The organism is Prevotella fusca JCM 17724, assembly GCF_001262015.1.
Lineage (GTDB): Bacteria > Bacteroidota > Bacteroidia > Bacteroidales > Bacteroidaceae > Prevotella > Prevotella fusca.
Genome location: NZ_CP012075.1, coordinates 1,153,428 through 1,342,500 on the forward strand (window position 1 = coordinate 1,153,428; position 189,073 = coordinate 1,342,500).

The 189,073-nt window shown below is 43.8% G+C and carries 150 protein-coding genes, 4 tRNA genes, 3 rRNA genes and 11 pseudogenes (2 of these 168 only partly in view); 75 read left to right on the forward strand and 93 right to left on the reverse strand.

Features of this window, described 5'->3' with window-relative positions; translation table 11 throughout:
• The 4 genes from ADJ77_RS11960 to ADJ77_RS13925 all read left to right on the forward strand — a co-directional run.
• Positions 1–1,004 carry the 3' portion of a M6 family metalloprotease domain-containing protein gene (locus tag ADJ77_RS11960; protein ID WP_050696465.1) on the forward strand. 796 nt of this gene lie to the left of the window's left edge, so 1,004 of the gene's 1,800 nt are visible here — the last part of the coding sequence; the start codon falls outside the window, past its left edge; the stop codon is at positions 1,002–1,004.
• A gap of 1,212 nt (positions 1,005–2,216) precedes the next feature.
• Positions 2,217–2,702: a D-Ala-D-Ala carboxypeptidase family metallohydrolase gene (locus ADJ77_RS11965; protein ID WP_025078587.1), complete on the forward strand. Its 486-nt coding sequence runs from the start codon at positions 2,217–2,219 to the stop codon at positions 2,700–2,702.
• A gap of 638 nt (positions 2,703–3,340) precedes the next feature.
• Entirely contained in the window at positions 3,341–3,889 is a 549-nt protein-coding gene (locus ADJ77_RS11970) for an HU family DNA-binding protein (RefSeq protein ID WP_025078588.1), read from the forward strand.
• A 462-nt stretch (positions 3,890–4,351) separates the two neighbouring features.
• Positions 4,352–4,447, forward strand: a complete 96-nt coding sequence (locus ADJ77_RS13925; RefSeq protein WP_154663406.1) for a smalltalk protein — start codon at positions 4,352–4,354, stop codon at positions 4,445–4,447.
• 943 nt (positions 4,448–5,390) lie between these two features.
• Here ADJ77_RS13925 and rbr read toward each other — a convergent pair.
• On the reverse strand, positions 5,391–6,044 hold the full coding sequence (rbr, locus tag ADJ77_RS11980) for a rubrerythrin (protein WP_025078590.1): 654 nt from the start codon (positions 6,042–6,044) through the stop codon (positions 5,391–5,393).
• 650 nt (positions 6,045–6,694) lie between these two features.
• Here rbr and ADJ77_RS11985 point away from each other — a divergent pair.
• Complete coding sequence (locus ADJ77_RS11985) at positions 6,695–7,111, forward strand: hypothetical protein (RefSeq protein ID WP_025078591.1); 417 nt, start codon at positions 6,695–6,697, stop codon at positions 7,109–7,111.
• Between the two features lie 498 nt (positions 7,112–7,609).
• Here ADJ77_RS11985 and ADJ77_RS11990 read toward each other — a convergent pair whose 3' ends face one another.
• On the reverse strand, positions 7,610–7,945 hold the full coding sequence (locus ADJ77_RS11990; protein ID WP_025078592.1) for a hypothetical protein: 336 nt from the start codon (positions 7,943–7,945) through the stop codon (positions 7,610–7,612).
• Positions 7,946–8,840: 895 nt separating this feature from the next.
• Between ADJ77_RS11990 and ADJ77_RS11995 the strand changes: the two genes are divergently transcribed.
• The 5 genes from ADJ77_RS11995 (at position 8,841) to ADJ77_RS12015 (ending at position 22,448) form a co-directional block, all read left to right on the forward strand.
• A complete protein-coding gene (locus ADJ77_RS11995) occupies positions 8,841–9,368 on the forward strand; it encodes a hypothetical protein (protein ID WP_025078593.1) in 528 nt (175 codons plus the stop codon).
• A 1,387-nt stretch (positions 9,369–10,755) separates the two neighbouring features.
• Entirely contained in the window at positions 10,756–14,082 is a 3,327-nt protein-coding gene (locus tag ADJ77_RS12000) for a SusC/RagA family TonB-linked outer membrane protein (protein ID WP_050696532.1), read from the forward strand.
• A 25-nt stretch (positions 14,083–14,107) separates the two neighbouring features.
• Entirely contained in the window at positions 14,108–15,922 is a 1,815-nt protein-coding gene (locus ADJ77_RS12005) for a SusD/RagB family nutrient-binding outer membrane lipoprotein (RefSeq protein WP_025078594.1), read from the forward strand.
• A gap of 105 nt (positions 15,923–16,027) precedes the next feature.
• Positions 16,028–19,108, forward strand: coding sequence for an endo-beta-N-acetylglucosaminidase (locus ADJ77_RS12010; protein WP_025078595.1), 3,081 nt, complete (start codon positions 16,028–16,030; stop codon positions 19,106–19,108).
• A gap of 172 nt (positions 19,109–19,280) precedes the next feature.
• Positions 19,281–22,448 carry a GEVED domain-containing protein gene (locus ADJ77_RS12015; protein ID WP_050696466.1) on the forward strand — a complete coding sequence of 1,056 codons (3,168 nt, stop codon included), beginning with the start codon at positions 19,281–19,283 and terminating at the stop codon, positions 22,446–22,448.
• Between the two features lie 961 nt (positions 22,449–23,409).
• On the opposite strand, the gene ADJ77_RS12020 is transcribed toward ADJ77_RS12015, so the two are convergent.
• A complete protein-coding gene (locus ADJ77_RS12020; RefSeq protein ID WP_050696467.1) occupies positions 23,410–24,282 on the reverse strand; it encodes an endonuclease/exonuclease/phosphatase family protein in 873 nt (290 codons plus the stop codon).
• A 563-nt stretch (positions 24,283–24,845) separates the two neighbouring features.
• Here ADJ77_RS12020 and ADJ77_RS12025 point away from each other — a divergent pair.
• The 3 genes from ADJ77_RS12025 to ADJ77_RS12035 all read left to right on the forward strand — a co-directional run bounded on the left by ADJ77_RS12025 (position 24,846) and on the right by ADJ77_RS12035 (position 28,290).
• The gene (locus ADJ77_RS12025; RefSeq protein WP_025078596.1) at positions 24,846–25,121 is read left to right on the forward strand and encodes a hypothetical protein; all 276 of its coding nucleotides are present in this window, start codon (positions 24,846–24,848) and stop codon (positions 25,119–25,121) included.
• Positions 25,122–25,382: 261 nt separating this feature from the next.
• Positions 25,383–26,837, forward strand: coding sequence for an OmpA family protein (locus ADJ77_RS12030; RefSeq protein WP_244148561.1), 1,455 nt, complete (start codon positions 25,383–25,385; stop codon positions 26,835–26,837).
• A gap of 241 nt (positions 26,838–27,078) precedes the next feature.
• Complete coding sequence (locus tag ADJ77_RS12035) at positions 27,079–28,290, forward strand: coiled-coil domain-containing protein (RefSeq protein ID WP_025078597.1); 1,212 nt, start codon at positions 27,079–27,081, stop codon at positions 28,288–28,290.
• 1,095 nt (positions 28,291–29,385) lie between these two features.
• On the opposite strand, the gene ADJ77_RS12040 is transcribed toward ADJ77_RS12035, so the two are convergent.
• From ADJ77_RS12040 to ADJ77_RS12050, 3 genes are all read right to left on the reverse strand, one after another.
• Positions 29,386–29,826, reverse strand: a complete 441-nt coding sequence (locus ADJ77_RS12040; RefSeq protein WP_025078598.1) for an SMI1/KNR4 family protein — start codon at positions 29,824–29,826, stop codon at positions 29,386–29,388.
• A gap of 135 nt (positions 29,827–29,961) precedes the next feature.
• Positions 29,962–30,558: an SMI1/KNR4 family protein gene (locus tag ADJ77_RS12045; protein ID WP_025078599.1), complete on the reverse strand. Its 597-nt coding sequence runs from the start codon at positions 30,556–30,558 to the stop codon at positions 29,962–29,964.
• Positions 30,559–30,566: 8 nt separating this feature from the next.
• On the reverse strand, positions 30,567–31,040 hold the full coding sequence (locus ADJ77_RS12050) for a hypothetical protein (protein WP_025078600.1): 474 nt from the start codon (positions 31,038–31,040) through the stop codon (positions 30,567–30,569).
• A gap of 19 nt (positions 31,041–31,059) precedes the next feature.
• On the opposite strand from ADJ77_RS12050, the gene ADJ77_RS12055 reads away from it, so the two are divergent.
• Entirely contained in the window at positions 31,060–31,302 is a 243-nt protein-coding gene (locus ADJ77_RS12055) for a hypothetical protein (protein WP_025078601.1), read from the forward strand.
• Here the strand turns inward: ADJ77_RS12055 and ADJ77_RS12060 are convergent.
• The 8 genes and pseudogenes from ADJ77_RS12060 to ADJ77_RS12095 all read right to left on the reverse strand — a co-directional run.
• Entirely contained in the window at positions 31,280–32,149 is an 870-nt protein-coding gene (locus ADJ77_RS12060; protein ID WP_025078602.1) for a tetratricopeptide repeat protein, read from the reverse strand. The two genes, ADJ77_RS12055 and ADJ77_RS12060, sit on opposite strands and share 23 nt — an antisense overlap.
• Positions 32,150–32,194: 45 nt before the next feature.
• Positions 32,195–32,521, reverse strand: a complete 327-nt coding sequence (locus ADJ77_RS12065; RefSeq protein WP_042741005.1) for a hypothetical protein — start codon at positions 32,519–32,521, stop codon at positions 32,195–32,197.
• Positions 32,522–32,525: 4 nt separating this feature from the next.
• Positions 32,526–33,206 carry a HEAT repeat domain-containing protein gene (locus tag ADJ77_RS12070; RefSeq protein ID WP_042741011.1) on the reverse strand — a complete coding sequence of 227 codons (681 nt, stop codon included), beginning with the start codon at positions 33,204–33,206 and terminating at the stop codon, positions 32,526–32,528.
• Between the two features lie 36 nt (positions 33,207–33,242).
• Positions 33,243–33,560: an immunity protein Tsi6 family protein gene (locus ADJ77_RS12075; RefSeq protein ID WP_025078604.1), complete on the reverse strand. Its 318-nt coding sequence runs from the start codon at positions 33,558–33,560 to the stop codon at positions 33,243–33,245.
• 1 nt (position 33,561) lies between these two features.
• Positions 33,562–34,023 (reverse strand): hypothetical protein, encoded by a 462-nt coding sequence (locus tag ADJ77_RS12080; protein WP_042741006.1) that lies wholly within the window; start codon positions 34,021–34,023, stop codon positions 33,562–33,564.
• A gap of 801 nt (positions 34,024–34,824) precedes the next feature.
• Positions 34,825–35,709 (reverse strand): hypothetical protein, encoded by an 885-nt coding sequence (locus ADJ77_RS12085; protein WP_025078605.1) that lies wholly within the window; start codon positions 35,707–35,709, stop codon positions 34,825–34,827.
• 158 nt (positions 35,710–35,867) lie between these two features.
• Positions 35,868–36,341 (reverse strand): hypothetical protein, encoded by a 474-nt coding sequence (locus tag ADJ77_RS12090; RefSeq protein ID WP_025078606.1) that lies wholly within the window; start codon positions 36,339–36,341, stop codon positions 35,868–35,870.
• A 135-nt stretch (positions 36,342–36,476) separates the two neighbouring features.
• Positions 36,477–36,808: pseudogene (locus ADJ77_RS12095) on the reverse strand (IS982 family transposase); the annotation flags it as partial.
• 62 nt (positions 36,809–36,870) lie between these two features.
• Between ADJ77_RS12095 and ADJ77_RS12100 the strand changes: the two are divergent.
• Genes ADJ77_RS12100 through ADJ77_RS12110 form a run of 3 tightly spaced genes read left to right on the forward strand, consistent with a single transcriptional unit; the run spans position 36,871 to position 38,954 of the window.
• On the forward strand, positions 36,871–37,488 hold the full coding sequence (locus tag ADJ77_RS12100) for a hypothetical protein (protein ID WP_025078608.1): 618 nt from the start codon (positions 36,871–36,873) through the stop codon (positions 37,486–37,488).
• Positions 37,475–38,353, forward strand: a complete 879-nt coding sequence (gene dinD / locus ADJ77_RS12105; RefSeq protein WP_050696469.1) for a DNA damage-inducible protein D — start codon at positions 37,475–37,477, stop codon at positions 38,351–38,353. The genes ADJ77_RS12100 and dinD overlap by 14 nt, the downstream gene beginning before the upstream one ends.
• Entirely contained in the window at positions 38,340–38,954 is a 615-nt protein-coding gene (locus ADJ77_RS12110; RefSeq protein WP_025078609.1) for a DNA alkylation repair protein, read from the forward strand. Before dinD ends, ADJ77_RS12110 begins: the two co-directional genes overlap by 14 nt.
• 86 nt (positions 38,955–39,040) lie before the next feature.
• On the opposite strand, the gene ADJ77_RS12115 is transcribed toward ADJ77_RS12110, so the two are convergent.
• Both ADJ77_RS12115 and ADJ77_RS12120 read right to left on the reverse strand, forming a co-directional pair.
• On the reverse strand, positions 39,041–39,406 hold the full coding sequence (locus ADJ77_RS12115) for a hypothetical protein (RefSeq protein WP_025078610.1): 366 nt from the start codon (positions 39,404–39,406) through the stop codon (positions 39,041–39,043).
• Between the two features lie 129 nt (positions 39,407–39,535).
• On the reverse strand, positions 39,536–39,967 hold the full coding sequence (locus ADJ77_RS12120; RefSeq protein WP_025078611.1) for a hypothetical protein: 432 nt from the start codon (positions 39,965–39,967) through the stop codon (positions 39,536–39,538).
• A 694-nt stretch (positions 39,968–40,661) separates the two neighbouring features.
• Here ADJ77_RS12120 and ADJ77_RS12125 point away from each other — a divergent pair.
• The 10 genes from ADJ77_RS12125 (at position 40,662) to tssR (ending at position 52,798) form a co-directional block, all read left to right on the forward strand.
• Positions 40,662–41,084: a GPW/gp25 family protein gene (locus tag ADJ77_RS12125; protein ID WP_025078612.1), complete on the forward strand. Its 423-nt coding sequence runs from the start codon at positions 40,662–40,664 to the stop codon at positions 41,082–41,084.
• A gap of 231 nt (positions 41,085–41,315) precedes the next feature.
• On the forward strand, positions 41,316–43,088 hold the full coding sequence (locus ADJ77_RS12130; RefSeq protein ID WP_025078613.1) for a type VI secretion system baseplate subunit TssF: 1,773 nt from the start codon (positions 41,316–41,318) through the stop codon (positions 43,086–43,088).
• Entirely contained in the window at positions 43,085–45,526 is a 2,442-nt protein-coding gene (locus tag ADJ77_RS12135; protein WP_050696470.1) for an AAA family ATPase, read from the forward strand. The genes ADJ77_RS12130 and ADJ77_RS12135 overlap by 4 nt, the downstream gene beginning before the upstream one ends.
• On the forward strand, positions 45,511–46,446 hold the full coding sequence (locus tag ADJ77_RS12140) for a hypothetical protein (protein WP_025078614.1): 936 nt from the start codon (positions 45,511–45,513) through the stop codon (positions 46,444–46,446). Before ADJ77_RS12135 ends, ADJ77_RS12140 begins: the two co-directional genes overlap by 16 nt.
• A 9-nt stretch (positions 46,447–46,455) precedes the next feature.
• Positions 46,456–47,340, forward strand: a complete 885-nt coding sequence (locus ADJ77_RS12145) for a TssN family type VI secretion system protein (RefSeq protein ID WP_025078615.1) — start codon at positions 46,456–46,458, stop codon at positions 47,338–47,340.
• Positions 47,327–48,478: a hypothetical protein gene (locus ADJ77_RS12150; protein ID WP_025078616.1), complete on the forward strand. Its 1,152-nt coding sequence runs from the start codon at positions 47,327–47,329 to the stop codon at positions 48,476–48,478. Before ADJ77_RS12145 ends, ADJ77_RS12150 begins: the two co-directional genes overlap by 14 nt.
• 15 nt (positions 48,479–48,493) lie before the next feature.
• Positions 48,494–48,967, forward strand: a complete 474-nt coding sequence (gene tssO, locus ADJ77_RS12155; RefSeq protein WP_025078617.1) for a type VI secretion system TssO — start codon at positions 48,494–48,496, stop codon at positions 48,965–48,967.
• Positions 48,968–48,987: 20 nt separating this feature from the next.
• Positions 48,988–49,437: a type VI secretion system TssO gene (gene tssO, locus ADJ77_RS12160; RefSeq protein WP_025078618.1), complete on the forward strand. Its 450-nt coding sequence runs from the start codon at positions 48,988–48,990 to the stop codon at positions 49,435–49,437.
• Between the two features lie 107 nt (positions 49,438–49,544).
• Positions 49,545–50,519: a PKD domain-containing protein gene (locus ADJ77_RS12165; protein WP_025078619.1), complete on the forward strand. Its 975-nt coding sequence runs from the start codon at positions 49,545–49,547 to the stop codon at positions 50,517–50,519.
• The gene (gene tssR / locus ADJ77_RS12170; RefSeq protein WP_234398135.1) at positions 50,516–52,798 is read left to right on the forward strand and encodes a type VI secretion system protein TssR domain-containing protein; all 2,283 of its coding nucleotides are present in this window, start codon (positions 50,516–50,518) and stop codon (positions 52,796–52,798) included. The genes ADJ77_RS12165 and tssR overlap by 4 nt, the downstream gene beginning before the upstream one ends.
• A gap of 399 nt (positions 52,799–53,197) precedes the next feature.
• Here tssR and ADJ77_RS14305 read toward each other — a convergent pair whose 3' ends face one another.
• A complete protein-coding gene (locus ADJ77_RS14305) occupies positions 53,198–53,320 on the reverse strand; it encodes an RHS domain-containing protein (RefSeq protein WP_244148562.1) in 123 nt (40 codons plus the stop codon).
• Positions 53,321–53,895: 575 nt separating this feature from the next.
• Positions 53,896–54,315, reverse strand: a pseudogene (locus ADJ77_RS12175) (IS1380 family transposase); the annotation flags it as partial.
• Between the two features lie 399 nt (positions 54,316–54,714).
• On the opposite strand from ADJ77_RS12175, the gene ADJ77_RS12180 reads away from it, so the two are divergent.
• Both ADJ77_RS12180 and ADJ77_RS12185 read left to right on the forward strand, forming a co-directional pair.
• Positions 54,715–56,586 carry a disease resistance family protein gene (locus ADJ77_RS12180; protein WP_025079266.1) on the forward strand — a complete coding sequence of 624 codons (1,872 nt, stop codon included), beginning with the start codon at positions 54,715–54,717 and terminating at the stop codon, positions 56,584–56,586.
• 189 nt (positions 56,587–56,775) lie between these two features.
• Positions 56,776–58,077, forward strand: coding sequence for an IS1380 family transposase (locus tag ADJ77_RS12185; protein WP_050696471.1), 1,302 nt, complete (start codon positions 56,776–56,778; stop codon positions 58,075–58,077).
• Between the two features lie 194 nt (positions 58,078–58,271).
• Here the strand turns inward: ADJ77_RS12185 and ADJ77_RS12190 are convergent, their stop codons facing one another.
• From ADJ77_RS12190 to ADJ77_RS12225, 8 genes are all read right to left on the reverse strand, one after another.
• A complete protein-coding gene (locus tag ADJ77_RS12190; protein ID WP_234398190.1) occupies positions 58,272–59,450 on the reverse strand; it encodes a hypothetical protein in 1,179 nt (392 codons plus the stop codon).
• A 60-nt stretch (positions 59,451–59,510) separates the two neighbouring features.
• Complete coding sequence (locus tag ADJ77_RS12195) at positions 59,511–62,618, reverse strand: peptidoglycan DD-metalloendopeptidase family protein (protein WP_050696472.1); 3,108 nt, start codon at positions 62,616–62,618, stop codon at positions 59,511–59,513.
• A 6-nt stretch (positions 62,619–62,624) separates the two neighbouring features.
• Positions 62,625–63,416, reverse strand: a complete 792-nt coding sequence (locus ADJ77_RS12200; RefSeq protein ID WP_025079203.1) for a hypothetical protein — start codon at positions 63,414–63,416, stop codon at positions 62,625–62,627.
• A 3-nt stretch (positions 63,417–63,419) separates the two neighbouring features.
• Positions 63,420–65,270 (reverse strand): type VI secretion system Vgr family protein, encoded by a 1,851-nt coding sequence (locus ADJ77_RS12205; RefSeq protein ID WP_050696473.1) that lies wholly within the window; start codon positions 65,268–65,270, stop codon positions 63,420–63,422.
• A gap of 130 nt (positions 65,271–65,400) precedes the next feature.
• Positions 65,401–65,799 (reverse strand): type VI secretion system tube protein TssD, encoded by a 399-nt coding sequence (tssD, locus tag ADJ77_RS12210; protein ID WP_025079278.1) that lies wholly within the window; start codon positions 65,797–65,799, stop codon positions 65,401–65,403.
• 1,278 nt (positions 65,800–67,077) lie between these two features.
• Positions 67,078–67,455 (reverse strand): hypothetical protein, encoded by a 378-nt coding sequence (locus ADJ77_RS12215; protein WP_025079090.1) that lies wholly within the window; start codon positions 67,453–67,455, stop codon positions 67,078–67,080.
• A 129-nt stretch (positions 67,456–67,584) separates the two neighbouring features.
• Positions 67,585–68,667: a tRNA 2-thiouridine(34) synthase MnmA gene (gene mnmA / locus ADJ77_RS12220; RefSeq protein ID WP_050696474.1), complete on the reverse strand. Its 1,083-nt coding sequence runs from the start codon at positions 68,665–68,667 to the stop codon at positions 67,585–67,587.
• Between the two features lie 23 nt (positions 68,668–68,690).
• Positions 68,691–69,608 carry a YitT family protein gene (locus tag ADJ77_RS12225; protein ID WP_050696475.1) on the reverse strand — a complete coding sequence of 306 codons (918 nt, stop codon included), beginning with the start codon at positions 69,606–69,608 and terminating at the stop codon, positions 68,691–68,693.
• A 217-nt stretch (positions 69,609–69,825) separates the two neighbouring features.
• On the opposite strand from ADJ77_RS12225, the gene ADJ77_RS13935 reads away from it, so the two are divergent.
• Positions 69,826–70,110 carry a hypothetical protein gene (locus tag ADJ77_RS13935; protein ID WP_154663408.1) on the forward strand — a complete coding sequence of 95 codons (285 nt, stop codon included), beginning with the start codon at positions 69,826–69,828 and terminating at the stop codon, positions 70,108–70,110.
• Between the two features lie 89 nt (positions 70,111–70,199).
• On the opposite strand, the gene ADJ77_RS12230 is transcribed toward ADJ77_RS13935, so the two are convergent.
• A complete protein-coding gene (locus tag ADJ77_RS12230) occupies positions 70,200–71,576 on the reverse strand; it encodes a zinc ribbon domain-containing protein (RefSeq protein WP_025079089.1) in 1,377 nt (458 codons plus the stop codon).
• Positions 71,577–71,639: 63 nt separating this feature from the next.
• The gene (locus ADJ77_RS12235) at positions 71,640–72,347 is read right to left on the reverse strand and encodes a glycoside hydrolase family 25 protein (protein WP_050696476.1); all 708 of its coding nucleotides are present in this window, start codon (positions 72,345–72,347) and stop codon (positions 71,640–71,642) included.
• A 1,346-nt stretch (positions 72,348–73,693) separates the two neighbouring features.
• Here ADJ77_RS12235 and ADJ77_RS12245 point away from each other — a divergent pair.
• From ADJ77_RS12245 to ADJ77_RS12255, 3 genes are all read left to right on the forward strand, one after another.
• Positions 73,694–74,281, forward strand: a complete 588-nt coding sequence (locus tag ADJ77_RS12245) for an SMI1/KNR4 family protein (RefSeq protein ID WP_025079088.1) — start codon at positions 73,694–73,696, stop codon at positions 74,279–74,281.
• 138 nt (positions 74,282–74,419) lie between these two features.
• On the forward strand, positions 74,420–74,899 hold the full coding sequence (locus tag ADJ77_RS12250) for a hypothetical protein (RefSeq protein WP_148301624.1): 480 nt from the start codon (positions 74,420–74,422) through the stop codon (positions 74,897–74,899).
• Entirely contained in the window at positions 74,896–75,168 is a 273-nt protein-coding gene (locus tag ADJ77_RS12255; protein ID WP_025079086.1) for a hypothetical protein, read from the forward strand. Before ADJ77_RS12250 ends, ADJ77_RS12255 begins: the two co-directional genes overlap by 4 nt.
• Positions 75,169–75,240: 72 nt before the next feature.
• On the opposite strand, the gene ADJ77_RS12260 is transcribed toward ADJ77_RS12255, so the two are convergent.
• Positions 75,241–77,376: a TonB-dependent receptor gene (locus ADJ77_RS12260; RefSeq protein ID WP_025079085.1), complete on the reverse strand. Its 2,136-nt coding sequence runs from the start codon at positions 77,374–77,376 to the stop codon at positions 75,241–75,243.
• A gap of 363 nt (positions 77,377–77,739) precedes the next feature.
• Between ADJ77_RS12260 and ADJ77_RS12265 the strand changes: the two genes are divergently transcribed.
• Both ADJ77_RS12265 and ADJ77_RS12270 read left to right on the forward strand, forming a co-directional pair.
• Complete coding sequence (locus ADJ77_RS12265; RefSeq protein ID WP_025079084.1) at positions 77,740–78,132, forward strand: hypothetical protein; 393 nt, start codon at positions 77,740–77,742, stop codon at positions 78,130–78,132.
• A 357-nt stretch (positions 78,133–78,489) separates the two neighbouring features.
• Positions 78,490–79,170 (forward strand): hypothetical protein, encoded by a 681-nt coding sequence (locus ADJ77_RS12270; RefSeq protein WP_050696478.1) that lies wholly within the window; start codon positions 78,490–78,492, stop codon positions 79,168–79,170.
• Between the two features lie 507 nt (positions 79,171–79,677).
• Here ADJ77_RS12270 and ADJ77_RS14310 read toward each other — a convergent pair.
• From ADJ77_RS14310 to ribF, 12 genes and pseudogenes are all read right to left on the reverse strand, one after another.
• A pseudogene (locus ADJ77_RS14310) lies at positions 79,678–79,924 on the reverse strand (hypothetical protein); the annotation flags it as partial.
• A gap of 163 nt (positions 79,925–80,087) precedes the next feature.
• Positions 80,088–80,450 carry a hypothetical protein gene (locus ADJ77_RS12275; protein WP_025079083.1) on the reverse strand — a complete coding sequence of 121 codons (363 nt, stop codon included), beginning with the start codon at positions 80,448–80,450 and terminating at the stop codon, positions 80,088–80,090.
• Positions 80,451–80,623: 173 nt separating this feature from the next.
• Positions 80,624–81,724 (reverse strand): hypothetical protein, encoded by a 1,101-nt coding sequence (locus ADJ77_RS12280; RefSeq protein ID WP_050696479.1) that lies wholly within the window; start codon positions 81,722–81,724, stop codon positions 80,624–80,626.
• Between the two features lie 468 nt (positions 81,725–82,192).
• On the reverse strand, positions 82,193–83,251 hold the full coding sequence (locus ADJ77_RS13630; protein WP_025079081.1) for a PAAR domain-containing protein: 1,059 nt from the start codon (positions 83,249–83,251) through the stop codon (positions 82,193–82,195).
• A 3-nt stretch (positions 83,252–83,254) separates the two neighbouring features.
• Positions 83,255–84,157: a phage baseplate assembly protein V gene (locus ADJ77_RS14085; protein WP_208595990.1), complete on the reverse strand. Its 903-nt coding sequence runs from the start codon at positions 84,155–84,157 to the stop codon at positions 83,255–83,257.
• Between the two features lie 21 nt (positions 84,158–84,178).
• Positions 84,179–84,523 carry a DUF4280 domain-containing protein gene (locus tag ADJ77_RS12300; RefSeq protein ID WP_025079080.1) on the reverse strand — a complete coding sequence of 115 codons (345 nt, stop codon included), beginning with the start codon at positions 84,521–84,523 and terminating at the stop codon, positions 84,179–84,181.
• Between the two features lies 1 nt (position 84,524).
• On the reverse strand, positions 84,525–85,148 hold the full coding sequence (locus ADJ77_RS12305; RefSeq protein ID WP_025079079.1) for a hypothetical protein: 624 nt from the start codon (positions 85,146–85,148) through the stop codon (positions 84,525–84,527).
• A gap of 12 nt (positions 85,149–85,160) precedes the next feature.
• Complete coding sequence (locus ADJ77_RS12310) at positions 85,161–88,301, reverse strand: phage baseplate assembly protein V (protein WP_050696482.1); 3,141 nt, start codon at positions 88,299–88,301, stop codon at positions 85,161–85,163.
• Positions 88,302–88,431: 130 nt separating this feature from the next.
• Positions 88,432–88,830, reverse strand: coding sequence for a type VI secretion system tube protein TssD (tssD, locus tag ADJ77_RS12315; RefSeq protein WP_050696135.1), 399 nt, complete (start codon positions 88,828–88,830; stop codon positions 88,432–88,434).
• A gap of 1,538 nt (positions 88,831–90,368) precedes the next feature.
• The gene (locus tag ADJ77_RS12320; RefSeq protein ID WP_025078934.1) at positions 90,369–91,013 is read right to left on the reverse strand and encodes a tetratricopeptide repeat protein; all 645 of its coding nucleotides are present in this window, start codon (positions 91,011–91,013) and stop codon (positions 90,369–90,371) included.
• A 296-nt stretch (positions 91,014–91,309) separates the two neighbouring features.
• Entirely contained in the window at positions 91,310–92,143 is an 834-nt protein-coding gene (locus ADJ77_RS12325) for a CPBP family intramembrane glutamic endopeptidase (protein ID WP_025078933.1), read from the reverse strand.
• Between the two features lie 11 nt (positions 92,144–92,154).
• On the reverse strand, positions 92,155–93,126 hold the full coding sequence (ribF, locus tag ADJ77_RS12330) for a riboflavin biosynthesis protein RibF (protein WP_025078932.1): 972 nt from the start codon (positions 93,124–93,126) through the stop codon (positions 92,155–92,157).
• 165 nt (positions 93,127–93,291) lie between these two features.
• Here ribF and ADJ77_RS12335 point away from each other — a divergent pair.
• The 5 genes from ADJ77_RS12335 to ADJ77_RS12355 all read left to right on the forward strand — a co-directional run bounded on the left by ADJ77_RS12335 (position 93,292) and on the right by ADJ77_RS12355 (position 98,133).
• A tRNA-Ile gene (locus tag ADJ77_RS12335) sits at positions 93,292–93,365 on the forward strand.
• Between the two features lie 464 nt (positions 93,366–93,829).
• Entirely contained in the window at positions 93,830–94,465 is a 636-nt protein-coding gene (locus ADJ77_RS12340; protein ID WP_025078931.1) for a hypothetical protein, read from the forward strand.
• A complete protein-coding gene (locus tag ADJ77_RS12345; RefSeq protein WP_025078930.1) occupies positions 94,462–95,538 on the forward strand; it encodes a helix-turn-helix domain-containing protein in 1,077 nt (358 codons plus the stop codon). The genes ADJ77_RS12340 and ADJ77_RS12345 overlap by 4 nt, the downstream gene beginning before the upstream one ends.
• A gap of 585 nt (positions 95,539–96,123) precedes the next feature.
• Positions 96,124–96,432 carry a helix-turn-helix domain-containing protein gene (locus tag ADJ77_RS12350; RefSeq protein WP_025078929.1) on the forward strand — a complete coding sequence of 103 codons (309 nt, stop codon included), beginning with the start codon at positions 96,124–96,126 and terminating at the stop codon, positions 96,430–96,432.
• Positions 96,433–96,435: 3 nt separating this feature from the next.
• Positions 96,436–98,133 (forward strand): Eco57I restriction-modification methylase domain-containing protein, encoded by a 1,698-nt coding sequence (locus tag ADJ77_RS12355; RefSeq protein ID WP_050696484.1) that lies wholly within the window; start codon positions 96,436–96,438, stop codon positions 98,131–98,133.
• On the opposite strand, the gene ADJ77_RS12360 is transcribed toward ADJ77_RS12355, so the two are convergent.
• The 12 genes from ADJ77_RS12360 to ADJ77_RS12410 form a co-directional block, all read right to left on the reverse strand.
• The gene (locus ADJ77_RS12360; RefSeq protein ID WP_050696485.1) at positions 98,111–99,232 is read right to left on the reverse strand and encodes a hypothetical protein; all 1,122 of its coding nucleotides are present in this window, start codon (positions 99,230–99,232) and stop codon (positions 98,111–98,113) included. The two genes, ADJ77_RS12355 and ADJ77_RS12360, sit on opposite strands and share 23 nt — an antisense overlap.
• 401 nt (positions 99,233–99,633) lie before the next feature.
• Complete coding sequence (locus tag ADJ77_RS12365) at positions 99,634–99,822, reverse strand: hypothetical protein (protein ID WP_025078926.1); 189 nt, start codon at positions 99,820–99,822, stop codon at positions 99,634–99,636.
• Between the two features lie 22 nt (positions 99,823–99,844).
• Positions 99,845–100,345, reverse strand: coding sequence for a hypothetical protein (locus ADJ77_RS12370; RefSeq protein WP_234398159.1), 501 nt, complete (start codon positions 100,343–100,345; stop codon positions 99,845–99,847).
• Positions 100,346–100,429: 84 nt separating this feature from the next.
• Positions 100,430–101,662: a relaxase/mobilization nuclease domain-containing protein gene (locus ADJ77_RS12375; protein WP_025078924.1), complete on the reverse strand. Its 1,233-nt coding sequence runs from the start codon at positions 101,660–101,662 to the stop codon at positions 100,430–100,432.
• A 14-nt stretch (positions 101,663–101,676) separates the two neighbouring features.
• Positions 101,677–102,048, reverse strand: a complete 372-nt coding sequence (locus tag ADJ77_RS12380; protein ID WP_050696534.1) for a plasmid mobilization protein — start codon at positions 102,046–102,048, stop codon at positions 101,677–101,679.
• Between the two features lie 405 nt (positions 102,049–102,453).
• The gene (locus tag ADJ77_RS14315) at positions 102,454–102,909 is read right to left on the reverse strand and encodes a hypothetical protein (protein ID WP_234398158.1); all 456 of its coding nucleotides are present in this window, start codon (positions 102,907–102,909) and stop codon (positions 102,454–102,456) included.
• Between the two features lie 48 nt (positions 102,910–102,957).
• Positions 102,958–103,140, reverse strand: coding sequence for a hypothetical protein (locus ADJ77_RS14320; protein WP_234398157.1), 183 nt, complete (start codon positions 103,138–103,140; stop codon positions 102,958–102,960).
• An 86-nt stretch (positions 103,141–103,226) separates the two neighbouring features.
• Complete coding sequence (locus tag ADJ77_RS12390; protein ID WP_025078922.1) at positions 103,227–104,420, reverse strand: primase-helicase family protein; 1,194 nt, start codon at positions 104,418–104,420, stop codon at positions 103,227–103,229.
• A 16-nt stretch (positions 104,421–104,436) separates the two neighbouring features.
• A complete protein-coding gene (locus ADJ77_RS12395; protein WP_025078921.1) occupies positions 104,437–104,742 on the reverse strand; it encodes a MerR family transcriptional regulator in 306 nt (101 codons plus the stop codon).
• A 141-nt stretch (positions 104,743–104,883) separates the two neighbouring features.
• Entirely contained in the window at positions 104,884–106,248 is a 1,365-nt protein-coding gene (locus tag ADJ77_RS12400; protein ID WP_025078920.1) for a DUF6043 family protein, read from the reverse strand.
• Positions 106,249–106,270: 22 nt separating this feature from the next.
• Positions 106,271–107,563, reverse strand: a complete 1,293-nt coding sequence (locus tag ADJ77_RS12405; RefSeq protein WP_050696486.1) for an ATP-binding protein — start codon at positions 107,561–107,563, stop codon at positions 106,271–106,273.
• Positions 107,564–107,744: 181 nt separating this feature from the next.
• A complete protein-coding gene (locus ADJ77_RS12410) occupies positions 107,745–109,244 on the reverse strand; it encodes a tyrosine-type recombinase/integrase (RefSeq protein ID WP_025078919.1) in 1,500 nt (499 codons plus the stop codon).
• Between the two features lie 525 nt (positions 109,245–109,769).
• On the opposite strand from ADJ77_RS12410, the gene ADJ77_RS12420 reads away from it, so the two are divergent.
• The 3 genes from ADJ77_RS12420 to ADJ77_RS12430 all read left to right on the forward strand — a co-directional run bounded on the left by ADJ77_RS12420 (position 109,770) and on the right by ADJ77_RS12430 (position 112,052).
• Entirely contained in the window at positions 109,770–110,993 is a 1,224-nt protein-coding gene (locus tag ADJ77_RS12420) for a site-specific integrase (protein WP_025078917.1), read from the forward strand.
• 35 nt (positions 110,994–111,028) lie between these two features.
• Positions 111,029–111,493: a DUF1896 domain-containing protein gene (locus ADJ77_RS12425; protein ID WP_025078916.1), complete on the forward strand. Its 465-nt coding sequence runs from the start codon at positions 111,029–111,031 to the stop codon at positions 111,491–111,493.
• 139 nt (positions 111,494–111,632) lie between these two features.
• On the forward strand, positions 111,633–112,052 hold the full coding sequence (locus tag ADJ77_RS12430) for a hypothetical protein (protein WP_234398156.1): 420 nt from the start codon (positions 111,633–111,635) through the stop codon (positions 112,050–112,052).
• Between the two features lie 65 nt (positions 112,053–112,117).
• Here ADJ77_RS12430 and ADJ77_RS12435 read toward each other — a convergent pair whose 3' ends face one another.
• Positions 112,118–114,181, reverse strand: a complete 2,064-nt coding sequence (locus tag ADJ77_RS12435; protein ID WP_025078914.1) for a hypothetical protein — start codon at positions 114,179–114,181, stop codon at positions 112,118–112,120.
• 517 nt (positions 114,182–114,698) lie between these two features.
• Between ADJ77_RS12435 and ADJ77_RS12440 the strand changes: the two genes are divergently transcribed.
• From ADJ77_RS12440 to ADJ77_RS12460, 5 genes are read left to right on the forward strand one after another with little or no spacing between them, the layout of a single operon-like run.
• Positions 114,699–115,160 (forward strand): hypothetical protein, encoded by a 462-nt coding sequence (locus ADJ77_RS12440; protein WP_050696535.1) that lies wholly within the window; start codon positions 114,699–114,701, stop codon positions 115,158–115,160.
• Between the two features lie 22 nt (positions 115,161–115,182).
• Positions 115,183–115,560: a PcfK-like family protein gene (locus tag ADJ77_RS12445; RefSeq protein ID WP_050696487.1), complete on the forward strand. Its 378-nt coding sequence runs from the start codon at positions 115,183–115,185 to the stop codon at positions 115,558–115,560.
• 46 nt (positions 115,561–115,606) lie between these two features.
• Positions 115,607–116,881 carry a PcfJ domain-containing protein gene (locus ADJ77_RS12450; RefSeq protein WP_050696488.1) on the forward strand — a complete coding sequence of 425 codons (1,275 nt, stop codon included), beginning with the start codon at positions 115,607–115,609 and terminating at the stop codon, positions 116,879–116,881.
• A gap of 27 nt (positions 116,882–116,908) precedes the next feature.
• On the forward strand, positions 116,909–117,163 hold the full coding sequence (locus tag ADJ77_RS12455) for a hypothetical protein (protein WP_025078913.1): 255 nt from the start codon (positions 116,909–116,911) through the stop codon (positions 117,161–117,163).
• 4 nt (positions 117,164–117,167) lie between these two features.
• Positions 117,168–117,362 carry a hypothetical protein gene (locus tag ADJ77_RS12460; RefSeq protein WP_042741060.1) on the forward strand — a complete coding sequence of 65 codons (195 nt, stop codon included), beginning with the start codon at positions 117,168–117,170 and terminating at the stop codon, positions 117,360–117,362.
• Between the two features lie 128 nt (positions 117,363–117,490).
• Here ADJ77_RS12460 and ADJ77_RS12465 read toward each other — a convergent pair whose 3' ends face one another.
• Positions 117,491–118,777 carry a hypothetical protein gene (locus ADJ77_RS12465; protein ID WP_050696489.1) on the reverse strand — a complete coding sequence of 429 codons (1,287 nt, stop codon included), beginning with the start codon at positions 118,775–118,777 and terminating at the stop codon, positions 117,491–117,493.
• Between the two features lie 160 nt (positions 118,778–118,937).
• Here ADJ77_RS12465 and ADJ77_RS12470 point away from each other — a divergent pair.
• Positions 118,938–119,372, forward strand: a pseudogene (locus tag ADJ77_RS12470) (IS1380 family transposase); the annotation flags it as partial.
• Between the two features lie 736 nt (positions 119,373–120,108).
• Positions 120,109–120,377: pseudogene (locus ADJ77_RS14510) on the forward strand (IS1380 family transposase); the annotation flags it as partial.
• A gap of 623 nt (positions 120,378–121,000) precedes the next feature.
• On the opposite strand, the gene rrf reads toward ADJ77_RS14510, so the two are convergent.
• From rrf to ADJ77_RS12560, 17 genes are all read right to left on the reverse strand, one after another.
• Positions 121,001–121,109 (reverse strand): 5S ribosomal RNA (rrf, locus tag ADJ77_RS12480).
• 8 nt (positions 121,110–121,117) lie between these two features.
• On the reverse strand, positions 121,118–121,468 hold the full coding sequence (locus ADJ77_RS12485; protein ID WP_050696490.1) for a hypothetical protein: 351 nt from the start codon (positions 121,466–121,468) through the stop codon (positions 121,118–121,120).
• A 119-nt stretch (positions 121,469–121,587) separates the two neighbouring features.
• Positions 121,588–122,094 carry a glycoside hydrolase family protein gene (locus tag ADJ77_RS12490; protein ID WP_025078778.1) on the reverse strand — a complete coding sequence of 169 codons (507 nt, stop codon included), beginning with the start codon at positions 122,092–122,094 and terminating at the stop codon, positions 121,588–121,590.
• An 11-nt stretch (positions 122,095–122,105) separates the two neighbouring features.
• Positions 122,106–122,564: a DUF3872 domain-containing protein gene (locus ADJ77_RS12495; protein WP_025078779.1), complete on the reverse strand. Its 459-nt coding sequence runs from the start codon at positions 122,562–122,564 to the stop codon at positions 122,106–122,108.
• A 12-nt stretch (positions 122,565–122,576) separates the two neighbouring features.
• Positions 122,577–123,167, reverse strand: a complete 591-nt coding sequence (locus ADJ77_RS12500) for a conjugal transfer protein TraO (protein WP_050696491.1) — start codon at positions 123,165–123,167, stop codon at positions 122,577–122,579.
• Complete coding sequence (traN, locus tag ADJ77_RS12505) at positions 123,161–124,111, reverse strand: conjugative transposon protein TraN (RefSeq protein WP_025078780.1); 951 nt, start codon at positions 124,109–124,111, stop codon at positions 123,161–123,163. Before traN ends, ADJ77_RS12500 begins: the two co-directional genes overlap by 7 nt.
• 49 nt (positions 124,112–124,160) lie before the next feature.
• Entirely contained in the window at positions 124,161–125,429 is a 1,269-nt protein-coding gene (gene traM, locus ADJ77_RS12510; protein WP_025078781.1) for a conjugative transposon protein TraM, read from the reverse strand.
• The gene (locus ADJ77_RS12515; protein ID WP_025078782.1) at positions 125,422–125,724 is read right to left on the reverse strand and encodes a hypothetical protein; all 303 of its coding nucleotides are present in this window, start codon (positions 125,722–125,724) and stop codon (positions 125,422–125,424) included. The genes traM and ADJ77_RS12515 overlap by 8 nt, the downstream gene beginning before the upstream one ends.
• Before the next feature lie 4 nt (positions 125,725–125,728).
• A complete protein-coding gene (gene traK, locus ADJ77_RS12520) occupies positions 125,729–126,352 on the reverse strand; it encodes a conjugative transposon protein TraK (protein ID WP_025078783.1) in 624 nt (207 codons plus the stop codon).
• A 45-nt stretch (positions 126,353–126,397) separates the two neighbouring features.
• Entirely contained in the window at positions 126,398–127,435 is a 1,038-nt protein-coding gene (traJ, locus tag ADJ77_RS12525) for a conjugative transposon protein TraJ (RefSeq protein ID WP_025078784.1), read from the reverse strand.
• Between the two features lie 32 nt (positions 127,436–127,467).
• Positions 127,468–128,097, reverse strand: a complete 630-nt coding sequence (locus ADJ77_RS12530; RefSeq protein ID WP_025078785.1) for a DUF4141 domain-containing protein — start codon at positions 128,095–128,097, stop codon at positions 127,468–127,470.
• A gap of 27 nt (positions 128,098–128,124) precedes the next feature.
• Positions 128,125–130,638 (reverse strand): TraG family conjugative transposon ATPase, encoded by a 2,514-nt coding sequence (locus tag ADJ77_RS12535; protein WP_025078786.1) that lies wholly within the window; start codon positions 130,636–130,638, stop codon positions 128,125–128,127.
• Complete coding sequence (locus ADJ77_RS12540; protein ID WP_025078787.1) at positions 130,635–130,970, reverse strand: DUF4133 domain-containing protein; 336 nt, start codon at positions 130,968–130,970, stop codon at positions 130,635–130,637. The genes ADJ77_RS12535 and ADJ77_RS12540 overlap by 4 nt, the downstream gene beginning before the upstream one ends.
• 4 nt (positions 130,971–130,974) lie before the next feature.
• Positions 130,975–131,274: a DUF4134 domain-containing protein gene (locus ADJ77_RS12545; protein ID WP_004342556.1), complete on the reverse strand. Its 300-nt coding sequence runs from the start codon at positions 131,272–131,274 to the stop codon at positions 130,975–130,977.
• A 133-nt stretch (positions 131,275–131,407) separates the two neighbouring features.
• Positions 131,408–132,178 (reverse strand): hypothetical protein, encoded by a 771-nt coding sequence (locus ADJ77_RS12550; protein WP_025078788.1) that lies wholly within the window; start codon positions 132,176–132,178, stop codon positions 131,408–131,410.
• Positions 132,175–132,702, reverse strand: coding sequence for a DUF3408 domain-containing protein (locus ADJ77_RS12555; RefSeq protein WP_025068449.1), 528 nt, complete (start codon positions 132,700–132,702; stop codon positions 132,175–132,177). The genes ADJ77_RS12550 and ADJ77_RS12555 overlap by 4 nt, the downstream gene beginning before the upstream one ends.
• Entirely contained in the window at positions 132,689–133,492 is an 804-nt protein-coding gene (locus ADJ77_RS12560; RefSeq protein ID WP_025078789.1) for a division plane positioning ATPase MipZ, read from the reverse strand. Before ADJ77_RS12560 ends, ADJ77_RS12555 begins: the two co-directional genes overlap by 14 nt.
• Before the next feature lie 591 nt (positions 133,493–134,083).
• On the opposite strand from ADJ77_RS12560, the gene ADJ77_RS12565 reads away from it, so the two are divergent.
• The 3 genes and pseudogenes from ADJ77_RS12565 (at position 134,084) to mobC (ending at position 137,830) form a co-directional block, all read left to right on the forward strand.
• Positions 134,084–134,464, forward strand: coding sequence for a plasmid mobilization protein (locus tag ADJ77_RS12565; RefSeq protein WP_025078790.1), 381 nt, complete (start codon positions 134,084–134,086; stop codon positions 134,462–134,464).
• Positions 134,461–135,740, forward strand: a pseudogene (gene mobB / locus ADJ77_RS12570) (conjugal transfer protein MobB). Before ADJ77_RS12565 ends, mobB begins: the two are co-directional and overlap by 4 nt.
• Before the next feature lie 83 nt (positions 135,741–135,823).
• Complete coding sequence (gene mobC / locus ADJ77_RS12575) at positions 135,824–137,830, forward strand: conjugal transfer protein MobC (RefSeq protein ID WP_050696492.1); 2,007 nt, start codon at positions 135,824–135,826, stop codon at positions 137,828–137,830.
• Positions 137,831–138,281: 451 nt separating this feature from the next.
• Here the strand turns inward: mobC and ADJ77_RS12580 are convergent, their stop codons facing one another.
• From ADJ77_RS12580 to ADJ77_RS13955, 8 genes are all read right to left on the reverse strand, one after another.
• Positions 138,282–139,322, reverse strand: a complete 1,041-nt coding sequence (locus ADJ77_RS12580; RefSeq protein WP_234398149.1) for a M12 family metallopeptidase — start codon at positions 139,320–139,322, stop codon at positions 138,282–138,284.
• Positions 139,323–139,373: 51 nt separating this feature from the next.
• Positions 139,374–139,685: a hypothetical protein gene (locus tag ADJ77_RS12585; RefSeq protein ID WP_025078792.1), complete on the reverse strand. Its 312-nt coding sequence runs from the start codon at positions 139,683–139,685 to the stop codon at positions 139,374–139,376.
• Complete coding sequence (locus ADJ77_RS12590) at positions 139,682–140,317, reverse strand: hypothetical protein (protein WP_025078793.1); 636 nt, start codon at positions 140,315–140,317, stop codon at positions 139,682–139,684. Before ADJ77_RS12590 ends, ADJ77_RS12585 begins: the two co-directional genes overlap by 4 nt.
• A 117-nt stretch (positions 140,318–140,434) precedes the next feature.
• Positions 140,435–142,717 carry an outer membrane beta-barrel protein gene (locus tag ADJ77_RS12595; protein ID WP_199897364.1) on the reverse strand — a complete coding sequence of 761 codons (2,283 nt, stop codon included), beginning with the start codon at positions 142,715–142,717 and terminating at the stop codon, positions 140,435–140,437.
• A 226-nt stretch (positions 142,718–142,943) separates the two neighbouring features.
• On the reverse strand, positions 142,944–143,147 hold the full coding sequence (locus tag ADJ77_RS14515) for a cysteine peptidase family C39 domain-containing protein (RefSeq protein ID WP_369384485.1): 204 nt from the start codon (positions 143,145–143,147) through the stop codon (positions 142,944–142,946).
• Positions 143,122–145,473 carry a TonB-dependent receptor domain-containing protein gene (locus ADJ77_RS12600; protein WP_050696493.1) on the reverse strand — a complete coding sequence of 784 codons (2,352 nt, stop codon included), beginning with the start codon at positions 145,471–145,473 and terminating at the stop codon, positions 143,122–143,124. Before ADJ77_RS12600 ends, ADJ77_RS14515 begins: the two co-directional genes overlap by 26 nt.
• 91 nt (positions 145,474–145,564) lie before the next feature.
• Complete coding sequence (locus tag ADJ77_RS14330; protein WP_050696494.1) at positions 145,565–146,470, reverse strand: radical SAM protein; 906 nt, start codon at positions 146,468–146,470, stop codon at positions 145,565–145,567.
• A gap of 199 nt (positions 146,471–146,669) precedes the next feature.
• Positions 146,670–146,837, reverse strand: coding sequence for a hypothetical protein (locus ADJ77_RS13955; RefSeq protein ID WP_154663409.1), 168 nt, complete (start codon positions 146,835–146,837; stop codon positions 146,670–146,672).
• Positions 146,838–147,117: 280 nt separating this feature from the next.
• Here ADJ77_RS13955 and ADJ77_RS12610 point away from each other — a divergent pair, with 280 nt between their 5' ends.
• From ADJ77_RS12610 to ADJ77_RS12630, 5 genes and pseudogenes are all read left to right on the forward strand, one after another.
• Complete coding sequence (locus tag ADJ77_RS12610) at positions 147,118–148,350, forward strand: aminotransferase class I/II-fold pyridoxal phosphate-dependent enzyme (RefSeq protein WP_025078798.1); 1,233 nt, start codon at positions 147,118–147,120, stop codon at positions 148,348–148,350.
• Positions 148,351–149,049, forward strand: a complete 699-nt coding sequence (locus tag ADJ77_RS12615) for a TetR/AcrR family transcriptional regulator (RefSeq protein ID WP_025078799.1) — start codon at positions 148,351–148,353, stop codon at positions 149,047–149,049.
• A 248-nt stretch (positions 149,050–149,297) separates the two neighbouring features.
• Positions 149,298–150,701, forward strand: coding sequence for a DUF4099 domain-containing protein (locus tag ADJ77_RS12620; RefSeq protein ID WP_025078800.1), 1,404 nt, complete (start codon positions 149,298–149,300; stop codon positions 150,699–150,701).
• 21 nt (positions 150,702–150,722) lie between these two features.
• Positions 150,723–152,804 carry a type IA DNA topoisomerase gene (gene topB, locus ADJ77_RS12625; RefSeq protein WP_025078801.1) on the forward strand — a complete coding sequence of 694 codons (2,082 nt, stop codon included), beginning with the start codon at positions 150,723–150,725 and terminating at the stop codon, positions 152,802–152,804.
• Between the two features lie 91 nt (positions 152,805–152,895).
• Positions 152,896–158,658 (forward strand): annotated as a pseudogene (locus tag ADJ77_RS12630) (helicase-related protein); the annotation flags it as partial.
• 12 nt (positions 158,659–158,670) lie between these two features.
• Here ADJ77_RS12630 and ADJ77_RS12635 read toward each other — a convergent pair.
• A complete protein-coding gene (locus ADJ77_RS12635; protein WP_025079277.1) occupies positions 158,671–159,849 on the reverse strand; it encodes an IS4 family transposase in 1,179 nt (392 codons plus the stop codon).
• Positions 159,850–159,975: 126 nt separating this feature from the next.
• Here ADJ77_RS12635 and ADJ77_RS14465 point away from each other — a divergent pair.
• Positions 159,976–160,584, forward strand: a pseudogene (locus ADJ77_RS14465) (hypothetical protein); the annotation flags it as partial.
• Between the two features lie 41 nt (positions 160,585–160,625).
• Here the strand turns inward: ADJ77_RS14465 and ADJ77_RS12645 are convergent.
• The 5 genes and pseudogenes from ADJ77_RS12645 to ADJ77_RS12665 all read right to left on the reverse strand — a co-directional run bounded on the left by ADJ77_RS12645 (position 160,626) and on the right by ADJ77_RS12665 (position 164,990).
• On the reverse strand, positions 160,626–161,558 hold the full coding sequence (locus ADJ77_RS12645) for an Abi family protein (protein WP_025079006.1): 933 nt from the start codon (positions 161,556–161,558) through the stop codon (positions 160,626–160,628).
• Between the two features lie 376 nt (positions 161,559–161,934).
• A complete protein-coding gene (locus tag ADJ77_RS12650) occupies positions 161,935–162,243 on the reverse strand; it encodes a helix-turn-helix domain-containing protein (protein WP_025079005.1) in 309 nt (102 codons plus the stop codon).
• Entirely contained in the window at positions 162,231–164,291 is a 2,061-nt protein-coding gene (locus ADJ77_RS12655; RefSeq protein WP_025079004.1) for a bifunctional DNA primase/helicase, read from the reverse strand. The genes ADJ77_RS12650 and ADJ77_RS12655 overlap by 13 nt, the downstream gene beginning before the upstream one ends.
• Positions 164,288–164,668, reverse strand: a complete 381-nt coding sequence (locus ADJ77_RS12660) for a MerR family transcriptional regulator (RefSeq protein WP_025079003.1) — start codon at positions 164,666–164,668, stop codon at positions 164,288–164,290. Before ADJ77_RS12660 ends, ADJ77_RS12655 begins: the two co-directional genes overlap by 4 nt.
• A gap of 56 nt (positions 164,669–164,724) precedes the next feature.
• A pseudogene (locus ADJ77_RS12665) lies at positions 164,725–164,990 on the reverse strand (helix-turn-helix domain-containing protein).
• 583 nt (positions 164,991–165,573) lie between these two features.
• Here ADJ77_RS12665 and ADJ77_RS12670 point away from each other — a divergent pair.
• A pseudogene (locus ADJ77_RS12670) lies at positions 165,574–165,744 on the forward strand (IS1380 family transposase); the annotation flags it as partial.
• 576 nt (positions 165,745–166,320) lie between these two features.
• On the opposite strand, the gene ADJ77_RS13960 reads toward ADJ77_RS12670, so the two are convergent.
• On the reverse strand, positions 166,321–166,722 hold the full coding sequence (locus tag ADJ77_RS13960; protein ID WP_148301618.1) for a hypothetical protein: 402 nt from the start codon (positions 166,720–166,722) through the stop codon (positions 166,321–166,323).
• A gap of 91 nt (positions 166,723–166,813) precedes the next feature.
• Between ADJ77_RS13960 and ADJ77_RS12680 the strand changes: the two genes are divergently transcribed.
• A complete protein-coding gene (locus tag ADJ77_RS12680) occupies positions 166,814–167,287 on the forward strand; it encodes an SMI1/KNR4 family protein (protein WP_025079000.1) in 474 nt (157 codons plus the stop codon).
• 92 nt (positions 167,288–167,379) lie between these two features.
• Complete coding sequence (locus tag ADJ77_RS12685) at positions 167,380–167,808, forward strand: hypothetical protein (protein ID WP_025078999.1); 429 nt, start codon at positions 167,380–167,382, stop codon at positions 167,806–167,808.
• Between the two features lie 371 nt (positions 167,809–168,179).
• Here the strand turns inward: ADJ77_RS12685 and ADJ77_RS13965 are convergent, their stop codons facing one another.
• Positions 168,180–168,332, reverse strand: a complete 153-nt coding sequence (locus ADJ77_RS13965; RefSeq protein ID WP_154663410.1) for a hypothetical protein — start codon at positions 168,330–168,332, stop codon at positions 168,180–168,182.
• A gap of 250 nt (positions 168,333–168,582) precedes the next feature.
• Between ADJ77_RS13965 and ADJ77_RS12690 the strand changes: the two genes are divergently transcribed.
• From ADJ77_RS12690 to ADJ77_RS12710, 5 genes are all read left to right on the forward strand, one after another.
• Complete coding sequence (locus ADJ77_RS12690; RefSeq protein WP_025078998.1) at positions 168,583–170,202, forward strand: BACON domain-containing protein; 1,620 nt, start codon at positions 168,583–168,585, stop codon at positions 170,200–170,202.
• Positions 170,203–170,446: 244 nt separating this feature from the next.
• Complete coding sequence (locus tag ADJ77_RS12695; protein ID WP_025078997.1) at positions 170,447–172,051, forward strand: BACON domain-containing protein; 1,605 nt, start codon at positions 170,447–170,449, stop codon at positions 172,049–172,051.
• 17 nt (positions 172,052–172,068) lie between these two features.
• Positions 172,069–174,831, forward strand: coding sequence for a S8 family serine peptidase (locus ADJ77_RS12700; protein ID WP_050696495.1), 2,763 nt, complete (start codon positions 172,069–172,071; stop codon positions 174,829–174,831).
• Between the two features lie 11 nt (positions 174,832–174,842).
• A complete protein-coding gene (locus tag ADJ77_RS12705; RefSeq protein ID WP_025078996.1) occupies positions 174,843–175,796 on the forward strand; it encodes a PorV/PorQ family protein in 954 nt (317 codons plus the stop codon).
• A gap of 42 nt (positions 175,797–175,838) precedes the next feature.
• Entirely contained in the window at positions 175,839–177,401 is a 1,563-nt protein-coding gene (locus ADJ77_RS12710; protein WP_025078995.1) for a hypothetical protein, read from the forward strand.
• Between the two features lie 518 nt (positions 177,402–177,919).
• Here the strand turns inward: ADJ77_RS12710 and ADJ77_RS12720 are convergent.
• The 4 genes from ADJ77_RS12720 to ADJ77_RS12735 form a co-directional block, all read right to left on the reverse strand.
• Complete coding sequence (locus ADJ77_RS12720) at positions 177,920–178,672, reverse strand: PepSY-associated TM helix domain-containing protein (protein WP_244148566.1); 753 nt, start codon at positions 178,670–178,672, stop codon at positions 177,920–177,922.
• A gap of 608 nt (positions 178,673–179,280) precedes the next feature.
• Positions 179,281–180,006, reverse strand: a complete 726-nt coding sequence (locus ADJ77_RS12725; RefSeq protein ID WP_050696497.1) for an SDR family NAD(P)-dependent oxidoreductase — start codon at positions 180,004–180,006, stop codon at positions 179,281–179,283.
• Positions 180,003–180,251: a hypothetical protein gene (locus ADJ77_RS12730; protein ID WP_199897365.1), complete on the reverse strand. Its 249-nt coding sequence runs from the start codon at positions 180,249–180,251 to the stop codon at positions 180,003–180,005. Before ADJ77_RS12730 ends, ADJ77_RS12725 begins: the two co-directional genes overlap by 4 nt.
• A gap of 1,043 nt (positions 180,252–181,294) precedes the next feature.
• Positions 181,295–181,382: transfer RNA gene (locus ADJ77_RS12735), tRNA-Ser, on the reverse strand.
• A 267-nt stretch (positions 181,383–181,649) separates the two neighbouring features.
• Between ADJ77_RS12735 and ADJ77_RS14610 the strand changes: the two are divergent.
• From ADJ77_RS14610 to ADJ77_RS12755, 4 genes and pseudogenes are all read left to right on the forward strand, one after another.
• Positions 181,650–181,839 (forward strand): annotated as a pseudogene (locus ADJ77_RS14610) (hypothetical protein); the annotation flags it as partial.
• A 389-nt stretch (positions 181,840–182,228) separates the two neighbouring features.
• The gene (locus ADJ77_RS12745) at positions 182,229–182,687 is read left to right on the forward strand and encodes a hypothetical protein (protein WP_025078992.1); all 459 of its coding nucleotides are present in this window, start codon (positions 182,229–182,231) and stop codon (positions 182,685–182,687) included.
• A 20-nt stretch (positions 182,688–182,707) separates the two neighbouring features.
• On the forward strand, positions 182,708–184,096 hold the full coding sequence (locus ADJ77_RS12750; RefSeq protein WP_050696499.1) for a DUF5458 family protein: 1,389 nt from the start codon (positions 182,708–182,710) through the stop codon (positions 184,094–184,096).
• Between the two features lie 260 nt (positions 184,097–184,356).
• A complete protein-coding gene (locus ADJ77_RS12755; protein ID WP_025078991.1) occupies positions 184,357–184,791 on the forward strand; it encodes a hypothetical protein in 435 nt (144 codons plus the stop codon).
• A 256-nt stretch (positions 184,792–185,047) separates the two neighbouring features.
• Here ADJ77_RS12755 and ADJ77_RS12760 read toward each other — a convergent pair whose 3' ends face one another.
• Entirely contained in the window at positions 185,048–185,629 is a 582-nt protein-coding gene (locus ADJ77_RS12760) for an ankyrin repeat domain-containing protein (protein ID WP_025078990.1), read from the reverse strand.
• A 1,031-nt stretch (positions 185,630–186,660) separates the two neighbouring features.
• Between ADJ77_RS12760 and ADJ77_RS12765 the strand changes: the two genes are divergently transcribed.
• From ADJ77_RS12765 to ADJ77_RS12780, 4 genes are all read left to right on the forward strand, one after another.
• A 16S ribosomal RNA gene (locus ADJ77_RS12765) occupies positions 186,661–188,191 on the forward strand.
• Between the two features lie 158 nt (positions 188,192–188,349).
• Positions 188,350–188,423: transfer RNA gene (locus ADJ77_RS12770), tRNA-Ile, on the forward strand.
• A 62-nt stretch (positions 188,424–188,485) separates the two neighbouring features.
• Positions 188,486–188,562: transfer RNA gene (locus ADJ77_RS12775), tRNA-Ala, on the forward strand.
• 192 nt (positions 188,563–188,754) lie between these two features.
• Positions 188,755–189,073: ribosomal RNA gene (locus ADJ77_RS12780) — 23S ribosomal RNA — on the forward strand; it runs 2,583 nt beyond the window's last position.

Consider the following 189,073-nt stretch of genomic DNA (forward strand, 5'->3'; position numbering starts at 1 on the left):
AGGCGTCAGGCGGTGATGCCAACACGATATGGCCGCACAAGTATTCGCTCACGGATGCAGGACTGCATGCGCTCACGTTCAACGGCAAGACCGTCAACACATACGCCTGCAGCAACGAAATCGTGCGTGCTGAGCTGAACGGCAAGGAGCGAGTTTTCTATTCAGGTATCGGTACCATCTGCCATGAGTTCTCGCACTGTCTCGGTCTTCCCGACTTCTACGATACCCGTGGCGGAAACAACATCGGTTCAGGCAGGTATGACCTCATGTGCTCGGGCAGCTACAACGGTGGTCCGGAGAGCATCACGAACGCCTATAACGGTACGGGAATCGGAACGGTTCCGGCAGGATATGATGCCTATGAGAAGGCTTACATGGGCTGGCTGAAGCCGGTCACGCTGGGCGATAAGGCTGTGGAGGTGAAGAGCATGAAGGGACTTTCGGAAGGGGGTGATGCCTACTTCCTCTATAACCCTGACAACAAGGATGAGTATTACATCCTGGAGAACCGCACGCCCCACCGCTGGGACAGCGAGCTGCCGGGGCATGGGCTGATGGTGTTCCATGTTGATTTTGATGTGCGCTCATGGCAGATGAACAATCTTAATGCTGCCTCTGCACAGCGTCATCCACGCTTCACGATAGTGCCTGCGGATGCGCAGCTTGATAATGAAACGCAGAACAGTGACCCGTTCCCGACAGGGCTGAACAGCAGTCTGACGAGCACTTCTGACCCTCGTCTGAGCTTCTACACGAATTATAAGGTGAGCGGACAGGCTGGCATCAGACAGATTACACGCAATGGCGATAACACCATTTCCTTCAGCTTTACGCCGCTGAACGGCACGACTGGCATTGATGCCGCTCCTGCTGCAGATAAGGCGGCTGTGCGCAGCTACACGCTCTCGGGTATGGTGACAACGGCTGAGACGGTGCCGGGCGGTACGAAGCAGGTAGTGATTGTCAAGGATGGCAGTGGGAAGGTGAGGAAGGAGGTCAGGTAAGATCTCACCCCTGATCCCCTCTCCGGGGGGAGATGGGGAAGTGAATAGCGGGATACCCTGACGTAGGGGTGTCCCGCTTTTTTGTGGAAAGCCTCCAAGCCCCTTTGAATGAAGCCTTCCCAAGCCCCTTGGAGGGTGGGAGTGTGGTGGCTGGTGGTGGGAAATAAGTAGTGACAGAGATCCACTCCAAGTCCCTCCGAAGAGGGAATGCGATGGGAAATAAGGTTCATCCGTTAAATGCGTGGATGCTTTTCGTATAGCTTTAACGGAAGAACCGAAGTTATGCATTTAACAAAAAGACAGCCAAGAAGGTCTTGACTGTCTACTTTATTATCATCCTCCGACGCAGAAAACCTTTTCATGTCAATACTGTGAAAACACAGACAACGGATTGAAAAATCATGACATAATTTCGGGTAAAATACCTACAGATAAAGGCAAAAACACGTATAAAAAGCAAGTCTGCAACCAACAGTAAATCAATTGGTTATAAAGCAGTGCAAGAAAAGGTGCTTAATTGGACTTCAAAAGGGCGTCAGTAAGGTCTCAAAAGGGCATCTATTGCAAGTCAATTGGGCGTCTTTTAGAAGCCAATAGACCATGTATTGGTTTTGAGTTGCATGAAAATAGTTTACAAACGTTGGTTGATATGGGAATAAGTTGTTTGTTGAAGATGGAAAGACATGGTATTTGTTTTCTGCATTTTTATCTTGTACTTTATCCTCCTTTGTGAGACCATCTGTTTTGGGATAGTCATACCATACAGGTGTATAAGCCTTTATTCTGTTTCCAATCTACGCATTTAACGGAAGAACCGGGGACAAGTGATGATGGAGAACCTCCCCAATCCCCTCTGAGGGTGGGGATGTGGAGGATGGTGATGGGGAACAAGTGGTGATAGAGAGCCCCTCTCTCTATGGGATGTCGTATGTGATGCTGGGGAGCGGTTATAAGCGGTGGTAGGTGTAGAAGGTTTCAGCAAGGCTGGCTTCCGTAGGCACTCCCCTCCTTCGGAGGGGTTGGGGGAGGTCATTCCCCTTGCCAACTGTCTACAGATACTACTACATATATATTGCTTGGAAACGGATTTTTTCTGTTGTACCTTTGCATCGTCATCAGGGAACAAACTGAAGACAGTGCATATCAATCAGACTGAACAATCTGACAAGCGTGTGTTTTAATCAGACTAAACTATCTATAATATTAATGTATATGACGAACGAAACGAAATCTACAGACCTCGATTACGAAGAGCGACTCTCTCCTCACTTCACCGTGGGGGAGATGCTCCGCTCGGGAGTGGCGGTGATGCTGCGTATAAAGAATGTGCCGGCAACGGAGCCTGAGGAGGGCAAGCCGTCACGGGATGAAGTGATGGCGAACCTGAGGGCTCTCTGTACGTGCGTCCTTGAGCCGCTCAGGCGTCGGGTAGGGCGGGTGATTGTGTCCAGTGGCTACCGCTGTGAGGCGGTGAACAGGGCTGTTCATGGTGCCGTACATTCGCAACATCTGCGTGGTGAAGCTGCCGATATTCATGTCACAGGACTTGAAATGTGCCGTAAATATGCGGCTGTTCTCCGCCGTACCGACTTCGACCAGATGATTCTCGAACCGCAGAATTCCGTCCTAAAACGGTGGATTCACATCAGCTACAGACGTGATGAGAAGAACCGTCATCAGATTCTTGGCGAAGTTTAGCGTCACTTTTCGGACGGGAAGATGGGAATTCGGGAGGAAGTCAGAGGGATTATTTCACCTTTTCCATTCACTGAAGAGAATAAAAACAGCGGTTAGAAGAGCTGTTGTGCGGCTGTTTTATCCCTTTATCGCTCTTGATCAGTCGTTGTTTTTCTTCTGACTTCTCTCCAATCTTTCATGTAACTGGCTATGAATTAATATTTTAATTAAATACATGAATATTTTTTAATCTGTTTATATCTTTATATTTATGCTGAATTATGTTTGTACGTTTTTGTGTTTTCCCGTTTTTACCTTTATATTTTTATACGTTTTTGCGTTATTGTGTTTTTAGCTTTTTCATTATTTATCTTTTTATTTTTTCACCCTTTTATCTTTTTGTCTTTTTATCTTTTTACGTTTTAATCTTTCTGTTTATTTATTTTTTCACTTTTTTGTCGCATTACGTTTTTAAGTAGTTGTCCATTGTCGGTGTCTCTCCCCCTCGTGAGCGAGACAGCTTCCCCGGGGTGGGGGTGTCCCGACCGTACATCCGTAGATGAGCCGTCAGATGTCCCCCCCCGACATGGCAACAGGCGAGTATTTTCAACTTTTCATATCTTAATATTTTATTGTTTCACTTTTAATTTTTTCAAATTATGTCAATCAAGTATCGTATGTATCAAGACAATCGTAAGAACAGCAAGCGCAAGGGTTACTGGTATGCCCGTGCCGTGTCGCCGGACGTAGTTGGCGTGAAGGAACTTTCCCAGCGCATCAGCGAGCGTTGTACCGTAACAGAGCCGGACATCCTGGCAGTGATCAGTGCGTTGGTGTTCGAGATGAACCAGGTGCTCAAGGGCGGCAACCGTGTGAAGCTCGACGGATTGGGAACATTCCGTGTGAGTATTCATTCCCAGGGTGTTGAGCATGCCAAGGACTTCAATCCGCAGAAGGACATCTACGGTGCTCACGTGCTTTTCGCACCTACCGTGACCGTCGATGCTACCCGTCGTCGCATCAAGAACCTCATCAGTGGTCTGCGCATTCAGGAGGCTGTCAAGTATGATGCTCCGAAGTCTGCCGGCAAGGGCAAGGCTGGTAAGGACAAGGGCAAGACTCCTGAGGGCGGCAATTCAGCTTCCGGTGGTCCGCAGGCAGGTGATTCAACCGGCTCCAGCGAGACGGGCACACAGCCACAGGGCTAAGTAGTCGTTAGTGGTTGGCGGGTTGTGGTTTAGGGATTGTGGAAAGGGGGGAGATGTGCAGCAGGTCATGTGCGTTTGCATGGCTGGTGCGATGCGTCCAACGCTTCATGCGGTGAAAGCGTGTCGGATGATGTAAATGGCATATATAAGCCGAAGCCGTGTATGCAGTGTGCAGGCTTGGCTGTGCGACCGGAATGTCTGCTGTGCCCTCTCCTCCCTTTCCATTCCCTTCTTCAGTCCCCAAGCGGGTGTTAGGAAAGCAGCTTCAGCTTTGTCGGTTATTTCATTGTATGGCTGCATTGTCAATCAGTAAGTGTCTCATACATTGGACGATAGCAGAAGTTCTTTGCGGCATTCTGATGTCAGGAGTATCCAGTGACTGCCTTAAGTTCTGGCCAGTTCACTTCCCACCAGCCACCCTTTACTCACAATTAGTTATTAACATTAAACATTTCAAAACTTATGAACAAACCACTCTGGAAGAATATTCTGAACATCCTTGTGTCTGTCCTCACAGCGTTAGCAACAACATTGGGTGTCAGCTCATGTATGTGTTAAGTCTGTATTATTTCCCTCTCACGCACACCCATCTTGGACTTAGATTATCGTTGTTGGTCTGGTTATAAGACTTTGTTAGTGAATGACAGTCCTTTGGTTCACAGCTTCTTATGTCGTAACATGGCGACGGATATGTAAGTTCCGTACGACTTCAGGGGAAGTTATCTCCGACGGAAAAGTAAGGTCTGTGCGACAAAAAGGGAATCTTTTTCCTGATTGTGCGACAGATAAGGAAGTAAAGTGGGACAAATAGGGATGTTTCGGTCTTTATAGTTCTTCTTTCTTTACAAATATTCTGTTTTTGTAGTTCTTTATTTCTATTTTTATCGTTACTAATTTGTTCTCAGCTTCTTTTCTTTTGATTTTGTTGTTTCGTAATGTACATTCAATCAAAAGGTTGTGGAGTGATGCGACAGATTAGTAACTTTTCAGTTACAGGGCGTCAGTTCGTTCTGCGACAAATATGGAGATTGCTGAAAATAATTAAACTTTACACTTTTTTGTCGCCGAATTATATAAATATATATTCTTTTGTTTAGACAGAAAGTGCAGGCAGATACGTGAACAGGGGACGTGACAGCAAGGTAGGAGACAAAGTAACTTGTCGGCATAAAGTGCATAATTTGCAGATTGTGCATGTACTTCTTTCACCCGTCACCCTGTCTTTCTGCTATTCTGTCTCCTTTTCCCCACACTTCTTTCACCCGTCACCCTATTCTTTCTGTCATTCCGTCTCCTTTCCCCTCACACTTTGTTCACCAGTCATCCTGTTCTTTCTGCTATTCCGTCTCCTTTTCCCTCACACTTCTTTCACCCGTCAATCTGTTCTTTCATTCTGTCTCGTTTTGCTCTTACCTCATTCATTTATCCAAAAAAAGTGCCAGGAACCGCAAGGTTTCTGGCACTTTGTGATTAACGCAGTCGGAATTATTATTGCGTGAATTTAGTAGTTTGACTCCTCTACCTGGAAGAAGCTCTGTGGGTGGTTGCATACCGGGCAGACAGCTGGAGCCTTCTTTCCGATAACGATGTGACCACAGTTGCGGCACTGCCAGATGCAGTCTCCCTCACGAGAGAACACCACACTGTCCTCGATATTCTTCAGGAGTTTGCGGTAACGCTCCTCGTGGTGCTTCTCAACCTTGCCCACACTGCGGAATTTGACAGCCAGCTCTGGGAAGCCCTCTTCGATAGCGTCCTTGGCCATCTGCTCGTACATGTCGGTCCACTCGTAGTTCTCGCCATCTGCTGCATCAGCGAGGTTCTGTGTTGTGGCAGGGATGTCACCCTCGTGCAGGAACTTGAACCAGATCTTGGCATGCTCCTTCTCGTTGCGTGCTGTCTCCTCGAAGAAACCGGCAATCTGCTCAAAGCCATCCTTCTTAGCCTTTGAAGCATAGTAAAGATACTTCGTGTGAGCCTGGCTCTCGCCAGCGAAAGCGTCCTTGAGGTTCTGCTCGGTCTTGGTACCTTTCAGTGCTGCAGGATTGAACTCCTTGAACTTGTCAGCCTTGACGTGGCATACCGGGCACTCTGCCGGTGCCTCTGTTCCCTCGTGGATATAACCACAAACGGTGCAAATAAATTTCTTCTTCATAATGCTTTTGTATTATAATGTGTTCGTAATAGCCCTTTATTCTGTTGATTTACAATGGGATAAAAGGCTTTTTGTTGCCTGTAATTATTACAACTTATTGGTTGCAAAGTTATAAATAATTTCTGATATAGTCCATATCTATCTCTGGTTTTTCGTGTGGAAAGGGACTATTTAGACGGTGGATAATTAGCAATCCATGGGAAGCTGCCGCCACCTGTCCTCAGAGGAGGAAGATGTTTAACCGACAACAGTTCTGATGACTGATTTGACTTAAAACAGGTTGCAGCGCATTCACCGAGAGGGCTAAAGGGCATAGATGGTCCTTTCATTTGAGCCAGACTTCTGGCACACTTACTTGATCAGGCCGCTTGCTTATTTTGAACAGGCATTCCTCTGTCGTTAATGAATGTTATTTCTTAGCTTTATTTAAAGAAAATTCTTTTATGGTTGAACATATACTGCACAACATGTCTATATCTTTGCATCATTCTTACAGGGCAGTCCTCTCCCCCCAGTCGACTGTCCCGGTGAGAGGATGATGCCAATGCCCCCCGACGACTTCTCCTACTGACCGATACTGCGTCACGACTAAACAAGGAGGCATACACATGAGACACATTAATTATATAACAAAAAGAAAACTAAGACCAATGATTAAGAAAGTGAACATCGTAATGAAGGCAACTTTTGCTTGGACCGAAGAGGAAGAGAAATGCCTGACAGCAAGGATAGTTGATAATTTCTGCGACCTGATTAACCGAAGCGAAGAAGAGGGGTTGTATTGGACTGGTTTGCAGTGCGACCTCATAGAACTTGCCCACATGGTGTGGCAGAGCGGTATGCTGACGGACATGCAGGGTCGTCCGATGGAGTTCCAGTCAATCGTGCGGCATATCTGCAGGGTGCTGCATGTGCGTGAACCCCGCAACCCCTCGTCGGTCATCTCGTCGGTACGTGCACGAAAGAATGTCCGGGTAGGACCGTTGCGTGACCGCTATCTGCAGCTCGTAAGCAAGGCGAATATCAAGGACCCCATGCGGCTGGAGATAAGGAGGAAAAGGAAGTGAAGCAGTGACTTCCCTCCCTGAACAGCTCCAGCCTCCCTCCATAAAGCAGCATGCCCACGAGGCATTTTGACCCGGATCAGCGGTTAAGAGCCTGAACGTATTTTCTTTAAACAGCCATGTCCAACTCTGAAAATGAGTTCGGACATGGCTTTTTTTTGTTCTTCCGTTAGATGTGCAGATCGGAAACAGGATAAAGGCTTATCCACCTGCATGGTATGACTGTCCAAAATCAGACGGTCTCACAGGGGGGATAGACTATAAGATAAAATGCAGAAAAGGCAAACAGATACAGTGTCTTTCCGCCTTCTACAAACGACTTGTTCCCATACCCGCCAACGTTTGTAAACTATTTTCATACAACTCAAAACCAATACATGGTCTCTTGGCTTTGAAAAGACGCCCAATTGACTTGCAATAGACGCCCTTTTGAGCTCTAACTAACGCCCTTTTGAAGTCCAATTAAGCACCTTTTCTTGCACTGCTTTATAACCAACTGATTTACTGCTGGTTGCGAGCTTGTCTTTTATGCGTGTTTTTGCCTTTATCTGCAGGTGTTTTATCCGTGATTATGTCATGATTTTTCAATCTGTTGCCTGCGGTTTCAAAGTGTTTACATGAAAAGGTTTTCTGCATCGGAGGATGATAACAGAAAAAAGAGCCAAGACCGTCTTGGCTCTCTTTTTGTATAATGCATACCTCCGGTTCTTCCGCTAAAGCTATACGAAAAGTGTCCACACATTTAACGGATGAACCTTTTTTTATGTTGTTGGGCACCAGCCGACTTCTTCCTGTGAGGAGATTTTTGACCCGATAGTCGGGAATTACATCCGTCATGTTTGACATAAATCAATAATTAGCTGACAATCCAACATTTTTTCTCGTTTATTCTTGTCAATATGAAAAAATTGCATTACCTTTGCATCGTAATTCAAGAGATAATATATCTGAAATATAAGGTTTAGCCTTTACAGGTATTAAGATTGCTCAGGATTATTATTGAATAAGAGATTTGTTTAGGTTAGTAATAGATTTAGGTTTTTAGTTATATTTTAGGTAAAGATTGTAGAAAGATTAACGTCGTGAGACGTTGGTTGTTCGGAGATAACGGAAGAGCAGTTGCTCTGCCGTTTCTTTTTTTATATGAGTTTATAGCATGAGAGGTACTTTCTTTTTAAGAAGGTACTTTTTTTGTGCCTGTAGGGTAGCCGCTGCGCAAGATAGGGCAACGTGTGGGCATAGTAACTCTAAGGATATGCAGGCATGGCAACAGAGGAACATGGTTCGGAGAGTAAGGTACGGTTCAATGGTAACTATTCAGCGATAATGAATGTTGAATATCAAGAACTTATAAACGTAAAATTGTGGTAAAAAGGCTCGATGTGGCATTCTTTACCAGAATTTGCATGTATCTGTTTATGTAACTTGTTGATAATCAACAATAGTTTATACGCCTTATCGCTGAACAGTTACTGACCGATACCAAATTTGTTAAAAAAATGAAATAAATCATCACTCATTTGAGTTTTAACACTCAAAAGTTTGGATAACTCACTTATTTTCTCTATTTTTGCTTCCATAACAGTTTTGTTGTCTTGTCTTTAAAATCAGTTCTTTAGCGATTACTAATTTACAAAGAAAATTCGACAAACTGTTATTTTTCCATCTATTTATTAGGGTGGGAAACTTTAGATCATAATAATAAGATAAAACCAACTAAAATAATATTGATATGAAAAAAGGTTTATATGTACTACAAGTGCTCATTTTATCGTTGTTATTTATTGGTTGCAACAGCGAAGATGAACAAACGTCAACTCCTATAGTACAAGGAGCGAAAACGGAATTGTTTGCCGTCGGGACAACTCGCATAACAAGGGCTGCTGCAAAGCCCTATCTTTTTACGCTTGAGAATATCAAATCTTTCAATGTGCAGACTCGTGAGATTGTCTTCCAAGATTTTGAGCCTACAAGTCAACTCTTTCCGATTTACCGTAATATAGAAGTACATTCGTATGGCAAGGTGTTGCTTCACATCACAACCTTTGTATCTCCGGTCAATAGTCAAATATTTACAGATTTATCATTGGTCTCGGAATCAGGTAAGTTTTATCTTAGCGACTGCTACCCACGAAACATCGAGAACGACAGTCACTATGCCAAAGATAACAAGGTTATTGCGGAATCACGAGAAAAACGAGCAACAGAATGGGGAGAGTTTCTCTCAATACTCAGAAAACATGGAAAGTTGATAGAATAGTGAATAACGCAAACATATCTATCTAAAGGAGTATGTCTTTATCACGACTTTTAGCCCTTTTTGGTCATCGGGATTAAAAAGGGCTAAATTCATATTTAAGGGATTGTAATATCCTTATTATACCTTATGTCTCTCCATGGACATCTTTTACACTATTGTACTATATTATGAATAGATAGGATTAGCATTTGTACAGTATATCTTATGCTTTAAGCTCTTATGACTATTGCCCACTTCATTTCCTCTTATATCCTCTTACAAACCGTCTTGTAAAGTTAAATAATTGGTTGGTTGGTCGGTTTCACTTTGAAGATTCTCAAATTAGCGTTTTTTTTATTATATTTTTGCAAGCAAGAAATGAGTCAGTAACTATTCAGCGATAATGAACGTTGAATATCAAGAACTTATAAACGTAAAATTGTGGTAAAAAGGCTCGAAATGACATTCTTTACCAGAATTTGCATGTATCTGTTTATGTAACTTGTTGATAATCAACAATAGTTTATACGCCTTATCGCTGAACAATTACGGAATATTTCGCTTATTATGGGGATTGGCAAACCTTGAGTAGGAGGATAAACGCCCTAAATGGTTTCTCTAAACGGTTTATCTAAGTAATTTATATAATTTTAGGTGGTTTTATTTGGATGTCAATATACTTTTGCGTAATTTTGCAATACTAAAGGAACTATGGAGTTATTATGGGAAATCTTGAATTGAAGCAACAAAATGACGCACAAGCGAAGAATAATAGTACCTTTGTGTTGTCAGATGTGTCTAAGGATGAGCTTCTGAAAAGGAGAATATCCGTATATCAATATCTATTGTGAATTATATATCTAATTCATACTCGTTCAGATTTCTTATAAATGAGTATTTTGACTAAAATAAAGGGTAGCCGTTAAGCTATCCTCTTTTTATATCCTATTGGTGGGGTTGGGTTCTATGAAAGCAAGCCCGAGTTCTAAGGACATGACAGGCATGGTAACAAGGGAACATGGTTCGGAGAGTAACATACGGTTCAATGTTAAAAGTGTTTATGTTTGTTAAATGTTATGGATACACTAAGTATTCTTTACCCTTTAATTGTTAACTTTGTAGACGCCGTCAGACACAGACTCACCTGCTGTGGGTTTTGACGGATGTAACTGTTTAGCCTTCAGCGAACTATACCGGGAAACCTCCAGTGGTTTGGTTTTAAATTGTAGGACAGAAGGTAAAGAGATGCGGAAGCGACTGGCAAGCAAACCGCAACGCCTTATATATATAATAAGGTGGAACAGAAAAGGAACATCCGTGTATTGACATCCGGACGGGAATGCAACGCCGGCATCTGAACAAGGTTTAAAATAATAGTAATAAATAAATGTTCAAAAACCTAAACCTGATGAAAATCTTTAAGGAAACGAAGCAGAAGCATCTGTATTTCTCAGCTGCTTTTGCCCTTTCATTGGCATTGGCACCAGCAGGTGTCTACGCAGGTACAAACGCCAAGGCTGCTGCGGTGCAGGCCGTACAGCAGAATGGCAATCACAAAGTGACCGGTCGTGTCGTTGACTCTACCGGCGAACCGCTCATTGGTGCTACCGTCTTGGTTGAGGGTACTACCAACGGTACAGTGACCGATATTGACGGTAACTTCACCATCAATACCACGTCGAACGCGAAGCTCGTCTTCTCGTACATCGGTTATACCGCACAGACCATCCCTGTCGGTGGCAAGGGTACGATTGATGTTACGCTGAAGGAAGAGACCAACACCATGAAGGAGGTCGTGGTGACCGCCATGGGTATCCAGCGCAAGGAGGAGTCACTGACATACGCCACCCAGCGTGTGAAGGCTGAGGACCTCATGAAGGTGCAGGACCCTAACGTTGCCAACTCTCTCGAGGGTAAGGTGTCAGGTCTTACCATTACCCCGAGTGCCGGTGGTGCCGGTGGTTCTACGAAGATCGTTCTCCGTGGTGCCAAGTCAATCCTTGGTAGCAGTTCACCGCTGATCGTTGTTGACGGTGTCCCGATGACCAATGATGCACGTGGCAAGCGTGACATGGCTGGTGAGGGCTTCACCTATGCCGGAATGTCTGAGGGTTCTGACCCATTGTCATTGATCAACCCTGACGATATCGAGTCAATCAACGTCCTCAAGGGTGCCAACGCTGCAGCCCTCTACGGTTCTGTTGCTGCCAATGGTGTCGTGATGATTACAACCAAGCGTGGCCGTGAGGGCAAGCTGGATGTCAATGTGACATCCAACATCACTTTCGATACTCCGCTGCTTACTCCGAAGATTCAGAACACATACGGTGCAACCCTTAACGGCAACACTGCGCTGGCAGACGGATGGGGTCCGAAGATCGGTTCGTTGACTGACAGCCAGCTGACGATGCGCTCACCGCTGAACTCAACAAACTTTGCAGCAGGTGCCATGCACGACATCCATCTCCGCAACTATGCACAGGATGATGTCAAGGACTTCTTCCGCACAGGTGTGACAACCAACAACTCTTTGTCACTCTCAGGTGGTACGGAGAAGATGACAACCTACTTCTCCATGGCAAACAGCCACTCTACGGGTCTGTTGCGCAACAACAACTATAACCGTAACACCTTCAGCTTACGCCAGAACTATCGTTTCTTCAATCGTCTGAAGGTTGACCTGTCATTGAACTACGCACAGACAATTACCCGCAACCGTCCGGGTGGTGGTACTATCGGCAACCCGCTTTACCATCTCTATCTTACACCACGCAGCGTTGATATGGCTTACTACCGTAACAACTACATGGTCAATGGCGGTCAGTGGATGAGTAACCCACAGGAGTACTACGAGTTGGCAGGTGGCAGCTATAACCTGACTTCTGGAACTACAGCACTTTCAGGTCCACGTCAGAACTGGGCGTTCATGAACTCTGCGAACAACAACCCATACTGGCTTACCAGTATGAACAGCAGCAAGCAGAAGGAAGACCGCATCTGGGGTACGATCAGCGGTAATGTTGACATCTATGACGGTCTGACTTTCCAGGCACGTGTAAACTATGACTACACCCGCTACAAGTCAACCAGCAAGCGTTATGCTACAACCTTCCTCCCTGCGTCTATGGATGACTACGGTCATTTATGGGATTCAGACTCAAGGAAGACAGAGATTTATATTGACTACTTGCTCAACTATAACAAAAAGCTCGGCGATTACGACTTGTCAGCTTCTGCTGGTTGGGTAGGTCACACCATCAAGGGTGAGCACAAGGGAACAGATGTTGTTGCTACCTATTATGACCGTAAGTTCCAGAAACTGCCAACACGCGTAAACTACTTCGATACAAGTGCCGGTGGTATGGGTGCTACAACGAGCAGCAAGTCTTCTAACTGGGACCGTGCATGGCTTGCAACAGCACAGCTGGGCTGGAAGGAGACCGTTTACCTCGATGCTTCTTATCGTCGTGACTGGTACCGTCCGTTCCGTTACTTCAAGCTGAGCGGTATTTCCAATACTGACAACTACGGCTACTTCGGCGTTGGTGCCAATGCCATTGTGAGCAAGCTCGTCAAGATGCCGGATGCACTCAACTATCTGAAGTACCGTGCTTCTTACTCTGAGGTGGGTAACTCTATTCCTAACTTTGCTTATGACGCTGTAACTGAGAACCTCCAGACGGGTGCTATCATTGGTAGCAACTATTCCCAGTTTACTGACCCACGTCCTGAGAAGACCCGCTCATTCGAGACCGGTATCGAGTCTCTCTGGTTCAATAACCGTCTGAGCTTCGACTTCACCTATTATAATGCGGTGATGAGCAACCTCTATATGACTGTACCTGCAGGTAATGGTCTGACAAAGAACCTGAACTCAGCCAAGGTACGCAACCAGGGTATTGAGATGACCGTCGGCTACGACTTCAAGCCAGTAAGCTGGCTCCGTTGGCGCACATCTTACAACCTGTCTTACAACGACAACAAGATTCTCAAGACTGCTTACGACGAGCAGGGCAAGGAGCGTCTGATTGAGCAGCGTGTAGGTGGTGTTCACGTGAAGTATCTGGAAGGTGGTTCTATCGGTGATATGTACGTTCCTGACTTCGAGCGTGACGCTAACGGACACATCAAGCTGAACTCTCTCGGTCAGCCACAGTTCGATAAGAGCGGCAAGCTGAAGTATATCGGTAACATGAATGCCAAGTGGCAGATGGGTTGGAGCAACACCTTCACATGGAAGGACCTCAGCCTGTCATTCCTCATCAACGGTCGTATCGGTGGTAAGGTAATCAGCCTTACCGAGCAGAAGCTCGACTACTACGGTTTCTCACAGCGTACTGCTGATGCACGTCTGGAAGCAGAGAGAAATGGCATCATTGCCAAGGACTACGGCAATGTTCCGGGTATGGTGCTTAATGACGGCAGCGGTCGCATTGTTCCTGTTGAGGCTTACTATCAGGCAGTTGGTTCTGCTGACAGTCCAGCTGACTATATCTACAATGCAACAAACTTCCGTATGCGTGAGCTTTCACTGGGCTACACATTCCGCAATCTCTTCGGTATGAACCGCAATCTTTCATTGTCGTTCATTGCCCGCAACCTGTTCTTCTTCTACAAGGATGCGCCGACTGATCCGGATGTGTCTCTCTCAACTACTAACGGTCTGGGTGCTTTCGAGCTGTTCAACACTCCTTCAACACGCTCTTACGGTTTCTCAGTGAAAATGAATTTCTAACTCTAACGATTAAAACCAAAAGACAATGAATTTAAAGAATATAGGAAAAATCTTCGCACTTTCAGTCGCAGGATTCATGTTGCACTCTTGTCTGGATTTCGACGTTACTGGTGCCGAGTTCAATTCGACAACGAAGAACGAGAAGAAAGTCGTTCGCCAGGGAAAGGTTGACTCCATCAACTATAAGGTCAACATTACAGAGGACCAGTATAACAAGCTGTATGCAAAGGTTGAAACCAACCTGAAGACAGCCTTGGGTGGTGTGTATGCCATCCGTGGCGGTAAGAACGGTGCACCTCCTGTTTCACATGCCTACCAGTATCTGTCTACATTCTATCAGGATGCGTTCGCACAGTATGGTGTCATTCCTCATGTGAACTATCCTTATTCAGGCATTAATATCGTATCTTCAACAGCTATTGACCAGAAGGCTTACGGCGGTGCTTATGGACAGCTGCAGATGGCAACAAAGGCAATGGTGCCATTGTTGAACATGGAGGAGGTTGACTCTCTGCCAGAGGTAAAGGCAACCTACCTGCTCTTCTTCGACTATGCCTGCCTTGAAAGCGTTGACAACTATGGTCCGATGCCATATCAGGACATCAAGACCAACAAGCAGGAACATCCTTTCACTTACGACGATGTAGAGACTATCTACAACAGTATCGAGGCTAACATTGATACCATCGTGAAGTGCTATGAGTACTACGAGGCTAACCGTCCGGCGTGGTACAAGACGCTGATGCAGCAGCAGCTGGCAGCCAACACAAAGTGTAATACCTACGCACAGGGCAGTTATCCTGACCTTGGTGTCCTCAAGCGTTTTGCCAACTCTCTGAAGCTGCGCATGGCTATGCACATTGTAAAGGTTAACCCAGACAAGGCAAAGAAGTGGGCTGAGGAAGCTGTGGCAAGCGGTGTCATCGAGCAGGAGGACCAGGAAATCGGATTCATCACAGCTGTTACAGGTAATGGTAATCCGATGATTGAACTTTGGAACTCTTGGAGTGATATGCGTCTCGGTGCAGGTTACGAGCAGGTTCTGCGTGCTTTCAATCACCCGTTCCTTGAGATGCTGTTTGAAAAGAACAGCCGTATTGCCAACGTCAAGGATGACAGCAAGAGCCTTGAGGCTGGTACAAAAGTGTGCGGTATTCTTGCCGGTGCCCACGTTGGTCAGGAACAGGGCTCTTCTTCTAACCCTTATAACGGCTTCTCCCAGCTGAACCAGAAGGCTATGGGTAATGCACCGCTCTATTTGATGAAGCTCTCTGAGGTTTGCTTCCTCCGTGCCGAGGGTGCTGTACGTGGCTGGAATATGGGCGGTTCTGCACAGCAGTTCTATGAGCAGGGTATCCGTGAAGCAAACGTTCTGGACCGTACCCAGCAGCACAGAAAGCTCCGCAAGATGTATGAGAATGCAGTTGATGATTACTTGAAGATTGAAAGTGCTACTCCTTTCACCTACGTTGACCCGACAGGCAACGATGCTGACCGCGTAAGTGAGATTACCGTTGGTGTGAAGTGGAATGAGAGTGACGACCGTGAGGTGAAACTTGAGAAGATCATCACACAGAAGTATATCGCAGGCTTCCCTAACAGTCTTGAGGCTTGGACCGACCTGCGCCGCACAGGCTATCCACGCCTGTTCAATATTTTGAACATGGCTGACGGTGACGGCTCTCTGGTACAGGGCGGCATGGTTCATCGCCTGCCATTCCCGGGAAGTTCTGATGCGGCTACGCTCAAGGAAATCAATGAGACTGGTCTGAAGGCTCTTGGTGGTGCTGACAAGCAGGCAACTCGCCTCTGGTGGGATGTGAACAAACCAAACTTCTAAATAGATGACTAAGACACCACCTCGGTTCCTCTGAGTGGTAACCGGGGTGGAATGACTTGTATTTTATCAGTATTATAATTAAATAACAACGAAAGCTAAATTATTATGAAGAAGAAATCTACTTTAGCAGCAATGTTGATGGCAGCATTGTTGAGTGGAAGCCCACTTGCTGCTAACGCACAGACTTACGACTTCAGTAAGGTGGACTGGACCAAGATGGTTGAGGTCTTTGCTGATGCTCTGGGAAAAGGTGAGCAGTACCCAACTGATCAGGAAATCATGAAGTTAGGTATTTCAAGAGCAGACCTTGAGTTTATGCGTTCACACGTGAAGCAGCGTCAGCGTGTAGACAACACCAATCGTCTCTTATCTAACACTTATGCTGGACGTAAGCTGTGGATGAATACGCCGATGGGCAGTGGTTCAGGTGGCGATGCAGGTTATCCTACAGGCAGCTTCCATAGCGACGTGTTCTCTTTGTGGAACTATACCGCTATGTGGGGATCATGGAACCACAGCATTGGTCAGGTTCCTGGTTCATGGACTGACGCAGCGCACAAGAACGGTTGTGATATGTTAGGCGGTACTGTATTCTTCGATGCATCACATGGTGACTTGGGTGCATATCGTGTATGGAAGAAGTATACAAATACTCATGATGCTACAGGTTATAATGGGTATAAGTATGTTAAGCCATTGGTAAACATGCTCCGTTATTTCGGTGTAGACGGTATCAATATCAACTGGGAGGCTGGTTCTCCTTCTGAAAGCATGGGATTCCACAAGGCTTGTTATGCTTATGCAAAGGAAACTGGCTTCGATAATTTCCATATCGGTCTTTACACTACAAGTACAACGTTGAGTAGCGGTAACGTTGCTGCACATTATGCAGACAATGACGAGCAGGCTTGTGATGCTATGTTGAACTATGGTGGTGAAAGGTCTATTGACCAAAGTCAAAGAGTAGCAAAAGAGCATAATCCTAAGCTGGGTGCTTCTGGTGTATGGCAGGGTTTCTGGATTGTGAACATGAATAAAGGCTGGGAAGATCTTGATGAAGGAAAAGAAGTTAACCTTTGTCTCTGGGGTGAGCATAAGGACAGCCGTTTCTGGAGCTATAACTCTGGTGCAGGCACTATGGAGCAGCAGGCTAATTACCAGTCATTCCTGGAGCGTGCTTTCAGCGGTGGTAACCGTAACCCATTGAACAGACCAGAAATTAAAGAGGATGGTAACGAGATGGAGTGGTCAGGTTCTACTCCTCCATTGTCAACCTTCGCAGGTTTCTCAACTTGGATTCCAGAGCGTTCAACTGTTCAGGGCAAGTTCCCATTTGCTACAAACTTCAGTCTTGGTAACGGTGACCGTTATAACTATCGTGGTAAGATGGCTTCTGGTGCATGGTATAACATGTCTGCACAGGACGTAGTTCCTACTTACCGTTGGTTGGTAGTTAATGCAGGTCAGGATACATATAGCAATGCCCTTACAGTAAACTTCTCTCATAAGGATTCTTACAATGGTGGTTCTTGCTTGCAGTTGCAGGGTGATGCTTCACAAGCAACTGACGTTATTCTTTACAAGACTGATATCACACCAAATGATGCTGCTAATTACGCTTTGGTATCTATTAAGGGTGCTGGTGAGCGTGCAGAAGGTATAGTAGAGAGTAATCTTTATCTTATTCTTAAGGTGAATGGTGCTTGGAAGGAGTATAAGGTTCCTGACAACACCGGCAAGTCTTGGCAGGAGCATCGCATTGCTTTGAACCTCAATGCAACAGATAAGATTACAAACATCGGTTTCCGTGTTAAGGGTGGTGCGAATAAGTACAATATGTATGTAGGTTCATTGGAGCTTAATGATGGTAATAAGGTTACTCCAACAGCTATCAAGGATCTGAATGTCAAGAAGACCAGCGAGACTCCTTCTACTATGGATGTGAAGTTGGATTGGAGCGTTAATGCCAATGCTAACAAGTATGGTCTTGTTTACAATGACGATGCTAACATCGACCACTTTGAAATCCTCTTCAAGGATGGTGCAAACGGTAAGGTTTCTGAGGTAGGTCGTACTTCACAGTGGGCTACTCTGATTCCTGCATTGAATGTTAAGACTGCTACAGAACCTTATATCGGTGTTGTAGCTGTAGCTAAGGACTTGAAGAGCCATTCAGAAATTCTCTGGCAGCGTCTTGAGAAGGATGCTACTGTAGAGGAAGATCCATTCGGTACTTATGGTCAGTCATCTCTTGATGTGAATGCACAGGGTTATCAGACTGCTCTCAAACTTCGTGGTGTTCAGCATTTCAAGACAACAGGTGCAGAGGGTAATATCAATTTCCAGCAGACTTATGATGAATTCAAGGCTGCAAATAAGGATGGTAAGGCTAAGTATCTGAACTATCGCCATGTTGACAACTTGACATTGAAGGTTAAACAAGGTCAGACTATTGAATTCAGATTGAAGGGATTTAATGGTGAAGAACTTGGCTTAGGTAAGGACGACTGCCGTTATTGCTTCGTAGGTGGATGGATGGACTTCGATGGAAGTGGTACATTCAACTATGGTAAGGGTATGGAAGAACAGCCATTCTGGTTGCCACTCTATGATAATACAACTCAGGACGATGCTGTGTATAAGTTTGATGAAACAACAAAGGATGGTACAGAGGCTTATGGTGAGCGTGTCTTCCGTCATGGTTCACTCCGCAAGGGTAACCTTACTTTTGTTAAGGGTGAAGGTCTGAAGGGTAAGATTAAGATTCCTGCAGATGCTCACGTAGGTAAGAGCCGTCTCCGTATCGTTTACTCTGATGCTTGGTTCCCAGGTCAGTTCACTCCAACTGCTAACAACAACAAGGGTTACACCTTGGATATTGATGTAGAGATTTCTGGTGATGAGTCAATCCAGCGTGGTGAGAAGGATCTTCACGACAAGGGTGACTTGGAGGACTGGAACGTTGTAACTGAGATTACTGAGGTTGCTACTGACAATTCTGGTTCTGTACAGGTTGTTAACGGTAACTTGGTATTCAAGGGTGTTAAGTCAGCTACTATCTACACAGTTGATGGTATGTTGGTTAAGACCTTGACTAAGCCGACAGTTGTTCGTGGCAACGAGCTTGGCAGAGGTGTATTCCTCGTTAAGACTGGTGCTAACAAGACAACAAAGGTTATTCTCTAAGAATATCGTTGGCTCAAAATGATATTTGAGTAATTGTTTATGAGCCGGGGCTGGAGATACTGATTGCGGTATCCTCAACCTCGGCTCATTCTTTTTTGAAGAATAAAAACCTAATTTGCAAAGAAGACATTTATCTAATGTCCTATATTATTTTACTAAAAACTTAACATTTATGAAAAAGAAAACTTTACTTCTTGCAGCACTTCTCGGCTTGGGCGTGCTCAATGCAGGTGCAAAGGACTTCTATGAATTCGACAACGTTACGGCAGAGACGGTTCTGAAGTTGTTCTTGCAGGCAAAGGAAGCAGGTCGCAACTATCCTACTTTGGAGGAGTTCCAGAGTATCGGCGTCTCTGCTGCTGACATCGAGTTCATCCGTTCCCATGTTCGTCGCAGTGAACTGGTGAACCCGGACGACCGTCTCAACCCTAAGCTCTACAAGGACCGTCAGGTGTTCATGTGTACTCCTATGGGTAATGGCTCACAGGGTTCTCATGGCTATCCGGGCAATACATTCGGAAAGACTGACGTGTGGACCATGTGGAACTACACCGCAAGTTTCGGTTCATGGAACCACGGATTCTTCCAGGCTCCGGGCTCATGGGCTGACGCAGCTCACAAGAACGGTGCTCGTCTGATGACAGGACAGATGTTCTTTGAGGAGGCATTCGGTGGTGCCAGTGATGCACCATGGGTGAATTTCATTGCCCAGAAGGATGCAAGTGGCAATTACAAGTATGTAGAGCCGATGATCAATGCACTCATGTACTTCGGTCATGATGGTATTGTTTACAACTGGGAGGCAAGCAGATATGGCAATGCTGATGTCGTTGCATTCCACAAGGCACTCTACAAGAAGGCAAAGGAGCGTAACTTTGCAGGTTACGGCTCTTTGATCTATACATTGAGTTCAAGTCTTGGTGCTACACAGGCTGCAGCTGTTTATGGAACAAAGGATGAGCCGATTCATGAGGTGTTCTTGAATTATTCTGGTGGTTCTATTACCAATTCTGCAGAAAGTTCTTACAATTATGCTGCTAATACTATTGGTGATGCAAGTCGTCTTTATGCCGGTGTGCATATTGCACGCATCAATAATCGTAACTGGGAAGAGCTGGATTATGTAAAGAATATCAACCTCATCTGCTGGGGTGAGCACACAAGCAACCAGCTCTATTCTCATACAAGAGGTGACAAGGATTCTGAATGGCAGGCTAACTATCAGAAGATGCAGGAGCACTTCTTCTCAGGTGGTAACAGCAATCCTGCAAATCTGCCAACAGGTGAAGCTGATGCAGCTACCTATGATAACAATCTGGTGACGTTCCCAGGTCTGGCAAAGTGGATGCCTGAGCGTTCTGCTGTCAGCCGTGCGTTCCTTACAAACTTCAATGTCGGTAATGGTGAGTACTATTACGACAAGGGTGTGAAGACAACAGTCGGCGGATGGTATAACATGTCAGCGCAGGATGTTGTTCCAACTTACCGCTGGTTGATTTACAATGCCGGTACGACTACTGTAAACAAGACTCTTACTGCAGCTTTCACTCACGAGGATGCTTATATGGGTGGTTCTTGTCTGAAGCTGAAGGGTGCTGCTGGCAGTGGTGCTGACGTTGTTCTTTACAAGACCGGCATCTCCGCTACTGCAAAGACAAAGGCTAAGGTGGTTGCGAAGGCACTCTCAGGCAGTGCAGAGCTTTCACTGCTCGTCCGTGCAGGCAATGAGTGGAAGACATACGCTGTGAACGCTGTCAGTACATCTTGGGGTGAGGCAGAACTCGACCTGAGCGGTCTGGCTGGCAAGAAGATTGAGCGTATCGGTTTCCGTGTAAAGGGTAGTGCTGACCTGCTGGTTGGTAAACTTGAGGTAAACGACGGTGAGACCGTCCAGCCTGCAAAGATCAAGGAATTCGTCTTGGCTGAGTCAGTTTCTGAGACTGAGAGCGATGTTACCTTGAAACTTTACTGGACTGTTGACGGTAAGGTTGACGAGTACGGTCGTTCTTTCAATGATGACAATAAGATTGATCACTTCGAGATCCTTATGAAGCAGAATGGCAAGGAGGTTGAGGTCGGACGCACTTCCCAGTGGGCTACCATCGTTTCACACCTTCCTCTGTCAGCCGGTCAGTCTCTTGAGGTTGGTGTCCGCTCTGTATCAACAGACTTGAAGACCGCTTCAGATATCTTATGGCGTACTGTTAAGAAGGGCAAGCCAGATGAGATCATTGATCCGAATGATACAACAGGACAGGGACCTCACTATATTTTGAACTACAACAAGAAGGCCCCTCATGAGCGTGAGGACCGTTACGTAATGCACGTTGGTCTGTATGAGCACAATCCTGCTACAAGTCAGGACCAGAACCTGCAGCAGTTCCCTGACAATGACCTGACAGCTCGTATCACCAAGCAGTTCTATTTGGACAAGACTGATGAAATCGTCTTCAATGCGACAGCTGGTGCTGTTTATCGCCCATATCTGTCTTACCACGGTCTTTGGATGAGCGGTTATGCTTTCATCGACTGGAATAATGACGGTAAGTTCTCAACTGATGGACTCACATTTGACACCTGGTCTAAGCCTACCAGAACTGATATGTGTGAGGTTGTAAGTTTCTCTGCCCATAGCACGAACGAGTATAGCTGGTATAACAGCAATGCGAAGTCATTTGACAAGGGTACACAGTTCCCTAAGGATGATAACATCAAGAACTGGATGGGTTACTTCAAGGTGCCTGAGAACCTCAAGCCGGGTCTCTACCGTATGCGTTTCAAGCTCGACTGGAACAACCTTGATGCTGGTGGTAGCGATGAAATCCGCAAGGACGGTGGTGACATCGTTGACGTTCTCGTAAACGTACAGGCTCCTGACGGAAAGGTCAAGGTAGGTGCCAAGGCACAGAACGGTAAGGTTGAAGTCGGTGCACAGCAGCTTACTGAGAGCATGAACTATTCAGCTGAAGCCAACAAGGAGCTGAAGGTGATGATGACTCCTGCAACAGATTATTCTGTTGGTGGTATTGCTATCAAGTATGGTTACAACCTCGAGAACGAGAAGGGTGTTGATGCTGTCGGCAACCGCCAGTGGTGGTCTGAGGTGATCAAGACTACCGATACAGAATATACTATCCCTGCCAAGGCTATGATGGGTAACGTATTGCTTACTCCGGCATTCGTCCTGGCAAATGGTATCAATGCTGTTCAGGTGACTGAAGCTGAGGCACAGGCTAATGACATCTACAACCTCAATGGTCAGCTTGTACGCCGTGCAGGCAGCAAGCGTCAGTTGCCACATGGTGTATATGTTATGAAGGGTCGCAAGGTTGTCTTCTAACGATTTCCTTGTTATCAGCTGTTAAGCACAAGTATTAAATAGCAGCGGACTGAACGAAAGGTTTTGGATTTATACCTCAAACCTTTCTTCGGTCCGCTGTTTTGTTGTCCAGCTCTGCTGATGGACGGTAATATTTGCACGGTCGTGAAGGTTACGGGAAGTAATCTTCACGCTACTGTTTAAAGAGGTTCTTCCGTTAAATGCGTAGATTGGAAACAGGATAAAGGTTTATACACCTGTATGGTATGACTACCTTAAATCAGATGGTCTCACAAAGGAGGATAAAGCACAGGATGGTAAACGCAGAAAATAAATACCATGTCTTTCCGCCTTCTATGAACAACTTATTCTCGTGTCAATCGGAGTCTGTAAACTATTTTCATACAACTCAAAACCAATACATGGTCTATTGGCTTCTAAAAGACGCCCAATTGGCTTGCAATAGATGCCCTTTTGAGCCCTTACTGACGCCCTTTTGAAGTCCAATTAAGCACCTTTTCTTGCATTACCTTATAACTGACTGATTTACTGTTGGTTGCAGACTTGCTTTTTACACGTGTTTTTGCCTTTGTCAGTAGGTGTTTTACTCGAAATTATGTCATGATTTTTCAAACTGTTGCCTGCGTTTTTCAAAGTATTAAAAGGAGTGAACAAGTTGACAAGTGAACGAGTTGACAGTGTGCGTGTAACAAAAGGATTATAACGGTCGTCGTAATCATAGAACATGAACAGTCCGCACGGCGTGAGCTTCTGTAAGTTCTTCGACCTTTAGGTCCTTGTGCCTTTTGTTCCGTTCAGTCTGTTCGTCCGTGTTCCTCTGTGAGAAAATCTGTACCAAGCCGTGGGCTTTCATTCTCTATCTGCTACGCCTGCGTAAGGAAGCATAAACGGTCTGGCTGACAGCCCGTCAGTATCAGTTCAGGCTCTCATAGCCGCTTTGAGGTTAAAAGAACGCTCCGGATTACTTCGCTGACGTGCTGCGTTGAAGGAATGACAGCTTTACCATGACGGGGTAATGGTCAGAGATGTTGCGGCGTGACCTGCCGAGCCAGTAGCTGTTGGTGAAGATGGCATAATGCGGAATATCGAAGTCGGAGGAGACGAAGACGTGGTCAATGCGTGCATTGCTGCAGCTGTCCTGCATAAAGTCGTTCCACGTACCGGTGGGTGCCATGCGCTGTCGGGCATTGGCATAGCAGTCGCGCAGGATGCCCGAACGGGAGAATATCTCGTAAACCTCGTCCGTCTGGTCAACGTTGAAGTCGCCCGTCAGAATCGTTGGCTGCGCCTTGGCAATCTGCCCGATGCGTTGCAGGATGAGGCGTGCACTCTCCCGCCGTGCCACAGTTCCCACGTGATCCATGTGGGTATTGAAGAAGTAGAACTGCTTTCCCGTCACCCTGTCCTCAAACTTCCCCCACGTACAGATGCGGATGCAGGCAGCATCCCATCCCAGTGAGGGGCGTTCGGGCGTCTGTGAGAGCCAGAAGTTACCGCTGTCCACCAGTTTCAGCAGGTCTTTCCGATAGAATATTGCCGCATATTCGCCCTCTTCCCTGCCGTCATCACGCCCCACACCGATGTAGTCATATCCCTCCAGCCCCTGCATGAGGTCACGCAGCTGGGCGGCAAGCACCTCCTGTGTGCCGAAGACGGCAGGCTGTTCAAAGTTGATGAAGTCGCACAGCTGCGGGCAGCGTTGTGCCCACGCATTGCCTTCCTTCTGGTCATTCGGGTTATTATACCGGATGTTATACGTGCCCACATAGAGCCGCTGGGCAGCGAGGCTGCAGGTAAGCAGCATTGCAAGGATGAGTGTAGTCAGTCTGTACATGATTCTGGTTTTTATGTGCTGCAAAAGTACGCAATCTTTTTGTAACAGGCGAGTGTGACCGGCATGATTTGTCCGTAAGCGTAGGAAAAGCCGCTTTGTGGCTGTTTTTCTGTCAGGCAGGAGCTGTACTATCCCGAGCAGGCAGAACTTATTTGGGGTCAAAGGAGGCTTTTCCCACGGTTCAATATGATGTTATCTGTTTAAGTCATATCTTAAGTTTTTCCCGTAAAGGAGGATTAACCATAAACTAATTCTCCTCTTTGTGTTCTTTTGCCTTCCGTTGTTCTGTCTTTTATCTTTTGTTTTTCTTCCGTCTTAGAGTCCTTCTGTCTTTTATCTTTTGCATTTTGTCTGATGTGTTCAATATGGCTATATGGTAGGATATGTCACTGCTAAAGCGTTATATGACAGTATGTTACGGTGCGAATATGTCCGACGGTGACAGGTAAGAGAAAAGAAAAATGTCCGATATTGACATATTTTTGTCCGATAGTGATAGTTGGTTTTGTGCCGTTTGTCCTTAAATTTGCAACAGAAACCAAAGCATAATACAAGGAGGCTATATGGCACCACCCAAGGAAATAACACCAGAGCAGAAACGGAACATGAAGTTTTCAGAGGACCGTTTTCAGTTGCTTGAAGACATCCATGAGATGATAGGCAAAGAGCTCGACAGCCGGGGGATACCGAGGAGGGGAGTGCAGGAGCGGGAAAAGCCGATGCCCGTAGAGACTCCGACACCCGTGAAGCAATCCTTCTTCCGCCGCTTGTGGCAACATATGGCAAAGATGATGGGCGACAGATGGTGGGCTGGAGATGACAAAGGGTCGCCCGCATGATTATAAATTACGCCGACACATACACGACCGGCATTGAGGCTGTAAGCCCAAAGACTGACACTTGACTGTAACTGCAACCGTAAACTCTGACTTCAGATATTAACTGTAACTATAAAGATACTTCCAGAGCTCAGATATTAACGATGACTAAGGCATGAATGCCGGAGCTCAGACACTTAACTGTAAACGTAGACTCAGACTTCAGATATTAACTGTAACTAAAAGAAATCCCACTTCTCAGATATTAACAATAACTGCAACATGGTCAAAGCTCAGCTGCTTGACAGTGACGATAACCATAACGCCCAGACCTCCGACACGGCGTTGCTCCGCAGGGAGTTACAGCAGGGAGGCACCTTATCTATTATGAACAGAATGCGAACTAAACCGCTCATACCGCCGCTCAGCGGAAGATGGGCAAGAATAGGACTCATCCTGATGCTCTCAGCAGGTGCACTCGTCAGTGCACAGGCGCAGGAAGGGGGAGGCAGTAATCCGCTCACTTCGGTAAGATGGGCGGAGGCTGTATACACCCGGACATGGAGTATCTATGCCGAGGGTGGACTGTCATGGGCTACGGACGTATGGTATCAGAACCTTGATGCCAAGCGCAGTTACAACCAGTCGCCAGCCGTCGGAGGTGGCGTAGACTTCACCATCCGTCCGTGGGTGCGTGTGGGAGCAGAGTATCTGTGGTCACGCTATCGCCGTGAACAGCGTTTCTCCAACCCTGATATGCGGACGATGCCGGTCAAGGTGTATGGTAACTATGTGATGAACTTCCACAATGCCAAGCTCGGCGTACAGTTCAATTTCATGGAGCTGTGGCGTGCACGGCGTGCGCAGTGGCTCAATGTCTGGGTGGGGACAGGCATGGGATATTCCTTTATCAAGGGCAATGAATACGGAATATTCTTCAACAACACAATGACGCAGAACGGACAGACGACACCTGCCGGAAGTGATGTAACCGTCGATGATGAGTCAGGTCTGACCCTCACCGGCAATGTCCGCACGACAAACCGGCATGAGGATTTCAACAAACTCTATATCCCTACAACGCTGCATGTTGAGGCTGACGTGAGCCGCCGCTTCACAGTCGGACTGAAGGGAGAGATGGACTGGCTGTTGAGCCGTGGAGGTATTGCCCCGAAGAACTATGTCTTTGCCCTTGCCACCGTGCGCTACAACTTCGTTGCAAGCCGTGCAAAGGTGCAGCAGGGTTACTATGAAGGGGAACTTTCCCTGCTTAACGACCGTGTGAATGCACTCCAGAAAGAGGCTGCGGAAAGCAGGGAACGTGCCGACCGGGAGGCTACTGAACGGCAGCGGGCAGAACAGAAGAATGCTGATTTGCAACAACGTCTCTCTGAATATGAAAGCAGCATGAATGCCCAGAGTCCTGCCGTTCAGATCTCACACTATGTCCAGTTCGCCCATAACTGTGCCGGCATAAGCCGTGATGAGCTTGCTCATCTCAGGTACTTTGCGTCGTATATGCGTGGACATCAGCTCTCTATCATCGCCGAAGCCAGTACGCCCGGCCCGACAGGCTATAATCAGAAACTCTCCGAACGCCGTCTCAAGCGTGTGGTCAAGGTGCTCTTGAAGGAAGGATTTGCCAAGGAAGACCTCCATCCGCAGGTTGCCATCGGCGAACAGGACGGTAAACCCGATGCGGAAGGACGAAGAGTTACGATTAAATTAGTCAAGTGAACAAGTTTATGAGTTGACGAGTTTATAAGTAAACGAGTTGACGAGTGAACGAGTTAATCATGGGAAAGTTGACGGGTTGACTGATTGACAAGCAAAGAAGTTGACAGTTGACAAGTTGAAAGGAAAGAAGCAAACAAGTAAAAATGCGGGTACGGGAAGTGATGAGAGGAATGTAACGACAGGACGGTTATCATGAGTCCTTCGGTTTCTCCGGCTCCCCGACTCACTTAAAACAACCATTATGAGACATCTTAAATCACTCCTGTTCGCCATCACCATGCTGCTGGCAACACCTGTGCTCTTCACTGCGTGCCAGGAAGATGCACCTGAAATTAATTACACAATGAACGTGTCGGTGACCAACGACTTCTCGAAGGTCGTGAAGGCTATCAACGACGGCTTCCTGAAGAACGAACAGGCTGTTGCGAGCCTTACCAAGGCCATCGACGAGATGAATACTACACAGGAAAAGAAGATGCAGGCAATTGTAGAGGTGCTGACCTCTGTGCAGTCTACGCTTGAAGCAAAACTTGCTGCAATAGAGGGAGCTATACGGGCGCAGACATTGTCAGTCGAAGAGAAGTTGAAACTCTTGACGACGGCTGTCAGCTCACTGCCTGACTATAGCTCGCAGCTCGCAGCAATCAAGACTGCCATCAACAATCTTCCTGACTACAGCGACAATCTCTCTGCCATTGAAGCAGCCATCAGCACCATGCCTGACTACAGCTCTAAGTTCAACGCTGTCGTTGATGCTCTCGGTGCACTGAAGGATAAGGTGGATCAGGTGGGTACAGAACAAGGCAAGGTCTCTGAAGAGATTGCCAAGACCACCGAAGCTATCGACAAACTTGTTGCAGCTGTGAACAGTGGCAATACTGACGCAGCCAAGGCTCTCGCAGACATCGTAAAGCAGCTCGAAGAACTGAAAGGTAAGATTGGTTCCGGCGGCGGTTCCGGTGGTGGTTCCGGTGGTGGATCTGGTGGTTCTGATGAAGAAGACAGTGCTACCTTTGGCAGTATAGTGGAATCTATTGATAGGATGAACTCAAAGTCATTCGAACTTCATAACGGTACATTCTACTTTAGAACGGACGAAGGAAGATACGGAATGGCTAAGGTGTACAGTATTAGAAAGTGGGGATCATTAGGTCATGCTAAAGATAGAACTCAATTTGTAATCAAATATGTTGTTTTTAATACAAATGGTAAGGTTCATAGGAGAGGTGATATGGTCTTTGAGACTCACTACGGAGCACCGGCTGGTGGAGTAAAGCGAGATTTGGACTTTGATACTGGTTTATTGGGAGGATTTGGCGTTGACTTCCATGTAAAAGTGGAAGAAAAGATGTTCTTTGATGGTGATTTCACTTATTATAAAGTAAATAAGGCAAAGTTTGATCCTAAGAACAAAGCACGGGCTGTGGTCTTTCTTAAGAAACCAGACGAATAATGCCTTTACTGTTACAAGGTGGAATGAAGCCAATAAACTCCATCACTGAAGAGAAGGTCGTAAATTCATAAAACCCTCTTAATAACTTTCCTCCAGCCGCTGGGCTGGAGGGAAGCAGACAAGAAAGAAGAAAATATAATAGATGCATATATACTTTTGTTTTTGAACATTCAATTTAGTAAGACATTTCATTCTTTAAATCCTGTAGTACGAAAGCCGAGCCTTTGGTGAAAAGGTGACCTTTCAATTAAACGACAACTAACTAAGTTAGCCACACGTTGAGGGCCGGTCTGGAATATTCCAGAACCGGCTCTTTTCTTATTTCAGCATCTGATACTGCTTTTCAGGCGTTGACAGGGTGAGTTCTTTGGGTTCTTCCGTTAAATGCGTAGATCGGAAACAGGATAAAGGCTTATACACCTGTATGGTATGACCATCCAAAATCAGACGGTCTCACAAAAAGGATAATGCACAAAATAAAAATGCAGAAAAGGCAAACAGATACCGTGTCTTTCCGTCTTCTACAAACGACTTGTTCCCATATCACTCAACGTTTGTAAACTATTTTCATGCAGTTCAAAACCAACATATGGTCTCTTGGCTTTGAAAAGACGCCCAATTGGCTTGCAATAGACGCCCTTTTGAGGTCTAACTGACGCCCTTTTGAAGTCCAATTAAGCACCTTTTCTTGCACTACCTTATAACTAACTGATTTACTGTTGGTTGCAGACTTGCTTTTTACACGTGTTTTTGCCTTTATCTGTAGGTGTTTTATCCGAAATTATGTCATGATTTTTCAATCCGTTGTCTGCCTTTTCAAAGTATTAAAAGGAGCGAACAAGTTGACGAGTGAACAAGTTGACAAGGTGCGTGTGAAAAGGAGTGAACAAGTTGACAAGTGAACGAGTTGACAGGGTGCGTGTGAAAAGGGATATAACGGTCGTCGTAATCATAAAACTTAAACCACCCGCAATGGCGTGAGCTTCTGTGAGTTCTTCGGCCTTTAGGTCTTTGTGCCTTCTGCTCCGTCAAATCTGTTCTTCTGTGTTCATCTGTGAGAAAATCCGCACCAAGCCGTGAGGGTTCTCTGGATGGTTATCGGGCAGTCTTCATGCAGTTCAGGAAGTCGCTGAAAGTCTCTGCCAGGAAATACGTGTTGCAGTCATCATCCGACTGTTCAAAAACGTACGCATGGTCGTAGTAATACAGCCCCCTGTTCTCTCCCTCTGGCATCAGGAGCAGGAAGCCCCCGTCCTGAAAGTCGCCTATAAGCAGGGAATGTTCAGGTATGTCCTCCTCATACTCCCGGTTCCAATACGCAAGCGTCAATGCCCTGCTCAAGGCATCATCCGTGCTGAACAGATTGTTGGGCATGACATCCTCGTCCAGTTCTTTCACCTTGACAAGATAGTCCTCCATGTTGACCCCGTTGTGCTTGGACAGGAACGACTTGTAGTCTTCGGGGAAACAGAATGAGAAGTCATCCTCTATTTTATTGAAGACGGCTGTTTTTGTGGATAATACATTGAATTCCATAGATACGTGTGTTAATTTTCAGTTGTTCTTTTTAATAGGGACACCACCACGCTGCGTGAATCCCCTCGATAGTGGTTTCCTTTTCATTGTGATGCCGGACGTTTTCCCGATGGTTACTTCCCTTTCCGTGAAAACCTATCTGTTATTAAGTAACTTGTCCCATTCTTCAAAGGTGAGAGGTGGAAGTCCCTGTGCTTTCCGTTCGTTGTTCCTATACTCAACATATAAAGGAGTAATGGTAACACTGCCCTGCTTCATCACCTGCCGGAGCTCTTCCTGGGTGGGCTGGGGCGAAGTCGTGAGGCTTTCCATAAAGCTGTTCAGGTCCGTACCCACTTGAGCCGGGTACTTCTGGTTGTCCTCCAGTCCCCAGTCATCTTCTTCATGGAACCAGTAATAGATGTTGCCCGTGCCCTTGTGCATGCACAGCAGGTCGCCGCCATCAACGATAGCAATGGGGAAGAGTTCGTCAGGCATCCGCCCTTCATACACCCCGATAATGTGGATTATGTCGTAGTTTTTCTTTGAGGAAAAGCCTAAGAAGTAATCAATTGAGAACTCGATGCCCTTCTTCTTGTAATGATTCAGCCGTGACATGCAGACATTGTTTGCCTGTATGAAGTCCCTTAACGATGGAAGGAGGTCTGTTCCGATGGCTTTCTTCAGCTCCTCCAGCCTCTCCGTCATCACGTCATCTGACGGCAATGGCTCTAAATTACGAAATCTGTTCATTGTTTTCTCTATCCTTGAGTTATGAATATTGTCTTATAGCAATCATCTGCTTCTTTGACTTCATGGTAATACACCTTCGTGCCTTTTATATACTTACATTCCGATAAGCTGCTTTTTTTCAGCCAGAGAATAACATCCGCATTATCTTTGTTGTAGATATAGAGCGAGGGTGGGGTGTCAACTCCTTTCAGAATAGCATTGTCCCATTTAAAAGGAAGGCGGGTTTTCGTGTAGGAGTCACTTATGCTAACACATAACATAACCCCAATTTCAAGATTGAGTTCTTTGATGTAACGGGTAAAGTCATTATAAATATGCACGGAAGCATCCCACCACAGATCCTTGTCTTTTGGCAGACTATCGACAATTTCGTCAATGTGGTAGTCATCATGAAAGTCTTGGGATGTATTACCACACCGCTCCACCCATTGCCTGATGAAGGAAGTATTGTTTTGTTGATTGTTCTTATATTCCCCAGCCATATCCTTTCAAATACTTTATATGTTGGTCAATTGCCAATCTGCCATTGGCAGTAATGCCCCTCTCTTGCCGTTTCCAACTGCTGTGCTGATGCCTTGCACATGTGGTGCTGATGGCAAGCACGGTGCAGAGTGCAGCCGTCGTGGGAGCAGCTTGCAGTCAGGAAAAGGTTTGTTCTGCCGGAAACTGACGACGGGAACACCCATGCTGATGTTCCCCTTTATCTTCCCAAGGCTGACATCTATTCCTCTTTCTTGGAAATAAAGTCATTGATGTACACCTTGAACTCGTCATCGTCAGTGGTGAAGATTTCATCTCCATCCAGCATGTAGGCACGCATCAAGGAGTCCTGTGCCGCCTTTGTTTCGCCCATCTTGATAAGGTTCCTGCCGTTGGCATACCATACGTAAGGGTTCTCTATCCCGTTCCCATCCCTTAAGGCTGTGGCATAGTAGCTGTCAGCAATCGTATATTGCCCGGTTTCATAATAGGTGTCACCGAGGGATGTAACCAATGTGGTGTAAATATCCCAGTCTGATTTGGGTTCTGGAAGAATGTCTATCGCCGACTGATAGGCAGCTATTGCATCCTCATACCTTTCTTCAGCCACAGCCTCGTCGCCCTTGTCAAGTTTCTGGCAGATTGTCTGAAAGAGGGAGTCGGGCAGGGTTTCATCCTCTTCATCCTTTTGGGAGTTCTTGTAGAAGTCAAGGTATTCACGCTTGTCGTCCTGGAAATATCTGTGACCAGCAGCCTTTACCACCATGTCCCAGTGTTTCCTTGCATCGTCATAATCACCTTTCTCAAAACAGTACTTGCCCATCAGGTGCATGGTTTCCTCATCGGATAAGTGAAGGTTATTGTTGTTTTCGATAAGTCTGTTGATCCACTTCTTTGCCTCTTCAATGTCGCCATGACTCAAAGAGTTGTTAAAGAAGGATTTAGCATAGTTATAGGCTTGGTTCCAGTTCTCAACAGGTGAGGGGAACTGCTCCCATCCTTTTTCCCCTAACTCAAGGAACATTTCATAGTTCTCTTTCTCGAGTTCCTGGAAAGCCTGCTTGCCATAGGCGATAACTTTATCGAACTTCTCTTGCTCTAATAATGCCATAAGATTAGTTTTAATTGTTGTATTGCTGGGGAATAAGCGGTTGTCTTACCATTTCTGTAGCACAAACTGGGATGGGATTTCCCATGAATCAGTATAGTATCTTTTGATAATATCCACACAGTCCCGGTACTCACATTCTTTCACGTATGAGCCTCCTTCAGCCGGGACGGGTATGTCTACCAGCCAAATATTATCTCTCAGGTAGGCAAACTGGACAACTTCATCGTCCGGTTTTTCCAACCCCAGAAAGCTGTCCTCATCTTCTGACAAGTCAAAGAACCTGTCAAGTACGCTGTCCAATGATGCTTCTATGGCATCATTTGCGGCAATGCCACTGTTTGACACACCGTCATTCCAAAACATTCTTATCATAAGCCTATAGGTTTAAAATCTTACACTTTGCCTTTGCCACATCGCCCGATACCTCGCCGGAGCAGGGATTTTCCTTGAGACCATACTTTACCTTTGTGAGTTCCTGGAGGACTACTATCATAATGGCAAGAGCCTCTTCGTCCGTTTCCTCGGGCAGGCAGGTACGGATAAAATCCACAATCTCGTCTTTTGTTTCCGAATGTCTGAAGTATATCTGACGCATGGCAGAAACCGTGAAGCCCCTCAAGAGGCCGACTTCCTCAGATGGGTAATGTGCTTTCAGGACGTCAACCGCTTCCGCATCGCCCAGCCATCCGCATACGATAACAGCCTTGCACCTCACTTCCCGGTCGTCATCTTTAAGGAAAGGGACGATGGCGGGCAGGTGTTTCTTGTCATACGTCAGTCCTATAAGGTGGATGATGTTGGACTTGACAAGGCTGTCCGCCTCATTGCCCAGCTTCCCCAACAGGAACGACAGTCCCCCGTCCCCCCTCTTCAAGAACCCCTTTCCTAAGATTCTTTTCAAGTCATCGTTGTCCGTTTCGTTAAAGTAAGCATAGTGACGTTCCATGCCTTCTGCCGAAGAGTCCTGCAACAGGACATTCAGGAAGTCATTGTGCACCTTAAAGCTGTCAGTTTCCAAGGCTTTCTTGTAAGCCGATGAAATTCCTTCGTAATCCATAGTCAAATCCATGTTTTATAGCCCCGCCCGTCAATGTTACTCTTCCGGCATACGGTCATAATCGAGTGCCCCGGAATAACTGTCACATAGTCTTTGGGCATATTCGTCATGCTCTTCGTCAAAGTTCTTCACGGCTATTGTCCCGAGGGAGTACCTGCCAAAGAGCTCTGACTTTGATATGACGACATGATTCTCCACCACCTTCGTCCTCAAGTCAAGCAACTGATTGTATATGGACCGGTACATCACTATCTGCGGCGACATTTCCATCAACTCCTTAGTCTCTTCAATCGCCCGGTTTATGACACTTCGGTAATAGCTTCTTGTGGCGTTTCTGCTTAATCTTTTGTACATCTTACTTAAATTCAGTTCCTTTGTAAACAGCATCAAAATAGCCTTTTACGGCAACACTTATCCCTTCGCATCTTGCATCGGCATCATCAGTAAATCCCGGGGAATAAACATCTATCCCCAAAAGGGTTGAACCAAAGCCGACATAATCCTCAACAAAGAGGTTTGGATCGTAGGCAGACAGGTATTCATATATCTCCCGTGAGCGCATGCTGAACAGGTCCTTGCCGTCAAGCAGAAGCGTTACCGTTGGCAGTGGGACGAAGGTCATATAGAACAACCTGCTGTCTTCCCGGTTGTAATACGCAAGGAAGTCGGCATAATCATCTACTATGAACTTATTGCTTCCACTGCTCTCTTCAAAAGTTTTCGTGGCTTTTATGCCTGACATGGAAGAGAGCCTGCTTCGGGACTCTCCAAAAGAAAACTGACTGACTCCTGTTAAAGGGTGGATTGTATATTCCATATCTGTAAACTGTATTTTACCACTTGGTTCACACCACTTTTTAAATTGTCTTGCAGCACGTGTCCTCCTCGCATCCATGATGCAGCCGTGCGCCATCCGTCACGACGTGAAGGATTCCCGTTGTTCTCCGCCACGGGATTACAGTCCGTCGGCAAAGATAGGAAAAATAATCTTATTCGCAATGCCGTTGATGGGATTATCTTCAGGCATGTTCTGAAGTTCCGCGCTAACGTTCAGTTGTTGTTTCTTGTATTGCCCTTCGCTGTCTTTTTGCTTTTATCGGGCATCTTCCGCTTACGCTTTCAGTCGCATAGTCCGCTATGCTCCCTCAAGAAGTAAGCAGAACCTGCTCAGCTAAAAGTTAAAAAATGCAGTAAGGGTAATTTTCAGAACCTGCCTTCACCTTATATCAGCTGACAGGAGCACCGCCATCGGGAGGTTCATCGAGGATGAGGCGCAAGCCCTGGCAGGGAATAAAACCGTGTCACAGGAAGACAACGGTACGTCTCCTGTAAAATAAATTCACAATGCAGAATCCTCATGATGCTCCCTTGCACTTGAATTAAGCCTTACTTGCCCTTCAATAGGGCGTTAATTGAAGTGCAACTAACGCCCTATTGGAGTCCAATTAAGCACCTTTTCTTGCACGGTTTTATAAGTCCTTGTTGCTCTGTGTGTTGCAAAGGCGGTCGAAAATCCCTTTTCCCTTGTTTCTTTACCCGCATAGGCTTGATTTTATGTAAAGATATTTCAGGGGTATCGAGCAATAGAATCCTGCTTTGGTTCAAGCCGGTTCCGTTGCTACAGTTCAAGCCGTGTGTTTGGACATTCGGATTGCAACTTCATCTTTGCCTGCTCGACAAGCCCGATTACAGGTACCACAACCTGTTGTGTATGCCAGTTGTTAATGGGCATCTTCATGAGGTCATTGTCGGCAATGTATTCCGTCAGTCCCATTCTTTCACGGATATTCAGCCATAAGAGAATCTCAACAGGATAGATGAAATAATCCGATGAGGGGAAGTCTGGCGTATGGTCCTTGTGTTCATTCTCATCAGATTCTGCGATGTGGAAATCAACCAGTTCGTTTACCAGTCTGGATAGAAGTTCCTGATTGTCAGTATCCCAATGCTCCAGTTCCTGCGCATACACCCCCATGTCTTCGGGATAATTCAGACGGCTGTAGTCCAACTTTATCCCTTGCCATCTGCAGAATACCTCAAGCATGAACCAAGGATGCTTATAGGAGGGATGCCAGCCTTTATATTGTTTGCCATAAAGCATATTGAGTAAAAGTTTGCCATAGCGCACGGCTAATGACTCCCATCCCAAGAGTAAAGCCTGCGCAAGATGCTTGACAGCATCATGGAAGGCTGCAGACTCCGCATATTGTGCTATATCCTTGCCCAGAAAGAAATCCCAGGCAACGGATTCTACCGCATAATATGTCGACAAAGCCAGCAGACTGTTGTCTACTTTCTCCTCATTCAGGAAAGAATGGATAAACTTCCAATGCTGCCAGTTAGAGATTCTTTCGAGTTTGAGTCCGATAATGCCCCGGCTCTTTTTCCCATGAATATAGCTGTATATATCTTCGTTTGAAGTGGAATGGAAATGCTGCAGCTTGTCTAACTGATATTCCTTTTTCGCAAGTACATACTGTGCGGATTTTCTGATATTCTCCATATACTGTTTACCTGTTCCTTGTTGTTGGCTTATCCCGTAAGGATTCGTCTTAATGTGCTTTGCATCTGAACTGTTTGTAATAGCTTCCTGTTGAACTTCTTATGCCTTTCCTGCCTGTTCGGGACAGGTCCTGTTGCATCTCCGTTCAGCTTCCCATATCATTCCGTCTGCAATGATTCTTTTTTGATTCGTTCTCTTTCTTTATGCGTCTTCCATTTCCCGTCTTCATCCTTGAACTTGAAATTGTAACGTTCAAATTCACAATCAGACAGTCTGAATCGGGTTCCGTCTGATATTAGGAAGTATTCCTCATCGACTATTCTCCCTGTCCTTACGTTCAGAAGTCGGGCTCCTTTTTCTATCTGCTGACTCCACCCGATGAGGTCTTTATTATAGGAAAAGCCATAGAAAAAGTTGTTCGTTGGTGTGATAATGATAAAATTACTGTTCAGTACAGCACCGGTTTGAGGCAGAAATGGACGATGAGCATCAATTATTTTGTCAAGAAGTCCACTCCTGTTCCGTTTTAAAATATCATTCTTTCCATCAGGGACTACTGCCCCTGATGGAACTTCCGCAAAAAGATACGCTCTTGATCCGGTATCCCTTATCCCTTCAAAGTTAATTCTCATTTCACTGTTTTTTAACCCACAATCTCATTAGGCAAATTTAAATGATTTCTAATGTCCGCCATTAGAATATGATGTTAAAAATAGTTGTTATTCAATAATTTACATCATTAATCACGGACAAGTTGTTCCTAATAACCGATTTGGATTGAACTGTCTGCGTGAGATGAGGGTGGGAACTTGTCCTTATACTCTTGTAGCCTATACTCAAACAACCACTTCTCGCTGTCAATGCTTTCTGACTCTGCTGCCAACGACAATGCCACAACCTCCAAGTCCGAGAACTTTGGAATCGGACCACGCCGAGGGTTATTACGGTGTTCGTTGACGATATTTTCAGAAAATCGCTTGCATATCTCAATGATTTTGACGAATTTTGTGTAAAGGTTGTGCATATGTTGGTTTGAACTTAATTATTTGTACAATACTAAGTTGCTAAAAATCAACGATATATGCAACTTCTCAGGCATGTTTGGCAACTTAATTTAATTCCGCCAACGGTTAGACTAACATTAAATTATAAGGTTGAAAAATGGATTGGATAAAAATAAATAATATACGTCGGAAGGAAAGAGGAAATATACTCATTGTAATAGCTATTCTATCATTATTAGGAATAGGAATAGAGATTTTCTTAACAGAAAAAGTAGGAATAGGACAAGTAGGGGCAACTTTAATAATAGGAATAGTTGCAGCTTTTGCTAGTACAAAGAATAACTCCACAACTATAAAACAGTCAAGTAAAAATACTTTTATCAATACCATAACAATTGCTCGAAAGGAATATATGGCAGAACTTCGTAAAGCTGTTGAAGAGTTTTGTGTAACTGCTGAAAGAAACGACAATGAAAAACTGAAAGAATTGTCGTATAAATTAAAATTGTTGATGAATCCTGCTGATAAGGATAATGAGCATTGGGATAGGAAAGCTATTGAAATGATTGATAAAATAGTTCAAGCAGAGAATAAAACAGAAGATATTGATAGGTTCATAACACTAATGCAATCATGGCTTGCTCTTGAATGGTATGGAATGAGAGAAGAAGCTAAAAAAGGAATAATGAGCAAAGAAGATAAAAAAACTTTGCTGGATACTGAATATAGTAAATATACAGAATGGATGGAGGAAAAAGACAATGGACAAGAATAGCATATTACAATATAAATCATCGTTCGATAGTATTGTCAGATACATTGAGAGTGACGATAGCGAAGAACAGGTAGAAGTTTGGTTTGCACGCGAACTGCAAACAATATTAGGCTATGCACGTTGGGAGAACTTTCTTGTTGCCATACGACGGGCAGTAGATTCGTGTAAAGCACAAGGAATCAATGTTGATGATCATTTTCGTGAGGTCACGAAAATGATAGAAATAGGCAAAGGCGGAAAACGAGAAGTATCCGACTTTATGCTTACTCGCTATGCCTGCTACCTTATCGCTCAAAACGGTGATCCAAAGAAAGAAGAAATTGCATTCGCCCAAAGCTACTTTGCTGTACAAACACGAAAAGCAGAGTTAATAGAAGAGCGACTGAACCTGTTGTCTCGTTTAGAAACCCGTGATAAATTGAGAATGGCAGAAAAACAATTGTCGCAGAACATATATCAGCGAGGAGTTGATGACAAAGGCTTCGGGCGCATACGTTCTAAAGGCGATACGGCACTTTTCGGAGGACACACCACAGAAGATATGAAGAACCGATTGGGGGTGAAATCCAACAGACCGCTGGCTGACTTTCTGCCCACCCTTACCATAGCTGCCAAGAACCTTGCTACGGAAATGACTAACTACAACGTAGAAAACAAAGATTTGCACGGAGAACTACCTATTACGTACGAACACATACAGAACAACCAAAGCGTGCGTGATATGTTGGGACAGCGTGGCATCAAACCTGAAGAGCTTCCACCCGCAGAAGATATTAAGAAACTGGAACGCAAGGTTGCACGAGATGAGAAAAAGATAGAACAAGCCTCACAAAAACTACCGAAGAATAAGAATGGAGATTCATAATATATTAAACAAGATACTGCAAATAGAGCATGGTTTTCAGCACATCATTGATGGAGCTGATGAAATCCTTTCTACATACCCTAAGGAACAATGTTTTGAACTTGCTTTCGAACTATTCAAGAACAAAGCCTATCAAGTCCGAATGTTGGCAACAACGATATTGGGCAGATTGGCAATAACGAATAATGATATACTTCGTTTTCTGAAAGAACAAGTAAGCATCGATGAAAATTGGCGTGTGCAGGAAATGCTTGCAAAGGCATTTGATGAGGTGTGCAAACACAGAGGATATGAAACGTCCTTGCCGGTCATCGAAGAGTGGATAGATGACGATAATCCGAATGTAGTCCGTGCCGTAATGGAAGGATTAAGGATTTGGACAAGTCGCCCATTCTTCAAAGATAATCCTGCAATTGCCATTGCATTAATCAGTAAGCACAAAGCACATGAGAGCGAGTATCTTCGGAAATCCGTGGGAAACGCTTTGAAGGATATAAGCAAGAAACATTGTGAATTGATACGAGCTGAAGTACGGCAATGGGATTTATCCAATCCGCGAGTTATGTTTACTTATAAACTTGCAACTAAGTTGTTGAAATAAAGATTGCAATGAATAAAGCTATTCACAAAAAGCGTGCAGAAAAGAGAAATGCAGAAATAGCAAATGCATATACAACACATGGAGAGTTATCGGAAAACCTTAATCAGTTGACCGATGTCAGTATCTTTGTTGAAATAGATATGGTTTATAAAGTCTTCATCGTAAAGCATTATTTCTGCACCGTCGGGCATGAATGTCCTTGTCCAAAGCGCAAAAGAACAGCCTAAATCCGCAGAATCAGTCTCTATGCACACACAATTCAGCGAATCATCGAGCATACCATTGAGGAAGTGATGGTCCGTCTTTATGGTCCATTCATAGCAGTATTTTCTTTTGGTATTCGTGATTTCTTCGAGTCGGGTTATATGGTATTTTGCTTGCAATTCTGCAATGAAATCTTGTTTGTTTATCTTCCATTCTGCCCTTTCCTGAGGCGATACCAATGCTTTCATATACCTAAGAATGTTCTTGATAGTTATCTTTCAATGGCAATGCTGCCATTAATGCCGTAATTGTCAGGTTACTTTCAGATTCCTTCAGCACTTGTGGTTGTTTCCAGTCATTCTGATGCTGCTGTAAGGTTAAGCGTGTAAGGCAATTAAATGCTGTACTTGTTCCTTCAGATAATCAGGAACATCCATGCGGAGAATGGCTTTCAGCATTTCCAGATAGCGTTCCTGCTCTTTGGGATCGGAAGTCCCGTTCAGGATCCTGTTCAGCATCCATATCGTATAAAATGTCGGCTTCCTGTTAAGTGACTTGGGCAATTCCTCCTCAAGTCCTTTCCTGTAATATGTTTCTAAAGTGTGCACTATCAGTCCGGGCATGCCGAAATCATATTCAGGATTCCTTTCAAGAATCCTGAATAGCGGCTCCATAAGTATGGACGTGTGCCGGTCTTCCTTGTTCAGTGCAAGTATTTCTTCACACAATGACTCTAATCGGATGATATTGGAATCATCGATGGTATTGATTGATTCTATCTCTTTCTTGATTTCTGCAATTCTATCCATATATGTTTGTTTTCGTGTTCCTAAACCTTGTGCCTGCCTTTATTGTTTTCTTTTTTAAGGCATCCGATGTTCTTTGCGGGGGGCTTCTCTGCCCTTCTGAAGTGGGGGGAAGCCCTGGGACATCAGATAATCGTGCCACATTCTAATCCTCCCACACCACAGGTGCACCCGTTGCAGCCTTCAAAGATATAAACTTTTCCTGGTTTGTGGTAGAAGTTTACATCTTTTATCTCTAACTCCCATTCAGAGGCGTTCAGACGATAGCCTGTTTCAAAGACAGAATGAACAGACTTAGACAGAAAGACTCTAAGAACTGAATTAAACAGAATGAACAATGCAAATGGCAAGACTAACAACCTGTCAGCTCGTTCACTCGTCAACCTTGTCAACTCGCAACCTTGTCAACCCGTCAACTTCAGAAGAAGATGTTATCAAATGCAAAAGGCGTTTGCGCCCTGTTGAGAAAATACTAAGGCAGGGCAGGGAAAGGCGGTGAGGGCATCAGGAGGAGATGGGTTGAATATCAATAACTTGTAAAGGTGAGGAAATGTTATGCCGCAGACAGTCAGAAAAGGGTTGGAGGATAGTGATAGGTGAGTTTTGGTTAAAAACATTATCAAAACATTAAAAACGGGAAAAGATTGGCTTTTTCGTTAAAAATAATATAAATTTGCACATTAGTTTATTTAGAAAAATGAATTACTTGAAGTTGCCATTAAACCTTTCAGGAGCCCTGAACGGACAGCTGAAACGGTGTTCCTATGAGGAGTCTATAGCCCAGCATATCATGATGCTGGTAGTCTCTCGCTATGGTGAAGTCGAGGGAAAGGAAGACTATGGCTCTGTCATCTGGGACTTGGAATTTAATCAGGTCCTGCGCAATTCCGACTGGGAAGAGACTGTCAGACAGTCACTTGAAGCCACGATAAGGAAATACGAGTCGCGCCTGAAAGATGTTCACGTCAGAGTGGAACTTGCAGAGGTTGAGGAAGACGTAAGGAATAAGTATCCTAATGCCCGGCAGCGTGTACGTGTGTGGGTAAATGGAATCATGGTCAGGAATGACCAGGAGTTCAAGTTCAGCACGCATCTTTATATCAGTCCGATATCCCAGTAGGGTAGAACAGGCTGACGGATAGAAAGTTGTGAGATGATGAAGCGAGATACACCAGTTTTATTCTTTGTCATTCCTAATACTATTGTATTCAAGCAGGGCTTGTCCAAGGGTATTCAAGCGAGAAGGATGAAACCCTTTCAGAAGGGGAGCATTCTTTTTGTTGAAGAGTAATTTGTCACAATTCAAAACAGCCAATACAAAGAAAATACATCTTATAGTAGAAGATAAAATATGATTGACAAAAGGCAACAGGTTATAAAGGAACGTCTGCAACGGTTTGCAATGGATCTGTGGAATATCACAGACCCGGGGCAGATGGACCCCGTCATTGACCTGATACTTGACGTAGTAGCATATAACAGCAGCAGACTTTACCAGAGCATAGACGAGTCGGATGCAAGCATCCTGCACCGTCTGGCACGCCTGCTTGTACCCCATAAGTGGTCACTCCCTTCGCCTGCCCATGCCCTGCTGACTGTTACCCCGCAGAATGATGATGTCCGTTGGCTTTCTCCGACCGACCTCTTCTACACGAAGAAGATGGTCTTTGAGCGTGGACAGATTGATATTGGGTTCTCACCTTTGAGCAAGTATCCTCTGTTAAATGCAAGAATCAATACGATAGCACTTGAACAGAAGCTGATACGCTATACGGAAGACGACCAGTATGATGAGGAGCTCCCGGTGGACTTTCCGGATGGAAATGAGGACTCCATGTGGGTGGGGCTGAAACTGTCAGAAGAACAGCTGCGCCTTACAAAGCATATCGTCTTCTGCATTCTTCCCGACAACAACCATCTGGCTCCCTTCGTTAAGGAAATCAAGGCGTATGGCAGCAACGGACAGCCTTTGGGCGTGAGTGTCCCCGACTTCCCGCTGCCTAACAGTGAGAAGTATCCCTACTTTGAGGATATAACCTCCTACTATGCCAATAGTTTCATCCAGATAGATCTTGAGAAACAGCATCGTTCGTCCCGACCTTTCAGCGATTTTCCTGCTGAGTGGAATGCCGAGGAGACTACAACGGGCAGGGAAAATCTGTTCTGGATAAAACTGTGTTTCCCACAGGCTTTCCTTCACACCAACCTGGAGAAGGTCCGTGTGCTGCTGAACACTTACCCTGCTGTCAACAGAAACCTGGCTGTCAACCGTCATGACTTCACGAAGCAGGGAAGCATCATCCCGCTCCCTTGCAACAATTCGCAGTTCATCCTGAATGTCGAGTCGCTTCAGGACGACTTGAACCATGAGTATGTTGATGTTGCACAGCATTATGGCGAGCAGTCTTTCGGCACCTACAGCCTTTACTATGGCAATATTGAAAGGTTCGATTCCGACAATGCACGCACCTTGATTCTCAAGCTGCTGCAGCTGGCACGGGAGGACGGAAGCGCATTCAATTCCCTGAATGTGGGCGTACTCATTGCACAGCTGGGTGAACTGTATAACAAGATTGAAGAAATTGAGAAGACTGCCTACGATGCCATTCAAACCAAGGGCATGTCGCGTACCTTTCTCTTCACCCAGCCTTACAAGGGTGTTCACAGTGGTGAGGTGCGTTACTGGACCACCGACGGCGAGATAGCCAACGGACTTGACAACCGTGCACCCTTCTTCCGTTTCGACAATGCGAGGTTCTCCATGCGTGGTATCAGTTTCCAGACTGTTACGAAGCAGGGCAACTCGCATAACAACGAGCACGACCTCATCAACCGTCTGCGTTATGGGCTTCTGACACGTGACCGCATCGTGACCAATGAGGATGTAAAGAGCTTCCTGCAGTGCCATTTAGGGCAGTCGGCCGACGGTATAGACATCAAAGACGGCATAGCCATCTCTCCCGACATACGCCGTGGCATCATCCGCACCACGGAAGTAAGGATCCGTCTCTCACGGATTGGCAAGGCAGAGCGCACTGATTTGCCTGCAATGACATGTTTCCTGGAGGAAGAGCTGTCAAAACGTTCAGTTAGTAACACTCCTTATAAGATATTCTTCGTATGAACACACAAAATTACAGCAACAGCCTCGTAGCTGCCATTAAGCTGGCAAAGGCGTTGGCGCATCAGGACAAGCATCTTTCCTTTGGAGTTGCCCATCTTGTCATTGCTATGCTGACGGAGCAGACTGGTCTGCGTGAGATTCTGAATTCCATGCAGAAGGAGGTAGCCTATATCAGCGATTGGTTTGAGACTTATCGTGAGATGTATGTTGGCGTTGAGCACGATTCGGGTGAGATTATCCCCGACCATGAGGTGGAAACGGTGCTCGATGAGGCAGAACGCTCGAAGATAAAGCTCGGCACAGACTCTGTGGATGCGCTGTGTGTGTTTGCGGCTATTATCCGTGATGGCGTGGTTTACTCCCATCAGCAGATAGAGTCAATCGGTGTGACTGAGGATGAGATAATGGAATATTTCGATGCATCCACCTCCCCTCTGTCCCCTGTGGCAGAGATGGATATGGGCAGTTCCATCCAGTATGTATCTGATCTCCGCCGGGCTGAACTCCTGGAAGAAGGGAAGTCAATCATCGGTCGCAGCAAGGAAATCCGTCTGATATTGGAGACGCTGGAGCGTTCCGAACGGCAGGGAATCCTGCTTGTGGGTGCACCCGGTGTCGGCAAGACGGGCATTATCAGAGCCCTTGCACACGAAATGGAAATCAACCAGGACGAGATGATCAACCAGACATCGCTGGTCGGGCTGAACACATCGAAGATACTGGCACAGTCGGGTAATGAAACAGAGATTACCCAGAAGATTACAGGTCTGTTGCAGAAGATGAACCAGGCAAAGAGCCGTGGAGTATTGGTCATTGATGATTTGCAGCTGTTGCTTGAAAGCGGTAATCCGACGGCAGCAACCTATATCCTCAACAACCTTGACGCACAGATTTGTGACGGTGCGGTCACACTGCTGATGGTGCTCTCAATGGATGCCTTCCGCAAGCATATTGAGAAACATTCGATAGCCAACCGATTGAATATCATCGACGTAGAGGAACTTGAACCGAACATTCTTCGCAGTGCATTGCTGCGGCATAGAACCATCCTGCAGGCATATTACAGTCTGCCGATGACTGAGGAGGCGTTCATCAGTGCCTACAATCTCTCAAACAGATATTACAAGGAAAGAAGCCAGCCAGCTTCAACATTAGACCTTGTTGACAGTACGGCAGCTTCCGTAAGACTTAGCAACAAGAACGCAGCAGGCATCGTTGAGCAGCTCTTTGCACAGTATGATAAGTACAAGACGATGCCGATAGAGAACGTGAGTGACTTCGACCTGCATCTGCTCTATCACACCATCTTCAACAAGGTGAGCGTTGTGTTGACTTCAAAGATAGAAGACGACTTTGTCCTCACCGATGATGATTCAACGCAGGAGAAGCTGGACAAGCTCGGCAAGATGCTGAACGAGCTGTCAGTCATTGCAAAGAAAGGCATTGAAAAGGTAAGTTCGCTGGAGATTGAGTCAGTTGTGGCGGATGATACGGGCATTCCTATCGGTAAGATTCAGGCACAGGAGAAAGACCGTCTTCTGGGTATAGAGTCCAAACTGCAAGAAAGAGTCAAGGGACAGGACAAGGCCATCCGCACGCTGTCGGATGCCATCATCGAGTCACGAAGCGGACTCAGCGACCCGAAGAAGCCTATCGGCTCATTCTTCTTCCTCGGTCCTACCGGTACGGGTAAGACCGAGCTGACGAAATCACTTGCCAACCTCTTGTTCGATGACGATACGGCAATGATACGTTTCGATATGTCCGAGTTCAAGGAAGAACACTCAGCGGCACTGCTCTATGGTGCTCCTCCGGGCTATGTGGGCTATGAGGAGGGTGGTCTGCTTGTGACGAAGATTCGCCAGAAACCTTATTCTGTCGTTCTCTTTGATGAGATTGAGAAGGCACACAGCAGTGTTTATGACATCTTCCTCCAGATTATGGACGAAGGAAAGGTGCATGACAAGCTGGGACGTGAGGGCGACTTCTCCAACTCAATCATCATCTTCACTTCAAATATCGGAAGCCAGTGGATTGCCGAGCAGATACAGCAGGGACACCAGCCCACCTCCAATGAGCTGATTGAGGTGATGTCAAAGTACTTCCGTCCCGAGTTCCTCGGCCGTCTGACAGAGGTTGTTCCGTTCTCACCCATCACCGAGGCTGTTGCCCAGCAGATTTTCCTTCTCCAGTTCTCACGCCTGCAGAAGCAGCTGCTTGAACAGAAGGACATCCAGCTGGAACTGGCACCGGAGACGATTGCCTACCTTACATCCAAGGGCTTTTCGCCACAGTATGGTGCCCGTCCGATTGCAGGTGTCGTAAGAACCTACCTCAAGAAGACGATTTCCAAACTGATTGTGTCAGAGACCATCAAGTCCGGCGACCATATAATAGCAACTTATAAAGACGGAAATCTGCAATGGAATCACGCATAAAAACTCCGAACAGGGACTTAAAGGCATTCTGCAACAGTGATGCGCGGCATCTCATTGCAGAGGTCTTTTATGCTGAACTGCAGTTTGTCACTGGAGAGGAGTTGCTTGACAAGACCATCGTCTTGAGCCACGGCATGAACAGCCGTGTGAAGTCTCAGGACATCATCGACTTGCAGAAGGAAGAAATCTACAAGGACGGAAATCTGCGGGAACGGGTGATATTGCATCTTGCCCGCAACGGCTTCTACCATCAGCTGCCTGAGTTCCTGTTCCATCCCATCTCCCTCAGTTCGCCGGGAATGAGCAACAAGGAAGTTGTGGATGCCATCCGTGAGAACCGTAAGAAAGCCGAGAAGGCAATCCGTTTCTTCTCTCCTTTCGATACAATCATGTTCAATGACAGCGTCCGCATCTTTGAACGACAGCTGGCTTTGTTCGACAACCCCTATGAGAATGTAATTCTCAAGAACGTTGCCAATCTCTTCTTTCCTAAGAAAGCCCCACTGACAACGGGCGAACGATACAGGATGTTCCTGTGTCTGCAGAAGGTGGAGTATTACAAGGAGAATCTCCCTGCACTGGAAGAACTGCTTTCCATCGTCTGCAACATCGACACGAAGATAAGGTATGTCTATCATTATGAGGACGGACTGCCTTACAGCAGTCTGGGCGATTGCAGCTTAGGCGTTGACTTCGGGCTTGACGGTCAGCTGCTCTGTGAGCTGGATGACGTGGAGGTAAAGCTATGCTTCCCTGAATCCATCCGGGAAGATGTACTGCTGCGCCAGATGGAGACAGTGCGATACGTGTTGTCATTCTTCCTGCTCTCGTCCAGAGCTGTAAGGATTATATATACCGTCACCACGAATACGGAACTTGTTTTAGGACAGAACTATCTGGGTTACGATACTAACTTATAAAAAGAAATAATGAAACCATTAATACTTTTCTTTCTAAAATATCTGCTGGCACCGCTTCTTGCAACGATCATGATGTTCGTCATGGGAGCATTGAAGTCTGTCCGGCAGCAGCTGGGTATGAAGCGTATCATCGTCTTCGCCCTGCTGGCGGGGCTTTTCCTCGGAGTACCCTCTCTGCTTGGCTATCTGAAGAACGAATATGTATGGGGAGGTCTTGTACTCACGATCCTTTCCTATCTTCTTCTGGGCTTTGCCTATCTCTGGGCATTGCGCACGTTTATCAGCAAGAAGAACGATGATATGTCTATAGAGGTTCTTGTGACGGTACTCTCTGGAATTTTCGGAGTATGGATTTACTACCTTGTCTTCAACTGGATCAGCGGCGGACTGGAATACACTCCGTGGGCGATGACCGCAGTCTGCTGGTTCATGATTCCTTACTTTGTCTTCCGCTGCTTCAAGTTCTTCAGAAACATACAGCCTGCCATCTACGACCTGTGGCGAATCAACCACAGCGGCTTCAACCGCAATTACTGGGACAACCTCGACACTTTCAAGGCGATAACGGTGAAGGTGAAGCTGAAAAGGCATGTCGGTGATTACGACTATACCTCCCTTTCCGTCAGACTGGCTGAGGGAATAGCCCTCGGTGACTGGTTTGACTGGATGGTAGAGGACCAGAACCGCCGTTTCCCGCAGTCGCAGATTGAAATCAATATGGAAGGAAGCGAAAGCGGCTGGATATTCTATACAAGCAAGTGGTTCAAGTATCCACTGTTCATCCGCATGTTGGACCCGCGCCTCACGGCATCTGAGAACGGAATAAAGAAAAACCAAGTTATCTATATTAAACGAGTAAAAAGCATAAATCACATACAGCATGAAGAAGATTGAGCATTTGCCTATAAACTGGGTAAACGGACAGAAAATCAACAATACCCATTTCTTTGAGACCCATTACAATGTAGTAGAGATGGTAAGACTGAACCGTGAAGAGGGTCTTACAAGCTATAACTATGGCTTTGGAGAGAAGTCCGAAGGCGATGAGAGTTCTATTGAATTGGAAATAAAGGGCGAGACGGCAGGGACACTGTCCGTACAGCTGAAGTCATGCAATGCTGTTACACGCAATGGTTTCCACATCCTGTTCACGAAAGAACTGTATGGTGACTTCACCCCGAAATGTACTTTGAAAGATGTGGACATAGACCTCTCCACACGACAGGTCGTATGTATCCTGCTTACGGTGAACCCTTACAAGATGCTGCCTGTGGGTGTTCCTGACCCGGAGACAACCCCTCTCCATCATCCATACGTCCTGCCGGAGGTTACGCTTCAGCTTGTATTAGAGCAGAACCTGAACAAGACCTTCCTTGAAGGCAACAGCGTTGTTGCAGGTAAGATCATCATTGACGGCGGTTCATTCACCAATGATGATGAATATATCCCTGCCATCCAGCGGGTAAACTGCTCCGATAGAGCCTTGGGATTCCTGGAGAACATGACTACAGTACTTGAGCGCATACACAGCAACGCCTTGAAGGTGTACTCAAAGAATATCTCCAATCCTCATCGCAGCATGCTGGCTGATAACACCTTTACTATATGCGATGTTGTCAAGAACTTCTATTGTGAGCATATCTTTGAGCTGAAGAACATTGCCGGCGAACAATCGCCTGTCTATATCGTACGCCTTGCCAATGCACTTGCCAACCTGCTGCTGACCTCGCTGCGTTCTCTGCCTGAGAAGGACTTTGAGACACTGCTGCAGTACTTTGACGAATGGACAAACATCAAGCCGTCTGACTTCATGCACAAGACAAGCGATATTGCACACCTGCAGTACAACCATCTTGAGATAAGCAGGCTGTTTAAGGGTATTGCATCTTTCCTGAATATCATCGACACGCTCTTCCATAAGCTCAGCGAACTGGAGTATGTCGGACTTATCAAGGAGAATATCATCATCAGTGAGGATAATAGCGGCAAGACTCCGGAGAGCGAGAGGAAGTCGTGGAAGGTTTGGGATTAATAGAAGGACTTGGCTATGACAGAAAAGAACAGAAAAGAACGCCGGCAGGCAATGAACTCCTTTGCTTTCATCTTCGGATTCACGATGCTGCTCTTCGTGCTCTTCGCCGTTTGTACGCTGAAGACAGCCGAAAGGGGTATCAGCCTGCTGGATGAAAAGAAAGCACGGTATGATGAGGTGTTCAGAAAACAGGCTGGATACAACTACCGTATGGACCAGATGTTCAAGGATATGAACAATCTCACCATTCAGACACGTACGGACAACGAGCAGGCGCGGTACCACATGATTATTGCCCGTCACATACAGGAAATGCAGGACGAAATCTATCGGGGAGATGTTGACACCACCCACTACGTCCTCTACAAAGTCCTGTTCAATCAGCTGCAGGCAACGCAGGAAACCACTGCTACTTACTTTGACGAGAAACGTGACCTTGATTATATCATGGAACAGATAGAGAAGGCGCAGAATCTTATAAACAGATAATACTAAAACAAGTTATCATTATGACTAAAGACGAAAAGATATGGTCCACCATAAAGTTCACACTTCTGTTGACTTTCTCAGTGGCATTGCTTTATATCCTCCTGTGCAAGTACGTCATGCCCATTCCTGTATCTATAACAGGAAATGCCGTGGCTGAAATCAATGAAGCGGAGACAATCTTCAAAGACCAGAAGCAGATGGCAGAGAAGATGATAGTGCTGAGGCAGGACATTGACTCGCTTAATTTCGAGATACAGCAGTCACAGCGTATCAGCGAAATCAAGGATAGGATGGCACAGCTGCAGAACAATTACCGACAGCATTCCTATAATGCGAAGTACCTGTACTGCATGCAGTCGTTCAAGACTATCCAGGACTATTTCGACATCAAGCAGAAACTCTATTGGACATCAAAGACCAAAGAGGATAGAAAGCATATGCTTGAAATGCTGAAGGGACAGATCAGGTGACAAGTTACTAACGCCTTGTAACATGTCGTCTGATACCCGGGGACATTATTCTCTACATTTGGTTTTTCTTGATTCCAAATCCAAAAAACATTTAAATAACAAATATTATGACTGAAAGACAAAAAATCATTCTGGCAATCGTTGCGGCTTTAGCCGTAGTCGGATTACTGGTGGCTTTGCTTCTTCCATCACGCACTGTCGAGAAGAATCTGGACTTCTTTATCCAGGACCGCAATGCGAACAACCAGTTGGAAGTAAATGAGCTCCTGAAGTTTACCATCAATGACTCTACAGCTGTAATTGACAAAAGAGTATTATGGAAAATGGGAAATGGCGACAGCATCGTCGGGCATCCCAATATCAGCTATGCCTACCGACAGGCTGGCAAGTACCTCATAACACTGCAGGTTGACGGCAAGATCATCACTGAGAAGACCATCGATGTGGTCAATATCCAGAGGGACACGATTGCTGTTGACTCTATTCCTAAGATCGTCGGTCCGACACAGGGCTATGCCGGTGAAAAACTCGTTTTCTCGGCTGAAGGCAACGGTATGACGAGCTGGCTTTGGGAGTTCGGAGAGAGCGGGACGATTGATGCCTTCGACCGTCAGGTAATTTACAAGTATGACGAGCCGGGCAAGTATCTTGTCAAGCTGAAGACCAATACCACCCTGTATCCTGTTTCACACGTCATCACAATCCTTCCGAAGGTTGAGGATATTGTAAAGGACCCGAATAAACTGGATTCATTGGAGAAAGCAGAGCCGAAGGATACGCTGGCAATGGTGCAGAACGACATCAAGAAGCACCTGCAGGCAATCGCCAATACAAGCCCGAGGGACAGAAACACTTTCTATGCACATAGGAACCATATCATCAACAACTATCTCGGCGGCAATGGCAACCAGGTTGTTGTACAGATCAATGGGGAGCGTTACAATGTGTTCCCGGACTACTGCCAGGGACTGCATTTCCTTGAGAGCAACCGCTATGGACGTGTGACAATTGACGATGTGAAGGTGGATGATTTCCATCACATTACCAAAATCGAAGTAACCCAAAGAAATACAGGAAAATGAAAATAGGAAGCATGAAAGCGTTACATATAGTATTAGGACTTGCCCTTTTCTGTGCAGGTGCCCAGAACGGGCAGGCACAGGTGGCAAGATATGACAAGACGCAGGCTGTCGGAAAAAGAAGTTTCAACTATCTGGCAGAGGATGCACAGGCACAGAAGACGCATAAGAACAAGGATATACGTATCGTGTTCTCTGACAGAGACCACAACAAGGCGTATGCAGGACCTTATGCACAGCGTGTCCTGAGCGAGCAGAAACTTGCGGCACCGTTCTATGTCATCGGTGAAAAGAACGGCTTTTACAAGGTGGTTGCTGCTGACCAGAGCCTTCTCGGACAGCCGAAGGGTATGTTTGCACCGCTCTTCAACAAGAGAAACCACTTCAAGGATGCAAAGAACTCTCCTTTTGTGGGCTGGATTGACAAGAACAGCGTGCTGGACTTCAACCATTCCTTCGTGTCCAAGGACAATAATTTCCCCATCCGTTATCGCATAGGTGCATCAAATGTAGCACGTCTGTCGAACATAAAGACGTTCTTCACATTGGATTCACTGAACCTCTACAGCGACCCGTTCTTCCTTGAGAAGAGCAAGGGAAAGCTGGTTGCCGGACAGATTGTGTATGCTTACAAGTATGACGCAAGCAAGCAGGCCGTGCTCGTCTCTGACCGTCCTTCGCTGTCTGATTCTACCAGGACGGCACTCGGATGGATTCCTGCTGACCTCACAGCGATGGTGGGGCAGAACCATGTCTATCTGCTGGACGCATCCTATCCTGACTTCTGCGGATACCCACTTGGCTCAAACCTGCTCTTTACCGCTGACGGTAATTGGGCAAACACAGCTGCCGACCAGAAGGTTGCTGTCAACCTTCCGTTGTCAGTATGGGATAGAAAGAAGAGTGTGATGGTCAATGTCAAGGGTGCGGACGTTGCCGTGGCTGAGGTTGACCACCTCATCGAAGGCAGCAAGAACATGAATATCCATCTGGTATTCTTTGACAAGGACCGGCTCCTTGTGCGTAACCTCATCAATGCTTTGCAGGGACTGAAGGACAAGGTTTCAGAAGACGCACAGGTGAAGTTCTCGTTGACGGTAGTGTCTGAGAAAGGAAACAAGCACCTTTCACCGACATCTGACTTTGGCAGCTGGATAGATTATCTGGCGAAGGTAACAGCCCCGAACACGCTGCGTTCTACAGGTGGCTACACCTTCCACGATGCCATGCAGAAGATTTTTGCAGAGACACCTTACGTCAAGTTTGAAAACAATGTGTTCCTCATCCTGGGTACTGATGAGCCCCTCACTTTCACATCGGACATCAATGCTGAGGTCTATGCACGCTCTGCAACACTGCTGATTGCGCAGGTTCTTGCAAGAGACGGTATGGCATATCAGGACTTTATCCTCCAGTCAAAGATGTTGCTTGACAATAACATTTCAGAGTACACGAATTACTCCAACGACTATCTCTGCGAACCAAGATGGTCAAAGAATGGTTCTTTCAAGGATATGAGCACCGACAGCGAGAACGTGTATCTGCTGGATGCTCCTAAGAACAGTTCGGTCGCTGGCGGCTTTATATATCCGAAACTCTATTCGGAACTGTCTGGTACAGCTTTGTCAACAGTCCTCGACTCACTCTTCCTGCAGCTTGCTGAGCGCAACAACGAGCTGGTAAACATCTCACGCAGCTCGGAGAACAGATACGGAATGCTGCGTGCTGTTCCTACGGCAGAGGTTGTAAGCCTTTGTGACAGCTCTGCTGTGTCTGTGTCAGATTTGGAGAAGAGCAATATCAACGACCTCATGTTCAAGAAGATGTGGTGCACGCCACAGCAGCTCTCAACCTATGACGAGGGTTATCTCTTCGATGCTGCCGAAATGCAGAACATCCTTGAGGGCTATCGTGACCTGATGCCTTACCTTTCTGCCGACACCCTTGGCAACCAGGAACTGGCGGTATTGCGAAAGAACTACAAGCGTCAGTGCAAGCTGGTCAACATGCTTTCTTACCGAAAGGCTTTGAAGTCGAAGTCTTCCATCTCCAGGGTTTACTACCACCGTGTCAGTGTTCCAAGTTCAGATGCGCTGAACTACATTGTACGCATCAAGGATATTCGCCGCAAGAAGTGCGATGAAAGTGAATGGGACAAGGCTTATAAGGAGATGTTCAACAGAATGGTGAAGCTCGAAAAGCTCTTCAAGACGGGACGCCTCAAGACCATCTCGGTTGCTGGCAAGCCTTATTACTTCATACCTGTTAAGATGCTCCCATAAGCAGTTTGCTTAATTGCTGAACCATACAGAAATGGACAAATACATTTACCAGACAGGTTTGAATGTATTTGTCCATTTTTTATATGCTTGCCAATAGTACTTAACCCTAATCGGTTATTAACCCGCAATGTCCATTGTTCTTATTAATCGTATTGTTTCCTGACATCTTAAATGTTCTTGTCAGCATCTTGTTTATCTTTGGAACGAAGTTGTGGGAAGCAAGGTCAAGTCAGACAGAATGACATGATAACAGATTGTCTTTTCCCGTCTTTCTCTGTTTTGTTGAGAGAATGAAATCCTCACGGCTTGGTGCGGGTTTTCTCACAGATGAACACAGATTCTCACAGATGAACAGAATGGACGGAGCAAATGCACAAAGACCTCTAAAGGTCGAAGAAATCACAGAAGCTCACTCCGTGTGGGCTGCTCATTTTTACCATAGATGTCATAGTCTGCCTGCCAGACGATATTACCTTTTTCATCGTATGCTTGGACAGGGCGGCCGACATTGTCATACCGCATAAGTGCGCTCCACGCAACTGACGATGTTACACGAAGTTTCAAATATGAATAGACATTATCACAACATAGATCCGTCCTAATGCTGGCTCTTCCGTTAAATGCAAAGATTGGAAATAGAACAAAGGTTTATTTCCGTCTTCTACACACAACTTATTCCCATATTGACCGCTATTTGTAAACTATTTTCGTACAGCCTAAAACCAATACATGACCTTTTGGCTTTGAAAAGACGCCCAATTGACTTGCAATAGATGCCCTTTTGAGGTCTAACTAACGCCCTTTTGAAGTCCAATTAAGCACCTTTTCCTGCACTGCTTTATAACCAATTGATTTACTGCCGGTTGCGGACTTGCTTTTTACACGTGTTTTTGCCTTTATTTGTAGGTGTTTTATCCGAAATTATGTCATGATTTTTCAATCTGCTGTCTGATCTTCAAAGTATTGACATGAAAAGGTTTTCTGCATCGGAGGGTGATAATAAAGTAGGTAGCCAAGACCGTCTTGGCTATGTTTTATTCAATGAACAACTCCGCTTCTTCCGTTAAAGCTATACGAAAAACATCCACGCATTTAATGGAAGAACCCTTTATAAGCCCCATCCTCCGTATCATCCGTAAAAGTAAGGTGTTCAGCTTCTCTGCAGTGTTGAAACTGTAAGACCTGCCGGAGGTTTCGCTCCTGTAGACAATATTCTCTTCGGCAAGCTCCTTCAGTCCGCGCCCCACGGTGTCGGCACCGGGTAACAGCGTACCAGGTCTCTGCCTGAACTGCCCAATAAGCGCATTGATGTCCTCAAGACAGTCCCCACCGCAAAGGTAGCTGAAGAAGAGGGAGCCCAGGATGCTTCCATGGCTGAATGCCTTGCCGCTGCATCCGCGTCTGCCCAGCACGGATTCGGTAAGTTTTCAAAGCCCAACTTTGAAAAAAACGTCCATGATGTGATAAATTCCTCCGAAAGAAGTGATATTCTCGTTTTTAATTGCTACCTTTGTCATGTCAGATTTTTGCTTGCTTATTATTTTGATAGCACTAAGATAGGTGAAAATTCTGACATATCCAAGTGTTTTGAGGACTTTGTTTCTCAGGCACTTGGATTTCTCACAAGAAATTATGCTGCGGAATTAAGGATAAATATAATTTATTTGATTTTTTCTAAATAGGAAGTGTGTGTTGAAGGTTAAAAAAATAATGATCAAATGGTTGTTTTTGAAATATTTTTTTTAAATTAGACTGTTTTTGAAAATTTATCGTATCTTTGTACAATACTTCAAACCTAAGCAAGAATATTTTTGCATCACATAATAATCAATGCCTGATTAAATAATTGTATTTAAGAGTTTAATAGACGATTCTATAATTAAATAAAGATAAGTTTAACCTAAAAAGTAATTAACATGAAACAATTAAGATTATTTGGCTATCTTTTAGCGATTATTGGAATGATGAGTTTCCATTATGCATTTGCACAAAAAGTAGAAACTAAGTATGTTAGGATTACGCCTGGTGAAGGAAAGCAATTGCATCTATACTTTCTCACACAAGACATGTCAAAATTGACTATAGAGGGGGGGAAGGAAACAGGCAGACAGGAAAGTGGTACACATACAGTTGTATTTTTGGAGACCATAGCAAAAAAACAAATTAAGATTACTGGAGAATTTACTTTCCTAAAGTGTTCTTCGGATGACATTCAGGCACTTGATTTTTCCGGCAGCACGAAAATTGTCCAATGGCAGTTTACTCCATCTTCTGCATTGAAAGACATTGACTTGTCAGGAATGTCCAATCTGAGATCTCTGATTATCAAAGATATCAATGTGGAGACAATCTCTATCATAGGCTGTCACAAGCTGAAAGATTTTTATATAGATTCTGATTTTCTGAAGAATTTGGATTTTTCTTCTTGCTTGGAAATAGAATCTATATCTGTAAATTCTACTTCACTTGAAAATCTGAACATTACAGGTTGCAAAGAATTGAAAGTTCTTAAATGTCCGTATGCTCCTCTCACCAAACTTCAAATTCAATCTTATCACAATCTTAAAACACTGCATTGTGGAACAGAAGACCACACGATGGAGCTGTTACAGATTATAGATTGTCCACAATTAAGTGACTTTGAATTATATCCCAACCGATATGCGCTGCATGGAGCACACATTAAATCTATAGATATAGATGGATGTCCCTTGCTAAAAAGTTTCGTAAAGACAGATAGAGCAAAACTTCTTGAAAATCTTAAATTGAGGAACTGTTCTGGCATATCTAAACTGCATGTAGATCTTGAAAAACTACAGCATATAACGATAGAAAACTGCCCTGCGCTAAAAGACATTCTCATTACAAACAATGCATTGAGTTTATCTGAAATGAGAAAACTTTGTAAAGCACTCCCCGAAGGTGATGGAACAAATGTAATCAAGCTGTTGAACTTCGGTACAATGGTGGAGTACAATTGTATGAATGGAGAAATTGCAGATGCCTTCACTGCTCATGGGTGGAAACCTATAGTTCATACTAATAAAGGTGATGACATAGATTACTCTGCTGTTAAATGGGATTATCTGACATTCAAGACAGCGATGCAGACCGGTGCAGAGTTTAGGATATATAACATCTATTCAATGCGTCAATTACTTGCAGAAAAAAATATAGAACCGACAGACTGGGTCTGGAGGAAAAAAGGGGATGATTATATGACCTGCACATATACAGGTACAGACGGTTCATTCACACTAAAACAAAGAAAAGGTTATTGGAATGAAATCACAATAACAGACCCGCGTGCATTACTGACATTGGTAGAGGGAATTGGGAAATTAGAATCTTTGAAGTATCTGGATTTACGCGGACAGTTGCTTGAAACAGTCGACTTCTCTCCTGCCAATACTGCTCTTCTTAAAGTTGATATTAGTAATAATAGAATCAAGAATATGCAGAGCATTGTTGATGCCCTTCCTACCGTTGACAAGAAATACATTATTGTCTATGATCACGGTGCTGTTCCTACAGATCAAAATATCTGTACAAAAGAACAGGTAGAGCAATTGAAAGCAAAAGGATGGGTCGTTATTGCACATGATGGAGACAAGCTAAGATATTTCGTGGGAAATGGTACAACAAATGGCATTAATGAGATTTCTGATAGCAATGAAGAAGTAAAAGCGGTGTATACAATAAATGGTGTCAGAATAAAACAGGTACAAAGTGGTATCAATATCGTTAAGATGGCAAATGGAAAAACAAAGAAAATAATAATTCCATAATTATTGCTGTTTGACAAGTATTTTCTTGCTGTAAATAACAGAAGGATGTATCAACACCTTAATTCCGCAGCATAAATTCTTGTAAGAACTCCAAGTGTCTGAGAAAAAAAAGTTCTCAAAACACTTGGATATGTCAGAAATTTCACCTATCTTAGTGCTATCAAAATAATAAACAAGCAAAAATCTGACATGACAAAGGTAGCAATTAAAAACGAGAATATCACTTCCTTCGGAGGAATTTATCACATCATGGACGTTTTTTCAAGGTTGGGCTTTGAAAAACTTACCGAATCCGTGTTGGGCAGACGCGGATGCAGCGGCAAGGCTTTCAGCCATGGAAGCATCCTGGGCTCTCTCTTCTTCAGCTACCTTTGTGGTGGGGATTGTCTTGAGGACATCAATGCGCTTATTGGACAGTTCTGGCAGAGACCTGGTACGCTGTTACCCGGTGCCGATACCGTGGGGCGCGGACTGAAGGAGCTTGCCGAAGAGAACATTATCTACAGGAGCGAGACATCAGGCAAGTCCTACAGTTTCAACACTGCAGAGAAGCTGAACCCCTTACTTTTACGGATGATACGGAGAATGGGACTTATAAAGGCGGGCAGCCATGTTGACCTGGACTTTGACCACCAGTTTGTTCCAGCCCACAAGTTCGATGCAAAGTATTCTTACAAGCAGGACCTTGGCTATTTCCCTGGTTGGGCTTCCATTGGGGGAATCATAGTCGGAGGTGAGAACCGTGACGGAAACACCAATGTGAGATACCATCAAGAAGACACGCTCCGTCGCATTATGGACCGTGTAACCTCAGAACTTGGTGTGGTAATAGAGCGTTTCCGTGCTGACTGTGGGTCGTTCTCAAAGGAAATCATCCAAACCGTAGAGCAGCGCTGCAACACGTTCTACATTCGTGCTGCCAACTGCGGCAGTCGCTACGAGAATTTCCAACAGTTGAAGGAATGGAAAAACGTTGAGGTTGGCTATGAGAAATGCGATGTCACATCCATCTGCATGGACAGCTTAATAGAAGGAAAGTCATACAGGCTTGTCCTACAGCGTAGTCCTTTGAAAGACAAGGATGGCAAGCAACAGACGGATATGTTCGGAGTAATATACACATACCGCTGTATCCTCACCAATGACTGGGTGTCTACCGAGAAGGACATCATCACATTCTACAATGAACGTGGAGCGAGCGAAAAGAACTTCGACATACAGAACAATGACTTCGGCTGGGCACATCTGCCCTTTTCCTTCATGGCTGAGAACATGGTTTTCATGATGGTTACTGCCATGCTGAAGAACTTCTATCTCTACCTCGTCCGTCATATCAGCGAAAAGGTCAAGCCGTTGAAAAAGACAAGCAGGCTGAAAGCCTTTATCTTGCATTTTGTCAGCGTACCGGCAAAATGGGTGAGAACAGGAAGGCGGAACGTCCTGAACCTGTATACAAACAAAGCATACTACTCTGAAGTATTCCTTGAATAAGCAGCATTTCTTTGTGGTCCTCATATTCCCCATTGGTTTGGGTGGGGGATTTCATGCCCAGACAAGCCTCAAGAAGCCCCGAAGAGTCTCATATCAGCATATAGAGCCCCAAAAATACATCTCAACATATAAAATCGCCTCACAAGGAAAAACGCTGCGGAATTGAGGACGTCAAAGAATAGCATAATATTATACTACTCACCAGACATACGGTGGCTTTCTATCTCAACTCCTTCCTGATACCGGTCATATTGAATTTGTATTATCTTATCGAAGTCCTTTAGTTGGAAATAATTATTCTTCTTGATGTATGAAATAAAGTCTTTCTGATAGTACAGTCTATATCCAAAAGCCTGAATATCACAAGGCGTCCCTATACACTTCTCATACATCAGACCATAATAATACCCGATATATGCACCGGCCTTGTATCTTTCTTCCTTTGTCAGGTTGTCGAACTCCGGTTCATTTTCCATGTCCAGCAAATATGATAAATATTGATCCAACATACAGTAATATAGATTCTTCCTGTCAGCATGTTTCAACATATACTGCAGCAGTCCTTGATGGATGAGAAGTCGCCCATCCGCACCTTTTGAAACAAAGAGTTCCTTGTATTCTTTCCCTATAGGGAGTTCTCCTTCCTCTTTCACTTCGTCTATCATCATCTTGTTGATAATGTCAGACTTGTCATAGCCGTATTTCAGGAATAACTCACGAAGGAAGTTCCTGTCATTATTCATAAGCCAAGTGAGTGCTGCCTTGCTGTCGTGGAAGATAAACTGGTTGACATAAAAAATACTCTTCTCTAATGAGTAAGTAATTCTACCTTTCTTAAAGACGCTGTCTGGAACCTCGTCCTCATAAAGGTACCCTTTAAGCTCTACGACGTTGTCAATCACAGGAGCATATAGCAGCAAGTTATCTTTTGGAATGAATATTGTATTATTAAAAAAGGTATAGCCGTCTGAAAGCATCTTGCTCTGCCGCACACGTTCCTTCGCATCACCACCCGGGAAGACGAACTTATGAAAGCCATTCTCCGACAAGGAGGCAGTCCTGTTTATATCCACACCATAATACTTCCTTATTGCATTCGCAGCTGTAATACTATCTACCGACTTGAATCCATACCGATAGAGTGCATGACACATCAGTTCAACAGCAATGTCAGTGTACTTTACCTGGTCTTTGTTTGACATGGCTATTATCCCATCCAAACCTATATCATATATTTCTCTATAGTAGTCTCTGATTTCGTGGTCATACTTCTTTATCAAGTCAACCTCACTCTTTTTTATAGTTTTCCATTGAGGGCTCTTCTGCTTCTGTGGGACCTTATTCTTTTGCGCTGTACAACTACTACTTAACATAAAAGTGACCGTTAATAAAAACAATAAAAATCTTTTCATAAAATAAATTTTATATATATGTTAATATCTACCTCTCTTTTTTCTTTGCTCTTGTATACTTTTTTCATTATCAGATAGTTTATCTGCTTGTTTATAATCAACATAGAAAGCCGGATTGCATCTGTTTACTAATTTAGAAGAACTTTTGGAAACCATTGATTTGTTTCTTATCTCAAAATGTAAATGTGGGCCACATGTTCCTCCTGGTACTCCTGTTATTCCAGACTTCCCTATAATCTGCCCAGCCTCTACAGGCTCTTTTATTTTAACTTTAGCATCTATTTCACTTAAATGATAATAAACAAGATAGATAGACTTTGAGTTTAAATCAAACTCTGGGCCCTGAGAACATTCTACTTCAGGATACTTAGGCGAATATTGCATTCTTCGAGATCTGAATATAGGTATTTCTGCTTCATGAATCTTTATGACCACTGTTATTCCTTGCCCTTTTACATAATTTCCTTTAGCATCACGAGTAACAATTCTATCAACGATTCCACCAAGACAAGCATACACATTAGTCCCTTCTAAAGCAAAAAGATCTACTCCCTGATGTCGGTTATTCCTCGCTCCAAACACAGCATTCGATGGATCATTACGTCCACTCTGAGTCCATATCGTTATCTGTGGATTATCCACAGGTTCGTGCCACTTTCCCTGTTTTGGAGTTTGTTTTGGAGATTCCTTAACATTCCACTTACAATTATCCACCATAAAAGCAACAGAAGTCCTATTAGTAAAGGCTTCCTGTTTCTCTTCGTAGTTCGATTTACCTGTATCTTTGTTTGTTTCTTTCATTCCAACAATTGTAGAAATACCTGTTGTGTTTTTATTCCCATTGCAGAGTCTGTACATATCTGCGTTTTTCCATTTGAAAAAAGCCATGGAAGCAACCACTGCAAGTTCAAAATTTTTGCCAACTTGATCAGATTTCTCTATACTGCTTGTAATATCGCAAGAATAACCTATATCATGCAATATCTTCTCAATTGCAGTATAGCAACCTCTACCAGTTAATTGTATTAATCCTCTACCTCTGAAGTGCCATCCGTCATTTGGATATTTGTTTCCCAGTTCTTTTCCCTTGTTGAACTCATAAGAATATGCATAGTTTGCTATCTTTATCTGATTTTCTTTTGAAACAGCATTCGCTTTGGTTGATTTCTTTTCCGCACGTCCCCATTTTCTTGCATAAATTCTTCCTTCATCAGTTCTGAAGGCTGACAATTTGGTTGGTATGATTTCCCAATAGTAATTAAAGGACTCTCCCTCCTTTACGTCAAGTCTCCCTCCTGTTTCTTTATAGGCTTGAGCAAAAAAATGTGCCTTAATCCAACATGTATCCATCCTCAACTCTTTCATATACTGAGTATAAATTCTTGCAACAGTTGATAATTTTTCAGGTGACACTCCTTTAAAAATCTTTTGTAGCCTTGGAAGCATATCCGTCCATTCTTCTCGACAACGTGGACATCCACCCTTTTCTGGTTCTGTGCGATTAACATTCGCCTTGCTGGGCTCTGCCTTTGGCGTGGGAATATGCCGCTTGACAGAGAAGAGGACTTCTTTCCCTTTAAGTATGTATTGTTTGGTTTCTTTTGAGGTCTGTCTATTTCTATTAATTACATTTCCGTTGGAAGATTGACTACTACTGAAAATCCACGAAACAACAACTTTGTAGGCTGTACCTTCCTTGTATGGAGGCGCTGCCAACGTTAAAGAGAATTTATAGATACCCGTACTATTGACAGGGCAACTGATACTATATACAGGTGATGGCTTGGGACTTTTCTCTTCTTGGTTGCCTGTTTCGTGCTTATATACATCCAGACGTATCTTGCCGGTTTCCATATTGGCGGTAGAAATACGCACGTATACCGTACTCCCGCTGTCAGCAATACCACCCTGCAGTTTTTCTTTGCAATCAGAATCTTTATAAATGACCAGGCTGCGGAACTCTATTTTGTCATTGAACAGGATAGGGTGCTGTGAAGCCTTTGTAAGGTTTTCTATCCAATGACGAGAACTCAGTTCCAGATGTATCCTTATTTTCTGCCCATTGCTGAAACGCTTACGGTCTTCTATTATCTTCTTTAACTGGTCGCCTGAAAGGGAAAGGGCTATCTTTACTTTCCCTGCAGCAGGCAAGGTCATTGGAGTAAGGGCGGATAGATAAGTTTTTCCTTCATATCCATTATAGTAAAAGCGGCAATTGACTGTTATACCTTTACAGCCAGGTAAAGATACATGTGCAAACACTTTATTACGCAACCCTATGTAAGTAACAGGCTTCCCGTTCTCGTCCTTCCATTCCAGACTTTTGAACTTGGGGTGGGATACGGCTATCCTGACCACACCTTTGCCTTTGGGTGAGCCTGGTTTATGAACATAAGCATATACAGAGTACGTGCCTTCTTTGGTAAAATAGGTACGTGCTGGAGCTTCTGTCAATCCTTTTGCAATCACACGATTGCCATGACAGACGTCCCACTTGACACCAGTCCCCCGCATACTTCCTGCCGTAAGTGACGTAGTGAACAGGAGTTCCTCTTGGTCGTAGGGGGTTATGGTTATCTCTCTCTTTCCATTGACAAGAACATTGTTTACCTGCACTGCTGCTGGTACACGTTTATTCTGATTCTTCTCGTCCTCCTGTGGCAAATGCTTCCAGTCTTCTTCTGTAAAGACTGGACTCTTATGTGCCGTACTGTTTGCCTTACGTGGTGAAGCAGAAGGTTTTACTACAACCTGTTGACCAGATGTCTGGATATTGATTCTGCCCCCTCCAGCCCTACAGGTACCAGAACTCTTGACAGTCAAAGGATACATCTTACCCTTTATGGCAATCTTGTTATAAGTGTTACTCCAAACGATATTCGGAGAACAAGGACCATTATTCTTTGCCGCACAACTTCCAAAGTTCAAGGACTTGATATCTTTGTCCTGATCTGTGGCAACAAGTTTTCTTGCGCCATTACAGTAGACTTTTTGCTGGCTGGTAACCCGGAAAGTTCCTGGCTTGGAACCTTTGTCACATGTGCAAATTGCACTGTTCGCAACGATTTCCTCACTTCTCCCAGTCTGTTTACGATTACGGTCCGCTGATGTATTTTTGCCTGTTTCCATTCTTCTTTATTGAAAAGTTAGACTTATCTCAATATCCTTAAGTATCTGCTCCCGTCCTTTAATAGTGTAAAGACTATGTATGGACTGGGGAATTTCTGTAATCCCAGTAGTCTTTACAATACAATGTTGTTCTATAGAAATTATATTTTCTGGCTGAGCCTCATTAAGGAGGGAAATCTTGTCGAGCTGGACTTCGTTCTTTTTCAAGTCAGCATTCCCGTCAATGTGTAGCAACATTCCTTCTTCATTGTCCTCAATGGAACATTCCTGTGAGAACAAAAGCGGTACTCCCAAGGCTGTTTCTTCATGCTCTCTGTATCCTTTCCCTTTTGTGAACTCTATGCCTGACCAGTCAGCTTCCATCCACTCTGAAAATACGTAATATCTTTTCATCATATTAAGCAGAAGTCCCTTGTTATGAACCCTATCTGTCAACAATTGTAATTCCTTTTCAACCCATCCTCCTTCATAATTGGCACGCAAGAGAGAGAGACGGTCATCCCATCGCTTACAGAGTTCGTCATGGTCTGAAATCCCAATACATTTCCCCCTGCTGTCCAGTTCCATACATATCGGATTAAGAGTAGACTCTATGTCATGCACAAATGCTGCTGTGGCATCATCTTCATCCGCAATGGCATGTAGATGTACTACTGCTTTTACTTTGCTGTCTTTAGAAAGAGGAGCAAACTCTATAGAAGCCTCACATTTCGTTTCACTCACCCCGTCTGGCATGACTTCTGTTCTGACTCCATGAACCCTGCATGACCCTGTCGGTGCTTTAAAAAGAATATACATCGTTTAGAATAAGTTTACTTTTTCAGAACTTTGGATATTAACCTTCTTTGGAGAAGAAAGGTCGAGGTCCTCCATCGTACTGTCAATGTTGATTTTCTCTGCCGTCTCCGATATAGTAGAAGCCTGGAGATTATGTTCTTCTGTGACCTGAACGTTGGCTTCATTGGCAGATAGGACATAACTGTCTGCTGCTATCTCTGTGAGGGATTCGCCAGCCTGTATTGATGTACTTTCCCCAGAGACACTGGTAATATCCTGCTCCGCATTCATATTGATGGATTCCTCCGCAAGAATGTTGGCATTTTTGCAGTTTACCGTAAAAGTTTCTCCTGCATTGATGGTAACATTCCGCTTTGCATTGATGACGATGTCATTACCTACAGAGTCAATATGAATGGAGTTACCCAGTATATCCTTGATGGTGATTCCAAGCGATGAAAAAGCGTCATCCAGTTCGATAGTATGCCCTGTACGGGTTGTCAGACTTTTTCTGTGATTACCTTCAAAACCGCCCTTTCCAGTGAAACCGTTGAAGAGGCTGCCCATGACATAGGGACGGGAGGGATCGCCGTGGCGGAAGCCGACGAGGACATGGTCGCCTACCTCGGGGATGAATACGAAGCCGCGGTTGCTCTTCACGTCACCGCTCCTGCCTGCGTCAGGGGTCATCACCCGGATCCAGTTCGTGTTCATGTCGTCAGCCTGCCAGTTCATCCGCACCTGGATGCGCCCGCTGCCCTTAGGGTCGTCGTTCCTCGTCACCGTAGCCATCTGCGTCTCGGCGTGGGGGATGCGTACATCGGGCACGGGAATCACCTCAAGGGCGGAGGGGAGTGCCTTGAAACGGTTGCGGTAGTAGCCGTCCTCACCCATCTCGTGCACGATCTCGGTGATGATGAACTCGCCCAGCGTCCTGCGGGAGAGGGACCTGAAGGACTGGTAGAAGGAGCTGTCTATCTTGACGACGCTGCCCACGCACAGACCCGGCACACGGCTCTCGGCGGTGACGTAGTGGCTCTCCGCCGTCTCGGCCGACTGCTTGCGGCGCATGTAGTCCACCAGCTCCGGACCGGAGTTGACACGCTGCTCGGCATACTGGCATGCCGGGACGCTGAACAGCTTCATCGAGGCTGCCACCGCCTTGCGGGCAAGGAGGTCCTGGCCGGCCGTCTCCGACGGGCTCGCCTCGTTCATCTGCTGGTCGGACGAGGAGTGGTAGCTGTAGGCCTTCTTGGGACGGGCAAGCGTCTGGATGCCGATGTCAAGCGACGAGAGGGTGGTGCCGAACTCAAGGCAGACCGAGTCGGGAAGTGTCTTGGGACGCCCGAAGACGAGGGATGTGCCGTCATAGTAGAGCCATTCCTTGTACTGTGCGGCAAGGCGGCGGATGAAACCGAACTGGGACTCGCCGTACTGGCAGAGATAGTCAGGCGTGCCGCCGTAGGCGGCATTGACCTTTGCCCCGACCCCTGCGGCATCACAGAGCTGGCTGACGATCTCTCCGATCTTCTTCCCTGTCCATGAGAAGTTTCCGGGGGCGGTCTCCAGGCGGTAGGTGGCGGAGTAGCCGGACACGATGAGATGCCCGAACTCGCTGTCCTCACGGTGCATGTGTACGTTCGTCACCACGCCCAGGAAGGAGGTGCTGCCGTCGGTGCGGACGGTCAGGGGCTCGCCGAGCCAGTCGGAGCTGCCGCCCATGTCATGTGAGAAGCGGCTGCTGCCGGTCTCGAGGTCGAGGACCAGCTCGAAGTAATGATGGTCGCCTATGCGCTGTTCCAGGCGGAAGGACTTGAATGTGGGGATTGCAGTGTCACCGATGGTCACGGTGAAGCGTATGTCGGGAAATGCCATGTCGTATCGTTTTTACTGTGGTGATGTCTGTCGGGAAAGGGATGATCATAAGGAAAGGGGTGTAGGCATAAGGCAGGAGGGCATGCCGGGAGACCTGCTCCCTGACATGCCCTCCCCGCCGTCCGTAGGCTTATGTGCGTGGCCAGCGGTTGTCAAGCTCCGCATTGCCCACCGTGATGGTCTCCGCAGAGAAGGTCATCGCGATGGTCATCGGAGTCTCGTTCTCAACGTTCAGCGTCTCCTTGTAGTGGACGATGTACGCATTCTTGAAGCAGATCTCCTTCATCTTCGCGTCCTCCTCGGTCTTCTTGTAGACGATCTTGCCCTCGACGGCCTTGAACTGGCTGTTGAGCATGGCCTCGATGGCCGTAGTGTCGTCCGTTGACTCTACCGTCACGCTTACGCGGCCGCCCGAGATGCTTGATGAAGGCTTGCCCTTGCTGTCAGTGTTGCGGCTGAACTCGTAGTTGGAATAGAGTACGTCATACTCCTTGCCACCTAATTCCAATGTTGCTCTGAATGAACCCATAATTGAAAAATTTTAAGTTGTTAGTAAATAATGATCAAAGAGGCAACTCTGCATCATCCTGCAAGGGACAAAAAAGAGAAAACCTCAAACAACTTCCTGAAGTCTCCTCTGTGCGGCTGTGAACAGTCTTGCTCTGAAAGAAGAGGAAGAATTGCAATCTGTTGTATAATGAAATATTGTTTCCTACAATATATACGCAAATATATACTGCAAATATAGAAAGATAACCCCGTACATGCAAGTTTCTCATCCGTATTTTATCCACCTTTAACATTCCTTGTCAGGTTTTCGTTATTGCTGCCCGATAAGATAGAAACAGCATACGCTCCAAGGCGGAATCACTTTCAGTCCAGCCCAGTTCATCAGGACCTGGATGGTTTGGGCTTGAACTGACAACTGACAGGCATCTGACAAACACTTGTTCTCAACTATTACTGTCCGACAACACTACACCTGGCAGGCAGCAATACTGGTTCATCCGTTAAATGCGTGGACATTTTTCGTATAGCTGTAACGGAAGAAGCGAAGTTATGCGTTAAACAAAAAGACAGTCAAGACCGTCTTGGCAGTTTATTTTATTCATACTCCGACACAGAAAACCTTTTCATGTCAATACTTTGAAACAGCAGACAATGGATTGAAAAATCATGACATAATTTCGGGTAAAATACCTGCAGATAAAGGCAAAAACACGTGTAAAAAGCAAGTCTGCAACTAACAGTAAATCAATCAGTTATAAGGTCGTGCAAGAAAAGGTGCTTAATTGGACTTCAAAAGGGCGTCAGTTAGACCTCAAAAGGGCATCTATTGCAAGTCAATTGGGCGTCTTTTCAAAGCCAAAAGACCATGTATTGGTTTTGAGTTGCATGAAAATAGTTTACAAACGTTGGTTGATATGGGAATAAGTTGTTTGTAGAAGATGGAAAGACATAGCATCTGTTTGCTTTTCCTGCATTTTATCTTGTGCATTATCCTCCTTTGTGAGACCGTCCGACCTTGGACAGTCATACCATACAGGTGTATAAGCCTTTGTTCTGTTTCCAATCTACGCATTTAACGGAAGAACCCTAATTATCATGTAAGGATTCTTAGGCAACAGGGTGTAAGTCATGCAAGCAGGCTCGTCATGAAGTAAGCTGCCGACCTGCGGCGTGCATGTTCAGTCTGACATACATTCAACCTGTCATCCACGGGTTGAATACCCAGTTGCTTATGGCACATTATGATTTCCGTTAGACGTTACGAGAATCCTCTCCTGTGCGTCTTAAATCAACTTTCTTAAACCTGCTCCACGTTATTTACATTTCCCTGCATATAATGTTCTTTAATGTCAATATCAGCAGACTGTACACAACGCTCTTTCAGTTCTTGCGGTAAATCCTCATGCAGGCAGATAGCTATCTTGCAGCCTTTGTCTCCTTTCTCGAAAATAAGCTGCATGAGGTCATCGTCCAGCTTCTCGTTCTCAGCAATTTCAGACATTATACTATAGGCTAAATCATTTGGTAAATAACTTGTCAAGGCTCTGACAACAGTCTTAGTCTCTGATTGTTTTATATCCAGCTGCAGGGTTATGTTCTCCGTGCTGTCCCAAATGTTACTCAGCCTTTTGAAATCATGTAGAATATTGGTTTTGTTTATGTTCAGTACCTTCATAGCTTTCTTATTCTCTCCGTCACCTCTATTCTGATAACCTCTGTTTTCTCCGTGTAAGCTATGTCCTCCGTGCCTCTGCCTCTGTGTGAAACAGCCACACGCAATCTTTTCCTCCGTCACCTCGGGAAATCACAGTGTGATTTCTCCCGACCCATAGCAGCGGTGGTGTTGCTCGTCATAGATGACGCAGAACTGACCGGGGGCTACACCGTGTATGCTTTCGGCAGAATGGATGATGCACCTTCCGTCCGACAACTGTTCGACGGTTGCCGGATGATACTCGGGGGTGTGACGAATCTTGAAGGTAATCTTCTCGGGCAGTGCTGTGATGCCTTCAGTGAGGAAGTGGAAGTCGTGCAGCGGAAAATATCTCTTGTAGGCAGTAGCTGGGTCATAGCCATGACTTACATACAGGATATTTTTAGTTACATCTTTCTTTATGACGAACCATGGACCACCGCCAAGACCGAGTCCCTTGCGCTGCCCGATGGTATGGAACCACAGTCCCTTGTGTTCGCCGATTTTCTTTCCCGTCTCCAGTTCGATGACGTCACCCACCTGTTCGCCGAGGTAGCGGCGTACATACTCGTTATAGTCGATATTTCCAAGGAAGCAGATGCCCTGCGAATCCTTGCGGCGTGCATTGATGAGATGCTCGCGTTCGGCAATCTCACGCACCTCGTTCTTCGCATAGTGCCCGATGGGGAAGATGGCTTTCTTCAGCTGCCATGCGTGAATCTGTGCGAGGAAGTCGGTCTGGTCCTTCACCGGATCAGGGCTCGTGGTGAGCCACTTCCGTCCGTCAATCCATTCCGTCTGTGCATAATGCCCCGTTGCGATGAGGTCATAGTCGTGTCCCATCTTCTCGTCAAAGGCGCCGAACTTGATAAGCCTGTTGCACATCACATCCGGGTTTGGCGTGAACCCAGCCTTGACCTTCTCCATCGTGTAGCGTGTCACCTGTTCCCAATACTCCTTATGACAGTCGATGACCTGCAGCCTGCAGCCGTAACGACGTGCCACGACCGTTGCCATCTCAAGGTCTTCCTCCGAGTTGCAGTCCCAGTCCTCCTTCTCTTCGGGACCGATTTTGATGTAGAAGCAGTCGGGATGCAGTCCTAACTGTGCAAATTCATATACCACGACCGAACTGTCAACACCTCCTGAAAGGAGTACCGCTATGCGCTTTCCTTCGAGTTCCTGAATATCCATCTTTCCAGTCTTTCCTTTTCTTTCTATTCTTTTGTCCTTTCCTTTTCCTCAACAGTTCTCTTCTTGTGCGACACTTTCATACGGTCAAATCCCATGCCGTAGACACCGTTCACGGCACCTTGTGACACGAAGGCGTTAGGGTCAATCTCATCAATGACCTGATAGATGGAGTGTGCCTCGGAGCGGCGGGCGATGATGAAGAGCATTCCCACCTTCTTGCCGGTGTAGAAGCCACGTGCCTCAATCACCGTACAGCCTCGGTCAACATCGTTGTTGATGGCAGAACCGATTTCGCCCCAGTGCTCGGAAATGACGAAGAACTGCACCGAGCCACGCATGCCGTTGATGAGATAATCCACCACGTAGGTCATTACGAAGAGGACGATATAACCGTATATGACCTTTTCCCAGTTCTCCAGAACCAGATAACTGGAGGTGATGATGCAGAGGTCACAGGCAAGAATGACACGTCCGAGCGATACATCACGGTACTTGTGAATCATTGCCGCAATGACATCCGAGCCGCCCGAGCTGGCATTATACTGCAAGGCTATGCTGACCCCGACGCCTAACAGCACACCACCCACGACGCAGGCAAGGAAGGGTTCGTTGGAGAACATCGGATGTTCGGCGAACACTCCCCGGAGGACTGACGTGGCAGAGGCGAACACCAGCACTGCAAAGATAGTCCTTACACAGAACTTCCAGCCCAATACCTTCAGTGCGACAAAGAGCAGAATGCCGTTGATGATAAGGTAGGTGTACTGCACGGGAATGTCAGCTCCCCACTGTACGACAGACGCGATACCCGCAATACCACCGATGGTGATCTTGTGCGGAAGCAGGAATGCACACCAGCCAAAGCTGCCGATGAGCATAGCCAATGCAATCATAAAGAATTCGCGTACATCTCTAAATTTGCTTTTTCTTTTTCTTACCATGTGTTTATCAACTGTTAGTAGTTTGCAAAGTTAGTGAAAATATTGTGAATGTCAATTCTATAGGGATTTTTTTTCAGTATTCCCCTTATATCTTCTCAAATGTTTTTCGTAATTTTGTGACTCATAATAAAAGTGTTACCCATGACGGAATTATTTTCGGCTGATGGATGGCTGAACACTGCCATCGTGTCTGTCAACGGGTTTCTATGGAGTCTGTATGCTTGTGGCAGGGGGCTTTTGCGGTAATCTATTTGCTTTCCATTTGCCTGATGAATGCCATCTGCAGAAGCGTTCGGACGTGAGGAGAGTTGTCTTCAGGCGGAAGGTGATGCCGGATATTGCTGATGGAATAGCGGACAGGCAGAACGGCTGGCTAAGGGGGTGCACATTGGTAACAGTTATCACTCAATATGCAACCCTCTTTATTATAAGTAGGCTGTTGGTTCTCCAATCCGTCAGCCACCCTGTCCTCTCATCACTTAGCGGTTCGGCTTACTACTGATAAAACCGTTAGCCGGACAAGCAACTTGTGAGCTTGTCCACCTGTTAACCTGTCAACTCAACAAAAAAACTGTCAACTTGTGCAAGCACCTATATCTGATTCCAGTTAACCCGTGTGATTCTGCCGTCCTTGATAGTCGCTGAAATGACATAGCTACGCTTGGACTTACCGCCCTGACGCTCGATGTCGAGGGTAGCAGGCACTTTCAGATGCAGCTCAGCACCAGCGTCGTTGCTGTCCTTTGTCACCTCTGCAGGCGAACCAAGGTGCCAGTTGATGGTCTTCACGTCAGCCTGATAGAGCTTGTCAGTCATGTAACGACGGATGTCCTTGACGGTTGCACCGCCTGCACCGAGGAAGTTCAGCGACGAGGCAACAGCACCCGAAATCTTTTCAGTGTTCTTGCTGTTGATGCCCTGCAACAGTTGTCGTACAGCACCGACAGCCCTTGTCTTCTCACCTTCCGTCACGGTATGCACAAGGAACAGCTTTAGTTTCTCGTCAGCCTCCTTGCTGTGAATACCGTTTGCGTGCTGTGCCTTATATCCGAGGTAAGCATTCTCATCGTTCTTTGCCACCGCCTGCGCCCAGTCTATCTCGTCAATCTTGGCTTCAATCTCACTGCGGTTCTTTGAATCAGGATACTTTGCAAGGAACTGCTGCAACGTTGCTTTTGAGTTGCTCGCCATCGCCACGGTAAGGTCATTGTTGGCTTCCTGTATGTTTTTCTCGGTAGTAGCCAGTGTCTTCAGCCGTTTTGAAATACTGTCACGGTGCGCCTTCGGTGCCTTCGGGTTCTCTGAAAGATAGTTCTTCAGCACTGTCGGCTCGTCACTGCCGATAGCCTGTGTGTAAGCATCCTGCTCGGTATTAGCCTTGCTCACGCCTACCCCTTGGTTATACAGGAACAGCAGCACGGCACCTGTGATGACGGCAATGAGCAGCGACACAGCCAGTGACATGTGGTTGTGCTTCTCCGGCGTATCTTCTTCATCGCCGTCGTCCTCATCCTCCTCTGCTGCTGCATTTGCAATCACTTCTCTGGCAGCATTGTCGTCCATGACGACCTCCGCATCCACCGCCTGTTCTTCCGTCTCAGGCTCGTCGAATGCTTCGAGAATTTCGTCGCTGTTGTCCTCTGGATAGTCGGCAGTTGTTTGCTGCAACGTTTTTTCGTTATCCTCCTTTTCAGTCATATCATCCTCATGTACCGACATGACGATGACTGACCCGTGCCTCTTCTCACCGTCATTATAAGCAGCAGGATGCTCCCCGCCAGACATTGCGGAAGGCTTTGTGTGGCTCTCCGTATGGTGACAGTTCGGGCATGACGGTTCCTCCTTGAGATACAGTTCACCGCAATTAGAACATCTGATGATATGTCCGGCAATCTCTACACCGCAGCTTGGGCAAACGGGAGCCTTGTCGCTCACTTGATGGCCACATTCAGGGCATTTGATAATCATTTATCTAACGTAAGATTATAGTAGTGTGGATAATTTTCTGTTCGAATTCTCTTCGTATGGTTGCTATCGCCTTCGCCGGTAGCGCAGTTCGCGCATGCTGTGCTTACCCATCAGGCGTGACTTGTCAACATATCCGTTCACGCCGTTGATGCGTCCCTTACCCGTGTACTGCCATGCAAAGATGTCCCTGCCGTCCTGCAGTTCCGGCTCACGCCCGTTGTACTGTGCGATGAAGAGCTTATAGCCGTCCAGTGCACCGACGAGGTAGCGGTTGTAGAAGTTAGTGTAAGTGTAAACCAACGGTCTGACGCCATACTCCCTTGTCATCAGCACGAGGAACTTCTGCAGGCTGTCGCGCAACGCCTCACGTCCCAGTCCGCTCGTGGTTTCAACGTCAACCATCGGGATGAGGTCCTGGTCCTGTGGGCGGCACTGCATACGGAAGTTGCGCAGCTGTTCGTCCTGTGGGACGGAAGGCCGGTAGAAGTGGTATGAGCCCACATTCATGCCGTAGCGTTGCGCAGCCTCGATGTTCTCAAGGTAACGCTGGTCAATCCGCGTGCCGCCTTCGGTAGCCTTCAGGTAGACGTAATTGAGCTTGTGGTTGCTGTTTTCAGCCACTGTCTCCCACCACACATCCCCTTGGTAATGGCTCATGTCAAGCCCGTGGATGTGGCTGCAGGTGTCTTCGCACTGGATGTTATACTGCGCTCGGATACCTGTAAAAGAGAATAAACAGACTATGAGGAATAATATTTTTTTCAATTTCATAACTGCAAAGATAGCATTTTAAGTTGAGATAGAGGGGCGAACTGTCTATAATTCTGTGGATTTTTAGTATTTGTTAATTCATGATAAGTCGCTTTTCCAAAGGAATAAAATGGTTCATCCGTTAAATGCGTGGACACTTTTCGTATAGCCTTAACGGAAGAACTGAAGTTATTTGTTAAATTAAAACATAGCCAAGACGGTCTTGGCAACCTACTTTATCATCATCCTCCGATGCAGAAAACCTTTTCATGTTAATACTTTAAAATTGCGGACAACGGTTTGAAAAATCATGACATAATTTCGGGTAAAACATCTACGGATAAAGGCAAAAACACGTGTAAAAAGCAAGTTCACAACTAACAGGAAATCAGTTAGTTATAAAGTAGTGCAAGAAAAGGTGCTTAATTGGACTTCAAAAGGGCGTCAGTTAGACCTCAAAAGGGCATCTATTGCAAGCCAATTGGGCGTCTTTTCAAAGCCAAAAGACCATGTATTGGTTTTGAACTGCATGAAAATAGTTTACAAACATTGGTGGGTATGGGAACAAGTTGTATGTAGAAGATGGAAAGACATGGTAACGGGTAGACATCGTATTTATCTGCCTTTTCTGCATTTTATCTTGTGCTTTATCCCTTTTTGTGAGATAGTCTGATTTTGGATAGTCATACCATACAGGTGTATAAGCCTCTATTCTGTTTCCGATATACGCATTTGACGGAAGAACCATTAACATGGTCCAGACGGTCAAGAACGGGGGGGATATGGCAGACGGGTGAGGCTTGATGTGGATTTTCGGTGAGGTGTATGTCTTTGTTGTGCAGTCGGTTACGCCTTGTCTTCGTACTGTTTGGGTGATTGTTTCCCGTGCAGTCTTGTATTCAAAGTCTGCTGCTATGATTTTCCTTACATAATTCGTGGTCGGAACTGCTATGAAAACATGGGATGAAAGTCGTGCGGTGGAGGTGATGTAACTGTGATACAGTCAGCATATTATGTATGTGGTAAAGAAAGGTGTGCTCAATTGGACTTCAATTAAGCCTTAGTTAGGCTTCAATTAACGCCCCATTGGACGTCAATCAGTGCTTAATTGGAACGCAATCAAGCACCTGTGGATTTCAGTGCTGCGGTTTTTCTTCACAAAACAGCTTTGCTGCCTCCCTTTTCCCGACCATGGTCAGCAAACAGTTCTTTGTAAAATTCTGTTTCCGATGACAGTTTTGCATTTATTTTTCCTATCTTTGTCGGGTGGCAATGGTCTCGGGATTGAGGACAATGGAAGGCGTTGTGCCATGGAGGAGACTCATGCGAAGTCATGGAACAGAAAACTTAATAAAGTCAGGAACGATATGGATATCAAACGTTTTAATGATTTTATCTCCTTTTCAAAAGTGAAGGAAGATAACAGGAACTATGATATAAACTCCTTCTTAGATACCGTAAAAGAGCGTATGGGCAGGCTTCCTGCCACGGACTTGTTAGACTTTGTTTCTGAATATGGTTTTGCCAGTTTCAATACGGATATGATAGTAACGCCGATGGAGAAACAGGAACATTCGGATTATTTTGTCGTGGGGGCTTTCCTCGGGTTCGGCAATACGGCTGTCAGTATTGAGAAGAGCATCGGGATGTTTTATTCGGATGAGCAGATAGGGATGAAATTCTTTCCCATATGTGAAGGTGCCAGCGGCGATTTAATCATTTATTCCTTGGAAGAACAGAGCTTTGGAAAGGTGTATTACTGGTCGCATGATTCAGCCATTGGGGGAGATACATTCCTGATAGCGGAGTCGTTCGATGATTTCATAGGCAGAATAGAAGCAAGAAAAGAGGAAAAAGATGACAGAGAGGTGGTCGGGGTCAAGTATTCTCCACGACTGTTAAAGCTGATTAATGAGAAAAGAATGAAAGACGGGTTGCCTCCTTTGGTGCAGTAAGCCGTTGTAAATCAGTTGTTTCCTCGTCGTCTTCCTCGTCTTGTCAGTATCTTCAAGCAGGAAGAGTAGGGGAGAGAGGCTTCCGATGGTGTGTGCGGTGAGGTGATTTGTGACACGAAGAAGATAGCTGAAACGGATATGATAAGAATGAATCATGAAATGGCAATGCTGTTAGACACGGTCAAGGAGTACGATGACACGCCGGTACAGCAGGCGTGTTGTGATGTCCTCGGCAAGGTCAGGCAGGTGGGTGATTGTGTTGTCTATGATGAATGCGGCGCACTTGACGGTAAAACCATTTCGGAAGAAGAAATAACCAAGCGGTATGGAGACAGGACCGGGTTTGAAATGTGGCATAATGAGATACGGCTCAGCAGATATGAGCGTTTCAACATCGGCTGCGTTCTCCCTTTCCTTGAAGCTGTTAAGGAGAGGATGAAGGCTCTGTTTCCAAGGCAGTTCTGCTATATCGTTTATGTTACCGGGACACAAGATGTTGACTTCCGCTTTCACGTTTACAGGGAAGAGGAAGGTATGTGGCTGGACGAAGACATAGAACAGGTGGCTGAACCGCTTTTGTATGACTTGGATTCAGAACAGGTTGCGGTGCTGGGATGATGCGGGGAAGTTACAGACTATCTGATGAGAATGAGCACAAGGACCATACGCCAGACTTCCCCTCGTCGGATTATTTCATCTATCCTGTTGAGATTCTCTTATGGCTGAACATCCGTGAAAGAATGGGACTGACGGAGTACATTGCCGACAATGATCTCTTGAAGATGCCCATTAACAACTGGCATACACAACAGGTTGCGGTATCTGTAATCGGACTTGTCGAACAGGCAAAGATGAAGTTGCAATCAGAATGTCCCGGACAACACTAAAAAATAGACTAATTAGGTTCATTAAGCCTAATTAGTCTAATATATGAGTGTCAGAAACCGATTGAATAAATCTTAATACTTGAATACTGCGGTGAGCGTAAACTTACGTCCATCGCCATGGGCATACTCTGCATTGCGTGCCATCATCATGGATGCTGGTGTGTAATAAGTGTAGTTTAGTAGGTTGGATATTGCTAAACTCAAGTCGCAAACCTTCATTTTCACACCTGCAGTGAGATTTAACAAGTTGATACGACTTACTCTTCCTTCTCCTTCTTTATACACCCCTGTGCCGTTAGGAGCAAATCTATCACGTTTCCCTGTGTGTAAGTACTGCAACCGGAGATAGGTGTTCTTGACAGGAGCATAGTTGACATACATAGCCAATTTGGCAGCTGGGATGGAGATATTTGACATGTATGTGTCCCAATTTCCTGATTCTGATTTGAGCTTACCTTCAAACCATGAGAAGTTAGCACCAGCCTTCAAGTTCTCTAAGATTTGTGCATCAGCACTCAATTCTACGCCATATACCTTCTGTGGAGTACGGTTTACAACCCAGAAACCATTTTCTATCTTGAGGTCACTTCCTAACTTAGAATAGGTGTGGAAAACAGAACCATTCAGTTGCAACCAATGGTTGATATCAGAGTAAACACCTATCTCGTAGTTGTTTGTCTTTACTGGTTCCGTTGATATTTTAGAGAGCACATCGGCTTTAGCTGCACGTAATGTACGTCCTAAATCAAATATGGAAAAGCCTTGAGAGTAGGCTATGAATGGTTGAAAAGCAGGATACTTGTTATAAGAAAGTCCAACGTTAAAGGACATGTTATTGTAATTCAGCGAGCCACCCTTTACCTGAACCTGTGGGTCAGAGAGCTTATTACGCAATACATCATAGTCTGGCACTTTCACATTAATGAAGTCGTAACGTCCACCAAGTTTAATGTTAAGATGCTGCCAGAGCGTTGTCTTGATTTGAACAAAGGGCGCATGGTTGCTACTTGTCAGCCATGGCATCCAATATCTACCATCTACCAATGGTTGAGCAGTCTTATTGTAGAGGTAGTCATAACCATAGGCTAAATGTGCGAAAGCATTATCAGAGAACACAAGACGTGTGTTGAACTGGGTGCGAAAACCAAACTTACGATCTTTAACAGCCGACTGTCCGCTTGTTTCTTCCCATCTTGGCTGTGCTGGGTTCGCCTTACGGAAGTCGAAGATGGTATATAAACTTGAGCCATAGGCGGATACCTCTAAGTCTGTATGCTTGAATAGGTCTTTTGAAATAAACTTGAGATAAGCATTGTGATTGTATCTTGTCCCCTCATCAACTGCCTGTGGATCCTTATTGTCAACAATACCAATAGAAGGGCTTTTGAGGTATTTTCCACCAAAAGGAACCAGTTTTGTGTCTTGCAAACTACGATAGTAATTATACATTAACTCGATTCTGTTCTTTGGAGACAAGGCATAACCGAGATTAACAAGTGCATTTGTTGTATAAGTATCACCGAGTCCGTAACGGGGAGAGATAAACTCTCCGTCACCATCAACAGCACTACCTGTACGTCCGAAAGCCCCATTTACGAGATAATCTAACTTACCCACACGTCCATAAACCTGCTGGTTGATGCGATAACCTTGTCCTTTCCCTTGGCGGAAGAAGTTGTAAGTTGAACCCGAGAGAGTCGTTTCTCCAGCAACAGACTTGTTGGTGGTATTCTTCTTAGTAATGATGTTTATCAATCCACCGATGGCTCCGTTACCATAGAGAGCGGTAGAACCTTTCACTACTTCTATATGGTCGATAGCAGCGATGTCGATGGTTCGGATGTCACGGTCTGTTGAACGTAAAGGGGTTGATTGGGGTATTCCATCAATCAGGATGAGGGCACTTCTTCCACGAAGTGATTGTGAACGAGAGCTTGTAGTATTGCTTGATAGTGCCATACCAGGCGTGAGCATACCCAGAAGATGGGTGATATCGGGAGCTGCCTTGCTCATTTCTGCTATCTGCTTTTGGTCAATGATGGTAACAGTAGCAGCTGCGTTCTGCTTTATTTCAGGCATACGCGTGGTACTGATAGTTACCTCCTCGAGATGTAATGTGGAGTCTTCAAGCTCTTGTGATTGTGCATAACAAGGTTTTATTGCCATTGTAAGCATTGCAAGAGATAGATAAATTGCTTCTTTTTTCATTTGAATACAATCCTGTAAATGTTAATTAATGATTGCAAAAGTATCAATATTCTTTTGGATTCGCAATACCTAAAATAAGGTAAAAGGGGAAAACGTATATTACATTTATATGCCTTTGGGCTTTCACAAATCCTACCGAACTGTTGGTATTAAACTCGGTATGGACAAATATAAACACATTATGCGAAACCTATGAAATTTATCTTTGGTCGTTGTGTAAATAAGTAGTATTGTTTTAGCGGAGCATTATTGAGGAATCCATTTGTCTTATTATCAGGCAATAACTAAAGGATTTATGACGTTATGATTTCAGAATACGCTGATGAACAGATTTAGGTTGGACAGTGACAAAGTGTGTAAAGGATGAAAGAACTGGATTTATTAGTTAAGGAATACCTTGAGAGTCGGGAACGGCTACAGGCTTTCTTGTCGGATATAGAGATAGAGAAGTCAAAAGACAGTGTGCTGTTGGATTCTTTACTTTCATTGCTTAAAGACAGTTTCTTTGAAGCAAAAGTCTTTGAGTTACTGTTATATTTGAACCCTTCTGAAGCCAAAAAGTACATAAGCCAGTATTATCTGCAAGGAAATCCGTATGAAAAGGAAAGGTACAAGGGCAATTTAGATGTTATGCTCGATGATTATAGATCAGTCTTGGGAGAGTCGGAATTCTCTAAGCTGATAGACTCCATATCGGACGAGAATAAGGATTTTTACGTGATAAAGGAGGCGATTGATTTTGCCAATGATGAGTGATTGCCCCGATGAGGCTCATGGCTGCTTGTAGTAAATCTAAATCAGAGTATTGTGGAATTGCAGAAGTCTTTATTAAGCTTGCCCTGAAAGATAGTCCTGTTTCCGGGCGGAAAGGTTTTGCAGTCTGCCTTTGATAAGCCCGAAAGATGTGTTTTTCTCGTTTTTTATGTTTACCTTTGTCACGTGTCAGAGCCTCGTTGTCCGGATTGTTTGCTGTATCGGGATAGGCGAGGTGTCTGATAGCGAGCATGCGTCGGACTACTTCCTTGTCCCCGATGGCTTGTTCTTCCGATGGTTACAGGTCACTGGACCAGGGAGCATGAAGTCCTTACTGGAATAATTTAGATTCACAAATGAATGGGAAACAACTTTCTTAAACGAGGAACATGGATAGCCTCTTCATCAGGTACAGTCTTTGCGCTTGTTGTAGGTGCACCATTGCTTGTCTTTATTATAACGAGGTTTACGCTTGGTGGCAACAAAGCCGCCATTCCTTATGCAGACACGTATATAAAGAACTCGGACACAATCGTCGTGAGACTTCCCGAGAATAATCATGAGATAGATACGTATGACGATGTCTTTACTACCAGTGGATGGTTTATGGGAGTAGCGCAGACGCGAACAGCCACTTATGACCTGATTTACTTCTATTCGCCTAAGTATAAGAAGTATTTAGGTGTTGTAACCTTTACAGGCGGCTATAATGTCGCCTTGAGAGGCAGTGGCGAAAAGACCTGGTACGATGACCTGGAAGTTCTAAGAATAGATTTCCTCTATAATATTAGAAGTTTCTCTGCCTACGTTAATCGTCAGCAATGGCAGGATCCGGCTTACGGCACAAGGGATAATCCGGTTCCCATCTTCTTCAAGCGGGCATTGTCAGGTCATGAAACTTTAGGTATGGATGAGCATGTTACCATAAGCCCCAGTGTAAATAAGAAGTTCGTGGAGCTTTACCTTGCACATGAACTACCTTCCAAGGAGTTCAACCGCCTTTACGGGGCGGATATGGAGCGGTTGGGACTGAAGGACTGAACAACTTGACAACTTGACGGGTTAACGAGTTGAAAGGTTGATGAATTGAGAGGTTTACCAGTTGCTTGTGGTGAGAAAAATCTTTCCTATAGGATTAAGCCACAAGATATGTAATGTTTCTTATAGGGATAGAAGTTCACCAATTCTATAATGACTGAGACTTTAATAATGGATTCATATTTCCGTCCTTACAATCCCAGAAGTTTATTTTCTTCAGATGAGGCATGGATTCTATCCTTCGAGAAAGGAAAAATCCACAAGTTGTTTACACTTCTCTACATGAAGATTTCTTAAAGCCGTCAATTGGCTTATCAGCTCTATACTTTCTAAATTATTACAATGAGAAAGTTTTTAATCGGTAATTGTTGCTTATTCTATCTTGCAGAATGCTGAGTGTTTTTGCAGGTCTGGTTAAAACCGAAATAAATAATCTGGAACAATCCCGACTTTTCTTACACCTTTTCCACTTTGCAAGCAACTTGTCACCCCGTCAACTTATTAACTTACTCAATCCTTCAGTCCCAGCCGTTCCATGTCTGCCCCAAAGAGCCTGTCGAACTCTTTTGACGGTAATTCATGTGCAAGATAAAGCTCGACGAACTTTATTATTTACAGAGGAACAAATCGTAAGCAAGTCTGTTTCACTGGCGCAAGACTCTAAACCCGTCAGGCTTTTCTTAAAGAATATTGGAATAGACTTGTCTTTTGTTCCATACGTCGGGTCTTGCCACTGTTTATGATTAATGTATGCAGATTCTTCGTAAGAGAGATATTTCTATATTTTATGTAGCTTGTATTCACAAATGTGTTCGACATTATACTCTACAGCTTCCTTTGCTATTTGCAAGAGCTGTTTTTTGCTTCTTTATTCTGCCCCGGATAATGAAGTAGTCTCATGAAGGGGCTAAGGATTGTTCCTAACTGAACATACAACCCATTATCAGAACGATACATCCCAAAAAGAAAATACCTCTCATCCATATAATGTACAAGTTCCGGTATTTATCCAGCGGATTACCCTCTGCAGAAATCATATTGCTATTAATGACTTTCTGCCTTACAAAGTCCATTATCTTAATGACGATTGCTACCTGAAGGATTAAAAGCAGGTCGATTACAAGCACGATAAGAAGCGAACCGAAAAAGCCATGACAGAGACGCAAGGCTCCTCTGTCATACCCAGACAATGCATAGTAACTGAGCAGATACAGGATTCCCGTACCGGCAAGACAAGCAAGATAAAACAGTGCCAACTTCTTCCCCCGATACTTCTGCCACATTCTTATTGACAAGAAATAATGTAAGAAAAGCAATACAAAAAACAATACGATACTCATATTTTCTTTATCCAATTATGACAGTGGAACTGCCTGTTAATATTGTTCCATCCTTAGGAGTTATCAAGCAAGCTACGAAGTCAACAATAGGCTTCACTGAGAATGTCACAGAGACATCAGCTCTTGCCAAAGTTTAAATTATTGAATGAAGACAGTATTAGCTCAAGACAACGCTTTCCCTCTTCCCAATTGTTGTTCTGAAGATTAGGTCTGGAACCGATATATTCTATATAAAAAATACCAGCATTACTATCTGCCAAATATGACATAAGGCACGCCTTCGTCTCATTGGTGAGGTCTTTTAGTTCGCCCTGCATATAGGTGAGCCTCTTCAAGGAAGGATTCTTCCAGTTTTCAATAGTCTCCTTTTCTATAGTACATTCAACCTCTGGCTGGCTATTGACACGATGCATTATGTCCGAAGTGATCTTCTCAAAACGTCCCTGCCCGGTACTTGTGTATAACAAAACTGTTATGCCAGCAACAATCTTCCCCTCCTTTTCATGTCTAAGAAGAAAACGGATAGGTTCTGCTGTTGAATCCAGGTCTTTTGAGTTACGGAACAAGCTCCACGATACCGGATAATAGAACTCATATCTGCTGTCTCCAACATCATACAAGAAAGGCTGAAGGTTTTCTGCCATATTCCATTCCGTCTTGTTTATCAAGTCCCAATTATTTGTTATCTGTAGGATATCCTTCACTCTCTCCCAATAATCATTCTCAAAGCAGGAGGCCTTGACCATAAAATAGTTAGCTCCAGAATAAAGCATATCATAATCTTTCAAGACCGTAAAACGGGAAATAACTGTCTTGTCCTCCGTAACTTTCTTTGATGTGAGCACATCAATATAAGTTCCAGTTGACTTCCCCTCTATCTTACGATAATGAAGCACATCTTCCCCCATCATGCTAAGTTTTTTTGCAAGCCAGTCCGAAGCATTCATCTCATACTCGTAATGCTCATAATAGACGTTGACTTCCAGCATTGCAAAGTTAGTGTCAGTACTCACGTAACGGCCAATATTATATAGATTAAGGCCTTCAATCTCCTTCTTCTTTATCTCCAAAGGCTTAACGTCCTTAGGCAACAGGATCCAATAGGATAGCTGAGACTCACCCTCTGTATAGTTACACTTCCAATAACGCTCTATCTGTTCTTCCTTAGAATAAGATTGCTGAAGTGGAAATTCTTCTGTTTTATGTAAACCTTTCATTTTCTATAGTTGTTTTGTGAAAACTGATAAACTGGTCTTAACCAAACATTATCATTATTATAAATATTATGCAGCTGGCTAATTGAAGAAACCTAAACAAACCTGTAAATACGGATATATATCGATCTATCATCTGAACCTTACGGTCATCTGTCAGAAAGGGATTGTGTTTCATATGAAATCCCAACAAGAGCTTGCCTATGAATTTTATCGCAACTCTTGCGACAAGGATTATCAAATTGAATACAATAATGAGAAGTGCCGAATTGAAGAAACTGAAACAATATCCCAATGCTTCTGTATTGGAACGTAAAAGCAAGACGCTGAGTGCATACATTGCAGATGTCCCTAATAAACATAATAAATAATTAATTGCAAGTTTCTTAATATGGTATTTCTTATACATCACGAATGATAAGAAATAAAATATAAAACATAAAATAATAAATAAAGCAAATCTCATTGTTACTAATCTCCAATTATTACCGTAGAACTTCCGGTTAGTACCGTTCCATTTTTGGGTTCTACAATTCCTAACACATCATTTATATATCCGATTACTCCTAAAACAGGCTCCTTAAGGAATTTTAAAGATAAGGTCACAGACAAATCACCCTCAATACCAACAAAAACTGCTAATTTACCTCCAATTTCAAAATGAGCTTCCGCATCATCAAGATCAAGATAGAAACCTATGTTTGTAGAGGCACCTACGTCAGCAAGACTGCCTCCATACTTATATTCACCTTTTAAGATACCGAAGTAATCATACTTTCCTTCAACATCATATTTTACAACTCCGGCCTCAGCTCCAGCACTGAACATTTGCCCATATCTCATTTCTTCAGTATCAATTATGTATTCGGACTTTGCATTTGCTTCGGCGTAGAAAAGATCTGCACTTGCTCCTGCCTCTTGATACAGTTCACCCTCTTTTCCTATATGCCCTTTTATTTCATCATGTAACACACTACCACCTATTTCACCTTCAGCTCCGTAAGTGCCTTCATTGTAAATTCCACCTTTAGCCTGACCTGACATATAAGAGAGGCCCGTTTCAAAGCCAACCCCAAGCCCCTTATCTCCAAAGGGTTTCCAGTCAGGAGTTTTTATTTTCGTATCAAAAACCGAAGCACTAGCGTCAACTGTGTCATATTCACCATTTTGATTTTTATCCGTAAGAGATAAACTGGCTCCAAACATATTAGCATAGCCATCATTAGGAAGCTGCCTTTTAAGATCCGAGCTGTAATCATACTCTTTTGGCTTTAGACCTAATTCTGGTAATGGGAGTTCTCCACACATAGTTGGGTCCCCTTTACGAGCTGCAGCCTTACCGTTTATTAAAACGGTAGAAGAGCCTTCTTTTATGACTCCTCCACCATTATGCCCCAGTGAAGGGCATACAAAGCCGTCCCCTACCCTTGCTGCAGGGAGTCCGTCTATAAACACATCAAAACTACCTGTATTTATAAGTCCGGAATGTCCGGCTGTGTCAATTCCCGTACGGGCTGCACCTTTACCCATTTTTTATGAGTTTAACTTGACCTTTGAAGCATTAATGGAAACTTCGGAAGAACCATTAACCAATACCTTATCCGAAGCAGAAGCAATGGTCATTTGAGTTTTTGATATTACACCCGTCTGACCATCACTGGATACAACAGAAAGACTATTACCAAACATTTTTGCCATTAAAGGGGTAATATGCAACATACTTTTATTAGCTGTGATGGCGCTCTCTATAGATGAGTCTACCAAGAATTTCTTACAACTGATCTTAATATTTCCATCAGACGACATTGTAAGGGTACTTGAGCCAACCTTTAGGGTAATACTTTTTTTACTTGTCAAATCAATTACTCCTTGATTATCCATCGACAAAGCAGACTGTGTCCCGGAGCCTTTTTTCCCGCCAACATTAATTTTTGTAGCATTACCAGAATTAATGACATGTGACTGTCTTGATGTTGCGGTAAGATTGCCATTACCATCAAAGTTCATTTTAACGCCGCCCTTATCGTGCAATGTAACGCTACCCTTTGAGTCATCGAGCATCAGCGAGCTGCCGCTGCGGCTGGTAAGGCTCTTGCAGTTGTTGCCCTTGCCGCCGCCACCACCTGTCGATTCGTTGAACAGGCTGCCCATGACATAGGGACGGGAGGAATCGCCGTGGCGGAAGCCGACGAGGACATGGTCGCCTACCTCGGGGATGAAGACGAAGCCGCGGTTGGACTTCACGTCACCGCTCTTGCCTGCATCAGGGGTCATCACACGGATCCAGTTCGTGTTCATGTCGTCAGCCTGCCAGTTCATGCGTACAGGCACACGGTCCTTTCCGTCAGGGTCAGCATTGCCGAGTACGGTTGCTATCTGGGTCTCGGTCAGTGGCATACGCTGTCTATTGGTACAAAGACATCTACAACGCATCATAAGGGTTGAAAGTGAGTGTTTTTATTCACTCTCCACAAACGTATTACTTCCTGTATCAACAAAAGATATTCTTCCGCCTTTGGCACACATACAGAATGACTGCTCCGTCAGCTTTTTCATCCCATTGACGCTGTCTTTCTGTGTTGTTTGCTGCCAGCCTTGGGGTTGAGGAATACAGGATGGATAGGGATAACTGTATCTACACACACCAAAACAGGGGATATTATCTAAACCTATTTTATCCTCCTCCGTCGCTACCAATGCTCCCGAAATACTTCGGAAACTTTGACTAAGAACCGTCAACTTAGCTTGCCAAGTTCCTAAAGTACAACACATAATAGCTCCATCAGTTACAATTTTCACCATTTTACTTTATTATAGGATTTGTACCTTTCTTTATAATTTCTCCTGTATTGGCATTTATTCTAATAGAAACTATATTTGATCCTACCTTGTAATGAATAATCCATACTGGTATATTGGTTTTATCACTTACATATCGCCTTATAGAAACATTCTTATCGAATAAATCCAGCTTTAACTCTTCCTTTACAAACTTCTCTACTTTCTCCCATGGATATTTTTTATAAGGAAGATCTTTATCTATAGCTTCTATTAAATAACCATTCTCATCATATATTTTCCAAAGACCTATATTAAACTCATTATAATAATACTTTCCTACTTTCTTGAGTGTCTTAGTTTTATTATAGAATTCTTTGTAAGTGCCAAATAGTTCATTCTGTTTCCTTGCATATTCAACAAACTCAGACCCATTGTCTCCCCCAAACTGACGTACTTTCCCCTGTAAGTAATCTTCAAAAATATACTCACTTCCTTGTCTTTGTGTGTAATATTTCCACGAATCAAATTTCTCAGTTGTTCTTTCCATATTCTTGTTCTTTTTGATATTATTACTATCGGCATTCTGTGCTTTACAACCGCTTATTATCATAAGTGCTGTAATCAAAATAATTATTTGCTTCATCATTCTTATATAAACTTAATTAGTAGTCTGTCGATTTTTTCTCCGTTCCTCCTCTTTTTTCAATTGAGCTATTGTCAGCAATTTTTTGTGGAGAATGTCCCATTGGAATTGCCATGTAGCTACTACAGGTATAGGATTGTCAGATACGTCTGAATAATCCATAATATTATCTGTTTTATTCTTCTCAAAAGTATGTAAGTTTGAACTACTAAATGAATGGTATAATCCCAATGCATGAAATAGCTCATGTGCGCAGGTGGTATCGTGCAAGCCTGGTGCTAATACAACAACTTCCTTAGAGCGAATTTTTCTGGCTTGTCCATATAATCTTTCATCTTCATTCTTTTCGTTAAGAAAAAATATTTTGTGATACTCCTTATATTTTGACGTTACCTTGTCTCCATTAAATGTCTTTGCAAGGTATTTAAATACACGAGTAGGCAATTCTGTTCCCTTTAGATAGCCTCCTTCTGTATAAGCGAGAAAAGCTGTCTTCCGCTCTTGTGTTGTTAAATCAAGCTCACATTCCTTTATATTAGCATCTATATAACATTGGGCAAAATAATTTTCTAAGATAGTTTTATGAGAAGAACATTCTGGTGGATATGAGATGTTATTATCTTTAATACAAGTCTTCACCCTCACCAACACCACATCCAAGGCATACCGATGCTTGTCATCATTGGCTTTTACAATTAATTTACCTGCCAGCGATTTATTCTCCTGCCCATCATAGGCATAAAGACATATCTCCTTGTCTTCCGAGAACTCTTGTTTGCATGTTATTCTCAACGTGTCTCCGTTTTCACCTTTGTAAGAGCCCTTGTCACATATTTTAACAGTGGTCTTGTTTAAAGAAAAGAGTTTAGTGTCATATTCGTATTTAAATGATTTGGCTTTCTCATTAACGTCTATGTTCAAAACCAAATCGGCAGAATTGCCTTGTCTCAGAGTCATCACTGGTACTACATAGAGATAGTCTGTTGATTTTTTACCATCATCAGTCCCTGTAGTAAGAGTAGCAGCTTTAGCGGCTTCTGCTTCTTTCTTCTTCCAAGGTATGATATACTGTTGCTTGTATTCGGATAGGAACTTATAGTATTTATTGGTTTTTTGTTTGAAGTTATTCCCTTCTCCCTTACAAGAACCGATTATCTTGTCGTAGCGGTTTTCCTCTATATCTCCAGTTCTCTCCGAGTCTGCAAAACGTACCCAGTCAAAGCCGAACTCGCCGCTATAACTTTCTGATGTTCTAAACTGTACACATACCTTTGTTCCTATTTCCTCTTTTACTGTTTCATATTCTTTAGCTGTATTCAGTTCGTGCATGCCTTGTTCTCCACGCATCTCCATCGTACCTTGTGAATTCACCACCGTCTTGTTTGCAGAATGTATAAAAAGTTCCTGCTCGCCTACCACATTCGTCTCCGGAGCCTCGATCTTTATTTGATTCTGAGAGTTGAGCAATGCCTTTCCAGCCTGAGTGTGGAAGAAGTCCGCAACAAGCTGCTGCATGAAGGGTGTGTTTACCAATATCTTCTGCATCACATTGGTCAGCAGCATATTACCAATGTTCGTTGTCTGTGTGTTCCCAACGTTGACTTGCAGGTCGTGACCTGCCATGAAGGACATATCATTACCAGCATGGAGCTGTATGTTCTTAGGGGCATTAAGCAAGATGTTTCCATTTCCATCCAAATGAATGGAACTGCCGCCTGCATCTTTTATTTCAAGTGACCTGTTATCATCGTTGAGGATAACGGAAATGCCACTACGTGTCCTGAGACTTTTAATACTGTTCTTTGGACCGCCGCCCTTTCCCGTGAAACCGTTGAACAGGCTGCCCATGGCATAGGGACGGGAGGGGTCGCCGTGGCGGAAGCCGACGAGGACATGGTCGCCTACCTCGGGGATGAATACGAAGCCGCGGTTGCTCTTCACGTCACTACTGCTACCACCATCCGGTGTCATCACACGGATCCAGTTCGTGTTCATGTCGTCAGCCTGCCAGTTCATCCGCACCTGGATGCGGCCGCTGCCCTTAGGGTCGTCGTTCCTGGTCACCGTCGCCATCTGCGTCTCGGCATGCGGGATGCGTGCGTCGGGTACGGGAATCACCTCAAGGGCGGAGGGGAGAGCCTTGAAACGGTTGCGGTAGTAGCCGTCCTCGCCCACCTCGTGCACGATCTCGGTGATGATGAACTCGCCCAGCGTCCTGCGGGAGAGGGACCTGAAGGACTGGTAGAAGGAGCTGTCTATCTTGACGACGCTGCCCACGCACAGCCCCGGGACACGGCTCTCGGCGGTGACGTAGTGGCTCTCCGCCGTCTCTGCCGACTGCTTGCGGCGCATGTAGTCCACCAGCTCCGGACCGGAGTTGACACGCTGCTCGGCATACTGGCGTGCAGGGACGCTGAACAGCTTCATCGAGGCTGCCACCGCCTTGCGGGCAAGGAGGTCCTGCCCGGCCGTCTCCGACGGGCTCGCCTCGTCCATCTGCTGGTCGGACGAGGAGTGGTAGCTGTAGGCCTTCTTGGGACGGGCAAGCGTCTGGATGCCGATGTCAAGCGACGAGAGGGTGGTGCCGAACTCAAGGCAGACCGAGTCGGGAAGTGTCTTGGGGCGGCCGAAGACGAGGGATGTGCCGTCATAGTAGAGCCATTCCTTGTACTGTGAGGCAAGGCGGCGGATGAAACCGAACTGGGACTCGCCGTACTGGCAGAGATAGTCAGGCCTGCCGTCATAGGCGGCATTGACCCGTGACCCAACATTCGCATCGTCACAGAGCCGGCTGACGATCTCTCCGATCTTCTTCCCTGTCCATGAGAAGTTGCCGGGGGCGGTCTCCAGTCGGTAGGTGGCGGAGTAGCCGGACACGACGAGATGCCCGAACTCGCTGTCCTCACGGTGCATGTGGACGTTCGTCACCACGCCCAGGAAGGAGGTGCTGCCGTCTATGCGGACGGTCAGGGGCTCGCTGAGCCAGTCGGAGCTGCCGCCCATGTCATGTGAGAAGCGGCTGCTGCCGGTCTCGAGGTCGAGGACCAGCTCGAAGTAATGATGGTCGCCTATGCGCTGTTCCAGGCGGAAGGACTTGAAGGTAGGGATTGCAGTGTCACCGATGGTCACGGTGAAGCGTATGTCGGGAAATGCCATGTCGTATCGTTTTTACTGTGGTGATGTCTGTCGGGAAAGGGATGATCATAAGGAAAGGGATGTAGGCATAAGGCAGGAGGGCATGCCGGGAGCCCTGCTCCCTGACATACCCTCCCTGCTGTCCGTCGGCTTATGTGCGTGGCCAGCGGTTGTCAAGCTCCGCATTGCCCACCGTGATGGTCTCCGCAGAGAAGGTCATCGCAATGGTCATCGGAGTCTCGTTCTCAACGTTCAGCGTCTCCTTGTAGTGGACGATGTACGCATTCCTGAAGCAGATCTCCTTCATCTTCGCGTCCTCCTCGGTCTTCTTGTAGACGATCTTGCCCTCGACGGCCTTGAACTGGCTGTTGAGCATGGCCTCGATGGCCGTAGTGTCGTCCGTTGACTCTACCGTCACGCTTACGCGGCCGCCCGAGATGCTTGATGAAGGCTTGCCCTTGCTGTCGGTGTTGCGGCTGAACTCGTAGTTGGAATAGAGTACGTCATACTCCTTGCCACCCAATTCCAATGTTGCTCTGAATGAACCCATGATTGAAAAAATTTTAAGTTGTTAATAAATAATGATCAGAGAGGCAACTCTGCATCATCCTGCAAGGGACAAAAAAAGAGAAAACCTCAAACAACTTCCTGAAGTCTCCTCTGTGCGGCTGTGAACAGTCTTGCTCTGGAAGAAGAGGAAGAATTGCAATCTGTTGTATAATAGAATATTGTTTCCTACAATATATACGCAAATATATACTGCAAATATAGAAAGATAACCCCGTACATGCAAGTTTCTCATCCGTATTTTATCCACCTTTAACATTCCTTGTCAGGTTTTCGTTATTGCTGCCCGATAAGATAGAAACAGCATACGCTCCAAAGCGGAATCACTTTCAGTCCAGCCCAGTTCATCAGGACCTGGATGGTTTGGGCTTGAACTGACAACTGACAGGCATCTGACAAACACTTGTTCTCAACTATTACTGTCCGACAACACTACACCTGGCAGGCAGCAATACTGGTTCATCCGTTAAATGCGTGGACATTTTTCGTATAGCTGTAACGGAAGAAGCGAAGTTATGCGTTAAACAAAAAGACAGTCAAGACCGTCTTGGCAGTTTATTTTATTCATACTCCGACACAGAAAACCTTTTCATGTCAATACTTTGAAACAGCAGACAATGGATTGAAAAATCATGACATAATTTCGGGTAAAATACCTGCAGATAAAGGCAAAAACACGTGTAAAAAGCAAGTCTGCAACTAACAGTAAATCAATTAGTTATAAGGTCATGCAAGAAAAGGTGCTTAATTGGACTCCAAAAGGGCGTCAGTTAGACCTCAAAAGGGCGTCTATTGCAAGCCAATTGGGCGTCTTTTAGAAGCCAAGAGACCATCAGTTTGATTTCACATTTTGAAATATTTGTACAAAAATGTTGTTCGGGTCACTACAAAGGAACATGATGACAGCTTTTAAAGAAGCAGGAAGATGAATGTCCACGCATTTAACGGAAGAAGCATTTTTTCGAGGGATGGTCATTAACTCCTCCTATGGGAGAAAGGAGAATAGTGTATTCAGGGCAGACTGTATGCATTTAAATATGGTTCTTCCGAAATATGGCGTGATGAAGTAAGCCTACTCATTATAAGGCACACAGAGAAATGGAGAACGCGGAGGTGAAAGCAATTCACGGAGGTGCCGAAGGCACAAAGAGCGACGGAGACGCAGCATACAGGTTGCAGATAGCTTTGGGGATAAATGTTATTCATAAATCTTACGAATAAAAGCTCTGATAAAACTCGCAAATATCCTCCGTTGCTCCATGCACCGACGGTGTCTCCGTGGCTGACGTTTTCTGCCATTTAAAAACCTCCGTTCACTCCATTTCTCTGTGTACTAAACTTTGACGTTTTACTTTTCTATGGTGTTAGCCTTCTGTGCCATCCCCGACCTTTAGCTCTGTCTGTCTGTTGCATCTGCTTGTCAGTGCACTCTGTGAGAGATAATTCTTCAAGGTTCTAAACTCAAAAGGCAAACCTTATCACTTCAAATTGCTGAAGACCCTTGAAAAAGACCATCTACACTTAATTCGAGACGAAGTCCTTGAGAAGCTGCTCACGTGGAGTCTCAACAAAATGCTTCATAAGAATATCATTCGCTTTGAGTTCCTCTTCGTTTGAAGCAAGATTGTTTCTCTCAGCCTTGTACATTGCCTTTGCCTTCTCAGGTCCTTCTATCAGTATAATGGTAACATAGCGGTTTATCTCGTGTGCACTTTTATGGTCCTCCTCGTAGCGTCTCTTGAAGTTTTCTTCAGCACGCTTATAATAGTCCATAGCCTCCTTCCTGTCCCCCATCTTCTCATAGAACAGACCCGCTCCAAGCAGCGTGTAAGGTTCCGTGGGATTACGTTTCAGATAAGCATTCAGCGTCTCTAACGCCAGTGCCATCTCACCCTGGTTCTTGAGGAACTCCGCCTTGTTAGCGTAGGCAAGTTGGTAATCAGCATCCTTTGCTATGGCACTGTCAAGCAGGGATATAGCCTTCTTCACGGAATCCGGTGAGTTCGACCGTCTTGAATACGTTTCGACCGCCTTGTTGTTTAATTCGATTACTGCGGAGTCAGGTTGATGGACGCAGCTAAGCTCCTGCTTGTCCTGTGCTTTGCAGGATGTCAGCGTGAGAAGCAGGAACAGTGACGATGCTAAAAAAAGAAGATTACGATTCATAGTTTTAAATATTTGAAGTTCAGACATAAGATAATTTCATTGTCAATGTTAGTAGTTGTTTCCATTCAGGCGAAGCGTATCTACCTCAGTGCCTGCACAAAACCAAAGCTACTTTCGGGGCAAAGATAACGTTTTTTATCTAAGCAACAAACAAATTAGCAAAAAAGTTTTTATATGATTACGAAAACCGTTATATCCTTTTTCTTACACGCAACCTGTCAACTTGTTAACTCGTCAACCTGTCTACTCGCAGACTTGTTCGTTTGCAAACAAAAGTACGCAATGACTTTATGTTTTTACCTTTGCTCCTTTGCCCGCTTCATCCTCATCCCCAGCTGGAAGAGGGTAGGGAGAAAGATACAGAGCGAGAAGAACAGACCGCCGTACATCATACGGTCGTTGCCATGGAAGAGGTCGATGAGCTTACCGTCGTTCATGTGAGGCATTAGATTGAACATAAGATAAGCCACGCTGTTGTTCACCCAGTGGAGAACGAAGCCCGGAAGGATGCTGCCTGTACGGTAATACATCCAACCCAGCAGCAGACCAATCAGAAAAGCGTGTATGCCCTGGGCTAAATTGAAGTGGATGGCACCGAATATCAGTGCCGGAACCATTATGGCTATCCAGTGATTACGTTCGCCCAACACATTCTGCAGGACACGCTGGATGCCGCCACGGAAGACCACCTCCTCGGCTATCGGTACCATAACACCCAAGGCTACATAGCCCCAGGACACTTTCATGATGCTTTCAAACATTGCCTCCGTTTCCGATGGCATAGTGAGGTTTATCTTCTCAAAGATGAATTCCATCGGCAGAATCGAACCCAAACCAAGGAGTGCTGCCCAGCAGAGAACACCCCAAGGGCGTGTCTTCAAGTAGTTGCCTGACACGGGAGCCCAGCGCATCCCGACGAACAAGCCGAAGGTTATCAGACTGCTGATGACGGCAGTGATGGCAAGGCATTCTCCGTCCTTGCTCAGATTTACACCGTTGACAGCCTCAGACCCTCTGAGAAGGGCGACAATCTGAGTGCCGATAACCAAGGAGATGCTCTGAATCAATACGAAGAGCGCAACAAAAAGGATTACATAGAGGACTGACCTCCAGATGTCTTTACTATTCATTTTTCCGATTCTTACGGGTTGTTTATAATACTGTCTTGTATGTTATAAGCCTCATCAAACAGGCGGTTGACACTGTCACGGTCCTGCATCAGCTGTGCGGAAAGGGCATCCAGCGAATCGAAACGACGCTCATCCCTTATCTTGCTGATGAAACTGACGAGCAGTTCCTGCCCATAGAGATTGCCGGTAAAGTTAAAGAGGTTTACCTCCATTGACGTCGTCGTGCCGTTGAACGTCGGGCGTTTGCCGATGTTCATCATGCCCCGCTTCCAGCCGACAGAATCTTTCAGACGCACCGTAACGGCATAGACACCCGCTGCGGGAAGCAGCTGCCGACAACCATTGACATCAAGATTGGCGGTCGGGAAACCCATCCTGCGCCCGTTCTGGCAGCCGTTCACAATGGTGCTCTCAATCGTATAATCATAGCCTAAGAGGCGGTTGGCAGCCTCTATCTCCCCTTGCTGTATGTGGTTTCTGATGACCGAAGAGCTGACTTTTTCGTCATCGGGGAGAAAGGCATCAGCCAGAATGACCTCAATACCCAGCTCACGTCCGTACTGCACATAATGCTCAAATCCCTCCGAACGGTTATGTCCGAAGCGGTTGTCGTAACCGATGATGAGTTTCTTCACGTTCAGCTGTCTGTACAACACTTCTTTCATGAACTCACGTGCGGGCAGTGCTGCCAGCGATTCATCGAAATGCAGCACGATGATATTGTCAACACGTGTCTTCGAGAGTAACAGCAGCTTCCCATCGAGCGTCGACAGCAGTTGCGGCTGGTAGCCAGCCTGCAGCACCTGGCGTGGATGTAGGTCGAAGGTGATGACTGCCGATGCCATCCCTGACCGCTCAGCCTCATCCCTGACCCGACCAATCAGGAACTGATGTCCACGGTGCACGCCATCAAAAAAGCCGATGGTTGCCACCTGTTCTGGCAATCCCTGCTCCTCTCCCTCTTTTATATATATAATGTTCAATTTTATTGTCTTATGAAATCGTTTTCTTTCTTGCAAAGGTACTCCAAATCACCCACAAACATCCTTCCTACTACTCAAAATGTGTTAAAACATTAATTTTCCTTACTCTATGTTTCCCTTTTTCCATTTATTTCATTATCTTTGCACCCGAATTCACCGAATTCCGGACTTGTAGCTCAGTTGGTTAGAGCAACAGACTCATAATCTGGAGGTCCCTGGTTCAAGCCCAGGCTGGTCCACATTCAAAATCAAGCACTTACAGGGTTCCTGTAGGTGTTTTTTCTTTTCGTGGTGACCTTCAGGTGACCTTTTTGAAGCGAAACTCAGCAAGAGTAACCTTTTGAAATTTCATGGGATTGCAGAGAATTTTTATCTTACTACCAGAATGATTTTGAAAAAACATAGTGCATGTTTTAGCAAGACAATACTTTCAACATCATAAAAACGGATAATTCACTTAACAATAAAAGATGAATATGGTTTTCTTTTTTCGTTAGTACAACAATTCATCTACTGGCAGCTTAAAGAATATATTTAGTCCGTATGCCATATATATTGCGTAGAAGCAAACCTGTTTTTGCCTTTTGTCTATAAGTCCAAAATACAAATACACAAAATCTTGATATTTTTATGCGCATTTATTTAAAAGTTTTATGCGGATTATGATGTTTTTTGTATCTTTGCACTCAAAATAAATTGAGTTATGACAAGAAATAACATTTCACAGTTGAGAAATCGGTCGTTATTTCTCTTTTCAGATGAGGAAATGAATCCCCGTCAAGATGCCAATAGGGACGAAGTATCGAAAGCATTTACCCCGTTAGCTAATAATCTTATTGCTAAAATACTTGAAGCAGGCGATTGTTACTTACAGTATGCAGATGAACATGCTGTCGCCCGTCGTGAAAACACATTTTGCGCAAGTAATATGCATGGATTAATAATTGAATATTTATCACAAGTAGAAGGCATTCGGATAGTTCAAATCAGCAAAGGCAACTCTATTTTAGAGATAGGAAGTTATAAAGTATGGATAAAAAAACTTGATACTAAAGGAATGCCATGGGTGAATATTACGAAATCTTCTACCAAGAGAATATACCAAAAGGCAGAAGGTGAAGACACAATGCCAATGCTAATCCTTGGATATCAATTAGATGAAATTGAGAGAATTTCACATGTTTACATATTATACTTGGAAGGGCACCAACATCTTTGGGCACCTATAGATCTTGGTGATATTGCAGCCTCTAACCAAGTCTTAATTACACCAAATTCTTCTAATAATGAACCAATAGTAACAGTGAAGCAAAAAACAAAAAGGTCATATAAAATATGATTAACGGAAAAAGTATAAAAATTGCACGAGAAAGTCGTGGTCTTTCCCAAAGTAAGTTATCCGAATTATTGGGAGTTACCCAAGCTACTCTTTCGAGATTCGAAAAGGGTGTACTAACAGTTGCCCCAGAATTTGTCTCCAAAATAGCTCAGGCACTTAACTATCCGGCATCGTTTTTTGAAAAGGACATTCGTATTGCAGGCGAAACCAGTCTCTTTTACAGGAAAAGAGCGTCAATGACGGTAAAAGATCTTTCTATTCTTGAAAGCAAAATTAGTATTTTGAGCAAAAGTATAGACGAAATGTTGGAGTCAATAAATATTCCTGATTTGAGAATCCCCTCTGTTGAGCCTACAGCAGAAAATAGTCCACAAGAAATAGCTTATAAGATTAGGAATTATTTAGGCGTCCCAGCAGGGCCAATTGATAATATAGTTTCATTACTTGAAAAGAATGGTGTTATCGTAATGTTCTTGGATGTTGATGATATGGAAAAGTTTGATGGCCTAACAATGTTCACAACCAATCAGGCTCCTGTGATTTGGATAAATAGTAACATCTCCAATGATAGAAAACGGTTTAGCATTGCCCATGAATTAGGTCATCTTGTTATGCATCTACGTTCGGAGGACCTTGAGAAACCAGAAAAACAAAAAGAAATCGAAGCAAATGAATTTGCAGGAGAGTTTTTAATGCCAGAAAGCCAATGCAAAGAAGATTTCTTTAATCTGAAATACAAAGATTTAGGAATGAAGAAATATTACTGGAAGGTTTCGAAAGCTGCGATTATATATAGAGCTAAAGAGCTAAAATGCATTTCAGATCAAACATCAAAATACCTATATGTAACTCTTGGACGTTATGGAGAAAGAAAAAATGAGTCAGTTCAAGTTCCAATAGATAGCCCTAAGATTGTAAATAGGATGTTTGAGTTACATATTTCTGAGCTCAATTACTCAATGGATGAACTATCAGACATTGTTGGGTTAATGCCTGATGAGATTAATTCAGAACTGTTAAGTGAAAATAAGACTGTAGCAATAAAACCACACAAATTAATGCTTAATTTTTGAATCGACATGAATTTAAAAACAAAATATTATGCCGATGCATATAGCCCTGACATAAAGACCTTAGCTATATATGTTCGCAAAGCATTTAAACTTGCTGATTCTGACGATGAAGTAGAACGTATAGTTTTATGTGGAATTGGTTTTCGATGATTTATATCATTGTTTATCAACGATATAAGAAAAAATAACGGTACAAATATATTTTGCTAATCAATGATGCGAAATTTGCATTTTGAATGGCAGAATTGGCAAGAAAAAATGAATATTTGACTAAAAATTAACAATAGATAGATATTTTTATGCTTTAACATCTGCTCTACGGAGTGTGGTAAAACGGCAGAACACTTGTCAAGGAATTGCTTTTCACTACTGAAAATGAATACTATATTCGATTTAAGAAACAAGTGAGGTACAAACCATCTGAAATAATATGGTGTAATCTTTTTTTGTAAGATTGTAGGGAATAGATTAAATGACAATTTGAGTTTGTTGCTAAATTTTGGCAATTTGCTCTATTTCCTTGGTTAATTGAAACAATTATTGTAATTTTGTTGACGGAATTTGTCAACAAGAATAGAGTTTAATATGAAATTTACAGAAAAGCTAAAAAGCCTTAGAGAAGCTAATGGGTTTACACAAAGACAAATAGCTTCTATGTTAGATATAGATGTAGCTGTTTATAATCGCTATGAAAAAGGAGAACGCTATATGAAGCGTGAGTTGCTAGATAAAGTGGCTACAATATATCATATATCTGCTGACGAATTAAGTAAGTATTGGCTCGCAGGACAAGTTTATTCACTTCTTTACAAAGAAGAAAATGCTAAGGAGGTCATAAACATGGTTGCTGAAGATATTGTAGAGTATGGAATAAATAAAATGGTGGAGGAATAAATTATGAATAATATACTTAGCGAGATTAAAAAAAATGGAGCTACATTTACTCCTAATAGATTAGCGGATTATTTGTCAAAAAAGATTCTCTCCACAATTGACCCTTCATTATCATCGTTTACGGTATTAGATCCAGCATGTGGTGATGGTTCTTTGTTATCTTCAATATGTAAATTAGGCGGTGCCAAAATTACGTCTTTTATTGGGTATGATACTAATGAAGAATATCTAAAAGACGCCCGTTTATCAATGCAGACAATAGATTCCGAAAATAAATGTAATTTCATTTGTAAGGATTTTCTAACTGTATGTCCCAATGTGGCAAACCTTTACATGGATAATATAAAAAATGAATTTGCAGATATTGTAATAGCCAATCCTCCATATGTAAGGACACAGGTATTAGGTACAACTAAAGCAAAACAATTAGCTCGTGATTTCAATCTTACAGGACGCGTGGATTTATATTATCCCTTTTTTATGGCTATGACAAATGCTCTTAAAAAAGGAGGCATATTGGGTGTTATTACTTCAAATCGTTATCTCAGTACAAAGAGTGGTAGTGATATTCGAAAATATCTTCTTGACAACTATGAGATAATTGAAATAATAGATCTTGGTGATACAAAACTGTTTGATGCAGCTGTGTTGCCTGCTATTTTTATAGGTAAGAAGAAAGAAACACATTCTCTAACACCCAAAGTTGGGAAATATATGAGTATTTATGAAACTGATAAAGGTGATAAAAGTAAAATAGAGTCCTCTTTAAACGATATTTATAATGTACTAGAATCTGATAAACCCGGTAACTATTTGGTCAATGGACAAAAGTACACTCTTAAAATAGGACTACTTAAACATCCAGCAGATAAGAAAGGGATTTGGCAGATGTCCGATGATAAAGAGAATAAATGGATTGAGGCGATTGATGCACATACTGCATTTCGGATAAAAGATAAGTTCAAGGTTAGAGTTGGTATCAAATCCTGTGCAGACAATGTTTTTATATCTCAATTATGGGATAAGGAAGGATGTAAAATTGAAGAAGAACTTCTTTGTCCTATGATTTCACAAGAGAACATTGAAGCATGGACAATTGATAAAGACTCTATGTTGCAAGTCTTATATCCTCATTATTCAAAGAATGGAAAACGTCAAGTATTTGACATTGAAAAATTACCATTAGCATTTCACTATCTTCAAAAACATCGTGAGCAACTAGAAGGGAGAAATTATTTGATGAAAGCAGGGCGAAAGTGGTATGAGTATTGGGTTCCACAAAATCCCGATTTTTGGAAGATGCCTAAAGTCGTTTTCCCAGATATTAGTGTACGTCCTCGATTTTGCTTTGATGAAAGCGGAGCCATTGTAAATGGTAATTGCTATTGGATGTGCGCACAGAATGAAGAAGAAAGGTCGCTATTATTACTAATTGAAGGAGTGAGCAACTCTAGTGTAATGATTAGATATCATGACCTCTGCTTTAACAATAAGCTATATTCAGGACGGAGACGCTATCTTGCTCAATACATTGAACAATATCCTATCCCATCTCCAGAATTAGAGTCTTCAAAACAAATTATGTCACTTGTGGAAAAATTAAATAATAGCTCAGATGCATGTGAAAAAGAGTCACTTGCATCTGAAATTAACAACTTGGTAAAAATATCTTTTGGTATTACTGATTGCCAGGATACTTAGGATTGAAAACAGATTTTCCGCTAAAAGATTCCAAAAAATTCATAGGGATTGAACGTTGGCATTTATAACTTGTTCCATTAACAAAGGTAAATGAATCGCCAAGTTTATTCCCCGGACACAAACTTATACCTTCGATATTTCCGCTTTTATCTGTAAGAGCTATTAAATATCGAACATCTTCTGTTGTTATATTAAGATTCGCATCAATGACAACAGGATTGCTTGGAGAGTATTTGCCCAAATCAACTGTAGGAGAATCTTGAACTTTTATCTCCAATAGTTGATTGGGAATATCGGGATACCCGCCAACCAAAGGGTCATCAACTTGATAGCCAAGGAGGGTTGCCACAAGCCGTTCTAATTCTTGTCCTCGTGTTTTCGTATCTGCGTTTATGAGCTTTCTGCCCAAAAGAGAACTTACTACTTTACTCTTTATGACTTTTAGTGGCAATAACTTTCCAGATTGGGGAGAAGTGGAAATGCTGTCCGTGATATTGAAATCGCCATGTTGGGTATGAGCGGTCATATTAGGGGTATCATTAAAGAAAAGGCATTTTGGAAAAAGGCCCGTAATTTCTTTCCTTTTTGTTTCAGCAATGATAAGTTGGTATTTCATAGTAGGCACACCAAAAACGCCAAAATTATCCACAATATATTGAGGTGTTGCCACAATAATCGTTTTTATTTGTTGCTTATTCGTGTCTATTTGAACTAAAATGAATCTAATATCATCACATTTAATCAATGTATTATCTTTTTTATATCTGACTAATACATTTGAGGTATTGGGGAATCTGTTCCAGACTTGCAAATTATAGCTATTTCCTGTTGTAACGATATACGAATCAGCCAAACATGCTAATAGTTTAGGGACACCTTTCTTTCTCACAGGAACTATTTCAAAATCATTTTTGTCTGCAATCTGAATCCTTCCATCATCCAATTGTTTAGAGATTATTTTACGCAATGCTGATCCATTTGTACGTGGATTCTTAGTTAAAGAGAATTTTGTCCCTATAAGGGGATATAATCTATCTGCAAGCTTTTGCCCAGACATAACATCTGAAATGTTTGCAGGAGGAAAACTCAAATCGCTCATCTACCACTACTTTTATACGAATATAGAAAGTAAATACCCTCTTCTTTGAAAGAAAAGGGCGTGGTAGAGGTTGATACCAAGGCTTAGCACAGCCCACATCAGACAACAACCAAACTGCCCACGCCCTAATATATAAGAGCGTAGCCACCCATCGCCTTGACTGTACTGATGTGTTCATGAAGTGCTAATTCTGGTATCTCAGTCGAGTCAAGGATGCCTTAAACTCATAAACTATTTCTTCCGAATATATTCTTTTTAATGTTTAAACTATAGTTGACTTTTTTGCATAAAATGCCTTGCAAAATTACATAAATAAATTTGGATACACAAGGATATTCCCAACAACGAGTGCTTATATTCTTAATTTTATAATCTAGCATGAGTAAATATATTACATCCGATTATAGTTTAACGCTCTTGTTTTGTCCTCGTTCAATCTTCCAATCATACGCCTCATTAGCAACATCGGCAACTTCTTTGTAGGTCTGCCAATGTCTTATTTTGTCAAAAGGTTGTTGGCTTTCGGTATAGTCACATAACCAAGAACCTACTGCCAGTTGCTGTTCTTTTGTCTTTCCAAATGCTTGCATTACGTTCTTTATGTCTACTGCTTTACTTATTTACAAAAAATATAACATAATAGGCAATGGATGAAACTGTGTATAATAGGCATGGCAGGAATATCCATAACAGAGACTTTACCCAATTATTTGACAACCAAACACCATTATTCTTTGCCATCATATTAGTCATGTCATAGAAATGATGTGAGAGGATTTCTTTGGTTTTCCGCTGGTGATCTTCAAGAAGTTGTCTCTCGTCAGAAACAATACCGTTTCTGTGTTCTGAAAGTTTGTTCCAGTCCGATGTAGAGATTTTAGCACAGATGGTAACATCTTGAATTTTCGAGAATGATTCTTTGATGCCCTTTGCTGCAACATTTGCATTGATTATAGCTTTCCGAAGTATGGAATAGGCTTCATCGAGAGAGTCCTTAGCAGTATCTATACATTTTCTCGCTGCGTCAAATCTCTCACCTGCTTCTGTATAGGCACGAAGCTGACGGTCGAATTTGTCGGAGGTTCGCTCTGTTTCAATGTTCTTATCTATCATATTCTGAAAAGAATCAAAGCCCAAATCTGAGATTTTACTTTTTCCTATAGCCATTTTGATATTTCTGTCTTATGAATATTCTTGTTATCTTCCATATTTTTGTTTCCTACGAGGACGGCACAAATAGTTTGCCATCATAGCGCAACGATATGCCCATCTCAAATCATCATCATCTTTATCACGTCCCCAACTAGAGGTTGCGCCACCGCCTCCACCTCCAGATTGGGCTGCAACGGTAGTTGCTGCATCAATGTATTCTGCAAATAGAAGAATTGCTATTTTCTGGACATCGCCAATTTGGGCGAATACATTATCAACATCAAGGGTAATGTTGTTGTCTATCACATCCAGACAACCCTGGGAAATGTCAACAGGATAGTGATGGAACTCGTCTGTTGAAAAGTCAATGTGTCGCATAACTGAGCTGCTGTCCACAATGTCCAATGGTTTTGTTTCTGGTCGTATTTGAGTATGATGCCCTATCGTTTCTTGCCTTGGTGATGTCAATAAGGTGTTCTCTTGATTCTGGTGATGCAATTTTTCCCATGTCTTTTCAATCTTTAGTGGCATAAGACAACGACCTTTACCAAGTTCAGAAGACTTATATGTAGAGTTACCTCGTTTGATAGAATATCCACGGACTTTACCATTACTGTCCAGATGCGTTTTCACATCATACCCCTTTTGACAGATATATTTTACATAAAGTTCCCAATCAAAGTATGGCATTTTTACCAATACAGATAGGAAATCTTGTGTAATTTTGTCCTTGTTACGTTGGCTCACCTCTTGCGCATCCGTCCAACCTCGCTGTTGTGAAACCTTTGATGCTGCCATCATTGCTCTTTCATAGATATAATGGGCATCATTCACGTTACCCGTCATGTCTATGCGGTTCGCATCAATATGAAGGTGCATGATACCACTCTTACTATCATGGTGTAGAGCAACCACATATTGGCTGTTTTGGAGATTAGTTGTTGTTGCACTTTTGCGCTTCGACTTAGCAGAAAGGTCAATCGCATCAAACTCCCTAATAAAATCATCCGCCAATTTTTGCCAATCTTCAATTTCCCAACCATGAGTCTCTTCTGATGTTGGGGAAACCTCCATTCGTATCATGTTTCGTTTGAGAGGGTGATGACAATTCAACTTATCCTCAAATTTCTTTTGTAAAGCGAGCATTCTTTCCCACATTGCTGTTGGAGCAATATCATCTGGGAGAAGATTGGTTTTTACAATCTCTGCCTTGTCCTTGTCTACGGAGTAACGTATGGCATTTGCCCCATGACTTATAACTTTTGCTTTGGATATCATATCTATTTAGTAAATTATTGGGTTATATATTTCTCAATCTCTATCATTCGGTTTAGTATCGCTTCTGCACTCAACCGCCACTGCCTCATGAATATCTCACTGCGAAGAATATTCTCACGCTCAGACAATGGTCGTCCTTTGAGGAAACCAAACAGTTTCTGTATGTCCCCTCTGGCATCAGAAAGACTATTCAATGCTTCCATTTCCTTGTCGGTTAGTCTCTGCTTGGGATATTTCCCCTCCAGACGTTTGCGTGCGTATGCACTTGCGGTCAGCCCACAAAGCGAGGCGTATTCCTCAATCTCCTTATGAAGCTGTGATGTCAGTCTCACTATAAGACGACTCGTATATTTGGGTGCGTTTAGTTCTGTCTTTTTCTTTTTCATATATGTGATTTTTGTAAAGTGTGTGTAACCCAATGCGAGCTTGCGAGTGTTCAAGGAGTCCATCGGCATACTGACAAGCAAAGCGAGTTTTGTATGACATTGGTATTTCTTGCAACACCGCTATCAATTTCACCGCATTAATCTTTTGGCTGAAACATCTTGAACATGTGTACTGTTATTGTTCATTAGATATTCATTGAGGTCATTATCTCCTTCATATTCACTTGCCATATCAGTACACCTGTTTCCCAATGCTGCAATTATCTGTCGTGTACCCATTCACCCAGCCGTATCGTTATCCAGATAGCAGAACACTTGTGAATACTCATCTATAATAGGTATGGCAAGAGGAATATTTACAATGGAGTTGAGTACCACTGCATCGCATTTGGCATAAAGGACAAGTTAGGCAAGGTAGTCTATGAAGCCTTCAAATACATGACACACCGTTTTGTGATTTGTTATGGTGGTAATTGTTTTCGGAGATATACACCTTTTGAAATATGGGTTGCGAAGTTCATAACCTCCAGCATCGTTCCTAAAACCAACAGCAAAATAATTCTTGCCTTGACTTTTGTAATGTACTTCCACGCATTGACCTTTGCTTATGTCGGAGCTAATGCCTCTTGACGAAAGGTAATTGAGTAGAGCAGGATGCACCAGTTCTTTTACTTCTACATCTTCAAACGAAACGGGGTCTTTGCAAGTGACCAGTTGTGACGGGCGTACCGATACGACAGTTAAATGGCCCATCATGTGTAATACGTCTGAAATGTTATGCGTGTGATACAGTTCCATTGCCAAGTCGAGGATATTGCCTCCTTTGCCCAATCCGAAGTCATACCATAGATTCTTGTTCAAATCTACCTTGAACGAGGCGGTTCACTCGGAATGAAGAGGCGACAGGTATCACCATTTATTTCCTTTCTTGTTTACAGGCTCATAACCTTTGTTTGAAAGGAAGTCAGATATTTGAATTGTCTTTATTTCTTGTATAGTCATCATACGAGATTGAATTGTTGAAATGTTGAGTTGTTGAGAAGTATGGCTGGTGAAAAGAAAAATAGCTTTCTCTTTTGCCCAGTTATCCATTTTGTTGAAGTTTTGTTGAATTGTATTTGTTTGAGTATCAATAATTAGTTTGTTGTTCTCAACAATTCAACGGCTCAACAAAGGATTTATATTTCTAAAGAATCAAAGAAGTCCTTTGTCACCGTGTAGAAGCGTCCCACTCTGTTGATAGATGAAACTCGTCCCGGTTTGCCATAGTCGCACTGATAGGTAAGATAGGTCAGTGCATTGTGTGCCGGAATAAGCCGCCAGACATCTTTCACCACCTTTCGTATCTGCCATTGCTCTACCTTGACTCCGTTCATAGTCAATAAGGGGATCAAATCCTGAGGGATAAAAGACACCTCATCTACATTCTGCGTTTCCATAATGTCCCGTATCAGTTCCACCATGTCCAACTCCGTATGATTGCGGTTGCACTGAATGATACGATCAAAAGCCTCGGTCCTGATAAGAGCAGGATTGAACCACATGCGCCCTTCTTTAATGGTGGAGAGTGTGCGATGCTGCAAGTAATAGAGGAAAGCAGGTATCTGCTCTTTGAGCTTCAGTAAGAAGTTGGTGTCATCATTTTCAAATGGACGGATTTTGCGTACCCAATAGCGATTCTCTCCTGGATCAATGATAACGGGATAGAGTTCATTGTTGGAACAGAGTACGAACTTGGCAAAGAAGTTGACCTCCTGCCTGTCTTTTCCTTTCGCTTCCACCTTATAGGTTTGAGCCGTGCTTAGGTTCTTCAACCGCTCGGAATCTTCCCTACGGCTCAGCAACACTTCATCCACAACGATGAGCAGCTTGCCTGCCCAGTCTGCATTGAACTGACTCCTGAAATCCTCATTCGTGTTAAAGGTAGCATTGTCCTGAAAGATACTTTTGAGGAAATTCAAGAAAGTGGTCTTACCAGTGTTGCGTTCCTCCGACACTAATAGGAGAATGGGCAACTTCTGTGTCGGTTGCGTATAGAGCAATTGCATATAGTCCAATCCCAACTCATATTGTTCCTCGAATATATGACGCAACAACTGTTCAATATTAGGAAAGACACCCTCTGTGGGAACATGATCAATTGGCTCATAAAGATTGTAGAAGCCGACAATCTCCTTTTGGTAGTCTGTATGGCTCGGCACAGTGCAAAAACCATTGTACTTTGTGATGGGAGGAATGTTGTTCTTTCCATAGTCCTGACGGATGGTGCCAAAGCTCCATTGAATCCGACGGGTAATTGTCGTGCCATCAGCCAACGGCTGCTGCACTACCTTATATATGGTGGTACCCACCCGAATATATAGCTCTTCCATACTGCTTCTTTGAAAATCATTTATGTGATACACTACTATCCGAATCCTGCACTTTCGATTTCACAAGCGAAGTAATCTCCTTTTTTGAGTAAAGATTACGTCCACCTAACTTGTGAACGATGATTGTACGCTCTTTCTGCATACGCCACAAAATGGTGTAGGTGATGTGGAGGCGTTCACAAACTTGGTCACGCGTATAGTATTCGTCACTCTCTTCTGGTGTCAAATCGGATTGATGCTTCTTTCCGATCAACTCTTCTACCAATTCGGAAACAACCTGCTTGAGGTCATCCTTCTGTAACATTATAAAATTTCCTTGCATAATATGTTGTTTAAATGATTATGCTGCGAAATTACGATGGAATAAAATGAAAGCACCTCGGTAAAAATCATGACGATTTCTGCCGAGGTGCTTTTAACGGAACAATGTTTCTTTTTAACAAATCAAGCCTTCATGATGCAATCAATATACATCAGGGGAAAGTAAGGTGCGCAGCCTTATGCCTATCAACTTAGCCTGTTCCTTTCCGGTTTGAACAGCCTTTTCTGATAAGCTCAAATTATAGTCGTAGCCATATTCACTGACAATGGCATTATAAAGGGCTTCTGCCCAATCAAAGCCTGGCTTAAATCCTATGGATGGGAACTTTTCTAAGATGGCTGTATGGAAAGTTCGATAGTTGTAAGAGTCATTAAGCAAACTGCTACTGGTTAGTGCAGCAAAAATATAGGCAAGAACGGAATCTGTACCATTTGTTTCCATCCATTCGGTAAGTATTACCTGTATCTCGTTGGTAAGAAGTTCCGTATGAGGTTGTATAAGCATTTCTTCAAGCAGGACACTGACTTGCTTACGTCCACGTCTGCCTTTGCTCTCTTGTAATGCAGAATTGGCTACATCTTTGACTACACGGTTGTTTGCTGCTTTCCATGTGCCTTTGGTATAAGCTGCTTTGTCCATACTGGTAAGCATCAAAGAACGCATAATTTGCTCGCCAAAGTTCTTCTGCCAAAAAGAAGGCTTCTCTCCCATCATTGTTTTGGATAATAAATCAGCGGCCTTCACGAAGCCGTTATCAAATATCATCCAATAGAACTGGCTGAACAAGAAAGGATTATTGTGCTGTATCTTGTCTTTTGTTTCCTCTTTTTTAAATGTAGAGGCAAACAGTTCAGTCAATTTCTCGTGTGCCTGCTGACTCGTATTTGAGAATTGGGCTTTGTTGTAGCTCTCGGTTCCTGGGCATAGGCTTAGCAATAATTCGGTGATGCCTTTTATTCCATCAAGTGACAACAGTTCTATCAAATAGGAAATGCCTTTGAGGGCGAAGCTCATGTCACCCTCATATGCTTTTGTGAAGAGATTTGTGAACTCTTGATATTCTTCCGGATGTTCGTAATGCCAACGGCGCAAACGCAAAAGATTCAGTTCTTGTTCAGAGGCTTCCAGAGTTTCCTGCTTTTTATCCTGCAAGTAGAGTTTAACACCATCTTTGATGTATTGCGCATCTATGGATTGCTCGAATTTGGTCATGGCATTCTCTATTTCTTCAATGCCATTATCCAATTCCAAATAGCAATACATACAACATGCAGCCACGTTGCCTTCTTCTGCGGCTTTAGAGAAGGAACTTGTCAAATCCTCAACTGGCATATCCTTTGCGGCCATTGCTTCCAATAGCATATTCTGTAGCGAGTCTGTATCATCGCATTCTGCCACATCGGTTCCATTCTGTGATAGGAGGTCTAATGTGGAATGAATCTTGCTTTTGAATTTATTGTAGACTTCTTGGTTCTTTTCAAGCCAGTCCTTCATCTTGTTACCCATAGGTGTCGTGCTAGCTAACGGGTTAATCTTTAAGGCAAGCCAGTGGAATCACCTTAACCCCATCTTGGCGAGTATATGCCATTGTGCCTCCAGTCATCACTATAAGTAAGTCAGGTTCTCGAAGAGGTACTTGCTTCTCTGTTTGGTTATGCTCCTGTATCAGTCTTTTAAGTTCAAGCAAATGCTCTGCACCCTTGTCTATTTCGCTACTGCCAAGTTTACACTCAATTAAAGCGTAACGCCCGTCTTCCAGGTGCAGCACTAAATCAGCTTCCAGACCATACCTGTCTCTATAATATGAAATACGACTATTGAAATCAGCGGTGTAAATTTTCAAGTCTCTTATGCACATCTGCTCAAAAATAAAACCAAATGTTTTTAATTGAGTTTCCATTTCTTCGACACTTATATTCATGGCAGCTACCGCAATAGAAGGGTCAACGAAACAGCGTTTAGGAGCACTGCGTAGCGATGTCTTACTACGGATGGCAGGGCACCATGCGTCAATATCTTGGATTACAAACAATCTTTCCAACGCACTAATATAATCATCATAGGTATTCATAGTTAATGTAATATCTTCTGATGCTGTAACGTCTGCAAGTATGCTGGTTTTCTTGGCCAACGTGCTGATATTCCTTGCGTATGATCTTAATATCTGTCTGGCAACTTTGGGATTGCGCTGCCTACCGTCCACCGCAGATATATCATTTTCACAAACACTATTGACATAATCCTTTGCTATAAGCATTGCAGCTTTCGACTTCATTTGCAAGGTAGCGGGCCAACCGCCACGACAAGCGACATAGATCAGCTCAGGTATATCCAGTTTGCTTGTTGCCCCATCAATATCATAGTTCGGATTATAGAATAACTCATGTATTGAGATTTCCCCTGATGATTCCAAGGACTCCCATAAACTCATGGGGTACATTTTCATTCTTGTAATGCGCCCTGTTCCTGTATGTCTGATTTGCGTCTTGTCTACAGTATTGCTTCCTGTTAGAATATATTGTCCTGGAACACCACCTGCATCATCAACAGCCGTTCTTACCGCATCCCACAACATGGGAGCATCTTGCCATTCGTCTATCAATCGAGGTTGGTCTCCTTTCAACAGCAATGATGGTTTGGTTTTGGCGGTTGCAAGATATTCATTAGCCTTATCAGGATTCTGTAATTTTATTATGCTTTTGGCTTGTTGTTCTGCTGTAGTCGTTTTTCCAGTCCATTTTGGACCCTCTATTAACACAGCTCCAAAAGCCTCCAGCCTTTCCTGTAACATTTTGTCTTCCACTCTTGATAGATATTTCATAATAACACGTTGTTAACCAATGGTGCAAAGATACACATTTTATTTTATATGGAAGTCCAATTTGGTGTTTTTGAGCCTTTTTATTTGGTGTTTTTGAGGCAAATCAATCGATATTTTTGCGGTAATTCGTTCCGTATTTTTGTGGTATTTCATTTGGTATTCTTGTGGTAAGCGACTATAATTAGTCAGATAAGTTGGCCATCAACTCCATCCGTTCCTCCTCACTCAAGCCTTTCAGCATCTCAAGCAGGGCTTTCTTATCTACAATTGGAGCAACCTCTTTCGGCTTCTCATTGAGCAGATAGTGGTTATACTCCAGCATCTTTACAAGAGGATAGGCACCGATATAATTGGAGGTAATGTCACCGCCACCACTATGCCCCATGCTATCACTTATGTATTTATAAGGTACGACACCAGAGTTGTTGAGATTGGTGGCAAAACTATGTCTTGCCCAAGTAGGCGAAGGCGTCTGTTCCATATCCAGTAGCTTGGCAACCTTAGCCATGTGTTCACGTATATATCTGTTGTAGCGTTGGATAACCCAAATCTCTTGTTCGGGCGTAATTAGTTCATTCATTATTGGGAATACCCTCCGTCCAAGTTTTGGGACATTGCCATATCGGTTAAGTATCTGTTGAATTTCAGGAGTAACAGGAAATATCACTTCGCTGGCACTCTCGTTCCGCTCACGTGTCTTATGGCGAAGGAAACGAAGCTGTTTGCCGTGGGTAGCATAGTATAGTTCATCATAAGTCAAACGGAGTGTATCAGCGAGGTTCTGACCATCGCCTAGATACATAAAAAGGAATAGGCCAAGGTCGCGAAATATGGCGTACTTTTCTCTGCCAAGGAACTGTTCGTTTCCATCTTTGTCTTTTGCCTCGTCAGCCTTCCAAAAGTCGTAGAGTTTACGCATGGTAGCCACGTCAAGAAACTCATGTTTACGGCTTTGTGCTTTGTTGTAGCCCGTGTCCTTGAACATTTCTTTGGTATCACCTTTCATCAGTCCGTTAGCGACACACATATTGATAATGGTTCTTAGACTACGGAGTGCGATAGCAATAGTGGTGGTGCTCAATTCATTTTTCTTCATGATTTTCACCCATTTCAAGATAAAGTCACGGTTAATATCAGCAAACGATACATCCGTTCCCAAATCTTTCACAAAGCGGTTGCGTACATCCTTACTACAACGAGCGGAACCAGCCTTGCCTTCATTGACCTTAGATTGAATGTATGAATCCCAAACTGTGATGATGGTGCTGTCATCGTCTTTCTTGCCTTGGAACCTGCCTTGCAACTTGCGAAGAGAGAAATTGTTTTCTGAAATCAGTTGATTAGCCATCAGCTCCACTCTGTCCATCAGATTCTTCATGTCGTTACGCTCCGCTAATTGGATGCGCCGACCGCTTTTCTCATAATCGCAAAGAGCTAACCATTCTTCCATAGTGTATGATTTGCCTAAGCGCAGGAAAGCCTTTTGTCCAGCATGACACACACGCACAGCTACAGGGAGTGGTTGCGAATAGTCGCCTGCCTTTCGTATATCAAGAGTCAATGAGCCATACACATTACCATTTGCGGCAGTAAACTTGGCAAGGCACTTTTCTCCTCTTGAATTGGATTTTCCATCCTTTTTAGTCATTTCGGTGACCTTATTCGTCTTACAATTCTCCATAATGCGCTTATTTATAAGTGATATTCCGCTCAATTTGGTGACCTTCAGGTGACCTTTTCGCACGAAAACTAATGCAAATGTACGCATTTTCCTGCAAACAGCGAAATGTATTAGATGCTGATAATCAGTATAATTGCACTTTATGCAATCCCATGAAATAACCCACAAACAGACTCATAATCTGGAGGTCCCTGGTTCAAGCCCAGGCTGGTCCACAAATAGGTTTCAAAAGGATGTCAAACAACACGTCATTTTAGCCTTCAAAACAAGGATAATCGCTGTAAAATCAAGGTTTTACAGCGATTTTTTGTTTTTTATCCATATCCGTTTGACTGCCAAACTATACCTTTTGATAGTCATCATTCGGTCATTTTCTGCTACAGAAATTGCTACACAAAAGTAGGCTCTCAAAAAAATGTAGCAATGAATGGAAAATGACTATCAAATTGACGGCATGCAAAACTTTCGTTTTCAAGAACTTATGTCGAACTTTGTAGCCAAAAAGCTACACTAAAATGATGCGTTATGAAAACGACTTTCAAGGTATCCTACTACCTACGTTCCAACTATGAGAACAAAGAAGGAAAATCACCTGTAATGCTCCGAATATATCTCGGTGGCGAAAAGGCAAATCTTGGATCCACTAAAATTTTTGTGGATAAATCCAAGTGGAGTAACAAAACCAGCAGAATGATTGGCAGAACAGCAGAAGCACTCTCTATTAATGCTTCTATAGATGCACTGACAACAACACTGATGCAGATTTACAGGAAATATGAAACATCAGAGGAACTTTCCATAGACCTTATCAGGTCAGTATTCCTTGGTACAGACAAAGAATATACAACTTTTCTGCCAGTCTTTGATAAGTACATAGACTCCATCACACAACAAGTTGGCAAGACATTAACAAAGGGTACTTTTTATAAGTATAAGGTGGTGAGGCAGAACTTTCAGGATTTCCTACAAGCAAAGTATCATCGCAAGGATATTGGACTGACAGAACTGACAAGTGCCGTTGTTCAGGACTTCGAATTATACCTTACATCTGTTGTAGGTGGTGTGCATAACACAACCACCAAGAAATTGAGAAACCTGAAAACGGTCGTGAACTATGCGAGGAACAGAGGACTTATCATGCATGATCCATTTGCGAATCACAAGCTTCGCTATGAATTAGTAGATCGTGGCTACCTCACAGAAGAAGAGGTGCTCCGTATTATGAAGAAGCACTTTGACATAGAACGGCTGGAGTTAGTAAAGAATATTTTTATTTTTTCCTGCTTCACGGGATTAGCCTACATTGACGTATATAATCTTACCTACGATAAAATTGTTACCGTAGAAGACAGACAATGGCTTATCACCAAGAGATACAAGACAAGCGTAGATGAAAACGTCATGTTACTGGATATTCCACTTGCCATTATAAGAAAGTACTACGACATCAATAGAAAAGGGGGGAAAGTCTTTCCTATGTTGAGCAACCAGCGTATCAACTCATATTTGAAAGAAATTGCCGACCTTTGTGGCATAAAAAAGAATCTGACCTTCCACATGGCAAGGCATACTTTCGCCACTATGTCTATATCCAAAGGGGTACCAATGGAGTCTGTATCAAAGATGCTTGGACATACAAATATCAGAATAACTCAGATTTATGCACGAATAACAAACAAGAAAGTTGAACGTGACATGGAAGAACTGGCTGGAAAGCTCAGTAAGTTCAATACAGCCATGGGCATATAATATATTAATGTACAACCCTAAAATAATAGATGATTATGGAAACAAAGAAAGAATTATCTTACTTCCGATTGAAATTAGAGAATTATCTCAGTGAGCATTTCCCCGAAATGCTGAGTGACAAACCATTCATAACGGCAAGAGCTGATGAAGCCCTAACTTCTTACTGCGATGCTATAGCACAAGGTTTTTCTCACCCAGAGGCGGAGACAATGGCAAGTGAAGTCTTATACCAAGGTTTGCACTTTTCCAAGTATGACACGCTTGTATCCGTCTTAGAGAATGAGTTCGAGAAAGAACTTCCTTCTCCTCTTCCAGAAAGACTAACACCAATGATTCTGAAGAATAAGGCTGTGCAACGCGTTTTCAACAAGTATGAACTGACGGACGACTTTGGGGTGAGTCCAGAGTATGAGAAACTCTACACCGAACTGACAGGGACAATAGTTTTGCTCATTGAGGGCAATAGCCTACCAACAGTCAATAGTGAGAACATGACTTGATGTAACCCCATCGGGAGCTTTTGTAGTGTCAAGAGCCAAGATAAACGCTCCGCTCCACACGCCAAGAGTTTGTACAAACACTTGTCTTTGTGTAGCCAGAGCATCTTGTTATTGCTCTTGAACTATAAAAAGCTCCGATATGAATACAATCCTCATGAATCAAGACGTTCTTAAAAATGCGATTTCTCGCCGAGACAATAGAAGCGAGCTTCCATTGTCCTCACGGCTTAACGAAATCGTTCACACACCTGCCTTCATCAAGGCAGACGCATCGAACAAAACCGATAATATCAAGCAGCAATCGACTTCGCCCAAGCAAGTCCGCCACTTCTTTTGGACACGCTTCATCGAACTCGCTATCCTGCTTTCCATCGTTATCGGTGTCATTTGGCTTATCTCGAAGATAGTAACACCGCAAGTCGTAACCACCGTTTCGGTTATCCTCGGTTTCCTGATACTACGTTTCATTGTCAGAATGATATTGCAAGTAACCTTTACTATCCTGCGTTATCTATTATGGACAGCAATCCTAATAATAATTTTATTATACTTACTTTAAGGTAAGCCATCTGTAAAGGCTTGCCTTTATCTACTTACAAATAATTGCAAATCAAATTTTTATTATTAAATTTTAGATGTAAATAAATGATCAAAGAAAGGATTGTTTCTGTCCCTGGCATTACGGAGCAAATCTTGAAACATAATAGCCTCTATATGCAAATTTTGGTCTGCATTAATTTTGTAATATGAATGATATGGAGTTGTGCGCCACCCTTTCCCCTTATTAAATTCAATAAGTTGTTCAGGCATTTCGTCCATAATTATGTAGCCAAATTTAGGGGTATCATTGTTTACTTTTACAACATTTCCTCTATAATTTTTCTTTTCCTTCTCTTTTCCATAAATAAAATCATCAAAATACTTCTCTACTAATTCTGAAAATTCCCATCTATAATTAGACTTCTTTTTTTGATGAGCGGTATCTCCTGGTCGTTTAAATTCAAAAATAACCATTGTACCAATCTCGCCAGAATCTTTGTCACCGAAGGAAATTCTGTTATCAACCAAATCCTTTTCATTATTGATTAAAAGGAGATCAGGTTCTTGTGAACTTTTAATTTGACTAAAGGATGTAATTGACTTATCTGATGCAATAAATTTAAAAGATGAGAGACGATCATCCAGCAACCATAAGTTATGGTATTGATAAGTTATTTGGCGATTAGTTAATCCCATCGGAAAAATAAGATTATGTATCATACTTTCAAGCTCATATTTTCCATCTTCATGTGCATCAAGCATTTTCTCAAAAAGGTCTATGATAGCTTTCCGTCTAAACACATAGTCAGCTAATGAATCAGAATCATAAGCCGTTTTTTTCTTCACAGTGGTAATAATCTCGCTAATCTTTTCTTCATTAACATCTTGTAATTTTATAAATTCCTCTATTTTCTTAGAAATCTTGCTATTTTCTTTATATGCAATATTATGTAGATATTCGTCTTTCTTCTCATCTGTCAAATTTGGTGGCATAGCCTCTAATATGTCTTGCCGATATAAAAAGCTGCGATATTGTGGAGCTGAATTATTTATATAATTCTTCACTTCTTGAATATTTTTTTCTTTGGTGTTTTTTGCATAAGTAGAATAGAGTGAAGATATTTCTTTAGTTATTGCTGTCATAATATCTTCAACAGAAATCAAATGCTCTTGTTCTTTAAAATCAAGTTGGTTTTCGTTCTTTTCAGGAATTCTAAATGCTGTTCGTGAATTGTTTATTTTGTCATCAAGATAATCAGAAACGACAAACACGTCCAAAAACCATGGCTCTCCATTTTCCACGATAGGATACGTATAAAGAGAATCGTATACTGCCAAATTTATCTTAGCGCCAACAGATCTAGAGTTGGCGCAAAGGGTTACATAATTATATTTTCGGCAAGTAGTCTTATCTGCTTTAATTATATAAAGATGGAATTTTTTATCATAAACAGTAATGTCTTTCTCTTTGTCTTTTGCCTCTTTTGCAAAATAATTCTGTACACTTAAAGACTTATCATTCTGTCTATCCTTGGATATCTCTACAATGTTAATTTCTGGCAAATTATTGCAGAGGTAATAGATAAAGCAATGTTCCATAATACCTTTAGCTATTTCATCAGCATTTTTTGCTGTAGCAGCTATTAGTTCCTCATTGCAACAATTACTTAAACAAACTTTTGTTTGAGGCCCACAAACTCCCTCTATAGGAGTATTTTTGGTCTCATGAATTTCGTTTTCTTTATCAAAGAGAAATTCACGTTTCCAATATTTCCCATCTTCTTGATAAATACTTGTAACAGATACATTTTCAAACATTGCAAGAATAGTGAAACGACCAATTCCTTTACAACCATATTTCTTATTAATAGGACTAAATGGCATTCCAAATGATTTGTAATTGGCAGTTGTAAACCCTTCTCCATTATCTACTATGGTGACATTTTGGATCACAGAAGTATTCTTCCCGAAAAGATCAGGAGTTGCCTCAAGTTCTTTGCGCTCAATAAAAATATCAATTTTCTTATTGTTACGTTTCACCTTGCTAAGGCTTATAATCGAATTGACAATTGATTCATATATCGGAAGCATAACTTCCGATTTGCTTAAATCTATTGACTCTACCAAATCCTTAACTCTTAGCTCCATAGGATAAATATTAAAGTAAAAAAGTAATTCACAATGGTTTTACTATCATCAAGCACTTACGTTGTTTACAAGATGTAATTTATCTGCAAATATAATAATATTTTAGAAAATATCATATTAGAAATCCTAATATAAAAGATTAATTGACATATCCGCCTTATTTTTGTTTGAATAGTTGAATGTTTCTTAGTCATATTGGTCATTAATGTATATATATCACACAATGTGAATAGAAGAACATCATTTCCTTTAATGCCGTTGCACTTTTGCTTCTTTTCCTATGCTCCACGATATGCGATGACAAGGAGACGGATGCTGTTCCCTTTTTATCCGCAAAGGTAGTACGGGGCTTGTGGCTTTCAAAAGGTCTGTGCCGCTTGGTTTGTCTGGAAAATCTCCACACCTACGGGTTGTATTTTCCGACAAAACCTTGTGCAAGCCTGCCCCGCTACCTCTATTTTGCTACAAAAAGGAATCAGCATACTCCGATCTTTGGACGCATAAAAAAAATGTCGCTATGGATAAGCAAAAAGTAAATACAACATCTTCGATGAACAGAAAAGGATATAGCTCCTCCTCTCATTACCGCATTAACCCTACGGCTGAAAAAAGTGAGCAAGTGTTGGCAATTAAGTTTGTACAATGGGACGTTCCCCCGTTGGAGAGCCTTTGTAATAGCAAAGTATATCTCCTGCGTATGAAACTCTATCGTGGCGAAATGATGAGCCGTGAGGAAAAGAATTGGCTATGTGAAGCGGTGAACTCAAACACCTATTTCCGAACAGCCGTTCCACTGCAAGGCTATCGCTTTGACTTCTTTGATGTACTGAAGAAATATCTTGTCAATCAGTACGGACAATGGACAGAGTATTACGCACCTGACAGAACAAGCCTAAGAGCCTACCTATATGGGCGTATCAATCAAATAGTAGAATTGAAAATCGGCGGACGAAGTGAAAGCCAAATTCCCAAGTATTAACAACATCAAAACATATACGACAATGAAAGGAACAGAACATTTCACACGGACAATAGCCGAGTATCTCAATCAGCGTGCTATGACAGACCCCTTGTTTGCCCCTAACTTGATGAAACCGAACAAGAATATCGAGGAGTGCATCACCTACATTCTTAATGAAGTGCAGAAAAGCGGTTGCAACGGCTTTGATGATGATGAAATCTTCTCTATGGCTGTTCATTACTATGATGAGGACGATATAGAGGTCGGCAAGGCTGTTTCTTGCCAAGTTGCCGTTAATCACATTGTAGAACTCACAGAGGAAGAAAAAGCCGAAGCAAGGCAGGAAGCCATTAAGCAATATCAGCGTGAGGAACTTGCCAAGTTACAGAGCCGTAACGCACGAGTGAAAAAGACCTAGAATATAGCAACCCAAGTACAACCATCATTATTTGATTTTTAAGTCTATGAAACCAAGAAACAAATTTGAGAAGGCGGTTTTGGAACAAAGCAAACATCTTTGCCCAATAACCAAGACACAAAGCAAGTGGGCATTCCGTGAGTGCATAGACCACTTCGCCTACCGCTTGCCAAAAGGTCGCACCACTTGTATGGATTGTGGGCATAGTTGGGTAATGGACAAACATAGAGAAACTTGCACTTGCCCTCATTGCAGGGCAAAGTTGCAGGTCAAGGAAACCTATGAGCGCAAGTTGCAGCAGAAGCAGTATTTCACCCTACTTACCACTTGTGGAGAGTTTCAAGTATTGCGTATGTTCCTACTTATTGTGGGTATGGAGAAAGGGTACAAAGCACAAACCTCCATAATTGAGATTGGACAATATTGGTGGAATATGCAGGGACGAAAAGCTGTGGTTGCCATACAGAGGGTATTGGGACACTATGTTGATACCTTTTCCTATTATAGTCCTATGGCGATACGCAACGACAATGAAGCCTATCAGCATATTGCCTACTCGCCGATATATCCGAAGTTCAAGGTTACAGACATACTTCGTAGAAATGGTTTTAAGGATAAATTCTATGGCATCGTGCCTACCCGGTTTATTCCTGCATTGCTTACAGACAGCCGTGTGGAAACATTGCTAAAGGCAGGTAGCACAGACCATTTACGTTACTTTCTTGGCAACATGAGGGCTTTTGAGGAACTATGGCAGTCCTACAAGATTGCAGTTCGTAAGGGCTATGATATTATAGATATTTCCCTTTGGAGTGATTATGTAGATACACTTAGAAGATTAGGTAAGGATATTCATAATCCAAAATATTTATGTCCAACTGACCTTAAAGCCGAACACGACCGCAGACACGAGGAACTTCTCAGATTGCGTGAAAGGGAGGAAATAGAACAGAAACAAAAGAAGGCAATAGAAGATGAAAAGCGTTTCAAGGAACTTAAATCTAAGTTTTTCGGTATCTGTTTTACAGATGGCACTATCCAAGTCCACGTATTGGAGAGCGTGCAGGAGCATTTGGAAGAAGGTGTATCAATGCACCATTGCGTATTCTCTAATGCATACTACCTCAAGGAGGACTCCCTTATCCTTTCGGCTACCATTGAAGGCAAGCGAATAGAAACTATTGAAGTATCATTACGAACTTTGGAAGTGGTACAAAGTCGTGGAGTGTGCAACAAGAATACAGCATATCACGAGCAGATAATAAACCTTGTCAATGCCAATCGAGGACTTATAAGCCGAAGAATGAAAGCTACAGCATAAAGTATGAACCATTAAATTATCAGAGATATGAAAACAGAGATTGAAAACATCATCTATAACTATACGGACGAGATACCGCATATTCTCATTAGGGTTATCAACGCAATAACCCTATCCGACAACAAAGAGGAGTTAAGGACGGCTATCAACAAAATAGCCGAAGAGACAGAACTTGATAAGTTCTTTGCCTATGGTTATGGTGCGCACCACTTTTGGCTCAAACACCGCAGACTGTCCAATGGGGAGCCAAAGGAATACAGATTGTTAAAGGTTGAATTTTAAGATTATGAAGAAGAATGTTTACAGAGTACGGACACAATACATCTTCGAGGGAGTTTTTGAGGTGGTTGCCGAAAGCAGAGAAGAAGCACGACAAAAGGTCATTCAGGATTGCGGAATGGTGATGGGCGGGAACGTTCACAGCACCCTGCCCGATGAACAAATCAGCTGGGCATTTGAGACCCACCCAAAGAGCGGATAATTGAAACTACTGAAAAGCCCTAACACAGTGAGCCACGCAACCTCAAAAATTGCGTGGCTTCTTTTCTTTTTCTTTGAACGAGCAGGCGACCAAAGAAAAGAAGCAAAAGAAAGTCTCAGGAACATTTCTTAAATGATGGTATCTGGAAGTACCAGTCCATTGTCTCGACAGATTTTATCAACTTCTGTTTTATAATCTATGTTATTGTGATAAAACTCCTTCAATCTATTTTGTAAAGTAAATGGGTATCGCTGTTTTGAGAAAATCTCAATTAAATTAGTGACATATTCCTCATCTATTTGGGGTAATATTGAAATTGTGTCAATATAAAAATCTGTGTTATAGCAAATTGCTTCGTAATGCGATGTTGTATAGTTAGCATTAAAAAATGATTCTATAAACTGATGAAAGTATCCCTTGTCATATAATATCCGCTTCATATCACTTGTAATCCGACTATAATCAAAGGATGTATTATTCCGTTGTGCTGCCTGAATACATACCCTTAACATATCATTATTATCACATTCAGGAATCAAATCTGCAATATAGAATGTCGCTAAGATATACAACATATTTCGATATGAGGTAATCTGATTATGACAAAATTTATAAATATCTTGCTTACTACTGATGAGCAATAATATATCATCAGGATATTTTTCTATATATGAATGAAAAAAGTCAGTACAATTTGACATAAACTTTTTTGTAAAGTTTTGTACCCTTAATGGACAATGATGTATAATTTCATGAAAAACAAACAAATGTCTTTCCCCATAAGGATTATAAAGAAGACATGACCTGAAAATATTATCTAAAAAAACATCCGCTTCGCTATCACATACCATTGGTTCTATTTTATCTAGTAGAGGTGTAATATCTTCATGCAGAGAAGTTATAGCAGGGTTAAAATAATTATCAAACTTTTGAGCAAGAGACTGTGTACATCCTTCTATAGTTATCGCTTCTAAATATTGTTCTATAAAAGAATATAGAGCAATGACATGTGCCTTATTAATTTCATATCCTTTGTAATGGGCACAGACATTCCTAAACTGTCTCCAAAAAGGAAACTTTTCTCTAATTTCTTTTGCAATATTTAGAATAGGTCCTTTTCCAGAGTTAGAGTCTGACTGTTGAGTACAATCAAAAACTTTTTGATCCCATGTTCCATCATCTCTAAGTTTTTTTAAAAAATTATTCTCCCATTCTTGGGCTGTAAAACCATGAGGAGTTAAAGACGAATTTAGTATTAGTGTCCTGATGTATTGCATTAATCCCTGATAAGCTAAGAGATATGCTGGTCTCTCGATATCGTTCGTAAAACACTTGTAGCTATCTATAAAAAGTCCATGGATGTTTTCGTCAAATATGCCAATATGCTTATCTATCCAAATTTTGAAATCTATCATAATCTTTTATTTAAAAGTATTATCTTTACCTTAATTCCGCAGCATAATTTCTTGTGAGAAATCCAAGTGCCTGAGAAACAAAGTCCTCAAGATACTTGGACATGTCAGAGATTTCACCTATCTTAGTGCTATCAAAATAATAAACAAGCAAAAATCTGACATGACAAAGGTAGCAATTAAAAACGAGAATATCACTTCCTTCGGTGGAATTTATCACATTATGGACGTTTTTTCAAAGTTGGGCTTTGAAAAACTTACCGAATCCGTGTTGGGCAGACGCAGATACAGCGGCAAGGAATTCAGTCATGGAAGAATCCTGGGCTCCCTCTTCTTCAGTTACCTTTGTGGTGAGGATTGTCTTGAGGACATCAATGCGCTTACAGGACAGTTCAGACAGAGACCTGGTACGCTGTTAGCTGGTGCCGACACCGTGGGGCGCGGACTGAAGGAGCTTGCCGAAGAGAATATTGTCTATAAGAGCGAAACCTCCGGCAGGTCTTACAGTTTCCACACTGCAGAAAAGCTGAACACCTTACTTTTACGTATGATACGGAGAATGAGGCTTATAAAGGGTTCTTCCATTAAAAGCGTGGATGTTTTTCGTATAGCTTTAAAGGAAGAACCGGAGTTGCTCATTAAATAAAACATAGCCAAGACTGTCTTGGCTACCTACTTTATTATCATCCTCCGACGCAGAAAACCTTTTCATGTAAATACTTTGAAAATCGCAGACGAAAGTTTGAAAAATCATGACATAATTACAGGTAAAATACCTGCAGATAAAGGCAAAAATACATATAAAAAGCAAGTTTGCAACCAACAGTAAATCAGTTAGTTATAAAGCAGTACAAGAATAGGTACTTAATTGGACTTCAAAAGGGCGTCAGTTAGACCTCAAAAGGGCGTCTATTGCAAGTCAATTGGGCGTCTTTTCAAAGCCAAGAGGCCATGTATTGGTTTTGAGTTGCATGAAAATAGTTTATAAACATTGATTGATATGGGAATAAGTTGTTTGTAGAAGACGGAAGGACATGGTAAGTATTTGCCTTTTCTACATTCTTATCTTGTGCTTTATCCCTTTTTGTGAGACCGTCTGTTTTGGGATAGTCATACCAGACAGGTGTATAAGCCTTTGTTCTGTTTCCAATCTACGCATTTAACGGGAGAACCTTGTAAAGGCGGGCAGCCATATTGACCTGGGCTTTGACCACCAGTTTATTCCTGCCCGCAAATTCGATGCAAAGTATTCCTACAAGCAGGATCATGGCTATTTCCCGGGCTGGGCTTCCATCGGGGGCATCATAGTCGGAGGTGAGAACCATGACGAAAACAACAATGTAAATAACTGGAACATCTGCCCTTTTCCCTCATGGCTGAGAACATGGTTTTCATGATGGTTACCGCCATGCTGAAGAACTTCTATCTCTATCTCGTCCGTCATATCAGCGATAAGGTCAAGCCATTGAAAAAGACAAGCAGGCTGAAAGCCTTTATCCTGCATTTTGTCAGCGTGCCAGCCAAATGGGTGCGAACAGGAAAGCGGAACGTTCTGAACCTGTATACAAACAAAGCATACTATTCTGAAGTATTCCTTGAATAGGCAGCATTTCTTTGTGGTTCTCATATTCCCCATTGATTTGGGTGGGGAATTTCATGCTTCGGCAAGACCCAAGAAGCCCCGATAATCCTCATATCAACATATAGAGCCCAAAAAGACATCTCAACATATAAAATCGCCTCACAAGGAAAAACGCTGCGGAATTGAGGTATCTTATGAAAAAAGCGGAACAAACACGTTGCTCCGCTCCGGAAACTTAATCTGTTCCTTTTTTGTTGTTAAACAACTAAGAGCAAGTCAAAATCAGTGTTGATATTATACCTGCTATTGGATTTATCAAACCAACAATCAGAGGAATCATATTGTTAGATACTATCACAACCTTCTTATTGGCATCCTTGCTGTTATACAACTAATAGCACATTACAACAGCCGTAGCTATTATACCTGCTATTGGATTAAATAGTCCGACAATTAGTGGAATTATATTGTTACATACAATCATCACAGACTTGTCAGAGGACAATCCTTGTAGGGATTGACTAAGTTTTTTACTTAAATCAATCACCTACTTTTTGAAAAATATATTTTTTTTCATTTTAGATGAATTATAAAGTAAAGAGTTCTACCGTTATTGGCTTTACGTCCCGAACTCATTTAGTGGACGTTGGCAGCGACCTACTCTTCCACTCTGTGTAGTACCATTGGCGCAATAAGGCTTAACTTCTCTGTTCGGAATGGGAAGAGGTGTACACTTATGCTATAGCTACCATCTTATATTTTTATTGTTTCTTCCAACGATAACGGCGAGTATAACCGCCCTCAGTTTCAAAGAGCCGATTATCTTCTTGCAGAACACTTTTCAATATCTTACCGGCATCTTTTGCAGCCTGGTCAAAAGCATAATCATGGTCATAACCTGCATCTATATGACGAAAATAGAGGACTCCCAAAGGATAATGTTCCCAGTAATAATTATCTCCTCCTATAAAATTCCTCGCACAGAACCATTCATCATTGCGAGTTATACACCAAGAATACACTGCTCCTTGTAGAAATGCTTTAATTTTCTGCAGGTCAGTATCCGCAATTCCGTGTACCTTTCGTAGTGTTATGTTATCTCCTTGAAGCATAATATGTAGTTTAATAATGTTTCTGCAAAGTTACTCATTCATAGCGAGAAAGTCGAAGAAAACGACGAAAATACGCCCCTTGCGGAGCATAAAAATGTTACAAGAGGCGTATTTGATAATCAAGGTATATAAAACAAGGCAAACTCCATCTTTCGTCGTTTGACAAGCCCTCTGAGGACTTTTCCTTTGTATCGGCAGAATAACACATACTCCCGATAGAAGTTCCTATCTCCAGCTTCTATCTTTCGCAGTAACCTACTCTTGGAATGTTTGCTGTAACCAAGCAGTCGCCCCACACCCACATTGTAGGCAAGCAATGTCAGTAGCAGCGCATCCTTCTCATACCCTTTGAAGTGCTCAAAGCATTTCCAAAGGTCGGCACGGAGCAGGGAGTCCGCCTGCCGTTCCGTCATATCCGCCGTGAAGTGTTCTCCAGGTTGCAGCTGATGCCCATATCCAACATACGGATAATTCTTCCAGCCGTGCATACCCTCAAAATATTTCACAACAACTACTGCACGCTCAAAAGGTGGCAAGTCTGCCAACCGCACCCTGCGCTGAGCAAGGGTCGGCTGACAGAACAGACAGAATACACAAAGTAAAATGAAAGCATTTATCGTTCGTATCCATTATGGTCTTAGTGGCGAGAATATGCAGGCTTATCCTTGCCCTCTTCCCGCTCGTTGTTAAAACTAAAGGTCAACTGCTGAACCCTGTCGAAACTATCCTCCACATATACATCTATCGTCTGGCGGTCAGATGAGAGCGAGGTATAGTACAAGCGGAACACATCCTTGGTCAGCGGATAGCCGTCGTTAGGCTTGAAGACCGTACCATTATCATTTCTTAGCAAGCCCTTACCATCAGACTGGAAATAACGTATCGTATAGCGAGTGTCGGCAAACTCACCACCTCGTTTGAGTGTGCAGCGTATCTCAGCCGTCTGCCCCTTTATGATGTCCTTCTGAACCGGCATCGTCTCCACCGTAAACGGATAAGACTGCTGAACATCCAAATCCCTATCACAAGCAGATAGGCAAAACACGGCAAGGGTTAGCACACCCATTACCCAAATCGTATTCAATATCTTCTTCATCTTTTCTTCTACTTAAAAGTTAAACCTTAGCCCTGCAGAAACAGCCGGGCGGAAGCGATGCACGTCCGTTCCAAAAAGGAAACGTCCCTGCATCTTTACAAGAAAGAGAACCCTGTCTGTTAGAAATACTTCCACAGAACCATGCATGGCACCGCCATAGACAAAGCGGGAGCGGTCGAGCAGTGTTGCCCCATCGGGCAGTAGTTTCTTGTCCTCATTCAGTTGCTCATAACCACTCAAGGCGGATATGCCACCATAAAGAAACACGTTCTTACCTCTGTCGGAGAGAACAGGGTGCATATAGCCCACCTGCAAGAGTGCATCCTTGAGTTTTACATTATAACTTCTGTACGGCATATTCTGCTGTTCATACTCTGCCATAACAAAGGTGTAGTTCTCCTTTTTGAGATAACGGGTAAGCGATATGCCTACACCGAAATTATCACCTGTAAAGAGTTTCTCACCCTTGATAAGCGGAACACTCCCTACGACTTCTATTCCCCTTTGCTTGGGTATCAGTCGCTGTGCCTGAGATGGCAGACTGAAAGTCATAGCCACCGCAACGCATACTGTCAGAATGATATTGTTCTTCTTCATTACCATTTCAGTTTGAGGTTATCAATCTTCTTTGCTATCTGCAGGTCTTCTGCCGTTACATAAAAGGTCAGTGTACGACCGCCATTTCTCTCATAGAGTGTCACTTCAAGCTGCTTGTCTTCTGCAAGAGAGAACTGTTCGAGCGCAAAGACAGTGTGTTCACTACCCATGCCACGCACCTGCATCACCTGATGATAGGCACGAAGTGGCTGAAGTACCTGCTCCTGTATGGCGGTGCGCTTTGCCATCTTCTTATCTACAACCTTGAAGGTGATAAAATCCACCGAGTACGGCATATTCGTACCGTTTTCCATACGAGTGTGGAAATACAGCAAGCCGTTATGGGCATACAAACCACGGAGCAGGAACTTCATGCCGAACTGCTGTGCACCGATGTGCTTGATGTAACGTCTGTCGTTCTGGTAGATGGCCTGCATCATCAGTTTTACTAATACGGGAGACTCGTTGCCGAGTTCCTTGAAGTAAATATCAGAGCGATTACTTGGCAGTTGTCCGTCCGTTGGTGACAGAAAGTCTTTCATCTCAATGCTGAGTTTCTCCGGTTCATCAGCATACTTGACGTTGAAAGCATAGAAAGAGCCGTCGTCGCAGATGACACTCATATTAGTTTCCGTCTCAAAGTCCTTCACCGAAGCCTTTACACGTAGCACGTTCTCTGCATCCTCCGCTTTTCCTGCGATAATATTCTGTGAACCTAAGTCTACATAACGAATAGCAGAAGGGAAGATAAGATGCACGGTCTTATCAAAGGTAACGTCAAGACCATACGGCAGTACGACACGCCCCGTTGGTATGGTACGGCTCATACCTTGAAAAAGCTCTCCAGAAGTAAGCGGACGGCTTGGTGTCAGACCATCATTGTTTTCCTGTGCTGTGACTGTTGCTCCCACCATGGCAAGCATAGCCATTAATAAAATAATTTTCTTCATTGTTCCTTTTTTATTTGATGTTATTTTTTACTTATCATTTTCGATTGTTTTATTTGGACTGAACCAAGAAAAGGCGGTAGCCACCTTTGAGCGTTACCTTGATGGTGCGCAGTTTCTTCTGAAGCAGCTGACTTGCACCCTGCATCACCCCACGGGCAGCCTCAGAGATAATCTGGTCCTTGGCAGAGGAAGCGAAGGTAAAGGATGTTCCCATTGAACCGCCGATGTTCGCCCCAACTTCCTTAAGCGCATTGATATCCTCCGAACCTGGTATATACACACCCTCCTGTCCGTCCATGTCGTATGCCGAGAGCTTGACAGCTATGATATGCCCGTCCACCTCAATGCTTTTGATAAGCAGGTGCATACGATTACCTTCTATCTTGGCGACGGCTATGAGTCGGCTCTGCCGTGGAATGTGTAGCCCCTGTACCTTGGCACTTTCAAGCAGACGAAGCACGACATTGTCACCCTCCTTAAGAACAGTAGTCCTGTCCACTACAACTTTGAGCGTATTGCGCATTGTAGGTACAGACGTGCTTACGAGCGAATGAAAGCCCATATTTCGAGCCTTCTTGCCGTATTCCTCCATAAAGTACACATCGCTCATAGGCTGGTCAAGTGAAGAAACTATCTGCCTACGCTCCGGCAGAACTTCCATTGCAGGCTTTTCATTCTGCATGGTCTTGCCCTTAGCGGCTTCAGAGCCACCTGCTGTATCTTCCGTTTTTTCATTTCCTGCCGCCAGACCATTATTGAAGGAAGGTGGAATTGAAGCTTTGGGAAGATACTTCGCTGCCATCTGATAGCTCTTTTCCATCAAGGCAAGCTGCCGTTTCTCTTCATTGTCCTCCCTGCTGTCTTTGACAGAGAGTTCCTTTTTAAGGTTATCTATCTCCGAGCGCAGGGCTTCACGCTCCTGCTCGTGTGGGTCGGGAGCGTAAAAGGAGTTCAAGAGGCGATTATTCTCTTCATAGCGATGTATGGAGTTTTCTATCTTTGCCGTAGAAGCAGCCGTCTCTGCACGCTGCTCCTCTGATGGAGCAGTGTTCTGTGCAAAATAGTCCGACAGCCTGCCCATCTCCTCGCGGGTCTGTTCCTCCTCGTGTGCCTTGTCGCCCAATTCATAGGCTTTGAGCTTGTTTTCGGTGAGCTTTTCTGTCGTTGCCTGCGGGATGCTGTCATTGAGTCCCTGCTCCGCTGCAGTCTTATCCTTGCCCGACGGTGCGAAGATAAACCACATTGAGAGGGCAAACAGCAGTCCCAGACCTCCGAAGACCAAGCCTTTCTTCATTTGTTCTTTCTGTTTATTATCCATTTTCCTTGATTGTTTGATGATGTTGTAGGTAAAAATTGCCGTGTAACTCTTGTAAAGTACTGTCCGTCCGTATCGGACTGTCCGTCAGCTTTCCCATGGGGATGGGTAGTTTCTCCTTCTTTGGAGGAAGGAAAAACTGTGCTATCATCCAAAGCAAGCAGAGCAGATAGATGAAACTCAGCCCATAGACGATTTCCTTTCTCTGCCTTATCGTGAGCCGTTCACACCGATGGCGGAGCCACAGGTGAAAGCGCAGATAGTGACGTGAGAGTAAAAAGTTTCTTTTCCTTGCCATAGCCTTACCGTTTATAAGTCTGTATGTCCCTGTTCTCCTTGACGAGGAAGTTCTCCATCAGGAAGCCTTGCGGATTGTTATCCGAACGGACAGAGTTCTGCAGCGTGCAGGTCGTAACAAGACTGCGCTCTGTAACGTTGCTCTGACGGACGATAAACTCCCGTGCATAAGTCGTTACCGCATAAGGGTAAGTATTGAAGTTGCAGTGGATAGAGTCCACCTCTATGCGCTGATTGACATTGCCCGATATGGCACGGTTATAATAGCCCTTCTCTGCCAAGTCCTTGTAATAGTTGAAAGCCGACTTGTCACACAGCACAAAGGCACGCTCCATGTTCTTCTCAATGGCATCCTTGTCAGGCGCAATGGTGAAGAACAGCTCATGGAAGCGACGTACGTGTTCTCTTGCCTCCACGGGACGGTTTCGGCTTGCATCCTGACAGAGGGCAAGCATGAGTGACTTTCCCTGGTCAAGTACATAGATTTTCTCCCGCTGCTCCTTAGCGAAGCTGTACGAGGCATAGACAGAATAACCGCTTACTACCACACATACGATGGCAAAGACAAAGGCATAGAGTCTTATCTGCCTGAATGAAGTCTCGATATTACCAAGTGATTTGAATTCCATTTTTCTTTTATATCTGTTGATTAATTAAGCATAGTTGTTCGATTTCTATTTTCCTTTGAGCAGTGCACCCTTGATACGTCCACCGACATTTCCCACAGCAGCACCTGCGCCAGCCATAGCAGCCTTGCCACCAGTATATGCGCCTTGCGCACCATGCTGTGCAGCTTGATTGACATTGCGACCATAAGAGCCGATACCACCACCTGCTTCGATAATCCAACCTGCAACGGTGGGAACGCAGAAGTAACCCACGATACCGATAAGGAAGAAGACGATGTAGTACCACGTCCCCGAATCAGGCAGGTAGTTGGGGTCACTGAGCGCTTCGATGTCCTTCTGTACCATCAGCACCTGTATCTTCGTAAGCAGTGCCGTAAGGATAGAGCTGACAGGCAGCCACAGGTAGACCGATATATAGCGTGAGAACCAAGCCGTGAGCGAACCCGACAACCCGTCCCATACGGCAATGCCGAAGACTATCGGACCGAGAATGGAAAGGACGATGAGCATAAAGGTGCGCAGTGTGTCGATGATAAGCCCTGCGGCATGGAACAGCAGCTCCATGAGGTCGTGCACCATCTTCATCACCCACTGCTTGGTCTGATAGGCAGCACGCTCGGCATACATACCCGCTATCGTCACAGCATCTTCAGGTCCGATGATACCCATTTCCTCAATCTTCTCATCGAATTTCTCGTTGGAGACAAGGTAGGCTGTTTCAGGATTCCTAAGGTAGGCTTCCTCTTGCAACTTGTCCCGCTTGGCTGTAAGTTCTGCAAGGTTCCCCTCCTGCTGATGTACCATCATCTCCGTTCCCTGCACTACGGGCGAGAGAACGGCATTCATCGTACCCAGTACGACTGTCGGGAAGAACATGATGCAAAAGCCCAGCACAAAAGGTCGGAGAAGTGGAAAAACGTCTATCGCCTCGGCACGGGCAATGGAAGCCCATACCCGAAGAGCAATGTAAAAGAGCGCACCCAAGCCCGCAATACCCTTGGCAATGCCCGTCATCTGGGCACAGAGCGGCATCATCTCATCATAGGTGGAGCGGAGCAGCTCATGTAAACTGGCAAAATCCATAAGCAAATGTGTTTAGATGTATGAATGACCAATTACCAAAACCTGTTTGCCGTATTGCCGTAGAGTGCCTTGACGGAGGCAAGGTTGTTCTTCTCCCTTGCACGCACGTAGCTCACGGAGATGTTCTTCCTTGTGTAATACGACACGATCGAGCGGTTTTCCCTCAGTGTGGTATAAATACGGTCGATGGCCTGCATGCGCTCGTGGTCGTTCATCGAGAGGACACCCGACTTGACGATGGACTTGAGTTCCTTGAGACTCTCACCGCTCTGCTCCAGAAGCTTGGCATAGCCCGAAGCCATCGCAGCGAGTTCCGAAGGGCGGAAGTTCTTGTCCGAGAGCATTTTCTTATACGAGGTGACGTAAATCTCCGAGATGTCGCCCACCATCAGGATGCACTCCTTGACCTTATAGGCATCTCCGATGAGATTGTTCACCTTCTTCAGGGCATCGTAATACTTCTTGGTGTCGTTGTAGAGTTTCTCCACTTCCTTGAACCCGTCCAAGGTGTTCTTCACCGTCTTGGAGGCGGTGGCTATCTCCTTGACCGAATTGACGATGTTGCCGGCAAAATTGCCAGGGTCGGTTACTACCCACTGTGCGTGGGCTTTGGGAACAGAAAGGCTCAATCCTAAGAGAGCCATGAAAATGTACTTTTTCATTGTTGCTATAGTTTTGATGGTTTGTACTTATTTCTTTTTATTGTTTCTTTTCTCTATGGCAAGCTGACGGATAGCCGTTTCGATATCTCCACCAAGCTGTGCCGCCCTGTTCATTACCTCCACCTTCTCGGTTTCCTCCGTGGTGTAGGTCAGGTATTCCTCCATGCTCACTTCTGTGGCATAGACTGCACTCTGCATACCGCCCAAGCCTATCCACACCTCCTTGTAGAGTCGGTTCGAGTCATTGTTCTGGTTGATGGAGAGTATCTGGCTTTTTTCCTTTTCCGAAAGACCGAGCATCGCCTGTATGCCGTCGAACTTGGTCATGTACTTGCGCTGGTCAAGCAGTATCTTGCAGTCGGAGTTATTAATAATACTTTCCTTGACAATGGGTGACTGAATGATGTCGTCCACCTCCTGCGTTACGACAATGGCTTCCCCGAAATACTTTCTCACCGTCTTATAGAGATACTTGATGTAGTCTGCCATGTTTGCCGAAGCAATGGCTTTCCATGCTTCCTCAATGAGTATCATCTTGCGGATACCCTTTAATCGGCGCATCTTGTTGATGAAGGCTTCCATGATGATAATCGTTACCACAGGAAAGAGGTCTTTGTTGTCCTTCACTTGGTCAATCTCAAATACGATGAAGCGTTTAGATAGCAGGTCGATGTTCTTGTCCGAGTTCAGCAGGAAATCATATCGACCACCACGATAGTATTGCTTCAATGTAGTTAAGAGGTTGTTGATATTGAAGTCTGAGAGCGTTACCTTAATGTCTCGCTTTTCCATATCCTTGCGGTACACGTCCCGCAGATACTCATAGAAGGTATTAAAACAGGGCGTAACGCTGTGGTCAGCACATATCAGCTCGATATAGGAGTTCACGGCTGAACCAAGTTCGCCAGCTTCAGTCTTAGTGATATGCTCATCTGCACTTTTCCAAAGTGTAAGCAGTAGCGTACAGATACTCTCCCTTTTCTCTACATCGAAGAAGTAATCATCCGTGTAGAAAGGGTTGAAGGAAATCGGACTTTCATTGGTATAGGTGAAATATACGCTGTCCTCGCCCTTGGTCTTGCGGTGGATAAGTTCACACAATCCTTGATATGAGTTACCCGTATCAACCAAGAGGACGTGCGCCCCCTGCTCGTAATACTGACGTACCATGTGGTTGGTGAAGAAACTCTTGCCACTGCCCGAAGGACCCAAGATAAACTTGTTACGGTTAGTGATGACACCCTTTTTCATCGGCAAGTCGGAAATGTCCAAGTGGACGGGTTTTCCCGAAAGGCGGTCTGCCATCTTGATGCCAAAGGGTGAGAGCGAGTCCTTATAGTTCGTCTCTGCCGTAAAGAAGCAGAGGGCAGGCTCGATAAAAGTATAGAATGACTCTTCCGCAGGAAAGTCTGCCGCATTGCCGGGAATGCCTGCCCAGTAGAGCGTTGCCGCATCAATGGTGTTGTGACGTGGGTGGCATTCCATAAGAGCAAGTGCAGAACCCACGTCATTCTTAATCTGGCGAAGTTCTTCCTTATCGCTGCTCCATGCCAGTACATTGAAATGAGCACGGATAGAGGTCAATCCCTGCGAGTGGGCAATATTGAGATACTCCTGTATCCACTCCTCGTTGATTTGGTTGCTACGGCTGTAGCGTGCCAATGAGTGCATGTTTCTTGCCTGTTTCTCAAAACGTTCCAAATTGGCATCGCTATCCTCGATGAAGAGGTACTGGTTATAGATATGGTTGCACGGCAGCATCAAGCCCACGGGAGAGGCAAAGGAAAGACGGCAGTCACTTCGGTCGGTCGATAATCGCTCGTATCGGCTATCCGTGCTGACCGTTGTCGGCAGGTCATCCGTGTCGGAGAGTGTGTGTAGACAAAGCATATTGTCGCCCACACGCACAAGGTCTGCGCCCAGACGGATGTCCTCCAAAGACGCGTGTCCTTCTTCCGAGAGGGAGAAATAACGGTCCAAGAGTCCACCCTTTTCATTTGTGCCAACCAACTCTTCCTCTGTCATGCGGACAATCCTTAGCTGCTCGGTGTCGTTGATGATGCGCTCGAACTGATCGACGGCTTCCATGAACTTCATCACCTCGTCCTTGTTGGTAATCTCCTTGGGAATAAGGTGCCCACGGCAGAGTGAAGAGAAATTACTCTGCTGTGCCATACGCTGCTTGTTCGTCTTGGTAAGGAAGAGATAGACTGAGTGGTGGAGATACGGACGTTCGTTGAAGTGCCGTTCAGAGGAACGGGCAAGGAAGCTCAATCCACCATCGGAGAGCTTTCCTTGATAGTCTTCCTTAATGAACCAGTCCTGCTTGTGTACGATGCTGTAATTGGGTAGCACTTTTATAGCCTTATGCCAGGCAGAGTGCATTGCCTCGTATTCTGTAGAAGTGACGGTAAAGAGTTCGGGCAGCTCCACTCGGAAAGCCACCGTGATGTCAGCATCTTTGCTCACCATGCAGCCCTGCTCGATGGAGAGTAGCGGGAACTTCGATTCCAAAGTTGTTATCTTGCTTTTATTTCTCATTTCTTCGCTTTCTTTGGTTGAAGATTACGGATAAGGTGGAAGACCGTACGGCGGTTCACAAGGTAGCGTGGGTGCATACGCACTGCTCCTTTTTTCATCAGCCCATATTGCCCGTACTTTCTATTCATGGTGAACGTTTGCCACACCACTATGGTGGCACCCACTACACCTATGACAAGACAGGCTATCTGACTGATGCCGCAGAGATAGAGAATGACCACGAGAATGAAGACTGCCAGCAGCCCTCCTGCAAAGAGGAAGAGGTACTGTGCCTTTAAGCCCTTGAACTCTACCGTCCGGCCTACACCCTTGTTGATCTCAAATGCTGCCATCGTCTTACAGGAAGAAACTTCTCAGGATAGTGGCTGCCACGATGAGGAAGATACACGCACCGAACCAAGAGGCTGCGGTCTTGCTCGTATCGGGGTCACCACTTGAGAACTTGTTATAGACTTTTATTCCTCCTATCAACCCCACTACCGCCCCTACGGCATAGATGAGTTTCGTGCCGGGATCGAAGTAGGAGGTTACCATTTTTGTAGCTTCATTGATACCGGCAATACCATTGCCTTGTGCGTATGCTCCTATGGTGGCAGTCATCAGCAGGAGCATCATCAGTGTAATTTTTTTGTTCATTTGTATGTTATAATTTTAAGTGTGATAAAATTGCTTGTTCTTAAAAGGAAGGGGAAAGAGAGGCACATTTTCATGTGGAAACCTTGTAGCTGTTAATGCGCCGTTTTCTTTTCCCGCTTCCATCGTTGATTGTTTACAGATAATATGAAAGAGGCTTGTCGTCGTCATTATCGGATGAAGTGTCAGAAGCGCTTGAATCTGCCGGTATTGAGTTTTGAGAAAACAACATTGCTTGTTGCTCACTTTGTTCTTCCGCTTTACGGATTTTCTCCAATAGCGAAGTTTGCTCACCCTGCATCTTGGCGATGTTCTCCTTGTACTTATCCAATAGATCTGAGTCTTGAAGCTGCCGAATGGTCTCTTTGACTTCTTTCTCATCAGCCTCCTCACAGTTCTTTGCCCATTTTTGCAGGCGGACTAAGTCACGTGCGAGGACGGACTGCCCTGACATCTCGGTTTCGTCCGATGTGGACTCAATGGGCAGAATTAATTCCTCACGGGCGACCTCATCCTCATCAACTCGCTCCATCTCGAAATCAACGTCCATCTCGTTGTCCTCTTCCTTCATGTCCTCTTTCTTTTCGGAGTTCTGAGGTGCAAAATTATTACTATTCTGCTCTGAATTTTCAGATGAAGAAGCAGAGGGAACTTGTGGGATAATAGGGGAAATGGAACGGCTTTTGCCAATCAGTACAAACTCGGATTGATCTTCTTTTGCTTCTCCTTTTTGTCCGTCTTTTTCCTTCGTCGCTTCATTCTCCTTAGTCTGCTCATTGCCCTTTTTATTTTTCTTGATAAGGATGCCATACGGAGATACATACCGCATATAGAAGTACAGGATACCCAGCATTATCCAAATGATGATGAGTATCAGTATAAAACTGAAAAGTATTGTTTCCATCATAGTGTTATTGTTGTCTTGCGTCTTTGTTTTGCTGCCGCACTGTTGAGCAATTCCAAATGTTCACGCAGGTGTTCCCTAAGAATGTTGTCTATATATGCGGCTATGGAAACACGCTCCCCCAAGTCCTGCAACACGTTGCGCAGGTTCTGCAGCGTTTCCAGATTAATGGAGAAGGCTGTCCGCATTTGGGAGCGGACGGGATGAAAGTACAGGGAACGGTAGTCCTCTATGGAAAGGGAGGACACGCCGGGCTTTTCCATTCTCGGCTTCCTTTCCCGTTTCTGTTCCGTGTTCCCCGTTTCCTCTCTTTCTATTTCATCTACCAGTTTTTCTTTTGCTGTTTTCGTTTCTTTCGTCTCTTCTAAATTATTGTCTTCCTCCCCTGATGTTGCTGGGGAGGACTCAGTATCCTCGGAAGGGTCGAAGGAGTTTGGTATCGTGACAGGTTTTACCACGACATTGTCCTCTGCCATTTTCTTCAGCTTGTTTTCCAGCTGTTGCTTTCTTTCCTCAATCGTTGCCATTTTCTGTTTTCGTTTTTAGTTTGAGACGTTGAATTATCTCATTGACGAGTTCGTCCAGCCCTGTACCCATTCGTAATCCCCTTGCAGGGGGCTGATAGGTAGAGCGGAACACTCCGCGCAATCCGTATGTGGAAAGTTCGTGAGAGAAGCGGTGCGTGGCATATACATAGCCGGGCAGGAGCGTGAGTTCGTATTCATGGATGAGCTTTGTATATTCGTCGATGATGATGTTCCTTACTATTCTGTCCACCTTGTTCCAGAACAGGATAATGTCCTTTATCCGGGAGTCGGACATCGAAACTCCAATCTCCGTGATAGTCTTGGCGTATGCCAGACATGAAACCAGCGACTGAATATCGGCTTCAATCGGAGAAAGGATATAGTCCATCTGAAGGGACAGTTCCATCAGTTCGGTTGTCCCAGCATGCCCCGGGAAATCAAATATAACCAACTGGTACTTCTCGTTGCTGATACCGTCGATTTTACTTCGTGCAGTCCTGACGGCTTCCTTGGGTGCAGACTTGTAAATTCTGTATGCTTTTTTGCCGAGGTGATGAAAGTACTCCTGCATGGATTTGGAAAGCTCTTCGCTCTCCTGAACGATACTTTTCTCACGTTCCCTCAGTTTGTAGAAAGAGTCTTGCGACAGGTCGCAGTCCATCACGAAGAGGTTGATGCCTTGTTCGTAGTACAATATGCTACTTACGATTTCGGCAAGAGTACTTTTTCCCACTCCTCCCTTTTGGGAAGAGAAGCCCAGAAAAAGGGGGCGTTGTTCTTTGTTCTCCATAATGATAATTTCTTAGTTCATATTATTTGTCTATTTGATGTTTGGATATTCTCTCATTATTAAGAGTCATCAGCAGACAGTTTGCTCTGACTGCGTATGGTTCGGGCGATAGTCCAAAAGGACGATTTCAAGTTCTTACAATTTGTTGTATTGACAATAGTTTGTCATGACAATAAATTGTTATGAATATGTATTGTTCCTTCTTTTCATCTTTGGTGCAAGCAGGCGGTAATATGATATATCTTTTGCTTGTGTTATCATACCATTGTTCGCTCGTTCTGATTGCAAAATAAATGATATTTCTGCTGATTTTATTACAACGATGAAGTGTAGGGAAATACGAGGAAAAAGAGTAAATATCTCTGATAATGAGATATTTGAAAATCTGCCGTAACTTTGCAGGCGAGAATAATACATGGAGGTAACATCCCGAAGCAGACACCCCAAAAGGGTGGATACTTCAATCGTATCAACTCTTGATATTGGCAAGGTGTGTCTTTGTCCGACAAACTCCGTTTTTGCCGACAAAGACCCTTGCCCCAAAGGGGAGAGAATTACTCCAAAGTCGTAATTAGATTAAGGATAAAAACAATGAACGAAAAGATAGAACGATGGGACAGATGGGATACCCGTCTTCCCAACCCGAAAGACCAGCAACGGGCGATTGATTTGTTTCAGCGTTCAGGGGCAGAAACGAAGTCGGATTTCGTGCGTGGTCGTATTCTTGGAGAGAGTTTCAAGGTCATCACGATAGACAAATCTGCCGTGGAATATTACCGAAAACTCTCTGAATTGACGGCACAGATCCATAAAATTGGCGTGCTGTATAACCAGACCGTGCGTGCTATCAACAGCTATCATAGCGTGAAGACTGCACGGATCCTGCTTGAGAAGTTGGAGAAATTGTCGGCTCAAATCATTGCCTTGCAAGAGCAGGCAATCAGTCTTACCATAGATTACCGCAGGAAATGATAGCGAAGATTTCTGCAACGGAAAACCTTGGAGGGGCAATCGGCTATAACTTCAAAAGGTTGAAAAAGGAGAAGCAAGCATTCTCCTTGCCGCTGAATTGTATCAGGACAAAGAGGGAACTTATACGATGGCAGAGGTGTTTGCCGATATGCAAGCACTTATCCCAGAGAAATGTCGAACAAAAAAGATGGTATTTCATTGCTCGCTCAATCCGCACCCGGACGAGAAACTCTCCGATGAAACACTCACACAGATAGCCAAGGAGTATATGGAAGAACTTGGCTATGGCAAGCAACCCTATATTGTGTTCAAACACAACGACATCGCCCGTGAGCATATACACATCGTGTCGCTTCGAGTGGACGGAGAGGGAAAGAAAATCAACGACAGGTTTGAAAAGCGAAGGAGCAAGAAGATTACCGATGCGTTGGAAAGGAAGTATAACCTTATTCCGAGTTCAAAGGTTAGTGAGAAAGCGGTAACAGAAACGCCCAAGGTGGATACCACAAAAGGAAATATCAAAGAGCAGGTCGCAAGTGTTGTCCGCACGGTTCTGAAGCATTATCGCTTCTGTTCCTTGGGTGAATTGAATGCCATTCTTTCCGCATACAATCTTGCAGTGGAAGAAGTGAAGACGGAGTTTCGGGGAAAGAAGTATGACGGACTGGTTTATGTTCCGACTAATGACAAGGGAGACAAAATAAGCACACCCATCCATGCCTCGGACATTGGTCGTGGTATGGGCTATACAGCCGTGCAGAACAGGATGCAGAAGTCCAAACAAGCTATCAAGCCATTGATATCAATCATAAGGTACAGGGTGTTACAAACAATGCGTACCTCTCCAAAGACAGAGGAAGAACTTCGGAAAAGACTGGAGGAACAAGGCTTGCGTGCGGTAATCCGAAAGAGCGAAAGCGGGCGCATCTATGGCATCACATTCATTGACGACAAGGAGGGCGTTGCGTTCAATGGCTCACGCTTGGGCAAGGGATATGCTGCCAATATATTCAATGGTTATTTCTCCAATCCAACGGACAACCCATTCTTGGACGAAACGCTGTATGGCAATCCGTCTGTCCGTTTGGAACAATCAGCAACTGTCCAGCCTTTACAATCCAATGCAGAAGAAGGGGATAACCTTATCGATGAACTTATCGAGGATATGGCAGATAGTTCTTTCCTACCTACGGGCAATGATGATTGGAAGGAAGCGGCTTGGCAGCGTAAACTTCGCAGGCAAAGCAAAGTCAACCTCAGACAGAGGAAAAGATAGGTAAAGTATTTCAAACTTTGTTTGAACAACATTCAAATGCAATTCAAATAACGATAATACAACAAATATTAAGCAATACGATTATGGCACAAGAAGATGATTTAAGGGCATTAGGTAAGGTCATGGACTTTATGCGGGGTATATCGGTGATATTCCTCCTTATCAACTGTTATTGGTTCTGCTACGAGGCATTTCATGTCTGGGGGGTTACGCTTGGCATCATTGATAAAATTCTAATGAACTTCCAGCGCACCACGGGCTTGTTTTCATCCATCCTCTGGTCAAAACTCTTTTGTGTGGTATTTCTCGCTTTGTCCTGCCTTGGAACAAAGGGCGTGAAAGAGGAGAAAATCACTTGGCCAAAGATTTGGACGGTACTTTTCTCAGGCTTCGTCTTTTTCTTTCTCAACTGGTGGCTGCTGGCTTTGCCCATCGGTAAGATCGGAGTAGCTTTGCTCTATATCTTCACGCTGTCCGTAGGCTATATCTGCCTGCTGATGGGTGGCGTATGGATGAGCCGACTGCTCAAAAATAACTTGATGGACGATGTATTCAACACAGAAAACGAGAGTTTCATGCAGGAAACACGATTGATGGAGAATGAGTATTCCGTCAATCTCCCCACACGTTTTTACTATAAGAAGAAATGGAATAAGGGCTGGATTAACGTAGTCAATCCCTTCCGCGCCTCGATGGTACTCGGTACACCGGGTTCGGGAAAGTCCTACGCCATTGTGAACAACTACATCAAGCAGCAGATTGAGAAAGGCTTTGCGATGTATATCTACGATTATAAGTTCCCCGATTTGTCGGAGATAGCCTACAATCACCTGCTTCATCATTTGGATGCCTACAAGGTAAAACCGCAGTTCTTCGTGATAAATTTCGATGATCCGAGAAAGTCGCATCGGTGCAATCCTATCAATCCTGCCTTTATGACAGATATATCGGATGCCTACGAGAGTGCCTATACCATCATGCTCAACCTTAACCGCTCGTGGATACAGAAGCAGGGAGATTTCTTCGTGGAGTCGCCGATTATCTTGCTGGCAGCCATCATTTGGTTTCTGAAAATCTATGAGAACGGTAAGTATTGCACCTTTCCTCATGCCATTGAGTTCCTGAACCGCCCCTACGCACAGATATTCCCGATACTCACTTCCTACGATGAACTTGCCAACTACCTTTCGCCCTTTATGGACGCATGGGAGGGTGGAGCGCAGGACCAGTTGCAGGGACAGATAGCCAGTGCCAAAATACCACTGTCTCGTATGATAAGCCCTGCTCTCTATTGGGTGATGACGGGTGATGATTTCTCGCTCGACATCAACAATCCTAACGAACCGAAAGTACTCGTGGTCGGCAACAATCCCGACCGCCAGAATATCTATTCAGCAGCACTTGGTCTGTATAACAGTCGTATCGTGAAGCTCATCAACAAGAAGAAGCAACTCAAATCCTCTGTGATTATCGATGAGTTACCGACTATCTACTTTCGTGGACTTGACAACCTCATAGCTACTGCACGAAGCAATAAAGTTGCTGTATGTTTGGGCTTTCAGGACTTCTCACAACTTACCCGTGATTATGGCGACAAAGAGAGCAAAGTAATACAGAACACTGTAGGTAACGTGTTCTCCGGGCAAGTGGTAGGAGAAACGGCTAAGACGCTTTCTGAGCGGTTTGGAAAGGTGCTCCAGCAACGGCAGTCTATGACCATCAACCGCAATGATAAGTCCACGTCCATATCTACGCAGTTGGACAGTTTGATTCCTGCCAGTAAGATTAGCAACCTTACGCAAGGTATGTTTGTAGGAGCTGTGTCCGACAACTTTGATGAGCGAATTGAGCAGAAGATTTTCCACGCAGAGATTGTTGTGGATAGTGCCAAAGTTTCTGCCGAAATGAAAGCATACCAGCCCATCCCTGTAATCAATATATTCCGAAACGAAAACAGCTCTGATAACCTCAAAGAGGCTATCGAAGCCAATTATAAGAGAATCAAACAGGATATACTTTTTCTCGTTGATTTTGAGATTGAACGAATCAAAAATGAGCCTCGGTTAAGATATTTATTAAAAGAATTATAGTTCTGATAAATACAGAACATTTTTGTATATGCCATTATTTACTATCCTATCATATGCTGTAGAACAGTTTTATCATCTGCCCAAATAAGAATGGCGCAGATTTCGAAAAGGCTTCAGCAGAGATAAATGTCTCTATATCTATTCCCGAAATCAAGCCTTTCCAAAACGAAGTCGGCTCCGATAACCTCAAAGAGACTATCGAAGCCAACCATCGTGAGCTAAAGAGAGAAAGACTCTCTTGCTCTGTCATAAACAGAAAGAAATATTGTCCTCCATCGCTATGTTATCTAATAAAAGATAAATCCTCTAACATATATTAAATACTATTTTGATATTTCGTTATGTGGATTACTGACCATAATTAGGGGGTGTACTACATATTTCCTCTTACAAATATGGTAACACATAGAGGACAACTAACAAATGTTTTGCAAATAAAGACAAATTTTAATTACCAGTCTACCAACTCTGTACGACCATTTGCAGGAGGAACTCCATAAAGTCCTCTTTGGGCATTTATTTGGTTCTGTAGCTGCAAACGCTCTTCTTCTGTTAGGCGTCTGCCTGATTGATCATACACATCATCTAATTCAACATAGTTGTCTTTTCTTGCTATGTAAGGTAGATAATGAGAATTCAGGAAAGCCTTATCCTGTGTAGAAAGTGTATAATTTATAGCAATACCAAGTCCCGTTTTTGTAGTTATAGTATTTAATCCATTCTTTGAGAAATCTTTTGACGATGCAAGGGTAATGGAGAACATATCAAACATTCCCATAGTAGTGTAGTTGCTCTTTATCTTATCAAAAGCCGACTTGCAATTGTCCTTGACATTGTTAAAATCAATTTTCACGTAATTATCACGATCTGGTCGCTGTTGTTCATTGAACATTCCTGCAGCATTACAGAATGCATGCAAGAAGAATCGCTTTATCTCATTTGCGTCTGCATTCTCAAGAGTTGTTGGGACATTTATATATTGTTCACCACCTACTAAGCCGTAGTTACCGCTTCCTTCTCTACCAGAATCCATTCTGACAGCAATGTTTGGAAGTTTTATGTGATATGGCTCATAGTATTCCGGATCCTCTATAGAGTTATAGAAACGTACATTTGTCTGTTCTTCCATTTCTGCTATAGCAAGAATAGCCCCATCTTTTATCTTCCCAGGGAGCTTAAGGAACTTCACTCTAAGCATTGTCCAATATTGTGCAGGATAAAATCCATATATGCCAATTGCTCTTGTAGAAACTGAAATACGTGGATCGTCAAACAATCCCCAACGTGTTGGAATTGTAGATGCAATGGTTGTTGTCCATGCATCCTTTTGTTGGACGTTACCAAAAGGATTTCCTGTTGATAGTAGCAACTTTTGCTGTTCTGTACTCAATGTTGCAACGTACGCAACATGTTTCTCACTGTGAGTTGTTTCTGTTTGTATAGCATCATCATTAGAGCATGATGCCACAGATAAAGCTAATACTGTTGTCAATAAAGAGTTCATGACAACTTGAACATACCGATTTGTAAATATTTGTAAAAATTATTTATTGTTATTCATTTGCTCAACATTTCGAAGAGCGTTGTTGTAAAGCTCTGATTTTATACCTAAAATTTCTGCATCCTGTTCTGTAAGGTCGAGATAATATCTGCCATTATTATTGCGGATAAGATTAGTCAGGATAGTACTCTTGTCTATTTGGATATTGTATAAATCCATACTGTCCAAAGGCTGTCTATTATGCTCTACACCATTCCCGCCATTAGTTATATCTGAGTAAATATCGTCATGGCAAGCTGTAAAGAAAAACATAAGAGCAAATAACGGAATAATTCTAAAAACACTTTTTTTCATTGTAATTGTACTTTGTTATAGGATAAAACATCAGAAAAATGTCCCTCTAACTTATATGAAATAGGGAATTCATCATTGGAATAGAGATAAATCTCACCGTCTAACTTTTTAGTTCTATTATTAAATTTCTTAAAAATAATAGTGCCATCTATAGATGTTGCTGATGGCAACTTATTATAATCTATAATAATAGCGATACCCCTACTATCATTGTTGTTTTCAGAAACTGGTATATATTTCAAGAAATCTTCAAAGATAGTTCTGTCTTTATCGTACATTAAATTCTTTGATAATTGGTAAGATTTATCCAAATTTGGAAAGACTTCACCTTGAGGGATACGAAAAGCTCCAAACAACCATAATGGTGTTTCACTTTGAATACTTCTAAACATAAATTGGAAAATAAAAATACTATCGTTATAAACACCTAATCTATCACCATTGAACAATGTTGGCTTTATTGGAAGATCAGGGTGGAAAGCATCATATATAGACACATAATCTTTATATGCGACACCATTAACGCTAGCATATCCATACACAGTGATGGTTCCATCTTTATCTTTTGAACAACCTATCAAACTACACGTAATAAGCAATGTTGTAGAGAAAATTAAAATGTGCTTGAACATATTATTTTATTTTTATAGTTACAGGAATAATTTATCTTTTATAGATTTTCAGCTACCTCTATTTTTATATTTAAAATGCGCATAAATTAAATATCTAATCAATCATAGCTATACCTTCTATTTGCTTCCTGACAAAATGCCAGAATTGGTATCACTATTATTTATTCGTTTGTTTACATTGTTCTTGTGTTTACCGAAGTCTATGTTGATATATGCTTCAAGCATGAATATTCTGTTCAGGTCATGCGAAAAAGCATCCTGCCTGTAAGGAGCTAGCTTCGACCAGTTCTCTACATACTGACTATACTTGCTACTGAAAGGATTCAACACCTGAGCTTGTATGCCCCAGTTATCCTTATTATAGCCGACAGATATTGAATGTAGAGTCTCCTCCTTGGTTAAAGTCTCTCCCCATAGTATTTTATGCCCTTTGCTGGCACTGGCCATCAGGAACCAATTCCCTTTCAGAAAGGTAACAGAACCATTTACACCAAAATCAGAATAGGTGTGGGTATAATTATTTCCCTCACTTATGTATCTGTTCAAGTATGTGCTGATATTAACCTGAAAATTTTCACCGAAAGGAGTCAGCTTCAGATTTAAATTATTCTGCAATCGATGAAAACCCCTCTGATTTTCCATTGTACGTATATACTTATTATTCTCGAACAATGTCGTCTCCATCAATGGCTTGTCATCAAAGCTGTATCTGATAAGATAATCCAAATCCAACCATTTGTACTTCCAGTTGATAGTCAAATCATTAGAAACGAATTTTACCGTCTTAAGATTAGGATTTCCTCGTCTAACTTGATAATTATCTATATTCTGACTCACATCATTCATATCTGATAATGATGGAGAATAACCTGAAATATAGCCAGTGTATCTAACAAGTAAATTCTTGGTCAGATTGTATGACAATTTAAGTGTTGGCCGAAAAATAATTTTACTCTGGCTTACATCTCCCTGACTGTTATATGTTCTCATTACACCACTACCCATGGTGTATACCAATTTCCCTACCTCAGACATAAATTCCACATACCCATAGGTCTCAGCTGTTCGCATGCTTATATTCGCATTGATGGTTCCACCATAATTATTGGAAACGAAGGCCTGATTATGTTTTATGCCAAGTGATAACATGGAATTTTTAATCTTTTGCTCATAAATAGCCTCAGCGATGAGCGAATATTTATCACCTTTTGTCTGCGATGCATATTCCTCAACAGAATTTACTCCTCTCTGAACAAAATGCCTATTATTCTTAGTTTTTATATAGGTTCCTACCACATCAATAAACAGATTCTTTCCTTTAGCCAATTCTGTCTGGTAATAAATATCTAATGAAGGTATATTTTCCCTCGACTTTTCATGATCGGATATTTTATATTCCTGTCCAGCACTTGTAAGTTCGGATTCTCTGTCTGATATGGAATAAGGCATATCCATATATGACAGTCTATAGTTAATACTGAGTAGATGGTTATTTTTATTATAGTCATAACCTAATAGGAAATTCATCCTGTCATACTTTACCTTTGTAGGCAAGCCTGTTTCCACATTGTATAGTGGAGTTGCAGTTCCATTAAAGGTTTCAACATTTTCACGTATCCATTTCAAATCTCTGCGTTCCCAATTAGATATAAACTTGAAAGACGAACTTCCAAAATGATAATTAGCGGAAACATTATAATCTCCTGTTCCAATTTTATTTATGCCATTGGTTAAATCGACTGAGAAATTTCCACCTGAGTTCCTCCGTTTCAGAATAATATTAATGACAGCTCCCACATTTCCATAACGCAATCCCGGATTATCATGGTATTCCACCTTTGCTATATCGTCTGGTCTTAGAGATTTCACCTCAGGAAGTTTTGCCTTTACTCCATTAATTTGTAATTCAACTGTCCCTCCTGTAGTCATCTCTATGCTATTGTTAATAGAATTGATTTCAATGCGTGGAAGACTTAAATTCTGTAGTAACAAAAGGCCATTACTGGATGCCTTCCGTTGCAGACTACTAGGAATAAGTATCTGTCTGTCTATTTTCTGAATTTTATTACTACCAACAACTTTTACCTCTCCTAAAGTCTTTGGCAATACCATCAGTTTAATCTTTCCCATATCAACATCATCCGATGCATTATTACAGGTAATATATTGGTCTTCATAGCCTATATATGACAGATGAACGATAAAGTTATTCGATTGAATACTTTTAATATGAAATTCACCCACATCATTGGTTACGCCGCCAGACAAGAATGTCGAATCTGTCGACAGAATTCTGACTGAACATCCAATTACTTCCTTGTCGTTTTCATCAATAATGTTTCCTCTTACACTCACTTGAGAGTATACTCCTTTAGAAAACATCAGAAACAGGAGTATCATAAAAATATGCTTCATTTTTTGTAACATTTTGATAATTTCCTTATAATTTTATATTTATATCTTTAGTCTATTTTGAAACACCCTCTTTTATTTCCTTACTACTTGCTCCATCGCTATCAAACATCACACTTTACGTTGTATTCTTATTACCTACAGGCGAAAGAAGTATTCTTATGTTTCCATTAAAGTCCTATAGTTTTAATGCCAAATTTCTCAGCAGCTTCTTTTATTCCCAACATAGAAATACCTTCTGTAGTTGCATAACATATGCTAGACAAGAAAGCTTGGGTTTTAGGACTGACCCGAAAGCTTGGCTAAAGTTCTTACCGTAATATTTACATATCATCTGTAAGCAAGTGGTACCACACATCATAGAATCTGATTGTCTAAAAAAGGTAATCGCCTCATTGTAATCGTGTTTTCTCCTCATTACCAGTACCCGTTCCCTTGAACTTGCTGCGGGTTGTATTAAAGTTATAACGAATGCCAATACTAAAGCTACGAGTATCCATATCTTGTCTTGTTGTAAAGGCACTATTAATGCCATACATTGTATACCGCCTTTTCTGAGTTTGTAGCAAGTCTCTTCCCCAAAAATAGCATATCAGCTTATTTTTGAAGAAGCTTTTATAGACGCTCACATCAAGTGCCCCTCCCGCTTTATAAATACTAACTGTACTTGCATATTGTGAGGTATAAGAGAAATTAACACTAACAGTGAAGTCGGATTGAATTAAAAAACGATTATTCATCCGAATAAAAAGTAATGGATGGTTCAAAGATTGCTCCTTACCATAAGCCTCATCATCAAGGAACTGCTTCGATACCCTTACTTCATACATTGGCTGATAAAATCCGAACTTTGGTGATGCTGTCAATGAGGCATATAAACTTTGTATACGGTCAATATTATCATAAGTTTTAATAAAAATATCATCCTCATAAGGGTGCATTACGTAAGCTACTTGATTCTTTGTATTTTTATAACCAATCATAAACATGATCCAGCTTTTAGTAGCAGTCAACTCTAAAGTTCTTATTTTAGCTGGCTGTAATAAGGGATTACCGCCCTGATACTCATAACGGTTATCATATTGCATCCAACTAGAAAGAGAGCGGTAAGAAGGTCTTGACGTTTTTGTTGAATAACTTAACTGTGCTTGCCATTTATTTTTATTCCACGATAAGGAGAAATTCGGAAACCATTCTGAATATCTACGACTAGATTCTTGCTGCCACACGCCTTTAGAATAATAGTCAGAAACAACATGTTCGTACCTAAGTCCAGCACGAACTTGAAAGTTGCTCAAAGGTAAGATGTACTCTGCAAAACTAGCCAAATTCTGTTCTTTGATTTTTGTATCGGTATTACTAAATATCTGTTGCGCATTGGTATTGGTGCCTTTACTTTGTGCATCAGTGTACTCTGAACCAAAACTCAATTTACCTTTCATTATAGGATAAGTAAAGATGACTTTGCTGGCTAGCATCTTATTGATTGTTATATTATCGACATCTATTACACGTGCTCCAGATGTGTTGCTATTTTCTTCTTTGGAATCATTTTGTACCAGCCTATTACGGATATAAGTATTGTTAAAGTTTATATCTAACTTTCCTATCTTTCCCATATAATATGCGTCTATTTCGTGGTCAGGAGAATGATAGGAGGTATGATAATTCTTCATTCGTAGCAGCTCCTCTGATGTGTTATCAAGGGATATATCAATTGCTGAAGTAGAATTTACTACATCATGCAACGATTTGGTGATGGAATAAGCTATACCAAACGAATGATCTTTACCAATATTATAATTTAATCCCAACTGGCCTCGCACCTGCTTATCACCATTATTAAAAATAGTATCTCTCCCTGTCTCGCGTATGAAGTGATTGCCCTGCATCGTTTGTTCAAATTCAAAATATTGCTTATTGTGCAATGAATGAATTCTGAAATTACTGAATAGTTCAAACTGGTTATGCTTATATTTAAAATCAATTGTCTCTACCGCACTAAATTTACGTGATATGTTGGCAAAGCTGTAAGATGAGAGACTCAATCCTTCACCTTCTTGTTTTATTGTTTTTATCAGAATTACAGATTGTGCAGAACTGCCATATTGTACACCAGGATTAGTGATAATGGTCACTTCCTTGATATCAGAAGATTTTAATTGAGATAATTCCTGCGTATTATAAATCTTACGGTTGTTGATATAGATAAGAGGTCTGCCCTTTCCAAATACAGTGAAGTTACCATTATTGCCTGTAATTAATGGAAGTTGGGACAATATATCGTCTGCTGTGCCAGCTTGTTTAAGGAGTGAATGTTGAACATTAATAATCATCCCATCACTGCCCATCTTAAATTGCGGACGATACCCTTTCACTATCACTGTGCCAAGCGTTTGTATTTCGGGATGCATACGAATATTTCCCATATCTCCTTGCTGCACATCCATAAATATTATGGCATACCCTATACTTGAAACTTTTAATATCCCAGTGTGCTGTTCTGTCCGGATGGTGAAACTCCCATCATCCTGTGTTATGGTTCCTTGAATGAACGTAGAGTCAATATGATTAAGCAATACAACATTAGCAAAGTGTATTGGTTGCATGTGCTCATCTAATACACGGCCAGTAATTATGCCCTGTGCTGCAATAGAATTACTTACAACCAGCATAATCACTGTAATCAAGAATATTTTAGAACTTATATTGCTCTTTAAAATTAATTTTGTAATCACTTGCATAATAACTTACTATAAAATATAATTACACATCTGTTGTGATTGTGGACATTTAGGATCTGGAAAATCAGGGTGCTTGTGCACTTTCATTATATCAACATAGCATATTAACAAAGTCGCACAGACCCCTTATATCCTTGATGTTTGAATTCTGTTTGCAAAGGACTGTTCTTAAAGAAATGTTTAAGTTATGCTTGGTACACATTTCAAACATAACTTTCAGTTTCTCAACATATTCGCTGCCGACCTTTATAATCTTCTTTAGTACTTTTGGAGATATAGAGTCTAAAGAAAACTGTACTTGGGGAATGCCTAATTGTTTCAACTTAACTATATCAGCTTCCTCCAATATCGACTTAGTTGAAATCAAATACCCAAAGCCTGCATACTGAGATAAAGATATAATATCATACCAATCCTTTCTTGCAAAAATATCTCCTCCTGTTAAAGTCAGGTTTATTATGCCAGAATACGACAATTTCCTAAAAATATTAGCAATCTCAGAAGTTGACATTTCTCTTCTTATGTTTCGTTTAGCATAGCAGTAGATACAATTTGTATTGCATTTCTCTGTTACCATGAAATTCATTTCCAATGGTGTTTGTGGCCTACATTGTACATATGAATTCATCGGAGAAAAGTCTGTTACAGTAAAATATTGAGTATCATCTTTTTGATTTGATAATATTAATAGCTGTTCAGGAAAGACTAACATCTCCCCCATAAAAGGTACAGACTTACTCGGTTGCTCTACAATTTGAAATATGAAACTTTGTAGAGCAGTGGTATTAATATCGAGAGCTTTTCCTATTGCAGCAATAGATTGTTCGTATTTCTTTTTTCCAATATTGGTTATGACATATCCGAGAAATGGAGGAATTGTATATATTGTCTGATAATTACTCATGTTTGAATTAACAAACATATTCTTTCTTACGATGTATGAGCAGGTTGCCTCACTTCTCAACGAATATGCTCTATTTAAAACAATGTATTTCATTTCGTACAAAATTAGGTAATTAATAATCTATGCTAAAATTGAAATGAGCACTATCAGAAGTTGCATTTTATAATGGTTGGGGTTAAGAAGTCATGCCAAAACAATATTTCAAGTAATGGCATGACTTTGTTCATTGCCGTTGGAGCATCAAGTCTCAAGTAGAATTTTTTCCAATAGAGCATTAATCCTCCCCCGTTGTTTAGCAGTAAACAGTACCATCAGAGTCATCGGTATCAGATTCAATAGGAACCTCAATTATTACGACTTTTCCTGCACCACTGCTGCAATGACAATCTCTATATGCTTGACCTCCTTTTACTTCTTCCAACTCTGAAAGTAGCAAATTTTCAATAATTTCTTTATTCATCTTTTGTTATTTTATTTTCACCTACTCGTGTAGCTTTTCAGTTACCGCTCCTTTAATTATTTCAGTTCGGTTTGGATCTGCCTTCTTATAGCTTCTGGCATTGCTTCCCTTTGTACAGTAAGGTCTGTTCTATAATTATACTAATTATAATCTTAACGATGCAAATATACAAATCTATATTGTTTATAACAAGAAAAACAAGTTTTTTTTCAAAAAATCTGCAACTCCTCAGTATTTTCGCTACATTTGTAGCTATATTTACTATCTATACATTGTTTATATGAATAAAAAGATTATTTCATTAAAAGATTTCGAGATTACTCCAAATGAGAATATAATCGAACGGAGCCAAAATTTCCAAAGCTACATAGACCAAATGGAGCAATTCGGCTGCAAGAGCTATTGGGTTATGGCAAAAACTGGAGTTGGAGCCAAGATGCAAATCGAGGGCTATAACGGTGAAGTTTCAGCATACATTTCCAACGATTATTTAGGCATGTCGCAAAGTGCTGAAACCAAGGAAGCTGGCATAAATGCCGTCCTGAAATATGGTACAGGGGCAAGTGCCGCTCAAGCCATCGGTGGCTATTTAGACATCCATCAGCAGTTGGAACAAGGCATAGCGAAGTTTGTAGGACAAGAAGAAGCCATCCTTTTTTCATCTGGCTTTGGTGCCAACGCAGGTCTGCTTCGTGCTATATTGGGAAAAAATGACATAGCCTACATCGATTCGTATATACATACCAGTGCCACGAGTGGTTTAATTGGAACCAATGTAAAACATATAGGACACAATGACATTGACTATCTTGACATGATCCTTGAACGGGAAACGGGAAAATATCAGACTCGATTGGTCATCATTGATGGGGTCTATTCTCAAAATGGAGATTTATCAAAACTTCCGGAGTATATTGCTGTCTGCAAGAAACACAATTGTCTTCTTATGATGGATGATGCTCACGGCATTGGTGTTATGGGAGAAAACGGCAGAGGAACAGCTGACTATTATAATTGCTTGGGACAAGTAGATATTATTACAGGAACTTTCAGTAAGTCTTTCGGATGTGTCGGTGGTTTTGTTGCTGCATCAACAAAACTAATTCAATATTTGAGATATTATGCCGACAGCAATGTCTTTTCCGCAGCGATGACTCCACAGGTTGCAGCATCTTCACTAAAGGCACTGGAACTCATACAGACACAACCAGAGATTCGCAAGAAGTTGTGGGCTAATGTCAATTATCTGCGCAAACGACTGACAGAGGAAGGCTTTGATATAGGTTGTTCGGTATCAGCAATATTCCCTATTATGGTCAGGGACAATAGAAAAGTATATGAAATAGCACGTGAATTACAAAAAAGATGTATCTTTGTAAGCGGTATCACATATCCTGCGGTAAGAACCAAGGAAGCACGGCTTAGAGTCAGTGTGTTGGCTTCACACGAAATAGTACAGTTGGAGCAATTGGTGACCGCTCTTGTGGAAATTAGAAAATCAACACCTTTTTAGATGGCAGAAGAAGAAAATAAACCCAAAAGATACAGAAGGACAAACGTCGATATACAGGCAGACATTATCAAGGCAGCAGAAAGTCTGATCAAGAGAAAAGGCTTTGCATCAATGTTGGTGACAGAACTCATTAAAAAAGCCAGAATAGAGCCGCTTGTTTTCTATAACAGATATGACAATCTTAGCGAATTTTATGATGAATTCGTTAAGAGGTATGACTATTGGTTTAAGGATGTCCTCACCGGTGTTCAATTTCCGACAGATTCAGAATTGGGCTATATCGGTATTTTCAAGGATGTACATAAGTCACTTCAGGACAAATCCGTAATGTTGGAATTACTGCGTTGGGAAATAGCAGAAGGAAATGAAACCACGGTTCGTACAGCTATGCTCAGGGAAATGCACACATTACCTCTTGCCAATTCCTATGAAGAGAAATTCAAAGATATTGACATATCAGCGATATCGGCATTGATTATAGGTGGTATATATTATCTCAATCTCCATCGCGACCGTTCAAAGTTTGCCGATATTGACTTGAATACGGAGCAAGGCAGAAAACGTATAGAAAAAGCCCTGGAGGAACTTGGACACATGGTATTCCACTGCCATGAAACAAATAATTATAAGCAAGCCGTTGCTGAAAGAATGAAAGAAAACGGCATCAGCGATGAAATCATAAAAAAGTGTTTGGATTAAACCATACAGTTCAAAGAGATTCCCCACTTATCCAGCGTGATAATTGGGGATTTTCTTATTATAGCAACTATATCTTACTTAGCAAAGCGGCATTTTAGAATTCCTGTAAGTAAGATCTTACAACGCACAAACGACTATTTCCTGTAATCTCCCTTTATTTCCTGCTTTTCCCAAAAACTTTTATTTCTTTTTATATACCTATAATTTAGCAGCTTGATAACAGTATTCATCATTAAAATTATCAAGCAATGGAATCAAATAACAATGACAATTATGTGCTGGTATTGGAAGACCGCACGGAGGTAAAGAACGAAAAGGAAGCAGGAAAACTCTCCGTAGTTTCTGGTATTGACGACAAGGGCAACCTTAAAACCACCGAGGCAATCGCTGCCAATCAAGCAGCATTCCTGAAGTTCAACAACAAGGACGGACTTCTGAAGAACTTCATGACCAACTTCCTCAAACAGTTTAATAACCCGACTCACTTCGGATTATACAAGGTATTGGCAGACAATGTGGAACAGGGCGTGGACAACCTGCGTACCATGCTGCAAAACCGCGAGAAGCCCGAAAGCAATCAGCAGCTGGCTGAGATGGGCATTCCTTTTGAGGACTATCTGCCCCAGCAGAAGAATGCTACTGCCATCGATGAGTCGAAGATTGATTGGAAGCAACTCGATAATCTCGGACTTACCCGTGAGAGATTGGAGCAGAGTGGAGAATTAGAAAAGATGCTCAATTGGCAGAAGAGCAATCTCATCACAATTACTGTTCCTATCGGCGACACCATCATCTATACTGAAGCACGCCTTGCGTTCCGCACGGACGATAGCGGCAATGTCGGTTTGGCAATTCATCCTTTGAGAAAAGAACCACAGCTTGACTTTCCCTATATGGGTTACAAGTTCTCTCCCGAAGAAAAGGAGCAACTCCTCACTACGGGCAATCTCGGTAAAACTATCGAAGTAACTCCCAAGAACGCTGAGCCTTTCTCTGCTTACGTCTCTATCGATCCGCAGACCAATGAAATTATAGCCCTGCGTGCTGACCGTGTGAATATCCCCAAGGAAATCAAAGGTATTACCCTTTCCGATGCACAGTATAAAGACCTTGTAGAAGGTAAGGCTGTGAAGGTGGAAGGTATGACTGCCAAGAGTGGTAAGACCTTTGATGCAACTTTGCAAGTCAATGCCGAGCGAAAAGGCATTGAGTTTATCTTCGACAATAAGCAAGGCTTGAAAGAGCGGCAACAACATAAACAACAGCAAGGTGTCCCACATAAGCTTTGCGGCTTAGAGTTATCAGAAAAACAGCGTGAAGCCTTGGATAGCGGTCGTACACTATATCTAAAGAATATGGTGGATAAACAAGGGCAACCTTTCAACGCATACGTTCGCATGGACAAGGAACAGAACCGCCCACGTTTTTACAAGTGGAATCCTGACAAGAAGCAGGAAACCGGCAAGGAAAAGGTCGTAGCTGTGGCGGAAGAACACAAAACACAGGTAGCCGTGAATAACCACGGCAAGACGAATGAAGCCACCAAGAACGTGAAAGAGCCCTTGAAAACTGGACAGACTCAACCTACTGCTGAGCAGAAGCAAAAGCAGGACGAGAAGAAACAAAAGAAGTCCCGTGGACGTAAGATGTAACCCTTAATTCTATTATCGACTATGACAACTTGTATTATTGCCGAGAAACCCTCGGTAGCCAGAGATATAGTCCGCATTGTTAGGGCAACGAGCAAGCAGGACGGATATTTAGAAGGAAGTGGGTATCTCGTCACTTGGGCAATGGGACACCTCATCGCCCTTGCCATGCCCGAAGCCTACGGTTTTTCCACTTATAAGCGTGAGGACTTGCCCATCCGTCCCAATCCCTTTCAGTTAGTGGTACGACAAGTACGTAAGGACAAGGAGTATATATCCGATCCAGCAGCACTAAAACAGCTCAAGGTGATACGCTCATGTTTTGACAAGGCTGACCGTATCATCGTTGCCACCGATGCAGGCCGGGAGGGTGAGCTTATCTTCAGATACATCTATTCCTATCTCAATTGCCACAAGCCTTTCGACCGCCTTTGGATAAGTTCACTCACAGACAAGGCTATCCGTGAGGGGCTTTCTAATCTCAAACCGGGCAACAGTTACGATAATCTCTATTATTCTGCCAAGGCAAGAAGCGAAGCCGACTGGCTGGTGGGCATCAATGCAAGCCGTGCATTGTCTATCGCCCGCAAGGGAGGTTATTCCTTGGGGCGGGTACAGACCCCAACATTGGCTATGGTCTGCCGTCGGTACATAGAGAACCGTGATTTTTCTTCCGTACCTTATTGGAAACTCTCCGTTCTCACAGAAAAAGAGGATTTGTCGCTGAAAGCCATTGGCTGTAAAGATTATGAGAGTGAAGCATCGGCACAGACTGCTCTCGCTGCACTTCGCAGTCAGAGCCAGCTTACGGTAGAAACGGTCACAAGAAAGGTAACGCATACCGCGCCACCACTCTTGTACGACCTTACTGCCTTGCAGAAGGAAGCCAACAGACGCCACGGCTTTTCTGCAGACAAAACCCTCTCGATAGCCCAAAGTCTCTATGAGAAGAAAATCACGACCTACCCCCGAACAGGCAGCCGATACATCAGCGAGGATGTCTTCGAGGAGGTATCCGCCCTGCTCCGCAAGATAGGAGAAACACTTCCGACTCCGCTTAACCGCCATTCGGTGGATAACACAAAGATAACTGACCACCACGCCATCATACCGACAGGTGAAACACCATTAGGATTGTCGGCAGATGAAACAACTATCTATCAAATGGTAGTCAATCGCTTTGTCGAAGCCTTTTCCCCCAATTCAGAGGAAGAGCGTATGCAGGTGCGGTTTACTGACGGTACCAACATTTTTACTTGGAAAGCGTGTAGGCAGATTTCCTTGGGATGGAAAGCCGTACAGAAAGGTAAAGAAGTAGAAGCTGAAAAGAAAGAGGATAGCGATGAACAGATTTTGTCTTCATTGCCGAACTTGACAGAAGGTGAAGTCCTATCACTTGTCAATGCGGACATCACCGAACATAAGACCAAACCTAAACCTCTCTACACAGAAGCGACACTGCTTTCTGCTATGGAAAACGCTGGAAAAGAGGTCGAAGATGCTGAAAGTAAGAAAGCAATGGCAGAGTGCGGCATCGGAACACCTGCCACCCGTGCCAACATCATCGAGACGCTTATTCTCCGTGATTATATCCGAAGAGACAAGAAATCCATCATACCGACAGAAAAAGGCCTAGCTGTCTATGAGATTGTCAAGGACAAAAAGATCGCCAATGCAGAGATGACAGGCAGTTGGGAACTTGCCCTTGCCGCTATTGAAGCAGGAAAGATGCCATCTGATAAGTTCTCACAAGGCATCAACTCTTATGTAAGTACCATCTGTGAGGAACTCCTTTCACTTACTCCCGAACAAAAGTCCTATCCTGTTTACCGCTGCCCAAAATGCGGACAACAGAGTGTCGGCATCTATGCCAAGGTAGCCAAGTGCAGACATGAAACCTGTGGTTTTCACGTGTTTCGTGAAGTCTGCGGCATACTTCTCTCTGAAGATAATATCCACGACTTGATAAGTTCCGGTCGTACGCCTATCCTTAAAGGGCTGACCAGCAAGGCAGGAAAGAAATTCAATGCCCGAATGGTTCTGGGCGAAGATTACACCACTTCCTTTGAGTTTGAGAACAAAAAAGGAAAACAAAGAGGGAGATAATCCTGGCAGAAACAACGAGGAACAGATATAGGTCGGGAGATACCAGTATTACCTCCCGACCTTTTCACCTCCACTTATAAAAGAAAACACTATGGCATACAATAAGAAAGAAGTCCTTCAAGCCAACACGGAGGCTATCCGTGTAGTCTTGCGCCTGGAGAAAGAACGCCGCGAAGCCACCGAAGCTGAGAAAAGTATCTTACGGGACTATCAGGGCTTCGGTGGCTTGAAATGTGTACTCAACCGCACAGATAACCCCGATGACATCCGCTATTGGAGCAAGTCAGAGCAGAATCTCTTTGAACCTACCCAGCAGCTCAAGCAGATGATTTATCGTGAAGCCTTAGATGCCAACACTGCCAAGCGGTATTGGGAGAGCATCAAGGCAAGCGTGCTAACCTCCTTCTATACTGATACCCGTATCGTCACCGCCATTGCCGATGCTCTCACTTCTGTAAATGTACCCATACGTCGATGTTTAGATCCTTCGGCTGGCATGGGAGCATTTGCTGAAACCTTTGCAAGGCAAGCGGGAGTTGTATATGCAATGGAAAAGGACCTGCTCACTGCCCGTATCAGCCAAGCCCTGCACCCCTATGGCAAAGGTAACATATTCGTTAGAAACGAGCCTTTTGAAGCTATTGGGGAGATAGAAAACAAAGATAAATACGACCTTATTACAAGTAACATTCCTTTTGGAGATTTCATGGTCTATGACCGAGAATACAGCAAAGGTAAGGACACTCTTAAACGTGAGTCCACACGTGCCATCCACAATTACTTCTTCGTGAAAGGTCTGGACTGCATCAAGGAAGGTGGAATTTTGGCATTCATCACCTCACAGGGCGTATTAGACAGTCCCCGCAATGAAGCCATACGCCGTTACCTCATGCAAAACAGCCGCCTTATCTCCGCTCTCCGACTACCATCGGGTATGTTTTCAGACAATGCAGGAACGGACGTAGGCAGTGACCTCATTGTCCTACAGAAGCAGACGGGTAAAGAAATCGGCGAAGGAATTGAACAGCAGTTCGTAGAAACCGTTTCCGTTCCTAAGGAAGAAGGTTCTTCGGTCGTCTTCAAGCACAACTCTCTTTTTGTAGGAGATTGGAAAGACATATCTCATCGCACCATTGCCACAGAGCGCATAATGGGTACAGACCCTTATGGAAGACCTGCATGGGAGTATCGGTTCACGGGAGGGATTGAGGAAATGGCAGAAAGCCTCCGGACACAACTCTCCCTTGAAATGGGACAACGTATCGACCGTAAACTATATGAGACCGGTATGGCGATGACAGAGGTAGAGCGAGAGGCAGAAGCAGAGAAACAGCTTCGCAAGTTGGGTATCACCATAAGTCAAGAAGAAGAAACAGAGAAGACAAAGACTGAAGACAAGGGAATAAACGATGCCTATAACCTCATGCCCGACAGTATCAGAAAGCAACTGCCTAAACTTTACAGCACGGAAAAGGAACTCATTGGCGATAAGGTTGCCTATGCACGCTATTTCTTCCCTATGGGAGCATACACAGCCTACCTTCTGGAATATGATCCTAAGAGTCGCATTGGTTTCGGTGCTGTCACGCTGGGTTATGGTTGGGAGCTTGGCAATATATCCCTCGATGAGATGGAAGGCGTAAAAGTAAGAGGACTGGGCATTGAACGTGACCTGTACTTCTCTCCTAATAAATTGCACGAGATAGCCGAACTGGAAGAAATAGTCAGGGGACAATATACCAAAGAAGAAGTGGTGGCAGAGGAAATCAAGGAAGAAGCGGTAACAAAGACAGAAGACACCGTAAAGGAGACTGTGAACGGTATTTCTAAAATCGAAACGTCCAACGAGGAATTAGAAACTGAAACAGGAATTAATGTCGGGCAAGTCATAGAACCAGACGATTTTACCATTACCAAGGTACAGGCAAAAGAAAATACCATTTCCAATGGAGAGACCACTCCATTGCAACCACCATCATCGGAGTCCGCCCCACAACAATCAGTATCAGGACAGCCTTCTATAACTATAGAACCTGCACCCGAAGGCGTACCCGCCTTGACACTTCATCATCAATACGAGCAGGAACCACAAGAAATCCGTACGGATATTGAAGCCCCAAGAGAGATGAACGGACAGACAATATTCTTTGACGATGATCATCATCCGGTGGTGGACAATAACATGGAAGACATCGGACAACCGGAGCAGCTGTCACTATTTGCCCCGGAGGAATACAGTCTTTGGACAAGAGAAGTTACCCGTGTGAACCATGAAATCAAGGATAATTCAGGAACTTCACAGGTGCACCGTCCTATAACTCAAACTGCTCCCCAGAAACCATCGGAGTCCAAGATACAAAAGGCAGCGACCATTCCTCAACGGCGTACCCGTGGCAGCAGGAAAGCGGCTTCTTCCTCTTCACGTGAGCCATCCCTTTTCGACTTCATGAGCGAAGCCGAGGAGCGCAAGCCGCAGCCGATAGCAGAAGTCAGAAAAGAGTTTGACACTTCACCACGCCCTTTTCTCTCTTCGCCAGACTCTCACCTGAGAGACGGCTCCATTGTCGTGCAGAAAGGGCAGGTAGGCTTTCTTTCTGACTTAAAGCGACATCCAACCTTTAACCCGATGGACTTGCCGTATGCCCAGCTTTCCCGTCTCAAAGCCTATATCGAGATACGGGACTGTTATCATCGTCTTTATGACTACGAGGCAGAGAACCATGCAGAGGACAGGGAAGACCGCAGCAGGCTCAATCACCTGTATGATGACTATGTTGCACGCTGGGGCTACTTTAACCAGAAAGCGAACACCGACATCATCAAGATGGATGCTACAGGCGTGGAAATGCTCTTCTTGGAACGCTCCGAGAACGGCAGGTACATCAAGGCGGACATCTTTGACCATCCTACGGCATTTTCTACTACGGAACTGACCGTTGCCGTAGACCCGATGGAAGCTTTGGGGGCATCGCTCAACAAGTACGGCACGGTGGAACTTAACTACATGAGTTCGCTTTTACCTGATATGGAAGAAAACGACATTATTTCTTCCTTGGAAGGTCGTATCTATTTCAATCCCGAAGAGAATGCCTACGAGGTTGCGGACAAGTTCATTTCGGGCAATGTAATAGAGAAGGCGGAGCGTATCGAGTCATGGCTCTTGGATCATCCGGACCATGAGGAAGCCAAACAGAGCCTTGCCGCCCTGCGTGCAGCCACGCCAACACCCATTCCCTTTGCAGACCTCGACTTCAATCTCGGTGAACGCTGGATACCTGCCAAGGTCTATGGCAGGTTCGCTTCGGAGTTCTTCGGGACGGACATTAGCGTGTCCTATCATTCCAATATGGACGAATACAGCATTGTATGTGACCATAAGAATGCCAATATCTGGCATAAGTATGCCGTACAGGGAGAGTTCCGCCGCTATGACGGCATCAATCTCTTAAAGCATGCCCTACACAATACCATTCCCGACATCAACAAGAGCAAGGAGGTGACGGACAAGGTTACGGGAGAGACCAAGACCATCAAAGTAAGGGACGGACATGCCATCCAGATGGCAAATGCCAAGATTGAGGAAATCAGGCAGGGCTTTGTTGATTGGCTCGGACGCACACCAGACACGTTCAAACAGCAGTTATCCGACCGTTACAACCGCCTTTTCAATTGTTTTGTGCGACCCAACTTTGACGGTACGCATCAGACCTTTCCCGACCTTGACCTCAAACGATTGGGTATTGATGATCTTTACAAGAGCCAGAAGGATGCCGTATGGATGCTCAAGACCAACGGTGGCGGCATCTGCGACCACGAGGTGGGAGCAGGCAAGACGCTCATTATGTGTACGGCAGCCTACGAGATGAAACGATTGGGACTCTCAAACAAGCCGATGATTATCGGACTAAAGGCAAACGTTTTCGATATTGCCGACACGTTCCACAAGGCGTATCCCAATGCCAAGGTGCTCTATCCGGGCAAGAACGATTTTAATAAACAGAACCGCCAACGTATCTTCAACGACATCAAGAACAACGACTGGGACTGTATCATCCTCACACACGAACAGTTCGGCATGATACCGCAGGCCTTGGAGATACAGGAAGCGATTATGCAGAAGGAACTGGACTCCGTGGAAGAGAACCTTGAAGTGCTTCGCATGCAGGGTGCAGAGATTTCCCGTGGTATGCTCAAAGGACTGGAGAAGCGCAAGCAGACCCTTGAAGCCAAGTTACAGAACATACAGGACAGCATTGCCGAGCGCAAGGACGATGCTGTGGATTTCAAGATGATGGGTATCGACCACCTCTTTGTAGATGAAAGCCACCAATTCAAGAACCTGATGTTCAATACCCGCCACGACCGTGTGTCGGGCTTGGGCAATCCCGATGGCTCACAACGTGCCTTAAACATGCTCTTTGCTATTCGTACCATACAAGAACGGTCCGGCAAGGATTTGGGAGCCACTTTCCTTTCAGGAACGACCATTTCCAATAGTCTGACGGAACTGTATCTGCTCTTCAAATACCTCCGTCCACAGGCTTTGGAAAAGCAAGGTATCAATAGCTTCGATGCATGGGCTGCAGTCTTTGCCAAGAAATCTACCGACTACGAGTTCTCCATCACAAACGACATCATTCAGAAAGAGCGGTTTAGGACCTTCATTAAGGTGCCGGAACTAGCCGCCTTCTATGCGGAGATTTGCGATTTTCGTACTGCCAAGGACATCGGTATTGACCGTCCGGAGAAGAACGAGATACTGCATAACATACCGCCTACACCCGAGCAGGAAGTTTTTATCGGCAAGCTGATGGAGTTTGCCAAGAGTGGCGATGCCACGCTTTTGGGACGAGCACCTCTGAGTGAGAGCGAGGAAAAGGCAAAGATGCTTATTGCAACCGACTACGCCCGCAAGATGAGCCTTGATTTACGCATGATTGATGAAAATGTTTACTCAGACCATATCGACAACAAGGCAAGCCATTGTGCCAAGATGCTCAATGACTATTACCAAAAGTACGATACACAGAAAGGGACGCAGTTCGTTTTCTCTGATTTAGGTACTTATAAGCCCGGTGAAGACTTTAATGTCTATTCGGAAATCAAGCGTAAGCTGGTAGAAGACTATCACATCCCGTCCTACGAGATACGCTTCATTCAGGAGTGCAAGAACGAGAAGGCAAAGAAGGCGATGGTAGATGCTATGAACCGTGGGGATATCCGCATTATCTTCGGTTCTACCTCTATGTTGGGTACTGGTGTAAATGCCCAGCAGCGTGCCGTTGCGGTTCATCATTTGGACACGCCCTGGCGACCATCAGACTTAGAGCAACGCAACGGACGAGCCGTGCGCAAGGGAAATCTTGTCGCCAAGGAATTTGCGAATAACAAGGTCGATGTGATTATCTATGCCGTAGAGCGGTCACTGGACAGCTACAAGTTCAATCTGCTGCATAACAAGCAATTGTTTATCAATCAGTTGAAGACCAATACGCTCGGTAGTCGTACCATTGATGAGGGTTCGATGGATGAGGACAGCGGTATGAACTTCTCAGAATACGTAGCAGTGCTTTCTGGCAATACCGACCTTTTAGTGAAAGCAAGATTGGATAAGAAGATTGCCACCTTGGAATCCGAGCGCAAGAACTTCCTCCGTGAGCGTGATGCCGCAACGGGCAAGTTGGCAGAGATTGACAGCTCCGTGTCCTTCCATACGGATAAAATCAAGGAGGCACAGTCTGATTTAGCTCTCTATGAGAAGCGTGTGGAGCGTGATGATGAAGGTACACCTATAAATAAACTGACAATCAAAGGTGTGGAAGACTGTACTGACATTAGTACTGATGCGATAAAATCGCGTTAAGTTTTACATATTATCAAATAGAGGTAGTTCTTTGACATATTGATTGTAAATGACAGAGGTTCTCGGCTTAGTGATTAAATCTCTGAGGTGAGTTTTCTCCAAAGCAGAAACTCTTATCAGCGTTGCCACTTCCGTAATGGTGTATGGGCTTTTGTTGTCCGCCTTTATTCTTGCAACAAGCAGATAGGCGATGACTGCAACCCAGAGATGGATTCGGACTGCATTCTCGGAATACCCCCACAAGGTCTTCACGACAATGTTCTGCTTTATCCACTTGAAGAACACCTCTATGTCCCATCTGTGCCTATACAGGACGGACACTTCCACTGCGCTGATCTCGAAGTTGTTAGTGATGAACACTATTTCTTCACACGTCTCCTCATCATAGTGGCAGACTGCCCTGAAAGGCTCAGGGTAAAGTGCATGAGTCTTTGGCTGAGTCAAGCGAATGGTAAAGTCGCCTCGAATACCATCCTCTCGGGAGAAGTCTTTTCTATGACCAATAATCTCGTATTTCATGTTGTCCTTCGGTCTGGTAACCCAATAGGCTCCAGCCAAATGGAAGCGAAAGAACTCATCGAAGTCAACATAGGCCTTGTCCATCATATAGAAGGCAAGAGGCTCCGGCGCAGTCAGTTCAAGTTCGTTGCTGTCATGCCATCTGCCATCCGTGATGTGGATGTTTGCTGGAATGCTCCCGCGCAAGTCAAGCAGAGTGTGCATCTTCACCGCCCCCTTGTTGTATCTTCCTAAAGCCCATGTCGCAAGTTTGACACTTGTGGAGATGGTCGTGGAATCGAGGGAGTAAAGTACGTTGTCTATAGTGACATCTGGTATCGAGGTCCTTGTGTATAAAGGTCTTACCAGATTTATCATATAGATGCCAAACTCCTCATAGATGCGGTAATCCCGATTGTCGTTAGCTCGGGAAAGTGATGACTGGTTGACCGTGTTGCCAAATCCAAGATGGTAGAGGATGTCCTTGTGGGCACCAAGACACAGGCAGATGTCCCGTAGAGAATCACAACTCGTCAGCTGTCCAAACAAAAGGTGCAGAAGCTGGTTGTAACAAGTCAAATCCTTGACATGCCAGTCGCCACGGTACTTCTTCACGCACTTGTCGAACTGATAACGAGGTATGTACTTCACAACTTGTGAAAACACATATCGACCGACGTTCATAACAATGCAGTTTTGGTTGCAAAGTTACGCTGTCATTTTCAAATCAAAAAATCAAAGAACGATCTGAAACCCTTATTAATAAAGGGATATATGAAGTTTAATTTAAAATTATTGCATCACTAGTATACTGACATCAAGACTACTGCTGCACGTTTACAAGAAATAGACGAAAAAGCTCGGACCAAAGGAGAGTATAATAAAATCGGTGAAGTGTATGGTTTCTCCATAATGGTCAAGACGGAGAGCACTTCAAAAGACTTGTTTGACTGTTCAGTGAACCGCTTTTTTGTGAAAGGGCAGGAGAGTATCTACTATACCTATAATAACGGTAAGTTGGCAACTGACCCGAAACTTGCGTGTCAGAACTTCATTAATGCCTTGGAGCGTATTCCAAAGGTGATAGAATCGCATGAGAAGGAAATGGCAAAGGTTGTGGCCAATAAAGAAGTTTACACCAACATTGCCAACAGTTCTTGGAAGAAAGAGGACGAGCTTCGCTCACTCAAAGGCGAGGCAGCAGAACTTGACAGAAAAATTGCACTTACATTGAACGAACCAAATGAAGAAAATGAAAAATCAAACGAAAATGACCAATCTGAGTATTTAAAACAAAATAGTAGTAATAGTCCAAATACTAAAAAGGAAGAGGAGGGGGTAATTTATTCAAGTTCTATGAATAATAGAAACAAACAAGAAGAAAGTAAGGGATATATTGTAAAAACCAGACTGAGATAAATAGCGATGGTGTGTCATAATTGATACACCATCGTATTATATTATTTCCACAAAGAGTATTCTCTCCATTTTTCAGGAAAGCCCATGTCTTTCAAAACTACCAATTTGGGAGATTTGTCCAATAGGGTGAGCAAACTCTTTCTAAATGAGCTATCAGGACTGATTATTTGCTGCAAATACAAAATTACAGATAAGTAGGCAAACAACTTATTGTCCCTTATCGTTGCAGCTTCTTGCTTTGACAAGAAAGGATAATTCGTTCTATAAGGAAACTTCAAGCCTATTGTAAAGCGGCGATTCCATACACGACTATGATGGGCACAAGTATTGCGTAAAGACGATAAACCATGCATCCAATTCTTCAGAATATCGACATTGTATAGTCCCAAATCCCTGCAAATTGTTTTACTAGAAGGGTTATTCTTGTCCAAAGCAAAAAACAACTTACTCAATGTTCCCATAGAAACAACCTCTAAGGTCATCCACGCTGGCGGAAAAGCAGGTTCGCTATATTTTTGATAATAATGAGCTATAAAATCCTCATTACTTCGCTTGACCTCTTTCATTAAATCCCCTACAACAGGGTGTGTCAATGCGATAAACTTATCGTGGTGAAAGTATAACTTATGATTGAGAAACCAAAAGGCGTCATTTTCATCAACGGAATAAGTTAAGGCGATTCTTGTTCTTAATGCCACCTCGATTTTTTCAATGGCATTGAAGATTAAAGAGCGTAAACGCCTATCAAAACAATAAAGGTCTATCACATCTTGAAAAGAAATGTCCTTTCTCAGAAATTCGTGATTAGCATCTTTCCCATTATTTTGAAAAGGGTATGTGTATGCTCGTAATCTATAATAACTTATGTTATAAAGATATTGGGACGCAAGTTTTTCGTCTCCAATATTAAGTCCTCGATCGCATAGCTTTTTAACCTGCTCAGATGTGTCTATGGGCTTCTTTTCGTACCTCATAACCGTATATAAACTCGAAGACCTCCCCGGGTGCGCTGTTCTGATGAGAAGCGTGGGAGGTCATATTGACTGCAAAATTACTGCTTTTTTTTGAATGCGCAAGGAAAATGCCGAAAAAAATCATTGCAAGTGATAAATTTTCCATTAAAAGTAGCATCAAATGTAGAAATTACAAATATTTTTTGTCCGCAACGCTATCTTTATCGGTTCAATAGTTTCAAACAATATATGGTAAATTCCTTATCAAAGAAATAAGCGAGTGCTGTTATCTTTGTGAGCGGTAAATCCGCGACCAACTTTTTACTTGCAAAGGTAATTATTTTGTTGTGTAAACACTTGCATTTACACAACAAAAATAATCTAATCAGGAAATCAATTACCAACCATCTCGCTTCCGTACCATTTCATCTATCTCTTCCCGAAGGAAAAGCAATCGACCGTTAGCCTTGAGATAGGGGATTTTCCCAGCCCAAACCCAGTTGTAAATGGTCTTTTGTTCCACTTTGAGAATCTTGGATACATCAATGATATCCAAGTATTCGGCTTTCAATGGTGGACGGACAGTCGTGTCAACAGATTGATCCTGCAGAACAAGCAGGCGGTCGAGTTTATCCTCGACGCTTATCAGCTTGTCGAACAGGCGTTTTTGCCAAGTGTCTTCGGTTTTATAATCTAAGTACGACATAGTTCTCCTTTTTGATAGTTACCATTGGTATCTTGTGCCAAGATACGTTGTTCTTTCATATAGGCGATGTATTTCTTTGCAGTTCTGTCCTTGATTTCCATTTCGCGCATCAGAACCTCACAAAGTTCTTGGTAAGTGAGCTTGAAAGAATTTTGGAAGGCTTCTTTGACAACGACAATGAGTTCATCAGTCTTGCGCTTTTCCTTGTCCTCTTTAGACTTCTCGCCACGATAGACGTGCATGTCCTCAGCCTTATCCCAGCCGAAAAGCATCATCGGTACGTCCAACGGACTTCCGTCACGGACTTTCAATGCCTTTACCACTGAGTATTCGGGATTATCGTCTTTCTCAATGGAGAGTATCCCTGCTGCCTTTCGTTGAAGTTCCGAGCCGATATGCCCACGGAGTTTGATTCCATTCGGTACGAAGTGTAGCACGCAGATGATACAGGTATTATAAATCCCAGCCAAGCGATAAAGCTCGTCCACAATGGCAATACTTTCCGTTTCATCGTTGGCAGAACGTATCAAGTCGGCTATTCCGTCAATCACCACGAGGTGGATGCCTCCATGCCTGTGATGGAACAAGTCCATACTCTCACGGATAAGGTTCAGTCTGTCCTTACGAGACAGAGAGGCAAGGTACAGAGAATGGCAAAACTTCGGTACTGCCGTCAAAGAAGCCCTACGCAGTGTCTTACCCAAGTTCTTGTGCAACTGTGCCTCGGACTGTTCCGTGTCATAGTGTAGGACCGCCAAGCCTTTGGGATTGGGGGTAATCTCTAATCCCAAGGTCTTCTCTATCGGCAATCGTTTTTCTCCCAACGCTCCGGCAAGGATGGCACCCACATAGTTGCTCTTGCCTGTCCCCTCACCTCCAGTAATGCAGAACAGGTTATCCTGTGTGCCGAGTGGCACACCGTTTACTGCTACTACTGATTTGGAAATGTCCGGTGGATTCTCATAATCAATCTCACAGGAACGTAACATCATCATGGTTTGGCTATATAGATCTGAGAACATCTTGGCAAGCAGCTCTTTCAGTTCCTTTGCCCCGTTGCCCAAGGCAAAGAAATCAGAAATGTCTTTTTCAGACTTCGTACCACTTAGCGGAAGTGAAAGGTTCAAGACCTTGTATTCCACCAGATGTTCAGACTGTTTATGTGCCTCCCGTACACCTGTTTCATCCGCATCATACAAGAGTATTATATGCCTAAAACGAAGCTGAAGGCTCTCAATGATACTTGTCGGTATCTGTGCGGTTTCACTGTTGAAACAAATTGCATTGAAGCCGTGTGCATACAATGAGAGTACATCCTTTTCACCACCTGTAATGAAAAGCATATCTCCTTTGGCAGGAATCTGCTCCATTCCGAAGCAATACGTGGCAGGCATCCGTCCACCATAAAGAAAGCGGATTTTTGGACTGTGAGGTCGGTATATCTTTACATAGCCATTTCCTATATAGGCAAACATAGGTTCCGTAGGTGAGCTATAAAGTTCAAATTTCTTACCTTCGGTAGATACACTTTCATAGCGTTTAAGACTCCGTACACGAAAGCGACGGAGTGTATCCTCATGGATGCCGTAATGCGCCCAATAGTTCAGCAGCCCATCGTCAAATGGCTGTATCTCAAAACTATATGGACGTTCTTCCGTGCACTTGTTCATATCAGCCTTAGGAGTGGGAACAATAGTTTTTTTATATGCTGACGTGATATGGCTGCTATGCTTTTCACCATCACATAAAGAGTACAATCTAAGTTCTTGTACAATCGTTTCCAATACTTCGGGAAAACTTGTTTTCAGGTTCAAGTTACGGAGGGTTGCCACAAACCAGAAACAATCCCCTGAATATGTGGTATCTCCATGATCATAGAATTTGTAAGAAGAAGTTTTCCTGTCGTAGTAGATATGGCAGGAAGCCCGCCTGTCGTCATAGAAAGGACTTCGGAAGTTGCGATGAAGGTTTATCTCAAAGCCAAGGAAATGTGAAAACACATTCAGACCTCCTTGTGTAAGTAAAAGAATCTGTTCCTTTTCTATCATAATTGTCGGTTTTTAGGGTTAAGACATGAACTCATGATGAGATTGTCCTTGAAACGGTTGAGCCGCCCAAGAACCTCATCGTTTCTCATACCTGATACGCGGAGTCGGTTACACTTCGTGGCTATCACGATAGACTTGAAGAAGTAGCGTACATCGCCACCCTCCGTGTAGCGATACCGTACCAACTGCTTCTTGCGCCAGCGATAAAGGGTGGACTCTGAAACATTCAGAGTCCCGATAAGGTCTTTGGTGGTCATCTCTAGCTCTTCATCTATATCTTGGATAAGATTAGAAGTGCGCTCAACATACTGCTCTATTCGGTTGAGCCTATCTATCAGTTCCTGATAGGCTTGGCTTTCTACTGCTAGTATTTCCATCAGCGTAATCGTTTGGTTTTAATTGTTACATATTCTATTCCAAGTTCACTGACTAACTATGAAAGTCTTCTGAATGCTTCCTCAGTAAAAACCTCCAGATGAATTTCTGCTATAGGTAAAGGACCGGGCTGCCCATTACGTGCAAGAAACTCAAATATTTTGGTAGACTGGATGCCACCTTTGAAGCGTACATCAGAATTTGTTCAAGGGTCATTGCTGTCTTTCCTCTTTCCCAGCGCGAGATCCGACTCGAACTAACTTTCAGAATAACAGACAGATACTCCTGCGAATAACCATTTTTCACTCTTGCTGACTTCAGCATTTCCAATAACTTTTTCATACTTATAAAGTTACTAAAACACCGTTACAAGAGCAACCCGCCACATGCAAATGTTTGCACACTATGCAATCCGTCTTGCAGACGGCGCAAGTTTGTTTGTTAGTAGCGGAATACACAGTGTACCAATAAATATAACGAACTAAATCTAAAACATTTTATTACTCTTATATCTTTGTATAATTATTATTGTTTTGTAAAACTCCAGTGCAAGGTGCAAGTCCCTTTATATATAAGGGCTTGCACCTTGCACTGGAAAATGTAGCAGTAAAATCTCTAAATATTTATGGCACAAAGATTTGGAGATATAAACAAAAAGATCTAACTTTGTACTCCGAGAATGGGAGTGAGCGTGCTTTCAACAGATAGTCAAAATAGCGGTCATAAACCAGTCAGTTTGCTGCTACATTTCTGCTACAGAGACTGTCAGTACAAAAAGGTAAATATTTAGCTAACAGCGATAAGGACATATTGTGGATTAGTTCAGGCTGGTCCACATAGAATATTAAGGAGTTACAGCAATGTAACTCCTTTTTGCTTATCTGCAAGTGAACTTTTGAATAGCAAAGTATTACCCGGTGCCGACACCGTGGGGCGTGGACTGAAGGAGCTTGCCAAAGAGAATATTGTCTACAAGAGCGAGACGTCAGACAGGGCTTACAGTTTTAACACTGCAGAGAAGCTGAACACCTTACTTTTACGGATGATACGGAGAATGGGGCTTATAAAGGGTTCTTCCATTAAATGCATGGATGTTTTTCGTATAGCTTTAAAGGAAGAAGCGGAGTTGTTCATTAAATAAAAACATAGCCAAGACCGCCTTGTCTACCTACTTTATTATCATCCTCCGACACAGAAAACCTTTTCATGTCAATACTTTGAAAAGGCAGACAACAGCTTGAAAAATCATGACATAATTTCGGGTAAAATATCTACAGATAAAGGCAAAAATACGTATAAAAAGCAAGTTTGCAACCAGCAGTAAATCAGTTAGTTATAAAGTCATGCAAGAAAAGGTGCTTAATTGGACTTCAAAAGGGCGTCAGTAAGACCTCAAAAGGGCATCTATTGCAAGTCAATTGGGCGTCTTTTAGAAGCCAAGAGACCATGTATTGGTTTTGAGCTGCATGAAAATAGTTTACAAAAAGCGGTCAGCATGAGAATAAGTTGTTTGTAGAAGACGGAAGGACGTGGTTAGTATTTGCCTTTTCTACATTCTTATCTTGCGCTTTATCCCTTTTTGTGAGACCGTCCGATCTTGGATAGTCATACCATACAAGCGTATAAGCCTTTGTTCTGTTTCCAATCTATGCATTTAACGGAAGAACCATTTTATATTTACAGAAAGCGGTGCAGAGCACTTCATTGGCATAGTCTTTTGGCAACAATTCCATCGTATGCTTCGGACGAAGTGTTGGCTGGAGAGGTGCAGGCTTAGCGGTCTGGCAGTTCGGTGATGGCGTGGTGGAGCGTCAGGAATTACATTAACTTGAAATGAAGTGGGGACAGGCGATAGTCTGATGTGAGCTTGACGGATGGAAAGGTGATTGCTGCAGAAGTTCAGTCCGCTTTCTTTTCCGAGGGGCAGAATAATCCAGCTGCCGTCATTGCGGATAAGATAATTTTTCCTACCTTTGCCAAGGTCTGCAGTTTCAGATTGAAGACAGTGAGAACAGACTGGCTGCAAAGAAGGCTGGTGGGTAGACAATGGCTTCATAAGTGAACGATGAGATGAAGTTCCTTATAGGCGCAACCAGCCTTAAAAGAAGCATCGTCCCTGTTTTCAAGAATGGTTAAATCACGTCATTATGAGCATCGAGAGCATAATCAGTAAAATACAGGAACTAAAGGATGAATATGTTAGTTACTTCAAGCCGGTTGATGATGCCGACATTCACCTTTATGAAAGCAAAGTGCCGTTCAGCTTGCCGGAAGCGTATCTGGAGTTTCTAAGGTTCTCAAATGGTATTATAATATGTGGCGATGAGATGCTGGGAATCAACAACCAGCCATTCGACCTTGTCAGAGCCTATGATATGGAACATTATCAGACAGCCTTCCCGATGCCCGACTATATCGTTCCCTTTGCTCCCGATGGCGGGGGAAATTACTATTGCTTTGATACCTCTGACAGTAACAGGATAGTCTTCTGGACCTCAAACTATGAATATTCTGCCACTGACAGGCCAGAGGTTGTGAACCATGACTTCTGTGATTGGTTTCATGAGGTTATGTTGGAATGGAGTATAGACATCATCGGCAGTGATATTTTCAAGTCTTAGTCAGGTGTCGTCCGCTATACTTCTTCAGACCGGCTGTCTGCACGGAAGCAGGCTTGGATATGTAGGTAATTAATCAGGAACACCTGTTTGTTATGGAGAAGTTCAAATTAGATAATTTCAGGAAAGAGTATGGTATGGAAATGCTGGTTGTCCGTACGCTGCCATCTGGTGAATGCCGGGCGATACGGCAGGGCATACTTCAGAAAATGAAGGTAGACAGCCTTGCCGGTTTCTTCAGAAAGATGGAAACAGAGTTTATAACGGTTGAGAATGCAGGTGCTGAAGATGAGGAGATTGATTGGCATAAGATTCTTGGTCAGTTAGGAATCCCTGTGCCCCGTGAAGTTTATTTGAACTTTGGTAACTTCGAAACCATAGATGTCATGCTGTTCAAGGACTTCTGCAAGTATTTCAGCGATGTATGGTATCCTTCATCCGATGATATTGAGCTATTCGACAGAACAGGAACTTGGATTATTTCGATAAGGCATTATGGTGCTTTATGCTATGCGAAGCTGTAGAAGCGTCTATGGCTGAAACAAGGTATAGATATCTAAGGAAAAGAAGAGTAAGCCCCCCTGTGGGAACAGCCACTGCGGCAACGGAAAACACACGCCAGCATCCGATGGTCTAATGACAAGGAAAACCCCGTTTTAATTTACCCAAAAATAGGTATTGTCGTATCAATGAGAAGAAAGTACCTTTGCAGCGTTATTTTTTTACATATCATAACGAAAATGAAGTTATACAGAAAAGGAAATAAAAGGATGCGTTCAGCAGAGGTACTGGCTTGTCAGTGTGCAATTCGAAGTCAGGTCTGATGATGTCAATGGGAATTACAGGCAGTTTGTTTTTCTCTATGGAATATTAATTGTCAGGTAGGTGTACGGAATCAATTGCCGGTATGTTCAACTCTGTTTCCCAGCCAGTCTGCTGTCATGAAGAAGGAGGATGGTGCGCTATACGTCCGATATTGGATGACAGAGCGGTGGAAAAGAAGCTCCAGACGGCTGGCAAAGCAAGCATAGGCATTTGGGAAACGCATTTGTGTTTGGTTTTGATAGTCTGCATGATGAAAACAAATGACAGACGATTAGTTTATTTTAACTCAATCGACTTGCTTTTATTCTCATTAAATAATATATTTGCGACAAAAGGTCTGACATGAAGCGAACAGGATAAGTGCCATGTTTTTAAGTCTTTAGCGATGATAATGCGTTAGAGATACAGATGCATTCCTCTGAAAATAGTTCTAAATCAATATGTATTTTTATCTGATAAAAACCTTGAAGAGTATGGAATTAAAAAAGACACTTTACTCCCTAATGTTAGGTGGAATTCTTCTTTGCCTGTTCTCATGTGCAAAGGAAGATGAATTCGAGTTGCCAACACTGGTCCTTTCGGAGAACAATGTTACGTTTGACAAAGGAGTCGGTGAAAGGAACATCAGTGTGACAACGAACCAGAGCAGTTGGGTTGCATCGTCTCCACAGGAAGGCGACTGGCTCTCGCTGGTTCAGGATGGCAACCTCCTGAAAGTGAAGGTGGGAGAGAACAAGATGGGTACGGAACGCCGTAGCTACGTGCTCGTGAATGCCAATGGTGCTACCGGTAAGGTAGAGGTGAAGCAGAGTGCGGCTGACGTGACGCTTGACGTTGTTCCGACAGAAATCTATCTGCCGCAGACAGGTGGCGAAAAGACGGTTGACGTTACGACCAACTCATCAGTTTATGATGTTACAACCAGTGAGGAGGTCAGCTGGCTGAAGATAGTCAAGTCTGAGGAGGAGATAAAGCTGATAGCTGGGCGCAACGATAGCTACCAGAAGCGTGAGGTGAAGCTCTATGCCAAGAGCGGCAGCGTGACCCGTGAAATCGTCGTGTCACAGTCGGGCATACAGCGTTATATCCTTCCTGTCAACCCCGGTGTACCGCAGGATGCACACAAGATAATGGAGTATGAGCTTGGACGAGGCAGCTATCTGCGAGAGTACCAGACAGCCATACCGGCATACGGACTTGAAGAAATGTACACCTTCATTACCCCTTCGCCAATATTCACACTGATACAGTATTGCAGTCCTGACGGCATTACTCCTTCGCAGATCATCACTGTCGGCGACGGAAGGAAAGCCATAGATGCCGTCAAGGACAAGGCTTTCGAGAAGTTCCTCACTGACAATGGCTATGTGCGCAGCAACTCCGAATCAAACAGGGAGTATATGAACGAGAAGGAACTGATGTCCCTGAAGGTTTATATATCAGAGAAGGAGAACAATGAAGGCGTAAACCTTACCTTCAATCCGATTATGAAGCAGGTGGGTGAATACAAGACCTTCGACAAGGTTCCTTACTATCCGCTTGAGCTTCTGCAGAAAGATGACGTGAAGCTGGCACAGGTTGAGCAGTACGAGCAGAATGCAGGCAGCAAGGAGGAAGAACGCTCAATGAATGAATACAAGGACACGGAGGTGTCACAGTTGCAGTACACGCTGAAGGGAACTCCCGGTCCGGCAGATGCTTACGGACGTATCCACATCTTCTATACAACCGACAAGGACGGCAACGCTCCTGCGAAACTTGGAAGCGTACAGATTGGTGCATTGCTCTTCAAGGACACAGGTCTCGGTGTGTGGAAGTATGGAAACAAATGGGTCGTTACGAATGAACTCAAGAAGAAACTCGGTGAAGACGGTTTCTCTTTCCTCCGTTCTTCAGGCAATACCCACTTCTTTGTACGTGAACGCGACCACCTGCTCATAGCTGTTACATGCGTATCCGACAATAATGTTCCTGTCCTCGCATTGCTCTACAACTACGACCCGTCAGTGTCAGGTGCAGGGAGCAAGGCTGTGAAGGCGCAGGAGAAGATGGTCAGAAACTTCCTTGCAGCAAAGAAGGCTTTGAAGTTTTAGCCAAGTGACTTAGGTCTCGGATACAGGTTTTATGTATGCAGAAGGGCATGCTGCAAGCATCTTGATGCCCGGACGGTTGTCTGTCTGTGCAGGAAAAGATGCCTGACGGCAATGCGAGCAACGGTTAATTGACAGGCAGGCATCAGTTGGGATGCAGTCGATGCCAGCTTACGTTGCAGGCAATACCTCTGCTATGCTTCTGAGACTTGGGTCGAATGATAACTTTATTTAAATTTTATCCGATATGCGTATAACAAAATTACATAAGCTGTTGCGGTTCTCCTTCCTATGCCTTGTATTGGCAATGGTGGCAGGATGTGCCGAGAATGACAGTTTCGAGCAACCGCAGCTGAGCGTTTCAGAGAAGGATATAGCGTTTTCCAACCAGATGGGTGAGAAGACCATTACCGTGAGCACGAACTGCAAGGAATGGGTTGCCACGACGCCGAAGCCGTGGGTGCACCTCACACGGAACGGAAACGAGATAGCCGTGCAGGTGGATGCCAATACGACTGGTGCGGAAAGAAGCAGTTACATCCTTGTTGACGGCGGTCTGGCTGTTGAGAAGGTAATGGTAAAGCAGAGTGCTGCCGACATCTCGATTGATATTGCCAATGGTGAGATTATACTGCCACAGGTGGGCGGTACGACTACCGTAGACGTGAATATGGAAAGCAGCATGTATGAGCTGCTGCAGAACGAGAAGCCCGAATGGCTGCAGGTTGTGAGGAAGAAGCATGCGTTGAAGTTCATTTCCAGACCTAACTATGACGTAACGGAGAGGACGACAAAACTCACGATAACATTTGGCGGAAAGAGCAGTGAGGTGATTGTAAGACAGCCCGGTGTGGCTACATTCATTCTGGCTTGCAATCCCGGCAATCCTTTCAGTCTGCATAAGATGATGGACTTTGAGTATCGCAGGGGCAGTCTGCTTCATGAATACGGCGGTCCGGACACTGCAAACGGAATATACGAGGAAAGCTATTTCTTCAGGACACCGTCTCCTTTGTTCAAGGACGTTGTGTATGTTCATGATACAAAGTACTTCACACCTACCCGTATCTACACCCGTTCGCTGGTAAAGGAAGGCGTTGATGCAGTGAAGTCGCAGGCTTTCCAGGACTTCGTGAAAGCCAATGGATATGTGAGGGATGAGAAAGACCCTAACCACTATGTCAATGTGAAGGAGTCCATGACCATGGACGTTGACATTATGGAGAAGAACAACAGTGTCGTACTGTTCTTCTATCAGATGCACTCACAGGACCGTGATTACGAGACGTTCAAGAGTCTTGACCTTGGTCCGTTAGAACTCCTTGACAAGGCTGACAAGAAGGTCAGTGCCGTAGAGGAGTATGAGGCGAGCCAGAACAGTGAGGAGATGAAACGGCAGGTTTCCAAGAGCAGGGAGATTGAGGCGATTCTCTACAAGACCACTGACCCGACGTTGATAGCCCGTACTTACTTCTTCTATTTGCGGGGAGGAGACTCTCCTGCTCCACAGGACAAGGTGGGTAGTGTTGAACAGTATAGCCTGTTCTACAGCCAGCCAAACTTAGGTATATGGCTGTATGGCAGGGAATGGTTCGTGACCCGTGAGTTTGACAAGCTGCTTACCTCAAACAACTTTGAGTTTGTAGGCTACAGCGGTAAGCATCATGTCTATGCCCGTCGCTCTGATTATCTTACATTGGCTATCTCTGGTGGAGAGTTTGCCGACGTGAACAACGGAAAGCCTATAATGCAGATCAGTGTGCTGTACAAGCCTACAGTCTTTGCAGGCAGTAAGCAACAGCGTATGGCAAAAATAGAAAGTATGCTCAAGAAACACAATCCAAGCAGATAATATTGAAAGGAATAGTGATGAGAAAATCTATTATATACTTATGTGCGTGTGCTATCTCTGGTATGATGCTTACGGCATCGTGCCAGGACAGCCTGGAAACGGAAACAGCCAATTCCAATACACGCTCTGTTAATATTGACAAGGATATCTTTGCTGTGAAAGGCTGCATCCATGTGAAGCTGGCAGAGGGCACCAACCAGTCTATACCCAGAACCCGTAGCGGGAGTGTAGAGATGCAGAACGTACCCTCGGCAATGTCTTCTGCAATGAAATTTGCGGGTGCTTATAAGATGGAAAGGGTCTTCAAGCCTGCCGGAGTCTATGAGGCACGGACTGTGGCCGAGGGGCTTGACCGCTGGTACACCGTCTATTTCGATGAGAGCAAGGATGTTGCGGCAGTCGTACAGCAGTTCAGCAAGACAAAGGGAGTGGAATATGCAGAGCGTGTTCTGCCCATCGTGCGCCCTGAAATAACAGCAAAGCCTTATACCGGTTCAGCTACAGGCGCAAGCATGCAGTCGGGTTCGGGCAGTTTTGATGACCCGCTTCTGGCAAAGCAGTGGCACTATTACAATGACGGTTCGGTGAATGCACGTGCAAAGAAGGGTGCTGACTGTAACGTTAAGCCTGTATGGGAGAAGTACACAACAGGTAAGAACAACGTCATTGTTGCCATTGTAGATGGCGGTGTCGATGTCACCCACGAGGACTTGGTGGACAATCTCTACATCAATGAGAAGGAGAAGAACGGACAGCCCAATGTGGATGATGACGGCAATGGCTTCGTTGATGACATCTACGGCTATAACTTCGTTGAGGCAAAGGATGTTGTCGGGGGCAGGATAGAACCTGATGATGAAGGGCATGGTACGCACGTTGCCGGAACTGTAGGTGCACGCAACAACAACGGAAAGGGCGTTGCAGGCGTTGCAGGCGGCGACGGTACAGCAGGCAGCGGTGTGCGCCTTATGAGTTGCCAGATATTCAGAAAGAAGGAGGAACAGGGCGATGCGGCAGCAGCCATCAAGTATGCAGCTGATAACGGAGCTGTCATCTGTCAGAATTCCTGGGGATATGCGTCAACTTCAGGTGTGACCTCGATGCCTAAGTTGCTGCAGGAAGCAATAGACTACTTCATCAAGATGGCTGGCTGCGATGCTAACGGACAACAGCGTCCAGACTCTCCGATGAAGGGTGGTGTGGTAATGTTCGCTGCGGGTAATGAGAACAAGGAGTTCTCTGCTTATCCGGCTTGCTATGCGCCGACCGTCTCAGTCTCTGCAATGGCTTGGGATTTCACCAAGGCAAGCTACAGTAATTATGCCAAGTGGGTTACGATCATGGCACCGGGTGGCGACCAGGACCGCTTCGGAACGGAAGCAGGTGTGTTGAGTACCGTGCCGAAGAGCAAGTCTTCCTCAGGCTATGCTTACTTCCAAGGAACATCAATGGCATGTCCGCACGTGTCGGGTATTGCTGCACTTATCGCATCCTACTTCGGAAAGCAGGGTTTCACCAATGAGGAGCTGAAGTCGCGTCTGATTACAGCATACAGACCTTACAACATCGATGAACAGAACCCTGGATATAAAGGGAAGTTAGGTAGGGGTTATATTGATGCTGAGGCTGCCTTTGAGTCTGACACGAAAATTGCGCCGGAAAAGGTTGGAATGCTGAAGCTGACGCCTGACTTCGTAGATATTAAGGCTGAATGGAGCATTGCGAAGGACGAGGATAAGACCGCAACCTTCTACAGATTGTACATCAGTCCAGGTGAACTGACTGCTGAAAGTCTCAAGAATATGACCTACAGGGAAGTAAACGGCATGGGACACAGTTTGGGTGAGACGCTTGAATACAACTTTGATGCCCTGCAGGATAACAAGGCATACAGCATTGCTGTTGTGGCTGTAGACCGTTGGGGAAACCTTTCCGACCCTGTCATACAGAAGTGTACGACGAAGCTCAACCATGCACCAGAGGTAACCGGCTTCCCGGAAGGAGTGGTTGAGGTGAGTGAGAACGAGCGAAAGTCATTCAGCTTCAATGTTGCCGACCCTGACGGACATAACTGGGACATAAAGGCTACTGGCGAGACCAAGGGCGTATCTTACACCTTGAACCAGTCTAAGGTGACCGTCAACCTTGTTCCTGTGCTTGAAGCAGGCAGCTACACCTGTACGTTTATCCTCTCCGACGACCTTGGAGCAACGGCTGAGAAGAGCTTTACGTTTAAGATTGTCAAGTACATTCCGCCACAGCTGGAAAAGCCATTCGACAACTATATCATAGGTCTTGATGAGGGTGTGGTGACGATTCCATTGGCAGGACATTACACGTATAGCGGCAAGAACCAGCTTACTTACAAGGCGGATGTGACAAACAGCAGCATTGCTACAGCTACAGTCAACAATGACAACCTGCAGCTGAAACCGCTGGCAAAGGGCATCACACGCATAAACATCTCTGCTTCAGATGGTCGCCAGACATCTTCTGACGGCTCTTTCCAAGTCCGTGTCGTCGAAAGGAAGTCAGCTCCTGTTTATGTAGTTTATCCTATTCCGGTGAAGAAGGACATCAATGCCCTGCTCAATCCCGAAGTAAAACAGGCAGAATTCGTTGTCAGCTCTACCGTGGGCGAGCGACTGATGTCAGCTGTCGTGACGCCTGACAAGAACAATGTAGCGACGCTGAACCTTTCCAAGTTGAACCCCGGAACATACAAACTTACCGTATATACAAGTAAGGGCAATCACAGTCAGATGTTCATCAAACGATAAATACAACAAGTATGAATTCAAAACATATCATTATAATGGCTTGCGCAGCACTTCTCGGTGCTACGCAGGCTGATGCCCAGGGGCAGGACCTTTCGATATTGACAGCAAACACCGATGCCCGGACAGCTGCCATGGGCAATGCGTCGGCAGCTGCCGAGGGGATGTATCTGTACAATAATCCTGCTGCTTTCTTCGCTGTGGACAAGAAGCTCACGGCTGATGCTTCTGCTTCCATCTTTGAAAAGGGAGAAGGTGAAGAAGGGACATTCGGGGTGTACGCAACTACTGTGGGCTATAAGTTTGCCAGTCGTCATGCAGCCTTTGCCGGTTTTCGCTATGCTGGTGGATTGAAGTTGAAGGGTTATGACCTCCTTGGAAACCCAACCAAGGACTATAAGCCTTATAACTGGACCATTGACTTTGGTTATACCTATCTGATTGGTAATGGATTTGCTGCATACGCAACGGGGAGTGTCATCTTCAGCCATCTTTCAAAGAATGCCACCGGCGGTGCTTTCAGCGTGGGTGCATCCTATCAGAACAGCAGTATGAACTTTGCCGGCAAGCCTGCCAGTCTCGTGCTGGATGCCAAGGTCGGTGCAATAGGTCCTAAGCTCGACTATGGCAACGGCAGCAAGACCTCACTGCCTACGCATTTTGCTGTGGGGGGGGCGTTGGCTGTTGATGTAGCAGACAAGCATCAGGTTGCTGCAGCTGTATCAACACGTTACATCTTCCAGCCGTCAGACTTCAAGACGTTCATGGCTGGCGGTGGACTTGAATACACCTACGATAGGATGGTGTCAGTGCGTGCAGGCTATGAATACGGCGACAACAACCTCAGTCATTTCACGATGGGTGCAGGTTTCAAGTATCACGGACTGCGTCTTAACGGAGCCTATATGCTGAAAACCGCCGATGCTGGAAGCAGCTATTGCACCATCGGTATCGGATATGATTTCTAAAGAAGGCAAATGAACTATTTATCTCATTTAAAATATCAGATTATGAAAAAAACTTTATTCTCTATTTGTGCTTTGTTACTGAGCCTTACAGCTTCGGCACAGCTGGTGGACACACCGGAAGGAAGGCTGATAGACAATATGTACCGCACCAGTGACTCCTGGGTTAAGAAGAGCTGGACAAGCATGGAAGCTGGTAAGTATGAAGGATTGGTTTCCAAGATTGTGGAAGGAAAGGATGGCTGCCTTTATGTTTATAATCCCCTGTCAGGACTCGACAGCAAGTCATGGCTGAAGCTGGAGAAGGTGAGCGACGGTAAGTACAAAGCCGTTCTGCCGCAGGTAATCTACAAGGATAACAACGGTGGCGATGATGATGACGAGTCTGTAAGCTCCGAGCGTATCTTCACCTTGAACCGAATGAAGAACAAGGGCAACGACAAGTACGAGGTTGTTGCAAAGGATAAGAACTATATGGAGTTCACCTGGGACGGCACAACGCTCAAGATGCTTGGCGTCGGTTCCAAGAACGAAATCCTGGGAATGGTCTATAACAAGGATACATGGGAAAGCCGTTACGGCGACTGGGGTGTAACCATCCAGACCTTCGATAACAGTCTTGTCACGCCTCCTGCTTCTGCTGAAAAGAAACAGTACACCCTCACCACCAAGGAGGAAACCTCTCCGCGCATCATTGAGACAGCTGTCAGCGGTGACGACATCTACCTGAAAGGTATCTTCAAAAGCAAGAAACTTGCCGATGTATGGGTGAAGCTGACAAGGCAGGGCGACAAGGCTGTGATGCTCACGAACCAGTATCTGGGCAGAACAGTAAAGACTGATTTCATGAACTATTCCAACGACATGGCTGAATATCATACTTATGCAGCTGCTTTCGACAACGCTACAACTGTTGCCGACAAGCTCGAATTCACAATCAATGCTGCAGACGGTAAGCTGACGAGTGACAAGATGCTCAGGATTGTGATGGGTAAGAGCAGTGCAGCAAACATGCCGAAAGAAGAGCTTGAGACATTGGAGGACATTGTGCTGACTCCTTACCAGCATAAGGCAGGCAATCCGGAGACACCGAAGCTGCACTACTGCTCGGCTGTTGAAAGCTACGACTACTCTACGACGACCATTACTCTGGCGTTCTATGTGAAGAATGTGGATGTTGACGGCAACTATCTCAATCCGGAGAAGATGTACTATAATGTCTACATCAACGACAGCAAGGAGCCGTTCAAGTTTACAAAGTCCCAGTTCTTCTATCTGGACAAGGATATGACTGATATTCCTTTCAACTATAAGGACAAGCGGAACGATGACATCAAGATTGCCGGTGACCAGCGCATCCTCCACTTCTATGATGCTTCCATCAGAAAACTCTCTGTAGTGATGGTTTACGAGGAGGATGGCAAGAAGTATTCAAGCGAGCCGATGACCACACAGGTTACTACAACCGGTATCGAGAATGCTACCATCAACAAGAACACTACAGAGAAGTATTACACTGTTGATGGTCGCCAGCTCCAGCACTTGCAGAAAGGTCTGAACGTCGTGAAGTCTTCTGACGGAACGACAAGAAAGGTGCTTGTGAAGTAATTGCTCTTTAAACAGACAATGAAGGTGCATCAAACATAATTGTACCTTCGGAGAGTGTTGCAGATAGTAACCTGTCCGACATAAACAGCCATATTGAAGCATAACCTGCTGCAATATGGCTGTTTTTTATAGTCAGGTTTGCTGCTTTCATCGCAGCTTCTCTGGTCGTTGAATCAACAAACTTGTAGGAAGTATTCTTCCGTACAGAATGTTTTGTTAACTTTGTCGGCGGTGTCATGGCAGATTGTTGTCTGCATGGCTTGGTAATTTGTGAGAGAATGAAACCCTGCTGCTTGGTGCGGATTTCTCACAGAAGAACACAGAAGAACAGACTGGACGGAACAAAAAGCACAAAGACCTAAAGGTCGAAGAATTCACAGAAGCTAACTCCCGTCAGCAGGCATGCAGGCGGTGTGCCCTGTGCCTTACCGCTGGAAAACATCTTGATACAGTCCCCTGTCTTGACTTCTCACCTACCTATGTGTTGTGGACTGTGCTGCACACGGTAGTAATCCTTTCTATGCTTTGGCTTTCTTTCCGTAGTTTCTCTTCCACCACATATAATAACCGCTGATGGGGAGGAAGCCGCCGATGAGTACGGCAATTGCGTGGAGGATCATCGAGAACCAGCCACCCCATTTGCCCGTGTGGAGCTTCTTGAAAAGTTTTTTGCCGCCAGACTTCTTGTCCTGCCCGTCTTTCTTCATGTCCTGCGATGCACCATCCTGCTTCTGTGCCTGTTCCTTCATCTGTTCCGCATTTCCGCCAGCAAAGGCATCTTCCTTTGTTGCAGTCTGTTTGGCATCGTCTTTTTTCATCTCCATCTTCATCTCCTTCTGCTCGGTTTCCTGTCCGAAGAGTCTCGACATGCCCTGTTTGTACCATTTGAATGAGAATACAGGACCGGTGAGAGCGGTGATGAACAGGAATACGAAGGCATAGATGCCCAGTGATACGTGTGTGTCATAGACAAAGCGGCGGAAGCCCTTGTCGGTGCTGACAGTCAGGCGGTTCTTCAGCATCTTCTTGCTCTTTGGCCACCATGCAACAACGCCCGTGAGCAGCACAATCGTCATGCACATAGTCGTGACAGCCGTGATGATACGTCCGACGGAGAGCCCTCCACGTGGATTTTCGGGTATCATAAAGAGCCAGCGGTGCAGCTGTTTGACAGCTACGAGGAACGGAACCTGCTTAGGGTCAGCATCAAAAGCCGATGCGATTTCGCCCCCTATGAGCAGTACCAGTCCGCTGAAACATAATATAGCCATAAACACTCCAAGTGGTAATGCTAACCATCTGTGGATTTTCAAACAAATTTTTCTCATATTCTAATTTTCTGTTATTTTGTTACTTGTTTCTTCTTCAGTTCTGTCTTCTTTCACAAGCCCTGTTTCCCGCTTCCCACATGAAGCTGGCGGGACTTGATTATATAAGATGGTTTAAATCCCTGAAAGTTTGTTTTAGAGCCTGAAAATTAATATTTATTCACATATCCAGCTCCTTCTTGTCCAGTCATTGACTTGCGAAAGTTATGCTTGGAGCGGGATTTGGCTGTAAGAAAAGAAGAAAGGATGTTGTGAAGTGTGGGATAAACCCAAATCGGTTCGTTAAAGCTAAACATATTTTGTTTGTCTGTGAAACGCAGATATAGCGGACTACATCAAGTTAAATCAAGGTAGGCAAATGTCGAAAAAAGATAAGGCACACGGCGTAACGGGGTAAGCGGAGGTGAAAGATGATAATACAGAGGCACCGTAGGGACAAAGAGGCAAGAAGCTGTTGCCCCCCCATGTCGTCAATATATTCTTTTGCTCCATCACCTATGGTGTCCCTGTGTTTAATCTGGTTTCCGTGTAACTCTGCTTTTCGTATTGCTTTAGCACAGCTTCATCCGTCTCCATATCCAGTTGGGAATGAGCCTCCAGAAGAAGGTGAGGATGCGCCAGCGAGTGTCGATGACGCAGATGTGGCGGCGGCTGTTGATTGCTTTCACAATGCTGTGCGCCACATTCTCCGTGGTCATCAGCATAGGGAGATGTGATGTGCCAGCGAGTAGGGGAGTGTCGACAAATCCCGGTCGGATGTCCGTGAAGTGGATGTCGTGATGCTTGCAGGCAGCCAACTGCTCCAAAGCCTGCAGATAGGTGTTCTGCATTGCCTTTGTTGCACTGTAGGCAGGAGCAGGTCCGAGTCCCTTCGTTCCGGCTATGGACGTGATGCAGGCGATGTGCCCTCCGCCATGAGCTGCGAAATAACGATAGGCACAACCCACCATTCTCGTGAAGCCGGCAGCATTGGTTTCCATCGTCTTGAGTTCTGTTTCAGCCTCCAGCGTGGGGTTCTTCCATCCGATCCCAGCTGCATGGAAGTAGAGGTCGAGCCCACCCATGCGCTCGATAAGCTGCAAGAGGGAAGCCTCTGCGCCATCGTCAGTTACATCAATCCGTGCCGTGTAGACACGCTCTGGCGCACAGTCCTGCAGGTCGGCGAGCTTCTCCATGCGGCGTGCTGCCACACCGACTGTCCATCCCTGCGTGATGAGCAGTCGTGCCACCTCATGCCCGATGCCGCTGCTGGCACCTATGATGATTGCTCTTTTCATTTCAGTAACTCCTTAGGTACAAGTTCGTTGAGGCTGTCTTCTCGGATGATCTTCGGTGCTGCCTTGCCAGGGAGCACCAGTATTTTCTTGCCATTGCGATAGATGTGCAGCTGGCGTGAGCGGATTACTGCCGTTATTTCCTCATCTGCCTGCATCGCCTGCCATACGGGATGGTAAATACCATCCTCCTCAAACAGCTTCTTCTGCAGGTGCGAACACATGTTGGTTGTATCAATTTCTATCATAACCTATTCCGGGGTTTAATGTTGGTGCGTCGGCAACACACCGTTTTTCATTCTTATTTTCTGCAAAGTTAGGAAAAATAAAGCCGTATTACAAGCAATGGAAAGGAAAATAGCCTCTAATGTTATTGGCGGAAGGCGGTAGACAGTCTGCGCCTGCTTTTCAGCATAGGGAAGTGGAAACAAAAAGGTCTTCCGTTAAATGCATAGATTGTATCTATGAAGGCTTATACACCTGCATGGTATGACTATCCAAAAACAGATGGTCTTGCAAAGGGGAACAAGTTGCAAGGTATAATGCAGGAAAGACAAATCGATATTTTGCCTATCTATTAACAAGTTTTCCGTCTTCTATAACTTATCTCCATACTAACTGATGTTTGTAAACTATTTTCATGTGGCTCAAAACCAATACATGACCTTTTGGCTTTGAAAAGACGCCCAATTGACTTGCAATAGATGCCCTTTTGAGGTCTAACTAACGCCCTTTTGAAGTCCAATTAAGCACCTTTTCTTGCACGACCTTATAACCAACTGATTTGCTGATGGTTGCAAACTTGCTTTTTATACGTGTTTTAGCCTTTATCTGCAGGTGTTTTATCCGAAATTATGTCATGATTTTTCAATATCTTATCTGCAAATTTTCGAAGCGTTAACATGAAAAGGTTTTCTGTGTCAGAGGTTGAAAATAAAACAGACAGCCAAGACCGTCTTGACTATGTTTTTGCTTAATGAATGACTTTGGTTCTTTCGTTAAAGCTATACGAAAAGTGTCCACGCATTTAACCCAAATCGTTCATTAGACCACAATGTTCATAATTCCTGCGTTTTGTGTTGTTTCCTAACATCTTTCATTTTCTTGTCGGCATCTTGTCAGTCTTTGTAACTTGACGTAGCCCGCTACGCTTGCGTTGCAAAGACAGACAATCTGTTCGACTATAAAACAAAATCTGTTCAGGCTCTAATGACCGATATGGGTTTGACGGAAGAACCACAAAAAAAAAGGTGTAAACCACGTAATCCGTTGGTTTACACCTTGTCTGTTGCGGAAAGAGGGGGATTCGAACCCCCGATACCCTTTAGGGGTATACAAGCTTTCCAGGCGTGCCTCTTCAACCACTCGAGCATCTTTCCTTGATAGTTTCTGAACATAATAGCTATGTGTCAGACCTATATTTGTCTGCAAAATTAGGACTTTAGTTTTACAATAATGCGACTGTAAAGCGTATTTTAAATTTCTTTAAGTCTTTTGGCGGTCTTTTTCTTTCCCCTTAATTCCGCAGCTTAAAATCTTTTAGGAAATTCAAGTGCCTGAGAAACAAAGTCTTCAATACACTTAGATGTGTCGGAATTTTCAGCTATCTTGGTGCTACGAACATAATAAGCAAGCAAAAATCAGGCATGACAAAGCTAACAGTTATAACCGAGAACATCACTTCTTTCGGAGGATTTTGTCACGTCATGGATGTTTTTCAAAGTTGGGCTTTGAAGAAGTTACCGAATCCATATCGGGCAAACGCAGATGCCGTGGCAAGGCATTCAGTCATGGAAGCATTCAGGATTCTCTCTCTTCTTCAGCTACCTTTATGGTTTTCATACTCCCCACTTGGTTTGGGTGGGAGAGTGATGCTTAGACAAGACCAAGCCTCCCGAAGATGTCATCATGTCAATGTACAGACTTCCAAAAACATCACAATATATGAAATTGTCTCACTAAGTAATAATGCTGCGAAGTTGAGATTAAATCCAAATCAGCCATCAGACCACAATGCCCGATTGGGCTTTAAGACAACATTTTTTTAGATAACCCGCGTGGGATTATTCACTTATTAACATAAGAAAGCCGTTTAAATAAAATTAGCTTAGCAATAAATGCCTTTTTACATTATTAATCATCTTAATTCCATATTATTTTTATATCTTTGCGCCTAAGAACAAAATCTTTGATAAGTATAAAATAATAACTTAAATATTAAGAACATGGCCATTTTTGATTATGGAATTGGTGGTAATGAGGTAAATGTCGACGCTAATGAGTCGATTGCCGACATTCCTTCCAACAGAACTTTGTTAGTACAGAAACTAACTGATGAGGCACCAGTAAGCCCGGAGACAGTCTATGGTTTGCAGACAGTTGAAGAGGTCTTTGACCATTTCTCACCATCTGTTCAGGTGGAAATGCAGGACGACAACGGTGAGGATGTTACTGAGACGATGCACTTCAAGAACCTTGGCGACTTCGATTCGAAGAAGTTGAAGGAGAACAGTGCTTTCCTCAGCAAACTTGATGTGGAGAAAGAGCAGAACATCAAGATCGCACGCCAGCTCTCTTCAAACAAGGCATTGCTCAAGGCACTTGCTAACCCGGAGACACGTCAGGCTGTCATTGACCTCTTGCAGGCTTCACTTGACGAAATCAATAACATAGAAGCCAAGTAAAGATCAAAACGAATTAGAACATGGACAATAATAAAGTAAAGGTTAAGGAACAGCAGGCTCCTGTAGTAAGTAAAAGTACCGTTGCGCAACAAAGTAGTGCTTCAGCTGCAAGTGCGTTAGACAAGCTGAAGGAATATGGTGGCTTTACATTCTTAGAGAATATTATTGATGGCTTTTCTAATCTGAACCCAGCCCGCAAGGCACGCCGTAATATTTTCCTTTCTGACGCTCAGTGGGAGAACGAACGTAAGGTGCTTGCCAATCGTCTTGGCGTATGGATTGACCTGTTGAAGTCTGGTCAGTCTGCTGAACAGATGAGGGATAAGGCAAAGGAAAGAGCTCTGCACGTTGAGGATCTGCTCAACAAGAACCTTAGTAAGGTACTTGCCCGCACGCATGAGTTGGAGACTTCTTATCGTTCTGTAGCGTTGTTCTATCGTAATACGGAGAGCCAGAAGGTTAAGAACGTAACCATCGTCAATGCGGAAATGGATCAGTTGACCGACTTGGACAACCCGCTGTTCATTGATTACATCAGCAATGAGCTGAAACATAACTTTGACCGTCTGGACCTTCGTCGCAACTATTCTCTGCTTGTTATCCCAGGTTATCTGGGCTCAAACGCAGTTCTGGACAAGTGGGGCAAGATTGCACACAGCAATAAGGTGATGCTGCTGACCGACTTCCAGGACCTGGAGACACCGGATGATGTGGTTGACATCTTCTTTAATGCTGACCATTCGGGTGGCGATGTTTACAAGTCTAACATCATCATGACCTGTAACTGGCTTCTGGGCCGTCAGAAGGTGGCACAGGTGGGAGAAGAGGAAAACCTTTATGTACCGGGTTCTTCTGCCCTCGCTGGAAAGATTTACAGCACATTGATGTCACAGGTTGTTGCCGGTAAGAAGTTCGGTGGTCTTAATGATGTTGAGAATGTACATTTCGACTTGAAGAAGAGTGAGATTTCCGAGCTGGAACGCATGGGACTTGTGCCTATGGTAAACGAATACAGTAAGGTAATGGCATTCTCTGCCAAGACGCTCTTCAATGGTGATAACCTCGGACTCCAGACTTATTCTGTCGTTCGTGTGTTCGACTATATCTCAAAGGTTCTTTTCGACTTCCTGAACCGTCGTGCTTTCGAGAACTGGACAACCCGTACAGAAGCTGACTTGAGAAGCCAGATTGTGAAGTTCCTTGACAGCATACAGGGACCGACACGTCTGATCGAGAAGTTCCGGGTTATCAGGATTGAGCAGGATCCAAAGCAGAAGGATCGTGTCCTGCTTGATATTCACATCACCCCATACTTCCCGGCAAAGAGCTTCGTCATTCAGCTGGAGGGTCGCAAGGGTGAGGAACCTGAAGAGGCTAACTGGGAGAGCCAGTACGCACAGGAAAAGTAAAAACAACATCCGTTGTTTCTGAATAAGTGGAATGAATACTGGCAAGTGGTGTTCATTCCACTTTTATGTTGGTGCTCATGGAAAGGGTGGATTCCCTGTTGTTGCCACTTGGCATAATCTGTCGGGCATTACAAACCATAGAAGATGTAACCCATAAAACAGAACGAAAATGAGAAGATTTCTAATATTATTGATGCCATCAACAGGCATTAACGGTTGAATTTCCCTAAGAACCTGTTTTAGGATTAACGAAAAAATGTATGTTGTCAAATAAAGTAAGAAAATATTTGGTCGATGCTGGAGTCTTTGATGAGACCAGAGACGAGGCTTATGAGCAAGTGATGTCGGATTTGGGGATAAGATTAGATTCCGCTTTTGCTGAATTCAATCTTTACACAAATGCTATAACGTTTTCAGGAAAGTATAGTGAGATATATAATGTCTGTTGGTTCGCAATCAATTCTACATATTCTGATCAGGTAGAGCGTATGCACTCTGTTTTAAATTTGCCCGAAGAGTATATCCCTCTTGACAGTTTTGAGGGAGAGGGAGGTTTCTTCTATAATCGGCTGACTGGAGAAGTTCTGGAACTGGAGCTTGGGCAGAAGTTAATTGATTTTCAGTGTGGAAGGTTGCAGTCTCAATGGAAAGATTTTAATGCTTTCCTGGAATGGTATTTCGAGTTAGAATCTTAAAGAACCCTGTAGATAAACATAAAAGAATCTTGAAGCAACGAGAAAGCTCGTCCTTCTTTACAGGCAAGGATTGGTAATCATTCAAGAGCACCCCTGCTGTTATCCATCAATTTGTTGATGTGCCCCCTTATACGGGGATATATGAAACTGGGAAGTTCCAAATTGCTTGTCAGGGCGTCGTGGCGACATAGTCAGATTGGTAATGGGGTGTAAACAATCCTCTGTAGAATCATGTTCGTTAAAGGCAGGTATGGGCTTACTGCGTCCTGTCGCCATACAGCTGTTTTATATGTGCTAATATCGGCTTTACATTCTTAGTCTGATTTCCTATCTTGACAGTACCGTTGTCAATGCCGACAAGAACCTGGTATGTGGAGAAAAGGTTTCCCTTCTTGAATGGGTCTAAACCCAGGTCAAGGAGCTTGATGATATTCGGAGTGTAGTCTATGTCATGTGACAGAGCGTATCCAAGCAGACCGGGCTCTACATGAAGATTGGTGTTGGGGCGTGATAACAGATAATCGAACATCTCGTGGTTCTTTGACAGGATGCAGTGATGGAGTGCAGCATGTCCACCTGTGTCGGTTTTGTTGATGTCAGCGCCTGATTCGATTAATTGCTTCGCATATTCGTTGGCAAAGGGGCAGGCTTCTAAAGGGTTATTGAAGGTAATAATACAATTTACAAGTCCGGTGCGTCCATATTCATCTACTGCGTCCAGACCGCCATTTCCCTCCAGGAAAGATTTGAGTCTGTTGAAATCATCTTTCTGGCTAATAATCTCTACGATGTCTAATCGGCTGAAATCGCCCTTTTTATTTGTCTTGTTTTTTCTCATAATTAGTAACTTTTTATTAGAACTTCTTACATAGGAGTCTCTGATGATTTCGCTGTTTTCTTGTGTGAATGGTCTTGGTATTCTGCTCCGTCGCATGTGGCATTTATGTCTCCCTGCCCGTTTCTTTTACGGATAGCTGCCGTGTGTTGCCAATGGATAGAGGTTTGTTTTTTATTGCGTGGGGTCGTTTTTCCCATAAGCGTGTGTAATTGTAGGTGTATTCACTTCAAATGGATTTGTAGTTCCCTGTATATGGTAAATGTGATGTTTATGAATTTATGTGCGCCTTATGCTTGGTAATCTGCAGGAATGTTGTACTTTTATAGTGTTGGACTACAGATATTTACAAACAATAACTGCTGGTGACAAAGTTACGGAATTATTCCGTATGGCTGGTATTTTTATAAGTTTTTAATGTGTCGATTGGGATAATATACGCATAGAAACAATAGATATGCTGCTAATGGGCAAGGATTTTATAGGGTTAGGTATGTGTTGCCTACACTTAAAACATCTTTTATAGCCCACGCCAGCACACTTAGCCATGCCGGTTCGGCGTGACAACGCCGCCTTGGTATCCCTATTAATTATATAAGGTGTAAGGCTGTTTAGTTGCTCTCTAACGAAGAAAAATCGTTTTTTCTTAAAACTTTTTCTTGAAAACATTTGGAGGTAACGGATTTTCTCTATACCTTTGCACTCGCTTTACGAAACAAGCCGTCTGGCTGGCAAGAGTGAGGCAACTAAGGAAAAGAGTTCTTTGAAAAGATTTACATAGACAGAGAAGTAGTACAAGAAGCGTCTGGTGTGATATTCATTATCATCTCAGACGGGTAAAAGAAACGAACCGTTCAATTCGGTACTGGGGTCTGGGGTTTCCCCTTTCCTCATTACTTTTGAACACAAGGTGGTTCTTTGAGCTTGATATTTCAGGATAGGCGTTCTGGACAGGGATTACTCGGTGAAGTGCCGGGAGCAGCGTGGTATTCGTTACCACCCGCCACCCGTCATCTGTCACCAAGACATATTTTACAATGGAGAGTTTGATCCTGGCTCAGGATGAACGCTAGCTACAGGCTTAACACATGCAAGTCGAGGGGAAACGGCGTTGAGTGCTTGCACTCTTCGGACGTCGACCGGCGCACGGGTGAGTAACGCGTATCCAACCTTCCCATGACCGGGGGATAACCTGCCGAAAGGCAGACTAATACCCCATGGCCTTCACTGACGGCATCATATGTGAAGTAAAGATTCATCGGTCATGGATGGGGATGCGTCTGATTAGCTTGTTGGCGGGGTAACGGCCCACCAAGGCTACGATCAGTAGGGGTTCTGAGAGGAAGGTCCCCCACATTGGAACTGAGACACGGTCCAAACTCCTACGGGAGGCAGCAGTGAGGAATATTGGTCAATGGGCGCAAGCCTGAACCAGCCAAGTAGCGTGCAGGACGACGGCCCTATGGGTTGTAAACTGCTTTTGTACGGGGATAAAACGGCGGACGTGTCCGCCCTTGCAGGTACCGTACGAATAAGGACCGGCTAATTCCGTGCCAGCAGCCGCGGTAATACGGAAGGTCCGGGCGTTATCCGGATTTATTGGGTTTAAAGGGAGCGTAGGCCGGGGATTAAGTGTGTTGTGAAATGTAGACGCTCAACGTCTGACTTGCAGCGCATACTGGTTCCCTTGAGTACGCACAACGTTGGCGGAATTCGTCGTGTAGCGGTGAAATGCTTAGATATGACGAAGAACTCCGATTGCGAAGGCAGCTGACGGGAGCGCAACTGACGCTTAAGCTCGAAGGTGCGGGTATCGAACAGGATTAGATACCCTGGTAGTCCGCACGGTAAACGATGGATGCCCGCTGTTGGTACCTGGTATCAGCGGCTAAGCGAAAGCATTAAGCATCCCACCTGGGGAGTACGCCGGCAACGGTGAAACTCAAAGGAATTGACGGGGGCCCGCACAAGCGGAGGAACATGTGGTTTAATTCGATGATACGCGAGGAACCTTACCCGGGCTTGAATTGCAGGAGAACGATACAGAGATGTTGAGGTCCTTCGGGACTCCTGTGAAGGTGCTGCATGGTTGTCGTCAGCTCGTGCCGTGAGGTGTCGGCTTAAGTGCCATAACGAGCGCAACCCCTCTCTTCAGTTGCCATCAGGTAGTGCTGGGCACTCTGGAGACACTGCCACCGTAAGGTGTGAGGAAGGTGGGGATGACGTCAAATCAGCACGGCCCTTACGTCCGGGGCTACACACGTGTTACAATGGCCGGTACAGAGGGACGGTGCAACGCAAGTTGCATCCAATCTTGAAAGCCGGTCCCAGTTCGGACTGGGGTCTGCAACCCGACCCCACGAAGCTGGATTCGCTAGTAATCGCGCATCAGCCATGGCGCGGTGAATACGTTCCCGGGCCTTGTACACACCGCCCGTCAAGCCATGAAAGCCGGGGGTGCCTGAAGTCCGTGACCGGAAGGATCGGCCTAGGGCAAAACTGGTGATTGGGGCTAAGTCGTAACAAGGTAGCCGTACCGGAAGGTGCGGCTGGAACACCTCCTTTCTGGAGAGGATGCCTTTCCTATGTCATTTGCCGGATCTATTCCGGCAGTTCAACGGAATGACCTTGGTTCGTCTCTTCTTCTTGTATCTGCTTGCACTGTTTTACGAATAAGAGAAAGGAAGTCTGGTATGAAAAGCCGCAATGCTTTCTTCCAACTCAGTCCTATAGCTCAGTTGGTTAGAGCGCCACACTGATAATGTGGAGGTCGGCAGTTCAAGTCTGCCTGGGACTACACATCGGCGCTAAGCCAATGTGATTCGGGCAGTAATGCCCGGGACCACTTCTCTATTCCCTGGGGGATTAGCTCAGTTGGCTAGAGCACCTGCTTTGCAAGCAGGGGGTCAACGGTTCGAATCCGTTATTCTCCACCACGCTGGCACGGATACATCTCCGTCGTCCGGCACAGGATCTTTGACATATTGACACAAGCAAGACTGTATGTAGAACTGATTCTTCATGTTCATGAAGGATCGGAATTCTAAAGAAGTTTAACTTCAAGATTAGAATCACACAACAGCTGAAAGTATGAGCTACATTCCCTGCGGTCATTCGCAGGGAAGGCGAAGAAAGTAAGAAAGGGCGCATGGCGGATGCCTTGGCTCACGGAGGCGATGAAGGACGTGATAAGCTGCGATAAGCTCCGGGTAGGTGCAAATGACCTTTGATCCGGAGATTTCCGAATGGGACAACCCGGCAGGCTGAAGACCTGTCATCACTGCATCTGCGGTGAGGCGAACGGAGGGAACTGAAACATCTTAGTACCTCCAGGAAGAGAAAATAAAGAATGATTCCCCCAGTAGTGGCGAGCGAACGGGGAAGAGCCCAAACCTGCTGCGTGGCGACGCGCATCAGGGGTTGTAGGACCACGCTGTCGTACTTTGA

Bases quoted from the DNA above. Each gene is read 5' to 3' on its own strand.
- ADJ77_RS12040 (WP_025078598.1), bottom strand. From the start codon at position 29,826: ATGGAATTCAATGTATTATCCACAAAAACAGCCGTCTTCAATAAAATA.
- ADJ77_RS12300 (WP_025079080.1), bottom strand. From the start codon at position 84,523: ATGGTGAAAATTGTAACTGATGGAGCTATTATGTGTTGTACTTTAGGA.
- ADJ77_RS12205 (WP_050696473.1), bottom strand. From the start codon at position 65,270: ATGGCATTTCCCGACATACGCTTCACCGTGACCATCGGTGACACTGCA.
- ADJ77_RS12365 (WP_025078926.1), bottom strand. From the start codon at position 99,822: ATGCAAGCATTTGGAAAGACAAAAGAACAGCAACTGGCAGTAGGTTCT.
- traK (WP_025078783.1), bottom strand. From the start codon at position 126,352: ATGGAATTCAAATCACTTGGTAATATCGAGACTTCATTCAGGCAGATA.
- ADJ77_RS12590 (WP_025078793.1), bottom strand. From the start codon at position 140,317: ATGTTCAAGCACATTTTAATTTTCTCTACAACATTGCTTATTACGTGT.
- ADJ77_RS12685 (WP_025078999.1), top strand. From the start codon at position 167,380: ATGGAGAAGTTCAAATTAGATAATTTCAGGAAAGAGTATGGTATGGAA.
- ADJ77_RS12085 (WP_025078605.1), bottom strand. From the start codon at position 35,709: ATGGAGAATATCAGAAAATCCGCACAGTATGTACTTGCGAAAAAGGAA.
- ADJ77_RS12145 (WP_025078615.1), top strand. From the start codon at position 46,456: ATGAAACCATTAATACTTTTCTTTCTAAAATATCTGCTGGCACCGCTT.
- ADJ77_RS12755 (WP_025078991.1), top strand. From the start codon at position 184,357: ATGTTGTCAAATAAAGTAAGAAAATATTTGGTCGATGCTGGAGTCTTT.
- ADJ77_RS12465 (WP_050696489.1), bottom strand. From the start codon at position 118,777: ATGATAGATTTCAAAATTTGGATAGATAAGCATATTGGCATATTTGAC.
- ADJ77_RS12055 (WP_025078601.1), top strand. From the start codon at position 31,060: ATGTTGGTCAATTGCCAATCTGCCATTGGCAGTAATGCCCCTCTCTTG.
- ADJ77_RS12035 (WP_025078597.1), top strand. From the start codon at position 27,079: ATGAGACATCTTAAATCACTCCTGTTCGCCATCACCATGCTGCTGGCA.
- ADJ77_RS14515 (WP_369384485.1), bottom strand. From the start codon at position 143,147: ATGAGGAGAAAACACGATTACAATGAGGCGATTACCTTTTTTAGACAA.
- mobC (WP_050696492.1), top strand. From the start codon at position 135,824: ATGGCACAAGAAGATGATTTAAGGGCATTAGGTAAGGTCATGGACTTT.
- ADJ77_RS12320 (WP_025078934.1), bottom strand. From the start codon at position 91,013: ATGAATCGTAATCTTCTTTTTTTAGCATCGTCACTGTTCCTGCTTCTC.
- ADJ77_RS12350 (WP_025078929.1), top strand. From the start codon at position 96,124: ATGAAATTTACAGAAAAGCTAAAAAGCCTTAGAGAAGCTAATGGGTTT.
- ADJ77_RS12190 (WP_234398190.1), bottom strand. From the start codon at position 59,450: ATGTTAAGTAGTAGTTGTACAGCGCAAAAGAATAAGGTCCCACAGAAG.
- ADJ77_RS12425 (WP_025078916.1), top strand. From the start codon at position 111,029: ATGGAAACAAAGAAAGAATTATCTTACTTCCGATTGAAATTAGAGAAT.
- ADJ77_RS12610 (WP_025078798.1), top strand. From the start codon at position 147,118: ATGAATAAAAAGATTATTTCATTAAAAGATTTCGAGATTACTCCAAAT.
- ADJ77_RS14305 (WP_244148562.1), bottom strand. From the start codon at position 53,320: ATGCGGTATGACAATGTCGGCCGCCCTGTCCAAGCATACGATGAAAAA.
- ADJ77_RS12360 (WP_050696485.1), bottom strand. From the start codon at position 99,232: ATGAGCGATTTGAGTTTTCCTCCTGCAAACATTTCAGATGTTATGTCT.
- ADJ77_RS12150 (WP_025078616.1), top strand. From the start codon at position 47,327: ATGAAGAAGATTGAGCATTTGCCTATAAACTGGGTAAACGGACAGAAA.
- ADJ77_RS14085 (WP_208595990.1), bottom strand. From the start codon at position 84,157: ATGATGCGTTGTAGATGTCTTTGTACCAATAGACAGCGTATGCCACTG.
- ADJ77_RS12585 (WP_025078792.1), bottom strand. From the start codon at position 139,685: ATGAAAAAAAGTGTTTTTAGAATTATTCCGTTATTTGCTCTTATGTTT.
- ADJ77_RS11970 (WP_025078588.1), top strand. From the start codon at position 3,341: ATGTCAATCAAGTATCGTATGTATCAAGACAATCGTAAGAACAGCAAG.
- ADJ77_RS12310 (WP_050696482.1), bottom strand. From the start codon at position 88,301: ATGGCATTTCCCGACATACGCTTCACCGTGACCATCGGTGACACTGCA.
- ADJ77_RS12215 (WP_025079090.1), bottom strand. From the start codon at position 67,455: ATGAAGGTACTGAACATAAACAAAACCAATATTCTACATGATTTCAAA.
- ADJ77_RS11990 (WP_025078592.1), bottom strand. From the start codon at position 7,945: ATGACGGATGTAATTCCCGACTATCGGGTCAAAAATCTCCTCACAGGA.
- ADJ77_RS12260 (WP_025079085.1), bottom strand. From the start codon at position 77,376: ATGAAAAAAGAAGCAATTTATCTATCTCTTGCAATGCTTACAATGGCA.
- ADJ77_RS12650 (WP_025079005.1), bottom strand. From the start codon at position 162,243: ATGTCGTACTTAGATTATAAAACCGAAGACACTTGGCAAAAACGCCTG.
- ADJ77_RS12595 (WP_199897364.1), bottom strand. From the start codon at position 142,717: ATGATACTCCTGTTTCTGATGTTTTCTAAAGGAGTATACTCTCAAGTG.
- ADJ77_RS12280 (WP_050696479.1), bottom strand. From the start codon at position 81,724: ATGAAAGGTTTACATAAAACAGAAGAATTTCCACTTCAGCAATCTTAT.
- ADJ77_RS12090 (WP_025078606.1), bottom strand. From the start codon at position 36,341: ATGAGAATTAACTTTGAAGGGATAAGGGATACCGGATCAAGAGCGTAT.
- ADJ77_RS12380 (WP_050696534.1), bottom strand. From the start codon at position 102,048: ATGAAAAAGAAAAAGACAGAACTAAACGCACCCAAATATACGAGTCGT.
- ADJ77_RS12395 (WP_025078921.1), bottom strand. From the start codon at position 104,742: ATGCAAGGAAATTTTATAATGTTACAGAAGGATGACCTCAAGCAGGTT.
- ADJ77_RS11995 (WP_025078593.1), top strand. From the start codon at position 8,841: ATGAAAAAAGGTTTATATGTACTACAAGTGCTCATTTTATCGTTGTTA.
- ADJ77_RS12070 (WP_042741011.1), bottom strand. From the start codon at position 33,206: ATGGATTACGAAGGAATTTCATCGGCTTACAAGAAAGCCTTGGAAACT.
- tssO (WP_025078618.1), top strand. From the start codon at position 48,988: ATGACTAAAGACGAAAAGATATGGTCCACCATAAAGTTCACACTTCTG.
- ADJ77_RS12125 (WP_025078612.1), top strand. From the start codon at position 40,662: ATGAATTACTTGAAGTTGCCATTAAACCTTTCAGGAGCCCTGAACGGA.
- ADJ77_RS12080 (WP_042741006.1), bottom strand. From the start codon at position 34,023: ATGGAATATACAATCCACCCTTTAACAGGAGTCAGTCAGTTTTCTTTT.
- ADJ77_RS12440 (WP_050696535.1), top strand. From the start codon at position 114,699: ATGGATAAGCAAAAAGTAAATACAACATCTTCGATGAACAGAAAAGGA.
- ADJ77_RS12680 (WP_025079000.1), top strand. From the start codon at position 166,814: ATGAGCATCGAGAGCATAATCAGTAAAATACAGGAACTAAAGGATGAA.
- ADJ77_RS12370 (WP_234398159.1), bottom strand. From the start codon at position 100,345: ATGATAGATAAGAACATTGAAACAGAGCGAACCTCCGACAAATTCGAC.
- ADJ77_RS12355 (WP_050696484.1), top strand. From the start codon at position 96,436: ATGAATAATATACTTAGCGAGATTAAAAAAAATGGAGCTACATTTACT.
- tssD (WP_050696135.1), bottom strand. From the start codon at position 88,830: ATGGGTTCATTCAGAGCAACATTGGAATTGGGTGGCAAGGAGTATGAC.
- ADJ77_RS12100 (WP_025078608.1), top strand. From the start codon at position 36,871: ATGGATTGGATAAAAATAAATAATATACGTCGGAAGGAAAGAGGAAAT.
- ADJ77_RS12115 (WP_025078610.1), bottom strand. From the start codon at position 39,406: ATGAAAGCATTGGTATCGCCTCAGGAAAGGGCAGAATGGAAGATAAAC.
- ADJ77_RS12635 (WP_025079277.1), bottom strand. From the start codon at position 159,849: ATGAACGTCGGTCGATATGTGTTTTCACAAGTTGTGAAGTACATACCT.
- ADJ77_RS12535 (WP_025078786.1), bottom strand. From the start codon at position 130,638: ATGAGAAATAAAAGCAAGATAACAACTTTGGAATCGAAGTTCCCGCTA.
- ADJ77_RS12565 (WP_025078790.1), top strand. From the start codon at position 134,084: ATGAACGAAAAGATAGAACGATGGGACAGATGGGATACCCGTCTTCCC.
- ADJ77_RS14320 (WP_234398157.1), bottom strand. From the start codon at position 103,140: ATGGATAACTGGGCAAAAGAGAAAGCTATTTTTCTTTTCACCAGCCAT.
- ADJ77_RS12230 (WP_025079089.1), bottom strand. From the start codon at position 71,576: ATGATTATCAAATGCCCTGAATGTGGCCATCAAGTGAGCGACAAGGCT.
- ADJ77_RS12600 (WP_050696493.1), bottom strand. From the start codon at position 145,473: ATGCAAGTGATTACAAAATTAATTTTAAAGAGCAATATAAGTTCTAAA.
- ADJ77_RS12255 (WP_025079086.1), top strand. From the start codon at position 74,896: ATGATGCGGGGAAGTTACAGACTATCTGATGAGAATGAGCACAAGGAC.
- ADJ77_RS12555 (WP_025068449.1), bottom strand. From the start codon at position 132,702: ATGGCAACGATTGAGGAAAGAAAGCAACAGCTGGAAAACAAGCTGAAG.
- ADJ77_RS12075 (WP_025078604.1), bottom strand. From the start codon at position 33,560: ATGTACAAAAGATTAAGCAGAAACGCCACAAGAAGCTATTACCGAAGT.
- dinD (WP_050696469.1), top strand. From the start codon at position 37,475: ATGGACAAGAATAGCATATTACAATATAAATCATCGTTCGATAGTATT.
- ADJ77_RS12045 (WP_025078599.1), bottom strand. From the start codon at position 30,558: ATGAACAGATTTCGTAATTTAGAGCCATTGCCGTCAGATGACGTGATG.
- ADJ77_RS12620 (WP_025078800.1), top strand. From the start codon at position 149,298: ATGGAATCAAATAACAATGACAATTATGTGCTGGTATTGGAAGACCGC.
- ADJ77_RS12660 (WP_025079003.1), bottom strand. From the start codon at position 164,668: ATGGAAATACTAGCAGTAGAAAGCCAAGCCTATCAGGAACTGATAGAT.
- ADJ77_RS12130 (WP_025078613.1), top strand. From the start codon at position 41,316: ATGATTGACAAAAGGCAACAGGTTATAAAGGAACGTCTGCAACGGTTT.
- traJ (WP_025078784.1), bottom strand. From the start codon at position 127,435: ATGGATTTTGCCAGTTTACATGAGCTGCTCCGCTCCACCTATGATGAG.
- ADJ77_RS12745 (WP_025078992.1), top strand. From the start codon at position 182,229: ATGGCCATTTTTGATTATGGAATTGGTGGTAATGAGGTAAATGTCGAC.
- ADJ77_RS12420 (WP_025078917.1), top strand. From the start codon at position 109,770: ATGAAAACGACTTTCAAGGTATCCTACTACCTACGTTCCAACTATGAG.
- ADJ77_RS12495 (WP_025078779.1), bottom strand. From the start codon at position 122,564: ATGAAGAAGATATTGAATACGATTTGGGTAATGGGTGTGCTAACCCTT.
- tssR (WP_234398135.1), top strand. From the start codon at position 50,516: ATGAAAATAGGAAGCATGAAAGCGTTACATATAGTATTAGGACTTGCC.
- ADJ77_RS12235 (WP_050696476.1), bottom strand. From the start codon at position 72,347: ATGAAATTGAAAAAAATATTATTCCTCATAGTCTGTTTATTCTCTTTT.
- ADJ77_RS13965 (WP_154663410.1), bottom strand. From the start codon at position 168,332: ATGCGTTTCCCAAATGCCTATGCTTGCTTTGCCAGCCGTCTGGAGCTT.
- ADJ77_RS12550 (WP_025078788.1), bottom strand. From the start codon at position 132,178: ATGATGGAAACAATACTTTTCAGTTTTATACTGATACTCATCATCATT.
- ADJ77_RS12515 (WP_025078782.1), bottom strand. From the start codon at position 125,724: ATGGCAAGGAAAAGAAACTTTTTACTCTCACGTCACTATCTGCGCTTT.
- ADJ77_RS12530 (WP_025078785.1), bottom strand. From the start codon at position 128,097: ATGAAAAAGTACATTTTCATGGCTCTCTTAGGATTGAGCCTTTCTGTT.
- ADJ77_RS12275 (WP_025079083.1), bottom strand. From the start codon at position 80,450: ATGTGGCAGAAGTATCGGGGGAAGAAGTTGGCACTGTTTTATCTTGCT.
- ADJ77_RS12225 (WP_050696475.1), bottom strand. From the start codon at position 69,608: ATGGTAAGAAAAAGAAAAAGCAAATTTAGAGATGTACGCGAATTCTTT.
- ADJ77_RS12345 (WP_025078930.1), top strand. From the start codon at position 94,462: ATGATTAACGGAAAAAGTATAAAAATTGCACGAGAAAGTCGTGGTCTT.
- ADJ77_RS13955 (WP_154663409.1), bottom strand. From the start codon at position 146,837: ATGAATAAAGAAATTATTGAAAATTTGCTACTTTCAGAGTTGGAAGAA.
- ADJ77_RS12270 (WP_050696478.1), top strand. From the start codon at position 78,490: ATGGGAAACAACTTTCTTAAACGAGGAACATGGATAGCCTCTTCATCA.
- ADJ77_RS12195 (WP_050696472.1), bottom strand. From the start codon at position 62,618: ATGGAAACAGGCAAAAATACATCAGCGGACCGTAATCGTAAACAGACT.
- ADJ77_RS12020 (WP_050696467.1), bottom strand. From the start codon at position 24,282: ATGTACAGACTGACTACACTCATCCTTGCAATGCTGCTTACCTGCAGC.
- ADJ77_RS12005 (WP_025078594.1), top strand. From the start codon at position 14,108: ATGAATTTAAAGAATATAGGAAAAATCTTCGCACTTTCAGTCGCAGGA.
- ADJ77_RS13925 (WP_154663406.1), top strand. From the start codon at position 4,352: ATGAACAAACCACTCTGGAAGAATATTCTGAACATCCTTGTGTCTGTC.
- ADJ77_RS12340 (WP_025078931.1), top strand. From the start codon at position 93,830: ATGACAAGAAATAACATTTCACAGTTGAGAAATCGGTCGTTATTTCTC.
- ADJ77_RS12200 (WP_025079203.1), bottom strand. From the start codon at position 63,416: ATGTATATTCTTTTTAAAGCACCGACAGGGTCATGCAGGGTTCATGGA.
- ADJ77_RS12730 (WP_199897365.1), bottom strand. From the start codon at position 180,251: ATGATAGAAATTGATACAACCAACATGTGTTCGCACCTGCAGAAGAAG.
- ADJ77_RS12120 (WP_025078611.1), bottom strand. From the start codon at position 39,967: ATGGATAGAATTGCAGAAATCAAGAAAGAGATAGAATCAATCAATACC.
- ADJ77_RS12110 (WP_025078609.1), top strand. From the start codon at position 38,340: ATGGAGATTCATAATATATTAAACAAGATACTGCAAATAGAGCATGGT.
- ADJ77_RS12760 (WP_025078990.1), bottom strand. From the start codon at position 185,629: ATGAGAAAAAACAAGACAAATAAAAAGGGCGATTTCAGCCGATTAGAC.
- ADJ77_RS12705 (WP_025078996.1), top strand. From the start codon at position 174,843: ATGAATTCAAAACATATCATTATAATGGCTTGCGCAGCACTTCTCGGT.
- ADJ77_RS12655 (WP_025079004.1), bottom strand. From the start codon at position 164,291: ATGATAGAAAAGGAACAGATTCTTTTACTTACACAAGGAGGTCTGAAT.
- ADJ77_RS13630 (WP_025079081.1), bottom strand. From the start codon at position 83,251: ATGGGTAAAGGTGCAGCCCGTACGGGAATTGACACAGCCGGACATTCC.
- ADJ77_RS12445 (WP_050696487.1), top strand. From the start codon at position 115,183: ATGAAAGGAACAGAACATTTCACACGGACAATAGCCGAGTATCTCAAT.
- ADJ77_RS12015 (WP_050696466.1), top strand. From the start codon at position 19,281: ATGAAAAAGAAAACTTTACTTCTTGCAGCACTTCTCGGCTTGGGCGTG.
- ADJ77_RS12725 (WP_050696497.1), bottom strand. From the start codon at position 180,006: ATGAAAAGAGCAATCATCATAGGTGCCAGCAGCGGCATCGGGCATGAG.
- ADJ77_RS12025 (WP_025078596.1), top strand. From the start codon at position 24,846: ATGGCACCACCCAAGGAAATAACACCAGAGCAGAAACGGAACATGAAG.
- ADJ77_RS12720 (WP_244148566.1), bottom strand. From the start codon at position 178,672: ATGGCTATATTATGTTTCAGCGGACTGGTACTGCTCATAGGGGGCGAA.
- ADJ77_RS12140 (WP_025078614.1), top strand. From the start codon at position 45,511: ATGGAATCACGCATAAAAACTCCGAACAGGGACTTAAAGGCATTCTGC.
- ADJ77_RS12700 (WP_050696495.1), top strand. From the start codon at position 172,069: ATGAGAAAATCTATTATATACTTATGTGCGTGTGCTATCTCTGGTATG.
- ADJ77_RS12165 (WP_025078619.1), top strand. From the start codon at position 49,545: ATGACTGAAAGACAAAAAATCATTCTGGCAATCGTTGCGGCTTTAGCC.
- ADJ77_RS12560 (WP_025078789.1), bottom strand. From the start codon at position 133,492: ATGGAGAACAAAGAACAACGCCCCCTTTTTCTGGGCTTCTCTTCCCAA.
- ADJ77_RS12430 (WP_234398156.1), top strand. From the start codon at position 111,633: ATGAATACAATCCTCATGAATCAAGACGTTCTTAAAAATGCGATTTCT.
- ADJ77_RS12400 (WP_025078920.1), bottom strand. From the start codon at position 106,248: ATGGGTAACAAGATGAAGGACTGGCTTGAAAAGAACCAAGAAGTCTAC.
- ADJ77_RS12265 (WP_025079084.1), top strand. From the start codon at position 77,740: ATGAAAGAACTGGATTTATTAGTTAAGGAATACCTTGAGAGTCGGGAA.
- ADJ77_RS13960 (WP_148301618.1), bottom strand. From the start codon at position 166,722: ATGAAGCCATTGTCTACCCACCAGCCTTCTTTGCAGCCAGTCTGTTCT.
- ADJ77_RS12305 (WP_025079079.1), bottom strand. From the start codon at position 85,148: ATGATGAAGCAAATAATTATTTTGATTACAGCACTTATGATAATAAGC.
- ADJ77_RS12135 (WP_050696470.1), top strand. From the start codon at position 43,085: ATGAACACACAAAATTACAGCAACAGCCTCGTAGCTGCCATTAAGCTG.
- ADJ77_RS12060 (WP_025078602.1), bottom strand. From the start codon at position 32,149: ATGGCATTATTAGAGCAAGAGAAGTTCGATAAAGTTATCGCCTATGGC.
- ADJ77_RS11985 (WP_025078591.1), top strand. From the start codon at position 6,695: ATGATTAAGAAAGTGAACATCGTAATGAAGGCAACTTTTGCTTGGACC.
- ADJ77_RS12645 (WP_025079006.1), bottom strand. From the start codon at position 161,558: ATGAGGTACGAAAAGAAGCCCATAGACACATCTGAGCAGGTTAAAAAG.
- ADJ77_RS12410 (WP_025078919.1), bottom strand. From the start codon at position 109,244: ATGGAGAATTGTAAGACGAATAAGGTCACCGAAATGACTAAAAAGGAT.
- ADJ77_RS12250 (WP_148301624.1), top strand. From the start codon at position 74,420: ATGATAAGAATGAATCATGAAATGGCAATGCTGTTAGACACGGTCAAG.
- ADJ77_RS12325 (WP_025078933.1), bottom strand. From the start codon at position 92,143: ATGAATAGTAAAGACATCTGGAGGTCAGTCCTCTATGTAATCCTTTTT.
- ADJ77_RS12000 (WP_050696532.1), top strand. From the start codon at position 10,756: ATGAAAATCTTTAAGGAAACGAAGCAGAAGCATCTGTATTTCTCAGCT.
- traM (WP_025078781.1), bottom strand. From the start codon at position 125,429: ATGGATAATAAACAGAAAGAACAAATGAAGAAAGGCTTGGTCTTCGGA.
- ADJ77_RS12750 (WP_050696499.1), top strand. From the start codon at position 182,708: ATGGACAATAATAAAGTAAAGGTTAAGGAACAGCAGGCTCCTGTAGTA.
- ADJ77_RS14330 (WP_050696494.1), bottom strand. From the start codon at position 146,470: ATGAAATACATTGTTTTAAATAGAGCATATTCGTTGAGAAGTGAGGCA.
- ADJ77_RS12435 (WP_025078914.1), bottom strand. From the start codon at position 114,181: ATGGAGCTAAGAGTTAAGGATTTGGTAGAGTCAATAGATTTAAGCAAA.
- mnmA (WP_050696474.1), bottom strand. From the start codon at position 68,667: ATGGATATTCAGGAACTCGAAGGAAAGCGCATAGCGGTACTCCTTTCA.
- traN (WP_025078780.1), bottom strand. From the start codon at position 124,111: ATGAAGAAAATTATTTTATTAATGGCTATGCTTGCCATGGTGGGAGCA.
- ADJ77_RS12455 (WP_025078913.1), top strand. From the start codon at position 116,909: ATGAAAACAGAGATTGAAAACATCATCTATAACTATACGGACGAGATA.
- tssO (WP_025078617.1), top strand. From the start codon at position 48,494: ATGACAGAAAAGAACAGAAAAGAACGCCGGCAGGCAATGAACTCCTTT.
- ADJ77_RS12010 (WP_025078595.1), top strand. From the start codon at position 16,028: ATGAAGAAGAAATCTACTTTAGCAGCAATGTTGATGGCAGCATTGTTG.
- ADJ77_RS12390 (WP_025078922.1), bottom strand. From the start codon at position 104,420: ATGGAAGAGCTATATATTCGGGTGGGTACCACCATATATAAGGTAGTG.
- ADJ77_RS12405 (WP_050696486.1), bottom strand. From the start codon at position 107,563: ATGAAATATCTATCAAGAGTGGAAGACAAAATGTTACAGGAAAGGCTG.
- ADJ77_RS12500 (WP_050696491.1), bottom strand. From the start codon at position 123,167: ATGGTAATGAAGAAGAACAATATCATTCTGACAGTATGCGTTGCGGTG.
- ADJ77_RS12460 (WP_042741060.1), top strand. From the start codon at position 117,168: ATGAAGAAGAATGTTTACAGAGTACGGACACAATACATCTTCGAGGGA.
- ADJ77_RS12615 (WP_025078799.1), top strand. From the start codon at position 148,351: ATGGCAGAAGAAGAAAATAAACCCAAAAGATACAGAAGGACAAACGTC.
- ADJ77_RS12450 (WP_050696488.1), top strand. From the start codon at position 115,607: ATGAAACCAAGAAACAAATTTGAGAAGGCGGTTTTGGAACAAAGCAAA.
- ADJ77_RS12050 (WP_025078600.1), bottom strand. From the start codon at position 31,040: ATGGCTGGGGAATATAAGAACAATCAACAAAACAATACTTCCTTCATC.
- ADJ77_RS12540 (WP_025078787.1), bottom strand. From the start codon at position 130,970: ATGGCAGCATTTGAGATCAACAAGGGTGTAGGCCGGACGGTAGAGTTC.
- rbr (WP_025078590.1), bottom strand. From the start codon at position 6,044: ATGAAGAAGAAATTTATTTGCACCGTTTGTGGTTATATCCACGAGGGA.
- ADJ77_RS12545 (WP_004342556.1), bottom strand. From the start codon at position 131,274: ATGAACAAAAAAATTACACTGATGATGCTCCTGCTGATGACTGCCACC.
- ADJ77_RS12030 (WP_244148561.1), top strand. From the start codon at position 25,383: ATGGTCAAAGCTCAGCTGCTTGACAGTGACGATAACCATAACGCCCAG.
- ADJ77_RS13935 (WP_154663408.1), top strand. From the start codon at position 69,826: ATGCTTGTGGCAGGGGGCTTTTGCGGTAATCTATTTGCTTTCCATTTG.
- tssD (WP_025079278.1), bottom strand. From the start codon at position 65,799: ATGGGTTCATTCAGAGCAACATTGGAATTAGGTGGCAAGGAGTATGAC.
- topB (WP_025078801.1), top strand. From the start codon at position 150,723: ATGACAACTTGTATTATTGCCGAGAAACCCTCGGTAGCCAGAGATATA.
- ADJ77_RS12710 (WP_025078995.1), top strand. From the start codon at position 175,839: ATGAAAAAAACTTTATTCTCTATTTGTGCTTTGTTACTGAGCCTTACA.
- ADJ77_RS12180 (WP_025079266.1), top strand. From the start codon at position 54,715: ATGAAACAATTAAGATTATTTGGCTATCTTTTAGCGATTATTGGAATG.
- ADJ77_RS12485 (WP_050696490.1), bottom strand. From the start codon at position 121,468: ATGCTTCAAGGAGATAACATAACACTACGAAAGGTACACGGAATTGCG.
- ADJ77_RS12375 (WP_025078924.1), bottom strand. From the start codon at position 101,662: ATGATATCCAAAGCAAAAGTTATAAGTCATGGGGCAAATGCCATACGT.
- ADJ77_RS12690 (WP_025078998.1), top strand. From the start codon at position 168,583: ATGGAATTAAAAAAGACACTTTACTCCCTAATGTTAGGTGGAATTCTT.
- ADJ77_RS12695 (WP_025078997.1), top strand. From the start codon at position 170,447: ATGCGTATAACAAAATTACATAAGCTGTTGCGGTTCTCCTTCCTATGC.
- ADJ77_RS12065 (WP_042741005.1), bottom strand. From the start codon at position 32,521: ATGATAAGAATGTTTTGGAATGACGGTGTGTCAAACAGTGGCATTGCC.
- ADJ77_RS12245 (WP_025079088.1), top strand. From the start codon at position 73,694: ATGGATATCAAACGTTTTAATGATTTTATCTCCTTTTCAAAAGTGAAG.
- ADJ77_RS11965 (WP_025078587.1), top strand. From the start codon at position 2,217: ATGACGAACGAAACGAAATCTACAGACCTCGATTACGAAGAGCGACTC.
- ADJ77_RS12185 (WP_050696471.1), top strand. From the start codon at position 56,776: ATGACAAAGGTAGCAATTAAAAACGAGAATATCACTTCCTTCGGAGGA.